212 protein-coding genes, 3 tRNA genes, 1 other RNA gene and 1 pseudogene (2 of these 217 cut by a window edge) are annotated in these 223507 nt (G+C 67.6%); 146 read left to right on the plus strand and 71 right to left on the minus strand.

The genetic code is table 11. The features are described from left to right. The 5 genes from MRBLWO12_RS04220 to MRBLWO12_RS04240 form a co-directional block, all read left to right on the plus strand. Nucleotides 1–55, plus strand: partial view of a YaaA family protein gene (locus tag MRBLWO12_RS04220; RefSeq protein WP_363553007.1) — the final stretch only. 701 nt of this gene lie to the left of the window's left edge; only the last 55 of its 756 coding nucleotides appear in the window; its start codon lies off the left edge, out of view; it ends in the stop codon at nucleotides 53–55. 113 nt (nucleotides 56–168) lie between these two features. After that, nucleotides 169–930 carry a large exoprotein gene (locus MRBLWO12_RS04225; RefSeq protein WP_363553009.1) on the plus strand — a complete coding sequence of 254 codons (762 nt, stop codon included), beginning with the start codon at nucleotides 169–171 and terminating at the stop codon, nucleotides 928–930. Between the two features lie 92 nt (nucleotides 931–1022). Beyond that, a complete protein-coding gene (locus MRBLWO12_RS04230; protein ID WP_363553011.1) occupies nucleotides 1023–2006 on the plus strand; it encodes an aldo/keto reductase in 984 nt (327 codons plus the stop codon). Nucleotides 2007–2085: 79 nt separating this feature from the next. After that, nucleotides 2086–2889: a PP2C family protein-serine/threonine phosphatase gene (locus MRBLWO12_RS04235; protein WP_363553013.1), complete on the plus strand. Its 804-nt coding sequence runs from the start codon at nucleotides 2086–2088 to the stop codon at nucleotides 2887–2889. Between the two features lie 58 nt (nucleotides 2890–2947). Next, nucleotides 2948–5779, plus strand: coding sequence for an FtsK/SpoIIIE domain-containing protein (locus tag MRBLWO12_RS04240; protein WP_363553015.1), 2832 nt, complete (start codon nucleotides 2948–2950; stop codon nucleotides 5777–5779). 30 nt (nucleotides 5780–5809) lie between these two features. Here MRBLWO12_RS04240 and MRBLWO12_RS04245 read toward each other — a convergent pair whose 3' ends face one another. After that, nucleotides 5810–6805, minus strand: coding sequence for an asparaginase (locus MRBLWO12_RS04245; protein WP_363553017.1), 996 nt, complete (start codon nucleotides 6803–6805; stop codon nucleotides 5810–5812). Between the two features lie 85 nt (nucleotides 6806–6890). Between MRBLWO12_RS04245 and MRBLWO12_RS04250 the strand changes: the two genes are divergently transcribed. Beyond that, the gene (locus MRBLWO12_RS04250; RefSeq protein WP_363553019.1) at nucleotides 6891–7388 is read left to right on the plus strand and encodes an OsmC family protein; all 498 of its coding nucleotides are present in this window, start codon (nucleotides 6891–6893) and stop codon (nucleotides 7386–7388) included. A 29-nt stretch (nucleotides 7389–7417) separates the two neighbouring features. On the opposite strand, the gene MRBLWO12_RS04255 is transcribed toward MRBLWO12_RS04250, so the two are convergent. After that, the gene (locus MRBLWO12_RS04255; protein WP_363553021.1) at nucleotides 7418–8197 is read right to left on the minus strand and encodes a lysophospholipid acyltransferase family protein; all 780 of its coding nucleotides are present in this window, start codon (nucleotides 8195–8197) and stop codon (nucleotides 7418–7420) included. 123 nt (nucleotides 8198–8320) lie between these two features. On the opposite strand from MRBLWO12_RS04255, the gene MRBLWO12_RS04260 reads away from it, so the two are divergent. Both MRBLWO12_RS04260 and dxr read left to right on the plus strand, forming a co-directional pair. Then, complete coding sequence (locus MRBLWO12_RS04260; protein ID WP_363553023.1) at nucleotides 8321–9277, plus strand: FKBP-type peptidyl-prolyl cis-trans isomerase; 957 nt, start codon at nucleotides 8321–8323, stop codon at nucleotides 9275–9277. Between the two features lie 43 nt (nucleotides 9278–9320). Then, nucleotides 9321–10406, plus strand: coding sequence for a 1-deoxy-D-xylulose-5-phosphate reductoisomerase (gene dxr, locus MRBLWO12_RS04265; RefSeq protein ID WP_363553025.1), 1086 nt, complete (start codon nucleotides 9321–9323; stop codon nucleotides 10404–10406). A gap of 7 nt (nucleotides 10407–10413) precedes the next feature. Here the strand turns inward: dxr and MRBLWO12_RS04270 are convergent, their stop codons facing one another. The 3 genes from MRBLWO12_RS04270 to MRBLWO12_RS04280 all read right to left on the minus strand — a co-directional run bounded on the left by MRBLWO12_RS04270 (nucleotide 10414) and on the right by MRBLWO12_RS04280 (nucleotide 13510). Further along, the gene (locus tag MRBLWO12_RS04270) at nucleotides 10414–12036 is read right to left on the minus strand and encodes a Mur ligase family protein (protein WP_363553027.1); all 1623 of its coding nucleotides are present in this window, start codon (nucleotides 12034–12036) and stop codon (nucleotides 10414–10416) included. Nucleotides 12037–12125: 89 nt separating this feature from the next. After that, nucleotides 12126–12830: a YcnI family protein gene (locus MRBLWO12_RS04275; protein ID WP_363553029.1), complete on the minus strand. Its 705-nt coding sequence runs from the start codon at nucleotides 12828–12830 to the stop codon at nucleotides 12126–12128. Between the two features lie 95 nt (nucleotides 12831–12925). Next, complete coding sequence (locus MRBLWO12_RS04280) at nucleotides 12926–13510, minus strand: hypothetical protein (RefSeq protein WP_363553031.1); 585 nt, start codon at nucleotides 13508–13510, stop codon at nucleotides 12926–12928. 57 nt (nucleotides 13511–13567) lie between these two features. On the opposite strand from MRBLWO12_RS04280, the gene MRBLWO12_RS04285 reads away from it, so the two are divergent. From MRBLWO12_RS04285 to MRBLWO12_RS04295, 3 genes are all read left to right on the plus strand, one after another. Beyond that, entirely contained in the window at nucleotides 13568–14881 is a 1314-nt protein-coding gene (locus MRBLWO12_RS04285) for a M50 family metallopeptidase (RefSeq protein ID WP_363553033.1), read from the plus strand. Nucleotides 14882–14950: 69 nt separating this feature from the next. Further along, entirely contained in the window at nucleotides 14951–15319 is a 369-nt protein-coding gene (locus MRBLWO12_RS04290) for a YciI family protein (protein ID WP_363553035.1), read from the plus strand. Then, entirely contained in the window at nucleotides 15316–16554 is a 1239-nt protein-coding gene (locus tag MRBLWO12_RS04295; RefSeq protein WP_363553037.1) for an RNA polymerase sigma factor, read from the plus strand. Before MRBLWO12_RS04290 ends, MRBLWO12_RS04295 begins: the two co-directional genes overlap by 4 nt. A 26-nt stretch (nucleotides 16555–16580) precedes the next feature. On the opposite strand, the gene MRBLWO12_RS04300 is transcribed toward MRBLWO12_RS04295, so the two are convergent. Further along, complete coding sequence (locus tag MRBLWO12_RS04300; RefSeq protein ID WP_363553039.1) at nucleotides 16581–18464, minus strand: chorismate-binding protein; 1884 nt, start codon at nucleotides 18462–18464, stop codon at nucleotides 16581–16583. Nucleotides 18465–18692: 228 nt separating this feature from the next. Between MRBLWO12_RS04300 and ispG the strand changes: the two genes are divergently transcribed. The 3 genes from ispG (at nucleotide 18693) to MRBLWO12_RS04315 (ending at nucleotide 21132) form a co-directional block, all read left to right on the plus strand. Continuing rightward, nucleotides 18693–19844, plus strand: coding sequence for a flavodoxin-dependent (E)-4-hydroxy-3-methylbut-2-enyl-diphosphate synthase (ispG, locus tag MRBLWO12_RS04305; RefSeq protein ID WP_363553041.1), 1152 nt, complete (start codon nucleotides 18693–18695; stop codon nucleotides 19842–19844). 17 nt (nucleotides 19845–19861) lie between these two features. Beyond that, nucleotides 19862–20194, plus strand: a complete 333-nt coding sequence (locus tag MRBLWO12_RS04310) for a nuclear transport factor 2 family protein (RefSeq protein WP_363553043.1) — start codon at nucleotides 19862–19864, stop codon at nucleotides 20192–20194. 71 nt (nucleotides 20195–20265) lie between these two features. Continuing rightward, nucleotides 20266–21132, plus strand: a complete 867-nt coding sequence (locus MRBLWO12_RS04315) for a hypothetical protein (protein WP_363553045.1) — start codon at nucleotides 20266–20268, stop codon at nucleotides 21130–21132. A gap of 11 nt (nucleotides 21133–21143) precedes the next feature. Here MRBLWO12_RS04315 and MRBLWO12_RS04320 read toward each other — a convergent pair whose 3' ends face one another. The 3 genes from MRBLWO12_RS04320 to MRBLWO12_RS04330 form a co-directional block, all read right to left on the minus strand. Continuing rightward, nucleotides 21144–21491, minus strand: coding sequence for a GntR family transcriptional regulator (locus tag MRBLWO12_RS04320; protein ID WP_363553047.1), 348 nt, complete (start codon nucleotides 21489–21491; stop codon nucleotides 21144–21146). Continuing rightward, on the minus strand, nucleotides 21488–22396 hold the full coding sequence (locus MRBLWO12_RS04325) for a hypothetical protein (protein WP_363553049.1): 909 nt from the start codon (nucleotides 22394–22396) through the stop codon (nucleotides 21488–21490). The genes MRBLWO12_RS04320 and MRBLWO12_RS04325 overlap by 4 nt, the downstream gene beginning before the upstream one ends. A gap of 92 nt (nucleotides 22397–22488) precedes the next feature. Then, nucleotides 22489–23904, minus strand: coding sequence for an RNB domain-containing ribonuclease (locus MRBLWO12_RS04330; RefSeq protein ID WP_363553051.1), 1416 nt, complete (start codon nucleotides 23902–23904; stop codon nucleotides 22489–22491). Between the two features lie 61 nt (nucleotides 23905–23965). Here MRBLWO12_RS04330 and MRBLWO12_RS04335 point away from each other — a divergent pair, with 61 nt between their 5' ends. The 3 genes from MRBLWO12_RS04335 to MRBLWO12_RS04345 all read left to right on the plus strand — a co-directional run bounded on the left by MRBLWO12_RS04335 (nucleotide 23966) and on the right by MRBLWO12_RS04345 (nucleotide 27724). Next, a complete protein-coding gene (locus MRBLWO12_RS04335) occupies nucleotides 23966–24739 on the plus strand; it encodes an isocitrate lyase/PEP mutase family protein (RefSeq protein WP_363553053.1) in 774 nt (257 codons plus the stop codon). A 46-nt stretch (nucleotides 24740–24785) separates the two neighbouring features. Then, complete coding sequence (locus tag MRBLWO12_RS04340; RefSeq protein ID WP_363553055.1) at nucleotides 24786–26543, plus strand: proline--tRNA ligase; 1758 nt, start codon at nucleotides 24786–24788, stop codon at nucleotides 26541–26543. 137 nt (nucleotides 26544–26680) lie between these two features. Further along, nucleotides 26681–27724 carry a TIGR00730 family Rossman fold protein gene (locus MRBLWO12_RS04345; protein WP_363553057.1) on the plus strand — a complete coding sequence of 348 codons (1044 nt, stop codon included), beginning with the start codon at nucleotides 26681–26683 and terminating at the stop codon, nucleotides 27722–27724. On the opposite strand, the gene MRBLWO12_RS04350 is transcribed toward MRBLWO12_RS04345, so the two are convergent. Then, nucleotides 27690–29048 (minus strand): flavin monoamine oxidase family protein, encoded by a 1359-nt coding sequence (locus tag MRBLWO12_RS04350; protein WP_363553059.1) that lies wholly within the window; start codon nucleotides 29046–29048, stop codon nucleotides 27690–27692. The two genes, MRBLWO12_RS04345 and MRBLWO12_RS04350, sit on opposite strands and share 35 nt — an antisense overlap. A gap of 130 nt (nucleotides 29049–29178) precedes the next feature. Between MRBLWO12_RS04350 and nusA the strand changes: the two genes are divergently transcribed. The 5 genes from nusA (at nucleotide 29179) to MRBLWO12_RS04375 (ending at nucleotide 36183) form a co-directional block, all read left to right on the plus strand. After that, nucleotides 29179–30162: a transcription termination factor NusA gene (nusA, locus tag MRBLWO12_RS04355; protein WP_363553060.1), complete on the plus strand. Its 984-nt coding sequence runs from the start codon at nucleotides 29179–29181 to the stop codon at nucleotides 30160–30162. 63 nt (nucleotides 30163–30225) lie between these two features. Next, nucleotides 30226–30480 carry a YlxR family protein gene (locus MRBLWO12_RS04360; protein WP_363553062.1) on the plus strand — a complete coding sequence of 85 codons (255 nt, stop codon included), beginning with the start codon at nucleotides 30226–30228 and terminating at the stop codon, nucleotides 30478–30480. 94 nt (nucleotides 30481–30574) lie between these two features. Then, nucleotides 30575–33340: a translation initiation factor IF-2 gene (gene infB, locus MRBLWO12_RS04365; protein ID WP_363553064.1), complete on the plus strand. Its 2766-nt coding sequence runs from the start codon at nucleotides 30575–30577 to the stop codon at nucleotides 33338–33340. A gap of 95 nt (nucleotides 33341–33435) precedes the next feature. Further along, on the plus strand, nucleotides 33436–33867 hold the full coding sequence (gene rbfA / locus MRBLWO12_RS04370) for a 30S ribosome-binding factor RbfA (protein ID WP_363553066.1): 432 nt from the start codon (nucleotides 33436–33438) through the stop codon (nucleotides 33865–33867). Nucleotides 33868–34038: 171 nt separating this feature from the next. Next, the gene (locus MRBLWO12_RS04375; protein WP_363553068.1) at nucleotides 34039–36183 is read left to right on the plus strand and encodes a helix-turn-helix transcriptional regulator; all 2145 of its coding nucleotides are present in this window, start codon (nucleotides 34039–34041) and stop codon (nucleotides 36181–36183) included. A gap of 6 nt (nucleotides 36184–36189) precedes the next feature. On the opposite strand, the gene MRBLWO12_RS04380 is transcribed toward MRBLWO12_RS04375, so the two are convergent. Then, on the minus strand, nucleotides 36190–37092 hold the full coding sequence (locus tag MRBLWO12_RS04380) for an A/G-specific adenine glycosylase (RefSeq protein WP_363553070.1): 903 nt from the start codon (nucleotides 37090–37092) through the stop codon (nucleotides 36190–36192). 55 nt (nucleotides 37093–37147) lie between these two features. Here MRBLWO12_RS04380 and truB point away from each other — a divergent pair, with 55 nt between their 5' ends. From truB to MRBLWO12_RS04410, 6 genes are all read left to right on the plus strand, one after another. Next, nucleotides 37148–38041 (plus strand): tRNA pseudouridine(55) synthase TruB, encoded by an 894-nt coding sequence (truB, locus tag MRBLWO12_RS04385; protein WP_363553072.1) that lies wholly within the window; start codon nucleotides 37148–37150, stop codon nucleotides 38039–38041. Beyond that, complete coding sequence (locus MRBLWO12_RS04390) at nucleotides 38038–38406, plus strand: hypothetical protein (RefSeq protein WP_363553074.1); 369 nt, start codon at nucleotides 38038–38040, stop codon at nucleotides 38404–38406. The genes truB and MRBLWO12_RS04390 overlap by 4 nt, the downstream gene beginning before the upstream one ends. A gap of 82 nt (nucleotides 38407–38488) precedes the next feature. Then, nucleotides 38489–38902 carry a hypothetical protein gene (locus MRBLWO12_RS04395; RefSeq protein ID WP_363558520.1) on the plus strand — a complete coding sequence of 138 codons (414 nt, stop codon included), beginning with the start codon at nucleotides 38489–38491 and terminating at the stop codon, nucleotides 38900–38902. Beyond that, the gene (locus MRBLWO12_RS04400) at nucleotides 38899–39849 is read left to right on the plus strand and encodes a bifunctional riboflavin kinase/FAD synthetase (protein WP_363553076.1); all 951 of its coding nucleotides are present in this window, start codon (nucleotides 38899–38901) and stop codon (nucleotides 39847–39849) included. The genes MRBLWO12_RS04395 and MRBLWO12_RS04400 overlap by 4 nt, the downstream gene beginning before the upstream one ends. Before the next feature lie 211 nt (nucleotides 39850–40060). Beyond that, complete coding sequence (locus MRBLWO12_RS04405; RefSeq protein ID WP_363553078.1) at nucleotides 40061–42205, plus strand: DEAD/DEAH box helicase; 2145 nt, start codon at nucleotides 40061–40063, stop codon at nucleotides 42203–42205. Between the two features lie 207 nt (nucleotides 42206–42412). Further along, a complete protein-coding gene (locus MRBLWO12_RS04410; protein WP_363553080.1) occupies nucleotides 42413–43441 on the plus strand; it encodes a 6-phosphofructokinase in 1029 nt (342 codons plus the stop codon). Between the two features lie 78 nt (nucleotides 43442–43519). Here the strand turns inward: MRBLWO12_RS04410 and MRBLWO12_RS04415 are convergent, their stop codons facing one another. Both MRBLWO12_RS04415 and MRBLWO12_RS04420 read right to left on the minus strand, forming a co-directional pair. Beyond that, complete coding sequence (locus MRBLWO12_RS04415) at nucleotides 43520–44377, minus strand: endonuclease domain-containing protein (protein ID WP_363553082.1); 858 nt, start codon at nucleotides 44375–44377, stop codon at nucleotides 43520–43522. 189 nt (nucleotides 44378–44566) lie between these two features. Further along, nucleotides 44567–46663 carry a S9 family peptidase gene (locus MRBLWO12_RS04420; RefSeq protein ID WP_363553084.1) on the minus strand — a complete coding sequence of 699 codons (2097 nt, stop codon included), beginning with the start codon at nucleotides 46661–46663 and terminating at the stop codon, nucleotides 44567–44569. 156 nt (nucleotides 46664–46819) lie between these two features. Between MRBLWO12_RS04420 and MRBLWO12_RS04425 the strand changes: the two genes are divergently transcribed. Further along, entirely contained in the window at nucleotides 46820–48184 is a 1365-nt protein-coding gene (locus tag MRBLWO12_RS04425; protein ID WP_363553086.1) for an inorganic phosphate transporter, read from the plus strand. Then, complete coding sequence (locus MRBLWO12_RS04430; protein ID WP_363553088.1) at nucleotides 48181–48516, plus strand: peptidase; 336 nt, start codon at nucleotides 48181–48183, stop codon at nucleotides 48514–48516. Before MRBLWO12_RS04425 ends, MRBLWO12_RS04430 begins: the two co-directional genes overlap by 4 nt. Before the next feature lie 21 nt (nucleotides 48517–48537). On the opposite strand, the gene MRBLWO12_RS04435 is transcribed toward MRBLWO12_RS04430, so the two are convergent. Continuing rightward, nucleotides 48538–49104 carry a TetR/AcrR family transcriptional regulator gene (locus MRBLWO12_RS04435; RefSeq protein ID WP_363553090.1) on the minus strand — a complete coding sequence of 189 codons (567 nt, stop codon included), beginning with the start codon at nucleotides 49102–49104 and terminating at the stop codon, nucleotides 48538–48540. A 108-nt stretch (nucleotides 49105–49212) separates the two neighbouring features. Here MRBLWO12_RS04435 and MRBLWO12_RS04440 point away from each other — a divergent pair, with 108 nt between their 5' ends. Further along, nucleotides 49213–50133 carry a metallophosphoesterase gene (locus tag MRBLWO12_RS04440; RefSeq protein ID WP_363553092.1) on the plus strand — a complete coding sequence of 307 codons (921 nt, stop codon included), beginning with the start codon at nucleotides 49213–49215 and terminating at the stop codon, nucleotides 50131–50133. 88 nt (nucleotides 50134–50221) lie between these two features. Beyond that, the gene (locus MRBLWO12_RS04445) at nucleotides 50222–51682 is read left to right on the plus strand and encodes an aspartate ammonia-lyase (RefSeq protein WP_363553094.1); all 1461 of its coding nucleotides are present in this window, start codon (nucleotides 50222–50224) and stop codon (nucleotides 51680–51682) included. A gap of 62 nt (nucleotides 51683–51744) precedes the next feature. Here the strand turns inward: MRBLWO12_RS04445 and MRBLWO12_RS04450 are convergent, their stop codons facing one another. Continuing rightward, nucleotides 51745–52614 carry a fumarylacetoacetate hydrolase family protein gene (locus tag MRBLWO12_RS04450; RefSeq protein ID WP_363553096.1) on the minus strand — a complete coding sequence of 290 codons (870 nt, stop codon included), beginning with the start codon at nucleotides 52612–52614 and terminating at the stop codon, nucleotides 51745–51747. Between the two features lie 89 nt (nucleotides 52615–52703). Between MRBLWO12_RS04450 and MRBLWO12_RS04455 the strand changes: the two genes are divergently transcribed. The 3 genes from MRBLWO12_RS04455 (at nucleotide 52704) to MRBLWO12_RS04465 (ending at nucleotide 55342) form a co-directional block, all read left to right on the plus strand. Continuing rightward, nucleotides 52704–53996: a PrsW family glutamic-type intramembrane protease gene (locus MRBLWO12_RS04455; protein ID WP_363553098.1), complete on the plus strand. Its 1293-nt coding sequence runs from the start codon at nucleotides 52704–52706 to the stop codon at nucleotides 53994–53996. Between the two features lie 261 nt (nucleotides 53997–54257). Continuing rightward, nucleotides 54258–54626 carry an FKBP-type peptidyl-prolyl cis-trans isomerase gene (locus tag MRBLWO12_RS04460; RefSeq protein WP_141872315.1) on the plus strand — a complete coding sequence of 123 codons (369 nt, stop codon included), beginning with the start codon at nucleotides 54258–54260 and terminating at the stop codon, nucleotides 54624–54626. A 161-nt stretch (nucleotides 54627–54787) separates the two neighbouring features. Beyond that, nucleotides 54788–55342, plus strand: coding sequence for a YceI family protein (locus MRBLWO12_RS04465; RefSeq protein ID WP_363553100.1), 555 nt, complete (start codon nucleotides 54788–54790; stop codon nucleotides 55340–55342). A gap of 28 nt (nucleotides 55343–55370) precedes the next feature. On the opposite strand, the gene MRBLWO12_RS04470 is transcribed toward MRBLWO12_RS04465, so the two are convergent. Then, nucleotides 55371–56663 carry an MFS transporter gene (locus MRBLWO12_RS04470; RefSeq protein ID WP_363553102.1) on the minus strand — a complete coding sequence of 431 codons (1293 nt, stop codon included), beginning with the start codon at nucleotides 56661–56663 and terminating at the stop codon, nucleotides 55371–55373. Nucleotides 56664–56855: 192 nt separating this feature from the next. Here MRBLWO12_RS04470 and rpsO point away from each other — a divergent pair, with 192 nt between their 5' ends. From rpsO to MRBLWO12_RS04485, 3 genes are all read left to right on the plus strand, one after another. Then, nucleotides 56856–57125, plus strand: coding sequence for a 30S ribosomal protein S15 (rpsO, locus tag MRBLWO12_RS04475; protein ID WP_045280509.1), 270 nt, complete (start codon nucleotides 56856–56858; stop codon nucleotides 57123–57125). Nucleotides 57126–57274: 149 nt separating this feature from the next. Next, a complete protein-coding gene (locus tag MRBLWO12_RS04480; protein WP_363553104.1) occupies nucleotides 57275–58156 on the plus strand; it encodes a hypothetical protein in 882 nt (293 codons plus the stop codon). Continuing rightward, complete coding sequence (locus MRBLWO12_RS04485; RefSeq protein WP_363553106.1) at nucleotides 58149–58508, plus strand: transcriptional regulator; 360 nt, start codon at nucleotides 58149–58151, stop codon at nucleotides 58506–58508. The genes MRBLWO12_RS04480 and MRBLWO12_RS04485 overlap by 8 nt, the downstream gene beginning before the upstream one ends. Nucleotides 58509–58578: 70 nt before the next feature. Here MRBLWO12_RS04485 and MRBLWO12_RS04490 read toward each other — a convergent pair whose 3' ends face one another. Further along, a complete protein-coding gene (locus MRBLWO12_RS04490) occupies nucleotides 58579–59583 on the minus strand; it encodes an isopenicillin N synthase family dioxygenase (RefSeq protein ID WP_363553108.1) in 1005 nt (334 codons plus the stop codon). A 172-nt stretch (nucleotides 59584–59755) separates the two neighbouring features. Between MRBLWO12_RS04490 and efeU the strand changes: the two genes are divergently transcribed. Genes efeU through efeB form a run of 3 tightly spaced genes read left to right on the plus strand, consistent with a single transcriptional unit; the run spans nucleotide 59756 to nucleotide 63272 of the window. Then, nucleotides 59756–60703, plus strand: coding sequence for an iron uptake transporter permease EfeU (gene efeU / locus MRBLWO12_RS04495; RefSeq protein ID WP_363553110.1), 948 nt, complete (start codon nucleotides 59756–59758; stop codon nucleotides 60701–60703). Next, nucleotides 60700–61932, plus strand: coding sequence for an iron uptake system protein EfeO (gene efeO, locus MRBLWO12_RS04500; RefSeq protein WP_363553112.1), 1233 nt, complete (start codon nucleotides 60700–60702; stop codon nucleotides 61930–61932). Before efeU ends, efeO begins: the two co-directional genes overlap by 4 nt. 26 nt (nucleotides 61933–61958) lie before the next feature. Then, complete coding sequence (gene efeB, locus MRBLWO12_RS04505) at nucleotides 61959–63272, plus strand: iron uptake transporter deferrochelatase/peroxidase subunit (RefSeq protein ID WP_363553114.1); 1314 nt, start codon at nucleotides 61959–61961, stop codon at nucleotides 63270–63272. Nucleotides 63273–63286: 14 nt separating this feature from the next. Here efeB and MRBLWO12_RS04510 read toward each other — a convergent pair whose 3' ends face one another. Together MRBLWO12_RS04510 and MRBLWO12_RS04515 are read right to left on the minus strand one after the other, a co-directional pair. Further along, a complete protein-coding gene (locus tag MRBLWO12_RS04510) occupies nucleotides 63287–64150 on the minus strand; it encodes a serine hydrolase domain-containing protein (RefSeq protein WP_363553116.1) in 864 nt (287 codons plus the stop codon). A gap of 39 nt (nucleotides 64151–64189) precedes the next feature. Beyond that, nucleotides 64190–65323 (minus strand): acyltransferase family protein, encoded by a 1134-nt coding sequence (locus MRBLWO12_RS04515; protein ID WP_363553118.1) that lies wholly within the window; start codon nucleotides 65321–65323, stop codon nucleotides 64190–64192. 110 nt (nucleotides 65324–65433) lie between these two features. Here MRBLWO12_RS04515 and MRBLWO12_RS04520 point away from each other — a divergent pair, with 110 nt between their 5' ends. From MRBLWO12_RS04520 to MRBLWO12_RS04530, 3 genes are read left to right on the plus strand one after another with little or no spacing between them, the layout of a single operon-like run. Then, the gene (locus MRBLWO12_RS04520) at nucleotides 65434–66666 is read left to right on the plus strand and encodes an LLM class flavin-dependent oxidoreductase (protein ID WP_363553120.1); all 1233 of its coding nucleotides are present in this window, start codon (nucleotides 65434–65436) and stop codon (nucleotides 66664–66666) included. Between the two features lies 1 nt (nucleotide 66667). Beyond that, nucleotides 66668–67312 carry an FMN reductase gene (locus MRBLWO12_RS04525; RefSeq protein WP_363553122.1) on the plus strand — a complete coding sequence of 215 codons (645 nt, stop codon included), beginning with the start codon at nucleotides 66668–66670 and terminating at the stop codon, nucleotides 67310–67312. 55 nt (nucleotides 67313–67367) lie between these two features. Further along, on the plus strand, nucleotides 67368–68720 hold the full coding sequence (locus MRBLWO12_RS04530) for an FAD-binding oxidoreductase (protein ID WP_363553124.1): 1353 nt from the start codon (nucleotides 67368–67370) through the stop codon (nucleotides 68718–68720). 30 nt (nucleotides 68721–68750) lie between these two features. On the opposite strand, the gene MRBLWO12_RS04535 is transcribed toward MRBLWO12_RS04530, so the two are convergent. After that, the gene (locus MRBLWO12_RS04535) at nucleotides 68751–69425 is read right to left on the minus strand and encodes a response regulator (protein ID WP_363553126.1); all 675 of its coding nucleotides are present in this window, start codon (nucleotides 69423–69425) and stop codon (nucleotides 68751–68753) included. Then, on the minus strand, nucleotides 69422–70699 hold the full coding sequence (locus MRBLWO12_RS04540) for a sensor histidine kinase (RefSeq protein ID WP_363553128.1): 1278 nt from the start codon (nucleotides 70697–70699) through the stop codon (nucleotides 69422–69424). Before MRBLWO12_RS04540 ends, MRBLWO12_RS04535 begins: the two co-directional genes overlap by 4 nt. Nucleotides 70700–70843: 144 nt before the next feature. Between MRBLWO12_RS04540 and MRBLWO12_RS04545 the strand changes: the two genes are divergently transcribed. Continuing rightward, nucleotides 70844–72283 (plus strand): cation:dicarboxylate symporter family transporter, encoded by a 1440-nt coding sequence (locus MRBLWO12_RS04545; RefSeq protein WP_363553130.1) that lies wholly within the window; start codon nucleotides 70844–70846, stop codon nucleotides 72281–72283. Between the two features lie 63 nt (nucleotides 72284–72346). On the opposite strand, the gene MRBLWO12_RS04550 is transcribed toward MRBLWO12_RS04545, so the two are convergent. Beyond that, a complete protein-coding gene (locus MRBLWO12_RS04550; protein ID WP_170198104.1) occupies nucleotides 72347–72523 on the minus strand; it encodes a DUF5302 domain-containing protein in 177 nt (58 codons plus the stop codon). Between the two features lie 38 nt (nucleotides 72524–72561). After that, nucleotides 72562–73146, minus strand: coding sequence for a DedA family protein (locus MRBLWO12_RS04555; protein WP_363553132.1), 585 nt, complete (start codon nucleotides 73144–73146; stop codon nucleotides 72562–72564). Nucleotides 73147–73300: 154 nt separating this feature from the next. Between MRBLWO12_RS04555 and MRBLWO12_RS04560 the strand changes: the two genes are divergently transcribed. Beyond that, nucleotides 73301–75232 carry a GDSL-type esterase/lipase family protein gene (locus MRBLWO12_RS04560; protein WP_363553134.1) on the plus strand — a complete coding sequence of 644 codons (1932 nt, stop codon included), beginning with the start codon at nucleotides 73301–73303 and terminating at the stop codon, nucleotides 75230–75232. A gap of 60 nt (nucleotides 75233–75292) precedes the next feature. Next, nucleotides 75293–75982 (plus strand): nucleotidyltransferase domain-containing protein, encoded by a 690-nt coding sequence (locus MRBLWO12_RS04565; RefSeq protein WP_363553136.1) that lies wholly within the window; start codon nucleotides 75293–75295, stop codon nucleotides 75980–75982. A 189-nt stretch (nucleotides 75983–76171) separates the two neighbouring features. Here the strand turns inward: MRBLWO12_RS04565 and MRBLWO12_RS04570 are convergent, their stop codons facing one another. Both MRBLWO12_RS04570 and MRBLWO12_RS04575 read right to left on the minus strand, forming a co-directional pair. Continuing rightward, nucleotides 76172–77737, minus strand: a complete 1566-nt coding sequence (locus tag MRBLWO12_RS04570) for an HNH endonuclease signature motif containing protein (protein ID WP_363553138.1) — start codon at nucleotides 77735–77737, stop codon at nucleotides 76172–76174. A 165-nt stretch (nucleotides 77738–77902) separates the two neighbouring features. Next, nucleotides 77903–79213, minus strand: coding sequence for a UDP-glucose dehydrogenase family protein (locus tag MRBLWO12_RS04575; protein ID WP_363553140.1), 1311 nt, complete (start codon nucleotides 79211–79213; stop codon nucleotides 77903–77905). A 367-nt stretch (nucleotides 79214–79580) separates the two neighbouring features. Here MRBLWO12_RS04575 and MRBLWO12_RS04580 point away from each other — a divergent pair, with 367 nt between their 5' ends. From MRBLWO12_RS04580 to MRBLWO12_RS04600, 5 genes are all read left to right on the plus strand, one after another. After that, nucleotides 79581–81857, plus strand: coding sequence for a polyribonucleotide nucleotidyltransferase (locus MRBLWO12_RS04580; protein WP_363553142.1), 2277 nt, complete (start codon nucleotides 79581–79583; stop codon nucleotides 81855–81857). A 218-nt stretch (nucleotides 81858–82075) separates the two neighbouring features. Beyond that, on the plus strand, nucleotides 82076–83104 hold the full coding sequence (locus tag MRBLWO12_RS04585) for an aldo/keto reductase (protein WP_363553144.1): 1029 nt from the start codon (nucleotides 82076–82078) through the stop codon (nucleotides 83102–83104). A 69-nt stretch (nucleotides 83105–83173) separates the two neighbouring features. After that, nucleotides 83174–83776 carry a histidine phosphatase family protein gene (locus MRBLWO12_RS04590; protein ID WP_247629879.1) on the plus strand — a complete coding sequence of 201 codons (603 nt, stop codon included), beginning with the start codon at nucleotides 83174–83176 and terminating at the stop codon, nucleotides 83774–83776. Between the two features lie 80 nt (nucleotides 83777–83856). Then, nucleotides 83857–84597: a 4-hydroxy-tetrahydrodipicolinate reductase gene (gene dapB, locus MRBLWO12_RS04595; RefSeq protein ID WP_363553146.1), complete on the plus strand. Its 741-nt coding sequence runs from the start codon at nucleotides 83857–83859 to the stop codon at nucleotides 84595–84597. Further along, the gene (locus MRBLWO12_RS04600) at nucleotides 84594–85031 is read left to right on the plus strand and encodes a hypothetical protein (RefSeq protein ID WP_363553148.1); all 438 of its coding nucleotides are present in this window, start codon (nucleotides 84594–84596) and stop codon (nucleotides 85029–85031) included. Before dapB ends, MRBLWO12_RS04600 begins: the two co-directional genes overlap by 4 nt. Before the next feature lie 8 nt (nucleotides 85032–85039). On the opposite strand, the gene MRBLWO12_RS04605 is transcribed toward MRBLWO12_RS04600, so the two are convergent. From MRBLWO12_RS04605 to MRBLWO12_RS04615, 3 genes are all read right to left on the minus strand, one after another. After that, nucleotides 85040–85465 (minus strand): OsmC family peroxiredoxin, encoded by a 426-nt coding sequence (locus tag MRBLWO12_RS04605; protein WP_363553150.1) that lies wholly within the window; start codon nucleotides 85463–85465, stop codon nucleotides 85040–85042. 87 nt (nucleotides 85466–85552) lie between these two features. Continuing rightward, nucleotides 85553–86125 (minus strand): DUF4395 domain-containing protein, encoded by a 573-nt coding sequence (locus MRBLWO12_RS04610; RefSeq protein WP_363553152.1) that lies wholly within the window; start codon nucleotides 86123–86125, stop codon nucleotides 85553–85555. Between the two features lie 21 nt (nucleotides 86126–86146). Continuing rightward, nucleotides 86147–86560, minus strand: a complete 414-nt coding sequence (locus MRBLWO12_RS04615) for a thioredoxin family protein (protein ID WP_363553154.1) — start codon at nucleotides 86558–86560, stop codon at nucleotides 86147–86149. A gap of 118 nt (nucleotides 86561–86678) precedes the next feature. Between MRBLWO12_RS04615 and MRBLWO12_RS04620 the strand changes: the two genes are divergently transcribed. From MRBLWO12_RS04620 to dapF, 19 genes and pseudogenes are all read left to right on the plus strand, one after another. Further along, entirely contained in the window at nucleotides 86679–87488 is an 810-nt protein-coding gene (locus tag MRBLWO12_RS04620; RefSeq protein WP_363553156.1) for a thymidylate synthase, read from the plus strand. Beyond that, nucleotides 87485–87961 (plus strand): dihydrofolate reductase, encoded by a 477-nt coding sequence (locus MRBLWO12_RS04625; protein WP_363553158.1) that lies wholly within the window; start codon nucleotides 87485–87487, stop codon nucleotides 87959–87961. The genes MRBLWO12_RS04620 and MRBLWO12_RS04625 overlap by 4 nt, the downstream gene beginning before the upstream one ends. Beyond that, a complete protein-coding gene (locus MRBLWO12_RS04630; RefSeq protein ID WP_363553160.1) occupies nucleotides 87961–88722 on the plus strand; it encodes an SDR family NAD(P)-dependent oxidoreductase in 762 nt (253 codons plus the stop codon). Before MRBLWO12_RS04625 ends, MRBLWO12_RS04630 begins: the two co-directional genes overlap by 1 nt. Nucleotides 88723–88840: 118 nt before the next feature. Further along, on the plus strand, nucleotides 88841–89818 hold the full coding sequence (gene dapA / locus MRBLWO12_RS04635; RefSeq protein WP_247629887.1) for a 4-hydroxy-tetrahydrodipicolinate synthase: 978 nt from the start codon (nucleotides 88841–88843) through the stop codon (nucleotides 89816–89818). A 52-nt stretch (nucleotides 89819–89870) separates the two neighbouring features. Further along, nucleotides 89871–91547 (plus strand): ribonuclease J, encoded by a 1677-nt coding sequence (locus MRBLWO12_RS04640; protein ID WP_363553162.1) that lies wholly within the window; start codon nucleotides 89871–89873, stop codon nucleotides 91545–91547. A gap of 76 nt (nucleotides 91548–91623) precedes the next feature. Continuing rightward, nucleotides 91624–92118: a GNAT family N-acetyltransferase gene (locus MRBLWO12_RS04645; protein WP_363553164.1), complete on the plus strand. Its 495-nt coding sequence runs from the start codon at nucleotides 91624–91626 to the stop codon at nucleotides 92116–92118. A gap of 73 nt (nucleotides 92119–92191) precedes the next feature. Next, entirely contained in the window at nucleotides 92192–94927 is a 2736-nt protein-coding gene (locus MRBLWO12_RS04650; RefSeq protein ID WP_363553166.1) for an FtsK/SpoIIIE family DNA translocase, read from the plus strand. After that, a complete protein-coding gene (pgsA, locus tag MRBLWO12_RS04655; RefSeq protein WP_363553168.1) occupies nucleotides 94927–95502 on the plus strand; it encodes a CDP-diacylglycerol--glycerol-3-phosphate 3-phosphatidyltransferase in 576 nt (191 codons plus the stop codon). The genes MRBLWO12_RS04650 and pgsA overlap by 1 nt, the downstream gene beginning before the upstream one ends. Beyond that, a complete protein-coding gene (locus tag MRBLWO12_RS04660) occupies nucleotides 95499–95984 on the plus strand; it encodes a CinA family protein (protein ID WP_363553170.1) in 486 nt (161 codons plus the stop codon). Before pgsA ends, MRBLWO12_RS04660 begins: the two co-directional genes overlap by 4 nt. Nucleotides 95985–96125: 141 nt before the next feature. Then, nucleotides 96126–96434, plus strand: a complete 309-nt coding sequence (locus MRBLWO12_RS04665) for a helix-turn-helix domain-containing protein (RefSeq protein WP_046014377.1) — start codon at nucleotides 96126–96128, stop codon at nucleotides 96432–96434. Between the two features lie 23 nt (nucleotides 96435–96457). After that, nucleotides 96458–96682: a DUF3046 domain-containing protein gene (locus MRBLWO12_RS04670; RefSeq protein ID WP_363553172.1), complete on the plus strand. Its 225-nt coding sequence runs from the start codon at nucleotides 96458–96460 to the stop codon at nucleotides 96680–96682. A 265-nt stretch (nucleotides 96683–96947) separates the two neighbouring features. Next, on the plus strand, nucleotides 96948–97997 hold the full coding sequence (gene recA / locus MRBLWO12_RS04675; protein ID WP_363553174.1) for a recombinase RecA: 1050 nt from the start codon (nucleotides 96948–96950) through the stop codon (nucleotides 97995–97997). Nucleotides 97998–98452: 455 nt separating this feature from the next. Next, nucleotides 98453–98926: a regulatory protein RecX gene (locus MRBLWO12_RS04680; RefSeq protein WP_363553176.1), complete on the plus strand. Its 474-nt coding sequence runs from the start codon at nucleotides 98453–98455 to the stop codon at nucleotides 98924–98926. 50 nt (nucleotides 98927–98976) lie between these two features. After that, a complete protein-coding gene (gene miaB / locus MRBLWO12_RS04685) occupies nucleotides 98977–100524 on the plus strand; it encodes a tRNA (N6-isopentenyl adenosine(37)-C2)-methylthiotransferase MiaB (protein ID WP_363553178.1) in 1548 nt (515 codons plus the stop codon). Nucleotides 100525–100550: 26 nt separating this feature from the next. Then, nucleotides 100551–101465 (plus strand): tRNA (adenosine(37)-N6)-dimethylallyltransferase MiaA, encoded by a 915-nt coding sequence (miaA, locus tag MRBLWO12_RS04690; protein WP_363558522.1) that lies wholly within the window; start codon nucleotides 100551–100553, stop codon nucleotides 101463–101465. 38 nt (nucleotides 101466–101503) lie between these two features. Then, a complete protein-coding gene (locus MRBLWO12_RS04695; RefSeq protein ID WP_363553180.1) occupies nucleotides 101504–102034 on the plus strand; it encodes a dihydrofolate reductase family protein in 531 nt (176 codons plus the stop codon). A gap of 32 nt (nucleotides 102035–102066) precedes the next feature. Then, nucleotides 102067–102330: pseudogene (locus MRBLWO12_RS04700) on the plus strand (acetyltransferase GCN5); the annotation flags it as partial. A gap of 22 nt (nucleotides 102331–102352) precedes the next feature. Beyond that, nucleotides 102353–102532 (plus strand): hypothetical protein, encoded by a 180-nt coding sequence (locus MRBLWO12_RS04705; protein WP_363558668.1) that lies wholly within the window; start codon nucleotides 102353–102355, stop codon nucleotides 102530–102532. 22 nt (nucleotides 102533–102554) lie between these two features. After that, complete coding sequence (gene dapF, locus MRBLWO12_RS04710; RefSeq protein ID WP_363553182.1) at nucleotides 102555–103427, plus strand: diaminopimelate epimerase; 873 nt, start codon at nucleotides 102555–102557, stop codon at nucleotides 103425–103427. A gap of 40 nt (nucleotides 103428–103467) precedes the next feature. Here dapF and MRBLWO12_RS04715 read toward each other — a convergent pair whose 3' ends face one another. Continuing rightward, on the minus strand, nucleotides 103468–104109 hold the full coding sequence (locus MRBLWO12_RS04715) for a class I SAM-dependent methyltransferase (RefSeq protein WP_363553184.1): 642 nt from the start codon (nucleotides 104107–104109) through the stop codon (nucleotides 103468–103470). Nucleotides 104110–104177: 68 nt separating this feature from the next. On the opposite strand from MRBLWO12_RS04715, the gene hflX reads away from it, so the two are divergent. After that, on the plus strand, nucleotides 104178–105683 hold the full coding sequence (hflX, locus tag MRBLWO12_RS04720) for a GTPase HflX (RefSeq protein WP_363553186.1): 1506 nt from the start codon (nucleotides 104178–104180) through the stop codon (nucleotides 105681–105683). Between the two features lie 44 nt (nucleotides 105684–105727). On the opposite strand, the gene MRBLWO12_RS04725 is transcribed toward hflX, so the two are convergent. Then, nucleotides 105728–106390, minus strand: a complete 663-nt coding sequence (locus MRBLWO12_RS04725; RefSeq protein ID WP_363553188.1) for an SIMPL domain-containing protein — start codon at nucleotides 106388–106390, stop codon at nucleotides 105728–105730. 137 nt (nucleotides 106391–106527) lie between these two features. On the opposite strand from MRBLWO12_RS04725, the gene ssrA reads away from it, so the two are divergent. From ssrA to MRBLWO12_RS04750, 5 genes are all read left to right on the plus strand, one after another. Continuing rightward, nucleotides 106528–106897, plus strand: a transfer-messenger RNA (tmRNA) gene (ssrA, locus tag MRBLWO12_RS04730). A 309-nt stretch (nucleotides 106898–107206) separates the two neighbouring features. Continuing rightward, nucleotides 107207–107959, plus strand: coding sequence for an IclR family transcriptional regulator (locus MRBLWO12_RS04735; RefSeq protein WP_363553190.1), 753 nt, complete (start codon nucleotides 107207–107209; stop codon nucleotides 107957–107959). Nucleotides 107960–108073: 114 nt separating this feature from the next. Further along, nucleotides 108074–109561, plus strand: coding sequence for a purine-cytosine permease family protein (locus tag MRBLWO12_RS04740; protein ID WP_363553192.1), 1488 nt, complete (start codon nucleotides 108074–108076; stop codon nucleotides 109559–109561). Between the two features lie 37 nt (nucleotides 109562–109598). After that, the gene (locus MRBLWO12_RS04745) at nucleotides 109599–110720 is read left to right on the plus strand and encodes a histidinol-phosphate transaminase (protein WP_363553194.1); all 1122 of its coding nucleotides are present in this window, start codon (nucleotides 109599–109601) and stop codon (nucleotides 110718–110720) included. A 5-nt stretch (nucleotides 110721–110725) separates the two neighbouring features. Beyond that, a complete protein-coding gene (locus tag MRBLWO12_RS04750; protein ID WP_363553196.1) occupies nucleotides 110726–112177 on the plus strand; it encodes an FAD-binding oxidoreductase in 1452 nt (483 codons plus the stop codon). A 3-nt stretch (nucleotides 112178–112180) separates the two neighbouring features. On the opposite strand, the gene MRBLWO12_RS04755 is transcribed toward MRBLWO12_RS04750, so the two are convergent. From MRBLWO12_RS04755 to MRBLWO12_RS04775, 5 genes are all read right to left on the minus strand, one after another. Next, the gene (locus tag MRBLWO12_RS04755; protein WP_363553198.1) at nucleotides 112181–113083 is read right to left on the minus strand and encodes a dihydrodipicolinate synthase family protein; all 903 of its coding nucleotides are present in this window, start codon (nucleotides 113081–113083) and stop codon (nucleotides 112181–112183) included. A gap of 9 nt (nucleotides 113084–113092) precedes the next feature. After that, nucleotides 113093–113602 carry a GNAT family N-acetyltransferase gene (locus MRBLWO12_RS04760; RefSeq protein WP_363553200.1) on the minus strand — a complete coding sequence of 170 codons (510 nt, stop codon included), beginning with the start codon at nucleotides 113600–113602 and terminating at the stop codon, nucleotides 113093–113095. A 77-nt stretch (nucleotides 113603–113679) separates the two neighbouring features. Beyond that, on the minus strand, nucleotides 113680–114249 hold the full coding sequence (locus MRBLWO12_RS04765; protein WP_363553202.1) for a hypothetical protein: 570 nt from the start codon (nucleotides 114247–114249) through the stop codon (nucleotides 113680–113682). A 20-nt stretch (nucleotides 114250–114269) separates the two neighbouring features. After that, nucleotides 114270–115067 (minus strand): inositol monophosphatase family protein, encoded by a 798-nt coding sequence (locus MRBLWO12_RS04770; protein WP_363553204.1) that lies wholly within the window; start codon nucleotides 115065–115067, stop codon nucleotides 114270–114272. 136 nt (nucleotides 115068–115203) lie between these two features. After that, a tRNA-Lys gene (locus tag MRBLWO12_RS04775) sits at nucleotides 115204–115276 on the minus strand. Between the two features lie 288 nt (nucleotides 115277–115564). Here MRBLWO12_RS04775 and MRBLWO12_RS04780 point away from each other — a divergent pair. Continuing rightward, on the plus strand, nucleotides 115565–117094 hold the full coding sequence (locus MRBLWO12_RS04780; RefSeq protein WP_363553206.1) for a DUF5979 domain-containing protein: 1530 nt from the start codon (nucleotides 115565–115567) through the stop codon (nucleotides 117092–117094). Nucleotides 117095–117172: 78 nt separating this feature from the next. Here MRBLWO12_RS04780 and MRBLWO12_RS04785 read toward each other — a convergent pair whose 3' ends face one another. From MRBLWO12_RS04785 to MRBLWO12_RS04800, 4 genes are read right to left on the minus strand one after another with little or no spacing between them, the layout of a single operon-like run. Beyond that, on the minus strand, nucleotides 117173–117652 hold the full coding sequence (locus tag MRBLWO12_RS04785) for a YbaK/EbsC family protein (protein WP_363558524.1): 480 nt from the start codon (nucleotides 117650–117652) through the stop codon (nucleotides 117173–117175). A gap of 36 nt (nucleotides 117653–117688) precedes the next feature. Beyond that, on the minus strand, nucleotides 117689–118918 hold the full coding sequence (locus MRBLWO12_RS04790) for an MFS transporter (RefSeq protein WP_363553208.1): 1230 nt from the start codon (nucleotides 118916–118918) through the stop codon (nucleotides 117689–117691). Beyond that, a complete protein-coding gene (locus MRBLWO12_RS04795; protein ID WP_363553210.1) occupies nucleotides 118915–119355 on the minus strand; it encodes a MarR family winged helix-turn-helix transcriptional regulator in 441 nt (146 codons plus the stop codon). Before MRBLWO12_RS04795 ends, MRBLWO12_RS04790 begins: the two co-directional genes overlap by 4 nt. A 54-nt stretch (nucleotides 119356–119409) precedes the next feature. Beyond that, nucleotides 119410–120198 carry an IclR family transcriptional regulator gene (locus tag MRBLWO12_RS04800; protein ID WP_363553212.1) on the minus strand — a complete coding sequence of 263 codons (789 nt, stop codon included), beginning with the start codon at nucleotides 120196–120198 and terminating at the stop codon, nucleotides 119410–119412. A 104-nt stretch (nucleotides 120199–120302) separates the two neighbouring features. Between MRBLWO12_RS04800 and MRBLWO12_RS04805 the strand changes: the two genes are divergently transcribed. Genes MRBLWO12_RS04805 through MRBLWO12_RS04815 form a run of 3 tightly spaced genes read left to right on the plus strand, consistent with a single transcriptional unit; the run spans nucleotide 120303 to nucleotide 122939 of the window. Then, nucleotides 120303–121076, plus strand: a complete 774-nt coding sequence (locus tag MRBLWO12_RS04805; RefSeq protein ID WP_363553214.1) for a CoA transferase subunit A — start codon at nucleotides 120303–120305, stop codon at nucleotides 121074–121076. A 1-nt stretch (nucleotide 121077) separates the two neighbouring features. Continuing rightward, entirely contained in the window at nucleotides 121078–121746 is a 669-nt protein-coding gene (locus tag MRBLWO12_RS04810; protein ID WP_363553216.1) for a 3-oxoacid CoA-transferase subunit B, read from the plus strand. A gap of 8 nt (nucleotides 121747–121754) precedes the next feature. Then, nucleotides 121755–122939, plus strand: a complete 1185-nt coding sequence (locus tag MRBLWO12_RS04815; protein WP_363558526.1) for an acetyl-CoA C-acetyltransferase — start codon at nucleotides 121755–121757, stop codon at nucleotides 122937–122939. Nucleotides 122940–122978: 39 nt separating this feature from the next. Here MRBLWO12_RS04815 and MRBLWO12_RS04820 read toward each other — a convergent pair whose 3' ends face one another. Beyond that, nucleotides 122979–123278: a hypothetical protein gene (locus tag MRBLWO12_RS04820; protein ID WP_363553218.1), complete on the minus strand. Its 300-nt coding sequence runs from the start codon at nucleotides 123276–123278 to the stop codon at nucleotides 122979–122981. A 216-nt stretch (nucleotides 123279–123494) separates the two neighbouring features. Between MRBLWO12_RS04820 and MRBLWO12_RS04825 the strand changes: the two genes are divergently transcribed. The 7 genes from MRBLWO12_RS04825 (at nucleotide 123495) to ilvC (ending at nucleotide 132311) form a co-directional block, all read left to right on the plus strand. After that, nucleotides 123495–124742 (plus strand): MFS transporter, encoded by a 1248-nt coding sequence (locus tag MRBLWO12_RS04825; RefSeq protein WP_363553220.1) that lies wholly within the window; start codon nucleotides 123495–123497, stop codon nucleotides 124740–124742. Nucleotides 124743–124808: 66 nt separating this feature from the next. After that, on the plus strand, nucleotides 124809–126218 hold the full coding sequence (locus MRBLWO12_RS04830) for an alpha,alpha-trehalose-phosphate synthase (UDP-forming) (protein ID WP_363553222.1): 1410 nt from the start codon (nucleotides 124809–124811) through the stop codon (nucleotides 126216–126218). A 96-nt stretch (nucleotides 126219–126314) separates the two neighbouring features. Beyond that, nucleotides 126315–127109: a trehalose-phosphatase gene (otsB, locus tag MRBLWO12_RS04835; RefSeq protein ID WP_363553224.1), complete on the plus strand. Its 795-nt coding sequence runs from the start codon at nucleotides 126315–126317 to the stop codon at nucleotides 127107–127109. Nucleotides 127110–127118: 9 nt separating this feature from the next. Further along, complete coding sequence (ilvD, locus tag MRBLWO12_RS04840) at nucleotides 127119–128837, plus strand: dihydroxy-acid dehydratase (RefSeq protein ID WP_363553226.1); 1719 nt, start codon at nucleotides 127119–127121, stop codon at nucleotides 128835–128837. A gap of 68 nt (nucleotides 128838–128905) precedes the next feature. Next, complete coding sequence (locus MRBLWO12_RS04845) at nucleotides 128906–130708, plus strand: acetolactate synthase large subunit (protein WP_363553228.1); 1803 nt, start codon at nucleotides 128906–128908, stop codon at nucleotides 130706–130708. Between the two features lie 3 nt (nucleotides 130709–130711). Continuing rightward, nucleotides 130712–131221 (plus strand): acetolactate synthase small subunit, encoded by a 510-nt coding sequence (ilvN, locus tag MRBLWO12_RS04850; protein ID WP_141872233.1) that lies wholly within the window; start codon nucleotides 130712–130714, stop codon nucleotides 131219–131221. A 61-nt stretch (nucleotides 131222–131282) separates the two neighbouring features. Beyond that, nucleotides 131283–132311, plus strand: a complete 1029-nt coding sequence (gene ilvC, locus MRBLWO12_RS04855) for a ketol-acid reductoisomerase (RefSeq protein WP_141872232.1) — start codon at nucleotides 131283–131285, stop codon at nucleotides 132309–132311. Between the two features lie 71 nt (nucleotides 132312–132382). Here the strand turns inward: ilvC and MRBLWO12_RS04860 are convergent, their stop codons facing one another. Continuing rightward, nucleotides 132383–135217, minus strand: coding sequence for an FAD-binding and (Fe-S)-binding domain-containing protein (locus MRBLWO12_RS04860; RefSeq protein ID WP_363553230.1), 2835 nt, complete (start codon nucleotides 135215–135217; stop codon nucleotides 132383–132385). Nucleotides 135218–135290: 73 nt separating this feature from the next. Between MRBLWO12_RS04860 and MRBLWO12_RS04865 the strand changes: the two genes are divergently transcribed. Next, nucleotides 135291–135950 (plus strand): GntR family transcriptional regulator, encoded by a 660-nt coding sequence (locus tag MRBLWO12_RS04865; RefSeq protein WP_363553232.1) that lies wholly within the window; start codon nucleotides 135291–135293, stop codon nucleotides 135948–135950. A gap of 22 nt (nucleotides 135951–135972) precedes the next feature. Here MRBLWO12_RS04865 and MRBLWO12_RS04870 read toward each other — a convergent pair whose 3' ends face one another. Further along, nucleotides 135973–136905, minus strand: a complete 933-nt coding sequence (locus MRBLWO12_RS04870) for a hypothetical protein (protein WP_363553234.1) — start codon at nucleotides 136903–136905, stop codon at nucleotides 135973–135975. 79 nt (nucleotides 136906–136984) lie between these two features. On the opposite strand from MRBLWO12_RS04870, the gene MRBLWO12_RS04875 reads away from it, so the two are divergent. The 3 genes from MRBLWO12_RS04875 (at nucleotide 136985) to serA (ending at nucleotide 139508) form a co-directional block, all read left to right on the plus strand. After that, nucleotides 136985–137458: a hypothetical protein gene (locus MRBLWO12_RS04875; RefSeq protein WP_363553236.1), complete on the plus strand. Its 474-nt coding sequence runs from the start codon at nucleotides 136985–136987 to the stop codon at nucleotides 137456–137458. Continuing rightward, entirely contained in the window at nucleotides 137455–137784 is a 330-nt protein-coding gene (locus MRBLWO12_RS04880) for a hypothetical protein (RefSeq protein ID WP_363553238.1), read from the plus strand. The genes MRBLWO12_RS04875 and MRBLWO12_RS04880 overlap by 4 nt, the downstream gene beginning before the upstream one ends. Before the next feature lie 119 nt (nucleotides 137785–137903). Beyond that, nucleotides 137904–139508 (plus strand): phosphoglycerate dehydrogenase, encoded by a 1605-nt coding sequence (serA, locus tag MRBLWO12_RS04885; RefSeq protein WP_363553240.1) that lies wholly within the window; start codon nucleotides 137904–137906, stop codon nucleotides 139506–139508. Nucleotides 139509–139571: 63 nt separating this feature from the next. Here serA and MRBLWO12_RS04890 read toward each other — a convergent pair whose 3' ends face one another. Continuing rightward, nucleotides 139572–140114, minus strand: coding sequence for a TetR/AcrR family transcriptional regulator (locus MRBLWO12_RS04890; RefSeq protein WP_363553242.1), 543 nt, complete (start codon nucleotides 140112–140114; stop codon nucleotides 139572–139574). A gap of 97 nt (nucleotides 140115–140211) precedes the next feature. On the opposite strand from MRBLWO12_RS04890, the gene MRBLWO12_RS04895 reads away from it, so the two are divergent. The 11 genes from MRBLWO12_RS04895 to MRBLWO12_RS04945 all read left to right on the plus strand — a co-directional run bounded on the left by MRBLWO12_RS04895 (nucleotide 140212) and on the right by MRBLWO12_RS04945 (nucleotide 151250). Then, nucleotides 140212–141747, plus strand: coding sequence for an MFS transporter (locus tag MRBLWO12_RS04895; protein ID WP_363553244.1), 1536 nt, complete (start codon nucleotides 140212–140214; stop codon nucleotides 141745–141747). A 74-nt stretch (nucleotides 141748–141821) separates the two neighbouring features. Further along, nucleotides 141822–142865 carry a 3-isopropylmalate dehydrogenase gene (locus MRBLWO12_RS04900; RefSeq protein ID WP_363553246.1) on the plus strand — a complete coding sequence of 348 codons (1044 nt, stop codon included), beginning with the start codon at nucleotides 141822–141824 and terminating at the stop codon, nucleotides 142863–142865. 62 nt (nucleotides 142866–142927) lie between these two features. After that, a complete protein-coding gene (locus MRBLWO12_RS04905) occupies nucleotides 142928–144028 on the plus strand; it encodes a branched-chain amino acid aminotransferase (RefSeq protein WP_363553248.1) in 1101 nt (366 codons plus the stop codon). A gap of 124 nt (nucleotides 144029–144152) precedes the next feature. Further along, on the plus strand, nucleotides 144153–144926 hold the full coding sequence (locus tag MRBLWO12_RS04910) for a fumarylacetoacetate hydrolase family protein (RefSeq protein ID WP_363553250.1): 774 nt from the start codon (nucleotides 144153–144155) through the stop codon (nucleotides 144924–144926). Continuing rightward, nucleotides 144926–146185, plus strand: a complete 1260-nt coding sequence (locus tag MRBLWO12_RS04915) for an MFS transporter (RefSeq protein WP_363553252.1) — start codon at nucleotides 144926–144928, stop codon at nucleotides 146183–146185. Before MRBLWO12_RS04910 ends, MRBLWO12_RS04915 begins: the two co-directional genes overlap by 1 nt. Beyond that, nucleotides 146182–146952 (plus strand): class I SAM-dependent methyltransferase, encoded by a 771-nt coding sequence (locus MRBLWO12_RS04920; RefSeq protein ID WP_363553254.1) that lies wholly within the window; start codon nucleotides 146182–146184, stop codon nucleotides 146950–146952. The genes MRBLWO12_RS04915 and MRBLWO12_RS04920 overlap by 4 nt, the downstream gene beginning before the upstream one ends. A gap of 12 nt (nucleotides 146953–146964) precedes the next feature. Further along, nucleotides 146965–148470, plus strand: coding sequence for a glutamate--tRNA ligase (gltX, locus tag MRBLWO12_RS04925; RefSeq protein ID WP_363553256.1), 1506 nt, complete (start codon nucleotides 146965–146967; stop codon nucleotides 148468–148470). Nucleotides 148471–148640: 170 nt separating this feature from the next. Continuing rightward, nucleotides 148641–148715, plus strand: a tRNA-Gln gene (locus MRBLWO12_RS04930). Between the two features lie 345 nt (nucleotides 148716–149060). Beyond that, entirely contained in the window at nucleotides 149061–149438 is a 378-nt protein-coding gene (locus tag MRBLWO12_RS04935; protein WP_363553258.1) for a DUF2752 domain-containing protein, read from the plus strand. A gap of 564 nt (nucleotides 149439–150002) precedes the next feature. Further along, nucleotides 150003–150209: a hypothetical protein gene (locus tag MRBLWO12_RS04940; protein ID WP_363553260.1), complete on the plus strand. Its 207-nt coding sequence runs from the start codon at nucleotides 150003–150005 to the stop codon at nucleotides 150207–150209. A gap of 6 nt (nucleotides 150210–150215) precedes the next feature. After that, complete coding sequence (locus MRBLWO12_RS04945) at nucleotides 150216–151250, plus strand: J domain-containing protein (protein ID WP_363553262.1); 1035 nt, start codon at nucleotides 150216–150218, stop codon at nucleotides 151248–151250. A 94-nt stretch (nucleotides 151251–151344) separates the two neighbouring features. Here MRBLWO12_RS04945 and MRBLWO12_RS04950 read toward each other — a convergent pair whose 3' ends face one another. Beyond that, nucleotides 151345–155301, minus strand: a complete 3957-nt coding sequence (locus tag MRBLWO12_RS04950) for a hypothetical protein (RefSeq protein ID WP_363553264.1) — start codon at nucleotides 155299–155301, stop codon at nucleotides 151345–151347. Nucleotides 155302–155506: 205 nt separating this feature from the next. On the opposite strand from MRBLWO12_RS04950, the gene MRBLWO12_RS04955 reads away from it, so the two are divergent. Both MRBLWO12_RS04955 and MRBLWO12_RS04960 read left to right on the plus strand, forming a co-directional pair. After that, nucleotides 155507–156229 (plus strand): hypothetical protein, encoded by a 723-nt coding sequence (locus tag MRBLWO12_RS04955; protein WP_363553266.1) that lies wholly within the window; start codon nucleotides 155507–155509, stop codon nucleotides 156227–156229. Next, a complete protein-coding gene (locus MRBLWO12_RS04960; RefSeq protein WP_363553268.1) occupies nucleotides 156226–157167 on the plus strand; it encodes a ThiF family adenylyltransferase in 942 nt (313 codons plus the stop codon). Before MRBLWO12_RS04955 ends, MRBLWO12_RS04960 begins: the two co-directional genes overlap by 4 nt. Before the next feature lie 56 nt (nucleotides 157168–157223). On the opposite strand, the gene MRBLWO12_RS04965 is transcribed toward MRBLWO12_RS04960, so the two are convergent. Continuing rightward, on the minus strand, nucleotides 157224–158006 hold the full coding sequence (locus MRBLWO12_RS04965; protein WP_363553270.1) for a TetR/AcrR family transcriptional regulator: 783 nt from the start codon (nucleotides 158004–158006) through the stop codon (nucleotides 157224–157226). 218 nt (nucleotides 158007–158224) lie between these two features. Between MRBLWO12_RS04965 and MRBLWO12_RS04970 the strand changes: the two genes are divergently transcribed. The 12 genes from MRBLWO12_RS04970 (at nucleotide 158225) to MRBLWO12_RS05025 (ending at nucleotide 170758) form a co-directional block, all read left to right on the plus strand. Further along, nucleotides 158225–159223: a site-specific integrase gene (locus MRBLWO12_RS04970; RefSeq protein WP_363553272.1), complete on the plus strand. Its 999-nt coding sequence runs from the start codon at nucleotides 158225–158227 to the stop codon at nucleotides 159221–159223. Nucleotides 159224–159674: 451 nt separating this feature from the next. After that, nucleotides 159675–160055, plus strand: coding sequence for a hypothetical protein (locus tag MRBLWO12_RS04975; RefSeq protein WP_363553274.1), 381 nt, complete (start codon nucleotides 159675–159677; stop codon nucleotides 160053–160055). A 3-nt stretch (nucleotides 160056–160058) separates the two neighbouring features. Then, nucleotides 160059–161591, plus strand: coding sequence for an Hsp70 family protein (locus MRBLWO12_RS04980; protein WP_363553276.1), 1533 nt, complete (start codon nucleotides 160059–160061; stop codon nucleotides 161589–161591). 30 nt (nucleotides 161592–161621) lie between these two features. After that, nucleotides 161622–162749 carry a J domain-containing protein gene (locus MRBLWO12_RS04985; protein ID WP_363553278.1) on the plus strand — a complete coding sequence of 376 codons (1128 nt, stop codon included), beginning with the start codon at nucleotides 161622–161624 and terminating at the stop codon, nucleotides 162747–162749. Nucleotides 162750–162762: 13 nt separating this feature from the next. Further along, nucleotides 162763–163248 carry a nucleotide exchange factor GrpE gene (locus tag MRBLWO12_RS04990; RefSeq protein ID WP_363553280.1) on the plus strand — a complete coding sequence of 162 codons (486 nt, stop codon included), beginning with the start codon at nucleotides 162763–162765 and terminating at the stop codon, nucleotides 163246–163248. Next, on the plus strand, nucleotides 163241–165994 hold the full coding sequence (locus MRBLWO12_RS04995) for an FtsK/SpoIIIE domain-containing protein (protein ID WP_363553282.1): 2754 nt from the start codon (nucleotides 163241–163243) through the stop codon (nucleotides 165992–165994). The genes MRBLWO12_RS04990 and MRBLWO12_RS04995 overlap by 8 nt, the downstream gene beginning before the upstream one ends. A 2-nt stretch (nucleotides 165995–165996) precedes the next feature. Continuing rightward, a complete protein-coding gene (locus tag MRBLWO12_RS05000; RefSeq protein WP_363553284.1) occupies nucleotides 165997–166593 on the plus strand; it encodes a hypothetical protein in 597 nt (198 codons plus the stop codon). 15 nt (nucleotides 166594–166608) lie between these two features. After that, nucleotides 166609–166869 (plus strand): hypothetical protein, encoded by a 261-nt coding sequence (locus MRBLWO12_RS05005; RefSeq protein WP_363553286.1) that lies wholly within the window; start codon nucleotides 166609–166611, stop codon nucleotides 166867–166869. 35 nt (nucleotides 166870–166904) lie between these two features. After that, nucleotides 166905–167666 carry an ADP-ribosyltransferase gene (locus MRBLWO12_RS05010; RefSeq protein WP_363553288.1) on the plus strand — a complete coding sequence of 254 codons (762 nt, stop codon included), beginning with the start codon at nucleotides 166905–166907 and terminating at the stop codon, nucleotides 167664–167666. A 27-nt stretch (nucleotides 167667–167693) separates the two neighbouring features. Beyond that, nucleotides 167694–167858 carry a hypothetical protein gene (locus tag MRBLWO12_RS05015; protein WP_363553290.1) on the plus strand — a complete coding sequence of 55 codons (165 nt, stop codon included), beginning with the start codon at nucleotides 167694–167696 and terminating at the stop codon, nucleotides 167856–167858. 213 nt (nucleotides 167859–168071) lie between these two features. Beyond that, nucleotides 168072–169088 carry a glutaminase A gene (gene glsA, locus MRBLWO12_RS05020; RefSeq protein WP_363553292.1) on the plus strand — a complete coding sequence of 339 codons (1017 nt, stop codon included), beginning with the start codon at nucleotides 168072–168074 and terminating at the stop codon, nucleotides 169086–169088. Continuing rightward, entirely contained in the window at nucleotides 169085–170758 is a 1674-nt protein-coding gene (locus MRBLWO12_RS05025) for an MFS transporter (protein ID WP_363553294.1), read from the plus strand. Before glsA ends, MRBLWO12_RS05025 begins: the two co-directional genes overlap by 4 nt. A gap of 18 nt (nucleotides 170759–170776) precedes the next feature. On the opposite strand, the gene MRBLWO12_RS05030 is transcribed toward MRBLWO12_RS05025, so the two are convergent. Further along, nucleotides 170777–171589: a hypothetical protein gene (locus tag MRBLWO12_RS05030; RefSeq protein ID WP_363553296.1), complete on the minus strand. Its 813-nt coding sequence runs from the start codon at nucleotides 171587–171589 to the stop codon at nucleotides 170777–170779. Between the two features lie 162 nt (nucleotides 171590–171751). Between MRBLWO12_RS05030 and MRBLWO12_RS05035 the strand changes: the two genes are divergently transcribed. The 3 genes from MRBLWO12_RS05035 (at nucleotide 171752) to MRBLWO12_RS05045 (ending at nucleotide 174068) form a co-directional block, all read left to right on the plus strand. Beyond that, complete coding sequence (locus MRBLWO12_RS05035; RefSeq protein ID WP_363553298.1) at nucleotides 171752–172327, plus strand: VanZ family protein; 576 nt, start codon at nucleotides 171752–171754, stop codon at nucleotides 172325–172327. 146 nt (nucleotides 172328–172473) lie between these two features. Continuing rightward, on the plus strand, nucleotides 172474–172971 hold the full coding sequence (locus tag MRBLWO12_RS05040) for a hypothetical protein (protein ID WP_363553300.1): 498 nt from the start codon (nucleotides 172474–172476) through the stop codon (nucleotides 172969–172971). Between the two features lie 116 nt (nucleotides 172972–173087). Further along, nucleotides 173088–174068 carry a DNA topoisomerase IB gene (locus MRBLWO12_RS05045; protein ID WP_363553302.1) on the plus strand — a complete coding sequence of 327 codons (981 nt, stop codon included), beginning with the start codon at nucleotides 173088–173090 and terminating at the stop codon, nucleotides 174066–174068. 58 nt (nucleotides 174069–174126) lie between these two features. Here MRBLWO12_RS05045 and MRBLWO12_RS05050 read toward each other — a convergent pair whose 3' ends face one another. Together MRBLWO12_RS05050 and MRBLWO12_RS05055 are read right to left on the minus strand one after the other, a co-directional pair. Beyond that, nucleotides 174127–174984, minus strand: coding sequence for a 3-hydroxyacyl-CoA dehydrogenase (locus MRBLWO12_RS05050; RefSeq protein ID WP_363553304.1), 858 nt, complete (start codon nucleotides 174982–174984; stop codon nucleotides 174127–174129). 60 nt (nucleotides 174985–175044) lie between these two features. Continuing rightward, a complete protein-coding gene (locus MRBLWO12_RS05055; protein WP_363553306.1) occupies nucleotides 175045–175476 on the minus strand; it encodes a MarR family winged helix-turn-helix transcriptional regulator in 432 nt (143 codons plus the stop codon). Between the two features lie 114 nt (nucleotides 175477–175590). Here MRBLWO12_RS05055 and pepN point away from each other — a divergent pair, with 114 nt between their 5' ends. Then, nucleotides 175591–178119: an aminopeptidase N gene (gene pepN, locus MRBLWO12_RS05060; RefSeq protein ID WP_363553308.1), complete on the plus strand. Its 2529-nt coding sequence runs from the start codon at nucleotides 175591–175593 to the stop codon at nucleotides 178117–178119. Here the strand turns inward: pepN and MRBLWO12_RS05065 are convergent. Both MRBLWO12_RS05065 and MRBLWO12_RS05070 read right to left on the minus strand, forming a co-directional pair. Next, nucleotides 178068–178949: an aminoglycoside phosphotransferase family protein gene (locus tag MRBLWO12_RS05065; RefSeq protein WP_363553310.1), complete on the minus strand. Its 882-nt coding sequence runs from the start codon at nucleotides 178947–178949 to the stop codon at nucleotides 178068–178070. The two genes, pepN and MRBLWO12_RS05065, sit on opposite strands and share 52 nt — an antisense overlap. Nucleotides 178950–178951: 2 nt before the next feature. Continuing rightward, nucleotides 178952–179590: an MBL fold metallo-hydrolase gene (locus tag MRBLWO12_RS05070; RefSeq protein ID WP_363553312.1), complete on the minus strand. Its 639-nt coding sequence runs from the start codon at nucleotides 179588–179590 to the stop codon at nucleotides 178952–178954. 151 nt (nucleotides 179591–179741) lie between these two features. Here MRBLWO12_RS05070 and MRBLWO12_RS05075 point away from each other — a divergent pair. Beyond that, nucleotides 179742–179814 (plus strand) — tRNA-Glu (locus MRBLWO12_RS05075). Nucleotides 179815–179864: 50 nt separating this feature from the next. Here MRBLWO12_RS05075 and MRBLWO12_RS05080 read toward each other — a convergent pair. The 4 genes from MRBLWO12_RS05080 to MRBLWO12_RS05095 form a co-directional block, all read right to left on the minus strand. After that, nucleotides 179865–181103: an MFS transporter gene (locus tag MRBLWO12_RS05080; protein WP_363553314.1), complete on the minus strand. Its 1239-nt coding sequence runs from the start codon at nucleotides 181101–181103 to the stop codon at nucleotides 179865–179867. Beyond that, nucleotides 181103–181651, minus strand: coding sequence for an ArsR/SmtB family transcription factor (locus MRBLWO12_RS05085; RefSeq protein ID WP_363553316.1), 549 nt, complete (start codon nucleotides 181649–181651; stop codon nucleotides 181103–181105). Before MRBLWO12_RS05085 ends, MRBLWO12_RS05080 begins: the two co-directional genes overlap by 1 nt. A gap of 134 nt (nucleotides 181652–181785) precedes the next feature. Next, complete coding sequence (locus MRBLWO12_RS05090; RefSeq protein WP_363553318.1) at nucleotides 181786–182892, minus strand: DUF4349 domain-containing protein; 1107 nt, start codon at nucleotides 182890–182892, stop codon at nucleotides 181786–181788. Continuing rightward, nucleotides 182889–183446: an RNA polymerase sigma factor gene (locus MRBLWO12_RS05095; protein WP_363553320.1), complete on the minus strand. Its 558-nt coding sequence runs from the start codon at nucleotides 183444–183446 to the stop codon at nucleotides 182889–182891. The genes MRBLWO12_RS05090 and MRBLWO12_RS05095 overlap by 4 nt, the downstream gene beginning before the upstream one ends. A 264-nt stretch (nucleotides 183447–183710) precedes the next feature. Here MRBLWO12_RS05095 and MRBLWO12_RS05100 point away from each other — a divergent pair, with 264 nt between their 5' ends. Next, nucleotides 183711–184718 (plus strand): TerC family protein, encoded by a 1008-nt coding sequence (locus MRBLWO12_RS05100; protein ID WP_363553322.1) that lies wholly within the window; start codon nucleotides 183711–183713, stop codon nucleotides 184716–184718. 12 nt (nucleotides 184719–184730) lie between these two features. Beyond that, the gene (locus tag MRBLWO12_RS05105) at nucleotides 184731–185081 is read left to right on the plus strand and encodes a DUF2834 domain-containing protein (RefSeq protein WP_363553324.1); all 351 of its coding nucleotides are present in this window, start codon (nucleotides 184731–184733) and stop codon (nucleotides 185079–185081) included. On the opposite strand, the gene MRBLWO12_RS05110 is transcribed toward MRBLWO12_RS05105, so the two are convergent. Continuing rightward, complete coding sequence (locus tag MRBLWO12_RS05110; RefSeq protein ID WP_363553326.1) at nucleotides 185044–185640, minus strand: LON peptidase substrate-binding domain-containing protein; 597 nt, start codon at nucleotides 185638–185640, stop codon at nucleotides 185044–185046. The genes MRBLWO12_RS05105 and MRBLWO12_RS05110 overlap by 38 nt on opposite strands. 36 nt (nucleotides 185641–185676) lie before the next feature. On the opposite strand from MRBLWO12_RS05110, the gene MRBLWO12_RS05115 reads away from it, so the two are divergent. Beyond that, on the plus strand, nucleotides 185677–186174 hold the full coding sequence (locus MRBLWO12_RS05115) for a DUF427 domain-containing protein (RefSeq protein WP_363553328.1): 498 nt from the start codon (nucleotides 185677–185679) through the stop codon (nucleotides 186172–186174). A 21-nt stretch (nucleotides 186175–186195) separates the two neighbouring features. Here the strand turns inward: MRBLWO12_RS05115 and MRBLWO12_RS05120 are convergent, their stop codons facing one another. Beyond that, nucleotides 186196–187509, minus strand: coding sequence for an LLM class flavin-dependent oxidoreductase (locus MRBLWO12_RS05120; protein ID WP_363553330.1), 1314 nt, complete (start codon nucleotides 187507–187509; stop codon nucleotides 186196–186198). Further along, nucleotides 187506–188801 carry an O-acetylhomoserine aminocarboxypropyltransferase/cysteine synthase family protein gene (locus MRBLWO12_RS05125; protein ID WP_363553332.1) on the minus strand — a complete coding sequence of 432 codons (1296 nt, stop codon included), beginning with the start codon at nucleotides 188799–188801 and terminating at the stop codon, nucleotides 187506–187508. The genes MRBLWO12_RS05120 and MRBLWO12_RS05125 overlap by 4 nt, the downstream gene beginning before the upstream one ends. A 188-nt stretch (nucleotides 188802–188989) precedes the next feature. Here MRBLWO12_RS05125 and leuC point away from each other — a divergent pair, with 188 nt between their 5' ends. The 6 genes from leuC (at nucleotide 188990) to MRBLWO12_RS05155 (ending at nucleotide 195353) form a co-directional block, all read left to right on the plus strand. After that, on the plus strand, nucleotides 188990–190447 hold the full coding sequence (gene leuC / locus MRBLWO12_RS05130) for a 3-isopropylmalate dehydratase large subunit (protein WP_363553334.1): 1458 nt from the start codon (nucleotides 188990–188992) through the stop codon (nucleotides 190445–190447). Between the two features lie 2 nt (nucleotides 190448–190449). Continuing rightward, entirely contained in the window at nucleotides 190450–191046 is a 597-nt protein-coding gene (gene leuD / locus MRBLWO12_RS05135) for a 3-isopropylmalate dehydratase small subunit (RefSeq protein ID WP_363553336.1), read from the plus strand. A gap of 67 nt (nucleotides 191047–191113) precedes the next feature. Continuing rightward, nucleotides 191114–192481, plus strand: a complete 1368-nt coding sequence (gene murA, locus MRBLWO12_RS05140) for a UDP-N-acetylglucosamine 1-carboxyvinyltransferase (protein ID WP_363553338.1) — start codon at nucleotides 191114–191116, stop codon at nucleotides 192479–192481. After that, nucleotides 192478–193242, plus strand: coding sequence for a lysophospholipid acyltransferase family protein (locus tag MRBLWO12_RS05145; protein WP_363553340.1), 765 nt, complete (start codon nucleotides 192478–192480; stop codon nucleotides 193240–193242). The genes murA and MRBLWO12_RS05145 overlap by 4 nt, the downstream gene beginning before the upstream one ends. Then, entirely contained in the window at nucleotides 193232–194365 is a 1134-nt protein-coding gene (locus MRBLWO12_RS05150) for an NAD(P)H-dependent glycerol-3-phosphate dehydrogenase (protein ID WP_363553342.1), read from the plus strand. The genes MRBLWO12_RS05145 and MRBLWO12_RS05150 overlap by 11 nt, the downstream gene beginning before the upstream one ends. Further along, the gene (locus MRBLWO12_RS05155; RefSeq protein ID WP_363553344.1) at nucleotides 194271–195353 is read left to right on the plus strand and encodes a D-alanine--D-alanine ligase family protein; all 1083 of its coding nucleotides are present in this window, start codon (nucleotides 194271–194273) and stop codon (nucleotides 195351–195353) included. Before MRBLWO12_RS05150 ends, MRBLWO12_RS05155 begins: the two co-directional genes overlap by 95 nt. 46 nt (nucleotides 195354–195399) lie before the next feature. On the opposite strand, the gene MRBLWO12_RS05160 is transcribed toward MRBLWO12_RS05155, so the two are convergent. Continuing rightward, a complete protein-coding gene (locus MRBLWO12_RS05160; protein ID WP_363553346.1) occupies nucleotides 195400–195882 on the minus strand; it encodes a DUF3515 family protein in 483 nt (160 codons plus the stop codon). Nucleotides 195883–195905: 23 nt separating this feature from the next. On the opposite strand from MRBLWO12_RS05160, the gene thiL reads away from it, so the two are divergent. After that, a complete protein-coding gene (gene thiL, locus MRBLWO12_RS05165) occupies nucleotides 195906–196901 on the plus strand; it encodes a thiamine-phosphate kinase (RefSeq protein ID WP_363553348.1) in 996 nt (331 codons plus the stop codon). Here the strand turns inward: thiL and rsmD are convergent. Further along, nucleotides 196871–197509 carry a 16S rRNA (guanine(966)-N(2))-methyltransferase RsmD gene (gene rsmD, locus MRBLWO12_RS05170; RefSeq protein ID WP_363553350.1) on the minus strand — a complete coding sequence of 213 codons (639 nt, stop codon included), beginning with the start codon at nucleotides 197507–197509 and terminating at the stop codon, nucleotides 196871–196873. The genes thiL and rsmD overlap by 31 nt on opposite strands. Before the next feature lie 61 nt (nucleotides 197510–197570). Between rsmD and MRBLWO12_RS05175 the strand changes: the two genes are divergently transcribed. From MRBLWO12_RS05175 to mutM, 6 genes are all read left to right on the plus strand, one after another. Beyond that, nucleotides 197571–199751, plus strand: a complete 2181-nt coding sequence (locus tag MRBLWO12_RS05175) for an ATP-dependent DNA helicase RecG (protein WP_363553351.1) — start codon at nucleotides 197571–197573, stop codon at nucleotides 199749–199751. Between the two features lie 54 nt (nucleotides 199752–199805). Next, a complete protein-coding gene (gene coaD / locus MRBLWO12_RS05180; protein WP_363553353.1) occupies nucleotides 199806–200303 on the plus strand; it encodes a pantetheine-phosphate adenylyltransferase in 498 nt (165 codons plus the stop codon). 135 nt (nucleotides 200304–200438) lie between these two features. Next, complete coding sequence (locus MRBLWO12_RS05185) at nucleotides 200439–200933, plus strand: YceD family protein (RefSeq protein ID WP_363553355.1); 495 nt, start codon at nucleotides 200439–200441, stop codon at nucleotides 200931–200933. Between the two features lie 2 nt (nucleotides 200934–200935). Next, on the plus strand, nucleotides 200936–201145 hold the full coding sequence (gene rpmF, locus MRBLWO12_RS05190) for a 50S ribosomal protein L32 (RefSeq protein WP_017830754.1): 210 nt from the start codon (nucleotides 200936–200938) through the stop codon (nucleotides 201143–201145). 17 nt (nucleotides 201146–201162) lie between these two features. Beyond that, nucleotides 201163–201855 (plus strand): ribonuclease III, encoded by a 693-nt coding sequence (rnc, locus tag MRBLWO12_RS05195; protein WP_363553357.1) that lies wholly within the window; start codon nucleotides 201163–201165, stop codon nucleotides 201853–201855. Further along, on the plus strand, nucleotides 201848–202711 hold the full coding sequence (mutM, locus tag MRBLWO12_RS05200; protein ID WP_363553359.1) for a bifunctional DNA-formamidopyrimidine glycosylase/DNA-(apurinic or apyrimidinic site) lyase: 864 nt from the start codon (nucleotides 201848–201850) through the stop codon (nucleotides 202709–202711). Before rnc ends, mutM begins: the two co-directional genes overlap by 8 nt. A gap of 32 nt (nucleotides 202712–202743) precedes the next feature. On the opposite strand, the gene MRBLWO12_RS05205 is transcribed toward mutM, so the two are convergent. The 6 genes from MRBLWO12_RS05205 to MRBLWO12_RS05230 all read right to left on the minus strand — a co-directional run bounded on the left by MRBLWO12_RS05205 (nucleotide 202744) and on the right by MRBLWO12_RS05230 (nucleotide 207680). After that, the gene (locus MRBLWO12_RS05205; RefSeq protein ID WP_363553361.1) at nucleotides 202744–203061 is read right to left on the minus strand and encodes a hypothetical protein; all 318 of its coding nucleotides are present in this window, start codon (nucleotides 203059–203061) and stop codon (nucleotides 202744–202746) included. 52 nt (nucleotides 203062–203113) lie between these two features. Further along, the gene (locus MRBLWO12_RS05210) at nucleotides 203114–204433 is read right to left on the minus strand and encodes a permease (protein WP_363553363.1); all 1320 of its coding nucleotides are present in this window, start codon (nucleotides 204431–204433) and stop codon (nucleotides 203114–203116) included. After that, a complete protein-coding gene (locus tag MRBLWO12_RS05215; protein ID WP_363553365.1) occupies nucleotides 204430–205125 on the minus strand; it encodes an ABC transporter ATP-binding protein in 696 nt (231 codons plus the stop codon). Before MRBLWO12_RS05215 ends, MRBLWO12_RS05210 begins: the two co-directional genes overlap by 4 nt. A 100-nt stretch (nucleotides 205126–205225) precedes the next feature. After that, nucleotides 205226–206305 (minus strand): GNAT family N-acetyltransferase, encoded by a 1080-nt coding sequence (locus MRBLWO12_RS05220; RefSeq protein WP_363553367.1) that lies wholly within the window; start codon nucleotides 206303–206305, stop codon nucleotides 205226–205228. After that, a complete protein-coding gene (locus MRBLWO12_RS05225; protein ID WP_363553369.1) occupies nucleotides 206302–207393 on the minus strand; it encodes a GNAT family N-acetyltransferase in 1092 nt (363 codons plus the stop codon). The genes MRBLWO12_RS05220 and MRBLWO12_RS05225 overlap by 4 nt, the downstream gene beginning before the upstream one ends. 14 nt (nucleotides 207394–207407) lie before the next feature. Beyond that, complete coding sequence (locus tag MRBLWO12_RS05230; RefSeq protein ID WP_363553371.1) at nucleotides 207408–207680, minus strand: hypothetical protein; 273 nt, start codon at nucleotides 207678–207680, stop codon at nucleotides 207408–207410. A 519-nt stretch (nucleotides 207681–208199) separates the two neighbouring features. On the opposite strand from MRBLWO12_RS05230, the gene smc reads away from it, so the two are divergent. From smc to MRBLWO12_RS05245, 3 genes are all read left to right on the plus strand, one after another. Continuing rightward, nucleotides 208200–211745, plus strand: coding sequence for a chromosome segregation protein SMC (smc, locus tag MRBLWO12_RS05235; protein ID WP_363553373.1), 3546 nt, complete (start codon nucleotides 208200–208202; stop codon nucleotides 211743–211745). A gap of 66 nt (nucleotides 211746–211811) precedes the next feature. Beyond that, on the plus strand, nucleotides 211812–212684 hold the full coding sequence (gene ftsY / locus MRBLWO12_RS05240; protein WP_141872180.1) for a signal recognition particle-docking protein FtsY: 873 nt from the start codon (nucleotides 211812–211814) through the stop codon (nucleotides 212682–212684). A gap of 43 nt (nucleotides 212685–212727) precedes the next feature. Then, on the plus strand, nucleotides 212728–213228 hold the full coding sequence (locus tag MRBLWO12_RS05245) for a DUF2004 domain-containing protein (protein ID WP_363553375.1): 501 nt from the start codon (nucleotides 212728–212730) through the stop codon (nucleotides 213226–213228). A gap of 9 nt (nucleotides 213229–213237) precedes the next feature. On the opposite strand, the gene lipA is transcribed toward MRBLWO12_RS05245, so the two are convergent. Both lipA and lipB read right to left on the minus strand, forming a co-directional pair. Further along, entirely contained in the window at nucleotides 213238–214227 is a 990-nt protein-coding gene (gene lipA, locus MRBLWO12_RS05250; RefSeq protein WP_363553377.1) for a lipoyl synthase, read from the minus strand. Continuing rightward, a complete protein-coding gene (gene lipB / locus MRBLWO12_RS05255; RefSeq protein WP_414685442.1) occupies nucleotides 214224–214862 on the minus strand; it encodes a lipoyl(octanoyl) transferase LipB in 639 nt (212 codons plus the stop codon). Before lipB ends, lipA begins: the two co-directional genes overlap by 4 nt. A gap of 98 nt (nucleotides 214863–214960) precedes the next feature. Between lipB and MRBLWO12_RS05260 the strand changes: the two genes are divergently transcribed. From MRBLWO12_RS05260 to ffh, 4 genes are all read left to right on the plus strand, one after another. After that, nucleotides 214961–215548 (plus strand): TetR/AcrR family transcriptional regulator, encoded by a 588-nt coding sequence (locus MRBLWO12_RS05260; RefSeq protein ID WP_363553381.1) that lies wholly within the window; start codon nucleotides 214961–214963, stop codon nucleotides 215546–215548. Nucleotides 215549–215632: 84 nt separating this feature from the next. Continuing rightward, the gene (locus MRBLWO12_RS05265) at nucleotides 215633–216247 is read left to right on the plus strand and encodes a hypothetical protein (RefSeq protein WP_363553383.1); all 615 of its coding nucleotides are present in this window, start codon (nucleotides 215633–215635) and stop codon (nucleotides 216245–216247) included. After that, entirely contained in the window at nucleotides 216244–216744 is a 501-nt protein-coding gene (locus MRBLWO12_RS05270) for an RNA polymerase sigma factor (protein ID WP_363553385.1), read from the plus strand. The genes MRBLWO12_RS05265 and MRBLWO12_RS05270 overlap by 4 nt, the downstream gene beginning before the upstream one ends. A 13-nt stretch (nucleotides 216745–216757) precedes the next feature. Next, nucleotides 216758–218314, plus strand: a complete 1557-nt coding sequence (gene ffh / locus MRBLWO12_RS05275; protein ID WP_363553387.1) for a signal recognition particle protein — start codon at nucleotides 216758–216760, stop codon at nucleotides 218312–218314. Nucleotides 218315–218322: 8 nt separating this feature from the next. On the opposite strand, the gene MRBLWO12_RS05280 is transcribed toward ffh, so the two are convergent. Then, nucleotides 218323–219240 (minus strand): EamA family transporter, encoded by a 918-nt coding sequence (locus MRBLWO12_RS05280; RefSeq protein ID WP_363553389.1) that lies wholly within the window; start codon nucleotides 219238–219240, stop codon nucleotides 218323–218325. 78 nt (nucleotides 219241–219318) lie between these two features. On the opposite strand from MRBLWO12_RS05280, the gene MRBLWO12_RS05285 reads away from it, so the two are divergent. After that, the gene (locus tag MRBLWO12_RS05285; RefSeq protein ID WP_363553391.1) at nucleotides 219319–220200 is read left to right on the plus strand and encodes a LysR family transcriptional regulator; all 882 of its coding nucleotides are present in this window, start codon (nucleotides 219319–219321) and stop codon (nucleotides 220198–220200) included. Between the two features lie 49 nt (nucleotides 220201–220249). Here MRBLWO12_RS05285 and glpK read toward each other — a convergent pair whose 3' ends face one another. The 3 genes from glpK to MRBLWO12_RS05300 all read right to left on the minus strand — a co-directional run. Further along, complete coding sequence (gene glpK, locus MRBLWO12_RS05290; RefSeq protein WP_363553393.1) at nucleotides 220250–221764, minus strand: glycerol kinase GlpK; 1515 nt, start codon at nucleotides 221762–221764, stop codon at nucleotides 220250–220252. 28 nt (nucleotides 221765–221792) lie between these two features. Continuing rightward, nucleotides 221793–222545 carry an MIP/aquaporin family protein gene (locus MRBLWO12_RS05295; protein ID WP_363553395.1) on the minus strand — a complete coding sequence of 251 codons (753 nt, stop codon included), beginning with the start codon at nucleotides 222543–222545 and terminating at the stop codon, nucleotides 221793–221795. A 92-nt stretch (nucleotides 222546–222637) separates the two neighbouring features. After that, nucleotides 222638–223507: the 3' portion of a glycerol-3-phosphate dehydrogenase/oxidase gene (locus tag MRBLWO12_RS05300; RefSeq protein WP_363553397.1), read on the minus strand. 840 nt of this gene lie beyond the right edge of the window; the window shows 870 of its 1710 coding nt (coding positions 841–1710); the start codon falls outside the window, past its right edge; the stop codon is at nucleotides 222638–222640.

Below are 223507 nucleotides of genomic sequence, written 5' to 3' on the forward strand. Positions count from 1 at the left end.
CGTCCTCCGTGATTCTGAGTCGCCCGGCGTCTGGGAGCTCGTCGTCGCCGAGTGACGTGGATTCCGTGCGGTCTTCTGCCCGCGTGGGCCGTTGCCCGTCAGGTGTCTCGCCGCTAGTGTTGTGTCGCGGCGCGCATCGCGCCGGCTCGTTCAGATCCGGAGGGGATCATGGATTCTTACTACTACGACACAGGTGCCGCAGCGGTTCTCGGCATCCTGCTCGTGATCGGTTTCATCTTCGCGATCGCCGGATACGTACTCGTGTCGCTCTTCCTGATGAAGATCTTCGACAAAGCAGGCGTGCAGGGCAAGTGGCGCGCGTGGGTGCCGGTGTACAACTACCTGATCTTCGCGAAGCTCGGCGACGTCTCACCGTGGGTCGTGCTGATCGCCATGGCGCTGTCGCTCATCCCGTACCTCAACTTCCTCACCGGTGTCGCCCTCGCGGTCGTGATGGCCCTCGCCGCGTGGCGTATCGGCCTGAAGCTGCAGAAGGACGCCGTCTGGGTCATCCTCTGGGTGCTCCTGGGTATCGTGTGGCTCGGTATCAACGCCTTTGACAAGTCGCGCTGGAACCCGAACATCGTCCCCGCTCCCTGGGCCGGCAACAGCCTCTTCACCGACACGACCGTGTGGCAGGGAATCCCCGTGCAGCCGTCCGCGTCCGCGGCGCCGCAGGCGTACGGTGCAGCTCCCCAGGGTTACGCACCTCCGGCTCCGCAGGGCTACACGCCTCCGGCTCCGCAGGGCTACGCGCCTCCGGCTCAGCCCGGATACGCGGCTCCCGCGGCCCCGGCCACCGGAGCACCCGTGCCCCCGGTCCCGCCCGCCACGCCGCCGGCTCCGCCCGCAGCACCCCCCGCCGCTCCGTCGGCTCCGCCCGCAGCACCGCCCGTGCCGCCGACAGACCCGACTCAGCCCCCGGCCTGAGACATGTGACGCAGAGAGCCCCCGACTTCGGCCGGGGGCTCTCTGCGTTGCGTGAGAGGTGACGGCGGTTCGCCTCGGCTAACGTGGAAGCCATGGTCATGTCGCAGCGCCGTGTCGGCGCGTCCGGTCTCGTCGTGTCACCCACAGGCCTCGGCTGCAACAACTTCGGCCGCGCCGGCACCGCCACCGAGACTCTCTCCGGCACCCGGGAGGTGATCGACGCGGCGATCGCGAACGGCATAACCCTGTTCGACACCGCCGACATGTACGGTGCCGAGCCAGGTATGAGCGAGACGCTCATGGGGGAGGCCCTCGAAGGACGTCGTGACCGCATCGTGCTCGCCACCAAGTTCGGTCACGAACGGGACATGGGGTATGACTTCCCGGCCGGCCGCGGCTCTCGGCGTTACGTGCGTCGCGCGGTCGAGGAGTCCCTGCGCCGGCTGCGTACGGACTGGATCGACCTCTACCAGTTGCATCTCCCCGACCCTGAGACACCGATCGCAGAGACGACCGATGCGCTGGACGAGCTGGTCGGGGAGGGGAAGATCCGCTACTACGGTCATTCCAACTTCGCCGGCTGGCAGATCGCGGAAGCCGAGTTCACATCGCGTCAACGGTCGACCGGGCGATTCATCTCCGCGCAGAACCACTACTCGTTGCTCGCCCGCGCCGCCGAGCGCGAGGTGCTCCCCGCCGTGGCGCGCTATGGTCTCGGCTTCTTCCCCTTCTTCCCTCTTCACAACGGTCTCCTCACGGGCAAGTTCACCCGCGAGGGCGGTCCCGCCGACAGCCGCATCATGTCCAGCCGCCGCCATGTCTGGGAGAACGCGCCCTGGGACGCCATCGACGAGTTCCGCACGTTCTGCGCAGACCGCGACATCACCATGTTGCAGGCGTCCTTCGGGTGGCTGCTCGCGAATCCGCTGGTGTCGAGCGTGATCGCCGGAGCCACATCCGCCGCGCAGATCGAGGCCAACGCGCAGGCCGGTGACGAGTGGCGTCCCGACGCCGACGAGCTCGCGATGATCGATCGACTGTTCCCCCTCCCTGAGGACCCGGGGGCCCGAGTATGAGTGCGATGGGTGAGTTCCACTACGATGTGTGAGTACGCTGTGGCCGCCCGACTGGTCGCAGATCCATCGGAGGCAGCACGTGGCTGAGACGACGACGACGACGCGCAGCGTCACGGTTGCGCAGCGCCGCCTGCTGCTTTCCTGGGCGGGAGTCACCGATCAGGGGCGCCGCCGAGACAACAATCAGGATGCGTTCCTCGCGGATTTCCCCCTCTTCATCGTCGCGGACGGCATGGGCGGGCACGCGGGTGGCGAGATCGCCAGCCAGAGCACCGTCTCGCGTCTGCAGGCTGTGGTGTCAGGGGGGCCCGTGACGCGTCCGGCCATCGAGACGGCGCTCGAGCAGGCCGTGGGCGATATCGCCGATCACCCCGAGACGACGGATGAGGGCACGGGGACGACCCTCACCGGAGTGTTCCTCGACCTCGCCGAGGATGAGCCGCAATGGGTCGCGCTCAACATCGGCGACTCCCGCGTGTATCTGCTGCGCGACGACCGGCTGATTCAGGTCACGACCGACCACTCGGTGGTGCAGGAACTGATCGCGGCGGGCAAGCTGAGCCCCGAAGAGGCCGAAGGTCATCCGTACAGCAACGTGATCACCCGTGCCGTGGGCGCGAGCGAGCTGACTGCTCCGGACTACATCACGATCGATGTCCGTGCGGGCGACCGGTTCGTGATCTGCTCGGACGGGCTCACCAAGGAGCTCACCGACTACGGCATCCAGCACTTCCTTCGCGAGCACGCCGAGCCGGGGCCGGCTGTCGACGCGATGCTCGCCGCGGCGCTCGAGAACGGTGGTCGCGACAACGTGACGCTGATCATCGTCCAGGTAGGCGACCCCGAGCAGTCTTCCTCCACACTCACAGACACGGTCGAATAGCCCTCCTGGGCTGTGGAAGAGCGGGATCCGAGGCGATCTCCGGGGTCGAATGTAGGACATGGATCCTGCACCGATCGTTCTTCCCTCCGCGCCGCCTCCCACCCGGCGGGCACCCCTGCCGTTCGTCGCCGCGGTAGTGCCGGTTGCGGCAGGCGTCGTGCTGTGGCTGGTCTCCGGGTCGCTGTATGCGCTGTGTTTCGCCGCACTCGGTCCGCTGATGATCGCGGCTTCAGTGCTGGACGGGGCGCGCACCCGACGGCGTGATCGCCGCAGAGGCGCCGCAGAGGCGGCCACCGCATGGGAATCGGCCGAGGAGGAGCTCAGGGCGCGGCAGCAGGAAGAACGCGGGGCCCTGTGGGATCGCCATCCGGACGTCGCCAGGTGCCTTGCACACCCACCTCTTCGAGGGGCGGACGGACCGGACGGTACGACGCCACTGGTGGTCGGGAGCGGCTCGATCCCGACCGGGATCCGAACCACTGGCGGTGAGGGCGAACGGGCGCGTGTGTTCCAAAGGCGCTGCGGGATCCTCGACGAGGCACCGGTCCGTGTGCCGTTGGGCCGGGGCGTCTGCATACGCGGTCCTGCGCCGCAGAGCGCCGCGGTCGCACGGGCGCTCGTGGCGCAGCTCTGCCTTCGATTCAGCGCGGCGCAGCTCGTGCTCGTCGGCGACCGCCTCGATGAACATGGCCTGGCCGCATTGCCCCACGCTCGCTCCGCGCGTCGCGGAGGGTTCCGGGTCGGAATCTCCGCACAGGGGGACGCCCGCGTCGCCCTTGACGCCGCAGTCTGGGTGGTGCCGTCCGGAGCTGAGGTTCCGGAGGGGATCACCACCGTCATCGACGTCGATGAGATCCGTCGCGCGACCATTCGCACGCCGGCGGGTTCGCACGCGATCGCGCTGGAGGCCCTCTCGGTCGAACAGATCATGCAGATCGGACGCGACGGCCGAGACGACACCGAAGACCTCGACGACGTCCCCGCCTTCGTTGCCCTGCACGAGCTCTCGCAGCGGAGGGGGGATCCGGGGCTGCCCGCCGCGATCGGTCGCTCCGTCCAGGACGAGGTCGTGCTCGACATCGTCGCGGACGGGCCACATGCGATCGTCACGGGGACCACAGGCACGGGCAAGAGCGAGTTCCTGGTCACCTGGGTGACGGCGATGGCGACGGCGAACGGCCCGGATCGCGTGTCGTTCGTCCTCGCGGACTTCAAGGGCGGCACGGCGTTCGAGCCGTTGCGCGCGCTCCGCCAGGTCGCGGCGGTGATCACCGACCTCGACCAGGAGGGTGCGCGGCGGGGCGTGTCCAGCCTGACGGCGGAGATCCGTCGACGAGAGTCGTTGCTGGCCGCCGTGGGCGCACGCGACATCAGCGAGATCACGATCCCGAGACTCGTGATCGTGATCGATGAGTTCGCTGCTCTGCTGCAGGAGCATCCGGATCTCGGGCAGGTCTTCACCGACGTCGCGGCACGAGGCCGCGCGCTCGGTATGCATCTGATCCTCGGCACTCAGCGGGCATCGGGCGTCGTGCGAGACGCTCTCGCCGCGAACTGTCCATTGCGATTCAGCCTGCGCGTCGCCGAGCCCGCTGACAGTCGGCTCGTGATCGGCACGGCGCAGGCGTCAGAACTCACCGGGGGAGCGGAATCGCGAGGGCTGGGTTTCGTGAGGCGGCCGCAGGACCCCGAACCACAGATCCTCCGGGTGGCACTCACGGCGGCAGCAGATGTGAGCCGCGTCGCCGGCGAGTGGCGGTCTGCGCGACAGCCGCCCAGTCCCTGGCAGCCGGCGCTTCCCGCGTTGCTTCCGCTCGACCGCGTGCGATCGGGGGCGGCGCCGTCGCCCGACGCCCTCCTCCTCGGCCTGGCCGATACTCCCGAGAGGCAGTCGCAGCCGGCGGAACTGCTGCGACCGGGGGCGGACCGCGGACTGGCGATCCTCGGTGCACCAGCGTCCGGTCGGACATCGGCACTGCGGGTGCTGGCCGCCCAACATCCTCAGGCGGTGTGGATGCCCGAGGACCTGGAGGCCGCGTGGGATGCCGTCTCGTCCTGGTCGACCGGCGCCGCGCGGCTACCGAGCCTGGTTCTGTGCGATGACCTCGACCGGACCGTGGCCGAACTGCCGCCGGAGTACGCCCAGGAGTGGTTGCGCAGGGTGGAGCAGCTCCTGCGCGGCAGTCGCGAGACGACGTTCGTGATCACGGCAGCACGGGCCGCCGGTGGCGTCGGACGCCTCCTGGAGGCCGTGCCTCGACGCGCCCTCCTGCGGATGCCGAGTCGCGTGGAGCACCTGGCTGCCGGGGGAGAGAGCTCAGGATTCCGCCCGGACCGTCCGCCGGGCCGGGCACGCATCGGCGAACGGGAGGTGCAGTTCGCCTGGGTCGAGGGCACCGGCGCCGTGCGACCGACGCCGCTCGAGCCGCGGTGGAGTCCTGGACGCGCCGACTGCGGCATCGTGAGCCCCGGTGCGCCGCGCGTTGTCGCGCGTCTGCGAGCGGAGTATCCCGAACGCGAGGTGCTCTTGCTCGAACCAGGGGAGCGTGCGGAGAGAGGCGGAGCCATCCTGGTCGCCGACGCCGAGACCTGGCAGCGCAGTCCCTCGGTGTGGAGACGAGTGCGCGCGGAGGGCGAGGTGCTGTTCCGCGCCGAGAATCCTGTGGACCTGCGCCAGCTGGCCGGGGTCAGGGACCTGCCCCCGTATGCGCGGACGCACGCGGGAAGGGCGTGGGCGGTGCGTGGTGAGGAAGCCGTCAGCCGGGTGGTCGTCCCCGCCTTCGCGCCGACGACGGGGAACACGAGCGAACCGACGACAGGGCAGGTATCCGAGCGCCTCACCCGCAGGCAGAGGCGTGCGGACCGGACGGATGACGCATCCCGTTCGTGACAGACCTGCGGCGGGCGGGAGGTCAGCGGATCAGATCCCGGCACCGGGGCGGATGACGCCCACATCGACGCCACCGCCGAGTACCGAGAGCGGAAGAGCAGCAGCGAGCCCGGCGACATCCGCCTCGCCGAGGGCGCCGGCGCGAGCGAGGAGCGTCGCGGCGACGATCGTGGAGGCGCGCGGTGCGCCGTCGAGCATCTTGAGGCCGACCGTCGTGCCGTTCGGTGCGACCATCACCATGACACCTTCTGCTCCGCCCTTGGTGAACACGCCGAGCTTCTCGGTGGCGATGGTGTCGGGGCGACCGGGGCCCTCGATCGTCCACGGGCTCTCGCGCACCGCGCGCACCAGGGAGCCGGCCACACGGTGCAGGGCGAATGGCGAGCGGTCGGAGGCGGTGCCGATGCGGTGGATGGAGCGGGTGAGCCCGGTGAGGGTCAAGGCGTACACGGGGGCGCCGCAGCCGTCGATGGCAGTGTGGGCGACCTTCTCCCCGGTCAGACGCTCGATCACGTCACGAATGTGCGCCTGCAACGGGTGCGCCACATCCAGGTAGCCGTCGGTCGCCCAGCCGGTCGCGACGCAGGCGCGCAGCATCGCCGCGTGCTTGCCCGAGCAGTTCATCCGCACGCGTGCGGGTTCGCCGTGCTCGCGGACCATCTCGTCGCGGGTGGCGGTGTCGCTCGGCCACGCGGGCGGGCAGCCGAGGTGATCCTCGGTGAGACCGCCTTCGGTCAGCATGTCGCGCACCGTGTTCGCGTGACGATCGGTTCCGGTGTGGCTCGCCGTCGACAGGGCCAGCTGCTCGCCTTCCAGCACCGCGCCGGCGGTGATGCATGCCACGGCCTGCAGAGGCTTGAGGCTGGAGCGCGGAAGGATCAACGCGTCGGCATTGCCGTGCCGAGCGATCACCTCGCCGTCTGCGGACAGCACGACTGCCGCGCCCGCATGACGGGACTCGATGAAGCCGCTGCGTTCGACGACGGCGAGTTCGACGGATTCCTGAACGGTGAGAGTCTCCAGCACCGGACCAGCCTACCGTCGGCTCCTGTCTTCACAGTCCCCGCGCCCGTGTGTGCCGGTTGTCGCACGCCGGTGGCAGACTGGGCTGATGGCGGCACAGCACACCCCTCATGTTCTCGGCGAGCACCACTACGCACTCACGTCCACATGGACGGGGAACAGCGGGTCAGGGACCAGTGGTTATCGTGACTATCGACGCGACGTGACGATCGAGGTGCAGGGCAAGCCCGACCTGCTCGCCTCGGCGGACAGGCCTTTCCGCGGCGATGCCACGCGGTGGAACCCGGAAGACATGCTGCTCGCGTCGCTGTCGGAATGTCATCTGCTCTCGTATCTGCATGCCTGCGTCACTGCGGGCGTCGTCGTGGTGTCGTACCGCGATCAGGCGACAGGGCTCATGCGCGAGGACGGAGCGGGCGGTGGCGCATTCGTCGAGGTGATGCTGCGCCCCGAAGTCGTGGTTGCCGATGCGTCGATGATCGAGGCGGCAGAGCACGCCCACGCGCAGGCCAACGAGTGGTGCTTCATCGCCAACTCGATGAACTTCCCCGTGCGTCACGAAGCGACGGTGACAGCTCAGGTCTGAGCGGGTCGAGGGTCAGAGCGGGCTGCTGTTCAGCGGCGCTCGTGGGGGAGCGCCTGGATGATCTTCTCGATCGTTCCCTGCGCCGGCGCCTCGTTGTAGGCCCCGGCGAGCTCCTGGCCGGAGAGGGCGTGGATCGCCGCCATGATCTCGTCGGTCGCGAGGCGGCGAGCCCGTCCGCTGGTGGCCGGACCGTGCGGCGAGAGATCGAGGGGTTCACCGAACCGCACGGTGATGCGTTCCTTCAGTGTCGGCATCTTCGCGCCGACCGGCATGACCTTGTCGGTACCGACCAGGCCGACCGGGACAACGGGTGCCCCTGTCTGCAGTGCGAGGAAGGCGACGCCGGTACGCCCCTTGTAGAGGCGTCCGTCCGTGGAGCGGGTGCCCTCGGGATACAGCGCCACCGTCAGACCTTCGTCGAGGAGCTGGCGTTGCAGATCGAGCGCGTCGAGCGCGGCCTGGCCGGCGCCCCGCCGCACGGGGATCGCACCGATCGACTCGAAGAAGGTCTTGCTCATCCATCCGCGAAAGCCGGTGCCCTCGAAGTAGCTCGACTTCGCGAGGAAGTGGACGGGCCGCGGAGCAGCCACGGGGATCGCGATCGAATCGATGAACGACAGATGGTTGCTCGCGAAGATCACCGGGCCGGAGGGGGGCACATTCTCGCGACCTTCGATCCGAGGCCGGTAGACGAGCCGGGCGAGTGGAGTGATCAGGCCGCGTCCGAGCGTGTACGTGAATCCGGCGTGACGAGGCTTCGCAGTCTCCTCTGATGAGGATTCGGGCTCGACGGACTGCTCAGAGGTCATCAGAGCAGGTTACTCCGGGATTCATGCCTTCGCTGGAATGAAGAATCGCGCCGCGTCTCCCAGCGCGAGCAAAGGGGAATAGGGGAGGATGGGGTGTCCCGATCGCGATCCAAAGGTCTCACTGTGCGCAAGCGTCCGCTCATCGTCCTGTCCACCGTCGCTGCGGCGACCCTTCTGCTGGCAGGATGCTCCGGCACCGCCTCGCCCGAGAGCTCGAGCACGCCCACGCCAACGGCATCGAGCAGCTGCGCCCTCGACGCTCAGCCCGGTGCGACCTCCGACGCCGTCGTCGTCGACGGTGAGGGTGCCGATGCCAAGGTGACCGTCCCCGCCGATGCACCGTTCGCGGGTGTCGAGCGCACGATCGTCGCGGCCGGTGACGGCGAGGACATCGGTGTCGGCGACCTGGTCTCCGTGCAGTACCAGATCGTGGATGCGACCTCTGGAGAGGTGCTGGATTCCTCTGCCCGCGGGGAAGGCGGGCTTCTCCCCGTCCTGCTCGACACGAACCAGTCGTCCCTGTTCGTCGCAGCACTCGAGTGCGAGCCGGTCGGCTCCCAGGTCGTGCTGACTCTGCCCGGCAGCGTTCTCGGCGAGGGCGCCAGCAACGTCGTCGTCTACGCCGAAGCGGTCGAGCACCTTCCCGAGGTCGCCACCGGCACGCCGGTCGACCCGACCCCCGGGTTCCCCACCGTCGAGCTCGACGATGACGGCGCCCCGACCATCACCATCCCGGACGGGGACGCGCCCACCAAGACCGAGGTCGCCGTCCTCAAGCAGGGCGACGGCGCGACCGTCGGTGCCGGTGACCTCGTCGTCGTCCAGTACCGCGGCGTCAAGTGGTCCGACGGCGAGGAGTTCGACTCCAGCTGGAGCCGGGACGCTGCTCCCACGCAGTTCCAGACCAGCGGCGTCGTGACCGGATTCCGCCTCGCACTCGAAGGCCAGAAGGTCGGCTCACAGGTGATCGTCGTGATGCCTCCGGCTGACGGCTACGGCGCGACCGAGGGCCACGAGCTCCAGAAGGAGAGCCTCGTGTTCGTCGTCGACATCCTCGCCACGACTCCCGTCCAGCAGTAGTAGACGCAGGAGCGGAACCGAGGGCGTGCCATAGGCTGGCGGCATGCGTCGCATCATTGTCCTCGGTTCCACCGGCTCCATCGGCACACAGGCGCTCGACGTCATCCGCGCGAATCCCCGCCGGTTCGAACTCGTGGGGCTCGCTGCGGGGAGCAACCGCCAGTTGCTCGACGAGCAGGCGGCCCAGTTCGGCGTCGAGAACACGGCGCTCGGTGCTGATGAGGCCGAACAGCTGGTCCGTGACGTCGATGCCGATGTCGTGCTCAACGCGATCACCGGGTCGATCGGGCTCGGCTCCACACTGGCGGCGCTGAAGGCCGGTCGCACGCTGGCGCTCGCCAACAAGGAATCACTGATCGTCGGCGGGCAGCTGGTGCTCGCAGCGGCCGCCCCGGGTCAGATCGTGCCGGTCGACTCCGAGCACTCTGCGCTGGCTCAGGCCCTGCGCAGCGGCACCCACGCAGAAGTGCGCCGTCTGGTCGTCACCGCGTCGGGCGGGCCGTTCCGCGGGCGTTCCAGGGCCGAGATGGAATCGGTGACCCCGGCAGAGGCGCTGGCGCACCCGACGTGGGATATGGGCCGCATGGTCACCACGAACTCCTCGACTCTCGTCAACAAGGGCCTCGAGGTCATCGAGGCGCATCTGCTCTTCGACATCCCCTACGAGGACATCGACGTCGTGGTGCACCCGCAGTCCGTGGTGCACTCCATGGTCGAGTTCATCGACGGATCGACCATCGCGCAGGCCTCGCCACCCGACATGCGCCTGCCGATCTCGCTCGGCCTCGACTGGCCCCATCGCGTCGGCGGCGTCGGTCGGCCCCTGGACTGGACCGCCGCGACGTCCTGGACCTTCGAACCCCTCGACAACGAGGCGTTCCCGTCGGTCGCGCTCGCGAAGGCGGTCGGACGTGCCGGTGGGACATTCCCCGCGGTGTACAACGCCGCGAACGAGCAGGCCGTCGATGCGTTCCATGAGGGGCGGCTCACGTTCCTCGGTATCGTCGACACGATCGCCCGCGTGGTGGATGCCCACGAGCCTCCCGATTCGCTCACTGTCGAATCGCTGGCCGCAGTCGAGATGTGGGCGCGCCAGAAGGCGGACCGCCTGATCGCCGCAGGAGACTGAGCGCGGCTCAGTCCTCGTCGGGATACGGGACGGGCCAGTGCGAGTCCGGCACGGGCCATCCTGCCGCGCGCAGCGCTCGACGGGCGAGCTCGCGGGCGGAGTACGGCGTGCGCACCCCGCGGATGTCGCGGTAGTCCTGGTGCCCTGGCCCTGCCCACAGGATCGCGTCGCCGTCGCCGACGAGTCCGACCGCGGCCACGATCGCGCGCTCTGGCGGCGAGTATTCGTGGATCTCTGCGTCAGGGCGTGCTGCGCGGGCACCGGCGATGAGCGTCGCTCTGATCGACTCCGGGTCTTCGAAGCGGGGGTGGTGGTCGGTGACGACGAGGATGTCGCTGCCCTCCACGGCGGTGCGCGCCATGTCGAAGCGCTTGCTCGCGTCGCGGTCGCCATCGGCTCCGAACAGCATCAGCACCCGGCCGGGTGTCACGCGGCGCACGGCAGCGAGAGTCTTCTCGAAAGCGTCGGGGGAGTGTCCGAAGTCCACGAAGACCGCGGGGCCGGTGTCGCCCGAGACGAGCTGCGTACGTCCAGGTAGATAGGCGCGGATGCCTCCGTCGCGCTCGAGGGCCTCGGCGATACGTTCCCAGGCATATCCGCCCTCGAGCAGCATCACGATCGCGAGTGCCGCGTTCGCCGCCATGTGCGGTCCGATGACCGGGACCGTGGTGGTGAGCGAGCCGAGTGGGCCGGTCATCGTGAAGGTGGTTCCGGCGGCGCGTTCGTCGTCGATCACGACGACCCAGTCGGCCTTCTCCGCGGTGGTGGGGTCGGCGGCGATCGACGGGGTGCCGACGGTCACCACGGGGATCTCGGCGCGTTCCACGACGATCGCGCCGGACGGCGAGTCCAGGCAGATGACGCCACGCGTGGAACGATCCGGGCGGAACAGGGGGAGCTTCGCCTCGAAGTACTCCTCCATGTCGGCGTAGTCGTCGAGGTGGTCGTGGCTGAGGTTCGTGAATCCGGCGACATCGAAGTGCATGCCGTCTACGCGATGACGAGACAGGGCCTGGGCGCTCACCTCGACGGCCACGGCCTCGACATCGCGCTCGCGCATCAACGCGAGGAGCGCGTGGAACTCGGATGCCTCTGGCGTGGTGAGCCGCGAGACGATCACCTCGCCCGCGATGTGACGCTCGGCCGTCGAAGAGAGCCCGGTGACCACTCCGATCTGGTCGAGGATGCCTTCGAGCAGGTGCGAGACGCTCGTCTTGCCGTTCGTGCCGGTGGTCGCGAACAGCAACGGCAGCGGATCGTCGGCACCGGTGCCGTACACCCAGGCGCTGAGATCTCCGAGCACTCCGCGCGGGTCGTCCACGACGAGGATCGGAAGTCCGGCGTCCTGCGCGATTGTGGCGCCGGCGTCATCCGTGATGATCGCGACGGCGCCCTTCTCCGCTGCGGCGATGGCGAAATCGGCTCCGTGGCGGTTGACGCCTTGGATCGCGACGAACGCCTCACCGGCGCGGAGATCTGCCGTGGCGAGAGTGATGCCGGTGACGGTGATCCCCGTCGTTTCGCCGCGCACTTCTCGGGCGAATCGGGAAACGAGTTCGGACAGCTCACGCCGGGGCGGGTTCGCGGGGCGGAGCACGGGAGGCAGGCTCGGTTGTTGTTCAATCGACATGTCGCATCCATGATCTCATGTCGCCGCCGCGATCCCGGTGCGGCACGTCCCCTCATCCGACGGAACCGGAGAGGAGACGTGCCGGATGGTCAGGACTTGCGTCGGTAGGCGAGGACGGACACGACCAGAGCCGCGAGGCCGGCAACGAGGCCACCGGCACCCAGGATCGTGCCCCACAGGCTCTCCACCGCGGGAGCGGCGGGCGACTGGCCGTCAGAGGCGGCGTTCGCGTCGGCGTCCTCGTGATCGCCGTGGCCGCTTCCGGTCGCCGCGTCGACCGTCACCACCGGAGCGGGCGCGTCCAGACTGTGCGGGTCTTCGCCGTTCTCGGCGATCTGGGTCCACTCGGTCGTGCCGTCGACGCACTTCTGTTCGACGGGGAACGCCAGCGAGGCCGGGGTGTCCTCGTCGAGGCCGACACCCATGCTGACCGCACCCCGGAGATCGCTCGGAACCGGCGAGAGCGCCGTGTAGGTGACCGCGGAGACCAGGCCGTCGTCGCCGCGCTCGACGTCGATCGTCCAGTCTCCGTCCAGCGTCGGCGACACGGAGGCGAGGCCCTCAGGCATCGTGATGCGCAGGGCGGTCGTGGGTGAGTTCTCGCATCCGTGCGAGAACGAGAACGTCAGTACACCGTGGTCTCCCGCGACGAGTTCGTCCGGGCTGACGGTGACGTGCGCGCTGGCCAGGGAAGGTACGGCGACGGCGAGCAGCGCTCCTCCGACGACAGCGGCCGCGAGGCGGGCTGTCCGGTGCGGGCGTGCGGGGGTGGGGGACATGGTGGAACGGAACATCTGTTTTCTCCTGCATTAGGGGTGACGGGCGCGCCGATGGCGCGCTTCCGCGGGGATGGCGTCCTCGGAAGGGAGGGCGCGGCTCGTGCGGCGGATCAGCCGCGCAGGAGAGCCGGGGGGCCGCGTCGCGAGACGGCGCCGGTGAGAGCAGCGTCCGTCAAGGGGACGAGTGTCGAGACGAGGCGAGACGGGCGGCGATGATCGGGCGGGGTGAGGATCGCGATCGAGCGCAGGAATGCCAGCACCCAATCGCTCACCGCTCGGAGCAGCGATTCCCCGTGCCAGAGCAGGAACATCGTGAGCACGGCGGCGACGATGTGGGCGCCCAGCATCGCCGCACTCGGAGTCGGCGCTGCGGGTGCCGTGGCGAGCTGCGTGAGGTCCAGATGATGCGCGTGTGTTCCCGCGGCGGGCGCCCCATCGGCGGTCGGTGCGCCGAGCACCTGGAAGACGACATGGAATGCCGCCTGCGCGAACAGGACGGTCACCGCCGTCCGGACCCGAGACGGGCGCACCCCGATCAGCAGGGCCGACAGCGGCGTGATCAGTGCGGAGACGGCGAGGATGAGCAGCGGATGCGGAGCCGCCCCGCCACCGATCGTGTGCGACACGGCGGCGATCAGCGTGGCTGCGGCGGAGACGGCGACGGCACGTATCAGTCGCAGCTGCCGAGAGGTCACGGAACAAGCCTACGGCTGCCGGGCGGATTCCTAGACGCGGCGCTGTAGCGTGAGCAGGTGGAAATCCTGCTCTATGTGGGTGGCATCCTGTTCATGCTGATCGGCCTCGGCCTTTCGATCGGTCTGCACGAGGTCGGCCATCTCGTCCCCGCCAAGCTCTTCGGCGTGCGCGTCGGCCAGTACATGATCGGCTTCGGGCCGCGTCTGTGGTCGAAACGCATCGGCGAGACCGAGTACGGCTTCAAGCTGCTCCCGGTGGGCGGCTTCATCTCGATGTCCGGCATGTATCCGGCGTCCAGCGGGACCGGTCCGGCCAAGGGTGTGTTCCGCGCCCTGATCCAGGACGCCCGTTCCGCGAATGACGAGACGATCGCGGACGGCGCGGAGGACCGCGTCTTCTACCGGCTGCCCGTCTGGAAGCGCGTCGTCGTGATGCTCGGCGGACCGCTGATGAACCTGATCCTCGCGGTGGTGATCTTCACGGTGATGCTCTCCGGCATCGGACTGCAGCAGGGCACGACCACGATCGCATCTGTCAGCGAATGCGTCGTGCCGTCCGGATCAACGCAGACCGAATGCGGAGCGGAAGATCCCGCCACCCCCGCTGCCGAGGCAGGCATCATGCCGGGCGACGTCCTGGTGTCGATCGACGGCACTCCGGTGTCGACCTTCGCCGAGGCGACCGCGATCGTGCAGGCCGCGCCGGGGAAGACGCTCGACCTGGTCGTCGAGCGCGATGGCGCGCCGCAGACCCTGAGCATCACCCCCGTCGCCGCGGAGCGCACCCTCACCGACGCGAGCGGTCAGCCTCTGCTGGACGACCGGGGCGACCCTGTCGTGAAGGAGGTCGGCTACGTCGGTATGGCGGCTCAGATGGGCTTCGTGCCGCAGCCGTTGAACGCCGGCGTGGAGATGACCGGTGACACTGTCGCCCGTGTCGGCTCGCTGATCGTCACGTTGCCCGTCCGCCTCTGGGACGTCGGAGTGGCGCTCGTCACCGGAGGGGAGCGTGACCCGAACGGACCGCTGAGCGTCGTCGGCGTCGGCCGGCTCGCCGGCGAGGTCGCCGCCACCGAGGCCCCGGTGCTGAACCGCATGTTCGGGTTGCTGGGACTGCTCGGATCCCTGAACATCGCACTGTTCGTGTTCAACCTGATCCCGCTGCTGCCTCTCGACGGCGGTCACATCGTCGTCGCTCTGTGGGAGGGGATCAAGCGGGGCTGGGCGAAACTCTTCCGTCGGCCTCCGCCCGCGCCTGTCGATGCCACCCGGCTGGTGCCGCTGACGGTGGTCGTCGCCACGTTGCTCATCGCGATGGGCGCGCTGCTGATCGTCGCCGACCTGTTCCGGCCGATAGACATCCTCGGCTGACGTGTCGAAATCGTCCTTGCCCGTTCGCTGTGACGGTGTAACGGTTCTCTTGAAGAAAGGACGATTCGCATGAAATACGTCATCATGTTCACTTCCACTCCGGCACTCGACGCCCAGGTCGCACCGGAAGTAGCCCAGGACGTCTACGGGCGGGTGTATCAGTGGTTCCAGGACAACGACGCGGTCATCGACGAGAGTGGGGCGGAGCTGCAGCCCGTCGAGACCGCGACGACCGTCCGCTCCGGGGCTCAGGGTGTCGTCGTCGTCGACGGTCCGTTCACCGAGGCGAGGGAGGCGGTCGGAGGATTCAGCATCATCGATGTGCCCGACCTGGACGCAGCCATCGCCCTCGCGAGAAGCTGGCCGATGCTGGAGCTGGAGGGTACCTCCGTCGAGATCCGACCCCTCGTGACCGACTACAGCCAGTTCGAGCAGTGAACGCATCGGATGCCGCGTCGGCGCCCGGCGCGGCATCCGACCGCGCGCTCGCCCACGTGATCCGTGCCGAGTCCGCGCGGATCGTCGCGACACTCACCGCATCGCTCGGCAACCTCGACCTCGCTGAGGAGTCCGTTGCAGACGCCGTGGTGGAGGCGTTGCAGAGCTGGCGCACGGCGGGTGTGCCTCCGAATCCCGGAGCGTGGCTCACCGCCGCCGCCCGGCACAGCGCTCTCGACCGGCTGCGCCGCGACGCGCGCTATCGACAGAAGCTCGAGTTGCTCACCGCAGTGCCGCGCGCGGCGCCCCTCGATACCGAGATCGATGAGCGGCTACCGCTGCTCTTCGGATGCTGCCACCCCGCGCTGACGGCTCCGGCGCAACTGGCTTTGACGCTGCGCGCCGTCTGCGGGCTCACGACCGAACAGATCGCCAGAGCGACGCTGAGCACGCCGACGACGGTCGGGCAGCGGATCGTCCGAGCGAAACGGAAGATCGGCGCGGCGGGGATACCGTTGCGGGTTCCGGTGGGCGCAGAGCGCGCGTCGCATCTCGACATCGTGCTGACCGTGATCTCGGTGATGTACAACGAGGCGCACCTCGTCGATGGTGGCGATGCCGTGGCTGATCGCGATCTCGCAGACGACGCCCTGTGGCTCGCCGAGGTCGTGGCGAACGCCTTGCCCCGCGAGGCGGAGTCGTTCGGCCTGCTGTCGTTGCTGAGGTTTCATCGAAGTCGGGAGCAGGCGAGGTCTCAAGACGGTGACATCGTGATCCTCGCGGATCAGGACCGCACGCGGTGGGATTCGGCGCTGATGGATCAGGCGCGCGCAGCGCTTTCTCAGGCCGCGCATCTCCGCAGCCCTGGCCGGTGGCAGCTGCAGGCGGCGATCGCGGCGTGCCATGCCGATGCATCGACTTTCGCTGATACGGACTGGCCCCAGATTCTGGTGCTGTACGACATGCTGCTGGCGTACGACGACTCTCCCGTCGTCCGGCTCAATCGTGCGGTCGCGACGGGCGAAGTCGGCGGACTCCGTCAGGCGCTTTCCGATGTGGACGCACTGCAGAGCGCGCTCGAGCGGTTCCATCTGTGGCACGCCGTTCGCGCGGACCTGCTCCTTCGCCTCGGCCGCGACGAGGAAGCACATGACGAGTGGGAACGAGCCCGAGGGCTGACCGCGAACGACGCGGAGCGGCGTCTGCTCGGTGTGCGTGGCGCATCCGCGAGCTGAGAGCGGATGCCTGGTCTCGCCTGCGCTCAGGAGAGCGCGTGCGAGACCAGGCGCTCCAGGGTGCGGATGCCGTCGCGCGACAGGATCGACTCCAGATGCCCCTGCACGGACGCGAAGCGTTCGCCGCGGAGGGCGTAGACGTCTCCGGACGCGGCGTCGGCGGAGACTTCAGCGCCCTCCACCGCGGTCGTGCCGGGGTCGACGCGCGCGGTGAACGTGTTGTAGAAGCCGATCGAGGCGTCTTCGCCGAACACCGGAACGGACTTCTGGAGTCCCTGGTGGGGGGCGTCCAGCGGCATCAGCGCGATGCCGAACCGATCGCTGAGGATCTGGTGGCTCAGGCACACCGCGAGCAGCGGCCGTCTCGCATCGACTCGGCGTGCCACGACGGCGCGCATCCGAGCGATGCGGGGGTTCTCCGTGTCGCGCGGATCGCCGGGGCCAGGTCCCGCGACGACGAGGTCGGCCGTATCCAGCTCCGCATCCGTCACTTCGCTCCACGGGGCGATCGTGACGTCGAGACCGAGATGGCGCAGCTGGTGCGCGAGCATGGTGGTGAAGCGGTCCTCGGCGTCGACGACGACGGCCGTCCGCCCCTGGAACGGACCGGTCGCGTCGTCACCCTGCGGATTCAGCCAGAAGTCCGCGAGGCGCGAGTTGCGCGACGACAGCAGCGCGGCGATCGTCGGGTCATCGGCCAGGGCGACCTCTGCGGCGGGAGCGTCCGCATCGCTGCGTGCCTCGGCGGCACGGTCGCGGTCGATCGCGCCGATGGCGCCGAGCACGCCGGCGGCCTTCCCGTGCGTCTCGCTGACCTCGCCCTGCGGATCGGAATGGCGCACCAGCGTCGCACCGACGGGCACGCGCAACGCGCCGTCCTGCACGTAGACGGTACGGATGAGGATCGGCGCATCGAGATCGTGCCCGCCGTCCGCGTTCGGGGTGAAGAGCGCGGCCACGCCGGAGTAGTAGCCGCGCGGCTGGCGCTCATGCCGACGGATGACGGCGCAGGCGTTCTGCATCGGCGACCCGGTGACGGTGGGGGCGAACATCGTCTCGCGCAGGATGTCGCGCGGATCGAGCTTGCTGCGGCCGCGCAGCATGTACTCGGTGTGGGTGAGCCGCGACATCTCCTTGAGGTGCGGGCCCGTGATCCGACCGCCGTCGGAGCAGACGGCGCTCATCATCTTGAGCTCCTCGTCGACCACCATGAACAGTTCCTCGGTCTCCTTGGTCGAGGAGAGGAAGTCGACGAGCGTCTCACGGGTCGAACCGCCGGCAGGATGGCGGAAGGTGCCGGAGATCGGGTTCATCGTGACGACACCGCCGCGCGCGACGACGTGCGCCTCGGGGCTCGCTCCGACGGCGATGTGGCCGGGGGTGAAGACCGCGAACGTCCAATACGCGCCGCGTTCGTGAGTGAGCAGGGCGCGGAACCAGGTCAACGCCGCCGTGCGATCGTCGACGTCGATCTGGGCGGTGAAGTCGCGTCGGATCACGAAGTTGGCGCCTTCGCCCCGGCCGATCTCATCGGCGATGACCCGCTCGACGATCTCGGCGTACTCCTCGTCTGCGATGTCGAAGCCGGCGTCCTGCAGCGGCACTGGCGCGGACGGGAGCGCATCGATCAGCGCGGGGGTGGGAAGCGGGAGGTGCTCGTCGACGACGATGCAGCGCAGGGGAGCACCGTCATCCTGCGCCACGAAGCCGCGCTCGCGCACCTGGCGGTACGGGACGAGAGCGAAGACCTCGCGGGGCGAGCCGTCGATCGTCAGCGGGATGTCAGCGAGGAGATCGACATCGACGACCTCTCCCGTGAGCAGCTCGACGGAGTCGGCGCCGTCGCGTGCGATCAGCACGAAGGAAGCGCTCGGGTCGGCGCTGAGCTCGGCGAGTCGTGAGAGGGTCATCGATGTCTCCTGTGCAGGGCTCCGGCTCGGCTCAACGAAAAGACCGCCCCGGAGGCGGTCTGGATTCGTGGGAACGCGAACACACCGCCTAGGAGGCGGGCCACCAGGTCTGGTTCGCGAGCATGGGGCGAAACTACCACATGGTGCAGGGTCCGCCCTGGCGCGTGACGCCGCACGACTGTGCCCGACATCCAGCCTGTGTGCATCCGGGCGGCGTAGTCTGGAGGGGTGCCAGCAGTGAATCTTGGGATGCCGAAGATCCCCGAAGTCCTCGCCCCTCGCCGCAAGTCTCGCCAGATCAAGGTCGGCAAGGTGCTCGTGGGCGGCAACGCTCCCGTCAGCGTGCAGTCCATGACGACCACGAAGACGACCGACATCAACGGCACTCTGCAGCAGATCGCCGAGCTCACGGCATCAGGCTGCGAGATCGTCCGCGTCGCCGTGCCGCACCAGGACGACGCCGACGCGCTCAAGATCATCGCGATGAAGAGCCAGATCCCCGTGATCGCCGACATCCACTTCCAGCCGCGGTACATCTACACCGCGATCGATGCCGGCTGCGGTGCGGTTCGTGTGAACCCGGGCAACATCCGTGAGTTCGACGGCAACGTCGGCAAGATCGCCGCCGCAGCCAAAGCGGCGGGCGTCTCGCTGCGGATCGGCGTGAACGCCGGCTCGCTCGACCGGCGCATCCTCGAGAAGCACGGCAAGGCCACCGCCGAGGCGCTCGTGGAGAGCGCGGTCTGGGAGGCCTCGCTGTTCGAGGAGCACGACTTCCATGACTTCAAGATCTCGGTCAAGCACAACGACCCGATCGTGATGGTCAAGGCCTACCGTCAGCTCGCCGAGCGCGGCGACTGGCCGCTGCACCTCGGCGTCACGGAGGCCGGGCCCGCGTTCCAGGGCACGATCAAGAGCGCCACGGCGTTCGGCATCCTGCTCGGTGAAGGTATCGGCGACACGATCCGCGTCTCCCTCTCCGCTCCTCCCGCGGAAGAGGTGAAGGTCGGTCACCAGATCCTGCAGTCGCTCAACCTGCGCGAACGCAAGCTCGAGATCGTGTCGTGCCCCTCCTGCGGTCGTGCCCAGGTCGACGTCTACACGCTGGCCGAAGACGTCACCGAGGGGCTCAAGGACATGACCGTCCCGTTGCGTGTCGCCGTGATGGGATGCGTCGTGAACGGCCCGGGCGAGGCTCGCGAGGCCGACCTCGGTGTCGCCTCCGGCAACGGCAAGGGGCAGATCTTCGTCAAGGGCGAGGTCATCAAGACCGTCCCAGAAGCCGAGATCGTCGCCACGCTGATCGAAGAGGCGAACCGCATCGCCGCCGAGATGGGCCCCGACGCATCTGTCGGTACCGCCCAGGTCATCACGGTCTGACGGCGGCGGAGACGCGCATGTCAGAGATCTCTGTGCCGGAACCCGCACAGGCCATGATCGATGCGATCAACGCCGCGGACACCGACGCCTTCGTCGCGTCCTTCACCGCGGACGGCTTCGTCAGCGACTGGGGAACCGTGAAGTCCGGCCGTGACGGAGTACGCAGCTGGGCCGACACCGACGCGATCGGCGCCGGTGCGCAGATGACGGTACTGACGGCCACGACCGACGGGGATGTCACCCGCATCCGCTTCTCCTGGTCGAGCCGCGTCTTCAACGGCGAGTCCGACGGCGTCTTCGTCATCGACGGCGACAAGATCGCCAGCTTCACCATCCCGCCCTCGCACTGACCAGCCCACGGCGCCCTGCTGTGTCCGTCGTGGACCTCGGGCCGCCGTCGAGGCGCCATCCAAGGAGTTCCATGCCTGCCACTGTCGTGACCTTCGCCGACGGATCCGTCACAGGGGAGGGCATCGTCACCCGTGTCGAGACCTCAACCGAGGGAGCGATCGTCGTCGTCGTCGACGAGACGCCCTTCCACCCGGTCGACCACACCTGGCCGGACCAGCCGGGGGACACCGGTGCGCTTGTGATCGGTGACGCACAGGTGGCCGTCGTCGAGGCGCTCATGGCCGCGGTCAGCGACGAGGGCGACTTCGCCGTCGGCGCCGACATCCCGGTCAAGCGGGGAGCCGAGGGGTGGACCTGGCTCGTCGGGCACCGTGTCGAGGGCGACATCCCGTCGGTGCTGGTCGAGGGCGCTGCCGTGCGTCTCGAGGTCGATGACGTCCATCGCGCCGGCCTGAGCCGGGGTCACACCGCGTGCCACCTCGCCTCGCTCGCGCTCGATCTCGCCGTCGCCGACCTGTGGCGTAAGGACCCAGGCGCCGATGCGCTCGGCACCCCCGACTTCGAGGGGCGAGCCAACCAGTCCAGCCGTATCCACGAGGACGGCAGCGTCGATGAGTACCGTCTGGGCAAGAGCCTGCGACGCGCCGGGTTCGACACCGAGACATTCGCCGCGACGGTGTCGGAGCGTGAGGCCGCCATCAACGCGCGGCTCTCGGAGTGGGTGGCTTCGGCCGCGACCAGTCGGATCGTGACCGAGGGTCCCACCATCGTGGACCGCCGTCGCTGGCACTGCGCGTTGCCCGAGGGGGAGGCCGTCATCCTGTGCGGCGGGACGCATGTCGACTCACTCGCCGTGTTCGACTCGATCTCGGTCGCTCTCGATCTCAGCGACCCGCAGCTCCTCGTGATGACGACCACGGTCGTACCGGCGGCCTGAGCCCCGGAGGGTCACCACATCGCGCGCAGCACCTGCTCGGTATCTGACACGGTCAGACCGCTGCGTCGGGCGGCGTCGGCCAGCGCGCGGGCAGCGTCGGCGACCTCCTGAGAGACCGCCGTGGCCGCGCGGCTCACGCGCGTGCCGGCTCCTGTGCGCGAGACGACGAGTCCGTCCTCCTCGAGCTGGCGATAGGCCTTCGCGACCGTTCCCGGGGCGATCCCGAGATCGGAGGCGAGCTGGCGCACGGAGGGCAGGCGTTCATCCGCCGCGAGTCGGCCTGTCGTGATGAGGCCTCGGAGCTGGCTGTGCACCTGCTCCGCCGGCGTACCGCCCGTCGAGGTGAGCGCGATGATCATGACGCGGAGGCGACGACGGAAGTCGGCTGTCGCACGGTGCTCGGGATCGCGGTGAGCGCGATGACGATCCACATGGTCAGTCCGGCGACCAGCGCGAGCGTGCCCGACCAGTACAGCGTGGGCCCGAGAGCAGCGAACGGTGGCGTGACCGACACGGCGCCGAGTTCCGTCGTCGTCGTGCTGCCGAGCAGCGAGGCGGTGCTCGCCAACGACTGCAGCACGACCGAGAGGTGGATGAGCAGGGCGCCGCAGGCGGCGCGACCGATGTTCGCTGCACGGAGCCGACGTACGGTGGCGTCATGAGCGATGTCCGTGCTCCAGGCGGGGCGCGGGAGGAGCGCCCAGGCGGTGGCGGTCACGAGCAGGAGGGCGACGAGGCCTGCGAGCGCCGGCAGCGAGTAGTGCCAGCCGTAGATTCCTGTTCCCATCTCGGTGCCGGTGGTTCCGATCGAGATGGTGTACGTCGTATAGCGCCCTTGGTCGTCGAGCTCGGAGGCGGTGCCGGCGGCGACCGTCAGGATCGCGACGATCGCCGCGACCGCGAGCGTCATGATGATCCAGCGCGCGGACACGAAGGACATGATCGTGCGTCGGGAGATCTGCGCGACCGCCCCGCGACGTGGCGACATCGGGGGGATGGCGAGGAGGATGACGGCCCCGATGCCGAACAGCAGGGGCGCCAGCGCGCGGACGTCGAGGTCGAAGAACCCGATCGGCGGGAGAACGAACGGGAACCACACCATGGCGGCCAGCGCGAGAGCGGGGAGGCCGCCTGCCGCGGCCGTGAGCCACGAGGTGGGCGCGCCCAGGCGGGGAAGGGGAGGCAGATTGATCAGGCGGATACCGATGGCCACGATCGCGGCGACCGCGATCGGAGCGGAGGCGAGCAGCAGGATGGTGAGCATCGCTCCTCCAAAGTGTGTTGATTCGTTGACACAAAATGTAGCAATGAATCAATACATATGGCTAGTGCGTGCCCGCTCGGCCCCGAGCGGGGTCAGACCGCGAACTCGATCTCGCCGCGGCCGATGTCGGCGCGGATGACGCGGAGGTGGACGACGTCTCCCGGTTTCGCGCCATCGGGGACCGGAGCGGAGGCCGTCACGGCGGGCTCCGAGATCTGGATCGTCGCCCGTTCGCCGCGAAGCTCGATCACCGTCGCCGCGATCGTGGCGCCGACGAGAGGGGTGAGCAGTGCGGCTTCTACCGCGTTGACGGTCGCCGAGTTCAGGCGGGAGGCGCGTTGCCCGGACTCGAGCATGAGGGCCGGCAGCTGGGCGAGCGAGTCGCGCGCCCAGGCAGGCGCCTCCTCGCCGCGGGACACCGCAAGGCAGATGGCGAGCGACCAGCGGTCGACCAGGCGCCGCAGGGGCGCCGTCGCATGCGCATACGGCGCGCCGATCGCGGCCTGCACCGTGGCCGATGGCGCCTCGCCGTCGAAGGCGACGTACCCCGCGCCGCGGAACAGCATCGACGCCGCCTCGAGCACGGGGAGCGTCAGTGGATCCGCCCGGTCCAGGCTGCGCAGATACTCGCCGTACTCTCCCGAGGTCCACGGGCGCCCGAGGGCCTCCGTCTGATGGCGGAAGGCATCGAACGACTTCTCATCAGGTTCCGGCATCGTACGGAGGATGCCCACGCCGGCGTCCAGCATCAGCGATGCCGCGGCCATACCGGTCATCAACGACAGCTGCGCGTTCCACTCCTCGACGGGCAGAGGCCGACGCCGTTCGATCGCGTACGTGCCGTCTTCCGTGCGCACGACCTCTTCGTCCGGGAGGTTCAGGCTCGCCCCACCGCGGAGCCGTTCCTGCTCGATGCGCAGCGCTCCCACCTCGGGCAGCAGCGCCCAGGGGCCGTCCTCGCCGCGATCCAGCGCGGCCTGGGTCGTGACGTAGTCGAGCTGCGCGCGGGAGCGGATCAGTGCCCGTTCGACGCGAGAGTCCGACACCACGCCGGCGTCGTCCAGCGCGAACGTCCACACCAAAGCGGGACGATCCACATCCGCCAGCAGGGAGGCGCGATCCTCGCTCAGCACCCGGGGATGCAAGGGGATCGATCCGTCGGCGGCATACAGGGTCTGACCGCGGCGCCGTGCCTCGGCATCCACCGCGCCACCGGGCTCGATGGATCCAGGGACATCGGCGATCGCGTAGCGCGCCGTGTACCCGCCTGTCCGTCGCTCCAACCGGAACGCCTGGTCGAGATCTCGCGATCCCTTCGGGTCGAGCGTGACGAATGGAACGTCACGGAGGTCGAGTTCGGGGGGCACGGAGCGAGAGGCCTCCGCCTCTGCGCGCACCTCCGCGGGGAACTCGACAGGGACATCGAGCGACTCGCGCAGAGCGGCCAGGGCGGTGGCGAGTTCGGTCTGCGCGGCTGAGGGCGCGACATGCGAGCGGCGCTGGGGCATGTTCCCCAGACTAGGTGCGCGAGACGGCCCGTTCGCGGACGTGGCGCGTTAGCGTGGAGTCATGACCACTGCAGCTGCCAAGGCCCAGACCCTCGTCGGACTCTATGACGCTCCGGAGATCCTCCGTGTCGTGAACGTGTGGGATGTCGTATCCGCCCGCGCCGTCGCGGCACTCCCCGAAACCCACGCGATCGCCACCGCGGGGCACGGCATCGCCGCCTCGTTCGGCTACGAGGACGGCGCCACGCCCCGCGACCTCATGATCGACATGGTCGGCCGCATCGCGGCGTCGGTGCGCGTTCCCGTCAGCGCCGATCTCGATGATGGCTACGGAGATGCGGGGGAGACCACGCGCCTCGCGATCGGCGTCGGCGTCGTCGGCGCGAACATCGAAGATCGGCTCAAGCCGTTCGACGAGTCGGTCGCCGCGGTCGAGGCGATCGTGAAGGCCGCAGAGGCGGAGGGAGTGCCCTTCGCGCTCAACGCCCGCACCGACGCCTTCGTGCGCGCCGGCGGTCGTCCTGTGCAGGAGAGCATCGCCGACGCGATCCAGCGGGGACGTGCCTACATCGACGCCGGAGCGACCGCGGTGTTCGTGCCCGGTCTTCTGGACGCCCACGTGACCCGTCAGCTCGTCGAGGGGATCGGCGAGCGCAAGGTCAGCGTGATCGGTGTTCCCGGTGCACTCGCGGCATCCGAGTACGAGAAGATCGGCGTCGCGCGCATCTCCTACGGCCCGCTCCCGCAGCGCGTTGCACTGACGGCTCTGCAGGAGCTCGCCGCGAGCCTCTACAAGGGCGGCGTCGTCCCCTCAGGACTCCCCGCGCTCAACTGATCGCGACCGACGAAGACGAGTGACCACGGATCAGTAGACTTGCTCCGTGGTCACTCGTCTATCGAACTTCTTCCTCCGTACGCTCCGTGAGGACCCCGCCGAAGCGGAGGTCATCGGACACAAGCTCCTGATCCGCGCCGGATACATCCGCCGTCAGGCCGCCGGTATCTTCGCCTGGCTGCCACTGGGTCTTCGCGTCAAGTCCAAGATCGAGACCGTCGTGCGCGAGGAGATGGCTGCCGCGGGCGCCCAGGAGGTCCACTTCCCGGCGCTGATGCCGCGCGAGGCCTATGAGGCCACCGGCCGCTGGGAAGAATACGGCGATCTGCTGTTCCGTCTGCAGGACCGCAAGGGCGGCGATTACCTGCTGGCCCCCACGCACGAGGAGGCCTTCACGCTGCTCGTGAAGGACCTGTACTCCTCGTACAAGGATCTTCCCCTGACGATCTACCAGATCCAGGACAAGTATCGCGACGAGGCGCGTCCGCGTGCCGGCCTGCTCCGCGGACGCGAGTTCACGATGAAGGACGCCTACTCGTTCGACTCCTCCGATGAGGGTCTCGAAGCCAGTTACCAGGCGCAGCGCGATGCCTACGAGCGCATCTTCCAGCGTCTCGGCCTCGAGTACGTGATCGTGCAGGCGGATGCCGGCGCCATGGGCGGCTCGCGCAGCGAGGAGTTCCTGCACCCGACCCCGGTCGGCGAGGACACCTTCGTGCGCAGCGCCGGCGGCTATGCCGCGAACGTCGAGGCGTTCACGACCGCTGTACCGGAGGCGATCGCCTTCGACGCCGATGCGGCGCCCGTGATCTTCGACTCTCCGAACACCCCGACGATCGAGACGCTCGTCGCGCACGCCAATGCGCATCTCGACGGGGAGTACACGGCGGCAGACACGCTGAAGAACGTCGTGCTCGCGCTCACGCATCTCGACGGCTCGCGGGAATTGGTCATCGTCGGCATCCCCGGCGATCGTGAGGTCGACGAGAAGCGCGCAGAGGTCGCGTTCGCGCCCGCCGAGGTTGAGACGGCCACGGCGGACGACTTCGAGAACAACCCTCTGCTCGTGAAGGGCTACATCGGCCCCTGGTCGCCCACCGGCGCCGTGCTGGGCGAGGAGTCGGCGACCGGCATCCGGTACCTGGTCGACCCCCGCATCAGCGAGGGGTCGAGCTGGATCACCGGCGCGAACATGGATGAGAAGCACGCGCACTCCGTGGTCGCAGGTCGAGACTTCTTCGCCGACGGCATCGTCGAGATCGCGAACGTCCGTGCCGGCGATCCTGCCCCCGACGGCTCCGGCCCGGTCGAACTCGCCCGCGGTATGGAGATCGGACACGTCTTCCAGCTCGGTCGGAAGTACGCCGAGGCCCTGGGCCTCAAGGTGCTGAACGAGAACGGCAAGCTGGTCACGGTCACGATGGGGTCGTACGGCATCGGTGTGACGCGCATCCTGGCGATCATCGCCGAGCTGAACAACGACGACAAGGGCCTGATCTGGCCGGCATCCGTGGCACCCTTCGACGTGCAGGTCGTGGCCGCCGGCCGTGACCAGGTGGCGTTCGATGTGGCCCAGGACCTGGCGGCACAGCTCGAGAGCTCGGGCCTCGACGTGCTCTACGACGACCGCCCCAAGGTCTCGCCCGGCGTGAAGTTCGGCGACGCGGAGCTGGTCGGCGTGCCGAAGATCGTGATCGTGGGCCGCAGCGCCGCCGATGGTCAGGTCGAGCTGTGGGATCGCGCATCCGGCGACCGCGAGACGGTGTCCGTCACCGAGGCGATCGAACGGCTCTCGCGCCGCTGAACGATGACGTCGTGAATGCCTCACCCTTCTTCGGTGAAGGGTGCGGCATTCTTCGTCTTCTCGACGTTCCGATGAACGGTAGCTGACCTCGGCGTTGCGTCGACCACCGTCTGCGCGGGGCGTGCCACGCTGGAGGCATGACTGACCAACCGCTTCCCGAAGCTCTCAGCGCCGAGATCAACGCCGCCCTCGATGAGGCGGGAGTCGACTCCGACCGCAGACTCGTGATGCGGATGCTGCGCACGGCGATCCTGCTGGGGGAGGACGGGGCGGATCGCCTCGACCTGAAGATCGCCTCGGCAGCTCTCGCCGAGATGCGGGACGCGTTCCGCCTGTTCGCACCGTTCCGGGGCGTGCCCAAGGTGACCGTCTTCGGATCGGCGCGCACGCGCCAGGACGATCCGCTGTACCTGCAGGCGCGCGACGTCGCCGAGGTCCTGGCCGAAGACGGTTGGATGGTGGTCACGGGCGCAGGCCCTGGAATCATGCAGGCCGCGGCGGAGGGCGCCGGGCCTGAGCGCTCGCTCGGCGTCTCGATCCGACTCCCGTTCGAGGAGAAGGCGAACGGTCTGGTCGCCGGCCAGGACCACGTCGTGGCGATGAAGTACTTCTTCACCCGCAAGCTGATGCTCATCAAGGAGTCGCGCGGCTTCATCTGCCTGCCCGGCGGGTTCGGCACGCTCGACGAGATGTTCGAGCTGCTGACTCTGCAACAGACCGGGAAGGCCGAACCGATGCCCATCGTGCTGCTCGATGAGCCCGGTGGCACCTTCTGGCACGGGCTGCGTCGTTTCATCGACCAGGAGCTCGCCCCGGCGGGCGTCATCTCCGACGGCGACTTCGATCGCGTCGTGATCACCGATTCCGTCGAGGCCGCGCGCGACGAGATCACCGGCTTCTGGTGGAACTACGACTCCCTGCGGTGGATCGGCGACGAGCTGGTCCTGCGGCTGCGCGTCGCGCCGACCGATGCCGAGATCGACGACCTCAACGAACGGTTCGCGTCGATGGTCGCATCCGGGCGGATTCAGCGGGCCGAGCCTCGACAGCCCGAGATCGCGGATGCCGACGTGATCGAGCTTCCGCGTCTGGCTCTCAATCTCGAGCAGCGCCAGGTAGGGAACCTGTTCCGGCTGATCGGAGCGATCAACCAGCTGCCGTCTGCTGCTCCTGCGCGGTGATGCCGGCGGCGAACGCCGCGAGGTCGACGGGACGTCCGAGGATGCGCTCCGCCGCACGGTGCCCGGAGTAGTACGCGGCGCCGACTGTGGCCGGCTCATCGCCCCAGGTCGCTTCCCCGGCGAAATGCAACACCCCGTCGACCGGACCGGCGAGGGCGTCGTGGTCGTGATGCGACGACCCCGTGGCGAGATGCGAGTAGGAGCCGACCGAGAACGCGTCGTCACCCCAGTGCGTGATCCAGTGCGCGACCGGGGTGCCCACCGCCTCTCCATAGAGCCGGCGCAGCGCGGCGACGACGTCGGCGACGACCTCCTCGTCCGGCAGTGCCTGCATACGGCGACCGAACGGGCCGGCTGCGAAGGTTAGAAGGGTCGGGATACCGCTGACCGCGGAGACGTCGTACCAGGAGTGCCAATGCTCTCCCGCCTCGCCCAGCGCACGCAGCACGTAGCTCTCCTCGTTCCAGAAGCGCTCGGGGAACTGGAGGAAGATCTTGTTGAACACGCCCATGCCCAGGCGCTCGATCGGACCGGTCACCTCGTCGGGCAGGGCGGGCTCGAAGGTGATGTGGCCGGCTTTGAGCACGCCCAGCGGAACGGTGACGATGACGCGCTCGGCCGTGAAGGCGCCGTGAGCGGTGGCGACGGTGACCCCATCTGCTGAGCGGACGACCTCCGTGACGGTGTGACCGAGGCGGATGTCGAGCCCCGCACCGATGCGGCGGGGGAGTTCGTCGTATCCGCGGGGGAAGATGACCTCGTCTCCGTCGATCGCGTCCTCGTCGAGTCCGTGGGCGTCGAGGTCGCCGATCCACGCACCGCACTGCTCTTCGACCCGGTGGCGGAAGAACTCTCGGATCTCGTCGATGCGCTCTGGCGCGAATCCGCTGCGATCCAGAGCGCGCTCGGTGACATCGAGGTAGGTGTCGCCGGGGGAGGAAGCCGCGATCTCCACCGCGAGTGCGGCGTCGGCGGCAGCGACGTCGGCGACCCACTGCGCTGTCGCGGCGGCATCCATGCGCCGCCCGTCGCCGTCGAAGTTCTCGATCGGCCGGCCGCCCGCTTGGAAGCTTCCGACGGTGTACTCCAGTGTCGGGATGCCGAGCGCCTGCACGAGCTGCCACAGGGGGGAACCGTCGATGCCATGGATCCAGGACGCTCCGCGATCGACCGAGAAACCGCTGGAGCGATCCGAGTGCATACGACCGCCGACCCGATCCCGGCCCTCGAGCACGACGACCCGCTGGCCGGCATCCGCCAGCATGCGTGCACTCGTGGTTCCGGACATGCCGGCCCCGATCACAATCGTGTCGAACTCGGTCACTGGGTCCTCCTGCGGCGTCGCTGCTCGTCTTCGGGCGCCCGCCGTGACATGCGGCGGTGGGCACAGGGTATCGTGGTACGGATGTCGCGCGTGCACACAGGCGCGACGAGAGCTGAATAGGGAGGCCGTCATGGACATCGAACTGAGTCTGCTGCGAGGGATCGAGAAGGAGAAGGCGATTCCCTTCGATGAGCTCGTCTCGATCATCGAACAGGCGATCATGACGGCGTACTCGAAGCACGTCGCTCCGGAGGGGCCGACGCCCGAGGGCGTACGCGTGGAGCTGGACCGCAAGACCGGACATGTCGCCGTTCTGCAGGTCGTCCGCGACGAAGAGGGCGCCATCATCGGCGAAGAGGACGCGACACCGGACGACTTCGGCCGCATCGCCGCCTTCGCCGCCAAGCAGGTCATCAGCCAGCGTCTGCGCGACATCGCGGATGACGTCGTGCTGGGCGATTTCAAGGACAAGGAAGGCGACATCGTCGCCGGCGTGATCCAGCAGGGTCCGAACCCGCGCATGATCCACGTCGACCTCGGCTCCGTCGAAGCGATCCTCCCTCCCGAGGAGCAGGTCCCCGGTGAGGTCTATGCGCACGGCTCGCGTCTGCGCGTCTACGTCACCAGCGTCGCCAAGGGGCTCAAAGGCCCGCAGATCACCGTGTCGCGCACCCACCCGGGTCTCGTGCGCAAACTCTTCGCGCTCGAGGTACCCGAGATCGCCGCCGGTCTGGTGGAGATCGTCGCCCTCGCTCGCGAGGCAGGCCACCGCACCAAGATCGCCGTCGTCGCGAACGACCCCTCGATCAATGCCAAGGGCGCGTGCATCGGCGAGCTCGGACGACGCGTGCGCGCCGTCACCGAGGAGCTCGCGGGGGAGAAGATCGACATCGTCGACTACAACCCGGAACTCGCCGCATTCGTCGCGAACGCGCTCTCGCCGGCCAAGGTCACCAGCGCGTTCATCCTGGACGCGAACACCAAGGCGGTCCGTGCGCTCGTCCCCGACTATCAGCTGTCGCTCGCGATCGGCAAGGAGGGGCAGAACGCCCGTCTCGCCGCCAAGCTGACGGGTGCGAAGATCGACATCCAGCCGGACAGCGTGCTCGACTAATCGGATCGCATCAGGTCGACTCGGTCGCCGTGCGCGCGAAGCGAGACGGAACGCAGGTGTAAGATGGAACCCGTACGAACGTGCGTCGGCTGTCGCACGCGTGCTCCCCGCTCCGCCCTTCTCAGGGTGGTGTCCCAGAACGACATCCTCGTCTCAGATGAGCGTGCGGTTCTGCCGGGGCGCGGCGCGTGGGTGCATCCGACACCCGAATGCATGGAAGCCGCTCTGCGGCGACGCGCCTTCGGACGAGCACTGCGTGTGACCACTCAGCTGGACACACGGACCTTCGAACAGAACCCACCAAGAAACAAAGGCTGAACAGCTATGGAAACAAAGTGAACGGCTCGAAATGAGACCCGTCCGCGACTAGTGGTCTGCCCTGTCTGGGTGGACCAACTCAGACAGGAGAATTGTGGCTGGTAAACCACGCGTACATGAGATCGCCGCCGAACTCGGCGTCGACAGCAAGATCGCACTTGCAAAGCTCAAGGAACTCGGCGAGTTCGTGAAGAGCCCGTCATCGACCATCGAACCGCCGGTTGCGCGCAAGCTGCGCGCGGCGATCGAGGCCGATGCATCCCTCAAGCCTGCCGCTGATGCGGCACCGGCAGCGGCCAAACCTGCGGCGAAGCCCGCCGGTAAGGCGGCACCGACTCCCGGTGCGCCGACCCCCGGTCCCAAGCCGGGTCCCAAGCCTGCCCCGGAGGCTCCGGCCCCCGTCGAGGCTGCTCCGGTTGCCGAGGCGCCCGCGGCCCCTGCCGCACCTGCTGCGCCCGAGGCCGCCAAGCCGGCCGGCGATGCCGAGGCGAAGCCCGCTGACAGCGGTGCTCCGAAGCCTGGCGCTCCGCGTCCGGGGAACAACCCGTTCTCCTCCGCGCAGGGCATGGGCCAGCGTCCCGCAGGACCGCGCCCGGGCAACAACCCCTTCGCTTCGGCGCAGGGCATGGGTCAGCGCCCGAGTCCGACCCCCGGCAACATCCCCCGCCCGCAGGCACCGCGTCCCGGTGCTCCGCGGCCGGGTGCTCCCCGTCCCGGTTCCCCCCGTCCCGGCGCTCCGCGCGGCGGACAGGGCGGTCGTCCCGGTGGCGCTCCGTTCCAGCAGCGCCCTGGCGGCCCCGGTCGTCCCGGCGGTGCCGGTGGACCCGGCGCCGGTCCCGGCGCACGTCCGGGCGGCGGCTTCGCCGGTCGTCCCGGTGGTGGCGGCGGTCGTGGCCGTGGCCCCGGTGGAGGTACCGCAGGTGCCTTCGGTAAGGGTGGCGGCAAGAGCAAGCAGCGCAAGTCGCGGCGGGCGAAGCGGCAAGAGTTCGAGATGCGGAGCGCCCCGGTCGTCGGTGGTGTCAACGTCACCCGTGGTAACGGGGAGATCATCCGCATGCGTCGCGGCGCATCCATCGCGGACTTCGCCGACAAGATCGAGACGCTGACCGGCTACACGGTTCAGCCCGGAACCCTCGTCACGATCCTCTTCAACCTCGGCGAGATGGCCACGGCCACCGAGTCGCTGGATGAGGCGACGTTCGAGGTCCTCGGCGCCGAACTCGGCTACAAGATCCAGATGGTCTCGCCGGAAGACGAGGACAAGGAGCTCCTGGAGGGCTTCGGTCTCAACCTCGAGCAGGAGCTCGAGGAGGAGAGCGAGGACGACCTCGAGATCCGTCCGCCGGTCGTCACCGTCATGGGTCACGTCGACCACGGTAAGACCCGTCTTCTCGACGCGATCCGTCAGACCAACGTCATCGAGGGTGAAGCCGGTGGCATCACCCAGCACATCGGTGCCTACCAGGTCTGGACCGAGCACGAGGGCATCGAGCGTGCCATCACGTTCATCGACACCCCGGGTCACGAGGCGTTCACCGCCATGCGTGCTCGTGGTGCCCAGGTCACCGACCTCGCGATCCTCGTGGTCGCAGCCGACGACGGCATCATGCCGCAGACGGTCGAGGCGCTGAACCACGCCCAGGCGGCGAACGTGCCGATCGTGGTCGCGGTGAACAAGGTCGACAAGCCCGACGCCAACCCCTCGAAGGTTCGTCAGCAGCTGACCGAGTACGGTCTGGTCGCTGAGGAGTTCGGTGGCGACGTCATGTTCGTCGACGTGTCTGCTCGTGCCGGCACCGGTATCCAGGAGCTCCTGGACGCCGTGCTGCTCACCGCCGACGCCGGTCTCGACCTCACCGCCAACCCGAACAAGGGTGCGCGCGGTGTCGCCATCGAGGCGAAGCTCGACAAGGGTCGCGGTTCGGTCGCCACGGTGCTGATCCAGTCCGGAACGCTCCGGATCGGTGACGCGATCGTCGCCGGCACCGCCTATGGCCGCGTGCGTGCCATGGCGGACGAGAACGGCGAGCAGGTCCTCGAGGCCTACCCGTCGCGTCCGGTGCAGGTGCAGGGTCTGAACTCGGTGCCTCGCGCCGGTGACGTCTTCATCGTCACCGAAGAGGACCGCATGGCCCGCCAGATCGCTGAGAAGCGTGAAGCAGTCGAGCGCAACGCCCAGCTGGCCAAGGCCCGCAAGCGCATCTCGCTCGAGGACTTCACCCGTGCTCTCGAAGACGGCAAGGTCGAGTCGCTCAACCTCATCATCAAGGGTGACGTCTCCGGTGCCGTCGAGGCTCTGGAGGAATCGCTCCTCAAGATCGAGGTCGACGATTCGGTGCAGCTGCGCATCATCCACCGCGGTGTGGGTGCGATCACCGAGTCCGACGTGAACCTCGCGACGATCGACAACGCGATCATCGTGGGCTTCAACGTCCGCCCCGACACGAAGGCGCGCGAGCGCGCCTCCCGTGAAGGTGTCGACATCCGGTTCTACTCGGTCATCTACAACGCGATCGACGAGATCGAGAACTCCCTCAAGGGAATGCTCAAGCCGGAGTACGAAGAGATCCAGTCGGGTGTCGCCGAGATCCGCGAGGTGTTCCGCTCCTCCAAGTTCGGCAACATCGCCGGTGTCATCGTGCGGTCGGGAACGATCACGCGAAACGCCAAGGCCCGTGTCATCCGCGACGGTGTCGTGCTCGCCGATGGCCTTGCCATCGAGTCGCTGCGCCGCTTCAAGGACGACGTCACCGAAGTCCGTACGGACTACGAGGCGGGTATCGGTCTGGGTAAGTACAACGACATCCAGATCGGCGACGAGATCGAGACCACCGAGCTCATCGAGAAGCCGCGAGGCTAGTAGTCACATCGAGATCTTCGGGCGCCCTTCGCGCTGGCTCCTCTGGAGCACAGCGAGGAAGGGCGCCCGAAGGCGTCGTAGAGAAGGAGAGAACAATGGCTGGTGAACGACAGGCCCGTCTCGCGGACCGCATCCGCGTGATCCTCGCTGAACGCCTCGAGAAGGGGCTGCGCGACCCGCGGCTCGGGTTCGTGACGCTGACCGACTGCCGTGTGAGCGGCGACCTCCAGCACGCCTCGGTGTTCTACACCGTCCTCGGGACCGAGGAAGAGCGCATCGCCAGCGGTGCGGCCCTCGCCTCGGCGACCGGGATGCTGCGCAGCGAGGTGGGACGTCAGCTCAGCACGCGTCTCGTGCCGACCCTCGAGTTCATCCCCGACGCGCTCCCGGAGAACGCAGACCACATCTCCGCGCTTCTTCGCGAGGCGCAGCAGCGGGATGCAGAAGTCGCGAAGCTCGCGTCGTCCGCGTCGCACGCGGGCGATGCTGACCCGTACGTGCGCAACGAGGACGAGGACGACCAGTAACAGGTCGTTCGCCCGTTCGTCCCTTCGTGTCGAATCTGGGCCACCAGTCCTAGGGGTTGTTCTCCTGTGGCGCCGCTGTCGTTGCTAGCCTCTGCAAGGCGAGTCGGATGACTCGCGACGCTGAGGGGGATCGGCATCGACGTTTCGGGTGCGCATGCAGGGGCTCGAGTCGTGCCCGCGGTGCTGGAGTCGCTGCTCGACATGCTGCTCGAGCACCGTGTGAGCTGCGCTCCGCACGTTCTGACGCGTCTCGTCGGGGAGCTCGGTGAGCACTCCACCACGATCCGCGAGGTCGCCGAACGCCTGACGCCCGCACAGCGATACGGCGCGGCTTCGCTCCCGACTCCGCTTCCGCTCGTGCCGACGATCGTCGAGCTCTTCGGCGGCAGGGTGCTGGCTGACGCGGATCGAGATCTGCTCCTTGCGCTGTCGCTCTGCCTGGACGACCGTCTGGATCCGTTGCTCGAGCTCGACGGGCGCGCACCCGATGTGATCGCCGGGGGAGCGGTCGGCGAAGACCTTCGCCTCCGCGCGGGGCGCATCACTCTGGTGGATCCTCGTCTCGCGATCTGGGTTCGACAGACCAGTGGCGCCGGTGTCGTCGCTGCGATGCACGAGCGACTCGGCGTCGTGTTCGGCCGCCGGGCCGATCCGTTGAACGCGGCCTGGCATCGGGCGAGATCGTCTCTGCGCGCCCGACCATCGGAAGTGCGGGAGCTCATCAGGATCGCTCGCGATCTGTCGGAGGAAGGGCAATCGACGCGGGGACTGCTGCTCGCGAGCGAGGCGGAGAAGCATGCCACCGGATCCGATCGGGACGAGGCGCGTCTGGTCGCCGGCGCGTCGGCGATCGGAGCCGGTTTGCTGTGGGACGCAGTGAATCAGTTGAGCGCGTTGTTCCCCGATGGCGCCGAGACGCACCGGCTGCAGGCTCTCGCGGCGCTCCTCATCGCACAGTCCACGCTGCAGGGCTCCGTGCCGGACGTGGCGCCGGGCGACTTCCGTCCGCAGTCCGACGACGCGGCTGATTGGCACGCGTGGACCAGGGCATCGGCGCTGACCGCGGGACTGTGCGCGGAGCGTGGCGATCGTCGAGGCATGCGCGTGTGGCTCGATGCGGTGCGGGAAGGGAGCGCTCGTGTCGGTGCCGAGCGGGTTCTGCGTGATCCCGCCGTCGCTCTGAGCTGGTTGATCGCGGGCGAAGCCGACAGGGACGACGTCGCCGGTGCCGGACCGTTGAGCGGTGGGATGCTGCGCGCATTGCGGACGGCTGTCGAGGGCGATATCGACCTCGGGCTCCGCATTCTCGCTGCGGGCGACTCATCGATGGGGGCGGAGGCTGATCCCTTCATCGCCGGGTTCGAGAACAGTGCGCTCGTGCGGGCGTATCGGGCCCTCGTGGAAGTGCTGCTGCTGAGCTGGCGCGGAGACATCGGCATGGCACGCGCTCATCTGGTGGCTGCGGCACGAGAGCTTCCCATCGCGCTCCCGTTCGCGGGGCTGGGCGTGGTCCTGGCTCGTCGTCTCGACCTCGCGGTCCTGGGCGAGCTCAGCCCGTACGCGCGAGCGCTCACGGAGGCGCTGCCGCCCGGTGTCAAGATCGATCTGCTGGTGGATCGCAGCATCCGCTCGTATCTCGACGGCGATTTCGAGGACGCCGCCGCGGCGGCACGCCTCTGGCTCGACATGGGGGCGCCGCAGACCACATTCGCGGTGCCGGGGCTCGACGAGGTCTTCGGGGCGACAGAACCGGTGCATCGCTCTCCTCAGCTGGTGCGCCCGCCTGATCTCGACCTCGCTGCCGCGCTCCGGCTGCGCCTGCAGGGAGTGTCCGAGGGGCGATGGCGCGCAGAGCACGAGGAGGTGCACCGGATCGCGCGCACGCTCCGCTCGCCGTTCGAACGCGCGCGCGTGGAGGCGATGATCGGGGTACAGGCGGCGATCAGGGACGATCGGATCGCTGCGAAGTCCCACCTGCGGGCCGCGGCGAGCCTGTTCGAGGTGGCGGGGGCGACCGCCTGGAGCCGCGCCGTGCAGCAGCGGATCGCCCGGGTGGATGAACCGGACGGCGACGGAGCTCAGGCGCTCGATCCGCTGGGGGTGTGCCGGCGAGCGTGGATGCCGCTCCTCACCGCCCGCGAGCTCGGCGTGGCCATGCGCGTCGTCAGCGGCGCAGCGAATCGGGAGATCGCGGATGCGCTGATGATCTCGGTCCGAACGGTCGAGGTGCATCTGGGCAGGGTGTTCGCCAAACTCGACGTGCGCACCCGCGTCGAGCTCACGGTGCTCGCGCACCGCACCAATCAGCACCTCTGAACGCGGTCAGCCGGGGAGGGAGAGCAATCCGTCCCTCGCTTCCGCGAGTCCGTCGGCGATCAGGGAGTCGATCGCTCGATCGCGTTGTATCGAGTCGGGCCAGTCCGGGAGAAGCATCTCCATAGGAACGGCGGCGTCGGCCGCACCGCGCAGCGCGCGCAACACCGCGCCGCGTGCCTGCCGGTCCGAGCCTTCATAGGTGGCCTGTCGGCGGCGCGTATCGCCGGTGTCCGGTCGACCGGCGGCGAGCCAGGCGCAGTCGACCGCGATCGGGCAGTCCTCGCAGCGGGGCGCGCGCGCCGTGCAGATCGTGGCGCCCAGTTCCATCGCCGCCGCATTGATCACGGTAGCCTCTTCCTCCGACGGCGGCAGCAGTGACTCCATCAGGGACAGGTCCCGGCGAGAGGGGGGAGCCGGCTGCGAGCGCCCCTCGAGCGCACGCGCCAGGACCCGGCGCGTGTTCGTGTCGACGACGGGATGGCGGTCGCCGTAGGAGAACACCGCGACCGCGCGAGCCGTGTAGTCGCCGATGCCCGACAACGCGAGCAACGCATCTACGTTGCGCGGGACGATGCCTCCGTGCCGCGCGACGACTTCGACAGCCGCTCGATGCAGCCAGAGCGCGCGCCGTGGATAGCCGAGGTTCGCCCACTGCTGCACGACCTCGGCGGGAGTGGCGCCGGACATCGCGGCGGGGGTGGGCCAGCGGGCCAGCCACGCCTCCAGGTGCGGGATGACGCGTGTGACGGGCGTCTGCTGCAGCATGAACTCGCTGACGAGCACGCCCCACGCTCCGAACTCCTCATGAAACGCCGGTCGCCGCCAGGGCAGATCGCGCGCGCTGGCCCGGTACCAGTCCGACAGGCGTGGGGAGAGTCCCGGGGGAGGGGCGGGGGTGGTCGGTTGCACTCCGACAGCCTACGAGGTGCGCGTTCCGAGGCGGTGCGCCGCGTAGGCTGGATGCATGGTTTCGCCCGGCATCCTTCTCGTCGACAAGCCCGCTGGGCTCACCAGTCATGACGTCGTCGCCCGCACACGTCGGGCCTTCGGGACGCGCAAGGTCGGGCATGCCGGAACCCTCGATCCGATGGCGACCGGACTGCTCGTCATCGGTATCGAGGGAGCGACGCGCCTGCTCACCTACATCGTCGGCGCAGACAAGACCTATCACGCCACGATCCGGCTCGGACAGACGACGGGAACGGACGATGCGGACGGCGAGATCACCGCGCAGGCCGCGCCGGACGCCTGGGCCGCCGTCACGCCGGAGGCGGTGACCGCGGGAATCGCCGCGCTCACCGGAGAGATCTCCCAGGTCCCGAGCGCCGTCTCGGCGATCAAGGTCGACGGCCAGCGCGCTTACGACCGTGTGCGTGCCGGCGAAGAAGTCGTTCTCGCCGCGCGCGACGTCGTGGTCTCGCGCTTCGACGTCGTCGCCGAGCGGGTGGGCGAGGGCATCCACGACCTCGACGTGATCGTGGACTGCTCGTCAGGGACCTACATCCGTGCGCTCGCGCGGGACCTCGGTGCGGCTCTGGGCGTCGGGGGACACCTCACCGCATTGCGTCGCACCAGGGTCGGGCCCTTCGACGTGTCGGACTCCGTGGCGATCGACGCGCTCGACGGAGCGCCGACCCTGACCCCGGCCGACGCGGCAGGGCGCATCCTGCAACCCCTCCCGGTGTCGTCCGACGAGGCGCGGGATCTCCGCCACGGCAAGCGTCTGGGTGGCCAGGCCGCGCGGCTCGCCGGCTCCCACGCCGCAGCGATCGACACGGACGGCGTGCTGGTGGGCATCGTGGAGAAGCGCGGAGCCGACCTGAAGAGTGCCATGAACATGCCGCAGGTCGCTTCATGATCCTCTGGCTGACCATCGTCCAGATCGTCGTGGCGATCGCGGCAGGGGCGTTCTGTCTGATCGCTGGTCTCGCGGGTCGCCGACCGAGTGACTTCAGCGTGGGCGCCCTCGCCCTGGTGGAGGTCCTGCTCATCGTGCAGGTGGTCGTGGCGATCGTCGCTCCTCTGACAGGGAACCCGCCGACCGGCGACCTGCTGGAGTTCTGGGTCTATCTGGTGTCGGCGGTGCTGCTGCCCATCGGCGCCGTGCTGTGGGCTCTGATGGAGCGCAGCCGTTGGAGCACGGTGATCCTCGGAGTCGCTGCGCTCGCGATCGGTGTCATGCTGTGGCGCATGCAGGTCATCTGGACCATCCAGGTCGCGTGACGCTGCCTCGCCGCGGAATCCGCTCGCCCCTGGCGGCTCTAGGATGGAATGCGCTATGAGCCCCACCGCCCCCTCCTCCCGGATGACCGGAATCGGTCGCGTCCTCGTGATCGTCTACGCCGTCATGGCTCTCGCCGCGACCGGGCGCAGCTTCGTGCAGATCGTCCGCCGGTTCGACGAGGCACCTCTCGCGTACTCGCTGTCCGCTCTCGCCGCCGTGGTCTACATCCTCGCGACGCTCGCTCTGGTCCTCGCACGACGTCGCGGGTGGTACACGGTCGCCTGGGTGGCGATCGTGTTCGAGCTGACCGGCGTGCTGGTTGTCGGCCTGCTCAGCATCCTGCTGCCTGCGCTGTTCCAGCATGAGACCGTGTGGTCGCTCTTCGGCCGTGGATACCTCTTCATCCCGCTCGTCCTCCCGATCTTCGGCATCTGGTGGTTGCGGACGCATCGACCCGCGGCAGTCGAGCAGCCGCGCGTCGAGGTCTCCGCGTGATCGTCTTCCGGGACCCCGAGAAGATCCCGGCCGACTTCGGGCCGAGCGCGGTGGCGATCGGCAAGTTCGACGGTGTGCACGCGGGACATCGCGCCGTGATCGCCCGTCTGAACGAGAGGGCGGCCGCCACCGGCACCCGCGCGGTCGCCGTCACCTTCGACCGGAACCCGCTCGCGATCCTGCGACCGGACCGGTGCCCCGAGAACGTCGTCACGGTCGAACGCAAGCTCGAGCTCCTCGGCGAGCTCGGACTCGACGCCACCCTCGTACTGACCTTCGACGAAGAGCTCGCCGCGCGCAGCGCCGAGGACTTCGTCGTCGACATCCTCGTGGGTGCTCTGCGGGTCTCGACCGTGCTGGTGGGCGAGGACTTCCGGTTCGGGCGGGGCGGGGCGGGAACTCCCGAGCTGCTGCGTGCGCTCGGACCGCGGTTCGGCTTCGAGGTGGAGGTCGTCGACGACGTCTACCTTCCGGGCTCCCCGCGCCGTGTCTCTTCGACGTGGATCCGTGAGCTGCTGATCGAGGGCGACGTCTCGGGTGCATCGCGTGTGCTCGGACGCAACCCGGATGTGCGCGGCGTGGTGGTCCACGGACTCAAACGGGGTCGCGAGCTCGGGTTCCCGACCGCGAACCTCTCGCCGATCGTGGATGCCTTCGTGCCGGCCGACGGCGTGTACGCGGGCTGGCTCGTGGATCATGACACGGGCATCCGGCATCCGTCCGCGATCTCGGTCGGGACGAATCCGACCTTCGACGACGTGCTCGTGCGTCAGGTCGAGGCGCACGTTCTGGGGGAGACCGGGCTGGACCTGTACGGGCACGACGTGACGGTGGAGTTCGTCGAGCGACTGCGCGGCATGGTCGCGTTCGAGGGCATGGAGAAGCTGTCAGAGCAGATGGCGGACGATGTGCAGGTCGCCGCACGCGTGCTCGCCGACGAGGCTTGACCGACCTCCCACGCCGTTACGGACCGATATCATCGCAGGCGGATCGTGATGGCGTAGACTGGGTGGCAGTTCTCACCGATCCTCACGTGTCATACGTGCATCGGAGAGAACGAGATCTACTGTTCGTACGGTCCTGGCTCACGCCACACGCGGACATCGAGAACGGCTGCGGCATCCGGACGATGCTGAGGCCTTCACGCTCAGGAGGAGCATGCCGACTACGGCAACCGCCGCCACGCGGCGAAAGAAGACGTCTCGTCGTGACGATGAGGCACCGCTGATCCCGATCCTCGCCCGCAAGGTGCGCGAGATCGAGGCGAAGTCCCAACGGGGCAAGCTGGGACCGACCAACAGGGTCAAGTTCCAGGTGATCGCCTTCCTGGTGCGTGAAGAACGTGCGCGGGTGAAGTCGGATGCCGAGATCGGCGACCCGGCGCGCGCCGAGCTGCTCAAGCGCCTCGACGGCGTGGCGACGATCCTGGCCAAGACGGCCGCGCGGGACACCTCGCTCATCCAGCTGCTCGAGGCCGACCAGGCCACATCGCCGGTCGCCAAGCGCATGCGTCGGGACTGGCTGCTCGAATCCGGTGCGGAACTCGCGCCGGAAGAGCTCATCATCGCGGACGTCGCGCCGGTCCAGGCGCCCGTGGTCCCGGCCGCCATCGCCGAGCGCCAGGTGACTCCCGCCTCCGTCGAGGCCCGCCAGCTGTCGAACCCCTTCCTCGCCCCCGACCTCACGCCACGCGCGACCACCACCCCGCGTCGTCGACTCGACGGCTGGGAACTGATGGGACCGCTCTACAAGGCGTTCGAGACCGGTGCCGGCGGTTCTGCGGCCAGTATGGAGCTGCCGCCCGCACCCGAGTACGACCACCTGTCGCCCAAGGGCCTCGAGGTGATGGTGCACCAGTCGCGCTTCCTCGAGTCCGTGCGTGCGGGCCACCGCAGCTTCCTGCTCGCCGACGAGCCGGGACTCGGCAAGACCGCGCAGTCGCTGCTGGCGGCATCCGTCGCCGGTGCCTACCCGCTCCTGGTCGTCGTCCCCAACGTCGTGAAGATGAACTGGGCGCGTGAGGTCGAGCGGTGGACTCCCCAGCGGCGGGCGACCGTCATCCAGGGTGACGGTGACGACATCGATGCCTTCGCCGACATCTTCATCGTGAACTACGAGATCCTCGACCGTCACCTCTCCTGGCTGTCGTCGATCGGTCTGCGCGGCATGGTCGTCGACGAGGCGCACTTCATCAAGAACCTCTCCTCGCAGCGTTCGCAGAACGTGCTCTCTCTCGCGTCCCGCGTGCGCGAGCGCACTCCCGGCGGCAACCCGCTCATGCTCGCCCTCACGGGCACCCCGTTGATCAACGACGTCGAGGACTTCGACGCGATCTGGCGATTCCTCGGCTGGACGACCGGCGAGAAGCCGGGCCCCGAACTCATGGAGAAGCTCGACGCCACCGGCTACACGCCGGCGGACAAGGCCTTCTACCCCGAGGCGCGCGATGCCGTGATCTCGATGGGCATCGTTCGTCGCAAGAAGAAGGACGTCGCGGCCGATCTGCCCGACAAGCTGGTCGCCGACCTGCCCGTGCAGCTGGACGACGAGTTCGGCCGCAGCATCCGCCAGGCCGAGCGCGAGCTGGGGGAGCGGCTGGCCGCCAAGTACCGCCGCATCATCGAAGCTCGCGGGGACCGCGGTCTCGCCCCCGGCGAGATCGACGAGGACATCGTCCGAATGGTCGCGCACAACGAACTCGAGGAGTCGAAGGCGTCGGGCACCGGCGGTGACAACGTCTTCACGATGGTCCGTCGCATCGGACAGGCCAAGGCGCAGCTCGCAGCCGACTACGCCGCGCAGTTGCAGCGCTCCGTGGGCAAGGTCGTGTTCTTCGCGAAACACATCGACGTCATGGATCGCGCGGAGGCGCACTTCGCCTCGGTGGGCATCCGTTCGGTGTCGATCCGCGGGGACCAGACCACCACGGCGCGCCAGCAGGCGATCGACGACTTCAACGGCGACCCCGAGGTGGGTATCGCGGTGTGCTCGCTGACCGCGGCCGGTGTCGGACTCAACCTGCAGGCGGCATCCAACGTCGTGCTCGCGGAGCTCTCCTGGACCGCTGCCGAGCAGACGCAGGCGATCGATCGCGTGCACCGCATCGGTCAGGACGAGCCCGTGACCGCGTGGCGCATCATCGCCGCGCACACGATCGACACCAAGATCGCCGAGCTCATCGACCAGAAGCAGGGTCTCGCGGCCCGTGCGCTCGACGGTGAGGCCATCGACGACGCCGCTGCCGAGCCCGTGCAGCTCGCCGCGCTCATGCACCTGCTCCGACAGGCGCTCGGGTCCGCCTGAGAGACGCGTAAGAATCGACCTTCTTGTCGCCGGTTTCGGTACCGGAAGGTCGATTCTCGCGAAGATCGGCGATTCGGCGAAAGCGTCGTGTCAAGATCGGGGATTTTCGGGCGTCTCGAATGGCGCCCGGCTGCGCGCTGGCACTAGTGTCGATCGAAGGCAGCGTCGCCTCTTCCCCCTTTCTCCCGAACGTCTGAAGGCAACAGCATGAAGATCGGCATCCTGACGAGCGGCGGCGACTGCCCCGGTCTCAACGCGGTGATCCGCGGCATCGTCCTGAAGGGCACCACGACCTACGACATCGAGTTCGTCGGCATCCGCGACGGATGGCGCGGCGTCGTCGACGGGGACTTCTTCCCCCTGACCCGTCACGAGGTGAAGGGCCTGTCGAAGGTCGGCGGCACGATCCTCGGCACCAGCCGCACGAACCCCTACGAGGGGCCGCGTGGCGGCGCGGAGAACATCGCGAAGACGCTGTACGGGCACCACATCGACGGTATTGTCGCGATCGGCGGTGAGGGTACGCTCGCCGCAGCGGATCGTCTCGCGAAGGACGGCATCAACGTGATCGGCGTCCCCAAGACGATCGACAACGACCTGCACGCCACCGACTACTCCTTCGGCTTCGATACCGCGGTCAACATCGCCACCGACGCGATGGACCGCCTGCGCACCACGGGCGACTCGCACCAGCGCTGCATGGTCGCCGAGGTCATGGGCCGCCACGTCGGATGGATCGCTCTGCATGCCGGCATGGCGGCCGGTGCACACGTGATCTGCATCCCCGAGGTGCCGATGTCGATCGACGAGATCACCGCGCTCGTCAGCAGCGCCCACGACCGAGGTCGTGCCCCGCTCGTCGTCGTCTCCGAAGGCTTCACGCTCACGGGGATGGACGAGGCGTTCAGTGACAAGGGCCTCGACGCGTTCAACCGCCCCCGCCTCGGCGGCATCAGCGAGGTGCTCGCCCCGGAGATCGAGCGGATCACCGGCATCGAGACGCGGTCGACCGTGCTCGGACACATCCAGCGTGGGGGATCGCCGTCCGGCTTCGACCGCGTCCTCGCGACCCGCCTCGGACTTCACGCGGCCGATGCGCTCGTCGAAGAGGCCTGGGGCAAGATGGTCGCGCTCCGCGGCACCGAGATCGTGCGCGTCCCGTTCGCCGAGGCGCTCGGCGAGCTGAACACCGTGCCGCGCAGCCGCTACGACGAGGCCGCGGCTCTCTTCGGCTGAGCCTCAGCGTCACGGAGGTAGGCGATTCCACGATCGCAGGCGGATTCCGCGCGAACTCTCCTACGCCCGTGGAATCGCCTACCTCCGGTTTGGTTTCCGTGCCTCTTGGAGGTGCAGCCCCTGTGCCATCGCCATGCGGATAGTGGATTGCACTCCGACAGGGTCGAAGAGCAGCTGGTGGTAGTCGAACCGCAGCACCGTGTATCCGAGCAGTGTGAGGCGCGCGTCTGCGCTGAGGTCTCGGCGACGGTCCTTCGCGGTAGAATGGTGAGCGAAACCATCGCTCTGGATGACAAGGCGTTCACCGATCAAGGCGTCGACGGGATGGCCGTCGATCCAGATCTGCTGCTGCACGACCACGCCGATCTCGCGCATGATCCACAGGAACCGCGTCTCCAAACCGGAGTCGGAGAGTGACGAAGCCACCTCCGCGATCCGGGTGGCACGCCCCGAATGCCACGCGACGCGCTGGAGCTGCCCCGCCGACACCAGCCCCCCATGCAGCGCCGACTCCCAGATGAGCACCGCCCTCTCGGGTTCCAGGCAACGTGCCGCGTGGAACAGCACGTTGAGCAATGGTTCCTCGGCGCTGCGGGACGGGACGGCGATCGGCCCGCGCGCCCAATGCACGATCAGCCCGGAGTTCCGGATGCGGGATGCTGTCCCTGGCACCGCGATGTGGGTGTGCGTCGCGTCGGGAGTCCATAGACCGAGTTCACGCGCCGCAGTGATGCAGCTGACGCGTCCGCCGGCCTGCGCCGCCTGACGCCGTTCGCCCGAACACTCACGTCCGACCAACCATGATCGCCGCACGCGCGTGACGGCACCCGAGGCGATCGCCGTCCTGACCGCGTGCACGTCGTAGCCGGCGAGGCGCACGGTGCTGCTGTGAGCGACGCCGTGGTGCTGTCGCATCCATTCGCTGAGGGGGATCATCCGACGAGTGTGCACGGGGCGCTGGCTCCATGACGGACGGGATGTATGGAGTCTGTGGATGACAGGCGATCCTCACCTGCTGTGCAGAAGGAGTGATGGTGCACCGGCGTAGGAGAATGCTCGGGGGGAGGCGCATTCGCTGAGGAGTCTCCTACCCCCGGGAGATCGCCTACCCCGGTGCGGTGCGACTCAGTCGGCGAGGCCGAGCGTGTCGAGGAGCCACGCGAGCTCGAACGCCCGTTCGCGCCAGGAGTTGTAGCGACCGCTGACGCCGCCGTGACCGGCCACCATCTCGCACTTCAGCAGGACATCGGATGCTCCGGCCTCGCGCAGCCGGGCAACCCACTTCGCCGGCTCGACATAGAGGACCCGGGTGTCGTTCAACGAGGTCACCGCGAGGATGCGCGGGTAGTCCACACCGTCGCGCACGTTCTCGTACGGGGTGTACGACTTCATGTAGGCGTATACGTCGGCGTCGTGCAGGGGGTCGCCCCACTCGTCCCATTCGACGACCGTCAGAGGGAGCGAGGGATCGAGGATGCTGGTGAGCGCGTCCACGAACGGCACGCCCGCCAGGATGCCGGCGAACAGCTCGGGGGCGAGGTTCGCCACGGCCCCCATCAGCAGTCCTCCGGCGCTTCCACCTTCGGCGACCAGGCGATCGGGCGAGGTGACGCCGTCGTCGATCAGCTGCTGCGCACACGCGACGAAGTCGCTGAAGGTGTTCTTCTTGTGGAGGAGCTTGCCCTCCTCGTACCACTGGCGTCCCATCTCGCCGCCGCCGCGCACGTGCGCCACGGCGAAGATGACGCCCCGGTCGAGGGCGGAGAGTCGCGCGACGGAGAAGCCGGGATCGATCGAGTGCTCGTACGAGCCGTACCCGTAGAGGTGCACCGGGCGCACCGCGTCACCCGGAGTGCCGAACGAGCGCTTCCAGACCACGGAGATCGGCACCTTCGTGCCGTCGGGTGCGGTGGCCCACGCGCGCTGCTGCCCGTAGTCTGACGGCTCGTATCCACCGAGCACCGTGGCGCGCTTGCGCAGCAGCAGCTCGCGGGTGGCGAGGTCGAGGTCGTAGACCGTTCCCGGCGTCACGAACGAGGTGTAGCCGATGCGGAGATAGGGGGAGTGCCACTCCGGGTTCCCGCTGACGCCGGCCGAGTAGAGGGGTTCGTCGAATGCGAGCTCGTCGACCGCATCCGAGGCGTAGTCGAGCAGGCCGATGCGCTCGAGGCCCTCGCTGCGGTACTCGAGGGTCGCGAAGTCACGGAACGCGTCCATGCCGAGCAGCCGCCGCCCCGCGACGTGCGGAACGACCACGTGGGCATCGCCCGTCGGCGCCGCGGCCGCGACCGACACGAGCTCGAAGTCCAGGGCATCCCTGTTGTGCAGGATGAAGAGCCGGTCCTCCCCGGCGACGACGGCGTGATCCACCGAGTACTCGACGCCCTCTTCCCGCGCCCAGACAAGCTGGGGCGCCGCCGTGAGGTCGCCGGTCAGGTCGACCAGGTACTCCTCGCTCGTGATGCTGGATCCGACGCCGATCACCAGGTAGCGGCGGCTGCGGGTGATCCCGGCGCCGAGCCAGAACTTCTCGTCGGCTTCGTGGAAGAGTACGACGTCTTCGCTGACGGGGGTGCCGAGGCGGTGCAACCAGAGCGTGTCAGGACGCCAGGCGTCGTCGCGCGTCGTGTACAGGATCGAGGTGCCGTCGGGCGTGAAGAAGGCGCTCGCGGTGCCGGGGATCTCGTCGTCGAGGGTTGCGCCGGTGGCAAGGTCGCGCACATGGACGGTGTAGACCTCATCGCCCTCGAAGTCGGTCGACCACAGGAGCAGGGAGGAGTCGTCGGTCGTGTCGAACGCGCCGAGCGAGAAGAACTCGTGTCCCTCCGCCTCGGCATTCCCGTCGAGCAGGACGACCTCGCCGGGAACCGCGACGCCGGGTTCGAGCACCGGGGGAGTCCAGTCGTCGGGCGAGGCCGCGGCCCGGCAGTGGATGCCGTACTGCGCTCCCTCCTCGGTGCGGCTGTAATACCACCAGTCGCCGCGTCGCGTGGGCACGGAGAGGTCGGTCTCCTGCACGCGCCCCTTGATCTCCTGGAACAAGCGCTCGCGCAGGCCCTCGAGATGAGCCGTCGCGGCGTCCGTGTGGGCGTTCTCCGCCTCCAGGTGTGCGATGACCTCGGGGGAGTCCTTCTCCCGCAACCACTCGTACGGGTCGTCCACGGTGTCCCCGTGGTGGGTGCGCGAGGTCGGACGGCGGGGGGCGATCGGGGCATCAGTCACCGCTCCACGCTATCCCAGGTGAAGTTGACCGGCGCGGGGGAGGGTGGGAGGATTCATCGGGGCCGGTTAACGGAAGTCAAACCCACGGTGAACTCTTCGTTCGTCACGTCGATCCCGTCGACATCTCCCTCTTCCTCAAACGACCGAAAGCGAACGGTGGAAACCGCAGCCCTCATCGTCGTGCTGGTTATCCTGCTGGCACTCTTCTTCGACTTCACCAACGGCTTTCACGACACCGCGAACGCGATGGCCACGCCGATCGCGACGGGAGCGCTGAAGCCCAAGACAGCCGTTCTCCTCGCGGCGGTCCTCAATCTCGTCGGCGCGTTCCTGTCGACCGAGGTCTCCAAGACCGTGTCCCACGGGATCATCCATGAAGACGGGATCAAGGCGGACATCTTCCTGCCGATGATCTTCGCCGGCCTGATCGGGGCGATCACCTGGAACATGCTCACCTGGCTCCTGGGCCTGCCCTCGAGCTCTTCGCACGCCCTGTTCGGCGGACTCATCGGCGCCACACTCGTGGGCGTCGGCGCGAGCGGCATCGACTTCGGGATGGTGCTCTCGAAGATCATCCTTCCTGCCCTGATCGCTCCGGTCACGGCGGGGATCATCGCCTTCGCCGCGACGAAGATCGCGTATTCGATCACCCGGCGGTACGACAACAAGCCCGACGGACGTGACGGCTTCCGCTGGGGGCAGATCTTCACTTCCTCGCTCGTGGCACTCGCTCATGGCACCAACGACGCGCAGAAGACGATGGGCGTCATCACCCTGGCCCTGATCACGGTCGGGTGGCAGAGCTCTTCGCAGGCCGACCCGTACCTGTGGGTCATCGTCGCGTGCGCCGTGACGATCGCCCTCGGCACCTACCTGGGCGGCTGGCGCATCATCCGCACGCTCGGCAAGGGACTCACCGATGTGAAGCCCGCGCAGGGTTTCTCGGCGGAGAGCTCGACGGCTGCGACGATCCTCGCCTCCAGCGCCTTCGGTTTCGCCCTGTCCACGACCCAGGTGGCCTCCGGTTCCGTCATCGGATCCGGGCTCGGACGTCGCGGATCCAGCGTGCGATGGAGCACGGCGGGCCGGATCGCCATCGGCTGGCTCCTCACTCTTCCCGCCGCGGGTGCGGTGGGTGCGCTGGCCGCGCTGCTCATCAACTGGCTGGGCAACTGGGGCATCTTCATCGACGCGGTACTCGCTCTCGCCGTGATCATCGGCCTGTTCCTGCGCTCGCGTCGTGACGCCGTGACCTCCGCCAACGCGATGAGCGATGTCGCCGAGTCGGGGCTGGCGATCGAGCTCCCTGACACACCGCCGCCGACGCGTCGGCAGCAGCGCATCGAGAGGGCGAAGGCCGAAGCCAAGGCCCGTGCGCTGGCGCGGGAGAAGGCGAAGGCCGAGGCCAAGCAGAAAGCCGAGGCCAAGCAGAAGGCCGCGAAGAAGGCGCGCACGAAGGGCGCCTCCTCGGCCGTGAAGGTCGAAGAACCCGAGGCGACGCGCAGCGAGGAGTCGAAATGAACGTCGAGATCGACTGGTCGGCCTTCCTCCTGGTGTTCGTCGCGGCGCTTGTCGGAGCGGCATCCATCGTCACTTTCTACGCCGTCGGCCTGCGTCTGCTGGTCCGCAGCGGCCGGTCGCCGGTCGTCAGTCCCGCGGAGTTCACGGATGCGATCACGGTGATCACCGACAAGGATCTGCGGCGCGCCGCGAAGCAGGCGGCGAAGGCGGCGAAGAAGAGCCCCCTCAGCGAAGGCGAGAAGACGCTGTCGCTGGTCGGCGCCTACGCGTGCTTCGGGCTCTGCGCGGTCGCGGTCGTGGCCGGCATCCTGATCATCGTCGTCGGGCACTGAGGCGAGCGTCGGGCCCGCTCGTCAGCGCAGCAGGCCCGACACCAGAGCGTCGATGATCTCGTCCGTCGACGTCTCGGGGTCGAGCGGCGTCGTGAGGCGGTCGAGCAGCATGCCGTCGATCGCGTAGTGGAAGAGCGCGAGCTCCTGGCGTCCGCCGGGAAGGCCTGCATCGGCGTTGAAAGCGATGTCGCCTTCGAAGCCGGCCCGCTGCCACGCCCCGAGGACAGCGGCGACCTCGGGGCGACGGCTGCTCTCCAGCCGCAACTCGAACAGTGCCAGCGTCACGTCGCGCTCCTCGCTGAGACGACGGACGATGTCGCGCAGGTAGTCGGCGAACAGGGCGACTCCTGGTTCCGCAGAACCACGTCGCGCAAGGTCCTCGTCGGAGGGGGCCAGGCGCTCTCCGATGCGGTCGACAAGACCCGTGACCAGGGCTTCACGACTGCGGAAGTAGTTCGACGTGGTGCCGGTGGGGACACCGGCCACCTCGTCCACGGCGCGGTGCGTGAGCCCCCGGGAGCCTTCGCGGGCGAGCACCGTGAGCCCGGCATCCGCGATGAGCCGTCGTCGCGATTCGTTCTTGGCCATGCTCCTCATGCTAGCGGGAGCACGACAGCCGTCGTGGTCCGGAGCCTCTCGCGCGATACTCTGCGCTCCGGCAGGACGCGGCGGGGTACCCCCGCCTAGGCTGGTGCCATGTCAGCGCCCCTCGACGAGGAGTACGTGTTCGGCCGGCACCAGCCCGCATCGCACGTGCTCATCCATGTCAGCGATCCGCACTTCCTCGCCGGGGGAGCGCGTCTCGGCGGCCGGTATGACGTGGAGGAGAACTTCGCGCGCACGCTCGACGCGATCCGACGAGTGCATCCCCACCCTGCGGCGATCGTGATCACGGGAGACCTCGCCGACCTGGGGGAGCCCGATGCCTATCGCCGTCTCCGCGCGGCCGTCGAGCCGGTGGCGGCCGAGCTCGACACCGTCGTGGTGTGGGTCGCCGGCAATCACGACGAGCGCCCCGCCCTGCGCGAAGGGCTCCTCGATCTCGCACCCACCGAGGAACCTGTGACCGGTGTCTGGGATCTCGGTGGTCTGCGCCTTATCGCTCTCGATACGAGCGTTCCCGGCTGGCATCACGGCGATCTCGATCGGGGCCAGCTCGATTGGCTCGCACGAATCCTCGAGGAGCCGGCTCCGCACGGCACGCTGCTGGCGATGCATCATCCGCCGCTGCCGAGCCACCTCGCGCTGTTCGACATCCTCGAGCTGCAGCATCAGGACGAGCTGGCCGAGGTCATCCGGGGTACCGACGTGCGCGGCATCCTGGCCGGACACCTCCACTATTCCGCGCATGGCATGTTCGCGGATGTTCCCGTGAGTGTCTCGTCCGCGACGTGCTACACGATGAACGTGGCTCTTCCCGCCCCCGACGTGAACGGCATGGACGCGGCCCAGGCGTTCCAGCTGGTCCATGTGCACCCGGACACCATCACCCATACCGTGGTGCCCGTCACCGATGCGCCGACAGGCGCCTATTTCTCCGCCGAATGGCTGGAGCGGATGGCGCGGCTCACGCCGCAGGAACGCCTCGAGGCGTTCTCCCGCAAACCGGCACGCTGATACCGCTCCGAGGGGGGACGCGGCGAGCGGGCGTAGACTGGAGACATCCCCCACCTCTCTCACCCGCCACGACCCACAAGGATGTGACATGGCTTCTGCCGCGCCTCCCCTTACCCGTACCGAGTCCGATTCGCTCGGAAGCATGGAGATCCCCGCCGACGCGTACTGGGGCATCCACACTGCTCGAGCCGATGCGAACTTCCCGATCACGAAGCGCCCGATCTCGGTGTATCCGGATCTCGTCAGGGCACTCGCGATGGTCAAGCAGGCGAGCGCGCGGGCGAACCGCGCGATCGGTGTGCTCGACCCGGAGCGCGCTGACCTGATCGATCGGGCAGCGCAGCGTGTCATCGATGGTGAGTTCCACGACCAGTTCACCGTGGGTGTCATCCAGGGCGGCGCCGGCACCTCGACCAACATGAACGCGAACGAGGTCATCACCAACATCGCGCTCGAGATGGCGGGGCGGGCGAAGGGCGACTACGCCTTCCTGTCGCCGATCGATCACACCAACCGCAGCCAGTCCACGAACGACGTCTACCCGACAGCCGTGAAGATCGGCCTCTCGCTGACGCTGCGTTCTCTCCTCGACGAGCTCGACCTGCTGCGTCGGTCGTTCCTCGGCAAGGCAGGCGAGTTCCACGACATCCTCAAGGTCGGACGCACGCAGCTCCAGGACGCGGTGCCGATGACGCTCGGTCAGGAGTTCCACGGATTCGCGACCACTCTCGGCGAGGACCACAGTCGTCTGACCGAGAACGCGTCGCTGATGTTCGAGATCAACATGGGTGCGACCGCGATCGGCACAGGAATCACGACGCACGCCGACTACGCGCCGGCGGTGCTGCACCACCTGCGCGAGATCACCGGTCTGGATCTGTCCACCGCCACGGACCTCGTCGAGTCGACGAGCGACACGGGGTCCTTCATGTCGTTCTCCTCGACACTCAAGCGCAACGCGATCAAGCTCTCCAAGATCTGCAACGACCTGCGCCTGCTCGCGTCCGGACCGCAGGCCGGGCTCGGTGAGATCAACCTTCCCGCCATGCAGGCCGGGTCCAGCATCATGCCGGGCAAGGTCAACCCGGTGATCCCCGAGGTCGTCAACCAGGTCGCGTTCGCCGTGGTCGGTGCCGACATGACCGTCACGATGGCGGTGGAGGGCGGCCAGCTGCAGCTCAACGCCTTCGAGCCCGTGATCGCCCACTCGATCTTCCAGTCGATCACCTGGATGCGTCAGGCGATGTGGACGCTGCGTGTCAACTGCATCGACGGCATCACCGCGAACCGCGACCGCCTCGGGGCGATGGTCGGTGCCTCGGTCGGTGTCATCACCGCTCTGACTCCGTTCATCGGTTACGCAGCCGCTGCGGCGCTGGCCAAGACGGCCCTGCTCACGAACCGCAATGTGGCCGACCTCGTGGTCGAGGCCGGTCTGATGTCCCGCGACGAGGTCATGAAGCAGCTCTCGCCGGCACGACTCTCCGGGCTCGAGGCCGTCACCGCGGCGATCCCGATCATCGCGCCGGAGGATCTCATCGAGATCTGACGCACTCATGACGAAGGCCCCGGCGAGAGATCGCCGGGGCCTTCGTCATGTCAGGGAGTCGATCAGTCCAGGATGCGGCAGTGCGTGGTGAGCGCGCCGATGCCGTCGATGCCGACGGTGACCGTGGAGCGGTCGCGGAGGAAGATCTGCGGATCGCGCGAGTATCCGGCTCCGCCCGGGCTGCCGGTGGAGATGAGCGTGCCGGGCAGCAACGTCAACGACTGCGACAGATGCGTGATGAGCGTGGCGACCGAGCGGACCATCTGGTCGGTCGAGGCATCCTGCACGGTGTGGCCGTCCACGACGGTCCAGATGTGCAGGTCCTGAGGGTCGGGGATCTCGTCGGCGGTGACGACGAACGGACCGGTGGGGGTGAAGCCGTCGAACGACTTGCACCGCGACCACTGGGCTTCGGAGAACTGGACGTTGCGCGCAGTGATGTCGTTGACCACCGTGTAGCCCCAGACATGGGACAGAGCCTCGTCGTGGGTGACGTCCTTGGCGGGGGTGCCGATGAGCACTCCGAGCTCCGCTTCGTAGTCCACTGCCTCGCTGAGGGTGCGCGGCCACGAGGTGGTGTGCTCGTGGCCGGTCAGGGAGTTTGGCCACAGCGTGAACACGGTAGGAGCGGTGTCGGTCTTCAAGCCGAGTTCGCTCGAGTGCGCGGCGTAGTTGAGGCCGACGGCGAGCACGGCAGGCGGAGCGATGACGGCGGAGTCGAAGGTCCACCCATCCAACGGGTGCCGCGGTGCGGACCCGTCCGCGAGTGCCGCGCGGAGGGCGACGAGCATCTCGTCTCCTCCTTCGATGAGCTGCTGCAGGGTTGCAGGAGCGTCGGCCAGGAGATCAGAGACGAGGATGGCGTCGGCGTCTTCCACCACGGCGAGAATCGCACGAGGGGAATCGGCACGGCGCAGATGAGCGAACCGCATGCCTCTACGCTACCGGGTGGGCGCCGCGATCAGCCTGGAGGTGTCCGCCATATCGCGGCACGATCGCTTGTGGCCCATATGCTTTGGCTATGACTTTCGGAGGACCGTCTCAGCCTCAGCAGCCGTCGCCGTACACGCCGCCGCCCGCGCAACCGGCGCCGTACACGCCGCAGCAGTACTCCCAGTCGCCGTACACCCCGCCGCAGTTCGCTCAACAGCCTACGTACGCGTCCGCTCTCGCGCAGCCGACGAACTACTCGCCACCTGCACCGGTGGCGCCCTCGCCCGCCGAGTCGCTCCCCGCGCTGCCGGTGCCGACGAAGAAGGGCCGCACCGTCTCGATCTGGCTCTTCGGCCTGCTCGGCTTCCTGCTGATCGCCCTGATCGGCTACTTCGTATGGGCACTCGGCCCTGCGGCCTCGGTGATCGGGCTGGTGCTCGCGCTCATCCCGCTCACGATCGTGTTCCTGGGCGTGCGGATGATCGACCGCTGGGATCCTGAGCCGAAGCGGCTGGTGTTCTTCGCGATCGCGTGGGGAGCGATCGCCGCCGTCGGGCTCACCCTGCTGGTGGACGTCGGTCTCACTCTGCTGGTCGGTCCGCGCGACGACGCGTTCACCGCCGTGTTCCAGGCGCCGATCGTGGAGGAGTTCTGGAAAGGCCTCGGCGTCTTCCTCATCTTCCTGGTCGCACGTCGGGCTTTCGACGGGCCGGTGGACGGCGTCGTCTATGGCGCGCTCGTCGGAGCAGGTTTCGCGTTCACCGAGAACATCCAGTACTTCGCCATCAGCCTGATCGAAGGGGGAGGGGAGCAGTTGACCGTCACCTTCGTCGTGCGCGCCCTGCTCTCGCCGTTCGCCCATGCGATGTTCACGGCACTCACCGGTTTCGCCATCGGTCTCGCGGCTCGCCGTCACGCTCCCGCGGGGGCGGCGCTGGCTGCTGGTCTGCTGGGGCTGCTGGGAGCGATTCTGCTGCACGGGCTGTGGAACGGATCCGCGACCTTCGCCGACTTCTTCGCGCTCTACTTCACCCTGCAGGTGCCGCTCTTCGTCGGGTTCATCCTGGGTATCGTCGCACTGCGACGTGAGGAGGCACGCCTGACGCGGGCCCGACTCAGCGAGTACGCCGCCGCCGGCTGGTTCACGCCGGAGGAGGTCACGATGCTCGCGACTCCGGCCGGGCGAAAGGTCGGTCTGTCCTGGGCCGCGCAGCTGCGCGGAGATCGTCGTCCGCTCATGCGCGAGTTCATCAAGGATGCGACGGCTCTGGCATCGGTGCGTCAGCGTGCGATCACGGGCCGCGATCCGCTGGCCGCCGAGGATGAGAGGGCGTTGCTGATCCGCACCCGCGCGACCAGGGCGGCGCTGCTCGCGTACTGACTGCTCATCAGGCCGAGAAGAGCCGGCCCGGACAAGACTCAGCGCCCGATGCTGCGGCGATGCCTGCATGTCTACCGGGCGCTGAGTTGATCTGTAAACAGGGTGCACCCGGTCCTCGCGAGTGTCAAGAGTCACTTGGCGACGCCTCCGGCGAGACGCACCTCCGTCGATCCCGATCGAGGCGCGCGGGGGTGCGGGCTGTTCGCTGTGAGCAGGTGCGCACGCGTTGACCGGTCGGCGGGGCTCGGGTTGGATGGAGTCATGACTGATCGCACAAAGCCTGAGTTCGACGCCCCCACCGGTCCCGCTCCCTCGGAGCTCGTGGTCCGCGACCTCATCGAAGGTGATGGCACCGAGGCCAAGCCCGGCGACACCGTCACCGTGCACTACGCCGGTGTCGAGTTCGATTCCGGTGAGGAGTTCGACTCGTCCTGGGGTCGCGGTGAGACCATCCAGTTCCCGCTGCGCGGCCTGATCCAGGGCTGGCAGGACGGTATCCCCGGCATGAAGGTCGGCGGTCGCCGTGAGCTCGTGATCCCGCCGCACCTGGCATACGGCCCTGCGGGAGGCGGGCACTTCCTCTCCGGTAAGTCGCTGATCTTCATCATCGACCTGGTCGCCGTCGGCTGACCGATCCTTCTCGGAACGCGCTCTTCCCTTCGGGGGAGGGCGCGTTCTTCGTCTTCCGAAGACTTTCTCCAGGAGTTTCCTATTCGAGGGAATGTATTCTCCTGAATGCGAGTTGACACTCGTATGCCGCAGCTGCGGCCCTTGTCCCGTAAGGAGATCCCATGACCACGATCGACGTTCCCGGCTACCGCCCCGGCACCTGGGTGCTCGACCCCTCGCACAGCGAGGTCACGTTCAGCGTCCGCCACATGATGATCTCGAAGGTGCGCGGCACCTTCGGCGTCAAGAGCGCGACCCTGATCGCCCCCGAGAACCCGCTCGAGGCCAAGGTCGAGGCGAGCGTCGATGTGACCTCGATCGACACCAAGGACGAGGGACGCGACACGCACCTGCGCTCCGGCGACTTCTTCGACACCGAGAACTTCCCGACCATGGAGTTCGTCTCGACCGGCGCGCGCGTCGAAGATGGCGACCTGTTCGTCGACGGCGACCTCACGATCCGCGGCATCACCAAGCCCGTGAGCTTCGAGCTCGACTTCGGTGGCTTCGGCAGCGACCCGTGGGGCAACTACAAGGCCGGCGCCTCGGCGAAGACCGTCATCAATCGCGAGGACTTCGGTCTGACCTGGAACGCCGCGCTCGAGACCGGCGGCGTGCTCGTCGGCAAGGACGTCACGATCAGCCTCGACCTGCAGGGCGCTCTGCAGCAGGACTGACCACTGCGCTTCGAGAACCCCGGGCCTCTCAGGGCTCGGGGTTCTCTGCGTCGTAGCCCCGGAATCGAGGGCTGCGTCGAACGAGGATCGCAACGAGGGCGATCACGAGGAAGCCGCCCAGCAGGGGAGGGAACCAGAGCGCGGTGAACGTCGCGAGCGTGCCGGCGTACAGCGCGCCGATGCGGGGGCCGCCGGCGACCACGACGATGAACACGCCCTGCAGTCGTCCGCGCATGGCGTCCGGGACGGCGGCCTGCATCATCGTGTTCCGGTAGATCGAGCTGACGTTGTCCGCGGCGCCGGAGAACGCGAGCGCGATACAGGCGAGGATGATCAGGGCGATGTGCGGAGCTGTCTCGGTCGCGGGAGTCGCTCCAGCGCTGACCAGCAGCACGAGCCCGAAGAGCAGGATGGCCGCGCCGTAGGCCTCGACGGCGCGCTCGATGCCGCGTCCGTGCCAGCGGTACTGCACCACGCGCCCCGAGAAGAGGCTCGAGGCGAAGGTGCCGACGGCGACCGCGGCCGTCAGGAGCCCCGTCGTCAGGGCTCCGCCGCCGAGCAGCACCGTACCGAGCGCGGGGAAGAGCACCAGCGGCTGCCCGAATGTCATCGCGATGATGTCGAGGATGTACTGCATCCGGATGTTGCCAGCGCGGCGCAGGAAGCGCCAGCCGTCGACCAGCGATGCGAGTCCGGGGCGCACCACGTCTCCCTCCGGGCGCAGCGACGGCAGCGTCCACAGCCCGAGGAACATCGACAGCATGAGCACGACGTCGATCGTGTAGGTCCAGCCGTAGCCGGTCAGGGCCACCAGCAGGCCTGCCAGAGCGGGGCCGGCCATCACGGTGAGCCCGAAAGCGACACCGTTGAGTGCGGATGCCGCAGCGAGTTTGTCGCGAGGGATCAGGCGAGGGACGATAGCGGTGCGCGTGGCCATGCCGACCGAGTTGGCTGCCGAATTGATCATGCTGAGGATGTAGAGCCACCAGATCGTCTCGCCGCCCGACCAGGTGAGGGCGGCCAGCAGTGCGGTCGACACGAAGGTCACGGTGGCGGCGATGAGCGCCACCAGGCGACGGTCGAATGCGTCGGCGAGCATTCCCCCGTAGAGTCCGGCGAGGATCATCGGGACGAGCCCGGCGACCGCGATCATCGAGACGGCGAAGGTGCTGCCGGTGAGAGCGAACACGTGCAGCATGACCGTGACGAGTGTGAGCTGTCCGCCGATGCCGGAGAGCGTCGACCCGATCCACATGCGCGCGAACGCCGGATTCTCGGTCAGGGGGCTCAGATCGATGAGGACTCCGCGCCGGGCACTCATCCTGTGATCTCGCCGTGTCGCACCTCTCGAGCGTATCGGAGGAGGGTGCTCTCGGTGCCGCCGGGACGCGGTCGTCGGGTGGTGCCTTCGGCTGGTAGACTCTTCAGGTTGCCGTTTGATCGGCCGCGGATAAAGAGAGCCCACGTATCAGGCGTCGGGCGCCGCGCAACGAACTGAAAGGGGATCCCATCTATGCCACTCGAGTCTGACGCCAAGAAGGCGATCATGGAAGAGTACGCGACGCACCCCGGTGACACCGGATCCCCCGAGGTGCAGGTCGCAATGCTGACGCAGCGCATCAAGGACCTCACCGAACACCTCAAGGAGCACAAGCACGACCACCACTCGCGTCGTGGCCTGTTCCTCATGGTGGGTCAGCGCCGTCGTCTGCTCGGCTACCTCCAGGACATCGACATCGCGCGCTACCGCTCGCTGATCGAACGTCTCGGGCTTCGCCGATAAAGCGACCCTGCGTACAATCGCGCAGAACATTCTTGAGAAGGCCGTCCCAGGTGTGGGGCGGCCTTCGTCGTTGCCGGGGTTGATTCCTGCGTGAGTTTCCATTAGGAAAGTAGTGAGCTTTCCACTCGGAAACAGAATGCGGAGTCATCATGGAGCAGAAGCCGATGCGCGGCGCGGCGCCGCTGGACCCGCCATCGCCGGAGGTCGCACGGCTCTACCTCGACGAGGTCGATCGCGTTCTCGAACGACGCGCGGATCGGGTGAACCTTCGTGCGCAGGGCTGGGTCACGATCGTTCAGGGCCTGCTGATGGCGGGATTCGTCGGGTGCACGATCGTCACCTCCCGCGCCGGCGAGACGACAGCCACGATCTTGCTCCTGCTCGGCTTCGCGATGTCGACCCAGGTGCTGTCAGGACTGACCGAGCGCTTCGGCGGCCAGCGCAGATTCACACGGTGGCGCGGGCTGTACTACGCAGCGGTTGTGCTCGCCTGTGTGGGGATCGTCGGCACGTTCGGAATGAGCCTGTTGTCCGAGGGCACGTTCCCGCTCGGTGTGATCCTCGCTCCCGCAGCGTTCGGAGTTCTCGTGCTCATCGGCATCGGCGCCTGTCAGCTGTGGCAGTCACGAGGGGCTCCGAGAGGATCCCGTCGCGAGCTCCGGCCCTTCGTCTGGCCGGCTCGGGGAACGACCCTGGCGTTGGGCGTCCTGTTGAGCATCATGATCGTCACCGCGGCATACCGAGATGTCCTGGCCATATCGTTGGTCACCGTGCTGGCCGGCATCGCCCTCGTGGTGGCCAGCGTCGGCAGTGGAACGGACTGGGGACTGGCCTACCTGGGCGAGGTCTGGCGGTGGCCGCAGTTCCTGATGCTCGCGGCGGGGCTGGTGGCCCTGGCTGCCAGCGTCGTGGCGTCAGTGACCACGAGCGCGGACCCTCTCCTGTTCGTGCTCGTCGGAGCTCTCATCGTCATCCTCGCGCTGTGCGTCTCGCTCGTGCACCCGTCCGCGAAGGGTGACGCCCGTGTCTGACATCGGCGGGGCGGCAGCAGGCAGCCACCCGCGCACGCGCCTCGACGACAACTTCTCCACGCCGATCCGATTCTCGATCCTCGCGTCGCTGGGCGACGGTGTCGAACTCGACTTCGCGACCCTCGCCGGGGTTCTGCAGGCGAACGATTCGGTGCTCAGCAAAGCGATCGCGCACCTGCAGGACGCCGGCTACGTGTCGACCCGGAAGGGGTACGTCGGCAGCAGACCGCGCACCTGGATCCGATCCACGGATGCCGGCCAGCGGGCGTTCACCGGCCACCTCGGAGCGCTGCGGGAGATCGTCGAACTCGGTGGAGGGCAGCTGAACTGGGCACCAGGCGCCCACACCTGAGCCCGTGCGCAGGTCGATCTCGATGCGCAGGGAGGCGCTCGACCGGTAGCCGAGCGCCTCCCTGCGCGCGTCAGGCGGAAGCGCTGACGAGGTCTGCGTGGTGGATCGCCGCGACGTCAGGGTGCGCACGCAGACGCGACTTCAAAGCGTTCTCGCCGTACAGTGCGTGGATCGGGTTGCTCGGATCCTCGGTCACGCCGTTCGCCTCGGCGGCCAGCTCTGCCGGAAGTTCGATCAGCGGCAGCCGCTTGTCGAGCGCCGGGTTGAAGAAGAACGGGATGGAGATGCGCTCGTTCGGCGCCTTCGGCGACACGACGCGGTGGTTCGTCGCCTTGAGGTAGCCGCCGGTGGCGTACTCGAGGAGCTCGCCGATGTTGACGACGAAGGCACCGGGCACCGGGGGTGCATCCACCCACGCACCGTCGCGCTCGACCTGGAGTCCGCCCTTGCCCGGCTCCACCCAGAGCAGGGTGAGGACACCGGAGTCCTTGTGCGCGCCTACGCCCTGCTGCGGCTCGGGGGCATCCGTTCCGGGATAGCGGACGATCTTGATCAGGGTGGAGGGCTCGCCGAAGTGCTCGTCGAAGTACGTCTCGTCGGCGCCGAGCGTCTGCGCCCAGGCGCGCAGGAGCTTGCGGGCGACGTCGGACAGGGTGGCGTGCCACTCGGCGACCACGTCCTGCAGCTCGGGCTGTGCGGCCGGCCAGAGGTTCGGGCCCACCAGGCGGTTGAACGCGGGGCCGCCGTCGATCGGCTGGCGCTCGGGTCCGATGTCGATCTGCTCGCGCCAGTCGACCTTGCCCTGCGTGCGCTCACCGCCGACGCGGGTGTAGCCGCGGAAGTGCGGGCTGTTGATGTTCTCGATCGCGAGCTTTTCCGCCTCCGGCAGCGCGAAGAAGTCGAGGGCGGCCTGGTGCAGGCGCGCTTCGAGCTCGGGGGAGATGCCGGTTCCGGTCAGATAGAAGAACCCGACGTCGTGCGTTGCGGCGCGCAGGTCGTCGCGGAATCGCGCGGCCGCCTCCGGGCCGTTGTCGAGCTGGGAGAGGTCGAGGATGGGGAGCGAGAGTTCAGCCATGACCCGAGGGTAGATCCGCGTGCTCGGAGCGTGGCCGAGTGTTGCGTCGCATTACTTCTGGTGCGGGCGTCCCCGATCCGGCGGCCGGGTGTACCGGAGCGCTGAGCCGCGGTGCTAAAGTCTCGTTGGTAAGGGATGCCTTACCTCATCGTTCTGCAGAGAGTTTCATTCCGTGCTCGCCACTTTCCTGATCGGCCTCCGCGAGGGCCTCGAAGCCGCGCTCGTCGTCGGCATCCTCGTCGCCTACCTCCGACGGCTCGGCCGCCAGGATGCGCTTCCGAAGCTGTGGGCAGGTGTGGGGCTCGCAATCGTCCTCGCCCTCGGCATCGGTGCGGTGCTCACCTTCGGCGCGTACGAGCTGACGTTCACGGCCCAGGAACTGATCGGCGGTCTGCTGTCCCTACTCGCAGTCGGCATGGTCACCTGGATGATCTTCTGGATGCAGCGCGCCGGCCGCACCATGAAGGCCACGCTCGAAGGCGGCGTGGACAAGGCCCTCACCACCGGAGGCCTCTGGGCGCTCGTCGCGATCGGCTTCGTGTCCGTCGCGCGCGAGGGCATCGAGACCACCCTGTTGCTGTGGTCGATGGTGCAGTCGTTCGGCGACGCGCCGACTGCGATCCTCGGAGCCCTTCTCGGCCTCGCTGCCGCCGTCGTGATCGGCTGGCTGATCTCACGGGGCGCTGTCACTCTGGACCTCCGGCGCTTCTTCGCCTGGACCGGCGGCTTCCTGGTGATCGTCGCCGCCGGTGTGCTCGCCTATGCGTTCATGGACCTGCAGGAGGCCGGTGTGCTGCCCGGGCCGTTCACGGCCGCCGCTCCGATCGATCCCGTCACCGGCGGTGTCGCGATCGGGTGGGGCGCCTTCCCGTTCGGATGGGCTTTCAACGTGTCGGCCGCCATCGCCCCGGGGGGACCGCTCGCGGCGATCCTGCAGGCGACGGTCGGCTTCATGCCCGCCATGACCTGGCTGCAGGTTGTCGGCTGGGCCCTGTACGTCACCATCGTCGGATCGTTCTACATCCGCGGTCTCCGTTCTCGTCGTCCCTCGAAGCCGCAGCCCGCTGCGGACCCGAACGCCGGCGCGGCGACCTCTCTCGCACAACAAGGAGCAGCATGACCACCTCCCATCGGATCCTCGGCGCACTTGCCGCGACCGGAGCCGCGGCGCTCGTCCTGAGCGGTTGCGTCGCCAAGAGCGACGTCGACGCCTCCGCGGCGTTCGATGTCTCCTCCACGGACGGCGACTGCGTCGTCTCGGACTCGACGGCCACCAGTGGCACCCTGACGTTCGCGGTCACCAACGACACCGACCAGATCTCGGAGTTCTACCTGCTGGCCGAGGACGGACTGCGCATCGTCGGTGAGGTCGAGAACATCGCGCCGTCGGCATCGCGCACCCTCACGGTCGTCGCGCAGCCGGGTGAGTACTTCACGCTGTGCAAGCCGGGAATGATCGGCGATGGTGTCGGCAAGGCGTCGTTCACGGTCACCGGAGATCGGGTGAGCGTCGACGGACCGGATGCCGAGCAGAAGCAGCAGGCCGTCGATCTGTACGCCGCGTTCGTCAAGGACCAGGTCGGCCAGCTCGTCCCCGCCGTCGAAGACTTCGTCGCCGCGTACGAGGCGGGCGACGACGAGACCGCCCGGGAACTCTTCCCGCTGACCCGTGCCTACTACGAGCGCATCGAGCCGGTCGCCGAGGCGCTCGGTGACCTCGATCCGCGCATCGACTACCGCGAGGTCGACGCCGTCGCCGAGGGACTCGACTGGACCGGCTTCCACCGCATCGAGAAGGACCTGTGGGTACCGGCGGAAGACGCACTGAACGCCGACGGCGAGACGCCGGCCTGGCAGGACTGGGCTCCGTCGACGCCGCAGGAGCGCGCCGACTTCGGCGACCTGCTCCTCGCCGATGTGCAGGAGCTCTACGACTACGTGCACTCCGATGACTTCACCACCGCGCTCGACGACCAGGGCATCGGCGGCATTTCGAACGGCGCGATCGCGCTCCTCGACGAGGTCGCGACCGGAAAGATCTCCGGTGAGGAGGACTGGTGGTCCGGAACCGACCTCTACGACTTCGCGGCGAACGTCGAAGGATCGAAGATGGCCTTCTCGCTCGTGCAGGACTTCGCGGCGGCCCAGGGCGACGACGGTGAGGCGCTCGTCGCCGAGATCGAGGACGGTTACGCCGCGCTCGAGACATCGCTCGCCGCGCACGGATCGCTGGCCGACGGCTTCGTCGGCTACACCGAGCTCACCGACGAGAACAAGCGCGAGTTCACCGATCTGATCAACGCCCTGGCCGAGCCGCTGTCGCAGCTCACCGGCACGGTGCTCGACTGATCCGCTGACGGGATACGATCACGCTCGTGAATGAACCAGAAGCGGATGCCGCAGCCGAACACGCGTCGAACGCGGAGCAGGCTGCGGCGTCCGCTCCGGCCGGTCTGAGCAGGCGAGGTCTCCTCGGGCTGGCGATCGGCGGAGGAGTCGCCGGCCTCGCCGTCGGAGCGGGTGCCGGGCTCGCCGGTGGGGTGGCGCTCGGGAGGGCGCGTGCGGGAGCGGACGCGCAGAACCCGTACGCCTTCTTCGGCGACCACCAGGCCGGAATCACGACCGCGGTGCAGGATCACCTGCATTTCGCGTCGTTCGACATGATGCCGCGCACCGACCGCGACGACCTGATCTCCCTCCTGCAGGACTGGTCGTACGCGGCATCCCGCATGACGCAGGGACTCGAGGTCAGCGCGACGGGTGCTGTCGGAGGTCCCGCGGAGCAGCCGCCGGAGGACACCGGCGAGGCACTCGGTCTGCCCGCAGCGGGCCTCACCATCACCTTCGGTTTCGGCCCCGGATTGTTCGAGAACGAAGACGGCGACCGGTATGGGATCGCGGCGCTGCGCCCGAAGGGGCTCGAGCGCCTTCCCGCTTTCCTCGGTGACGACCTCGATCCGCAGGGCTCGCACGGCGACCTGTGCATCCAAGCCTGCGCTGACGACCCGCAGGTCGCGGTGCACGCGATCCGCAACCTCAGCCGGATCGCTTTCGGGCGTGCGCGACTGCGCTGGTCGCAGCTCGGCTTCGGCAAGACCTCGCGCACCACGGCATCCGCGGCCACCCCTCGCAATCTCTTCGGATTCAAGGACGGCACTGCGAACATCCTCGCCGACGACCAGAAGGCGCTGGACGCGCACGTGTGGGTCGCGGACGACGATGAGCCGACCTGGCTCGCCGGCGGCTCGTATCTCGTCGCGCGCAAGATCGCGATGCTGATAGAGACGTGGGACCGGGTACGTCTCTCCGAACAAGACACCATCATCGGCCGCGACAAGGGTGAGGGCGCTCCGCTCTCCGGCGGCGACGAGTTCACGGCTCCGAACTTCAGCGGGAAGTCCATCGATGCGAACAGCCACGTGCGGCTCGCGCATCCGGAGCAGAACGACGGCATCCGGATCCTGCGCCGCGGCTACAACTACGTCGACGGCAACAACGACCTCGGTCGCCTGGACGCCGGACTGTTCTTCCTGTCCTACCAGCGGGACCCCGCGCACTTCATCACACTGCAGCGGCGGCTGTCGACGGACCTGCTGAACGAGTACATCCGCCACGTCGGGTCCGGGATCTGGGCGGTTCCTCGGGGGCCGCAGCCGGGTTCGTACGTCGGCGCCGAGCTGTTCGTGTAACCGGCGCGACGGGTTCAGGACTCCAGCGTCTCCACGACGAAGGCCGCCATCGCGTCGGCGCCGAGGTGGTCTCCCGCCGTGATGGTCACGACGGCGTCTGCCGCGAAGATGAGCAGCTGCCCATACGCGCCGTGGAGCCGCCAGGCGTCGCCGGGCCCACCCCATCCGGCAAGCGCGTAGCGGTCGTAGCCAGGGCTCTCACCGGCGATCACCCACTCGGAGTGCATCGCGTCGATCCACTCCGGGGCCACCAGCTGACGCCCCTGCCAGAGGCCGCGATCGCGGATCAGTCGCCCGAGCCGGGCCATCTCCTCGGTCCGCAGTGCCACGCCGCCGCCGGCCACGATCCGGCCGTTCGGGCACCGCTCCCACTCGACCTGGTTCAGTCCGAGCGGGGCGAAAAGTCGAGGTTCCAGGTAAGCGGCGACATCGCCGACCTGCGTCTCTAGCACGCGCATGGCGGTGTAGGTGCTGGCGTTCGAGTACTGGAAGCGTCGCCCGGGCGTCGGTCGCCCGAGGAACTCCGTCGCGAGGTCCGGCCAGTCGGTCATCATCGTCTCCGACCAGGGAAGGTCGATGCCGCTCGTCATCGTCAGCAGGTGGCGGAGCGTGACCTGTTCGACTCCCGCGCCGAGGCTGAGCCCGTCCAGATACGACGCGACCGGCGCATCGAACGAGATGAGTCCGTCGTCCGCGGCGATCGCGGCGGCCATCACGCAGATGCCCTTCGCGACCGACTGGATGTCTTCGCGGACATCCGGTGTCCACCGGTGCATTGCGATGTCCGCGCCGATCAGCACGTGGAGTCCGTGCGCACCGAAGCCGGAGGACTCCGCCTCTCGCACGATGCGGTTACGGATCGTCTCAGCGCGGGTCACCCTCTCACGCTACCCGGAGGCGCTGGTCCCGCGGCGCCGTCACGACCGCGGTCGGCGTGCTCCGGTGGGGTCGTTGCGGCTGCCCTCCCGCGAGGCGAGGGCAGGGTCGGCGAACAGCCACTTCGGACGCGGTTCGACGAGCGGCCGGAACACGCGTCGGACCGGTTTCGTCGCCAGGGCCAGCGCGACGAGCACCGACAGGACGGTGACGAGGGGGAGCCAGAGCCAGGTCGGCTCCAGGTCGCGCAGGACCCCGGTCTCGCGGAAGGGGTAGAGCACGAAGGAGTGCAGCAGGAACACGTACATCGTGTACTGGCCGAACTTCGTCCACCAGTGCGTCCCGCGCGGGATCAGCGCGAAGAAGGCCGCGCTGAGCACGACCGCCAGCACCATCAGCGCGAGTCGGACACCACCGGCCCACCACTGCTCACCGCCCAGATCGGCGTAGGAGTCCTCGTAGAAGAGCCAGTGCCGCAGATCGGCGGCCTGCCAGACGGGCAGCCAGTTCCACGCGGCCCAGCCGGTGGCCGCAAGCACCAGGACGGCGATCGCGCGCACCCACCACGGACGGAAGTCGAGAAGTCGGAAGCGGCTGACGATGTCGTGCTCGCGCAGCCACCACCCGAGAGCGAAGAAGGGCAGGAGTCCGAGCGTGCGCGACAACGAGAACGTGCTGTCGACGTTGGGCAGATAGCCGACACCCAGAGAGATCAGCACGGTCCAGGCCAGTGGCCAGCGCAGCAGCGCCAGGTACGGGAGCACCAGGCGGAAGATCCCGAGCGCGAGCAGGAACCACAGCGTCCACGATGGCTGGGTGATGTTCGGGTTCGCCTGGCCCTCGACCAGCCATTTCGTCAGGGTCCAGAGCAGTTCGAAGATCACGTAGGGGACGAGGATGTCGGTGATCACCCTGGCCATCTGCGTCTTGGTGGGGGAGCCGGACTTGGAGAAGTAGCCGGAGATGATCGCGAACGCCGGCATGTGGAAGGCGTACAGCGTGAGGTAGAACGCGAATGCGATGTCGGAGTCGTAGATGAGGCGCTGGATCGCGTGGCCGAGCACCACGAGCACGATGCACATGTAGCGCGCGTTGTCCCAGAAGGGCACGCGGCGCCGAGGCTTGGCGACCGCGCCCGTCGGGGGTCCTGCGATGTCCGCACCGGCGCTGTTCATCCTCCGAGGCTACTCGGGGAATAAAGTTGCTCGTGTCACGTTGACTCAGATACATTCAAATGAATAGAAGCGGATGCGGAGTCATCCGATTCGGAGAAGACGGAGCAATCATGAGCGAGCAGTCAGGCGCGCAGGCGATGCAGTTCGGCATCATGTCGGTCAGCGACATCACCCGCGATCCCACCACGGGAGTCACGCCCAGCGAGCAGGAGCGGATCAAGGCCACCCTGGCCATCGCGAAGCACAGCGAAGAGGTGGGCCTCGACGTGTTCGCGATCGGCGAGCACCACAACCCGCCGTTCTGGTCGTCCAGCCCCACGACGTTCCTCGCCGCCCTCGCCGCGCAGACCGAGCGTCTCATCGTCTCGACGTCAACGACGCTGATCACGACGAACGACCCGGTGCGCATCGCCGAGGAGTACGCGATGCTCCAGCACGTGTCCGACGGCCGCATGGACCTCATGCTCGGTCGCGGCAACACCGGGCCGGTGTACCCCTGGTTCGGCCAGGACATCCGCCAGGGGCTCCCGCTCGCGATCGAGAACTACGCGCTGCTGCACAAGCTGTGGCGGGAGGACGTGGTCGACTGGGACGGCAAGTTCCGCACCCCGCTGCAGGGCTTCACCTCGACGCCCCGCCCCCTCGACGGCATCGCGCCGTTCGTGTGGCACGGATCGATCCGCACCCCGGAGATCGCCGAGCAGGCCGCGTACTACGGAGACGGCTTCTTCGCGAACAACATCTTCTGGCCCAAGGAGCACTACCAGCGTCTGATCGAGCTGTACCGTCAGCGTTACGCGCACTACGGGCACGGCACGCCGGAGCAGGCGATCGTCGGACTCGGCGGTCAGGTGTTCATGGCAGCGAAGTCGCAGGACGCCGTGAACCGGTTCCGGCCGTACTTCGACAACGCGCCCGTCTACGGTCACGGTCCGAGCATGGAGGACTTCACGGAGATGACCCCGCTCACCGTGGGGTCGCCGCAGCAGGTCATCGATCGCTACGCCGCGATGCGCGAGCACTACGGCGACTATCAGCGTCAGCTCTTCCTGATCGATCACGCCGGCCTTCCCCTGAAGACGGTGCTCGAGCAGCTCGACATCCTGGGGTCCGAGGTCGTGCCGGTGCTGCGCAAGGAGCTGGCGAAGGACCGTCCGGCCGCCGTGCCCGACGCTCCGACGCACGCCGCGCGCGTGAAGGCCGAGTTCGGCGACGGGCCCACCCGTCAGGCGCGTCCCGGTGCCAACCGCGGGGACAACCTGACCGGCGACTCCCCGTACCAGGATTCGCCCGCACCCGCACCCGCAGGCGCCGCGTTCGGTCTCAGCCGGAAGGAGGCCTGAGATGGCCACCCGCCGCATCGCGGTCATCTCCGCTGGGCTCTCCAACCCTTCATCGACGCGGATGCTCGCCGACCGCCTCGCGGCCGAGACCGTGAAGGCGCTCGCCGGGCACGACATCGAGGCCAGCGTCGACGTGATCGAGCTGCGCGACTACGCGCACGACATCACGAACAACCTGCTCACCGGCTTCGCGCCGCCCGCTCTGGAGACCGCGATCAACACCGTGGTCTCCGCGGACGCGCTGATCGCCGTCACGCCGATCTTCTCCACGAGCTACAACGGATTGTTCAAGTCGTTCATCGACGTGCTCGACCCCGACGCGCTCACCGGCAAGCCCGTGCTCATCGGCGCCAATGCGGGCACGGCGCGGCACTCGCTCGCGATCGACTACGCCATCCGTCCGCTGTTCGCGTACCTGCACGCCGAGGCCGTGTCGACGGGTGTCTTCGCCGCATCGAGCGACTGGGGTGGATCGGGAGACGATGTGGCTCCGCTGGCGAAGCGCGTCGAGAAGGGTGCGCGCGAGCTCGCCGAGGCGATCGCCCGTCGCGAGACCACCGCGGTGGTCGACCCGTACGACCCCGCGACCTATCTCGGCGAAGGACGCTCGTTCGGACACATGCTCGGCGGTCTCGCCGGCGAGTGATCGTGCGGGGCATGACGCCGTCGACAATGTCCGAGGGGCATCGTACGGTGGCGTCATGTCCCGTTTCACTGCACTTGACGACGTCCGTGGCGCGCTGACCGGAGGTCTCGTCCTCCCGCACGATGCGGCTTTCGACGAGGCGCGCCGTCCGTGGAATCTCGCCATCACGCAGAGCCCCGCGGCCGTGGCCACGCCCGTCGATATCGCAGATCTGAGAACACTCCTGCGGGCCGCGGCCGATCTCGGCGCGCAGGTCGCTGTCCAGCCCGGCGGTCACGGGGCCTCGGGCGACCTGGTCGATGCGCTGCTGGTGCGCATGTCGGGCTTCGATGAGCTCGACATCGACCTCGAACGCGGAACGGCCCGCATCGGCGCCGGTGTGCGCTGGGGTCGCGTGGTCGACGCTCTCGAAGGCACGCGGTGGGTGGCGCCCGCTGGTACGAGTCCCGTGGTCACCGCGACGGGCTACACGCTCGGCGGTGGGCACTCCTGGTTCAGCCGCACCGCGGGCCTCGGGTCCGACAATCTCCGCGCGGCGTGGGTGATGCGCACGGACGGCACGCACGAGCGCGTCGACGACGAGACCGATCCCGACCTGATGTGGGCGCTGCGCGGTGCCGGTGGCATCGTCGGCGTGGTCACCGCCCTCGAGATCGATCTCGTTCCCGCTCCGTCGCTGTGGGGTGCGTCGCTCGTGTTCGACGCGTCGGACGCGACAGCCGTGCTCCGTGCGGTGCGCGACCTCTCCGCCGACGCACCAGCGACGTTGAACGTCTTCACGAACTCGATGCGGATGCCCGACGTGCCCCTGTTGCCGCCTGAGATCCGTGGGCAGAGCTTCGTGACGGTGCAGGCTGTGTCGACGCAGGGGAGCGCTGACACGCTGCTCGGCGCGATACGATCCGCCGGCGCCGTGCGTCGTGAGCAGTCAGGGCCGACCTCACCGGCCGTCCTGAGCGCGCAGTCGAACGAGCCGACCGAACCGACGGCCAGCCGAGGAGCTTCCGTCGCTCTGCGCACGCTCGACGATGCCGTGATCGACGACCTGATCGCCTATCGGGATCGACCTGAGCAGGCATCGATCATCGGCATCGACATCCGCATGCTCGGTGGAGCACTCGATGCCCCGCGGAGGGCCGGCTTCGCCTCTCTGCAGGGCGTGGGGTGGATCGTGTATGCGCTCGCCCCGCTGTTCCCCGGTGCTCCGAGTGGGCCGGGAGACGCCAGCTTGTCGGGTTTCCGTGAGCTCCTCGCTCACGGAAAGGCGGAGCGTACGGTGCCGACGTTCCTCAGCCCGGGGCAGTCCCTGGATCACGCCGCCCCTGCCCTCGAGGTCGCGCGGCTGCGCGAGCTGCGGATGAGGGTCGATCCGTCAGCCCTGCTTCACGAGGGACGGCTCCCGCGCTGATCTCGGTCGGTCCGGGCGGGCTCTTCGGCGCTACTTCCAGCGGTACTCGGTCTCTGGACGACCACGCGCGCCGTAGCGCGCGTCACGCAGCACCAGGCCTTCAGACGCGAGGTGCTCCAGGTAGCGGCGCACCGCGACACGTGACATGCCGAGGTGTTCGGCGGCCTCCGCGGCTGAGACCGGTCCCGCGGAGCGAACCTCCGCGGTGACGCGCTCCAGCGACGTCGAGGAGAGTCCTTTCGGCAGCGTGATCGCGCCGGTCGCGCGTCCGAGCAGCGCATCGATCTCGGCCTGCGTCGCCTGCCCTGCGGTCGCGGTCGCCTGGTCTCTGTGCTCCCGGTACTGGGCCATCCGTTCCGCGAACACCGCGAACGGGAACGGCTTGACCAGGTACTGGAAGACCCCGAGCGCCGCCATCTGACGCACCGTCTCCGCGTCGCGCACCCCTGTGATGGCGATCACGTCGACCGCGGCCGCTCGTGCCCTGAGGGTGCGCAGCACGTCGAGGCCGGAACCGTCGGGCATCGTGACGTCGAGTAGCACCAGGTCGAATGCGTCGGGGCCGGGTCTGTCGAGCACGGCGGTCACGGCGGCGCGCGCTCCTGCGCACTCTCCGGCGACCACGAAACCGTCGAGCCGCGCCACGTAGTTCCGGTGCAGTTCGAGCGTGAGGGCATCGTCATCGACGAGAAGCGTGCGGATCATCGTCGCCCTCGTGGCCTGTCGGCGCGGGGGAGCACCACGCGGAACGTCGTCGGGTGCGTGGAGAGGGTGACAGTACCGCCCGCATCGTCGACCACGGCCCGCACGAGGGCGAGGCCGACGCCTCGTCCATCGGCACCAGCAGGTTTCGTGGAGAACCCTGAAGCGAAGATCCGTTCCGCGAGCTCCGACGGCACTCCGGGTCCGCTGTCGGACACTTCGACGATGATCCCGCCGTCAGTGGAGGGGCTCAATGTCACGCTGACCCAGCGGTCCTCGGCTTCGGCGGCGGCATCCAGCGCATTGTCGACCAGGTTGCCGAGCACGGACACGCTGTCCACGGCGGAGAGCGGGGACCGGGGCGTGTCGGGTTCTATCCGCACACGCCAGTCGATCCCGCGCTCCTTCGCCTGCGACGCCTTGCCGAGCAGGAGCGCGCCGACCGCCGGGTCGCCGTGCCGTCGGGCGGTCACCTGATCCACGAGCGACTGGCTCTGACGCGACGTCTCGGTCAGGATCTCGATCGCCTCCGCGCTGCGACCGAGTTCGAGCAGGGCGACGGCCGTGTGCATCCGGTTTCCGTGCTCGTGCGTCTGCGCGCGCAGCGCATCGCCGAGGGTGCGGATCGATTCGTAGGACGAGACCGCGTCACGCACCTGCCCAGGAGGGAGGTCTCCGGCGATGCGTCGGGTGATCCGGCGGGCGATCCATGCGCCCAGTGCGCCGAAGACGACCAAGCCGGCGGTGATCGCGAGCGAGAGCGGGATGCGACGGATCACCGTCTCGGAGATCGACTCGATCGTGACGCCGGCCGCGACCCACCCGAGCAGTTCGCCGTCGTCTCCGATCACGGGTTCGATCGTGCGGACCGAGGGTCCCAGCGTCCCGGTGAAGACCTCGGTGAGCGGTTCCGCGGCTGCGGGGATGGTGCCCAGGTAGCGCCGGCCGATCTGCTCGACGTCGGGGTGGGTGATGCGCACTCCCTCGGTCGTCATCACGGTGATGAAGTCGAGGCCGGCGTCCTCCACGATCGACATGGCGTACGGCTCCAAGACACGGGTTGCGCTCGCCTGGTCGCCCGCAGCGAGCGCGGAGGTGACGACGGGGGAGTTCGCCAGGGAGATGGCCGTCGCGGATGTCACCCGTTCGGCCTCGGCGCGGATGGCACGTTGCGCGTCGATGACCAGGAACACGGCGACGAGCACGCCGAGGACGAGGGCTGCCGCCAGCAGGACGAGGAACACCCGGGAAGCAGCGCTGCGCGCGGTGTGTGCCAACCCGTCCTCCGCTCCTCGTCGATCTCGGTCGTGACCAATACGACCACAAATGGTGCCGGACGGGGAAGTCCGCGACCGTGGGTGCACCGGAGGCGACGTGGCAACCGGGCATGAGACGAAGACGTTCATGATCAAGGAGGAAACATGGCCATCACGACAGGGTTCTCACTTCCCGGATTCCACTGGCGGCGTGGAAAGCAGGCCTGGGACCGGCACACCTGGCTGTATGTGTCGGTCATCATCGCCGTCGTGCTCGGGGCAGCTGTCGGTCTGATCTGGCCGGAGGTCGGCCAGAGTCTCGAGCCGATCGGCAAGGGCTTCGTATCGCTCATCAAGATGATGATCGCTCCGATCATCTTCTGCACGATCGTCGTCGGTGTCGGGTCGATCGCGAAGGCGGCCACGGTCGGGAAGATCGGCGGCCTGGCGCTGCTGTACTTCATGGTGATGTCGACCTTCGCGCTCGCGATCGGTCTGGTGGTCGGCAACATCATCCACCCGGGTGCAGGCCTCGACATGGCGAACTCGAGCTACGACGCGACCGAGACCGAGGCGAAGACCACGACCGAGTTCATCCTCGGGATCATCCCGACGACGTTCTTCTCGGCGTTCACGGGCGAGAGCGTGTTGCAGGTGCTGTTCATCGCGCTGCTCGTGGGCTTCGCACTGCAGGGGCTCGGCGAGAAGGGCGCCCCCATCATGGATGCGGTCAAGAACCTCCAGAAGCTGGTGTTCCGCATCCTCGGCATGATCCTGTGGCTCGCTCCTCTCGGCGCATTCGGAGCGATCGCGGCGGTGGTGGGCAAGACGGGCATCGCCGCGATCTGGAGTCTCGGTGTGCTCATGATCGCGTTTTACATCACCTGCTTCCTGTTCATCGTCGTGGTGCTCGGAACGCTGCTCTTCGCCGTCACCAGGGTCAACATCTTCAGCCTCGTGAAGTACCTGGCACGGGAGTACCTGCTCATCGTGGGCACCTCGTCGTCGGAGTCCGCGCTGCCGCGGCTGATCGCGAAGATGGAGCACATCGGCGTCTCGAAGCCGGTCGTCGGCATCACCGTGCCGACGGGGTACTCGTTCAACCTCGATGGCACCGCGATCTACCTGACCATGGCGTCCCTCTTCATCGCCACGGGGATGGGGCAGCCGATGTCGATCGGCGAGCAGATCGGGCTGCTGGTGTTCATGATCATCGCGAGCAAGGGTGCCGCCGGTGTCACAGGTGCGGGACTCGCGACGCTCGCCGGGGGTCTGCAGGCGTACCGTCCTGACCTCGTGGACGGTGTCGGAGTGATCGTGGGCATCGACCGCTTCATGTCGGAGGGACGCGCCCTCACGAACTTCACCGGCAATGCCGTCGCCACGCTTCTGATCGGCACGTGGACCCGTCAGATCGACCGCGACCGGGTACAGCGGGTGCTGAGCGGCGCGCTTTCCTTCGAGGAGTCGCAGCTCGACGGGGTCGACGAGCACGGGATGGCCGAGGAACGCGACGCCGTCGATGTCCAGGGCCTCAAGGAGTCCGCTCTCGACGAGATGGCGGCGAAGGAGGAACGTGCCCGGGTCCGAGCTTCCGTGAAATGACCCCTCCCGGAAGGGAGTGAGGGATGCGGGAGTCGACGATGGTCGGCTCCCGCATCCGTGTGGTCAACCGCTCTTGCGTCGGAACTCGCGCCGCGTCTGCGGGGCAGGCGCGCCGTGCACGGCGGAATCGCCGTCGAGGTGTGCCTCGCCCTGCCGGTGGTGCGCGTTCTTCTTCTCGAGCGCTTCCTTGAACTTGCGCTTCATCTCCTCAGAGGAGGTGGCGCCTTCTTCGGTGCTCATGTTCGCCAGCCTAAGGCACGGGCGTCGGGACGGGGCATTCAGTTGCGGACTCGGCGGGTGATGACGTCGATCAGCAGGCCGATCCCGACAGCCACAGCGATCGATACGGGCACTGCGACGAGAGGCCCACCAGGGAGGATCGCTGCGACCGCTGCGCCCACTGCCGCCTGGTAGGCCGCCCACCCTGTCGCCGCCAGCGTGACCAACATCAGGTAGCGCGGAGGGTGGATGCGCGATGCGCCGGCCACGAGATTGATCGCGAGTCGCGCGAAGGGGACGAACCGTGCCGTGAACAGCACTGTCGCCGTTCCGGAATCCAGACGGCGCCGCGCCCACCCGAGGGTCTGCTGGATGCGCGCGGCACGCATCCAGCGCCAACGCTCCAACCCGACCTGTCGACCGATCAGGTAGCAGCACACATCGCCCAGGGTCGCGGCCACCGCGGCGCAGGTGATGACGGCCCAGAGAGGCGGGGTACCCGTGGACACGGCGAGAGCGCCGAGCGCGGTGACCGCGATCTCACCAGGTACGACCACGAAGAAGGCGTCGCCGAGCACGAGGACGCTCATGAGTGCGAGGCTCCAGGGGCCGGTCAGCGAAGCGGTGAGCAGGTCGGCAGGCACACCCACACGGTGCCTTCCGCGGGTGAACAGGAACCAACGAGCGCATAGCCGGTGACCGGCGCTCCAGCATCCGGTGAACATCTGATGTTGGGGGAGGAATCCGCGCCCAGGACGCGGGTGGGAACGTCATCCTGGGGATGTGAGAGTCGCGATCGTGACAGAGTCCTTCCTTCCCCACATGAACGGGGTCACCGGGTCTGTGCTGCAGATCCTCCGGCACCTCGAGCGGTCCGGGCATGAAGCGCATGTGATCGCCCCGGCTGCGGCGGGGATCCCCTCGTCCGTGAGCGGAGCGGCGATCGAGCCCATCCCGAGCCTCGCGCTCCCCGGGTACCGCAACGTCAGGGTCGGCACGTCGCCCGCCCATCGAGTGGCGGCGTCGTTACGGCGCTTCCAGCCCGATGTGGTGCACCTGGCTTCGCCCTTCGCACTCGGCTGGCGAGGAGTACTCGCTGCGGAACGCCTCGACGTCGCCGCAGTCGCGGCTTACCAGACGGATGTCGCGGCATACACGGAGCGCTACGGCATCGCGGCGACAACCGGGTTCGCACAGACGCACATCGCCCGGTTGCATCGCCGGGCCACGCTCACGCTGGCCCCATCGTCGGAAGCGCGGAGCCAGCTCGAACAGCTCGGTGTGGATCGCCTCCGCCGCTGGGGGCGAGGAGTGGACGCCGAGCGCTTCCATCCGTTGCGCCGTGATCTCGCACTGCGCGCTCGGTGGGGAGCGGAGGGTGACGCAGTGATCGGCTACGTCGGACGGCTGGCGCCCGAGAAACAGGTCGAGGATCTGGCGGTGTTGCAGTCCGTGCCCGGTACCCGGCTGGTCATCGTCGGGGATGGCCCCAGCCGGGCCCGTCTGGAGGCACTGATGCCGCACGCCCTCTTCCTGGGACACCTGGACGGCGAGGCGCTCGCCGCGGCGATGGCCTCGTTCGACGTCTTCGTGCACCCGGGGGAGAGCGAGACATTCGGACAGACCCTGCAGGAGGCGCACGCGAGCGGGGTGCCCGTGGTGGCGACCGGGCGGGGAGGGCCCCTGGATCTCGTGCGCATGGGGATGGACGGCTGGCTGTACCGTCCGGGAGACCTGGATGATCTGCGGATGCGGGTGGCTGACCTCACGGGCGATGCGCGCAAACGTCGCGCGTTCGGGGAGGCAGGCTTCGAGGCGGTGCAGGGGAGGTCCTGGGCCAGCGTCTGCGATCAGCTGCTCGGCCACTATGAGGAGGCCCAGGCGCTGAAGCGTGTGGACACGACACTGCGCGCCCGCAGGGTGGTGCGTCCTGAGCAGACGCCGCCGGTCGCGGCTATGCGGTGGCGGCGCTATGTGGCGCTCGGAGATTCGCTGACCGAGGGGCTGTGCGATCCTGCCCCCGATGGAGCTCTGCGCGGATGGGCCGATCGGCTCGCCCTGCTCCTCGCCTCGCGGGGTGGCCTGCACTACGCCAACCTCGCGATCCGTTCCAAAAGGGTCAGCGATGTCTGCGGGCAGCAGCTGACGCGCGCGCTCGAGCTGCGGCCGGATCTGGTGTCGATCCTGATCGGCGCGAACGATCTCGTGAAGCGCCGCGTCGACATCCCTGCGCTCGCCGCATCGCTGGAGCACGCCGTTGAACAGCTGCGCGCGATCGGCGCGGATGTGGTGCTCGTGACGCCGTTCCTTCCTGGTCGTCGCGCGGCAGGGATCTACACCGCGCGCTTCGCCGCCTTCGCGACTGCGCTCGCGGGGATCGCCGCACGCACAGGGGCGATCTTGATCGACACGGATCTGCACCCCACTCTGGGTGACCGCCCGCACTGGGGAGAGGACCTGGTCCACCTCAGCAGCCGCGGGCATCGTTTTCTGGCCTATCGGGTCGGTGAGGTGCTCGCTGTTCCGCACGCCGACGCGCTGGGGCTGCTCGACGCCGCATTGCATGAGCATGAACCGATCGGAACCGGACTCTGGTGGCGACGCCATGCGCTGCCCTGGGTGTGGCGACGGATGCACGGGCGGGCTGCGGGCGATGGCCGCAGGGCGAAACACGACGACTACGTGTATCTCGGAAGATCGTCGGCGGCGCGGGACGTGTCGGTGCACTGAGCGGGTCTGTCGCAGCCGACCGTTCGTCGGCGCGGGGGAGTCGTTCCTAAGCTGTGAGCCATGGATCAGCTTCCGATCGTCGAACGTTTCATCGCGGCGCACTTCCCGCTCGCCACGGTCGCCGTGGTGGCCGGGAGCACCGCGCGAGGAACCCGCACGCGCACCAGCGACATCGATCTGCTCCTGATCGGTGACGCTCTCTTCGACGATGAAAGCTCCAGTTTCGCCGGCGGCTTCGACTTCGATGGCGAGTTCTTCGAGGTGTTCGCCTACACATTCGACGGGTATGCGGAGTGGGCGCGGCGCGGGGTCACCCAGTTCCGCCCGGTGATCGTGCACATGCTCACGGAGGGAGTCGGAGTGCGTGGCGGTGCCGCCCTGGAGGAACTCCGCCAACACTGGAATCGCGTGCTGGTCGACGGTCCTCGCCCCGATGTCCATGAGCTCGAGTTCCGCCGCTACATGATCACGGACCAACTCGATGATCTGCGCGATGCGCAGGATCTGTTGGAGCGCCGCGTGATCGCGGGCCTGCTGTTCGAGCGCACCGCCGAGCTGATGCTTCTCACTTCGGGCCGATGGATCGGGGCAGGCAAGTACCTACCGCGACGGCTGCGCGAGTGGAATGTGGACAGGACCGAGGCCCTGGCGGCGCCGTTGCTCCAGGGAGACTTCGACGCCTTTGCCGGTCAGGTCGCACACGAGCTCGACGCCGCGGGCGGACGCGTGCAGGCCGGCTTCGTGCGCTGACAGGACGGGTGCCGGACCGGGTGCGCTGACCACGACGCGTGTCAGCTGGCTTGGCGTGTTGAACTGGTATGCGCGCCAAGCTGGCTACGTGCGCCGAATGGGATGCGCGCGACCGCCGAAGTGCGTGCCGCGCCCGAGTGAGCGGACTGAGCCCGCTCTCTTGCGGCCGAGCCGATCGCCAGGCCGGGATCATCGCATCGCCGTTCTGCTGCGTTCGGCGCCGGATCGACGATGCGTGGTGGTGGGTCGTGGTGTGCGCCATCGTCGGTGTGGGTCCCACCAGGCGGGTCCGCGGACGGTGGGGAGACCGTTGTCCATGCGGATCTCCCACCCGGAAGTGTCCAGAGTGCGGTGGTGGTGCCAGCACAGTGCGACACCGTTGTCGGTATGGGTCGGCCCGCCGCGGGCATGTTCCTGGACGTGGTGGATCTCGCACCAGGACGCGGGGACGTGACATCCGGGGATCAGGCACTCGGTGTCGCGGAGGGTGATCGCGCGGCGTTGGTGGGTGGTGAAGATGCGGTCCGTGCTCCCGATGCCGACGATGCGGCCTTCGGGGTCGAACAGCACCCGTTGGATGGTGCCGCCGCAGGCGGTGTGGCGGGCTGCGGCGATCGTGGTCGGGGTGTCGATCCCGTCGATGTGCGCCCACCCGTGGCCGGTCGCATACTCTTCCGCGGTCACGGACACGATCAGCGTCGCCGCCGCCCCACCCAGCTTCGGCATCTCGTCATGCCGGGCAGCGATCCCCAGCATCGCCGTGAACGCGTCGTGCTGCTTCTGCGCCCGCGAGCGGGTGTCGACCTGCCCGCCCGGATCCCCGGATGGCAACACGTCACCATCCCGATCCGCACGATCCCGCGCATCCCGCGCATCCCGCCCGTCCCGCGCATCCTGCCCGTCCCGCGCATCACCGTCGTCAGAGGGTACGAACTGCACACCCGGCAGGGGTGGCCCGTCGACTTTGGGGTTCAGGTACGCGTCCCAGATCCGTTGCAACTGTCCCGCGGTCTCCGGCAGCAGGTCGCCGTGGATGGGAATGAGTCCGTTCTTGACCCGGCCAAGGATCATGCCGCGGCCCCGCATCGTCGCTTCTTCGGCGGGTTCGGCGCCGTCGGGGTCGAGGAACATCACGATGCGTTGCGCGAGGATCCGCAGGTCCTCCGGTGTCGCCGCAGGGCCGGGTTCCGGTTCATCCACATCAATACCGGGATCGGCATCCGCATCCGCATCCATCTCGATGACGACGGTCCCGCGCGCCCACGCCGCGAGCTCCGCGTCCGCCTGCAGCCGGTCCACCGCACCGACGCGCCCGCGCGCCTGTTCGATCGGCCCGGTCGCCGCCAACAACCCGGTGATCCCGACCGCCCCGTCCACCAACGCCGCCCGCAACTGCGGCCACAACGCCGGCAGCCAGCCTCCGGAACTGATGTCCACGTCCCGCCGCACCAGCCGTGCGGCCTTGATCACCCGTCCTGCCCCCGCCGCGTCCGTGCGCAGCACCCGTTGCAGCAGCTCGCTCATGCTGCGGCACCCGAACTGTCCGCAGAACGCCGGATCCCCCGACCCCGCCGGTCGTGCCGGCACCGAGGCCACCGTCTCCACGATCAACGCTTCCGCCCGCCGCACCACCTCACCCGCCGCGCGCAGCACGTCGAGCTTCTCGGCATCCGACAACCCCGCCACCGTCTCCGCGCACAGCACCCCGTCGAGGTCTCTCACGACCTGATCGAGCACATCCACGGGGTGGTTCATACCCCCAAGTCAACCCGAGACCACCGACATTCCCACCCCAGATTCACCCGAAAACAGCCCAGGTCAGGCTAGTATTCCGGAACACGATCCGCACCCGCTCGTCCTCCACAGACGAACCCGTGAAGCGACCTCTCCACAGACCCAGAAGACGCGACGAGGACCGACTCAGCGGCGCCCCATGCCGTGGTAGTCCCATCCGGCCGCGCGCCACGCCTCCGCATCCAGACAGTTGCGCCCGTCGATGATGATTCGTCTGCGCACGAGGCCGGCTGCGCGGAGCGGCGAGAGATCCCGGCGGTATTCATCCCACTCGGTGACGACGACCACTGCATCCGCATCTCGGAGCGCGTCGTCGCGCTCACGCGCGTAGCCGAGCTGGGGGTGGAGGGCCGCGGCATTGTCGAGTGCCGCCGGATCCGTCACGATCACATCCGCGCCGAGCCCCCGCAACCGCACGGCGACGTCGAGGGCGGGGGAATCGCGAATGTCATCGCTGAAAGGTTTGAACGCTGCGCCGAGCACAGCGATCCGTCGACCGAAGACGAGACCGCCGAGGGCGTCGACGACGATCTGCACGGCACGATCACGACGTCGAAGATTGATCGTGTCGACTTCACGGAGGAAGCCGACCGCCTCACCGCGCCCGAGCTCTTCCGCCCTCGCGGCGAAGGCGCGGATGTCCTTGGGTAGGCAGCCACCCCCGAAACCGATACCGGAGCCGAGGTAGCGTCGACCGATGCGCGTGTCGTATCCGAGGGCATCGGCGAGCAGCGTCACGTCGGCTCCCGAGGCCTCGGCGATCTCGGCCATGGCGTTGATGAACGAGATCTTCGTGGCGAGGAATGCGTTTGCGGCTCCCTTGACCAACTCGGCGGTCGCGAGATCCGTGACGAGGAAAGGCGTTCCGGAATCGATTGTGGGGGAGTAGACCTGTCGAAGCATGTCGACCGCGCGTGCGCCCGCGGGTCCCGATGACACTCCCACCACTAGCCGATCCGGTGTCAGGGTGTCGTGAACGGCCCATCCCTCGCGCAGGAACTCCGGGTTCCATGCGAGCGTCGCCCCGGTCGCAGCGAGACGCCCGGCGAGGCGCTCGGCCGTTCCGACCGGGACCGTGGACTTGCCTGCCACCACATCGCCGGCACGCAGATGGGGGATCAGCCCGTCGACTGCGCCATCGACGAATCGGAGATCTGCCGCATGCCCACCGGGAAGCTGAGGTGTGCCGACCGCGATGAAGTGCACCGCGGACCCGGCGGCGTCCTCCATCCGAGCACTGAAGCGCAACCGGCCGGACGCGAGGCCGGCCTGCAGCAACTCGGAGAGCCGCGGTTCGAAGAAAGGGGCCGCTCCGGAGGACAGCGTTGCGATCTTGTCGTGATCGATGTCGATCCCGACGACGTCGTGTCCGATCGAGGCCATCGCTGCGGCGTGAACGGCACCGAGGTACCCACAGCCGATCACTGACATGCGCATCCCGTCAGCACAATCGATCTCGGCCACGGATGATCAACGCGCGGATGAACGGTGCATGTCGGCGCCATGACAGAACCGCCCTCGCGGGTCAGACCAGCGGATTCGAGGGACGCGCTGATAGGGTTGATGCGGTTGCAATCTGTCAACCGCTCCAATTTCATATCGACTCATGGAGCGATCGGCGGAGAAGCTGGTCCCCTGTGGTGGGTTCCTCGGCGCACGATGTCGGGTGGCTTTCTACTGGTGGCCAGCGCAGGCGAGATTCGCGGGAATGCCCGCGCGCCCATATCCGGCCGTATCCGCTCCTTATGGAACACGCTCGCGCGTCATACGGATTCGCGAGTCTAAACAAAGAAGGAGAGACCTCTTGGAAGGTCCTGAAATCACTGCCACCGAGGCCGTTCTCGACAACGGCCGCTTCGGCACCCGCACCATCCGCTTCGAGACCGGCCGCCTCGCGCAGCAGGCTCAGGGCGCAGTCGCCGCGTACCTCGACGGCGAGACCATGCTCCTCTCGGCCACCAGCGCAGGAAAGCACCCGCGCGAAGGCTTCGACTTCTTCCCGCTGACGGTCGACGTCGAGGAGCGTTCCTACGCTGCTGGCAAGATCCCCGGTTCGTTCTTCCGTCGCGAGGGTCGTCCCTCCACCGAAGCGATCCTGGTCTGCCGTCTGATCGACCGCCCGCTGCGCCCGTCGTTCGTCGACGGACTCCGTAACGAGGTCCAGGTCGTCATCACCGTCATGTCGATCGCGCCGGGCGAGTTCTACGACGCACTCGCGATCAACGCGGCTTCCGCGTCGACCCAGATCTCGGGTCTGCCGTTCTCCGGTCCCGTCGCCGGTGTGCGCCTCGCGTTCATCCCCGGCCAGGGCGAGCACGCCGACCAGTGGGTCGCGTTCCCGAACGCCGAGCAGGTCAGCGAGGCCGTGTTCGACCTGATCGTCGCCGGTCGTGTCGTCACCAAGTCCGATGGCTCGGAAGACGTCGCGATCATGATGGTCGAGGCTGAGGCCACCGAGGGCAGCTGGAACCTGATCAAGGCCGGTGCCACCAAGCCCGATGAGGCCGTCGTGGCCCAGGGGCTCGAGGCATCCAAGCCGTTCATCGCCCAGCTGGTCAAGGCGCAGGCCGAGCTTGCAGCGACCTCGTCGAAGGAGCCGGGCGTCTACCCGGTCTTCCCGGCATACAGCCAGGAGGTCTACGACTTCGTCGCCGGGCGTTCCTACGACCAGCTCGTCGGGGTCTACCAGATCGCCGACAAGGTCGAGCGTCAGACCGCCGACGACGCGATCAAGGACCGCGTCAAGGCCGAGCTCATCGAGGCCACCGAGGCGGGCTCGCTCCCGGCTGCGGCTCCGATCGAGTTCTCCGCGGCGTACAAGTCGGTCACGAAGAAGATCGTCCGCGGACGCATCCTCACCGAGGGCGCTCGCATCGACGGCCGTGGACTGGCGGACATCCGTCCGCTCGACGCCGAGGTGCAGGTCATCCCGCGCGTGCACGGTTCTGCGATCTTCCAGCGCGGTGAGACCCAGATCCTGGGCATCACCACGCTGAACATGCTCAAGATGGAGCAGCAGATCGACTCGCTGTCGCCCACGACGAGCAAGCGCTACATGCACCACTACAACTTCCCGCCCTACTCGACCGGCGAGACCGGCCGCGTGGGTTCGCCGAAGCGTCGCGAGATCGGGCACGGCTTCCTCGCCGAGCGCGCACTCGTGCCGGTTCTGCCGAGCCGCGAGGAGTTCCCGTACGCGATCCGTCAGGTGTCCGAGGCGCTGAGCTCCAACGGCTCGACCTCGATGGGCTCCGTCTGCGCATCGACGCTGTCGCTGCTCAACGCGGGTGTGCCGCTGCGCGCGGCCGTCGCGGGTATCGCCATGGGTCTCGTCTCCGACGAGGTCAACGGTGAGACCCGTTACGCCGCGCTGACCGACATCCTGGGTGCGGAGGATGCTCTCGGCGACATGGACTTCAAGGTCGCGGGTACCAGCGAGTTCGTCACGGCCATTCAGCTCGACACGAAGCTCGACGGCATTCCGACGTCCGTGCTCACCGGTGCGCTGACCCAGGCCCGCGACGCTCGACTGACGATCCTCAACGTCCTGAACTCCGCGATCGACGCGCCTGACGAGATGGCGCCGACCGCGCCCCGCGTCATCAGCGTTCAGATCCCGGTCGACAAGATCGGTGAGCTGATCGGCCCGAAGGGCAAGACGATCAACGCGATCCAGGACGAGACCGGCGCGCAGATCTCCATCGAGGAGGACGGCACCGTCTACATCGGCGCGACCGATGGTCCGTCGGCCGAGGCCGCCCGTGCCCAGGTCAACGCGATCGCGAACCCGACCAACCCCGAGGTCGGCGAGCAGTTCCTCGGAACCGTCGTGAAGATCGCCACCTTCGGTGCGTTCGTCTCGCTGCTCCCGGGCAAGGACGGCCTGCTGCACGTCACCGAGGTGCGCAAGCTCGCCGGTGGCAAGCGCGTAGAGAACGTCGACGACGTCCTCTCTGTCGGCCAGAAGATCCTCGTGAAGATCACGAAGATCGATGACCGTGGAAAGCTGTCGCTCGAGCCCGTGCTCGACGACGCCCCCGCGGCCGAGGCTGCTCCCGCCGAGGAGTCCGCCGCCGAGTAAGCGGAATCGTACGCTCAGAACCCGGGTGTCTCCGTTGCGGAGGCGCCCGGGTTCTGTCGTGTTCGGTGTGACCAAACCGTTATCGGAAGTTTTCGCGCCGTTCCCTGGATTGGTCGGAGTGTTCGCCGAAGTCGCTTACCCTCGAAGTACGCACCGGGGGGTGCAGATCATGGCAGGTACGCAGGTCGGAACGCACTGACCGATGCGGGGGTGAGAGTATGCGGTTGTTCAGCGTAGGCGCAGGAGCGTCCGCAGAGCGTGCCCCGCAGGCGGCTGCGGAGCATCCATCCGCTCCCATTCCGATCGTCGGGCCCGGAATAGGGGAATCCATCCGTGTGCCTCTCGGCGAGACCGGCCTGGAGACGTTCCCCCTCATGCTGGGCGCTGCGGAGTTCGGCTGGAACGTCGATCTCGAGACGAGCCACGGGATCCTGGATCGCTACGTCGAGTTCGGCGGCAACGCGGTGCACACCGCCGATGGATTCTCCGGCGGACGCAGCGAGCACATCATCGGACAGTGGCTGCGGTCCCGAGGTCTGCGCGACCACGCACTGCTCAGCGTCCGGATCGGCGCCCATGCCGACAACCCCGGTCTGGGTTCGGTGAACCTGGTCCGTGCGGTCGAAGGGTCGCTCACACGACTCGGAGTCGATCGCATCGACGTGTTGCATCTCGACGCGACGCTCGACTCCACCACCAATCTGGAAGACACCCTCGCCACGGTGGAATGGCTGTCGGATGCCGGCAAGGTCGGAGCGATCGGAGCCTTCGGTTTCGCGCCGGAACGGCTCGTTGAGGCGCGCATCCTGGCCTCGGCGGGCTATCCGCGTATCGAGGTGATCGACGCACCGTACAATCTCATCCGTCGTCAGCCGTTCGAGGGGGATCTCCGTCTCGTCGCCGGCGCGCAGAGCCTCGCCGTCACTCCTTCGCACGCACTCGAGCACGGATTCCTCTCCGGGCGTCATCGTCGGAAGGCACTGACATCCCAGGGCGTGCGTGGTGAGCAGCTGCGTGGGCACCTCAACCGTCGGGGGATCAAGATCCTGCGTGCGCTCGACCAGGTCGCCGAGGAACTGTCCGTGCCTGTGGCGGCGGTGTCGATCGCCTGGCTGCTGGCGCAGCGGACCATCGCCGCCCCGATCGTCAACACGTTCGCGACCGAGCACGTGGACGAGCTGATGCAGGGAGCCGGCGTCACGCTGTCTCGTGCGCAGCTCGCGGAGCTCACGCGGGCAGGCAACTGAGCACTGTCGCACCCGTGACATAGGGTGGAAGAGAAGCCCGGCAGATGCTGGCAATGAAGCGAGCGGGTTGTGACGCACTACATATATCTGGTCAGACACGGTGAACATCAGGATGCCGAGCACGGCCTCGCCGACGGACCCCTGTCGCCGCGTGGGCAGCGCCAAGCAGAGTTGATCGCCGACCGGCTCTCCGGTCTTCCGCTCGATGCCGTCTGGCATTCACCGCTCCTCCGTGCCAACGAGACCGCGCGCGCGATCGCCGGCCGTCTGCCGTCTGTCGACCCCGAGCCGACGGCGCTGCTGTTCGACTGCGTCCCCACGGGGATGACCGAAGAGACTCCTGCCGTGTTCGAGCCGTTCTTCGGCTCGGTGACCGAGGCGGAGATCGAGGCCGGTGGGGCGCAGATGTTCGACGCGGTCAACGAGTTCCTGGTGCGCAAGCCGGGCGACGTGCATGAGGTGCTGATCACTCACAACTTCGTCATCTCATGGTTCGTCCGTGAAGTCCTCGGCGCGCCCGAATGGCGGTGGATGACTCTGAACCAGGCGCATTGCGGTCTGACGATCATCGCGCAGAAGCAGGGACGCCCCTGGACGTTGCTGACGCACAACGACACCGGTCACCTCCCGGTGGAGTTGCGCACGGGCATCCCGGATGCGCTTCCCGTCTGAGCCGCCGCGTCGGTCGTTCTCACCGTCCGCGCCCCGCGCGCCCCGGCAGTCGGGGCTGCCGCGCTCAATAGACTGGATGCATGACCACGCAGGTAGCACTCGTCGGCGGAACCGGGAAGCTCGGCACGATCATCCACGCGGTGATCGAAGAGCTCGAGGGCTTCGAGGTGAGCCGGGTGCTGACCTCGAGCAGCGATCTGTCGGAGCTCGCCGGCGCTGACCTCGTGGTCGACGCGTCGACGCCTCAGGTGAGCATCGATGTGGTGCGTTCCGCGATCGAACACGGCCTGAACGTTCTCGTGGCGACGTCCGGCTGGTCGGCCGAGCGCATCGCTCTCGTGCGCCCACTCGCCGAGGCGGCGGGCACCGGCGTCGTCTTCATCCCCAACTTCTCGCTGGGCTCGGTTCTGGGCTCAGCTCTGGCCGCGGCCGCCGCGCCGTTCTTCGGCTCGGCCGAGATCATCGAGGCGCACCGCGAGACCAAGATCGACTCGCCCAGCGGTACGGCGGTGCGCACCGCCGAGTTGATCGCTGCCGCTCGCGTCGAGCAGGGACCCGTGAGTGCTCCGCATGCCGATCAGCGTGCGCGCGGCCAGCAGGTGGGAAGTGTGCCCATCCACTCGCTGCGACGCCCTGGCGTCGTCGCGAAGCAGGAGGTCATCCTGTCCGGCCCGGGTGAATCGCTCACCTTCACGCATGACACGATCGAGCCCGCGCTGGCATATGCGCCTGGCATCCGCCTTGCCGTACCGTTCGCGGTCCAGGCCACCGGCGTCGTGGTCGGTCTGGAGAACATGATCGATATCGGCATCCGCTCATGATGTCGCGCATCGGTGTGGGAGTCATGGCCCTGTGCCTGGCCCTGTACATCGTCGTGGTGGGGCAGCGGGCCGTGCTCATGCTCACGACGGGGGAGCCGATCGCGATAGCCATCGGCGTCGCCCTGATCGTGATGCCGTTGATCGGCGCCTGGGCGCTCGTGCGCGAGATGCAGTTCGGCTTCGCGGCGGACAAGCTCGGGCGCACTCTGGATGCCGAGGGCGGGATGCCGCAGGCCGAGACCGAGCTCACGCCGAGCGGTCGCATCGCGAAGGGCGACGCCGATCCGATGATCGCGCGCTACACCGCCGAAGCCGACGCAGCGCCGACCGAGTGGCGCGCCCGCTTCCGATTGGGCGTGGTGCAGGACGCGGCCGGGCGCCGTAAAGACGCCCGAGCCAGCATCCGTGAGGCGATCCGCCTCTCGCGCTCCTGAGAGCGGACTCAGGCGAGCGTCGCCTCCAAGGTGATCTCGATCCCGGCGAGGGCCTGGGACACGGGGCAGCCGGTCTTGGCTTCGTTCGCGATGTCCTGGAACGCCTCCGGGCTGAGCCCTGGCACGACCGCGTTGACGTTGAGGTGGCTGCCCGTGATGCCGACACCGGGCTTGAAGGTGACTGAAGCGCTGGTGTTCACACGCTCCGGCGGGGTGCCGTTCTCGCTCAGCGCATGTGACAGGGCCATGCTGAAGCACGAGGCGTGAGCGGCTGCGATGAGCTCTTCGGGAGTCGTGGTGGTGTCGCTGCCCTCACTGCGTGCCTTCCAGTTGATCGGAAAGGTGCCGAGGTTCGACGTCGAGAACGCGACGGTGCCGGAACCCTCTGCGAGTGATCCGGTCCAGGTCGTGGTCGCTTCGCTGGTGACGGGCATGATTCCTCCGGTTCTCGCGCTCTGCTCGGTGTGCACGGCGCGCGTTCCGGCCAGCCTATCCATCGCGTACCGGCGACGGAACAGTGCTCAGGCAGTCGAGGCGGCTCGTCCGAGGATCCCGGCGCGCTGCAGCACCAGGTAGAGCTGGCAGCCGAGGCAGAGCCCGAACGCGGCGTTGAGGAATGCGGCGACGAAGGCCGCTCCCGTGGCGATCGGCAACGCCCACGGCACACCGGCCAGGTGCAGGATCAGGCCGATCGTGACGACGAAGAGGCCCACGCCCTGGGCGAAGCGCGGCGGGCGCGGATCTTCCAGCTCGGAGGGTGCCGAGAGCCGTGGGCGGACGACCCGACGGAAGAGCACTCCCCACGGTGCGGTCTGCGGCGATGCCACACCCCAGACGAACAGGAGCGCGATCACGACGGCGAGGAGGAAGCCGGGGTCGAGCGCCCGCTGCAGCAGAGGTGCGGCGCTGACCGCCCACGAATTCGGGGCAACGAACGCAAAGTCGAAGCCGGGGGAGATCGCGAACCAGCTCCCGGGGAGTTTCGCCGTGGAGATGCCGACCAGTCCCAGGAATGTCGCGACGATCAGCAGCAGCGTCGTGATCGTCGCGGCGAAACGAGGACCACGCGGATCAATGCCGGCGGGAGTGGTCATCTCTGCTCCAGTCTTCGCGCCTCAGACGGCGGCGAGGGCCTCGGTGAGGGCGTGCCGGTGGGGCACACCGTGGAACCGTGCGCGGACCGCGCCGGTGTTGTCGATGAGGAAGGTCGTCGGCGTCTGCAGAACCCTGTACCGTGCCGAGAGGTCGGGACGATGGGTGAGGTCGACCTCGACGTGCGTCAGACCGTCGTGGTCCTCCGTGTAGCTGTGCAGCATTCGCCGCACCTGCGGACACCGGGTGCACATCTCGGTGCTGAACTGCACGAGCGTCGCACGGGAGCCGAGTGGGCCCGATGCCGCATCGCGCGCGTCGAACCGCAGTGCGCCCCCGCCACGTCGGCGACCGTCGAGGCGACGCTGAACCACGCCGATCACCACGGCCAGCACGATGAGTGCTGCCGCGATTCCCAGGGCGAGCGCAGGCGACATGGGATGAGATTACGCCGTGGCAAGGGGTGCGAGGGTCGATGTGTCACACGATGACATCACGGTCCGGCGCGCGCCGGCATCCGCCCGCTCCGGGGAGTGGCCGGGTATCGTTGCTGTCATGAGCGCAGCCGTCCCGACGCCGTATGAAGACCTGCTCCGTGACGTCCTCGAGAGCGGTACGCACAAGTCCGATCGGACGGGCACGGGCACGACCAGCGTGTTCGGTCGCCAGATCCGGTTCGACCTCTCGCAGGGCTTCCCCCTGATCACGACCAAGCGCGTGCACTTCAAGTCGATCGCGTACGAGTTGCTGTGGTTCCTCCGCGGTGATTCCAACGTCCGGTGGCTGCAGGACAACGGCGTCACGATCTGGGACGAATGGGCCGACGAATCCGGCGATCTCGGCCCGGTCTACGGTGTGCAGTGGCGCTCCTGGCCGAAGCCGGGCGGTGAGAGCATCGATCAGCTCTCCGAGGTCATCGAGCAGATCCGCCGCTCTCCCGATTCCCGCCGGCTCATCGTGTCGGCCTGGAATCCGGCCGACATCCCGGACATGGCGCTCGCGCCGTGCCATGCGCTGTTCCAGTTCTATGTGGCCGACGGCAAGCTCTCCTGCCAGCTCTACCAGCGCAGCGCAGACCTGTTCCTCGGTGTGCCGTTCAACATCGCCTCCTATGCGCTGCTCACGCTGATGGTCGCTCAGCAGGTCGGCCTCGAGCCCGGCGACTTCGTCTGGACCGGCGGCGACTGCCACATCTACGACAACCACGTCGATCAGGTGCGCGAGCAGTTGTCGCGTGACCCGTACGCCTACCCGACGCTCCGGTTCGCGCGCACGCCGGAGTCGATCTTCGACTACGCGTTCGACGACTTCGTGGTGGAGGACTACCAGCACCACCCGGCGATCCGTGCGGCGGTGGCGGTATGACCTGGGTCGGACTGATCTGGGCCGAGGCCGACGGAGGCGTCATCGGTGCCGAGGGCGGCATGCCATGGCATGTGCCGGAGGACCTCGCGCACTTCAAGGAAGTCACCCTGGGAGCCCCTGTCGTGATGGGGCGCAAGACCTGGGACTCTCTCCCTGAGCGCTTCCGCCCCCTCCCGGGGCGTCAGAACATCGTCATCACCCGCCAGCTGCACTGGAGCGCGGAAGGGGCGCACCGCGCCGCGACCGTCGCGGAGGCCGTGCGGGGGCTGGACAAGGTCTGGATCATCGGAGGAGCGGAGATCTTCCGTCAGGTGATCGGTGACGCCGACCGGCTCGAGATCACCGAGCTCGATCTGGAGGTCGCCGGTGACGCCTTCGCGCCGTCGAAGGCAGGATGGCGGCTCGTCGACGAGGGGGAGTGGCAGACGTCACGCACCGGTATCCGCTACCGCTTCCTGGGATACGAACGCTGATGCCGACCGCACTGATCACGGGGGCGAGCGCCGGGCTCGGCGCGGAGTTCGCGCGTCAACTCGCGCGTCGGAGGGCCGACCTCATCCTGGTCGCACGCTCCGCCGATGCGCTGGAGGAGCTGGCGGCGGAACTGCGCAGCGCTCACGGTGTCGCGGTCGAAGTACTCACGGCCGATCTCGCGGTCGAAGCCGATGTCGCGCGCATCGCAGACCGTCTGCGCGATGTGAGCGACCCCGTCGATCTGCTCGTCAACAACGCCGGCTTCGGCCTGCCTCTGCAGTTCGCCGACAACGACATCGACGACGAGGTGCGTCATCTGCGTGTGCACGTCGAGGCCTCGATGCGACTGACGCATGCCGCGCTGCAGACGATGCGTGGTCGCGGTGGTCGGATCATCAACGTGGCATCCGTCGCGGGATTCATCTCCCGGTCCACCTACTCTGCCTGCAAGGCCTGGTTGATCGGGTTCAGCCGCTGGGCCAATGCGGAATATGCGCGCGACCATGTGAGCGTCACCGCGCTGTGCCCGGGGTTCACCCACACGTCATTCCACGAGCGCATGGGTCTCGCCGTCGGCGAAGAGGGAGTCCCCGGGGTGATGTGGCTGAACGCCACCGACGTCGTACGGGAAGGTCTTCGTGACGCCGCTCGGGGCAAGGCTGTCTCGATCCCGTCCTGGCGGTACAAGGCGATCGTGGTGCTGACGCGTGTTCTGCCGAGTTCTCTCACCTCCGGCGTCGCACGCCGCGGACGCGTCTGAGTGGCGATGAATCGATCCGCAGGCCCGCTGCGGCGGGATGAGGTCGACGGTGCACCGGACGACGTCATCGGAGTCATCACGTCCGCGTGAGCATCATCCGAGACGATACGCTGGGAGCATGACGCACTCGGGCAACCCTTTCGGACAGGTTCTCGTCGCGCTCGTCACTCCGATGACGGCCGACGGTGAAGTCGATTGGCCCGCCGTCGAGAAGCACATCGATGACGTCATCACCGCGGGTGCGGACGGCATCGTCGTGACGGGAACGACCGGCGAGACCTCCACGCTGACCGACCCGGAGAAGCTCAAGCTCGTCGAGGTCGGCAAGTCGGTCTCGGCGGGAAGGGCGAAGATCATCACGGGCGGCGGATCGAACGAGACCGCGCACGCGATCGAGCTCTACAAGGCCAGCGAGAAGGCCGGCGCCGACGGCATCATGATCGTCACTCCCTACTACAACAAGCCCACGCAGGCGGGCATCCTCACGCACTTCCGGCTCGTCGCCGACGCCACCGACCTTCCGGTCATCCTTTATGACATCCCCGGCCGTACGGGCGTGCCCATCAAGTACGAGACGATCCTGCGCCTGGCCAAGCACCCGAACATCCTCGCCGTGAAGGACGCCAAGGGCGACTTCTCCGAGGTGAGTCGCGTGCTCAACCAGACGGATCTGATGTACTTCTCGGGCGACGACGCGAACGTGCTGCCGCACCTGGCGATCGGAGCGACTGGTCTCATCGGTGTCACCGCGAACATCACAGCCACGCCCTACCGCACGATCATCGATGCGGTGAATCGGGGCGATCTCGCGACGGCGACCGCCGAGCACAAGCGGCTCGAGCCCCTGGTCCGCGCCGTGATGACGCACGTGCCCGGAACCGTCGCGGCCAAGTACATCCTGCACGGGCTGGGGCGCATCTCGAGCCCGCGAGTCCGGCTGCCCCTCGTCGGCCCCGAAGAGTGGGAAGCGGCGCTCATCGAGGACGAACTCGACCTCGTGAACAGCGTCGCCGGCGCCGACTTCTCCAACTTCCGCCCCGACCGCAATGCGGCTGCGGGCGGCGCCCTGCCGAAGGTGCACGGCACGACGCGCTGAGCGCGTCCCCATGAACGAACGGACGCGCTCAGCGTCCGACTGAGGAGACAGCATGTCCATCCCCATCGCAGAACCTGCCCCTCTCGAAGAGGGAACGCTCCGCGTCACACCGCTCGGTGGCCTCGCCGAGATCGGTCGCAACATGACCATGTTCGAGTACGACGGCAAGATCCTGATCGTCGACTGCGGTGTGCTCTTCCCTGAGGAGCACCAGCCCGGTGTCGACCTGATCCTCCCGGACTTCGAGCCGCTCCGCGACCGCCTGGACGACATCGTCGGTGTCGTGCTCACGCATGGACACGAGGACCACATCGGAGCGGTGCCCTACCTGCTCCGACTGAAGAGCGACATCCCGCTGATCGGCTCCACGCTCACGCTCGCGCTGGTCGAGGCCAAGCTCAAGGAGCACCGCATCAAGGCTTTCACCCTCACGGTGAAAGAAGGCCAGGAGGAGCGGGTCGGCCCGTTCGACCTCGAGTTCGTGGCTGTCAACCACTCGATCCCCGATGCCCTCGCCGTCGCGATCCGCACGCCCGCCGGACTGGTGCTGGCCACCGGCGACTTCAAGATGGATCAGCTGCCCCTCGATGGCCGTATCACGGACCTGCGCGCATTCTCGCGCCTCGGTGAGGAAGGTGTCGACCTGTTCCTGGTCGACTCGACCAACGCCGACGTCCCCGGCTTCACGCCGACCGAACGCTCGATCGGTCCCGTGCTCGACCAGGTCATCGGCAAAGCCCCTCGGCGCGTGATCGTCGCGAGCTTCTCCAGCCACGTCCATCGTGTGCAGCAGGTCCTCGACGCCGCTCACGCGCATGGCCGCCGAGTCGCGTTCCTCGGACGCAGCATGGTGCGCAACATGACCATCGCCGAGCAGCTGGGCTACCTCAAGGTGCCAGACGGGCTCCTGATCGACTTCAAGAAGGCGCGCGACCTGCCCGATGAGCAGATCGTCTACATGTCCACCGGTTCGCAGGGCGAGCCGATGGCGGTGCTGAGCCGCATGGCGAACATGGATCACGCGATCGAGGTCAGCGAGGGCGACACGGTCATCCTCGCGTCCAGCCTCATTCCGGGCAATGAGAACGCGGTCTACCGCGTGATCGACGGGCTGACCAAGCTCGGCGCCAACGTCGTGCACAAGGCGAACGCGAAGGTGCATGTGTCCGGGCACGCCGCGGCCGGCGAGCTGATCTACTGCTACAACATCTTGAAGCCGAAGAACGTCCTTCCGGTGCACGGGGAGTACCGCCACCTGATCGCCAACGCGAAGCTGGCGCAGGACACCGGGATTCCCGCCGAGCGCACGATCATCGCCTCGAACGGCACCGTGATCGACCTCAAGGACGGCGACGTGCGCGTCGTCGGACAGCTCGACCTCGGCTTCGTCTACGTCGACGGCTCCACGGTCGGCGAGATCACCGACGCCGACCTCAAGGATCGTCGCATCCTCGCGGAGGAGGGCTTCATCTCCGTGATCGTCGTGGTGGATGCCGCGACGGGACGCATCATCTCCGGGCCGGAGATCCACGCACGCGGAGTCGCAGAGGACGACTCGGTCTTCGACGACGTCACCCCGAAGATCGTGGCTGCTCTCAAGGAGGCCGCCGGCAACGGTGTCAGGGACACGCACTCGCTCTCGCAGGTCGTCCGTCGCACGATCGGTCGCTGGGTCAACCAGCGACTGCGTCGTCGTCCGATGATCGTGCCGCTCGTCATCGAGGCCTGATCGGTCCACGCGGGACGGTCGAGCTTTCACGGCTGACCGACATCGGGGTGTAACACCGTGGGCCTAGGCTCGCGTCATGTTGACGGGATTCTCGATACGGCAGGCGGAGCAGGCCGACGCCGTCTTCCTCGGCGACATGCTCGTGGAGGCCGCGAACTGGCGAGCCGGGGGAGTGCGGCCCCGTCATGAGGTGCTGACCTCCGACGACCACCGTCGGTACATCGCGGGCTGGAAGCGCTCGGCCGACGACGGGCTGGTGGCGATCGACTCCGACGGCATCCCGATCGGTGCCTCCTGGTTCCGGATGCTTCCGCAGAACGAACCGGGATTCGGTTTCGTCGCGGTGTCCGTGCCGGAGCTGATCGTCGGTGTCCATCCGCTGTGGCGGGCGCGAGGCGTCGGGCGGATGCTGCTGCGCGGGGTCGTCCAGCTGGCGGGCGCTCACGGCCATGCCCGTATCTCGCTGAGCGTCGAGCGCGACAACTTCGCGCGCAGTCTGTACCGATCCGAAGGCTTCACGGTCTCGGCGCAGGGTCTGCTGCGTGACACGATGGTTCGCCGTACCGGGTGACCTCGAGGTTCCGGATCGCCGGAAAGCCGCGTCATTGCGGGGAAATGTCGGCGCCTGAGCGTAACGTGAGAGCATGGCCAGGAGCACCACGAAATCCGCGCGCGCGTCCGAGAGCGCACCGGCTCGCCCCAAGCGGCAGGCCGCTCCGAAGGCTCAGCCCGCGCCCAAGAAGTACATCGACGAAGCCGATAAGCCGCCCGTCGTCGTGCGCGCGTGGGGCGGACTGGCGCACGGTGTCGGCGGCCTGTTCCGGGCGTTCGGCCCTGAGACCCTCGAGAAGGACGACCGCCGTGACGGTTTCCCTTTCCTGCTCGTCCTCGTGGCGATCCTCGGAGCCGTCAACGAGTGGTTCTTCATCGGCAACGAGGTCGCCGCGAACATCAGCGCGTACTCGGTCGGCGGATTGATCGGCCGCGTCGCTTTCGTGATGCCCGTCCTTCTCCTGTTCCTGGCCGGATGGCTGTTCAGGCACCCGTCCTCGGTGCATGACAACGGTCGCATCGGTATCGGGTTCGGCCTCTTCATCCTGGCGCTGGCAGGCTTCTGTCACGTGGCTGCGGGCACCACCGACAAGTTGGGCGCCGTCGTGCGCGCGCAGCCCAAGGAGGGGATGCTCGCCCTCAGCGAGGCCGGCGGTCTGTTCGGCTGGATGGTGGGCGAGCCGCTCGCATTCCTGACCCCTGTCGTCGCCTACATCGTTTTGAGCCTGCTCGCCGTGCTCGCGGTGCTCATCCTCACCAAGACTCCGCCCAACCGGATCGGAGCCCGACTCGGCGACCTCTATGCGTGGATGTTCGATGCCGAGCGCACCGAGAAGCCGGTGAAGGAGAGTCCGCCGGTCGACGAGGCCGACAAGGTGGACGACCCGGACGTGCTGCCCTGGTGGCGGCGCAACAAGACGGGTCGCGAAGAGGACCCGGACGAGGGCACGCTCGGCTCGGACGACATCACCGCGCTGTTGTCGACTCCGGATGCGACGCCCGCCTACGATCAGGCGGTGATCGTCGCGAACGCTCAGGATGCGGCGACCGAGATCCTGTCGGAGGTGCGCTCCGTGACAGAATCGCTGGCCGGCCAGCAGACGACTGCCTTGCTCGACGACGAGTCGGACACCGGTGAGATGCCCGAGCTTCCCGGTCTCGACGGGTTCGGTACCGATGGCCCGGGCGATCGCGGTCCGCAGGCTCCGGTCGCGCCCTACATCCTTCCTTCCCCCGGACTGCTCGTCGAAGGTCCCGCGCCGGTCGAACGCTCCGAGGCGACGGACAAGGTGATCGAGCAGATCACGAGCGTGTTGTCGCAGTTCAAGGTCGATGCCAAGGTCACCGGCTTCTCGCGCGGGCCGACGGTGACGCAGTACGAGGTTGAGGTCGGCCACGGCGTCAAGGTCGAGAAGATCCTGCAGCTGAGCAACAACTTCGCGTACGCGGTGGCGTCGAACGATGTCCGCATCCTCTCGCCCATCCCCGGCAAGAGCGCGATCGGCATCGAGATCCCCAACGCCGACAAGGAGATGGTCGCGCTCGGTGATGTGCTGCGGTCCCAGGCTGCCCAGAAGAGCACACATCCGATGACCATCGGCGTCGGCAAGGACGTCGGCGGCAACATCGTGATCGCGAACCTCGCCAAGATGCCTCACCTGCTGGTCGCCGGTTCGACCGGCTCGGGTAAGTCCAGCTTCGTGAACTCGATGATCACGAGCCTGCTGATGCGCGCTCGGCCCTCTGACGTGCGTATGGTCCTCATCGACCCGAAGCGCGTCGAACTCACGAGCTACGCCGGTGTGCCGCACCTGATCACGCCCATCATCACGAACCCGAAGAAGGCCGCAGAGGCGCTCCAGTGGGTCGTGAAGGAGATGGACATGCGGTACGACGACCTCGCGTCGTTCGGCTTCCGTCACATCGACGACTTCAACCGGGCGGTGCGTGCCGGCGAGGTGGAGCTCCCCGTGGGCAGTGAACGTGTGCTCAAGCCGTACCCGTATCTCCTGGTCGTGGTCGATGAGCTCGCCGACCTGATGATGGTCGCCCCGCGTGACGTGGAAGATTCGATCGTCCGCATCACACAGCTTGCGCGTGCCTCCGGTATCCATCTGGTGCTCGCGACCCAACGACCCAGCGTCGACGTGGTCACCGGTCTGATCAAGGCCAACGTCCCGTCCCGACTGGCATTCGCCGTGACCAGCGTCACAGACAGCCGCGTGATCCTCGACAGTCCCGGTGCTGACAAGCTGATCGGTCAGGGTGACGCTCTGTTCTCGCCCATGGGATCGTCGAAGCCGTTCCGTCTCCAGGGCGCGTGGGTCGACGAGAAGGAGATCGACGCGGTCGTCAAGCACGTGACCCGCCAGGCTCGTCCCGAGTACCGCTCCGATGTCCAGGAGGCCATGGAGCCGGCCAAGAAGAAGGAAGTCGACGAGGATATCGGGGATGACCTCGAACTTCTGCTTGCTGCCGCAGAGCTCATCGTCTCCTCCCAGTTCGGGTCCACGTCTATGCTCCAGCGCAAACTGCGAGTCGGGTTCGCGAAGGCGGGACGCCTCATGGACCTGTTGGAGTCGCGCGAGATCGTCGGACCCTCCGAGGGGTCGAAGGCGCGAGATGTGCTGGCAACCGCCGAACAGCTGCCGCAGGTGATGGCGAAGCTGCGCGGAGAGGATTCCCCCGCGCCGGCCCCCACCCCGACGGTGCCTCCGGTGCCGCCGCTTCCGGCCACGGTTGATCCGATCGAGGCGCAATACGACGGGCTCCCCGTCGTCGAATCCGAAGGCGACGAAGACGCCTGGGGCCTGACAGGACGCGACTGATGACCATTCCGAGGCAGCTCCCCAACGCGATCACGATCGCACGTATCCCGCTGGCGGTCATCTTCTTCGTCGTGCTTCTGCTCGGCGGGACATACGGAGTCCCGAGTCCGGGACTCCGGTGGACGGCCGCGATTCTGTTCATCGTCGCGATCTCGACGGACTGGGTCGACGGGTACCTCGCACGTAAGTACGACATCGTCAGCGACTTCGGGAAGCTCTGGGACCCGATCGCCGACAAGCTTCTCACCGGGGCAGGCTTCATCGGTCTCGCGATCCTGGGGGAGCTCCAATGGTGGATCGTGCTGATCATCCTCGTTAGAGAGTGGGGAATCACCGTCCATCGGCTCGTCGTCGCCAAGGAGCATGTTGTGGCGGCTGCGTGGATGGGCAAGATCAAGACGGCGTTCCAGGGTGTGGCTCTGGGCTGGGCGCTGTTGCCGCTGCATGAGCTCATCGGTCTCGGACCATGGACCCTGGTCACCGGTGTGCTGATGATCATCGTGCTCATCCTCACCGTGGTGAGTGGGATCGATTACATCGTCGCGCAGGTCCGGGGCTCACGGCAGAAGGCATGACATCTTCGGCTGCCGCTGTTCTGACCGCTCTCGGGCGACGGGGGTGGACTCTCGGAGTCGCCGAGTCGCTGACCGGTGGGTCTGTCAGCGCAGCGCTGGTCGCGGTGCCCGGTGCGTCTTCCGTGCTGTGGGGTGGCGTCGTTGCATACGCGACGCCGGTGAAGCACTCTTTGCTCGGAGTCGACGAGAGTCTTCTCGAACGGCACGGGCCGGTGCATCCGACCGTCGCGTGGCAGATGGCGGATGGGGTGCGCCGCGCGGTGAGCGTCGGCGGCATCGCGGCTGATGTCGGAATCTCGACGACCGGGATCGCCGGCCCCGACTCGCCAGATGGCCAGCCCGTGGGAACAGTGCACGTGGGCGTGGTCACGCCCGAGACGTCGCGCACGGTGGAGTTCCGGTTCGACGGCGACCGTGCGCAGATCCGCTCCGCGGCGGTCGACGCCGTGCTGCGAACGCTGTGTGATGTGCTCGGGGAATAGCTGGCGTGTTCTCGCCGTTACGAATGATGTGCTCACATTCAAACCACAGAGTGCAGGGGTAGATTTTGTGAAAGCCGGTAGGACTAGACTGGCGATCTCGTCGGAGGAGACTCTGACTACACGATCCGGGAGGAGGTTCCGATGATTCTTGTACGACAGGAAATCGGCGATGTGCTGAGGGACTTCCGCCTGCAGAAGGGCCGCACCCTCCGGCAGGTCGCGAGCAAGGCATCGGTTGCGCTGGGCTACCTCAGCGAGGTCGAGCGTGGTCAGAAGGAAGCGTCGAGCGAGATTCTGGCTTCGGTCGCGGATGCGCTCGATGTGCCCATCTCGACCATCATGCGTGAGGTCGGCGATCGCATCTCCGTGCTCGAGGGCATCCAGGTCTTCCCGGACGTCGTTCCGGACGACCTCGTGGCATCGATCGAGCCCGAGCTCTCGCTGCGCTGAGTCGCAGGTTCTCACTTTCCTCAATGCGTCGTAGCGAGTTCCTCCGCGCTGTGGATTCCGAGTTCCGCACGCGTGCGTCTTCTCTCCTTCAAGATCTGGTTCTGACTCCGCTAGGTGATCGTACGGCTTCTGAGGCTCTCGAGGCCGGGGTTCCTCCTCGCGAGATCTGGTACGCGCTCTGCGATGAGATGGACGTCCCCGAGGGCCGACGCCACGGTGTCGGCCGTATCGAACCACGCAAGCGTTGACCGAACTACTGTTCGATAGCTCCGTTTTCCGGTGCGCCGTGAGCGGCGTGTCGTCGAAGATGCGTTCGAATCGGGCGTAGTCTTCTGCACAAGTGGTTCAGAGCTGGTGCTCTCCACTGTTCGCAGGTTCCTCGACCGAATGTCTGAGGCCCCTCGTACGGTGAAGACATGGCCGATGAGCCATACGCCTTGTCGGAGAGTTGCTCCCAACCGGGAGCGCCGCGACAGCCTACAGGCGGCACCACGCGAGCAGAAGGAACACATCATGCCATCACCCGCAGACCGCGAGAAGTCCCTGGAAACAGCTCTCGCACAGATCGATCGCCAGTTCGGAAAGGGCTCGGTCATGCGGCTGGGCAGCGACGAGCGTGCTCCTGTCGCCGTGATCCCCACCGGATCCATCGCCCTCGACGTCGCTCTCGGCGTGGGAGGCCTGCCGCGAGGTCGTATCGTCGAGATCTACGGCCCGGAGTCCTCGGGTAAGACCACGTTGACCCTGCACGCGATCGCCAACGCACAGCGCGCCGGCGGCATCGCCGCATTCATCGATGCCGAGCACGCGCTCGACCCCGACTACGCGGCGAAGCTCGGAGTCGACATCGACGCCCTGCTCGTCTCGCAGCCCGATACCGGAGAGCAGGCGCTCGAGATCGCCGACATGCTCGTGCGTTCCGGCGCGATCGACCTGATCGTCATCGACTCGGTGGCCGCCCTGGTGCCGCGCGCTGAGATCGAGGGAGAGATGGGCGACTCGCACGTCGGTCTCCAGGCTCGCCTCATGTCGCAGGCGCTTCGTAAGCTCACCGGTGGTCTCAACCAGACCAACACCACAATGATCTTCATCAACCAGCTGCGTGAGAAAATCGGTGTCTTCTTCGGTTCCCCCGAGACGACCGCCGGTGGAAAGGCGCTGAAGTTCTACGCCTCGGTGCGACTCGACATCCGTCGAATCGAGACGCTGAAGGATGGCACGGAGGCCGTCGGAAACCGCACCCGCGTCAAGGTCGTGAAGAACAAGATGGCGCCGCCGTTCAAGCAGGCGGAGTTCGACATCCTCTACGGCATCGGTATCTCGCGAGAGGGCAGTCTCATCGACTTCGGCGTCGAGCACGCCATCGTCAAGAAGTCCGGTTCCTGGTACACCTATGACGGAGACCAGCTGGGACAGGGCAAGGAGAACGCCCGTACGTTCCTGCTGAACAACCCCGACATCGCGTTGGCGATCGAGACGCAGATCAAGCAGAAGCTCGGCATCGGCCCGCAGGTGGCGGCTGTCGCCTCTGCTGACGAGCTCGCCGAGCGTCGTCCGGCCTGATCATGACTGGTGAGAGCGGGGGCGGACCGCGAGACTCTGATACGCGGCTCGCCCCCGTTATCCCGTTGTTCGGTGGACGGGAAGCTCGAACCGCCGATGCGTCGACGGATGCCTCGGTCGGGAGCGCCGCGAAGCGTTTCCCGGCGGGCCAGCATCTCGGGCAGTCAGAAACGAGGTCCTCTCCGGGCTCAGAGGAGGCGACGAACGCCGCACCGCAGAGGAGCGGTGACGCCGGTCTCTGGCGATCGACGTGGGATGCGTCACTGCCGAGCGGTCGGTCGACAGAGTCCACGTCTGACGGCACGCCGAGTGATCGGCATCCCGCCAACGGGGGAGGATCGCCCAAGAATGCCCCACGGTTGCGGGCCTTGGATGGACATGGCGCGCGGGACGATGCCGAGTCCGTGGATGGCCCGGACCCGGAGGAGAGCCGGAGGATCGCGGCCGAGAGTCTCGTGAGGAAGCTCAGAGCGCGCTCGTTGTCGATCTCGGAAGCGCGCACGGTACTGAAGACCCACGGGCTTGATGGTGCCCAGATCGATGACGTGCTCGATGAGTTCACTCGACGCGGATATCTCGATGACGCTGCCCTCGCCAGCCAACTCGTGGAGTCGGGAACCCAGCGCAAGGGGCAGGGACGCGTTGCGCTGTCCCGTGCACTCGCGCAGCGCGGGATCCCCCGTGACGTGGTCAACGCGGCGCTCGATGAGTTGCCCGATGACGATGCGGAGCGTGCGCTCGACTTCGCCCGGACCAAAGCACGATCCCTCAGCAGGCTGGAGCCGGAGACTGCTCTCCGACGATTGGTAGGGCAGCTGTCGCGCCGCGGGTACAACGGATCCGTGGCGATGACCGCGGCGAAGTCGGCATTGGCTGAGGCGACGTTCGGTGGACGCCCGACCGGCGTGCGGTTCGTGGATTCCGACTGACGCCTCCGCCGCGCTGATCCAGGCGATCACGCTCGTACAATGGGATGATCATGACTATCCCGCGCAGCGAACCGACGATCATCACCGCCTCGTCGGCAGCCGTCGACGTCGACGGCCGACAGCGATCCTACGAAGTGCGAACCTTCGGGTGCCAGATGAACGTGCACGACTCTGAGCGATTGTCCGGTTCGCTCGAGAGCGCAGGCTATACGCGTGCAGAGCCCGGGACCGAGGCGGACGTCGTCATCATCAACACGTGCGCTGTGCGTGACAACGCCGCGGGCAAGCTCTACGGGACGCTCGGTCAACTCGCTGGGGTCAAGCGGCGCAAGGACGGCATGCAGATCGCCGTGGGCGGTTGTCTCGCTCAGATGGACAAGCAGGCCGTGCTCGACAAGGCGCCATGGGTGGACGTCGTCTTCGGGACGCACAACATGGGCTCGCTGCCGGGTCTTCTCGAGCGCGCGCGCCACAACGGCGAGGCTGAGCTCGAGATCCTCGAGGCGCTGGAGGTGTTCCCGTCGACGCTTCCCACGAAGCGGGACGCCGCCCACAGTGGATGGGTATCGATCTCGGTGGGCTGCAACAACACCTGTACGTTCTGCATCGTGCCGAGCCTGCGCGGTAAGGAGAAGGACCGTCGCCCCGGTGACATCCTGAACGAGATCCGATTGTTGGTCGAAGACGGCGCCCTCGAAGTCACCCTTCTGGGCCAGAACGTCAACTCCTACGGCGTCGAATTCGGTGATCGCCAGGCATTCGGCAAGCTCCTGCGCGCCGCAGGGGAGATCGACGGGCTCGAGCGCATCCGCTTCACCAGCCCGCATCCGGCAGCCTTCACGGACGACGTCATCGATGCGATGGCTGAGACGCCCAACGTCATGCCGCAGCTGCACATGCCGCTGCAGTCCGGAAGCGACCGCATCCTCAAGGCGATGCGGCGCTCTTACCGGAGCGACCGCTTCCTCGGGATTCTCGACCGTGTGCGTGAGCGCATTCCGCACGCGTCGATCACGACCGACATCATCGTGGGCTTCCCCGGCGAGACCGAAGAAGACTTCCAGGACACCATGCGTGTCGTCGAACAGGCACGATTCTCCGGCGCCTTCACGTTCCAGTACTCCATCCGTGAGGGCACCCCCGCCGCCACCATGGAAGACCAGGTGCCGAAGGAGATCGTCCAGGAACGCTACAACCGGCTGATCGCGCTGCAGGAGCGCATCTCGCTCGAGGAGAGCCAGAAGCAGATCGGTCGCGAGGTCGAGGTGCTGGTCTCGACCGGCGAGGGCAAGAAGGATGCCGCGACGAATCGTCTGACCGGTCGCGCTCAGGACAACCGTCTTGTGCACTTCCAGGTCCCCGAGGGATCGGATCTTCCCCGTCCTGGCGACGTGGTCACCGTGACGATCACGCATGCGGCTCCGTTCCACCTGCTCGCCGATGATCCGACCGGCCGTCCGCTGCAGATCCGTCGCACCCGCGGCGGAGACGCCTGGGATCGTGCTCAGGCGGAGTCCTGCGCGGTGCCGGCACCGGCAAGCGACGGCGGACCGCGCGCTGTATCACTCGGGCTCCCGACGCTGCGCGTCGGAGTGTGAACGCGATCCCTGAGCGCGAACCGCTGATGGTGTCGGCGCCTCGTCTCTGGGCGGTCGTCGGTGCGACAGGTACCGGAAAGAGCGACCTCGCGCTCGACCTCGCAGAAGCTCTGCGCGAGCGCGGAAACCACGCCGAGATCGTGAACGCCGACGCGATGCAGCTGTATCGAGGGATGGACATCGGCACGGCGAAGCTGAACCTTGAAGAGCGTCGGGGCATCCCGCACCACCTCTTCGACGTGAGAGAGGTCGAGCAGGAGGCCGCAGTGGCCTGGTATCAGCCGCTCGCTCGTGAAGCGGTCTCCGGGATCCATGAGCGCGGCGGCGATGCGATCCTCGTCGGCGGGTCCGGTCTGTACGTCTCGAGCGTCATCTACGACTTCCAGTTCCCTCCGCGTGATCCGGAGGTGCGCGTGCGACTGGAGCGCGAACTGGAAGAGCAAGGTGTCGCTGCGCTGCTCGACCGTATCCGTGCTCTTGATCCAGAAACCGCGGCGCGCATCGATCCGCGTAACGACCGCCGCGTGGTCCGCGCGCTGGAAGTACTCGAACAGGGCGGCGAGAACCACGGCGCAGCATTGCCCGCGCAACCGGTGTTGTGGCGCCCACACACGCGGCTGATCGGCATGCACGTCGACAGGCCGGAACTGGTCGAGCGGCTCGACGCACGAGTCGAACGGATGTGGGAGTCCGGCCTTCTCGACGAGGTAGCGGGGCTGCGAGAGCAGGGCCTTGAGCGCGGAGTCACGGCGCGGCGTGCGATCGGTTACGCGCAAGCCCTGGGCCAACTCGAGGGTCGACTCACGCGCGCGGAGGCAATCGCCGAGACACAGGCGCTCACCCGCCGCTATGCCCGTCGCCAGGTGTCGTGGTTCAAACGGTACGGCGGGCTCGAATGGCAGCGGCCGCCGGTTGACGTGCGCTCGCTTCTCGAAGGCTGAGGCCTGCCGATGTCGGTGGCCCCTGCGACGCTGGGACCATGACCACGTACTACTACACGGCGTCCAGCCTGGACGGTTTCATCGCGACCCCTGAGCACTCGCTGGAGTGGCTGCTGAAGCAGGACATCGATCACGAGGGCCCGATGGCATATGCGGCGTTCGAGAAGGGCGTCGGTGCGCTCGCGATGGGCGCCTCGACGTACGAGTGGCTGCTCCGCAACCAAGGCGACGAACCGTGGCCGTACGTGCAGCCGACCTGGGTCTTCACGCACCGGGAACTCCCCGCCCCGGAGGGAGCGGATGTCCGATTCGTCCAGGACGATGTGCGCAGGGTGCACAGCGAGATGGTCGCCGCGGCGGGGGAGCAGGGCGTCTGGATCGTCGGCGGGGGAGACCTCGCCGGACAGTTCGCCGACGCCGACCTCGTCGACGAGGTCTGGGTGCAGTTCGCACCTGTCACGCTGGGCGCTGGCTCTCCGCTGCTGCCACGTGCTCTCGAGCTCGAGCTGATCGAGGTGGCAAGGAACCGCAGCTTCCTCTGTGGCCGCTACCGCGTGACGCGGGTATGACCGTGCTCTCTTAGACTCGTGAGTCGGTGCCGATGGTTACGCGAGGAGGGAGAGGCGTGGAGTGGACCATTCGTGCGTTCCAAGATGGTGACACAGAACCCGTGGTGGCTCTGTGGCATGAGGCTGGTCTGACCAGGCCCTGGAACGACCCTCACCTCGACATCGCGCGCAAGCGCTCCGTGCAACCGGAGCTGTTCCTGGTCGCCGCGCTCCCTACGCAGGGGAGCCCTGAGGGAGCGACTGTGATCGGGAGTGTGATGGCAGGGTACGACGGTCATCGGGGCTGGCTGTACTACCTCGCGACGGCAGAGTCCGTGCGTGGACGCGGAGTTGCTCGCGCGCTCGTGCACGAAGCGGCTCCTGGAGGAGATGGGATGCCCGAAGGTGCAACTCATGGTGCGGGAAGGGAATGAGGCGGTCCTCGGGTTCTATGACGCGCTCGGCTATGAGCGCTTCACGGTTGCGAACACGGGGAAGCGCCTCGTCGCCGACGCCTAGCCGAGATCCCTAGACTGGGCTGATGGTCGCATTCACCAAGGGACATGGCACCGGCAACGACTTCATCATCATCGCGGACGCGGATGGGGAACTCGATCTGAGCCCGGAGCAGGTCGCCGTTCTGTGCGACCGTCACTTCGGGATCGGTGCGGACGGTGTGCTCCGGGTCGTGCGATCATCGGCCATCCCGGAGGGCGCAGCCATACTGGCCGAGGAGCCCGACGCCGAATGGTTCATGGACTACCGCAATGCGGACGGTTCGATCGCGGAGATGTGTGGCAACGGCATCCGTGTCTTCGTGCATTTCCTGCTTCGCTCAGGTCTCGCAGAGATCGAACCGGGATCGACGTTGCCGATCGGGACCAGGGCTGGAGTGCGCGACGTGACCAAGAGCGAGTCCGGCTACCAGGTGGACCTCGGGCGCTGGCGACTGTCGGGCGGCGAACCGTTGGTGAAGGCGGACGGACTCACGATCACGCGTCCTGGCATCGGTATCGATGTCGGCAACCCGCACGTCGTGGTGGCTCTCGCATCGGAGGTCGAGCTCGCCTCGCTCGAACTGCACCGCGCCCCTGAGCTGGATCCGGCGCCGCCCGCCGGCGCCAACGTGGAGTTCGTGGTTCCCGGCGACCCGCTGGTGCGCGACGGCATCGGCCATGTGCGTATGCGGGTCAGCGAGCGCGGTGTCGGCGAGACCCTCAGTTGCGGCACGGGCGTGGCCGCGACCGCGCTGGCCGTTCGCTACTGGGCGGGCGAGGCTGCGCCGGACAATTGGCGCGTGGAGGTTCCCGGTGGCACCCTCGGCGTCCGGATGTTCCCCGCGGAGGACGGCGAACACGTTGCGCTCTCCGGCCCGGCCCAGCTCGTCTTCCACGGCGAGGTCGAGCTGATCTGATGTCGACGCCGCGGTGCTTTTTGCCGCCGCCGCGCGAGGCTCAGCTGAGGGTGATCGGCTCTGTCGGCGGGCTGCCGTGCTTGCGCACCTTCAGCACGCGGTAGCCTTTGGCCGTCGTGGTGCGGAAGACGCTGTACCCGGGATGGAACGTCGCCCCGATCCACCGCTGCAGCGAATCGGCGCCGAGGTTGCGCTGGACGACGAGCCAGGCGTCGCTGCGTTCGTCGAGTCGGGGGATCCACCGTTCGAGCAGACCGTGCAGCTCGTTCTTGCCGACCCGGATGGGCGGGTTGGAGCGAATGGTGCGGAAAGTCACCTCGGCGGGAACATCATCGGGCAGCGATGCGTTGACATTGGTGAGTCCGAGCGCTGCCGCATTGCGCCGAACCAGATCGAGCGCACGCTCGTTCACGTCGATGGCCCATACCGTCGCGTGCGGTGCGGCTATGGCCATCGACAGCGTGATGGGACCCCATCCGCTGCCGAGGTCGAGAAGATGGCCTCCCGGTGGCACCGGAGGCATGTTGGCGAGAAGCACTGCGGTGCCGGCATCCAGACGATCCGGGCTGAAGACGCCTCCCGCAGTGGTGACGTCCAGCTCTCGGCCCGCGAGCGTCACATGGATCGCACGCAGGTTCTCAGGACTTGCCGGGGCCGCAGTGAAGTAGTGGTCGGACCCCATACGGTGAGCGTACCGGAGAGCGGGGGCTAAGGTTAAGGCTCGCAACAAAAGCCAGAGATAAGGAACGGATGACGGATACCACGACACCCTCCACGGGCGACGACGCGATGGATCGTGTGCTCGCCCACGCGGAGCCGCGCACAGAGGTACGCACGTTCGGCGCCGCACAGGCGTTGCAGGACGAATCGACCGCTGCGCACTCCACGACTGACGGCAACCAGTGGGATCTCGAAGATCGGCACGCTCTTCGCCGTGTCGGCGGGCTGTCCACGGAGCTGGAAGACGTCACCGAGGTCGAGTACCGTCAGCTGCGCCTGGAGAACGTCGTCCTGGTCGGGGTGTACCCGCAGGGCGCCCAGGAGGATGCGGAGAACTCGCTGCGCGAACTCGCCGCGTTGGCCGAGACCGCTGGCGCCGTCGTACTCGATGGGGTGCTGCAGCGCCGCCCGCACCCGGACGCCGCGACCTATCTCGGTCGGGGCAAGGCCCAAGAACTCAAGGACATCGTCGCCGCAGTCGGTGCCGACACGGTGATCGCCGACACGGAGCTGGCCCCGAGCCAGCGTCGTGCGCTGGAGGATGTGGTGAAGGTCAAGGTCATCGACCGCACCACCGTGATCCTCGACATCTTCAGCCAGCACGCGAAGAGCCGCGAGGGCAAGGCCCAGGTCGAGCTCGCGCAGCTCGAGTACCTGCTCCCGCGTCTGCGCGGCTGGGGTGACTCCATGAGCCGCCAGGCCGGTGGCCAGGTCGGCGCCGGTGGTGCCGGTATGGGTTCCCGCGGTCCTGGTGAGACGAAGATCGAACTCGATCGTCGACGCATCCGCACGAAGATGGCGCTGCTGCGCCGGCAGATCCGTGACTATGCGCCGGCACGAGAGGCCAAGCGCGCCGAGCGCAAGCGCAACACGATCCCCTCCGTGGCGATCGCCGGCTACACGAACGCGGGCAAGTCCAGTCTGCTGAACGCGCTCACGAGCGCCGGCGTGCTCGTCGAGAACGCACTGTTCGCGACGCTCGACGCCACGGTGCGGCGGTCAGAGACTGCCGACGGCCGCGTCTACACGATCACCGACACCGTCGGGTTCGTGCGGAACCTGCCTCACCAGCTCGTCGAGGCATTCCGCTCGACTCTGGAAGAGGTCGGAGATGCCGACGTCGTGCTCCACGTCGTCGACGGCTCGCACCCTGACCCGGCGGGTCAGCTGCAGACTGTCCGCGATGTGATGGGTGATGTCGGCGTGCGTGACATGCCGGAGATCGTGGTCTTCAACAAGGCTGACCTGATTCCCGACGATGAGCGTCTCGTGCTGCGGGGCCTCGAGCCGCGTGCGCACTTCGTCTCCTCGCGTTCCGGCGAGGGCATCGCTGAGCTGCGCTCAGCGATCGAAGAGGCGCTGCCGAAGCCTGCCGTCGAGGTGCACGCGGTCGTTCCGTACGATCGGGGTGACCTGGTCGCGGCGATCCACGAGACCGGGATGCTGCTCTCCGTGCAGCATCAAGAGGACGGCACCGCCGTGCACGCCCGAGTGTCCGAGCGTCTGGCCGCAGAACTGGCTCCGTTCGCTCGTTGACGGTCGTCGTTCACCGTGCCCGACGGGCGAACTGGTCCGGCGCGTCACCGCGCGACGAAACGGGCCTCCACCGTCGCGGCGACCGTGAGTTCTTCCGGCTCGTACTCCATCGCCGGCGCTGAGTCGGCGGCGAATGCGCCTGCGCGTGCCTTCATCAGGGGAACACCGGGGGACGGCTGCCCGCTCGAGATGAGTCCGACATCCGCGATCTCCAACGGAGTGACCGTCGAAAGCCCGAGGGCACCGGCGTAGGCCTCGGCGCGAGTGACGGCGACGCCGACGGCGGTTGCAGCGACCTCGCGCTCGACGCGATCCCGCGTGGTCGGCGTCAGGTGCCAGTCCACCCATCCGACCTCGACGCCGTCCCACGCGGAGATGTCGGAGACCCAGATGGAGAGCTCGGATGCTTCGGTGAACGTCGCCGTGAAGTCGATGCTCGCGTAGTAGACGGGCACGAGCCGCTTGCCCTCGTTGTTCCAGGGGCGCTCGGCGCGCACGGAGAGCCTCTTGCTCGACCAGTCCACCACGACAGCCGTCTCGGCGCGCTCCGTGATGCTCTCGCGCACCGGTTCGCTGAGCCGCATCACATCATCGACGACAGAACCTCGCTCCGGACCTTCGGAGCGGACGGTGACGCGGATGGTGGCACGTTCCGGGGCGATGCGGGCCTCATGCTCCCCGCGGACGGTGATGGTGACTTCGCTCATGCGCCGACTCTACGCCAGCGGGGCGCGGGAATGGCGGGCGGCCGGAATCCGTTGTATTCTGTAATGCTTGGGTCGTTCAACGATTCAAGAGACACAACTCCACAGTGCGACAGCGGCTCCTTCGAGAGAAGGACCACGGGGCTGATCGGTTTCGACAGCGCCTGTGAATCCACGAGAAGCGGGCCGAGGATGCAGAGTTATCTCGTAAACGCTCTCTGCAAAAAAATAGTTGCCGAAACCAAGCGCAACGACTTCGCCCTCGCTGCATAAGCGAGCCCGATAGTCCGTCAGGCCGTATGTGATTCCGATACGGATCCTGGCGTCATTTAGGAATCTTGCTGCGTGATGGCGTCTGGACGTCACGTGGGACTCTTCCCAGGCTGGGCTCGTCGACTTAGGTGTCTGTGACAAAGGTCGGAGCCGAGCAGAACGTCTTCACAGACTGCGCCCGGAGAAGGCGTGGAGACTCAGCGTTGGACGGGGGTTCGATTCCCCCCAGCTCCACCAGGTCGCTGTCGCGAGAGAACCCCGCACCCCCTTGCTTTTGCAGGGAGGTGCGGGGTTCTCTGCGTGTGGGCCTCGGGATCCAGGCACTGGCGGATCCGGTGTGCAGGCGGGGCGGGTTTCGACGGGCGCATTCCTACCTTGTTCGTCGGTATCAACCCGCGATTCCGGTGAATTGGTCTCAATATTCAGTCACATGTAGGGGCTGAATCACTGTGCGCGGAAATGCTGCAATATTCGCGTTCCGAGTATTTGCCGCTCAGCGCAAATTCGCCATTTCTGGGGCTCTGAAGTCCTTGTAGCATCCGACGTATGTCTGAGGTCATATCGGCGGCCAAACCGCCGGTGGGGAGTTTCGACAGGGTTGCAAAGGTCCTGGTCGCCGTGTCGCGCATGGATGCCCCACGCGTCGCTCAGATCGGCGCGCACACCGGCCTTCCCTCGAGTGCCGTCTATCGCTGTCTCACATCGCTGGTGGAGGCGGGGCTCGTCGAGGAGGGGCCGACACGAGGGCGCTACCACGCCGGTGTCGTGACGGTCGCATTGGCCGAGCGGTATCGGCGCAGCGTCCTCAACGGCGACGTCACATCTCGCACACTTCATGCGCTGGCGGCGCACACGCTGGAGTTCGCGGCGTTGCTGGTGCGTCGCGGCGATGACATCGTCTGCATCGACGCCGCGGACGGGTCCCGAGTGCTGCGCTGCACCTTCGTCGTGGGCGAGGTGGTGCCCATGGTCGCGGGAGCAAGCGCGAGCGCGATACTCGCCTTTCTTCCTGACGATGAGGCGGAGGGGGTTCTGGCGCGTCACGGCGTCGTCGGTTCGGACGCCTCTCGTGTGCTGATGTCGCGCGCCGATGTGCGCGAGCGGGGCTTCGCGACGAGTTCAGGCGAGGTGGACGAGGGGGTATGGGGCGTGGCCGCACCGGTGTTCAGAGAAGGCCTCGTGATCGGCGCTGTCGCCACAATGGCACCGGTGTTCCGAGCAGCCCGACTTGCTCGTGCCGCCGCTGCAGCGACGGTGATGGCGGCGAAGGCCCTCTCCGAGCAGGGGCTCCGCCTCTGACCCCCACCTTCTGCACGATCTCAGACCATCCGATGGCTCGGTGTCCCGCTGCTCGTCGCGCACTGCGACGATGCACGCCGCCGTCCTCGGACAACCGAAAGGAGAGTTGACACGATGATGAGTCAACAGACGACGACGACCGGGACCCTGGTCATCGAGCGGAGAACCATCGATATGGTGCCGACGAATGAGCGGCACGGCACTCCGTGGAGCCAGTTCACGCTCTGGTTCGGCGGGAACATGCAGATCACGGCGATCGTGACGGGGCTGATCGCGGTCGCGATCTTCCACGCAGAGCCGCTCACAGCCATCATCGCCGTACTCCTGGGCAACGTCATCGGCGGGGTCACCATGGCGTTGCACTCGGGACAGGGCCCACGCATGGGTCTGCCGCAGATGATCTCGAGTCGCGCGCAGTTCGGCGTGATAGGCGCGACGCTCCCACTCGTCCTCGTCATCTGCATGTACCTGGGATTCGCGTCGACCGGTGCCGCCTTGGCCGGGGATGCCATCAGTCACCTCCTCGGGTTGCCTTCCACCGCCGGCTCCGCTCCCGTCGTCGGGATTCTCATCTTCGGTGCGCTGACGGTGATCGTCTCCGTCTTCGGCTACCAGCTCATTCACGTGATGGGACGGATCGCAACCGTCGCGGGGATCCTCGGATTCGCGTACCTATTCTTCCAGCTCTTCGCGAACTACGACGTCGGTGCGAGCTTCGGAGAAGGCGCGACGGATGCCGCGACGTTCATGGTGTGTCTGACGCTCGGAGCGAGCTGGCAGATGACGTACGCACCGTACGTCGCCGACTACTCGCGATACCTGCCCGCGGACACCCCGGTGTCGACGACCTTCTGGTCGACGTTCCTCGGCAGCGTCACCGGAACGCAGATCTCGATGACACTGGGCATCCTGATCGGCGCGGTCTCGGGGGAGGCCCTCCTCGGAGGACCTGTGGGCTTCGTCGGCCACCTGGCAGGGCCGGCCGCTGCGGCGTTCGTGATCTACCTCGTGATCATCGTCGGCAAGCTCACGGCCAACACTCTCAACGCCTACGGCGGCATCATGAGCACAGTGACGGTGATCACGAGCTTCAACGCGGAGACCCGGATCTCCTCTCGAGCGCGCTCGATCTACATCGTCGTGTTCGTCGCCTTGACAATGGTCATCGCGATCGCCGCGAGCGCGGACTTCCTGAACAACTTCAAGAACTTCGTGCTTCTGCTTCTCGCGGTATTCATCCCGTGGAGCATCATCAATCTGGTCGACTACTACCTGGTCTCCAAGGAGCGCATCGACATTCCCGCACTCTATGACCGGCGGGGGCGCTATGGAGCGGTCAACTGGACGGCACTGGTCTCGTACGCGATCGGCATCGTCGTGCAGATCCCCTTCCTGACGAGCGACACCTACAGCGTGCTGGGCACGTTCAACGGGCCGTTGGCCGATGTGATGGGCGGTATCGACGTCTCGTGGGCTGTGTCGATGATCGTCACCTTCGCGGTCTACTACCCGTGGGCGAAGCGCACGATGAGACCGCCGTCGAGCATGATCTACCCGCGCAACTACTCGCCCGAGCAGACCGGGCAGATCCCGGTGGTCTGACGTGTCATCACATGACACTGCGACCAGAGGAGCCCTCATGACGACAACACGAGACGAGCACGCCGACAGCGTGCAGCCTCTCCCGGAGATCAGCCGTCTGCCCCGCTATCGTCCCGGCAAGCCGGTGATCGAGCGCCCAGGGCTGGTGGGGTTCAAGCTCTCCTCGAATGAGAGCCCCTTCGCACCGCTCCCTGGCGTGATCGCGGCGATGCGGCAGGCTGATCGCCTGAACATCTACCCGGATCCGACCGCGTCGCCCCTGCGGGAGAAGCTCGCCGATCTCCTGGGAGTCCGTGCGTCCAACATCGTGGCCGGGACGGGAAGTCTGGCGGTGCTGAACGACGTTCTGCAGGCGTTCGCGGGACGTCGCACCGACGGCACGGTGGACGAGGTCGTGTACGCCTGGCGGTCGTTCGAGTCCTACCCGATCTCGGTCGGTCAGACCGGAGCGCGAGGCGTTCCGGTGGCGCTTCGTCCCGACATGACGCACGACCTCGAGGGCATGCTCGCGGCGGTGACCGAGCGAACGAGAGTGCTGATCCTGTGCACCCCCAACAATCCGACAGGCCCCGCGCTCCGCCACACCGAGGTCAGGCACTTCCTCGCCCGGCTGCCGTCGCACGTGCTCGTCGTGATCGACGAGGCGTACGTCGAGTACGTGCGTGGCGGCGATCGGCTGGACGCGATGGCGCTGCATCACGAGTTCGCCAACGTGCTCGTGCTGCGCACCTTCTCCAAAGCTCACGGGCTTGCAAGCCTGCGTGTGGGGTACTGCATCGCGCGAGAGCACGTCATCCAGTATCTGGAGGCCGTCGCAGTGCCGTTCTCAGTTCCGCATGCGGCACAGATGGCGGCGATCGCCTCATTGGAGGCTCTGCCGGAGGTGCTCGAACGGGTCGAGCAGACCGTGCAGGAGCGAGAGTGGTTTCGCCAGGAGCTTTCGAGCCTGGGGCTACGTGTCCCGGATGCGCAGGGGAACTTCGTCTGGTTGCCGCTGGGCGGGCGTTCAGCCGAGTTCACCGCGATCTGCAATGCGCAGGCGGTCGCGGTGCGTCAGTTCGGTGCAGAGGGGGTCCGGGTGTCCGTCGGCGTGCGTGCGGCACATGAACGGGTGCTCGATGTCGCCCGCGATCTCGCGTTGTCGAGCGTGAAGGAGTAGGACCGATGGAGGATGTGCAGAAGCCTGCGGACGGGGAAGACGATCTGCGGGGGCTCATCGACGTGCTGGAGCGCGCCTTGCCGGGCCGGGTGCTGTGGAGCGCTGCCGACACGAGCGACTACTCGCACGACCGCTCCCATCACGCGTGGGCTCCCGCGGCCGCCGTGGTGCGGGCGACGACGACGGATGACGTTGCGACGACGGTGCGGGCATGCCATGCCGCGGGAGTGCCCGTGATCGCACGGGGCACGGGCACAGGTCTGGAGGGCGGAGCCAACGCGCTCCCGGGTGATGCGGATCCGGTCACTGGAGTCGTCCCACCCCGGTCGAGAGTCGTGATCATCGAGCTGCGGGGGATGAATCGCATCCTGCGGGTCGACCCGGACTCCGCAGATGCGACGGTCGAAGCGGGTGTACGTCGGAGCGAGCTCAACCCGGTGCTGGCCGCTCATGGTCTGCAGTTCGTGGCGGGCCCTGGCGTGGACGCGTCGATCGGAGGGATGGCCGCGACGCGGGCCAGCGGGACGAACGCCGTCAAGTACGGCACCATGGCCGAGAACGTCCGCGGACTCACGGTGGTCATGGCGGATGGCTCGGTCGTGAGGACTGGCGGTCGCGCGCGCAAGTCATCGGCCGGGTACGACCTCACCCACTTGTTCGTCGGTTCGGAGGGCACCCTCGGGATCATCACCGAGCTCACGCTACGGCTGACACCGATACCCGAGGCTCGTACGCTCACGGTGCTGTCCTTCCCCTCTGTCGAGGCGGCGGCGCGTGTGGTGCAGCGCTGCCTGCAGGTGGGCGTCGACCTGGCCCGCGCTGAACTGCTCGACGCCGTGCAGATCGCGGCGATCAACGCGTACTCGCACACCGGCTTCCGAGAGACATCGACCTTGTTCGTGGAGCTGAGCGGTGAGGCGAGGACTCTCGAGGGGCAAGCGCTACGACTCGATGTCATCGCGGACGCCGCGGGGGTGCTCGAGCGTCGGAAGATCGATCCTGCGGACCAGGAGAGGGTGTGGCAGGTACGTCATGATGCCCTCCCTGCCGCTCAGGCGCTCCGCCCCGATTCGTACACCTGGTCGACCGATGTCTGCGTGCCGATCGCTCATCTCGCTCAGTGCATCACTGAGACGCAGGCTGACATCGAATCCAGCGGGCTCCTCGCCCCGATCGCCGGGCATGTGGGGGATGGCAACTTCCACCTCGCGTTCGTCCTTGCGAACGGGGATGACGTGGAGCGGCAACGCGCGGCCGGACTGTACCGACGGATGATCCGCCGGGCGCTCTCCTTCGGAGGAACGTGCTCGGGTGAGCACGGTATCGGCGAGGGCAAGATGTCGGATCTGATCGATGAGCATCCGACCGGGGTCCCGGTGATGCGTGCCATCAAGCGAGCTCTCGATCCGGAGGGGATCCTCAACCCCGGAAAGATGGTCGACAGCGCCGGGGAGTGAGCGTCATCCCGTGAGCCCGAGCTCTTCGACGACGGCAATGACGCGGTGACGCTGTTCGTCGTCGAGCCCGCGAATCGGCAGCGGAAGGCAGCGCGACGGGGCGAGGCCGAGGTGCTCGGCGACAGCGGCGATCACCCGCAGGCTGCCTCCGAACTCCGCGAAGAGACTCCACAGGGGTGCGAGGCGTGTGGACTCGGCTGCGGCTGCTTCGAAGGCGCCAACCTGACTGTTCCGGGTGATCTGCACGGCGGGAGAAGGCAGAGCGCCGGCCACGACCGAGTACCAGGCAGCGCAGCCTGCCGCGAGGCCCGCAGCGCCGAAGGCGTCGCCCGACACTCCCACCGTCACCTCCGGCGGGATCGCCGCGCGGATCTCGGCAATGTGCGCGCGGGCAGCTTCCGCATCACGGGGAACACCGGGGATCTTGATCGACGCGATGCCGGTAAGTTCCGCGATGCGCCCATAGAGCTCCGTCGAGAAGGCGAAGTGCGTGGTGCCGGGATTGTCGTAGACGATCACCGGCAGCCCGGTGTGTGCGGTGACGGTTTCATACAGGCCGAACACGTCGTCCTGGGTCAGCGGCTGATACGTCATGGGTGCCAGGAGGAGGCCGGCTGCTCCCGCTCTCTCCGCGCTTTCGGCGTGGGCGAGCACCTCCGAGGTGCGGAGGGCGCTGATGCCGACGAAGACGGGTGTGCGAGCGGCGTGCTCTACGGCGAGGCGGGCGACGCGAGCGCGCTCGATCGGGCTGAGGTAGGCCGCGCATCCGGTGGAACCCAGCGCGGTGATCGAGTCGACATCGCTCGCTGCGAGTCGCTCCACCAGGCCGGCGAAGGCGCGTTCGTCGACGGTGTCGCCCTGCAACGGGGTGAGAGGGAAGGCGCTGAGACCCGTGAAGAGCGACATGATCTCAGCCTACGAGGCTCCGGGCGCTTCCAGCTCGAGCACCCACTCGTTCATCACGAGCTCGGCGCCCCGGAATGTCGCGGTGGTGGTGCCGAGCAGCTGGAATCCGGCGCTGCGGCAGATGGCGTTCGACGCAGGGTTGTCGGTCTCGGGGCATGCGAGGAGCAGGTGTCTGTCCCCCCGGTGGCGGCGCACATCGTCGAGCAGCAGGACGATCGCGCGGCTCGCGATACCTTGCCCTTGGGCTTCCGGGAGGACGAACCACCCGGTCTCGAGGGCTTCCTGCTCCCGCCAGCTCACGTTCCAGTAGCCGATGGACCCGACTGCCCGCGTGCCCTGCAGGATCACGAACATCCGGGCTTCACCGTTATCGGCGTAGCGGAGATATCGAGCGTGGCGATCGGCGACATCCGCGTCGGACTCCGGACCGTTCAGATGGGCGGTCATCGCCGCAGTGTTCGCGCGGTGCAGCAGCCAGAGGTCGTCGTCTCTCCAGAGGCGGAGCGCGATGTCTGTCATGTCTCGAGGCTCGCACGAGGCGCCGACATCGCAGGAGCTTACGCCAGTGCGGAGGTGTCCGTGATCGGTCGGGGAGCTCAGCCGGCCCACTCGATCAGGACCAGACCCTGGCGGGTGTCGGCGAGCTTCACCCACCCGTCGTGGAACAGATACGTCATGCCGTAGCCGTCGTCGTCGGTGCCCATCGAGTACTGCGGATCTTCGGTGATGTAGGTGCCTTCGGAGCCGTCTTCGCGCGTCCACCCCGAGGCGAGCAGCGCGGCTTGGGCGGCGGTCGCGTCCTCGGGGCTGATCTCGGACCATCCGTACAGCTGACCGTGGTCCGAACCGACCTCGTAGTCCGCCCAGAAGCACAGCAGCCCCTCGGTGAGTTCGACGTCGCCGATCACGAAGTCCTTGGGCTTCGCGGTCCAGCCGGCGATCGTGAGCGCCTCGACCGTCCCTGCGGAGATCATCGACTCGCAGGTGAGCTCCGCATCCGGCTCCTCGGGGGCGGGAGTATCGATCGGCGCGGCGGTTGCCCGGGGCGTCGGAGTCGAGGCGTCAGCGGTCGGAGACGGCGCGGGTTCGGCGGGACCGGCGCACGCGGTGAGGGCGGCGAGAAGAAGGAGGGCTCCCGCTGTCGCGGAGGTGATGCGGGGGATCATCGCGGGCCTCATGGTTCGGATCAGTCGTGCAACAGGGAGAGGAACGCCTCGTGGAGGACGCCGTTGGTTGCGAGCGTCGATCGAGCCGAGATCGTCTCAGAACCGTCGTAGGCGGTCATCCGTCCGCCGGCCTCGCGAACGATCGGGACCGCGGCGGCGATGTCGTACTCCTTGACGTCGAACTCGGCGACCATCTCGAGGCGCCCCTCGGCGAGCAGCATGTACGAGTAGACATCGCCGTACGCTCGGTCCCTCCAAACTCGGGAGGAGAGGCGGACCAGATCGTCGAGATGTCCGGCATCAGCCCACTGCGCGATGCTCTGGAAGCTCACGCTCGCGTCGTCGAGCACCGCTACGGCCGAGACGCCGAGCCGCCGCGGCTCCGCGTCCGTGGCCGTCCACGCTCCTGCGCCCGTGGAAGCCCACCAGCGACGCCCGAGGGCGGGCATGCTGACGACGCCAACCTGCGGGACGCCGTCGATCGCAAGGGCGATCATGGTGCCCCACAGCGGTACGCCGCGGAGGAAGTTCGCCGTGCCGTCGATCGGATCGATGATCCATTGCCGATGCGTATCGCCCTCTGCCCCGAACTCCTCTCCGAAGATGCCATCGTCCGGTCGTTCGGTGGCCAGGAGCGCGCGGATCGCTCGTTCCGTCGCGAGGTCCGCGTCGGTGACATGCGAGTTGTCGGCTTTGGTCGAGATCACCAGATCGGCGGCATCGAACTTCGGCAGGGACTGCTGATCGGCCGCGTCGGCGAGCCGGAGGGCGAGTTCGAGGTCGGCGCGGAGGGCGTCAGCGGGGGAGGAGACGGTCACGGTCCCAGGATAGTCGTCCACCCGAATCGGCGCGTCGTGCGGCGTCATGAAGCCGGCGATGACGACGAGCCCCTGAGAGGACCTCGAAAGCAGAAAAGCCTCACGAATCTGGCGAGAGATTCATGAGGCTGATCCGTGCACCCCCTCGGACTTGAACCGAGAACCCACTGATTAAGAGTCAGTTGCTCTGCCGATTGAGCTAGAGGTGCGTTTTCCGGGATGACCCCGGCCGAGGAATTACATTACCAGTCGCCGGGCGGCATGTGAAATCGAGGGCGGAAAGGCGAGGTCGCCCCCGCGATTCTCGCCCCAAGGAAGCCGTTCGGAAACAGTGGCCGCGGCGTCTCACCCACGACCAATCCGAGGTCGATCTGTGCACGATTTCGACCTCGCCGCGAAGTGTTCTGGTATATCGCGTAACACCCGTGCCTCTCTGTGGTCTCATAACCGGGGTCTCTGCGCAGGCAGAGTCGAGAGGTGACTGGAGGACAACACCTATGGGAAAGCACAACCGACGCGCATCGCGCGTCCGATCGATCGGGGCGGTCGTCGCCACGACGATCGTGGCCGTGATCACGATGGCGGGCTGGGGAGCCTCTGCAGCGGTGGCCGCGGACTACGACTACCCCGCGGCCATCGATCCGGCGTCGATCGTCGTGACGACCGCGGACGGAAGCAGCGGCACCACCGTCAATGAGCATCTTCGGGTGGATGCGTCCTGGGCGGTACCGGACGGCGCCGTCTCCGGGCAGACCTTCGGATTCACATTGCCCGCTCAGTTCGCGGGATACACGGGGACGTTCTCGGTCCCTGCCGATGATGATCCCTCCGCGACGGTGGCGACCTGTACGGTCTCGTCCGACAGCCCACCTGTGGTCACCTGCACGCTCACGGACTATGTCGATGGACGATCGGATATCTCCGGATCGCTCTGGTTCATCGTCTCGGCCATCGAGGAGACCACGGACACGACCGTCGAGTTCGAAGTCGACGGCACGATCGTGCCGGTGCCGATTCCCGGTGGAGGCATCGTCGGCGAGCCTGTACCGACGGAGCCGGAGAAGTGGTCGTGGCAGACAGCGGATGGCCGGCTCGCTTGGCAGCTCATGATTCCCGGGGCACAGTTCGCCGGGGCGGGCTCGCTCACGATCGATGACGCCCTGACAGCGCCGGGGGCAGGAGTCGGCGAACACCGCAACCTCGACGATGCGCTGAGCGTGTGGAGTACCGACGCGGCAGGTCAGGACCGTCGATCGGTCACGGATTGGTCGGGCGGGTGGGACGCGACGGGCAGCTCGTTCCACCTCGAGATCGCGGGCCCGATCGATCCGGAGCGAAACTACGTGGTGAAGTACTACACCGTGCCGGTCGACGGTGCCACCGGAGATTCGTTCGCGAACGTCGCCGACATCGGTGGCGTCGTCGTTCGCGCCACCCAGGTCTGGACTGCGACGGGGGGTGGATCGGGAACAGGAGGCACGACGGGAAGCTTCTCGATCCAGAAGCTGATCGACGGCGAGGGATCAGCGAGTGTGCCCGCCGGCACCACATTCGACGTGGCCTACTCCTACGGCGATCCCGCCGTGCGCAAGGTGATCGAGGTGACGGTGGGCGCTTCAGCGACGAGCATCGCGCTGCCGCGCGGCACGATCGTCACTCTGGAGGAGATCGACCTGCCCGCGATCAAGGGCGTGACCTGGGGGACGCCGAGTTTCGCGGGGAACGGCGTTCGCGCTCTCACCGACGGCACAGCGGAGATGACAGTCGCTGCGGGGTCGGCGGTGGTCATCACTCTGACCAACACGGCGACTCCGGTCGTGCCGCCGACGACCCCGCCGACGCCTTCGACGCCGCTGACGCCGGTTGTTCCGACTCCGCCGACCGAGCTTCCGCTCACAGACGGGCTCGCCTCGACCGGAACCGACGTGCCCACCGGGCTCCTCTGGGCCGGTGGACTGGTGATCCTGCTCGGCCTCGCGTTGACCGGAGGTGCAGCGGTGAAGAGGCGCGTGCGCGCCGAGGATTGACCCGCTACTGATTCGTCTCCGCGCCCGGCCGCTTGAGCCGGGCGCGGAGACGCGCAGGAGATGGGTGACTCGCGCGGGTCAGACGACGGAGATCACGGTTCCCGACGTCAGCGTCACGAGCTGCGCGAACGTCAGCGGCATCACGGTGTGGGGGTGACCTGCGGCAGCCCAGACGGTGCTGTGCACGCGGAGGGCGTCGTCGATGTAGGTGCGGATCGGCGACGGGTGCCCGACGGGCGCGACGCCCCCGATGGCCTGGCCCGTGACGGCGCGGACGGTCGCAGCCGGCGCCATCGCGACCGTTCCGACGCCGAGCTCGGTGGCGAGCGTCGCGAGGTCGGCCCGGTGCCCTCCGCTGGTCATCACGAGTACCGGTTCGTCATCGGCGAGGAACACCAGACTGTTCGCGATCGCGGAGACCGGGCAGCCGATAGCCGCGGCGGCTTCAGGGGCGGTTCTCGCGGAGTCCGGAAGGACGCGGATCTCGGCGGCGACTCCGGCCTCAGCCAGGTGCTGGTGCACCAGTATGCTGCGCTCGGGAAGCGAGGACATATCCATCATCGCCCCACCGTATCCAATCCGCCCTGCGTCTGATCAGGTGGCGTCGCCGACCAGGATCGCCGCAGCATCCGCGGCTGGAGCGTCCGCGGGTTCGTCATCGATGTGGGCGAGCACGCGTCGACCCACGAACACCGTCAGTGCGGCGATCAGCACGGCTGCGGCCGCGAACAGGTACGGAACCGTCGCGTTGAACGCGTGCCACAGCAGCGCGGCGATGGGCGGGGCCATGGCCCCACCCAGGAAGCGGACGGCGGAGTACGACGACGACGCGACGGAGCGCGGTAGATCGGTCGCCTCCATCACGGCCTCGGTCAGCACCGTGTTCATGACGCCGAGCAGGAGGCCGCCGATCACGATGCAGACGACCAGCGCCGCCGCGTCCTCGACCAGCAGCCCTGCCGCGACGAGATCGAGTGCCAGGAGGGGCAGCACGAGCAGGATGATGCGGGTACGCGGCATCCTGCGCATCAGCGCCGGCGCCACCCACACGCTCGTGACCGCCAGCGCCACGCCCCATCCGAAGAACGTGAGACCTATCCCCATCGCACCGAACCCGAGCGGGAAGGGGGAGAAGGCGAGGAGCACGAAGAAGCCGATGTTGTAGAACAGCGCGGCGATGGCCAGTACCGCCAGGGCGGGACGGCGCAGCGCCGTGAAAGGTGCCGAGAAGGCGACGGGCACGCGCTTCTCCGACGACCCGCGCACGAGCACGAGCACCGCGACGAACGCGATGGCCATCAGCACGACGACGCCGAAGAACGGGCCACGCCAGCTCTGCTCGCCGAGGAGCCCGCCCAGGAGCGGTCCGATCGCGATTCCGAGGCCGAGTGCTGCCTCGTACAGGACGATTGCGGCGCTGCTGCCTCCTGACGCGGCACCGACGATCGTCGCCAGTGCCGTGGAGATGAACAGAGCATTGCCCAGTCCCCAGCCGGCACGGAAGCCGATGACGGCGTCGACACTCCCGCTCAGGGCGCACAGCAGGGCGAAGACCACGATCAGCGCGAGGCCGATCAGCAGCGTGGCCTTGGCGCCGATACGACTCGAGATCCAGCTCGTCACGAGCATCGCGAGGCCCGTCACCAGCAGGTAGCTGGTGAACAGCAGCTCGGTCTCCACCGGCGACGCCTGCAGGGATTCGGCGATGGCCGGGAGGATCGGATCGACCAGCCCGATGCCCATGAACGCGACGACGCAGGCGAAGGCCACTGCCCAGACCTGGGCCGGCTGCTTCCATGGGGAAGCGGTGGCGGCGGTGTTCACCGTGCTGCTCCTTTCTTGTCTGCGCTGTCGGTGTGCGTGGCGAGGATCTCAGCCGCCCGCGTCAGGACGCGCCACTCTTCGTCTGTCACTCCGGCGAAACGGGGAGCGAGCGTGTCGCGGAACTCGGCTCGCCATGCCCGCAGTGCGGCAGAGCCGCCGACCGTGATCGCGACGACGATCGCTCGTGAATCGGCGCGATCGGGGGAGCGGAGCACGAGCGATTCACGCTCCAGCACGCCGATGAGACGCGTCATGCCCGGCTGTGTGGTGCGCGCCGCGCTCGCGAGCGCACCCACACGCTGGGGTCCCTGCTGGTCGAGCAGGCTCAGCACTCGCCACTGAGCGGCGGGCGCTTCATTGCCGGCATCCTGTGCGGCGATGCGGGCGAGCGCGTAGGCCGACAGCACGATCGACGGGATCACATCCAAACGATTCATACCAACAAGTATATACCTGCTGGTATGAAAAAGATCGCGGGATCCGGATCGAGCTCAGCGCCGCGCGTTGGCGATCCGTGCGGAGAGCTCGTGAGCATGCGCCAGGAGCGTTCGCCCGAGCTGCGCCATGCGATCGGGGCCGAAGCGGAACTCGACGCCCGTGAGACTCAGCGCCCACTCCGGTCTCCCCGCTCGGTCGAAGACGGCGGCGCCGATGCCCCAGCTCCCTTCGACGATGAGTCCGGGGTTGATCGCGTACCCGCGTTCCTTCGTCTCGGCCAGGCGGGTGCGGAGCGGGCGTTCGCCATGAGATCCGCCCCAGGCGCTGCCGAGATCGGGGTGACGCTCCAGATAGGCATCCACATCGTGGTCAGGGAGGAACGCCAGGATGGCCAGACCGGCGCTTGCGACGCCGAGGGGGAAGCGTACGCCCTCGCTGAGCACGAAGGAGCGGATCGGGAATGCTCCCTCCTCGCGGAGCAGGCACACGGTCTCATCCGCGCGACGAACGGAGAAGAAGGCGCTCTCCTCGGTCTTGACGGCGAGCGAGCGGACGATGTCCCGCGCGAGCCCTGTGACGTCATAACGCGCGGCGGCGACGGAGCCCATCAGGAACAGTTCGGGGCCGGGCATCCACCGTGTGCTGTCGGCGTCGCGATCGACCAGGCCCTCTGCTCTGAGCGCGGTCAACAGGCGATGCGCTGTCGACCGGGAGAGGCCCGCATCCCGCGCCAGATCGTGGAGCGCCGCGCCGTCGGCGCCTCCCGCAGTGACGAGGCGGAGCAGATGCGCCGCACGCGCGATCGACTGTGCGCCGGGGATGCCGCCGGAGACCGATTCCATAATGTGGACGCTACTGCGCGAACCGACCACATCGCAAGAACCGGCTTCCGCTGGGGGCTGTCTCGCGTCAGGCTGGGCGCAGGACGCGTTTCGAAGGAGTGCACGTGATCGACAAGCAATGGTCCACAGCCGCCGAGGCGGTCGCCGACATTCCGGACGGGGCGTCGCTCGCGGTCGGCGGTTTCGGACTGTCCGGCAACCCGATCGCACTCATCGAGGCACTGCTGGCGCAGGGCACTTCGGGACTCAGCGTCGTCAGCAACAACTGCGGCGTCGACGACTGGGGTCTGGGAGTGCTGCTCGGAGCGCACCGCATCCGCAAGATGACCTCCTCCTACGTCGGCGAGAACAAGGAGTTCGAGCGTCAGTTCCTCACGGGTGAGCTCGAGCTCGAGCTGACGCCCCAGGGGACGCTGGCCGAGAAGCTCCGGGCCGGCGGGTCGGGCATCGCGGCGTTCTACACGCAGACCGGCGTCGGAACGCAGGTCGCGGAGGGCGGGCTGCCGCGGCGATACAACGCGGATGGCACGATCGCACTCGCATCCCCGAAGAAGGACGTGCGCCGCTTCGACGTCGACGGCACCCCGCGCGACTTCGTGCTGGAGGAGGCCATCACCACCGATTTCTCGCTCGTGCACGCCCTGGCCGGTGACCGACACGGCAACCTGATCTTCAACAAGGCCGCGCGCAACTTCAACCCCCTGGCGGCGATGGCCGGACGCATCTGCATCGCGCAGGTCGAGCGACTGGTGGAACCTGGCGAGCTCGACCCCGATCGCGTGCATCTTCCGGGCGTGTACGTGCACCGCATCGTCGAGGTCGGCGAAGACATCCCCAAGCGCATCGAACGGCGCACCGTCGCCGCGGAAGGAGCCTGACATGGCACTCACACGCGATGAGATGGCGGCGCGCGCCGCGGCAGAACTCCGAGACGGCTCCTACGTGAACCTCGGGATCGGGCTCCCCACACTCGTTCCCAACCATGTGCCCGCCGATGTGACGGTGGTGCTGCAGTCGGAGAACGGCATCCTCGGCGTCGGTCCCTACCCCCACGAGGATGCCGTAGACCCCGACCTCATCAACGCCGGCAAGGAGACCGTCACGGTGCTCCCCGGGGCGGCGTACTTCGACTCTGCAGCCAGCTTCGGGATGATCCGCGGAGGCAAGATCGACGCGGCGATCCTCGGCGCGATGCAGGTCTCGGCGGCCGGGGATCTCGCGAACTGGATGATCCCCGGGAAGATGGTCAAGGGGCCCGGTGGCGCCATGGACCTCGTGCACGGGGCCGGCACCGTGATCGTGCTGATGGAGCACCTGGCGAGAGACGGCTCGGCGAAGATCGTCGACGAGTGCTCGCTGCCGCTCACCGGTCGCGCGGTCGTGGATCGGATCATCACGGATCTGGCCGTGATCGACGTGACCGCGGAAGGACTCGTCCTGGTCGAGACCGCGCCAGGGGTGAGCATCGACGAGGTCATCGCGGCCACTCAACCGCCGCTGGTCATTCCGGACGCACTCCGGAACGCAACGACAGGAACAGCATCATGACGAAGAACATCACTCCCGACGACATCGTGATCGTCGCCGCCGCCCGCACCCCTCAGGGTCGCCTCAAAGGCCAGCTGGCGGCGTTCACTGCACCCCAACTCGGATCCTTCGCGATCCGGGGCGCTCTCGCACAGGGCTCGGTGGACCCCGCAGCCGTCGATGCCGTGATCGTCGGCCAGGTGCTCGCCGCCGGTTCAGGGCAGAACGCCGCACGCCAGGCGGCCATCGGCGCGGGAATCGGGTGGGATGTACCGGCGCACTCCGTCAACAAGGTCTGCCTCTCCGGGCTCACCGCGATCATCGACGCCGCGCGCATGATCCGCACCGGCGACGCACAGGTCGTGGTCGCCGCGGGTATGGAATCGATGACGCGTGCCCCGCACCTGCTCATGGGCTCTCGCGACGGGTGGGCCTACGGCAGCGTCGAGGTGCTGGACCATATGGCGTTCGACGGACTCACCGACGCCTACGACAAGGAGAGCATGGGGGCGTCGACCGAACGCCACAACGCCCGGTACGAGCTCACCCGCACGGCGCAGGACACCGTGGCCGCCCTTTCGCACCAGCGTGCAGCGGCCGCGCGGGAGGCGGGCGTGTTCGACGCCGAGATCGTCCCTGTCGATGTCCCCCAGCGCCGTGGCGAGCCGATCACGGTGACCGCGGATGAGGGGGTGCGGCCTGAGACGACGCTCGAAACACTCGCCGGTCTCCGCGCCGCGTTCGCCGAAGGGGGCTCGATCACTGCGGGGAACTCTTCGCCGATCTCCGACGGGGCCTCAGCAGTCATCGTGACGTCGCGTGGCCGCGCGGATGCCGAAGGGTGGACGGTCCTGGTCACCGTCGGCGCGAGCGGACAGACCGCTGGGCCGGATAACTCCTTGCAGGCTCAGCCGGCCAGAGCGATCGAACGCGCGTGCGAGAAGCAGGGGATCAGCCCCTCGGACCTCGACTTGGTCGAGATCAACGAGGCCTTCGGTGCGGTGGTCGCACGTTCTCAGGATGAACTCGGACTGGATTCGGACGTCGTGAACATCCATGGAGGGGGCATCGCGATCGGTCATCCCATCGGCGCCTCAGGGAACCGGCTCGTCGTGCACCTGGCTCACGAACTCGCGCGACGGGGGAGCGGAACCGCCGCCGTCGGTCTGTGCGGCGGGGGCGGTCAAGGCGAGGCGCTGATCCTGACACGGTGAGTGGTGCTCACCGCATCCGAGTGAGGGGAGCGGCTCGTGTCAGGAGCGCTTGTCCTTCGCATGCCCCTGCGCGTCGGCGAGCGCCTTCTGAGACCTGAACTGCAGGCGCTGCGCCTTCTTCGACTTCTTGACCGATTGCGGCGAGTCCGCGTCGACGACGATGCCGCGTCGCTCGCGTCTCATGTCGACGACGGCACCGACCGCCAGCGCCATCGTGATCCCCCAACTCAGCCAGGACAGGGCCGCGCGCCAGGTGATCGGCTCGCTCCGCGTGCCACGCAGGAGCGATACACCGGCAGAGATCGCTGCGATGAGTCCAGTGCTGAAGAGGTAGCGCATGTCCCTACGCTACCCGGCATCTGCGGCTTCCGTCCCGAGCCTTGACAAGCGTCGCCCGGACCTCGAACGGATCTGTCACGAGCGCTCCTGGCGGGGAGCCGCTACCATGGAGGGGTCGCGGCAGGTCCGCGGCCGCACACCGTGTATCTACCGGCCGTCGACTTCTCGGCGGACAGCGGCGGCACCCGACTTCGCGTCTTCGGGCGCGCGAGAGCCATGACCCAGACGCACACCTCCGCCGAGCCGACCCTCTTCCGGATCGCAGGCTTCCCCTATTTCCTGATCGCCTTCATCGCGCGATTGCCGTTCGCCATGATGGTCGTCGGTGTCCTCACCGTCGTCGTATCCGCGCGCGGCTCGTTGTCGCTCGGCGGGTTGACCTCGGCCGCGGTGGGGCTCGGCACGGCCTGCTTCGGGCCGCTTCTCGGTGCGGCGGCCGATCGTTTCGGCCAGCGCGTGGTGCTGCTCATCGTCGCCCTGGCCAACGGCACGATGCTGCTGCTGTTCACCGCGGTCGTCTACGGCGAGTCCCCGGATGCGCTCGTGCTGATCGCGGCGATCGGCATCGGGGCGACCGCTCCGCAGGTGTCGCCCTTGTCACGATCGCGCCTGGTGACGCTCATCCGCGAGCGGGTCGAGGACAGCCGCCAGCCTCGCACGGTCTCGGGCACCATGGCTTACGAGTCGGCTGCGGACGAGACCGTGTTCGTGTTCGGACCCTTCATCGTCGGCATCCTGGCATCGGCGATCGCGCCATGGGCCCCGCTGGTCGGTGCCGCGATCCTGACAGTGGTGTTCGTGGGGGCATTCGCCTTGCACCCCAGCGCCCGCCACGTCTCCCGCGAGCGCGGCGAGGACGGCAAGGCGCTCTCGGCGGTGTCGGAGCTGTTCCGACCCCAGCTGCTGGTCGTGATCCTCGGCATCCTCGGGGTCGGCATCTTCTTCGGCACCATGCTCACGTCGCTGACCTCCTTCATGGCCGACCGTGACGCGGCAGAGCAGGCGGGTCTGCTCTACGGCGTCATGGGTGTCGGGTCGGCGGTTCTCGCGCTCGGCGTCGCCTGGCTGCCCCCGGCATTCTCGCTGCGGGCACGCTGGCTGGTGTTCTCCGGCATTCTGCTTGCTGGCTCGCTCCTGCTCGGTCTCGTCGACTCGCCGGAGATGATGATGCTCGCGCTGGCGATCATGGGAATCGGCATCGGCCCCACTCTCGTGACCCAGTACAGCTTCGGTGCGGCGCTCAGCCCGCGGGGCCGCTCTGCCACGGTGATGACGATGCTGGGATCCGGGATCGTCGTCGGACAGTCGATCGGTGCCGCCGTCGCGGGGGAGATCGCCGAGAACGTCGGTACCTCCGCCGCTCTCGTGCTGCCGATGTTCGCCGCGGCCGTGGCCTTCGGCGCCGGACTGTTGAACTGGGTGCTCAGCAGCACCCGCCGGCGTCGGCGCACTGCCGCGGCCTGAGCGTCGGGCGCCAGGCGCCCGGCATCCTCGATAGCCTGGGAGCTACCGCTGGCGTGAGGAGTCATCTTGGTCGCTGCAGATTTCGTGGTCGTAGCCAACCGGCTGCCCGTCGACAGAGTCGAAGGCCCCGACGGCGAGGTCGGATGGCGGACCTCGCCCGGCGGCCTGGTCGCGGCGCTCGAGCCGATGATGCGGAACGTGAACGGCGCCTGGGTCGGATGGGCCGGGCAGGCCGACACCGAGATGGAGCCCTTCGAGAACGGCGGGATCAATCTCATCCCGGTGCCGCTCAGCGCCTCGGAGGTCGCCGAGTACTACGAGGGCTTCGCGAACGACACCATCTGGCCTCTGTACCACGACGTCATCGCGCCGCCGCAGTACCACCGGGAATGGTGGGATGCCTACGAGACCGTGAACCGGCGATTCGCGGAGGCCGCTGTGGCTGCCGTGGCGCAGGACGGCACGGTCTGGGTGCACGACTACCAGCTGCAGCTGGTGCCGCAGATGGTGCGGGAGCTGCGCCCGGACGTGACGATCGGGTACTTCCACCACATCCCGTTCCCCGCGCACGGCCTCTACGCGCAGCTGCCCTGGCGCGACCAGGTGCTGCGGGGCCTGCTCGGCGCCGATGTGATCGGGTTCCAGCGCGCGCAGGACGCGACCTATTTCCTCACCGCGGTGCGGCGCCGGCTGCGTTACGAGGTGAGAGGCGCACACGTCACGGTCGTCGAGGCAGACGGGCGCACCCGCACGGCCGTCGCCCGTGCGTTCCCTATCTCGATCGACACCGCCCCGTACATCGAGCTCGCCCAGCGTGAGGACGTCAAGGCCCGTGCGGCCGAGATCCGCGCGAGCCTGGGCAACCCGGCTCGCATCCTGCTCGGTGTGGACCGCCTGGACTACACAAAGGGCATCCGTCACCGCATCAAGGCATACGGAGAGCTCCTCGCCGAGGGGCGGCTCAAGGTCGAGGACGTCACACTCGTGCAGGTGGCCAGCCCGAGCCGGGAGCGGGTCGACGCCTACGTGCATCTGCGCGACGAGATCGAGCTCGCAGTGAGCCGCATCAACGGCGACACCGACACGATGGGCCACACCGCCATCCGCTACCTGCACCAGGGGTATCCGCGCGAGGAGATGGTGGCGCTCTATCTCGCCGCTGACGTGATGCTCGTCACGGCGCTGCGCGACGGCATGAATCTGGTCGCGAAGGAGTACGTCGCCACACGGGCCGACAACCGCGGTGTCCTGGTGCTGAGCGAGTTCACGGGGGCTGCGGATGAGCTGCGCCAGGCGGTACGCGTGAACCCCCACGACATCGAGGGTGTGAAAGACGCGATCATGACCGCGGTCGAGATGTCTCCCTCCGAGCAGTCCCGTCGGATGCGTTCGCTGCGCCGCCGGGTGCTCGACAACGACGTGGACGCCTGGTCGTCGTCGTTCCTGAAGGCGCTGGCGGAGGTCCACCCGCGCTGAGCACGCGGCCATGCCGTGCGCGGCCATACTTGAACTGACCCCCGCAGCTTGCGCGAACCCTGCTGCGTGATGAACCCCGCTGAGAATGGAGATCCTGTGACGCGCGTGTGGACGCCCGGAGTGCCCGATGCCGATGTGAGCGCGGTGGCTGCCACCGAGCGGCTGGTCGTCGCCCTCGACTTCGACGGGACGGCATCTCCGCTGGTCCCGGACCCGATGGCCGCACGCGCGCTTCCCGAGGTCGCCGCGCAGGTCGCGCGACTCGCAGCGCTCCCGAACACGGTCGTGGCCTATGTGTCGGGTCGCAGCCTGCACGACCTCCGTGAGATCACCGAGCACGACGACGATTCCGTGATCGTGCTCGCCGGCTCTCATGGCGCGCAGTACTGGTTCCCCGGCGAGGCCGACGCCGGCGGCGACTCGTCGGACGACGACGGCGCGCGCGAGGAGCTGTGGGCCGCAGCACGCCCGATCATCGAGCGGCACGAGGGTGCCGAGTTCGAACCGAAGACCTTCGGCATGGGTGTGCACACGCGTCGCGCGGACCGAGAGGTCGAGAAGCAGGTGTTCGCGGAGATCGACGAGCTCGTCGCCGAACGGTTCCCGCACTGGCGCCGTCGCGCGGGCCACCGGGTACTGGAGTTCTCCTCACGCACCGAGGGGAAGGATGCCGCGATGGCCACCCTGCGCGAGCGCCTCGGAGCCACCGGCATCGTGTTCGCGGGCGATGACGTGACCGATGAGGACGCGATGCGCGTGCTCGGCGATGGTGACCTCGGGGTGCGTGTCGGCCCGGGGGAGAGCGCCGCAGCGATCCGTGTGGAGAACCCACAACAGATCGCCCTCCTTCTGGAAGCCCTGGCGGACGAGCGAGCCGCCCTGCAGGAATAGACTTCCTGCATGTCCTCGAACGAGTCGGCCCCCCGCGCGCCCATCGACATCAAGCCCCGTAGCCGCGTCGTCACGGACGGCATCGAGGCGACGACCTCGCGCGGCATGCTCCGTGCCGTCGGCATGGGAGATGCGGACTGGGAGAAGCCCCAGATCGGCATCGCCTCGAGCTGGAACGAGATCACGCCCTGCAACCTGAGCCTGGACCGCCTCGCTCAGGGCGCGAAGGAGGGAGTGCACTCCGGTGGGGGATACCCGCTGCAGTTCGGCACCATCTCCGTGTCTGATGGCATCTCCATGGGGCACGAAGGCATGCATTTCTCACTCGTCTCCCGTGAGGTGATCGCGGACTCCGTCGAGACCGTGATCATGGCGGAGCGACTGGACGGCTCCGTGTTGCTCGCCGGCTGCGACAAGTCGATCCCCGGCATGCTCATGGCCAGCGCGCGGCTCGGTCTCTCCAGCGTGTTCCTGTATGCGGGATCCATCGCCCCCGGGTGGGTGAAGCTCTCGGACGGCACCGAGAAGGACATCACGATCATCGACTCGTTCGAGGGCGTCGGCGCCTGCCGGGCCGGTCGGATGACGGAAGAGGACCTCAAGCGCATCGAATGCGCCTTCGCTCCCGGCGAGGGAGCGTGCGGCGGCATGTACACCGCGAACACGATGGCGTCTGTGGCCGAGGCGCTGGGTCTGAGTCTCCCCGGTTCCGCCGCGCCGCCCTCCGCCGACCGCCGCCGCGACTACTTCGCGCACCGCTCCGGCGAGGCCGTGGTGAACCTGCTCCGCCAGGGCATCACCACCAAGGACATCCTGACGAAGGAGTCCTTCGAGAACGCGATCGCCCTGGCAATGGCTCTCGGTGGCTCGACCAACGTCGTGCTGCACCTCCTCGCGATCGCCCGTGAGGCCGAGATCGAGCTCAGCCTGCACGACTTCAACCGGATCGGCAGCAAGACGCCACACGTGGCCGACATGAAGCCGTTCGGCAAGTACGTCATGAACGACGTCGACCGGCACGGCGGCATCCCGGTGATCATGAAGGCGATGCTCGACGAAGGGCTCCTGCACGGGGACGCGCTCACCGTGACGGGCAAGACGGTCGCCGAGAACCTCCGCGATCTCAACCCGGACCCCGTCGATGGCGATGTGATCCACACGTTCGACAACCCGATCCACGCCTCTGGAGGCATCACGATCCTGCACGGCTCGTTCGCCCCCGAAGGTGCCGTCGTGAAGTCCGCCGGCTTCGACGCCGACGTCTTCGAAGGCCCCGCGCGCGTGTTCGAGCGCGAGCGTGGTGCGATGGACGCTCTCGCCGCCGGTGAGGTCAAGGCCGGCGATGTCGTCGTGATCCGCTATGAGGGGCCCAAGGGTGGACCCGGCATGCGTGAGATGCTCGCCATCACGGCGGCCATCAAGGGCGCGGGACTCGGAAAAGATGTACTACTCTTGACGGACGGACGATTCTCAGGCGGCACAACCGGCCTGTGCATCGGCCACATAGCACCCGAAGCGGTGGACGCAGGTCCTATCGCCTTCGTGCGCGATGGTGATCTGATACGGGTCGATATCGCAGCTCGCTCTCTCGACCTACTCGTCGACGAGGCGGAGCTCGCCTCCCGCCGCTCTGGCTGGGAGCCGCTTCCCCCGCGCTATACCCGTGGCGTCCTTGCCAAGTATTCGCGTCTCGTGCGGTCCGCCGCAGAGGGCGCGACCACCGGCTGATCCTTCGACATCGTTCAGGATCCTCAGCCGGATGACTACGGCTCCACAGACCACCATGAAGGAACACCATGACTGCTGATTCCGTCTCGGCCGTGCCGAGACCACCCGCCCGCCAGGCCGCTGCGCCGGAGATCACCGGTGCAGAGGCCGTCGTCCGCTCGCTGGAGCTGCTCGGCGTGACCGATGTGTTCGGTCTGCCCGGCGGTGCGATCCTTCCCGTCTACGACCCGCTGATGGATGCAGAGGACCTGCGTCACATCCTCGTGCGCCACGAGCAGGGCGCCGGCCACGCGGCTGAGGGCTATGCCTCCGCCTCCGGCAAGGTCGGCGTCTGCATCGCGACCTCCGGTCCCGGTGCGACCAACCTCGTCACGGCGATCGCCGACGCCTACATGGACTCGGTGCCGCTTCTCGCGATCACCGGCCAGGTGTTCTCGACCCTGATGGGGACGGACGCCTTCCAGGAGGCCGACATCGTGGGTATCACGATGCCGGTCACCAAGCACTCCTTCCTCGTGAAGGACGCCGCCGAGATCCCCGGCGCGATCGCCGCAGCCTACGAGATCGCCTCGACCGGGCGCCCCGGGCCCGTGCTCGTGGACATCACGAAGGACGCACAGCAGGCCACCGCGCCGTTCGTATGGCCCCCCAAGATCGACCTGCCCGGCTACCGCCCGGTGACCAAGGCGCACGGCAAGCAGATCCAGGCCGCGGCCGCCCTGCTCGCCTCCGCCAAGAAGCCGGTGCTCTACGTCGGCGGTGGTGTGATCCGCGGTCGTGCCGCTGCCGAGCTGCTCGAGCTCGCCGAGTCGACCGGTGCGCCGGTCGTGACGACGCTCATGGCCCGTGGCGCCTTCCCGGACTCACACCCGCAACACCTGGGTATGCCTGGCATGCACGGCACGGTGCCCGCGGTCCTGGCGCTGCAGGAGGCCGACCTCCTCGTGTCTCTCGGCGCACGCTTCGACGACCGCGTGACCGGAAAGGCTGCGCTCTTCGCGCCCAACGCCAAGGTCGTGCACGTCGATATCGACCCGGCAGAGATCTCCAAGATCCGCACGGCCGATGTGCCGATCGTCGGCGACGTGCGCGATGTCCTGATCGATCTCGATGCCGCGTTCCGGGGAGCCACCGAGGGTGCCAAGCCCGACATCGAGGAGTGGTGGTCGTACCTCGACGGGCTGCGCACCGAGTTCCCGCTCGGTTACGCCCCGACGACCGACGGCCTGCTGGCGCCCCAGTACGTGATCCAGCGGATCGGTGAACTCACCGGCCCGGAGGGCATCTACGCGGCCGGCGTGGGTCAGCACCAGATGTGGGCTGCGCAGTTCATCAAGTACGAGCGCCCGAACGCCTGGCTGAACTCCGGGGGAGCAGGCACGATGGGCTACTCGGTGCCGGCGGCGATGGGTGCCAAGGTCGCAGAGCCCGACCGCGTCGTGTGGTCGATCGACGGCGACGGCTGCTTCCAGATGACCAACCAGGAGCTGGCCACCTGCGCGATCAACAACATCCCGATCAAGGTGGCGATCATCAACAACTCGTCGCTGGGGATGGTGCGCCAGTGGCAGACGCTGTTCTACGACGGACGCCACTCCAACACCGACCTGAACACCGGTCACGGCACCATCCGCATCCCCGACTTCGTGAAGCTCGCCGAGGCGTACGGCTGCCTCGCGATCCGCGTGGAGAAGGAGGATGAGGTCGACGCCGCGATCCAGCTGGCACTCGAGACCAACGATCGCCCCGTCGTGATCGACTTCGTCGTCAGTGCGGACTCGATGGTGTGGCCGATGGTTCCCCAGGGCGTGAGCAATAGCTACGTCCAGTACGCGCGTGAGCACGCGCCTTCGTTCGATGAGGAGGTCTGAGACATGTCGACCCACGTGCTGAGTCTGCTGGTGGAGGACCGTCCCGGTCTTCTGACCCGTGTCGCGGGGCTGTTCGCCCGCCGCGGCTTCAACATCGAATCCCTCGCCGTCGGTGTCACCGAGGTTCCGGGCATCTCTCGGATCACGGTGGTCGTCGACGTCGACGAGCTCCCGCTGGAGCAGGTGACCAAGCAGCTGAACAAGCTGATCAACGTCATCAAGATCGTCGAGCTGGATTTCTCGACGTCGGTGCAGCGCGAGCACATGATGGTCAAGGTGCGCACCGACAATGCCACCCGTTCCAACGTCATCGAGGTCGTGAACCTGTTCCGTGCCTCCGTCGTCGACTACGCACCGGATGCGCTCGTCGTCGAGGTGACCGGTGACAAGGGCAAGGTCGAGGCGCTGCTGAAGGCGCTCGAGCCCTTCGGCATCAAGGAGATCGCCCAGTCCGGTCTCCTCGCCATCGGTCGCGGCGGCAAGAGCATCAGCGAGCGCGTCCTGCGCGGCTGAACCACCCCAGAACTCAGGGACCGATCAGTCCCGTATCAACCACGAACAAGGAGAAACACACGTGAGCACCGAGATCTTCTACGACGCCGACGCAGACCTGTCCCTGATCCAGGGCAAGAAGGTCGCGATCGTCGGTTACGGCTCGCAGGGTCACGCCCACGCGCAGAACCTGCGCGACTCGGGCGTCGAGGTCGCCATCGCGCTGAAGGAGGGCTCCAAGTCCGCCGCGAAGGCCGAAGAGGCCGGCTTCCCGGTCAAGACCGTCGCTGAGGCCACCGAGTGGGCCGACGTGATCATGATCCTCGCGCCGGACCAGCACCAGCGCACGATCTACAGCGAGTCCATCGCCCCGAACCTGACCGCCGGCAAGACGCTGGCGTTCGCGCACGGGTTCAACATCCGCTTCGGCTACATCGACGCTCCTGAGGGTGTCGACGTGATCCTCGTCGCTCCGAAGGCTCCGGGTCACACCGTCCGTCGCGAGTTCGTCGCCGGTCGCGGTATCCCGGACATCATCGCCGTCGAGCGGGACGCATCGGGCAAGGCCTGGGACCTCGCGCTCTCCTACGCGAAGGCGATCGGTGGCACCCGCGCCGGTGTCATCAAGACCACCTTCACGGAAGAGACCGAGACCGACCTGTTCGGCGAGCAGGCAGTGCTCTGCGGTGGCGTGAGCCACCTGGTGCAGGCCGGCTTCGAGACGCTGACCGAGGCGGGATACCAGCCGCAGATCGCGTACTTCGAGGTGCTGCACGAGCTCAAGCTCATCGTCGACCTGATGTGGGAGGGCGGCATCGCCAAGCAGCGCTGGTCGATCTCCGACACGGCCGAGTTCGGCGACTACGTCTCGGGTCCGCGCGTCATCGACGCTCGCGTCAAGGAGAGCATGCAGGGCGTGCTCGCCGACATCCAGTCTGGCGCGTTTGCGAAGCGCTTCATCGACGACCAGGACAACGGTGCTGAGGAGTTCCTGGCGCTGCGCGCCAAGGAGGAGCAGCACCCGATCGAGGTCACCGGCAAGGAGCTGCGCTCGCTCTTCGCGTGGAAGCAGCAGGACGAGGACTACATCGACGGCAGCGCTGCACGCTGATCTGCTGATCTGATTCACGAAGAACGGGCGTCCCGAGAGGGGCGCCCGTTCTTTCGTCATTCGGCCTCGTGTCAGCCGCGCGTGAGCTCCTCGAGCACCTCGACCACGTGACGATAGGGGTGGCCGGTCGCGCGGGTCATACCGATCTCACAGGTGCGGTTCGCCGAGACGAACGCGTCGAAGCCGCCTCGGTCGGCATCCGCGGCGTGGACTTCGGCCGATTCGACCTCGGTCGCGCTGGCGGTGAGCTCAGGGTGCAGCATGCCGCGGTCGCCGGCGAAGGCGCAGCATCCCCAGCCGTCCGGCACGAACACATCGGATGCCACGGCCGCGGCGATCTCGGTGAGCGCGCCGGTCGCTCCCAGTGCGGTCGTCGAGCAGGTCGGATGGACCGCGACGCTGTCGAGCTTGGCCGACACGGTCACGCGGGGGAGCACCTCCCTGGCGATGTAGGTCGTCGCGTCCTCGATCACGAGCGCGGCGTACTCGGGGTACTCGGCGACGGACTTCGCGAGCATGGTGTGCAGGCCTTCGGTGCAGGATGCCGCGTCGCACACGACCGGGAGTTCGCCGTGCCGGCTGGCCGCCCACAGGGAAGAGAGCACGCGCTCCGTCATCCGGTCGTAGCCGGCGAGGTGGCCCTTCGACTTCCATGGTGTGCCGCAGCACATCCCGCCGGCGTCCTCGGGGATCACGACGGCGATCCCGGCGCGGTCGAGCAGTGCGCGCACCGCGTCGCGCGAGCCTTCACCATGGCCCTCAGCCCCGAACATTGTGCCGATGCAGGCGCCGAAGAACACCGCTCTCGCATCGGCGGGGTTCTGCGCCGCCGGTGCTCTGGTGCCGCCGCGGGGGAGTCCGCCGTCGTAGAGCGGCACGGTATCTGCGCCGAGGACGGCGCGGCCGGCCTGTGTGATGCCCTTCACGAGGGGGGCGGGCATCGTTGCGGCGAAAGTCAGCGCAGTGCCGCCGACGCGCGTCACGGCCGCCCACCCCTTCGCCGCGGCATCCCACACCGTGTCCTCGAGCTTCGACGACTGTTCTGCGCGCAGGCGCCGCACCAGGTCGCCCGTGTTGATGTCGACAGGACAGGCGACGCCGCACATGCCGTCGACGGCGCAGGTCTGAACGCCTTCGTAGTCGTAGTCGGCCTTCAATTCCTGGAGCAGGGTCGTGTCGCCCTGCTCCTCGGCCCAGGCCATGTCACGCCTGATCACGATGCGCTGGCGAGGCGTGAGGGTGATGCTCTTGCTCGGACACGTGGGCTCGCAGTAGCCGCACTCGACGCAGCGGTCCACCTCGCTCTCGACCGTGGGCACTCGCTTCAGATCGTGCAGGTACGAGTCAGGGTCATCGGAGAGCACCACACCCGGGTTGAGGATGAGATCGGGATCGAAGAGGCGCTTGATCTCCCACATCATGTCGGTCAGCTCATCGCCGTACTGCCGGCGGACGAAGGGGGCCATGATCCGACCGGTGCCGTGCTCGGCCTTCAACGAGCCCTGCTGGCCGAGCACCAACTCGACGAGGTCATCCGTGAAGCGCCGGTAGCGAGCGACGCTGTCCGCGTCGTCGAAGCGCTCGTTGAGCAGGAAGTGCACGTTGCCGTCCTTGGCATGGCCGAAGATGACGGAGCCCTCGTACCCGTGCGCCGCGAACAGGTCGATCAGCCGCTCGCACGTGACGAGCAGCCGATCGACCGGAACCACGATGTCTTCGAGGAGCGCGGTCGTGCCGGAGGGACGTGCCCCGGCCACGGCCGTGTAGAGCCCCTTGCGCACGTGCCAGAGTGCGGCACGTTCGGCGGCATCGGTGGTGAGCCTCGGTGCGACGGTGAGCGGCAGCGTATCGAAGTGGGCTTGAGCCACTGCGCGGGATGCGATCAGCGCCTCGGCATCCGCCGCGTGCACCTCGACGAGGAGCGCGGCGTGACCCTGGACGTCGATCTCGGCGATGGCTGCCGGAACGTCGCTCAGTCCCTGGGCGACGCGGAGCGAGGCGGCGTCGAGCAGCTCGATCGTCGCGAGTCCGAGGTCGGTGAGCGCGGGCAGCGCGGCCATGGCGGCGGACAGCGTCTCGAACACGAGCAGCCCTGTCGCGATGGCGGAGCGCACCTGGATCGTGCGGAAGGTCGCCTCGGCCACGAACGCGAGCGTTCCCTCCGAGCCGATGATCAGGTGTTCGAGGATGCGCACCGGATCCTCGAAGTCGAGCAGTGCGTTGAGCCCGTAACCCATCGTGTTCTTCATGGAGAACTGCTGGCGGAGGAACGCGACGCGGTCGGGCGATGCCAGCAGTCGCGCGCGCAGCGCGAGCAGGCCCTCGGCGAGGGCGGGTTCCGCCGCGCGCAGCTGGGCTTCGGCGTCGGCAGCGCCGGTGTCGAGGATCGTCCCGCTGGGGAGCACGACACGCATCGAGCGAATGGTCTGGTACGAGTTCTCGGTGATGCCGCACGCCATCCCGCTGGAGTTGTTCGCCACGACACCGCCGATCGTGCAGGCGATCTCGCTGGCCGGGTCGGGGCCGAGCTTGCGACGGTAGCGAGTGAGACGGGTATTGACCTGGCGCACGGTCGCGCCGGGGCCGACGCGCACCGTGTCGCCGTCGTCCTCGACGCGGATGTCCCGAAAGTGGCTGCGGGTGTCGACGAGGATATCGCCGCTGACGCCCTGACCGGAGAGACTCGTTCCTCCGGAGCGGAAGGTGAGCGTGCGCCCGGCCGCGCGCACGGCTCCGAAGGCGCGTGCCACCCCGTCGGCATCTGTGGGGGAGAGCACCGCGTCGGGGATCAGCAGGTAGTGGGAGGCATCGTGCGCGCGTGCGAAGCGGTCGATCGAGCGCGAGTGCACCTGCGTCGATGCCCCGAGAAGGGCGGGGTCCAGGGGTTCGGCGAGGGTGGTCGACACGGTGCTCCTCTGCTCCGTCGAAAGATTGTCAGACAAGTGTACCGAGTTGTGGACACTTCGATAGGCTGATCGCATGACGATCACAGAAGCCGCCCTCGGCGTCGTCGGCGTGGTGGACGCAGTGACGGCGCAGCTGCGCGGACGGATCCTCAGCGGCGACATCCGCTCCGGCGCTCCACTGACTGAGGCAGCGGTCTCCCAGGCGTTCGGGGTGGCCAGGCCCAGTGCGAAGGCCGCGATCGAGCAGCTGGTCGCGTCAGGGCTCCTGGAGCGCACGGCGCATCGGAGCGCCCGAGTGGTGGGCATCGACCCCGACACGGTTCGCGATGTCTATCGGACGCGGACGCGCCTGGAGAGCGCGGCACTGCGCGAGCTCGCCACGCGACGTGCGGTCCCTCCGGCGGCGATGGCGGCGAATGCCGAGATCCTGGCCATGAAGCCGGGCCCGGACCCGGCGACGGTCGACCCCGACCTGCGGTTCCACACCGCACTCATCGATGCCCTGGACAGCGAGCGTACGGGGCGCATGTACCGCAGCGTCCTCGACGAAGTGCGGCTCTGCATGGCCCAGGTCCAGGGGCGAAGGCTCCTGGACGCCTCGGCGATCGCCACCCAGCACGCCGAGATCCTCGACGCGGTGGCAGCGGGGGACGGTCAGCGTGCCGCCGAGCTTCTGGACGCGCATCTCTCCTCCGCGGAGGAGAGACTGGTCGAGGCGCTCACCGCCGAATAGCGACGACCGCGGCCCCGGATGATCACTCGGCCGGAGCCTCTTCCACGGTGATCGGAGCGTCAGCCGGGTCTGCCCAGATCGGCGCGGGAAGCACGGTGTCGGTCTGCCCCGCCTGGATCGCGCGGAGGGCATCGGCGATCTCATCGTCGTTCTCGGGAACCGTGAGATCGCAGGCGCGCAGCTCCGAGGCGAACTGCAGTGTGAGGCGGCTCTTGCCCGCTTCGACGGCCTCAGCCGTGCTGCCGGTGCGGATCTCGCTGCCCGTCTGGATCGCGGGGACCTCGTCGCAGACGTGGTAGACCGCGCCGCCGTCGACCCACACGACCTCGTCCTGCCCGAGCAGCTGGATGACGGCCGACTGGTCGGCCGTGTACTGCTCCACGGACGGCGGATTGAAACTGGTGCCCAGGATGGCGGCGAGCACGGCCAGCGCGATGCCGACGATGCCGGCCGTCGTCTTCTGCCCCTTCGACATGTCCTTGTTCAGGAAGATCAGGATGATGAGGGGCAGGAACGCGACGATCGCGATGATGGCCCCGAGCTGGTTCTGGACGAAGAACCGCACGGTGTCGGACTTGCGGGCCGGGTCGAGCCGGTTCGCCTTCTTCCACAGCACGGAACCGGTGATCGACAGGGCGGCGATGACCACGAGCAGCACCAGCAGAGCGACGAACGCCCACTGGGGGAACTCCGCACTGACGCCCTGCTCCCGGAGGAGGCCGGTGTCGGCGTCTCGAACGAGTGTTCCGTCCTCGCCGACGAACACGCGCTGACGCAACAGCCAGAAGATCCCGACCGCCTCGCTCGCGATCGCCACGGCCCAGAGGATGGCAGCGATCCAGCGGAAGCGCGTGGCCGTGGCCTTCGCCTCCGGTGTCGGGGTCCAGCCGGCTGACGGCTCGTCGGCTTCTGCCTTCGACGCGCTCTGCTCGACCTTCTTGTTCTGCTCAGCCACGGTGGTCCTTCCCCCGACATGGACCTCGTCGGCCCGGATGCCCCCGAGCCTAGTGGAACGCGTGTCCTACGCTGGGGGAATGACATCCGATTCCGATGACGCCCTGAGCTGGGACGGTGACGAGCAGACGCCGCCCGCCGCTTCTGCGCTTCCTGCCGGGTGGAACGCCGTGGGCAAGGGCAGCGGCGAGGTGGGCCACGTCGGTGACGACGGCACCGCCGGGCAGGACGGCGCGACGGATCCCGAGGAGTCAGAACCGCTCAGCACCACGATGCTCCTCGTGCTCGGAGTGGTGGGCGGTGTCTATCTGCTGTACTCGATCGGCTGGGTGGTGGGCGGACTTCGGCTCAAGCCCCTCGCGAACTTCTTCGTCGCCGATGTGATGTTCCTGCCGTGGTTCGTTCTCGCGATCGCCGCTCCCGCACTCTGGTTCCTTGCGACCTGGGTGCTCACTCGCGGCCGCGCGGCCTGGATCAGGATCTGCCTGCTTCTCCTCGGGGTCGTCCTCCTCGTGCCCTGGCCTTTCGTGACGGTGGGGGTGATCGGCTCATGAGCGCGACGCAGAGCGAACGTTCGAAGGCTTCTCCTGGATGGGTGGTCGGCCTGGTCCTCGGCCTGGCCGGGCTGTTCTACGCCTACGCGGTGTGGAATGCGGTCGCACATCTGATCGCGATGGCGCAGGGCGGACTGAGCGGTGGAGGCTGGGCGGTGCTCTCGTTCGGCGTCGCCTTCCCCGCGATCGTGTTCGCCTTCGCCTACGTGATCGGCCGTCGACGCAGGGCAGGCGAACTCGCCCTGGCCCTGCTGGCCGGTCTCGGCATCGTCGCGGTGTTCTGGATGAGTCTGATCGCGTACAGCCTCACGCTCGCGACCTCCTAGCGACGGAGGGGCCGTCACACGGCGCGGAGCGACGAGGCGGCTCCGGTACAGTGGAGGTGATCGCGCCCCCATGGTGTGCGGCGCATCGGCCCCTACTGCGCTGCCCCAAAGGATCCTCTGTGCCGAAGCCCGTCGTCCTCATCGCCGAAGTTCTCTCTCCCGCCACGATCGAGGCTCTGGGCCCCGACTTCGACGTCCGTGACGTCGACGGCACCGACCGCGAGGCGCTCTTCGCCGCGCTGTCCGATGCGGATGCGGTGCTGGTCCGATCCGCCACGCGCATCGATGAGGAGGCACTGGCGCACGCTCCGAAGCTCAAGGTGGTCGCTCGGGCCGGCGTCGGCCTCGACAACGTCGACATCAAGGCCGCGACCGCGGCGGGTGTCATGGTCGTCAACGCGCCGACCTCCAACATCGTCTCGGCAGCCGAGCTCACGGTCGGACACATCCTGAGCCTCGCGCGCCGCATCCCCGCCGCGCACGCCTCGCTGTCGGCCGGGCAGTGGAAGCGCAGCTCCTTCACGGGTGCTGAGCTCTTCGAGAAGACCGTCGGAATCGTGGGTCTCGGTCGTATCGGCGCGCTGGTCGCCGCGCGTCTCTCCGCGTTCGACATGCGCGTGGTCGCCTACGACCCCTACGTCACCTCGGCTCGCGCACAGCAGCTCGGAGTGCAGCTCCTCTCGCTCGACGAACTCGTCGCCGAGTCGGACTTCCTCACCATCCACATGCCGAAGACGCCCGAGACCACCGGGATGATCGGCGCCGAGCAGTTCAAGGCCATGAAGCCGACCGCCTTCGTGGTGAACGTCGCGCGCGGCGGACTGATCGACGAGGTCGCCCTGCACGAGGCGCTGGTCGCCGGCGAGATCGCCGGTGCCGGTCTCGACGTGTTCACCTCCGAGCCTCCTGCGGAGGGCGGCACGGCTCGTCCGCTGCTCGACCTGCCCAATGTCGTCGTCACCCCGCACCTCGGGGCGAGCACGGAAGAGGCGCAGGAGAAGGCCGGCGTCTCGGTCGCGCGTTCCGTGCGCCTGGCGCTCGGCGGAGACCTCGTGCCGGATGCCGTCAACGTGGCCGGCGGCGTCATCGACCCGTACGTGCGTCCCGGTATCTCGTTGGTCGAGAAGCTCGGTCAGATCTTCGCCGCGCTGGCGACCTCGCCGCTCACGAGCCTCGACGTCGAGGTGCACGGCGAGCTGAACGACTACGACGTCAGCGTGCTCAAGCTGGCGGCGCTCAAGGGCGTGTTCACGAACATCGTGAGCGAGACCGTGTCGTACGTGAACGCTCCGCTGCTCGCCGAGCAGCGCGGCATCGCCGTGCGTCTGCTCAAGGATGACGTGAGTGACGAGTACCGCAACATCATCACGCTCAGCGGTGCGCTCTCCGACGGCTCGCAGCTCTCGGTCTCCGGCACGCTGACCGGACCGAAGCAGGCGGAGAAGCTGGTCGGGATCAACGACCACACGCTCGAGTTGCCGATCGAGAAGCACCATGTCGTGATGCTCTACACCGACCGTCCCGGAATCGTGGCCGTGTACGGCCAGAAGTTCGGTGAGGCCGGGATCAACATCGCCGGCATGCAGATCGCGCGTCAGGCTGCAGGCGCTCAGGCGCTGAGCGTTCTCACGCTCGACTCACCGGTGTCGGAGGAACTGCTCGAAGACGTCAGTGCTGCGATCGATGCCGATCTGTTCCGCCAGATCGAGCTCACCGAAGTCTGATCCACCGAGCTGAACGAAGAGGCGGGGGCGTGATGCTCCCGCCTCTCGTCTGCGCCGGGGGAGTCAGGACGTGGCGCGGAGCACCAGCTCGATGAGCGCGGCGAGTTCTTCGCGATGCGGGACCAACCGCTCGGGGCCGTGCACGTCGAGCGAGTTGTTGAAATAGAGGCCGTCGCTGAGCAGCATCACCAGATCGAGGCTCGTAGCATCGCGGACGTGCGGACGGATCTCGTCGGCCCACCGTCCCCGCGTGTGCCGCAGCATGTCGGCGGCGGGAATGGAGCCGCCCTGCGCGAGGCGCGTGGTCGCGATGAGTGCTCGGTCCAGGGCGTCGTCCTCCATGACGGAGGTGCGCACGTAGTACGCCACCGGTCCTTCTTCCGCTGCGGCCATGCGTGCCAGGTCGGCGGTCGTGAGGGCGTCCAGACGTTCCAGCATGCCGGCCTCGAGCTCGTCCTTGGAGCCGAAGTGGTAGAGGAGGCCGCCCTTGGAGACACCTGCCGCCTTCGCCGTGGCTTCGAGGGTTGCCGCCCGTTCTCCGTCGGCGATGACGATGGCTTCGAAGGCATCGAGGACGCGTTCACGGGCCAGGGGTGGTCGGGGCATTCGGGATCCTCTGCGCGGGGGAGACGACGGGATTCTGTTACTATACCATCCGGACGGTTTAGTAAGAGGTCGTCCCTGTGATTCTGAGAGGTGTTCCATGACCCGTACTGCGTCGATCCCGACGACAGAGACGGATGCTCCCCGCGTCGGAGCCCGTGGCTGGGCGGCGCTCGTCGTCCTCATGCTGCCGGTGCTGCTGGTGTCGGTGGACAACACGGTGCTGAGCTTCGCGCTTCCCGAGATCTCCATCGCGCTCGCGCCTTCGGGCGCCGAGCAGCTGTGGATCATCGACGTCTATCCCCTCGTGCTCGCCGGACTCCTGGTGACCATGGGGACGCTCGGCGACCGCTTCGGCCGCAGGAAGATGCTCCTGATCGGAGCGACCGGGTTCGCAGCGGTCTCCGCTCTCGCTGCCTTCGCACCGACGGCCGGCCTGCTGATCGCCGCCCGCGCGCTCCTCGGCTTCTTCGGGGCGATGCTCATGCCCTCGACCCTCTCGCTCCTGCGCTCGATCTTCCAGAACCGCGATCAGCGCCGCATGGCGATCGCGGTGTGGGCATCCGCGTTCTCGGCGGGCTCCGCACTCGGTCCGATCGTGGGCGGCTTCCTCCTCGAGCACTTCGCCTGGGGATCGGTGTTCCTCATCGCTGTCCCGGTGCTCATTCCGCTTCTCATCGCCGCACCCTTGCTCGTGCCGGAGAGCCGTGACCCGAACCCGGGCCGCATCGACCCGATCAGCATCGCACTGTCGATGGCGGCGATGATCCCCGTGGTCTACGCGATCAAGTCCCTCGCGGTCGACGGCCCCAGCCTCACGGCGGGCGGGTGGGCGCTCCTGGGCATCGTGATGGGCTACCTGTTCGTGCGGCGTCAGCTGCGCGCCGACATCCCGATGCTCGACATGGCGCTGTTCCGCCGAGGATCGTTCTCCGGCGCAATCCTGGTGAACCTGCTCAGCGTCGTCGCGCTGGTCGGCTTCCTCTACTTCGTGTCGCAGCACCTGCAGCTCGTCCTCGGCCTCTCGCCGATGACGGCGGGTCTGGCGCTCGTGCCGGGAATGCTCGCGATGATCGTCGCAGGTCTCACGGTGGTGCCGATCTCACGTCGGGTACCGCCGCACGTGGTGGTCCCCGCCGGACTCGCGTTCTCGGTGGCGGGATACCTGATCGTGGCGTTCACGACGCACGAGCACGGAGTCGCACCGCTGGTGATCGCCTTCGTGGTGCTCGGCATCGGCATCGGTGCCGCCGAGACGATCTCGAACGAGCTCATCCTCTCGAGTGCGCCGGCGGAGAAGGCGGGCGCGGCCAGCGCGGTCTCCGAGACCGCCTACGAGCTCGGCGCCGTTCTCGGTACCGCGATCCTGGGTGGCCTCATCACCGCGTTCTACCGGGGAGCGCTCGTGCTGCCGGAGGGGCTGCCGGCCGAGGTGATGCACGCGGCCAAGGAGACTCTGGCCGGCGCGTACACCGCGGCCCACGAGTTGCCTGCCGCTCTCGGCGACGCTCTCTGGGAAGCAGCATCCGCGGCATTCGGCTCCGGTGTCATGGTGACGTCGTTGATCGGCGCGGCATTGGTCGTGGTGGCCGGTGTGATCGCGGCCGTCACACTGCGCACGCGCACCTCGCACTGACCAGTACGCTGGATGAACCGGCCCTGACGACCTCTCATGGACGCGGGTCGGTTCATCCCGGTGCAAGGAGAGTCATGTCGCGTGTCGTGAAGCTGGCCGTCATCCCCGGAGACGGGATCGGCCCTGAGGTCATCGCCGAAGCGGAGAAGGTGCTCGACGCGGTCACCGCCGACAGCGACGTCCGCTTCGAGAAGACGCGCTTCTCGCTCGGCGCCGGACGCTTCCTCGAGACCGGCGACACGCTGACCGACGACGACCTCGCCGCGATCACGGCGCAGGACGCGATCCTTCTCGGAGCCGTCGGCGGAACGCCGGGCGACCCCCGTTTGAAGGACGCGAACATCGAGCGCGGTCTGCTGCTGAAGCTGCGCTTCACGCTCGACCACTACGTGAACCTGCGACCCTCGAAGTTGTTCGTCGGCGCACCGGGCCCGCTGGCGAACCCCGGTGACATCGACTTCGTCGTGGTGCGTGAAGGCACGGAAGGACCGTACGTGGGCAACGGCGGCGCGATCCGCGTGGGAACCCCGCATGAGATCGCGAACGAGACCTCGGTCAACACGGCCTTCGGTGTCGAGCGCGTCGTGAGCCACGCCTTCCAGCTGGCCGCGCGCCGGCGTCAGAAACTGACGCTCGTGCACAAGACCAACGTGCTCGTGCACGCCGGCGCGATCTGGAAGCGCATCGTCGACGAGGTCGCCACGGAGCACCCTGACGTCACGGTCGACTACCTGCACGTGGACGCGGCGACGATCTTCCTCGTCACCGACCCTGCGCGCTTCGACGTGATCGTCACCGACAACCTCTTCGGTGACATCCTCACCGACCTCGCCGGTGCCGTCACGGGCGGTATCGGCTTGGCGGCGTCCGGGAACATCAACCCGGACGGCACCTTCCCCTCGATGTTCGAGCCGGTGCACGGATCGGCTCCCGACATCGCAGGGCAGCAGAAGGCGGACCCGACGGCGGCGATCCTCTCGATCGCGCTGCTGCTGGACCACCTCGGATTCTCGGCCGAGGCTGCGCGCGTCAGCGCCGCCGTCGAGGCCGATATCGCGGGTCGCAGCGGCGCCCGCTCCACCGCGGAGATCGGCTCCGCGATCACCGCCCGCCTCTGACCGGCAGGCGTAGGCTGAGACGGCGCAACGATGCGCCCACCCACGAGGAATGGATGACGACTATGACGACCATCGATGCTGAGACGGCCGTGGCGCCGCTCGATTTCGCCGTGACCAAGAACCTTGCTGCGGCGACGCCCGCACGAGTCGCCGAAGTGCTCGAGAACCCGGGCTTCGGCGTCGTGTTCACCGATCACATGGTCGACATCTGCTGGTCGGCCAAGGGGGGATGGCACCGTCCGCGGGTGCAGCCGTATGGCCCGATCCCGCTCGACCCCGCCGCGTCCGTGCTGCACTACGCCCAGGAGATCTTCGAGGGCATCAAGGCGTACCGCCACGAGGACGGCTCGATCCACACGTTCCGCCCCGACCGCAACGCCGCGCGACTGCAGGCGAGCGCCCGGCGCCTGGCACTGCCGGAGCTGCCGACGGAGTACTTCATCCAGTCGCTGCGTGAGCTCGTGGCCGTCGACGGCCGGTGGGTGCCGTCCGGGGCTGACCAGAGCCTGTACCTGCGGCCGTTCATGTTCGCCAAGGAGGCGTTCCTCGGCGTCCGCGCGGCACAGAAGGTCGCCTACTACGTGATCGCGAGCCCCGCCGGCGCCTACTTCTCCGGTGGCGTGAAGCCGGTGCGCATCTGGCTGTCCGAGGACTACGCGCGTGCGGGCAAGGGCGGCACGGGCAAGGCGAAGACCGGCGGCAACTACGCGTCGAGCCTGCTCGCGCAGAGCGAGGCGAGCGCGAAGGGCTGCGACCAGGTCGTGTTCCTGAACGAGAACCGCTTCGTCGAGGAGCTCGGCGGCATGAACGTCGTGTTCGTCTTCAAGGACGGCCGCGTCGTGACGCCCGAGTCGGACAGCATCCTGGAGGGCATCACGCGCGACTCGCTGCTGCAGCTCGCCGAGGATCGCGGCTACACCGTGGAGAAGCGACCGATCTCGATCGACGAGTGGCGTTCCGGCGTGGCTTCCGGCGAGATCGTCGAGGTCTTCGCCTGCGGTACCGCCGCGGTCGTGACTCCGATCGGCGCCCTGGTGGGCGACGGCTTCGACGAGCCGCAGCCGCTGGGTGAGCTCGCCCTCTCGCTGCGCGAGGAGCTGACCGACATCCAGTACGGCCGCCGCGAGGACAAGCACGGCTGGCTGCTGCGTCTCGACGCCTGATCTTCTCGGCGCGATGCCGAGACACCGCTTCACCGACGAGACCCCGTCCTGCTGACGTCCGCAGGGCGGGGTCTCGACGCGACAGCGGGGCCTCGATGGTCCGCCGTCTGGCTAGGCTGGATGGATGAAGATCGCCCGGTTCAGTCACGACGACGCCATCATGTACGGAATCATCGACGGGAGCGACCTCGTCGTTCTCGCCGGGGACCCCCTGTTCGTAGGGTACGAGACGACGGGTGACCGTGTGCCGCTCGCCGACGCGGTGCTGCTCGCTCCGGTGATCCCGCGCTCCAAGGTCGTCTGCGTCGGCAAGAACTATCACGATCACGCCGCCGAGATGGGGGGAGTGGCGCCTGAGGAACCGCTGTTGTTCCTGAAGCCGAACACGTCTGTGATCGGCCCCGGTGACGTGATCGTGCGCCCCGCACTCTCCGAGCGCACCGAGTACGAGGGCGAGCTGGCGGTCGTGATCGGCAAGATCGCGAAGAACGTGAAGGCCGCCGACGCCCTCGACCACGTGCTCGGATACACGATCGGCAATGACGTCACGGCCCGTGATCTGCAGCGCAAAGACGGCCAGTGGTCGCGCGCGAAGGGCTTCGACACGTTCTGCCCGCTCGGACCCGTGATCGAGACGGACTTCGACCTCGCGACGGCGAGCGTCGAGACCCGCGTGAACGGCGAGGTCCGACAGCACGCGCCACTCACCGACATGATCCACTCCGTGCCGGCGATCATCGAGTACGCCTCAGCCGTGTTCACGCTGCTCCCCGGTGACGTGATCCTCACCGGTACTCCCGCGGGTGTGGGCACCTTCGAAGCCGGCGACACCGTCGAGGTGGAGATCACCGGGCTCGGCATCCTGCGCAACGCCGTGCGCGACGCACCGCGTTCGTGATGAGCACTGCGGCGCTGACGGCCACCGAGCAGGCGGTCGTTCAGCGACGCACCGTCCTGATCCTCTCGCTCGGTCAGGTGCTCGGCGGTATCGCGTTCGGGGCCACGGTATCGCTGGGAGCGTTGCTGGCGGCAGACCTCTCCGGAAGCGATGCGCTGTCCGGCCTCGCCACGGCATCCGTGACGCTCGGCGCGGCGCTGTGCGCGATCCCGCTCGCCCGGCTGGCGGCGAAAGTCGGACGCCGTCGCGCCCTGACACTCGGCAACCTCTTCGCCCTGGTCGGGATCGTGGTGGTGATCCTCGCCGCAGCGCTGCGGATCTTCCCGCTCCTGCTTGCCGGCATCCTCATGATCGGGGCGGGCAACGCGGGCAACCTGCAGTCACGCTTCGCCGCGACGGACCTGGCCGCTCCGGTGCATCGGGGACGTGACCTCTCGATCGTGGTCTGGGCCACGACGATCGGCGGAGTCGCGGGACCACTGCTGCTGGCCCCCGGTGAGGTGGTCGGCCAGGCGCTGGGCATGCCCCCGCAGACCGGCTCCTATGTGTTCTCCTTCGTGGCCCAGTGCGCCGCACTCCTGCTCTACCTGGTCGCGCTGCGTCCGGATCCGCTCCTTGCCGCACAGCGGCTCGCCCGCAGCACGGCAGCGACGGTGGGGGCGACCGTTGCCGATCGCCCCGTCGTGGCGCGGTATGCGATCTTCGCTGTGGCGGCATCCCACGTCGTGATGGCATCGGTGATGGCGATGACGCCCGTGCATCTCTCGCACATGGCGCACGGCGCGCATGGGATGGAGGCCACGCCTGCCGATGTCTCGCAGCTCGTCGGCGTGACGATCGCGCTCCACGTGGCGGGCATGTACGCGCTGTCGCCGGTGTTCGGCATCCTCGCCGACCGCTGGGGCAAGCTGCGAGTGGTGCTGCTCGGGCAGGGTCTCTCTGCGGCATCGCTTCTCTTCGCGATCTTCGCGAACGACCAGCCGTGGGGTGTGATGACGGCCCTCATCCTGCTCGGTCTCGGCTGGAGTGCGGCGACGGTCGCCGGCGCCGCGCTGCTGACCGAGGCCTCTGCGCCGGAGCTACGGACCCGACGCCAGGGGCGCAGCGACTCGCTGATGAGTCTGTGCGCGGCCGCGGGTGCCGTGCTCGCCGGGGTCGTGCTGTCGAACTTCCAGTACGCCGGACTGGGCGTCGCCGCGTCCGTGCTCGTCGTCGCGATCGTCGCACTCTCACCGCTCGCCCGGTCGACGCGCTCGTGAAGCCCTGGGCTGGCGTGGGGGAGGCATACGCGTCGTCCTACGCCTCGCTCTGCGCCGGCACGGTCGACGCGCTCCTGAGCGCTCTCGGCCCTCCGAGCGGGCGCCGATTGCTCGACGTCGGTTCAGGCACGGGGGAGCTCGCCGACCGATTCCGCCGTGCCGGGTGGGACGTGACGGCGTGCGAACCGGAGCCGACGATGCGCGCGGTGTCACAACGGCAGTATCCCGAGGTGCCCGTCGTCGCCGGTGGCCTCCCGAAGCTGCCGTTCGCCCCGGCGATCTTCGATGCGGTGACGGCTAACTTCGTGCTCAACCATGTGCCGGATCCGCGAGCATCCGCGCGTGAGATGGCGCGCGTGGCCGCCGCGAAGGCGCCGCTCGGCGCCAGTATCTGGCTGCGGTCGCCGAGCTGGTTCTGGGCGGAGATCGTCGCGCGGGCCGGCATCGTCGCGCCGCCCGGAGAGCGACTGTCGCCGGACAAGGACTTCGCGCGCACGGCTGCGGGGTTCGAGGCGATGCTGGTCGACGGCGGCTGGCAGGGCGTGCGCGTCGAGGAGCTGTCGTGGATCTGGCGCGCCTCGCCGGCCACTCTCTGGACCTCGGCGGAGGGGGGAGTCGCGTCGGCGGGAATGCTCTACCTCGCACTCGACGACGACGACCGGGCACTGTTCCGGCGCACGTTCGAAGCAGTGTGCGCCGAGTACGCCGTGGACGGGATGGTTCCGCTGGAGCACACCGCAGCGGTGGCGGTGGGTCGCGCGCTCTAGAATCGAAGGGATATGGCTACTCCTCACCCCCTCACCACGACCGCCAGCGGTGCCGACGTCCGCGTCCGCTTCTGCCCCTCGCCGACAGGCCTGCCGCACGTCGGCATGGTGCGCACGGCCCTCTACAACTGGGCCTACGCCCGCCACAACGGCGGCAAGCTCATCTTCCGCATCGAAGACACCGACGCCGCGCGAGACAGCGAGGAGAGCTTCCGCCAGCTCGTCGACGCGCTGACCTGGTTGAAGATCGACTGGGACGAAGGGGTCGAGGTCGGTGGCCCGCACGCCCCGTACCGGCAGTCGGAGCGCCACGACATCTACCGCGGTGTGATCGACAAACTGGTCGCCTCCGGCGCCCTGTACGAGAGCTACTCCAACGCGGAGGAGATCGACGCACGCAACGAGGCGAACGGCCGTGCCAAGCAGCTCGGCTACGACAACTTCGATCGCGACCTGACGGACGAGCAGAAGGCGGCGTTCCGCGCCGAGGGGCGTCAGCCTGCGCTGCGGCTGCGCGTGCCGGACGAGGACCTGACGTACGAAGACCTCATCCGCGGCGAGGTGACGTTCCCCGCAGGCTCGTTCCCCGACTTCGTGGTCGTGCGCCCGAACGGCGTACCGCTGTACACGTTCGTGAACCCCGTCGACGATGCGCTCATGGGCATCACCCACGTACTCCGGGGCGAGGACCTGATGCCCTCGACCGCGCGCCAGCTCGCGCTGTACGCCGCACTGATCGAGGCGGAGGTCACGACCTTCGTGCCGCGGTTCGCGCACATGCCGCTGGTACTCGGCGAGACAGGTAACAAGAAGCTCTCCAAGCGCGACCCGCAGGCCGACCTGTTCCTGCACCGCGACCGCGGTTTCATCCCCGAGGGGCTCCTGAACTACCTGGCGCTGCTCGGCTGGTCCATCGGACCCGACCGCGACGTGTTCACGCTCGACGAGTTCACCGCGGCGTTCGACATCGTGAACGTCAACCCGAACCCGGCCCGCTTCGACCAGAAGAAGGCCGAGTCGATCAACGGTGACCACATCCGGATGCTCGACGGCAAGGACTTCGCAGAGCGCACGATCCCGTATCTCGCCGCTGCCGGCCTCTTCGACGAGCCGACGCACGAGCAGCTGGTACAGGCATTCCGCGTCGCACCTCTCGTGCAGGAGCGCGTGCAGCTGCTGGGTGAGGTTCCCGGCATGGTCGGATTCCTGTTCACGGATGACATGTCGTACGACGCCGATGCGCTGAAGGGTCTGCCGGCGAACGCCGCCGAGGTGCTCGACGCCTGCGTCGCCGCTCTGGAGCCGGTGATCGAGTTCACGCCGGAGAAGATCCAGGAGGCTCTCGCCGAGGCACTGGTCGAGAGGCTCGAGCTCAAGCCACGTGTCGCGTATGGCCCCCCGCGCGTCGCCATCACGGGACGGCGGATCTCGCCGCCGCTCTTCGAGTCGATGGAACTGCTCGGCAAGGACGAATCACTGCGTCGCCTGCGGGCGCTGTCGGCGATGCTCGCCGGCTGACACACGACGCGGAGTCGTCTCAGAGGAGGGGGATCGCCTGGCGGTCCTCCTCCTCTTGCTTCTCGCGATTTGGATCCGCCACGCCCGGGGTGCGGAAGACGCGCTCCATTTGGCGGGCGGCGATCGGTCGGGTAAGCTTGACTCTCGGTGCGAGGCTCCGGTTTCGCCCTTGGGGTATGGTGTAATTGGCAACACGACGGTTTCTGGTTCCGTTATTCTTGGTTCGAGTCCAGGTACCCCAGCCATAGTGCTCGCGTTCACATCACGCGCCGAGCGAACCGGTCTCGGTTGAAGATCTGAAGAACTCCCCACGGAATCGCGGGGAGTTCTTTTGTCTGCGCGGTGCGCCTTACACGGCCGTCCTTACGACCTCGTGCTCCCTTGCCATTGCCGTCGCCGTGTCTTCGCTCACCTGTGGACAGAGTTCGAGAGCCACTCGTCGGTCGAACCGCTTCGGGCCGACGCACCACCGCCAGAAACCAGCGGGGCGTGGGGTGCTCGGCGCTGACCCAGTACAGTCGTAGTGCGCTGACGAGGGCCGTGGATGGAATGGATCAGGGGTGAGCAGCGGGGCAAGGAGATTGCGTAGCTTGCGACCAGGTACGCGCTGGGCACTCGGCGGGGTCATCGTCGTGAGCGTGCACGCCGCAGCGGCGGTGTACTTCCATTTCGTCAACCCGTACGAGTCCCAGATCTTCCCGCCGTGCCTGTGGCACCGGATAACAGGTCTGCAGTGCCCCACCTGCGGGGGTACGCGGGCTCTGTACTCGCTTCTTGCGGGTGACTTCCTGCGCTCGTTCGCTATGAATCCTCTGCTCCTCGCGTCATACGTCTCCGGAGGGCTGGTTGTGGGGCAGGCGGCGTTCGAATCGGCGACCGGAAGGCAGGGCCGCTGGCCCATTCGCCTCGCACTCGGACTTGTGTTCGCGGCCTGGGTCTACACCGGAATACTGCGTAACCTGCTGTAGGCGTCGAGGCTGATAGCAGGCTCAGCTATCGCTGCCCGTCCGAGCCACCGCGCCAAGCCGTCTCGTCGCCCCTCTGGCCGAGATCGGGCGCGTCCACGAGACGCGGGACTTCACCCGGGCGCGGTTCGCGACTCTCGATTAGCACGCGCGGTGCCGCCAGCACAAGAGACACATACTGACGGGCGGTACCTCATAAAGTGATCGCCCTGGGGGTAATTTCTCGGCTCTGTGGGCCTCAGCGACCCTTGCCACGCTCGTGGGCAGCATCGCGACTGCCGCGCGCTCCCTCATGCTTCGCAGTCGAGCAGGACCTCTCCCGCATCCCACCGATCGTACTTCCGCAGCCACCTGAAACATGAAAGAGATCAGCCGATGACGCTTCCTCCTCCTCCTGGCCAACCGTCTGATTCCTCTGGATCGCAGCCCTCACGGCCACCCCGGCCTCCGGGGGCGTCGATGCAGCCGCAAGGGTCGAGTGCGGGCACCGGTCGGATGCCCCCGCCCCCGGCAGCGGGATCTCCCCCTGGTGGCCCGCCACCGGGGAAGAAGCGCGCCACGAATGCGGTGGTTGCCGGTGTCGTCGGCGTGATTCCGGGATGCGGCTGGCTCGCGGCGATTCTCGCGATCGCCTTCGGGCTGAGCTCACAGGGAGTCACACGGAGATCAGGACTCGCACCGTACGGGTCCGCCAAGGCGGGCGTCGTGCTCGGCGTGATCGGGCTCGTCATCAACATCATCTTCGTGATCTTGGTGTTCGGGACCGGGAGGTAGTGGGAGATGAGCAACTCGGAAATCTCGCTCTACGAAGTCCTCGAGGTCTCGCCCACTGCCGGTGACGACGCTGTTCGCGAAGCCATCCACGCCGCTCGCCGGAAATGGCAGAGCCGCTCGAACCACCCGAATCTCGCCCAGCGGCAAGTCGCCGAGCAGCGTGTCGCAGCGATCGCGGAAGCCGAGCGCGTCTTGCTCGACCCCGCGTCTCGCGCTCAGTACGATCACTCGCGGTCAGTGCCGCAGCAGAGCTCCAACGGTGGGGCTCCGCGACTGGTGATCCCAGCGACCGGGGCGACCACCTCAGCGAAGATCGACCTGCTCCGGGTGGTGAACGTGTCTCAGCCGTCGCCGGGGCCCTTCGTGCCGGTACTCAACGCCGACAAGAGCCCGGTGATGGCGGAGGGGGAGAACTACCTTCAGCACCTCACTGGGGAAGGTGGATGCTTCTACCAGCCGTGGCCGTCAGCGCCCGTCCAAGACGCCAGCCCGGGATGGGGGAACACGACGCTCTACTTCACTGACCAGCGGTTGATCTTCATCTGCCCGAACTTCGTTCGGCCGAAAGACTCGAGTGTCGAGGTCGATACCGATCTCGGGCTGGGGGTCGCGATCATGGCCGCCGGAGTCCGAGGTCTGTCCCAGGCGGGAAAGAACGCGGCTGCCGCGCGGGCAGTGGCAGGCAAGGCGATGGCTGCCAGCATCCCGTGGGAGTACATCGTCGAGGTCGAAGTGTGGCCGGATGTCGAGTACGGGGGTGCCGCGCTCATCTTCACGATGGTCGGTGGCGACGCGACGTACTCTGTCGGCCTCGGCATCGAGGTGCAGGATCTGAGCTGGTTCCGGCAGCAGGCTGAGTGGGCGATCCAGGTGGCCCTTCATCGGCGTCTCGAATTGCTCGGCGACGGAGTGCTCCCGTCGGAGCGCGCCGCAGTGCAGGCCATCCAGGCGAATCCCAGACCCGACTACGGTCAAGACGGATCCCTGTCCTACATCGCACCCGTCGCGCTCGACGCGGGGAACGCGCTCACCCGGCTGTAGTGCCACGGCATGCATTGCCAGCGGTTACTGGAGCAGGCATGAGAGCGTTCCCGGAGCCTCTCCTGCACGCGGCGGCAGCGGTCTGATCCATCTCTCAGCGGCGCCCGGGAATCAGCCAGGGCATGGGCTGGAACCCGGCCTCGCGATGGCCTTTCAACCGGTCGAGGGCGGCGTTGGCCAGGTGGCCGGTGAGGGTGCCGCTGTCGAGGAGCTGCTGGACGAAGGCATGATCGCCGGCGGCGATGGTGGAGACGATCACGGCATGCCCCAGATGCTCTGGCATCTGTTGAACAGCTCGGGCGAGCGCACGACGCGGCGTCGGCTCCGACGCATGGACGAGTTGCCGCGCTATCGGGGCGAGCTTCTCGGAGATACGGCGCCTCTGCTTCGTGGACTGCGTGGCAGCAGTCCAGATAGCGACCTCCAGAAGTCGCTCCGCTGTTCCGATGGCGTCGCCGCTCGAATCTCGGTACGTGCGAAGGTAGGTCGCGATGTGATCGAAGCGGTCGGTCGCGATGATCTGGCGGCCTTTGAGGGGATACTCGCAAGTGAGCTCCCACAGCGGCTCCCACGCGCTGCGTGCACCGGAGATGGCAAGGATGGTCCGGTAGGCGGTGAACCCCGCGTCCACCAGGCGTTGCTTCGCCTTGGTGAGTTCCGCTGGTCGGGCGGGGGAGCGCAGCGGCTCGATCACCTCCGCATGGACGATGCCGAGGGCACCCATTGCTTCGTGCGGTCGGTGTCCCACGCTCGTCGGGAGCATTTCCGTCACCACCGCCTTGGCGAGCGGGTCTCGCACCGCGGCGAGGTGTTCGGCGATGGCCGCGGCAGTCGGATCGATGAGCTCGACCTCCTGCAGGCGTCGGAGCAGAGACGCTGCCGGAAGTTGGGACGTCTCCTTCGCATCGAGTCCGTCTTCGGTCACACGGACGAGGTCATCCAGCCGCGTGCTGGCCGCTGCCCTGCCATGCGCATGCGAGAGGAGCATGGTCAAGATGCCGTAGCGGCGTGTGGCGAGTGCCACGCTGAGGATCGCCTGGCCCACGCGTTCATCGCGATCGAGGTATGCGGGTGCCTGTTGCAGGAAGTCCAACAATGCGCTCGGGCTTCCGTCTTCGGGTACGAGCGTGCGGGGGTCTCGCTCGACATCATGAAGCACCGCCGCGGCACGTTCGTCCTTCGCAAGGGCTGCGGGTACCAGGGCGCCCAGGAGGTAGCCGGGTGTCCGCCAAAGTCTCGGCTCCTCCGGAAGGAGACCGTCGACGACGGTCGCGATGACCTCCGGAGGCGTCGCGACGTCCGCCAGTGCGGCGCGAACGGCGATCGCCCATCGCTGGGCGCTAATCGATTGCGTCTTCGAGTGCGCGGGGAGACCGTCGATGAGCGCGACGTGCATCAGGTCGGCCGCTATCTCTCTGGCCAGCGAGTCCCTGCTCAGGATCTGAACGAGGAAGGGCCCGACGATGTGTGGCGGTCCGTCTGCCGCCTCGCGGCCGAACAGGTCGCGCAGGATGCGTCGCGCATGATCATTCCGTGTGGGGCTCAGACCGCTGAGGTGCAGCGCGATCGCGTGCAGCTCGGCCGATTCGCGCACGGTCGGCGGTGTGCTGGTGATCCGATCGAACGCTCGGCTGGCGAACGTCTCCCATTCTCCGTCGGTGACGACCGGTGGGAGACTGCGTCGGCGACCGATCTGCAGGAAGACGATCTCACCCGCGGCGACGCCGATGTCACGCCGTAGGGAGGGGAAGGTGCGAGCGGTCGCCGTCGCTGCGGTGACCACTTCATCGGCGAAGTCATCGTCTGCGTCGAGCGCGGTCCAGATCTCCGCCACGCGCCGCAGGAGCTGGACCCGGCCGGTGGCGTCGGGGAGCGACCTGAGCAGGGCGAGTATGCACGCGCGCGCATACTCCGGCCGCGCGGATGCGATCAGAGCCAGGAGCTCGAACGCCGGTGCGGGCCTCCCGAGCGACGCGACCTGATGGGAGACCAGGTAGCCGATGATGTCGAGCTCCTCGACGAGGGCGCTGAGCTGCTCCGGCCAGCGTCGAGCGAGTCGTACGCAGCAGTCGACGAACGCCCGGTGCGCGTGAGCGCGATGAGTAGGCCACAATCGACGCAGCAGGACGAGCAGATCGCCGGGCTCGTCCCGCGCTGCCTGGGGCAGATGGCCCAGCAGACGAGCGATCGTATCGTCGTCGAACGTCTCGGCGATCTCGCGGCTGATCGGTGTACCGGGCACATGGCACCAGCCGAGCATGCCGATGGAGCGCAGAGATGCCGTCGGGCTCCGGAGGAGATCGCTCACCACCTCCGAAGCACCACGCCGGGTGTGCACGTCTCGCGCGAGCAGTATCAGCAGCTGCTCGACGACCGCGCCGGTGAAGAGATCGTGTGGGTGATCCTCGATGTGGGCGATGAGCTGTGCCAGTGCGGATGCGCCGTCGCGGATGAGGAGCGCCTTCGCCGCGATGAACTCGAAGAGCACTTGATGCGCGAAGCGAAACTCCGTCAGGTTCCCGACGAGGACGCCGCGATGCTTCAGGCTGTCGAGGGCGGGTGAGAGTCCGGACGGGAGTGGGAGAGGCATCTCGACGCGTGGGAGTGCACTCTCAGCTCGCTGCCACGTGACGGCGGGGCTGGCGTCGGCGAGCATGAGGATGCCGAGCCGGGCGGCGACCGCGGTGAGATCGACGTTCTCGGCATAGCGCTCACTGCGCTGATCGCTGACGATTCGAAGCTGCCAGTACCGTTCGTACAGGGCGGACACGTCGAGGTCCGTGCTGGGGAGCACCCCCGCGCTCAGTTCGAAGAGCAGACGAAGCAGGAAGGGGGAGCGCAACACCTCCAACAGCGGGAGGCCGCGGGTTCGCGCCGCCTCCAGAAGATCTATGCCGCCTTCGTGGTCGTGTGCGGGCAGGTACCTCCGCATCAGGCTGCCGAGCGCCCGAGGCAGCTCCGTGGTGTCAGAGTATCCGCCGAGGTCGATGCGCATCGTCGCCCATGCCGCCGGCAGCTGGCGCTCCTCGACAGGCCGCACCGTGATGAGCAACGGTATTCCTGCGCTCTCCAGCTGGGTGACGAGGTCGAGCGTCTCGAGGATCAGGCTCTCGCTGTGCAGGAGCAGGTCTGCAGTGTCGAGCAGCAGGACCGGTCGGAACGATCGGTCGCGCATTCCCACGAGGTGACCGAGGAGAGCCTGTGCATCGAGCAGCCGGTGCCCGTTCGCCCCGTGGATGAGCCACGTCGCGGAGATGAGGACCGGGGTGTGCCGCCGGGAGCGGATCTGGCCCGCCAGACTCCACAGCACACTCGACTTCCCGCTTCCTGCCTCGCCTCGGACGATCACGGTTCTCGGCGCACCCGAGATCATCTCGAGCATGCGGTCCTCGACATCGCGCCGGATATGCAGCTCAGGCGTGGGCGGAGTGCCGAGGATCCGCTCGCCGAGCTCGCGCTCGTACTCTCCGGCGAGCCGCAGGATCCGACGTGCGTCGTCGGGCAGCTCGTCGAGCGACGGCATCCTGCGCGACGATTGCTCGTCGGTGAGGAATTCGAGAAGGACTGACAGGAACTGGCGCCAATAGTGACCGGAGGCGGCAAGAGCCCTGTCGGCGTCGAATCGGCGATACGCGATCGCGGCCCGGCCTTCGATGGTGCAGATCTCCGTCTGACGCGCCTGGACCCGCGCGGGTCGCGAGACGTCATCGGCGATGAACACGTCGGCGTCGGGGAGGGTCAACGCGCGGAGTACGGCGATCGCGGTCTCGCGGTCGCTGAGGGTGCGCCTGCTGTCTCGCCGGTCCGTGCTGGGGGTGATGCTCTCCCGCTCGACCAGCTCATCGTGGAGACGCCCCAGAACACCTGCGGGATCCGACTGGAGAGGCGCGAGCAGATGCGGTCCGAATCCGGCCTGCTGAGCGATCTCGTCGGAAGCGAGCACCGCGTGCACACAGTCGAGGGGATGGGGTCCGCTCTCGTGCTCGTTCACGAAGTGCATCGCGTAGTGGATCAGGGCGATTCCGCTCGCCGGCGCAGGTGCGCGTGTCATCGGGTGCTCCTCATGCCCCCATCATCCCGGCTGCGCGGCGGGTCCGCACGAACGGTTACGGCGGAACGCTGACGACGCTCGCGGGGCGCTGACAACCGGTCTGACAACCCGAGTCTCGAGGGGCTCTGACGATGGTCCCACTGAACCCACGAATCGCTACGCCGACGCAGAAGGTGCGGGGTGCGTAGCCGGAAAGGAAGAGACCATGGCCACATCTGAGACGAAGGTACGCAATGCCGACGTCACCCCTGAAGTCCGCACCGATGTCTTCGAAACGAGCCCTGAGAGCCGTTTCGCCGTCATCTCCCTCGGATACGGGCTGCGCGCCAACGTGCACTACACGGCGTACCTGGAGCTCCGCACTCGGGTCTACACCGCGCAGACCGGGATGCTCGGGGCGGATGCTCTCGTCGGAGGGCTCGACATCGACGACGACGATGACCGCTCGACGGCGTTCCTCGTCATCGAGAATCGCATGCCGCACCCGGTGGCGGTCGCATGCGTCCGGGTGATCGAGCGCAGCGGCAGCGATCACCGACCGATTCCCGCTGACGCGCTGTTCGATCTGGATCTGCCGGCCGGATGCGTGGAGGTCTCGCGCTACATCGCCCGGCTCGACGACCGTCCGGCTCAGGCCGGTGCCCTGGCCGAGCTGCTGCGGTCCACCATCGCTCACATCCGCCGGCGCGGTGCGGAGGAGCACATCTACGCGATCGTCGAGCGACCGCTGGAGCGTGTGCTCCGTGTCATGGGCGTGGGCGTCGAGCGGATCGCCGAGCCGATGTGGTTGGACGAGTACCAGGGCGTGAACCTCGCGATCCGACTCGACGCCGGCGCCTCGGCGGTGAATCTCGGAGGACTGCACGAGATCGATCAGCTCGATGTCGCGGTCGGATCTGTGCGGTTCTGGGGCGTGATCGAGGGATGATCACGCGACACGATGCCCACCAGGAACCGGTGCCGGCGGAGTACCGGCGGAATCTCGGGTTCTGGAGGCGCAGCGAGCAGGAGCTCATGCGCGGATCGACCATCGCGATCGCCGGCGCGGGAGGAGACGGGTTCGACCTCGCGATGGCGATCGCGATGATGGCAGGACCGAAGGAGATCCGGATCGCGGATCCGGAGACCTTCGAGCCGGAGAACTCCAACCGTGTCGCGTGGGCCGACGCCTCGACATACGGGCGGCGCAAGGTCGAGGCGCTGGAGGAGAGCATCGCGAGGATCCGCCCCGGTACGCGGGTGACGGCCTTCCCGGAGGGGATCACCGCCGACAACGCCGACGCCTTCGTCCGCGGTGCCGACCTCGTTCTCGACGAGTCGGAGTTGCGGTATCTCCATGTGGGTACGGCGCTGGCGCGCGCCGCACGTCGTCACGGGGTCCCGAATCTCCTCGTGATGAACATCGGCTTCGGGGCGATCGCGACCTCGTTCGCGCCTCGCAGCCGGCACACGTTCGAGCGGATGATGGGACTGCCGTCCGACATCTCGCTCGAAGATGCCGCGCAGCGCAGTCCGGATCTGGACCGTTGCGTTCCGTACGTCCCGTCTTACGGCGACCTTGACACCTTCGTCGCCACGGTGCGCGGCGCCCCTCTTCCGTCCGTCGTGCACGGAGTGAAGGCGGCCGTCAGCCTCGGGGCGACCGAAGCGCTCCTGCACCTCACACGGCGTGACGGGAATCGTCGTCGCTCGCCCGTGTACGCGCCGCACTGGGCGTACACCGATGCCATGACGCTCAGGTCCGGTCGGATCCGCTTCGCCCGAACGCGCCATTGGGCCGGTAGTGCTGTCCTCGCCGGTCGGTCCCTCCTCGGGATGAATCCGAGGGCGTCCTACGGCGCGGAAGGCGGGTCGCGTCAGGCGTGATGACGACCCGCGACGCGGCATGCGTGCGATCGAGACGCCTCAGGGGCCCGGATAGCTCAGCCCTGGGGCGTCTCGAGGTCGACCAGCGCTTCGAGGATCCCCCAGAATCCGAGCGCGGCCGGGTGCCATTCCACCGGAGTACCGTCGATGCCCGGCTTCAGGATGATCGTGTCCGCGAGATCAGGGTTGACCAGCCTGCGCTGGGCGAGTCCTTCGACGACGGCGGCACCCAGGCCGGCAAGCAGCTCGGACGACGCTCCCGGAAGGAACGAGAACCCGAGCCCGGCGAGGGCCTCGCCGTAGAACGTCGATGTTCGTTCGATGAACTGTCGTTCGGTATCGCGCAGCGCGGCGACGAGACGATCCCGGTTCGCGTCATCGGCGAGGCTGCTCGCCGTCGTGATCAGGGTGACGTGCGTTCGCCATGCCGTGGAATCGCTGAAGTGATCGAAGTTCCGGCGCGTCGCGACTCGCACGACTTCTCGCAGCACGGCGACCCGACCCTCGTGGGTGACGAGCAGGTGCTGGTTGCCTTCGATCACCCCGTAGGCCGCGTCCTGAGTACCAGGGTAGAACATGGCGTCGTGCGATTCCGATGAGGTGGCGAGCTCGATCAGCAGATCGGCGAAGAAGTTCTCCTTGGCGGGCCAGAGACGGTAGAAGGTGCTGCGGGGGAGTCCGGCCGTACGGATGAGATCTTCGATGCTGAGGTGCTCCAGGCTCACGGTGAGCCCCGTCTGGGCGAGCATCGACAGTGCCGTCGACAAGGCAAGCTCGCGTGTCTCATCAGCCGACTGCCTGTTGCTGCGCCCCGGAGCGCCCCATCCTTGCGAACTCATAGGTCCATTCAACATCACACTGGCATTTGGGACTGCAAGTTTCAATGTCACAGCGTGGAGGTTGGATGACGAACTGCTATGCTCGGCACAGGTCGTGCAAGGGAGATGATCCGCGCGACGGACTCGTACCGCGAGGGGAGCGTGTGGGTGCGCGAGACCGATCCACTGAGACATGGCGACGTGCGGGACGACTTCCGCGCTGATTCGCCCTCTGTCTGGTGGACACCGTGACTCTCGCTGTCGAGCTCGACACGGACAGCCTGTCGACTTCGTCGAAGCGTGCCTACCTCGCCGATCTCGCAGATATCCGCTCCTGGTGCGCGTCACGCCAGATTCCGGGGATACCGGCGCTCACAGCGCTCGACGCCTTCGTGTATCTGGTCGAGCAGCGAAGACTGGGGCGTGCTCACGCCACGCTGCGCCGTCGTCGAACCCTGTTGCGCAAACTCATCGCGCACGGTTCCGTCGCGATCTCCGCCGGTGAGTTGGGAATGGTCGAGGACCGGTTCCAGAAGATGGGGGACGACGCGACGACCGTGCTGGTCGTGTCGGATGACGCGATCATCCGGGCGGGGTTGCGGGCGGTGCTCACCGATTCGCGGGCAGGGTGCTGGACGGAGGAGAGCGAGAGGCTCTCCCGACCGACCGCCGACTTCTGGGACTACGTCCTCATCTGGATCAACTATCGACACGGCCTGGACCCCTATGGACCGCTGCGCCACATCAACAGCATGGGATCGACTTTCACCGCGCAGACCCCCATCGTGGCCGTCTACACCGGTCGGCTCACACCGATGCTGCAGCTGCGCCTCGCCGAGGCGGGCGTGAGGTACGCAGTGCCGCATGCGTGGCTGTCGGATCACCTGCATCTCCTCGCCGAGATGCTGGACACCGCATCCGTGCCCATCCAGTTCCATCTCGACACGGCGCTCGCGATGCGCCAGAGATTGGGGCTGTCCCTCAGCGGCACCATCGACGCATTGCTGAGTGCCGCAGCCGAAGTGCCTGCGGTGGTGTGGACCGGACATCTCCCGCAGACGCACCTGCCGATCAGTCGGACCGAGGTGACCCGGCTGCGCAGGATCGCCGGTGAGCTCGCCGGGGTTCCTGGGCCGGACTTCAGCAAGTACGCCACCTCGGCCAAGCGCGCACCGGAGACCCCGGAATGGCCCCGAGTCCGCGAGGTCGTGCGTCAAGCCCTCAATCTGACTGACTAGCGATCGGCCACGAACCCCGGCACGCGCTCGCACCTCAGCGCCTGTCACCGGCGCTTCTCCACGTCTTCGGGATCAACCTCGACGGCGACCGCCGTATCGCCGAGGAGGCGGGTGAGAGTATGCGCCTCGCCGCTCGGCGGCGGGAGGCTCTGCCCAGTGATAGCAGTCGTCGCTATCGAAGAGGAGTACGCGGGCAGCTACGGGATCCTGCGCGCCCGGGGCGTGCGGTTCGGCGCGCGCCAGGGCAGCGGCGGAGACACCACTGATGCCGTGGATCTCGACGCCGGGAGCCCACGGCCGGCAATCCCCCCGACGGGCGTCCCGCGGTCCTCATAGCACATCGATGCGCGCGGACCGAGCGTGAACGCTGCATCCGCCGCTTCCCTAGCGTGACCCTCACGGGCGCATTTCCTGGAGCGCTCGCACACGATTCTCTGTGAAAGGACTTGCTGTGGACGCCGGAAGCGCCTTCATCCTCATCCTCCTCCTTCTGCTCGTCGGACTCTTCGCGCTCGGTTTCTGGCAGTCCTCCGTCGCCAAGCGCCAGCACGAGACGGTGGTGACCCTGAGCCCTGCTCGAACACGTCAGGTCATCGAATCCACCTTCAGCAAGATCTTCTGGGCCGATGTGCAGGGTCCCGGTGACATCAACAAGAGACGCCGCACGCCCAACGACTCCGGGGCCACGATCTCGATCGACATCGGTGAGACCGCCGACGGAAAGACGCACGTCCAGGCATGGATGTCGGCGTGGAAGACGCGCTATGGCCTGGTCGCCAGCGGAGGCTCGGGCCTGGCCAAGAAGGTCATCAAGAAGCTCGAGCAGGCCTGAGCCATGTCTCGCGCGATAGGGATCGACCTGGGGACGACCTACTCGGCTGTCGCCATCCTCCGGGACACGGGGGAGCCGGAGGTTCTCGCGAACCGCGACGGCGAGAACATCACGCCGTCGGTCGTCCTGTTCCAGAGCTTCGAAGGGAGCGACGAGCCCCTCGTCGGCACCATGGCGAAGCACTCCGCCGCCAGCGCCCCTGAAGACGTGGTGCAGTTCGTCAAGCGCAATCTGGGCGACGCCGCGTGGCGCTTCACCTCCACCACCGGCGCCAGCTACGGAGCCGAGGAGATCTCCGCGGTCATCCTGCGTCGACTCAAGGAGGATGCCGAGCTGGCGCTGGGGACAGCAGTGACCGATGCCGTCATCACGGTTCCGGCCTACTTCGACGATGCGCGCCGCACCGCGACGAGGCATGCCGGGAAGATCGCGGGGTTGAACGTGCTGCGGGTGCTCAACGAACCCACTGCGGCCGCGCTGTCCTTCGGGCTGGACACCTCGGCGGAGGGCGTCGTGCTCGTCTTCGATCTCGGCGGGGGCACGTTCGATGTGACGGTCATGCGCATCGCCGCAGGGGAGTTCGACGTGCTCGCCACTGATGGCGACCGCAACCTCGGCGGCTTCGATTTCGACAACAGACTGATCGAGTACATCGCGGGACAGGTCGAAGAGCAGGGCGGCCCCGATCTCCTGGACGACAACGCTCACGTCGTGGCGCTGCGCGAGAAGGCCGAGATGGCCAAGCGCAGTCTCACCACAGTCACGACGACGACCGTGCATGTCTCAGCGGACGGACGACCGTATCGCATCGTGATCGAACGGGGCGAGTTCGAGCGGATCACGGCAGACCTCCTCAGCCGCACGCGGGATCTCACGGAGCAGGTCCTCGCGGAAGCCGGCGTCTCCTGGCATCAGGTCGATCACGTGCTGCTCGTCGGCGGATCGACACGTATGCCCATGGTCCGGGCGCTCGTCGAGCGTCTGGCAGGGCGGCCGGCTGACCGTTCCGTGCACCCGGATGAGGCCGTCGCGCTCGGCGCAGCCATTCAGGCCGCCATGGAGGACTCCGCCACCATGGGGGCGGACATCGACCTGTTCGACGGCAGCGCACCTTCGATCGCCGATGTGACATCGCAGTCGCTCGGCGTGCTCCAGGTCGACTCCGATACCGGTCGAGACGTCAACACCATTGTGATTCCGAGGAACAGCAAGATCCCCGCCAAGCTCAGCGCCGACGGCTACACGGTGGTCGACAACCAGACAGCGATCCACGTGCAGGTCACCGAAGGTGACGACACGAATCCCGAGTACGTGGTCGAGATCGGCTCGAAGGACATCCCGATTCCCCCGTATCCGAAGGGAGCCGCCGTCCGTGTCACGTACGCGTACGACATCGATCAGACGGTGTTCGTCGAGATCACCGATCTGACAGCGAACCGCTCGCTGGGCACGTTCACTCTCGATCGTCTCGCCAACCTGACAGACGACGAAGTGCAGACGGCTGCGCGCAAAGTGCGATCGCTCTCTGTCCAATAACCACGTCCTCCCAGATCCGGAGTGCAGGAAATGACTTTCACGAATTACTACAACATTCTCGAGATCGAGCCACGCGCGACCTCGGACGAGATCAACAGTGCGATCAGTGAGAAGCGCCGCTTCTGGCAGCCCAAGACGAGCAATCCGAAACTGGAGACACGTCAGCTCGCCGAGAAGATGATGAAGGACATCTCGGATTCCGAGGCGATCCTGAACAACCCAGCGCGACGGGCCGATTACGACAGGCAGCTCGCCGCGCAGGTCGACGTTCCTGTTCAGGTGCCGGTCGCGGGGGCGGCACAAGGGCGCGACTGGATGAAGATCACGATGGAGTACCTCGCACAGGGGAACGCTGCGCAGGCGAACTATGCCGCGCGCGAGGCGACGGCGCAACAGTCCGAGAACGCCGAGGCTTGGTACTTCCGCGGAGTGTCATCGGCCCTGCTCGACCAGGCGCAGGACGCCGCGTTCGAGTTGCACGAGGCGATCAGGCTGAACCCGAACGAAGCGACGTACCACGCGGAGCTCGGCGACCTGCTCCTCAAAAGCGAAGCATGGAATGACGCCCTCGGCGAGTATCAGCGGGCCAGCAGCCTCGCGCCCGACAACCCCTACTACAAGGCCGGTGCCGGACTGTCCTACCTCGCACTCGAGCAGCTCGACAGCGGTGCCGCGCTTCTCAAGGCGGCCCACGAACAGGTCCCGGACGACCAGCTCGTGCGCTACTACCACGGGATCGCGCTGTTGGAGCTTGCGACGGACGGGTGGTCGACATTCCCCGATGCCTCGCAGAACATCCTGTCTGAGGCGCAGCTGCGCATGTCGAGAGAGAAGCTCGCAGAGATCGATCGCCTCGGGGTCGACGATCGGAGCTTCCACAACGACGTCGACGAGGTGCGGGTGCTGGTCGAGCAGGCCGAGACCGTGAAGTTCCAGTCGTTCGGCGGTTTCCCCGGTCTCGTAGCCGGGGAGGTCGTCACGTTCATCGCCATGATCATCGCCTTCGCCTCGGGCGGAGCAGGCGCTCTTCTGGGCGTCATCTTCCTCGGCCTCATGGTGCTGTGGGTGGTCCTGTTCGTCCGTATGCACCGGATGACCGGCTGGCAGTGGAATCGCAAGCAGGCGCCTGCCTTCGTCCGTACGACCGGCCTTCAGTAGAGAGGTCTCAGCAATGACCACCGAGGATCCCATTGTCGCCGTGAACAGCGATGCTCTCTCCGCGCTCCAGGCGGAGGTCTCTCAGTTGGCCGACCTCTTCAAGCGGCGGCTGCTCGATGATCGCAGCAAGAACGCGCTGATCGAGACCGTGCAGGAGCAGGTGCGCGTGTCCAACGATCTGCTCAGGCATCGCGACCTCGAGAGTCTTCTCAGCGAATCCCTGCTCGCGATCGATCGGTTGCAGGGCGAACCCTCGACTCCTGAACTCGTCGCGTCGGTGGTCGACGAGCTCTTGGAGGTCTTCCGGCGTCGCCGTCTCGTCGAAATCGATGACGAGGGATTCTTCGACCCCCGGCTCCACGAGGTCGTCGACACGGTGACGGCCGCAGGCGACCTGGAGCCGCACGCGATCGCCGCCGTGCGGCGGAAGGGCTACCTGCTCGGCGATCGTCTTCTCCGCCCCTCCCGGGTGGTCATCGCCGTGAGCCGTGATGAGTGACCCTCTGAAGGCTGCGGCGGAGCGGCTGCGCCGCGCCCACGGTCGTGTGCTGGGCGCATTGGAGGCGGCGAAGACGGATGCCACTTCCAGGAGGGACAGCGGCCGCCTGGCCGCGCAGGCCGCTCTGGACCGGCAACGCGCGATCGTACGGAACCAGGCAGCACAGGCTGTGACAGAGCACAGCCTGCGGGCCAGGGATGCCGCCGCGATGCTGACTGCAGGAGCCTCCGGGCCGCTGGCCGTGGCCGAGAATGTGATGCTCGGTCGGCTGTCCACGCCGGGGCGTCCGCTGGGGGTGAACGAGGACGTCGAAGCGCCGTTCGTCGTGCCCCTCCTCGGGCACGGGAACATCGTGATCGAGGCGGACACGATGCTGGCGAAACCGCTGGTGGAGCGGATCGTGTGGCAGGCGCTCAGCGGCACGGCCCCTGGTCAGCTCGACGTGATCGGGTACGACCCGAAGCTGACCTCCGCGCTATCGCCCTTCAGCAGGCTTCGCTCGGCATCGGATGACGCCCTCCAGGTACTGAACCGCGCGGCGGAGCTCGACCGGGTCGTACAGCGGCTCGTGTCTGACGTCCAGCGCGTCAACGACACGCTGCGTGGTTCCGGCCAGACGCTCATCGACTTCCGACGTGCGGCCGGGCATCCGGTCGAGCGGTTCCGGCTCGTCGTGCTGCTCGATTACCCCGCCGAGATCGATGAGCCTCTGCACCGCCAGGTGCTCTCTCTTGCGAAGGCGGGTCCGGATGTCGGGCTGGCATTCGTCTTCGTGGTGCCGCCGGGCGGGGCGGGGGCACCTTCCTGGTGGAAGTCGGAGGACGTGCGCAGCCTCGGGGCGGTCATCCGAGCGGAGCAGGAGACACTGTGCTGGGCCGCGCATCCGACGTTCGAGATCACACTCGGCGGGCACGACGCCGCGAGCGTCGCCCGAGCGGTCGACGAGCTCGCGGAGCGGGCCAGCGCTGCCTCGGCTCCCCGGATCCCGTTCGAGCGGGTGCAGCCCCTCTCGACCGGGTGGGAGGCCTCCAGCGCCGACCGCCTGCAGTTCGCCGTCGGCCTGTCGGGGTCTGCTGTCGCCGAGGTCACCCTCGGCGACGAACGCGATCAGCGCCACAACATTCTCATCACGGGGGCGATCGGCCAGGGCAAGTCGAACCTGCTCAAGGTCATCGTGCACAGTCTGGCGCAGCGATATCCGCCGGAGGAGCTGGAGCTTCATCTGCTCGATTTCAAAGAGGGGGTCACGCTCTACCCGCTGGCGCCGCGGCCGGAGTCCCCGGACTTCCTGCCGCACGCGCGAGTTCTCGGTCTGGAGAGCGATCGCGACTTCGGCCTCGCGGTACTTCGGCACATCGAGGCCGAATTCTCCCGCCGCGCGCAACTCTTCCGACCGCACGGTGACAGCATCAGCCGCTACCGCAGCGCCGTCCCCGCTGCGATCATGCCGCGCATCGTCGTCGTGATCGACGAGTTCCACATGTTGTTCGATCCCAACGACCAGCTCGCAGAGGCCGCCGCGCAGCTTCTCGAGGCGATCGCGCGACGAGGCCGCTCTTATGGCGTGCACCTGATTCTCGCTTCCCAGACGATCTCAGGAATCTCTGCACTCCTCAGCCGTGAGGGCGGCATCTTTGCGCAATTCCCCATTCGCCTCGCTCTGAAGAATGCGGCGCAGGAATCCTTCGCGACCCTCGGCCCCGGCAATGATGCGGCCGCGCGGCTGCGGGTGCGGGGGGAAGCCGTGCTGAATCTCGACTACGGACACATCGACTCCAACCGTCAGGTACTCATCGCCGCCGTCGATGACGACGAACTGGCACGACTTCGCCGTCGATGGTGGGAGTCGGCGCGGTCGCGCGTGGACGCGCCGCTCGTTTTCGACGGAAACCGGCGCATCAGAGGTCAGGAGTCCATCGAGTGGCTTCGAAACATCCGCGCGTCTGCCGCGTCCGAGTCATCGACCCCCGTCGCGCTGCTCGGCTATCCCATCGACGTGTCGGGTCGGCCGCTGGCGATCCCGCTCGCGGCTGAGCCTGGCAGGAACCTCGCCATCGTCGGCGCGGGGGAGAACCCGCAGTCGTCGGCTGCTGCGGACCCGGAGAACAATGCGATCGGCGTGCTCCAGCTGGCCGCGGTCTCACTCGCCCTGCAACATCCCGCCGGAGACGCCGAGTTCGTGAGTTTCGAGATGATCGATGAAACGGCATTGCAACGGAACAACCACCAGAACTGGCTCGACCTCATGGCGGCCCTCGGCTACACGGTCGAACGCGTAGGTCGCGACGTGATCGCCGACTACCTGCAGGAGAGCGCATCAGACCTCGAAGGTCGCGATCCAGACGCACCCCCGAGGTACCTGCTGGGCTTCGGCCTCGATCGGGCCACGATGCTCGATGCTCCGGACGTCTTCGCCCACCGTCCCGCAGAGGACCTCCAGCAGGTGCTTCGCGCGGGGCCGGTGAAGCACGTGCATCTGCTCGGATGGTGGGCCAATGCGGCGACGTTCCGTTCGCACATCGGATTCGGCGGCGAAGGATTCATCGACGCGATGCTCGTGCTCAGGCTCGACCAGAGCAGTACTCAGGATCTGCTGTCGTCTCCCTTCGTCTCCTGGTCGGTACGGAACAACCGCGGTCTGCTGTCCGATCGCACGCAACTTGCGGAACCCACGACGATCATCCCCTTCTCGCCGCTGACCGCCCGCGTCGCGTCGGTGCTGTCGCAGACCGATTGGGAGGTCTGAGAGTGCTCAGCCCCGCCGAGTCTTATGCGCAGTACGAGGATTCCTTGGCAGCGCTGCTGGCGGTGCCCACCAGGGTTGCTCACGGACTCTCATCCGCCCAGCACCAGCACGAAGCCCAGCGCGCGGCCGCAGACGACGCGTTCCAACGGCAACTGACGCGTCTCGCGAACCTCCGCAACAGCGTGCAGGGGCGCTACGAGGCGGTCGTCGCGACGCTCACAGCGCACGAGGTCCTTCTCCCTCCCCACGTCCGCCCGGATGCGCGTGTCCCTGGTGATGAGGATGCTCTGAAACAGGCGATGGAGGCACACGCGGAAGCGGTATCGGCCGTCGATGTTCAGATTCGCGTCGCCCTGGCCGCGTCCCAGCGCGAGAGCGAGGACGCTGTCCGCCGTGCCGCGGACGCGCGAAAGACCGCGGACGCACTCCGCGTCCGACAGGACAGGATCCGCGCCGAGCGGGAGAGGGCTGTGGAAGAAGCGCGGCTCGCTGGCCGTGCCGGAGTACGCCGTCGACGCCTCTGGAGCGTGGGGGTCACCACGGCCGCCGTCGCACTCATCATCATCGTGGTCATCGTCGTCATCACCCTCAACGAATAACCAAGGGAGAACCCCATGTCTCAACTCAGCTCCGTCAAGCAGCAGCTCACCAGCATCTCATCGGACGCCAAATCCACGGCGGCAGGGCTCGCCGGGTTCAAGTCGAAGTTCTCGCAGGCGATCAACCAGGTGCAGGCCACGATCGGCGGGACGGCCTCAGGCACTGACAAGGAGATGATCCAGACGTTGCAGGCAGCGGAGAAGCAACTCGATGCCGCCATCACGGCGTTGCAGCAGGCCTCGCAGTCGGCAAGCAAGTTCGCAGCGTCGCTCTGAGCGCGCACGTCACGCACTGAATCCGTCGTGGTTCGATGAGCGATCTCCAAGACCTTCTGCGCACGCTCGAGAAGATCGACACAGATGCGGAGCGCCACTCGTCCGAGCTCGTCGCCCACGCGCGGCGTCTGGGGATGGCCGCGGCGAGCGCAGCCGCGGCCGCACGACAGTCCGCACGGGCCGACGGAGTCGGCGCCGCCGTCGCGCTGCAGGCTGCCCAGCACGCAGTGGTGCAGGCCGCGCAACTGCTCCAACAGGTGGCGAGCGCTGGTCGCCGGTTTCAGGCGCGCCACGCACCGGGCGGCGGTGCCGCAACGCCGCCAGGGCAGCCCGAGACCGCAGCCGATGTCGTTCTCACAGCCGCAGACGCCGCCGCACTCGGCGACTACACCGGTCAGGGGTATCGTGCTATGAACGACGCTCTCCGAGGGAAGACGGCTATGACAAGCGATGCCGACACGCGCGCGGCGGCGGTCTCGGCGGCCTTGGCGAAGCTTCCGGATCGCCCGGGACCCGCGTTTCGTGGAACGCAGCTCACGCCGGAGCAGATCGCCGGCTATGCACCAGGGCAGCTCCACCACGAGGACGGGTTCACGAGCACGACATCTGATCCGGCATCGGCGTTCCCGGGCAACGCGCTGTTCCTGGTGTTCTCCAAGCATGGCAAAGACGTCGCGGCGTTCTCGCCGCACCCGGAGTCTGAAGTGCTGTTCGACAAGGGCACCGACTTCTACGTCACGAGCAATTTCTACGATCCACACGTCGGGAAACAAGTGATCATCATGATGGAGGTGTGAAGGATGTCAGACGCTTCCTCACGAGCCATGCCCTCACCTGAGGCTATCGCTGCTGCTGAAGCTGCGGCGCGCGCGTTCCTCCAGGCGGTCGCGGACGTCCCTCCGGGCGAGCGCATCCTGCTCGACAGCGAGAAGTTCTCCGGCGCGATCGCCGAGGTCGTGATCGACGACGGCTCCGCAGGCGCACCGTAGGCAGGCTCCCGGACTGCTCGGACCGAGCGGATTCGCGGACGGGCAACGTGCTCCGTCAGAGCGTCGGTGTCGGCAGCCACATGCAGATCGAGTGTCTCGATCCGGGTGCACGAGAGCACGCCCGCCCTATCGCCGAAGTGATCGCAGACGCGAGGCTTCGTCACGTGGGCGTGCTCGACGATACCCCGGCCTCCAGGCTCTACGCTGAGCATCATGCGGGCGAACGAATTGGATGTCGCGGATATCGGCCAAGCGGTGGCGACCGGAGCCGTGCCGCCGGATGCCCGGCTCGATGAGGTGCTCGCCGCCGCCTACGCGCGCGCACATCGTCATGAGGAAGGCGCGGTCGCGGACTACATCCCGCTGCTGGCCGACGCTGATCCCGCCGCGTTCGGCGTGTGCGTCACGGATGTGCGCGGGGGACTGCACGAGATCGGCGACACCCGCATCCCCTTCTCGATCCAGTCGATCTCCAAGGCGTTCGTATATGCGCTGCTGAGTGAGCAGGTGGGCCACGAGAAGGCGTTCGACATCGTGGGGGTCAACAACACGGGTCTCGCGTTCAACTCGGTCGTCGCGATCGAGCTCAACGACGGACACCCGATGAACCCGATGGTCAACGCAGGCGCGATCGCCACCACGGCGCTCCTCCCGGGCGACGCGGATGACAAATGGGATGCGATCCGCGCGGGCCTCTCGCGCTTCGCTGGCCGCGAGTTGCAGATCGATGAAGAGGTGTATCGATCCGAATCCGCGACCAACCATCGCAACCGCGCGATCGCCACCCTGCTGCAGAGCTACGGGCGCATCACCACCGACCCCGACGCTGTCGTCGACGTCTATACCCGCCAGTGCTCGCTGCTCGTCGATGCCAGAGACCTGGCAGTGATGGGGGCCACTCTCGCGGACGGCGGAGTGAACCCGGTGACGGGAGAGCGGGTCGTCTCGGCCGACGTCTGCCGCGACACACTCGCGGTGCTGTCGGCCAGCGGACTGTACGAGCGCTCGGGGGAGTGGCTGTTCGAGATCGGCCTCCCTGGGAAGTCCGGCGTCGCCGGCGGCCTGGTCACCGTCGCTCCCGGCAAGGTCGGCATCGGTGCCTACGCGCCTCCGCTCGACAGTGCCGGCAACAGCGTGCGCGGGCAGATCGCCACGGCCTTCCTCGCGCGCTCCCTCGGGCTGAACATCTTCGCCTCCGATTCGCACTTCACGAGAGGAGCAGACGCATGAGCGCTGCATCGTCCGCCGTCCCCGAGTCCACTCCGCTCGCGGAGGAGGCCCGCGCATCCTGGGTGCCGATGATCGGGCTCTTCCTCGCGCAGATCCTGATGTCGTACAACGTCTCAGCACTGCCGGTCTCGCTGGGCGGCATGGTCGAGACGTTCGGTGTGCCCCCGACCGACATCAGCACGGCGATCGTCACCTACGGTCTCGTCGTCGCGGCGCTGGTGATGGTCGGTGCGAAGATCGGCCAGCGCGTCGGATGGGTGATCGTGTTCCGGGTCGTCGTGGCCGTCTTCGCGGTGTCAGCGGTCCTGATGATCGCGGCGCCGTCGGTCGAGTTCGTGATCCTCGCGCAGGCCCTCGCCGGTGCATCCGCGGCGATCATCGTCCCCTCGCTCGTCGCCCTGATCGCCGAGAACTATCGCGGGGCCCAGCAGGCGACGGCGATCGGCTCGCTCGGCTCGGCTCGCGCCCTCGCCGGGGTCAGCGCCTTCCTCATCGGCGGCACCCTCGCGACCCTGGTCGGGTGGCGGCAGGTGTTCATCGTGGTGCTGGTGCTCGCGGTCGCGGTGTTCATCCTCAGCTTCCGGCTGCGGGGTGAGCCCGGGAACCCGGAGATCAAGATCGACGTCGTCGCGGCGCTCCTGATCGGCGCCGGAATCGTATCCCTCACGTTGGGCGTCAACAACCTGAACCGGTGGGGCCTGCTGACGGCAGGTGCGGACGCCCCGTTCGACCTCCTCGGGCTGTCACCGGCGCCGGTGCTCGTGGTGATCGGCCTGGTGCTGGTTCAGCTCTTCTTCCTCTGGACACGCCGGCGCACGAAGGCCGGCAAGGTCCCGCTCGTGAGCCTGTCGGTGTTCGGCTCGTCCCGCGAGCGTGCCGCCGTCTACGCGATGTTCATCGTGGTCGGGCTGGAGGCGGCGCTGAACTTCAGCATCCCGCTCTACATCCAGATCGTCCAGGGTCGCACGCCCTTCGACACCTCGCTGGCGATGCTGCCGTTCAACCTGACCGTGTTCTTCACCGCGATGCTGGTCGTGCGGTTCTATCGGCGCTTCTCTCCCCGCACTATCGGCGTGTTCTCGTTCAGCCTGACCACGGTGGCCCTGGTGTGGCTCGCCGTCGTCGTGAACAACAACTGGGAGACCTTCCCGACCATCCTGGGACTGTTCGTGTTCGGTGTGGGGCAGGGCGCTCTCGTCACCCTGGTCTTCAACGTGCTCGTGACGGCGTCCCCCAAGACGCTCGCGGGAGATGTCGGCTCGGTCCGCGGCACCACGCAGAACCTCGCCTCCGCGGTGGGCACTGCGGTCGCCGGGGCGCTGCTGGTCGGCATCCTCAGCGTCAATGTGGCGGGCTCTCTCGTCGAGCACCCCGAGCTTCCGCCGCAACTGGTGGCCCAGGTCGACCTCGACCGGACGAACTTCGTCAGCAACGACCGCCTGAAAGAGGTGCTCGAGCAGACCGATGCCACTCCCGCTCAGGTCGAGGCCGCGGTGGCCGTCAACGAGGAGGCACGGTTGAGTGCTCTCAAGATCGGCCTGTTGATCCTCGCCGGCGTGAGCGCACTGGCGATCGTTCCGGCGAGCCGCCTGCCGCGCTACCGACCCGGCGAGGTGCCGACATCGGTCGCGACGGGTCGCACGCCGGCGCCCGAGGGCGCAGAGGCCTGATGCTCGAGTGAATGGGCGCTACCGGCACTCTCCGAGGAAACCGAGGTAGCAGACCGCCTCATGCGTCTCGGCGGGTCGGTAGTCCTCGTTCGAGACCTCCCTGGTGGCGGTCTCGGGGGTGCGTTCCAGGTTCCCGAAGCTGCCCAGACTCGCGACCACGCCGTCGGTGCCCTGAGATCGCATGTCCTCGATGGCGCTGGTGAACTCGGCGCAGATGGCCGTCGCCGACTCCGTCAGCTCGACACCGGCGCACACCGCGTCGTACTCGGCGGCCATGGCGTTGATGCAGTCCGACCACGCCTGGTCGACGAAGCAGGGGTTGACGTCATCCATGGCGACGTCGAATCGTCCGGTCTCGTACTCTTCGCTGTGGAACGTCTCGGGCTGTTCCGGCACGTCCACCTTCGTCCAGTGACGGGCGGTGGTGAGGGCGACGACGAGAACGATCACGGCGATGAGCACGAGAGCACCGAGGACCGACAGCAGCACCCACAGCCCGGTCCTGCTCGTGCGAGCAGAGGCGTCCGTGACGAGTGCCGCCGCGGGGGAGCCGACGGAGTGGGCTCCGGGGGCTGCTCGCAGCGCGGTGAGATCGTGGCCGCCGGCGCCCGCGGGGAGAGCTTCGGACACTGCGGGAGTGGTCGCTCCCTGAGTCGCCGCGCCCGGTGCGGCCGGAACGACGAGGGCAACCCAGTAGTCGTACCAGCTGCGGGATGCCGACTCGTCGGCATGCACCTGCACTCCTTCAGCATCGGTCAACGTGAGACCGAGCGATGCCGCGCCGCCCGGTGTCGACAGGCGCTCGCGGAACTCTTCGAAAGACAGGCTCATGCTCGTGATCCTTTCAGAACCGCAGGGGTCCCCTCAATCCGGATGCGCGCGCCGGTGCGGTTTCACGTCGGACCGCCGGGCGAACAGAACCGGCGGTTCGCGATCCCGGTACGATCGGTGCGGTGCTGCTGCACCGCACCGTGCAGTCTCCGGAAGTAGTGAATGAAGTTCGTCGAAGTCCCCATGCTCCCGATCGTGATCCCCTTCGGAGTCGTGATCTTCCTCGTGCTCCTCTGGGTTCTCCGCTCCCGCGGGCGCGTCACGCTTGCCCGGACGAGCGTCGCCGCGGTGCTCGCGGTCTATGCGGGTGGGGTGCTCGCCAACACGGTCTTCCCGATCTTCCTCCGCGTCGGGACAGGGTTCTACGACGGGCCGCGCCCGTTCCCGCTCTACCTCGTGCCGTTCGCCGACTACGGCCTCGAGGACGCTCTCATCAACATCGCGGTGTTCATCCCGCTCGGGATGCTCGTCCCGCTGCTCATCGCGCGGCCGCGCTGGTGGAAGGTTCTGGTGATCGTCGCCAGCGCCAGCCTCGCCATCGAGCTGACGCAGATGGCCACCTCGCGGCTCGCCCTCAGCGGACACCTCGCGGACATCAACGACTGGCTGACGAACATCCTCGGCGGGCTCATCGGCTACGGCCTGTTCCTCCTCATGACGCGCTCGAAAAAGTTCGCCGGATTCGTCCAACAGTTCCGGTGGCCAGCGCGCGAGCGCGCGATCAGTCAGCCAGCCTGATCTCCGCTGACGTGCGGGGAGATCCCGGCAATCGCGACCGCCCTCCCGAGGCACTCGTCGCTGAACTTCGCCCTCGTCCACCTGCGGGTCGGCATCTCCATCGAATGGGTGAGGATCCACAGCCGCACCAGGAATAGGCTCCGTACATGTCCCTCGAACCACTTCTGCTCCGTCTCGACCGCATCGCCGGAGGGAGGCAGGCCGGCGTCGAGATCAGCGATGCCAATCGCACCCACCCGCGCACCCGCCGGGCGTTCACGTGGATCATCTGGCTGCTCGTCGTCGAACTGCTGATCGGCGTCGGCGCCGTCGTCGTCGCACTCGTGCTGGCCGCGGAGGGCGAGCCGGTTCCCCTCGCGGTGTGGATGCGCACGATCGTGGTGCTGGGGATGACGGCGACCCTGTTCTACTTCGCCTGGCGTGCCGCTCGTGGATGGCGGTGGGCCTACCTGCGCCTCCGTCTGTTCGCACAGATCTTCCCCGTGATCACGCTCGTCATGGCGGCCATCCCCGGGCTGTATCCGCTATGGATGGTCACCGAGCAGATCGTGTTCAGCCTCATCATGATCGGTATCGCGGACTTCCTCACCAGCGACCACATGCGCGCGATGTTCCGCGATCCGGCGATCGACGCACACGCCTAGCACCATCCTCCTGCCTGGAGCCAGCCCCTTTTCGGCCGGACCATGGCGTCGCATCCTGGGGTGATGATCGTCGCTCCGCCCTCTTCCTCGTTACCACAGACCGTCGGGACGAGAACATGACCTCGCTCGTGCGGGTCGTGCCGGGCGAAGACCTCGGATACCGTCGTCGTCGCTCCGGTTCGGGCTTCCGCTACGTCGACCAGGACGGTAACCCCGCACCGGAACCGGACCGGGAACGCATCCACGACCTCGTCATCCCGCCCGCCTGGGAAGGCGTCTGGATCGCCGCTGATCCGCTCGCCCACATCCAGGTCGTCGGCACTGACGAGGCGGGGCGCCGACAGTACCTCTACCACCCGCTCTGGCGCGTGCGTCGTGATCGGAGCAAGTTCCGCCGTGCACTCGATCTGGCGGAGCGGCTGCCGCGAGCGCGGGCGCGCGTCACCCGGGCTCTCGCCGACGAGAGTTTGTCCCGCGAGCGCGTGCTCGCTACCGCGTTCCGTCTGCTGGATGACGCTGCCTTGCGGGTCGGGTCGGACCGCTATCTCGTGAAGCACGGGAGCCGCGGATTGACCACGCTCCGTCGACGCGACGTGAAGATCACCGCGTCGACCGTCGCCCTGTCGTTCCCGGCGAAGAGCGGGCAGACGGCGTCGATCGAGATCTCCGATGCGCCGCTCGCCGAGGTGCTCACCGAGCTCTCCGCCGGGCCCGATCGTGCCTTCCTTCTCGCCTACCGCAAAGGGCGGCGAAGAGTGCGCATCACGCCCGCTGAGGTGAACGACTACCTGCGTCGTGTGACCGGCGGGGTCTTCTCGGCGAAGGACTTCCGCACCTTGCACGGCACGATTCTCGCGGCCGACGCGCTCGCACGGATCGGGGTGCTCGATACGACGGCTGAGCGCAAGAAGGCTGAGCGACTCGCGGTGCAGGCCACGGCCACCGCACTGGGCAACACGACGGCTGTCGCGCGCGGCAGCTACATCGATCCGCGGGTCTTCCGTCTCTACACTCGCGGAACGACGCTCGATCTGTCTGTCGCGCCCGAGACCGCGATCCGCCGGCTGCTCGCCGAGAAGCCCCGTCGGCGTCGCTGAGACGGGAGACGACGAAGCGGCCGCCACCGTCCGGTGAGCGACCGCTTCGACGCGTCGCTCAGTTGCTGCGCGGGTACGTGTAGAAGCCCTCGCCGGTCGCGACGCCGAGCTTGCCCTGGTCGATGTAGCGCTCCTTGATGAGATCGGCGAAGGCCTGCTGCTTCGCGTCGCCCATCCGGGAGATGTTGTAGGCGGTCGTGAGCCCGACGATGTCGTAGATCTCGAACGGGCCGGCCGGCGCCCCGGTGCCGATGCGCCACGTGGCGTCGATGGCCTCGGGTTCGGCGATGCCGTCGACCAGGAGCTCGCCGGCTGCTTGCAGGAACGGGACCAGCAGCGAGTTGAGCAGGTATCCCGCCTTCTCCTTCTTGATCTCGATCGGGACCATTCCGATCTGGCGCGCGAACTCGACGACCTGCTCGTAGACGGCGGGGTCGGTCGCGGGCGTGCCCATGACCTCGGCGGTGTTGTGCGACCAGATCTCGTTCGCGAAGTGCAGTGCGAGGAATCGGTCGGGCCGTCCGGTCGATTCGGCCAGAGCGCTCGGGAGCAGTGTGGAGGAGTTCGTTGCGAACACGGTCGCTGCGGGGGCTGCGTCTGCGATCGTGCGGTAGATGCTCTGCTTCAGTTCGAGGTTCTCCGGGACGGCTTCGATCACGAGGTCTGCGGAGGAGACGGCGTCGGCGAGGTCGGCGCTCAGACGGATGCGCTGGATCGCGGCCGCGGCGCCTCCGTCTGCGGCGCCGTCGACGTCATCGGCCTCGTAGCGGGCGGCGAGGCCCTGGAAGCGCTCGGATGCGCGATCGAGTGCGGGCTGGTCGATGTCGTATGCGACGACGTCGAAGCCGTGGAACGCGGTCTGGAACGCGATCTGCGATCCGAGGACGCCGGTACCGAGGACGGTGATGTTCTTCATTTCTCTTCCTTCTGTGGTGACCTTGTGGGTCGGTTTCCGCGAGTGTGCCGAGGCGCCCGGTCAGGGCAGGTCGGCGCTGTGGTCGAAGCGCTCGAGGTCGTGGGCGAACCGGGCGACCTCGTCGTCGGTCCACGGGGCGAGGTGCGCGTCGATGATCTTCTGCAGGGTGTCGAGGGTGCCGCGATAGGCCGCTGTGCCTGCGGGTGTGAGCTCGAGCGGGCGTCCGCGTCCTGAGTCACTGGGTGCTTCGCGGACGATCCCGAGCGAGGTCAGTGCGGCGAGTTGGCGCGACACGGTTGAGCGGTTCAGTCGGAACATGCGCGCGATGTCGATGGAGCGGATGCCGGGCTGTTCGGCGATGGCCATCACGATGGACTGGTCGGTGACCGAGAGGGGGGTCTCATCGAACCGGGCGTCTGCCAGGCCGCGGCGCGAGATCGCGACGAGCGAGCGGAGCACCGTCGCGCTGTGCCGGTCTCGTTGATCTGCCATATCCATCGCGCCTCCTGTTGTCTTATGCAACGTTACGCTTCTATGTTGCATTCCACAACAGAAGAGGGATCCGGGTCAGGATGAGTCGGATGAGTCGGATGACAGGATGGATGCATGGACACCGCCAATCTCACCCGCGAGGAGACGGCGGCGCGATCCGCTGCCGTCGCCGTGCACAGCATCCGCGTCGAACTCGATCTGACGAATGCCCCAGATCCGGGCACCACCGGTTTTCCGACGGTGACGACGATCGACTTCGATGCGACGGTGGCGGAGACCTGGCTCGATTTCATCGGGGAGTCCGTGGGTCGCGTGACGCTCAACGGTGTGGTCCAGGAGCCGCGTCACGACGGCGCGCGGATCGCCCTCGCAGGTCTTGGCGCGCGCAACGTCGTCGTGGTGGAGGCCGTCGGCGCGTACAGCAGATCCGGCGAAGGCCTCCACCGCTTCGTCGATCCGGCAGACGGGGAGACCTACCTCTACACCCAGTACGAGCCCGCGGATTCGCGCCGCGTGATGGCGTGCTTCGAGCAGCCCGACATCAAGGCGCCGTACACGTTCGTGGTGCACGCGCCGTCCGGCTGGGAGGTGCTGTCGAATCAGGTCGTCACCGGCGCACACGTGGATGGTGCGCGACAGCGTGTCGAGTTCGCCCCCACGCTGCCGATCTCGAGCTACATCACCGCGGTGGCTGCCGGACCCTACGTGCGCGTCGAGGGCGAATGGTCGCGCGACGATCAGCGGATCGCTCTCGGTGTGTTCGCGCGCCGCTCGCTCGCGCCGCACATGGAATCCGAGGAGATACTCGAGGTCACCCGTCAGGGTCTCGACTTCTTCACCGACGCGTTCGCCTATCCGTACCCCTGGGGCAAGTACGACCAGATCTTCGTGCCTGAGTACAATCTCGGCGCGATGGAGAATCCGGGCCTGGTGACCTTCACGGAGGCGTATCTGTCGCGAGGGGCGGCGACCGATGCCCAGCGTGCCGCGCGCGCGAACACGATCCTCCACGAGATGGCGCACATGTGGTTCGGCGACCTCGTCACCATGCGGTGGTGGGACGATCTCTGGCTCAAGGAGTCGTTCGCCGACTACATGGGCGCCCACGCATCGGCAGCTGCGACCCGCTTCACCGACGCGTGGGTGAAGTTCGCCGCCAGCCGCAAGGCGTGGGCGTACCAGCAGGACCAGCTGCCCACGACTCACCCGATCGTCGCCGACATCCCCGACCTCGAGGCGGCGAAGCTCAACTTCGACGGGATCACGTATGCCAAGGGTGCGGCGGTGCTCAAGCAGTTGGTCGCCTTCGTCGGTGAAGAGGCGTTCTTCGAAGGTGCGCGTCGATACTTCGCCGCCCACGCGTTCGGCAACACCACACTCGACGACCTGCTGGAACAGCTGAGCGCGGTATCGGGTCGGGACATGAGCGACTGGTCGCGGGCATGGCTCGAGACCTCCGGCATGTCCACGCTCGCGCTGGAGGAGGGAACCGATGGGGTCGAGCTGGTGCAGACGGATCCCCGTCCGCATCGACTGCGCATCGGGCTCTACGGGCACGAGGGAGACCGGATCGTTCGTCAGGAGCAGATGTCGCTCGACATCACCGCGCCTCGCACCGCCATCGACCTGCCGTTCGCCGAGCTCGTGATCCTGAACGACGACGATCTGACGTACGCGAAGGCACGTCTTGATGAGCGGTCTCTGCAGACCGTCGAGGAATCGCTGTCTGCTGTCGAGGATCCGCTGGCGCGGGCGTTGCTCTGGTCGTCGCTGTGGAACGCGACGCGCGACGGCGAACTCGATGCATCCCGCTATCTCGCCATCGCGCGCGCACACGCACCTGCCGAGGCGAACATCGGGTTGCTCTCCGGAGTCATCGCCAATGCGGCCTACGCAGTGCGCCACTTCGTCGTCGACGAGCGACGCGGGCAGGAACAGCGTGCATGGACCGAGACGACATGGGCGGCGCTGCAGAGGGCTGATGCCGGCAGCGACGCCCAGCTGAGCTGGGCGCGCGCCGTCGCCGGCGCGTCGGCCTATGACGACCTGCACAGTGCAGACCTCCGCGGCATGCTCGACGGTGCGGCACCTGAGGGGCTCACGGTCGATCCTGACCTGCGGTGGCAGATACTGACCGCACTCGTCACGACCGGGCATGCGACGGGCGACGACATCGAGGCGGAAGCCGCGGGTGACGATACCGGGAGCGGGCGCACGGCGGCCCGTCGGGCGCGTGCGTCACGACCGGATCCGGACGTGCGACGTGCGGCCTGGGACGCCGCCTGGGATGACCTGATGCTCAGCAACGACCATCTGGATGCGGAGATCGCGGGGTTCCGCGCCGGTGGCCGGCGCGATCTGATCGAGGGGTTCGACACGACGTACTTCGAGCGCATCGGCGCGGCGTGGAGCTCGCGCAGCATCGAACTCGCGCGTCGCCTGGTGATCGGGCTGTTCCCCGCGACGGACTCGCTGACCCTCGTCGACACCTGGCTCGCCGCGAATACGGCGGCGCCGGCAGCGCTCCGGCGCATCGTGATCGAGCAGCGGGATCATCTCGCACGGGAGCTGCGGGTGCGGGCTGCTCAGCGTCAGTCCGCGGCGCGCAGTTCCTCGGCCGTGCGGAGCCCCACCGCGCGATAGTCGGCGCGGTCATCGCTCTGCGTGAGCAGCATGAGCGAGATGTAGGCCGCCCAGGCGCGCGCACGAGTCCAGGTCAGCTCGTCGTAGCGATCCGCCGTCGCGGCCCGGAATGCGGATCGCCCTGGTGCGTCGAACAGCAACCAACTGGCGGCCAGGTCGTATGCAGGATCTCCGGCGGTGACATCGCCGAAGTCGATAAGCGCCACCAGCCGCGTGCCTTCGATGAGGATGTTCCCTGGGTGCAGGTCGCCGTGGACCCATACCCGCTCCGTGCTCGGCGGGGCGAGCAAACCGAGTTCCCATGCGTCTCGAAGCGGAGCCGCCTCGGCCGAGGCGGACAGGCGCGAACGCATCGCCGCGTCCCTGTGCTGCAACGGCACGCCGCGGACCGGGTTGTGCGGCGCATAGGCGGGAGCAGGGGAGTGCAGTGCCGACAGGGCTGCTGCGAGAACGGGCGCCCACGACGCGTTCTGCCGCCGCGGCGTGGTGAGCGCGCTTCCGCCCTCGATCCAGGGGATCACAGACCAGGCCCAGGGGAAGCGAGCTGTCGGCACTCCGCAGACGATAGGCACGGGGACACGGATACCGACAGACGCGAGCCGAGGCGCGATCTCGGGAAGCGCACGCTGCTCGTTCACGATCAGCGGTGCGGCTACTGCGCGTCGCGGCACCCTCACGGCGAACTCCTCGCCGAGGCGCCAGATCGTGTTGTCCCAGCCGTCGGCCAGACGTGTCAGGGGCAGCGCGGCGATGCGCGGCGCCGCATCACGGAGCAGATCGCGCAATCCCCGGTCATCGAGTGCGTGTTCGGCGGCGGGGGAGTCGGCCATGCTCAGAGATCGAGCGACTCGCCGGGCTCGAGGACGAAGAACTCGCCGCCGCCCTGCTCCGTCGCCCACTGCAGCCGCGCCCGGTGCATCGTCTTGCCCGCGACCGAGAGCGTCATGTCGTGGGTGCCGAAAGCGCGCCGTGGCTTCACGGCCAGCACGTAGTCCATCGCCTCGCCGATCTTCAGCCAGGGGGCGCCGAGCGGGGCCGCCAGAGTGTCGACCTCGATGCCCTCTGGAACCGCGTAGGAGTCGCCCGGGTAGTAGAGCTCCTCGTTCACCAGCACTCCGACGTTGTCGATCGTGGGGATCGAGGAGTGGATGACCGCGTGCGTGCCGCCGAAGAAGCGCAGCGCGAAGTCGCCCACAGCGACGGTGTCGCCGGGGGACACGACCGTGATGTCGTATCCGTCTGCGGCTGCTGCCACACCGGCAGGCGCGAAGATCGGAGTGCCGGGTGCGGCGCGCAGGAGACGATCGAGGTGCTCCGGCGTCCAGTGGTCGGGGTGCTCGTGCGTGAGCACGATGCCGACCAGGCCGTTGAGGTCGTCGAGCGGTGTGGTGAAGGAACCGGGATCGATCACCAGAGTCTGATCGCTCTGATCGATGCGGAGGGTGGCATGTTCGTACTTGGTCACGCGCATGGGACGAGTCAACTCCTTCTGAGGTCTGCGGGCAAACCGAATCAGGGTTCGCCACGCCCGGGGGTGCGGCACCCCCGGCTCGATTTGGCGCAGCAAGAATCGTCGTGGCATACTTGAACGGTTGTCGCGGGACGGAAACGTTCCGCCAGACGGCCCCATCGTATAGCGGCCTAGTACGCTGCCCTCTCACGGCGGTAACGCGGGTTCGAATCCCGCTGGGGTCACACAACAGGCGAAAGCCCTCGGTTCTCCGGGGGCTTTCGTCGTATCCGGCTCAGTTCACGGGGCGGAGCGAGAGTTCGCGGAACGTCCTGTTCTGCAGCGGAACGATCATCAGCGCGGCCATGGCTGCCCCGAACACCGTGAACGGCACCCACAGCGCCGTCGCCGAGGCGAGTGCACCGAACGCGACCATAGCGAGAGGCATCAGACAGTCATCACCCAGGCGTGTGATCGCCCCCATGCGGCCGAGGTAGGCGGTGTCGATCGTCGCGGCGAACGTCGAGCTCAGCAGCACGGACGCATATCCCGCGGTTGCTCCGATCACGAACGATGCCGTCGCCACCGTCCAGGAAGGTCCGACGCCGAGCGCGGCGATGCCGCATCCCTGCACCACGAGCGCCCAGAATCCGGCATAGGCTTCCCGTCGCGGACGCCATCGTGCGACAGAGGCGGCTCCGAGCGCCGCGCCGACTCCGAGGAGCGCCTCGAACAGGCCGACCGCCTGGGCGCCCCACCCCTGGTCGTGCGCCCGCAGCGCCAGCCCTATGCCAACCGCAGGTCCGACCGCGAGATTCAGGCCGGACAGGGCGATCACGAGCGTGCGTGTCGTCGGAGCCGCTCTCAGATGCGCGAATCCTCGGGCGATCCCGCGCAACGGCGACTCCTTCTCGGCGCGGGGCAGTGCGAAGCGCGGCCGCAGACCGATCGCGATGAACGCGACGACCGCGACGAAGGTGAGCGCATTGGCCGACGCGCTGCCGGCGAGTCCGGCATGCGCGACCACCACGCCGCCGATGGCAGCACCGCCCATCGTCCCCAGTCGGGAGGCTGTCTGCGCGATAGCGGCATAGGCGGGCAGATCCGACGCGCGGATGAGCTGTCTCGCGATGGTGCCGGCGGAGGGCTCGTAGAAGGCATCGCAGATCCCGAAGGCGATCGCGGCGAACAACAGCACGGGGAGGGTGGGCGACGCCCCGACCACCCAGACGGCCACGGCGATCAGCACCCCCACCCGCAGTGCGTTGAACAGCAGCATGACGCGGCGAGCATCCGCTCTGTCCGCGAGGATGCCGCCGAACAGCAGCACCGCGGCGCGGGGAACAGTGCCGGCTGCGACGACGAGCCCGGCCAGGGCGGGCGAGGCGATCTGCACGGCGGTCCAGGCCAGCGCGATCATCCACAGCGCGTCCCCGGCATCGGACAGCGCCTTGATCCCGATCCAGACCTGCACACGCCGATCGCGCGGGAAAGGCGGCGGCTCCCGCAGCAGGACGGGCTCCGCGACACTCATCACGGTTCCGTCGGGAACGCGTGTGAGAAGAAGAACACCGGCACCCGTTGCTGCCCGTCCGCTGTGTCGATCGACTCCTGCCATTCGCTCAGCGTCCGACGCAGACGCTCTGACAGGTCTCTGATCTCATCCGCCGACGCCCAGGCCGTCGTCTCGGTGTTGAAGGCGTCGTACTCGGCGTAGTTCGGATCGCCGCGACGACGTCGCCAGCGTTGCAGCCGCTCGATCTGCATCCGGATGCCCTGCCGCTCGGCCTCGCGGGCGAGAAGAGCTTCCGCGGGGGAGTCGGCGAAGTCCTCGGCCGACCAGGTCATGCCGCGACGCGCGAGGCGCCACCAGCTGGTGCGGCGATCTCCGCGGGGGTCTTCGGCGCGTTCGACGACACCGGCGCGTTCGAGCATCCGCAGGTGGTGGCTGATGCTGCCCACCTGAGCGTCGAGGGAGCGCGCGATCGTCGTGACCTGCGACGTCCCGTAGAGGAGCAGAAAGTCGAAGATGCGGCGGCGCAGCGGGTGGTGCACGGCGGTGATCACGGAGATGTCTTCCACGGGACGCCACGCTATGCCCGCTTCGGCGGACCCACAAGATTTCTTGTATACCCCGGAAAGACGGGATATGCGTGATCGTGGACAGAGCGAAAGCCGCCCCGGACGCATGTTCCGGGGCGGCTTTCGAGACGTCGTCAGTCCGCAGTGTTCTCGGCGCTGACCGCCTCGTCGCGTCGTGCCCGACGTGCGCGACGGATGAGCCAGACGATGAGCACGACGACGGCCGCGATGCCGAGCCAGGGGAGGATGAACCCGACCGCGATCACGAGGGCATTCAACGAGACGACCAGTCCGTTCCATCCGGCCAGCAGGCCGTCGGCGAAGCCGGCGGGGTCGGCGCTCGTCGGTGCCGCGGCACGCGTCAGCTCGACCTGCACGGTCGACATCGCGACCTGGTCCTCGACCGCGGCGAGCTGCTGCTCCCACGATTCGAGCTGAGCCTGACGATCGGTCAGGGCGACCTCGGCCTCGATGAGCTCGGAGACGCTCCCGGACTGCGCCATCAGTTCGCTCAACCGCGCGACGGATGCCTTGGTCGCTTCCACACGGGCCCGCAGATCGATCGCTGTCGCGGTCACATCCTGCTTCGAGATGGACGACGCGATCACCTCGCCGGAATCGCCGAGTTCGCCGATCACGTCGGTGAGGTCGGCAGAAGGCACGCGCACGCTGATCCAGCCGTACCCCTGATCGGGGGGAGCAGGCGCGGAGGTGTCGTCGGTCGCGAGCGCCTTACCGACCTGTGTGCTCTCCACATAGCCGCCGTGCTCCTCCGCGAGTGCGGTCACGGCCGCAGCGGCTGCCGGGATGTCCTTCACCTGAAGTGTGACGTTCGCCGTGGTGACGATGTCCCTGTCCGCATCCCCGGTGTCAGTGCCCATCAGCGTCGACGGCGCGTCACTCGACACATCTCCCGGTGCCATCTCTGCGCTGCGCTCGGGGGAGCCCGCAATCGAATCCGCGACGGATCCGCCCGACATGTCGGTGCCGTCGGCCGTGCTCATCACGGTTCCTGAGCCGACGGCACCCAGGATGGGCGGAGTCACGAGTACTCCGAGGGCGAATGCGGCAGCGATGCCGGCACCGGTCAACCACCGGCGCCGGCGAACCCGGGATCGCACGGCTGTCGGGGTGGAGGGCGACCTCTCCTCGGCGATCTGCGCGAACACGGAGTTCTCCATGCGGGCGATCGCGTCGTCCGAAAGTTCCGGCAGGTCGTCGATCGAAGTCTGGTCGTTCATGCGTCTCTCACTTCCTTGACGGCGCCACGCAATTGGGTGCGCACTCGGGAGAGACGGTTCCGGACCACGGCGTGGCTCACTCCCAGCTCATCGGCGGCAGCCTGATAGGCGTAGCCCTCCGATGCGCACAGACGGAAGATCTCGCGGTCGAGATCGTTCAGGGTTCCGACCTCCGCAGCGATCCGTGCAGCGAGCGCGGCCGTGATGACCTGCTCCTCCACGCTGACAGTGTCCGGGACGTTCTCGTCCAGAACCTCAGCGGTATGGGCCTGATCGCGTCGCCGTTGCCGCAGCCGATTCGCCGCTTGGAAGCGGCAGATCGTCGCCAGCCACGGCAGGATCGACTCCCCGTGCAGCTCCAGGGTCGGCAGTTTCCTCCAGGCGACCACGAATGTCTCCTGGGTGATGTCCTCGGCATCGGCGGACGATGCGAGGATGCCGTTGGCGATCCAGTAGACCGGCCGGACATGGGCCCGATACAGCTCGCGGAAGGCGCTCTCGTCGCCTGCCGCGGCCTGCGCCGCCCACTTCTGATCACTCGTCTGCACGGGCATCCTGATTCCGTTCGGTGTCTCTCACCAGAGAAGTGTCGACAGAATCGCCATCGTCTCAGAATCGACCGGCGAAGTCACGTGAGTGCGAACGGTCCTGCACCCCGCTCCGCTCCGCTAGCATGGGCTTCGCGAGGGGGAGTATCCCGTATCCGCGCGTAACGTCATCACGAGCACCAGATCCGCTGCTCCGGGCGCGCGACGCACTCTGTGCGGGGGAGAGACTCTCGGTGATCATCGACCCTTCTCGAAAGGCGCAGTGCGCGCGTGAACATTCCTGTCTGGTTCGAAGTCGGCTCGCTCGTCGTCCTCGTGCTCATCCTCATCGGCGACCTGATGCTCGTGCGCCTTCGGCCGCACATCCCGTCGACCAAGGAGTCCACACTGTGGGTCGCGTTCTACGTCGGCCTCGCGCTGGTTTTCGCCGGCTTGCTGTACCTGTTCGCGGGCGGCCAGTACGCCGGGGAGTTCCTCACCGGATGGGCGCTGGAGTACAGCCTCTCGATCGACAACCTCTTCGTCTTCGTGTTGATCATGGCTCAGTTCGCCGTGCCGCGGCGACTGCAGCAGATGGTGCTCATGGTCGGCATCATCATCGCCCTGGTACTGCGCGGGCTGTTCATCCTGCTCGGCGTCGCGATCATCGAGAACTTCTCACCGATCTTCTACATCTTCGGTGCCTTCCTGATCTACACCGCGATCCGCCAGGCGATGCCGGACGGCGACCACGACGGCGAGGTGCAGCGCGAGAACTTCATCGTCCGCCTGCTGCGCCGACGCATCGACATCAGCGAGGAGTACGACGGCAACAAGCTGCGCACGGTCGTCGACGGCAAGCGCATGTGGACGCCGATGATCATCGTCTTCGTCGCGATCGGTGTGACAGATCTGATGTTCGCGATCGACTCGATCCCCGCGATCTTCAGCATCACGCACAACAGCTTCCTGGTCTTCACGGCGAACATCTTCGCGCTGATGGGGCTGCGCCAGCTGTACTTCCTGCTGGGCGATCTGCTCGATCGGCTCCGCTACCTGCACTACGGCATCGCGATCATCCTCGGCTTCATCGGTGTCAAGCTCATCCTGCACGCCATGCACGAGAACGAACTGCCGTTCATCAACGGAGGCGAGCACATCGAGTGGGCTCCCGACATCCCCATCTGGATGTCGTTGACGGTCATCCTCGTGGCGATGGTCGGCGCGACCGTCGCCAGCCTGATCGCTTCCTCTCGTGAGAAGCGCGCGGAGAGGAACACCGCAGCCATCGTCGAGTGAGATCATGGCGCCATGACCCGTCACTGGACGCCCCTGGCCCTCGTCTATCTCGTGCTGGCGGTAGCCGGGCTCATCGGGACATGGGCGTTCAACCTTCTGGCGATCACGCAGATGACGGACTTCCTCGGCGATCTGGTCACCAGCGGCCCGGCGGTGTCGTCGATCACGGTCGATCTGCTCGTCGTGGCGATCGCGGGCAGCGTGTTCGTCATCGTCGAGGCGCGACGCCTCGGGATGAGACACGGCTGGCTCTACGTGGTCCTGTCGGGTCTGACGGCGTTCGCCTTCACCTTTCCGCTGTTCTTGGCGATGCGCCAGCGGCACGTCACTCGGCTGACCACAGCAGCTCCGCCTCGAGCGTGAGATCGATGACCTGACGCAGCAGCGACCCTGCTGTGGTCGACCGGAGCAGGGTGTATCGGTCGTATTCACCGAGCGGAGCGATCGCAGCGAGCTGCCACGCCGCGGCGAGCGGGTCATCGGACAGCTCGGTGCCGGCATCCCATCGCGCCTCGGGTGCGCGGGCGAGGGTGCGCCGCACGATCGCCTCGGCTTCGGTACGCAGAGGGGCGAGTGCGTCAGTCCACGCGAGCTCAGGGAGTGGCGTGACCTCGGCCCGGGGATAGGGATCGTCGTCCAACCACTCCTCCACGGTGAAGCGTTCGGTGCCGACTGCGACGGTGTGCAGCACCTCCGCGCCTGCGGCCACGCTGACGAGACGCGCCATCGTGCCGATGCTGGTGCGCCGGTCCCCGCCGCCGACCTCGTGGCCGCGCTCGATGAGCACGACACCGAACTTCGCTTCGTCCTCGTCGAGAAGCCGGCCGATCATGGTGAGGTATCGCGGCTCGAACACGCGCAGCGGGAGCGGGGTGTGCGGAAAGAGCACCGACCCGAGCGGGAACATCGGTATCGCGATCATGACATCAGTCAACACGGTGCGACGTACAGTGAACAGATGCGCAGGCCTACTCCCATCACCCCCGCTCCCGGTCAGGAATCCGTGTGGGACTACCCGAGGCCACCGCGGGTCGAACAGGTACCGGAGCGCGTCACCATCCGCCTCGGCGGCGAGGTGATCGTCGACACGGGTGGCGCGGTGCGCGTGCTCGAGACGAGCCATCCTCCCGTGTACTACCTTCCGATCGCCGACTTCGTTCCCGGTGCGCTCGCGGATTCGCCCGGCAGCTCTTTCTGCGAGTTCAAAGGCGCAGCGCGGTACTTCGATGTGCGCGGCGGCGTCGCCGTGCGCGAGGGCGCGGCGTGGAACTACCCGCACCCGTCGCCGGGGTTCGAGACGCTGGCCGACATGGTCGCCGTCTACGCCGGCCCCATGGACGAGTGCACCGTCGGCGGTGAAGTCGTCGTCCCGCAACCGGGCGGGTTCTACGGCGGGTGGGTCACGTCCTCCGTCGTCGGACCGTTCAAAGGTGTGCCCGGCTCGCAGGGCTGGTAGTCCTCCGGTCTGTACGCAGGCTCAGAATGCGCGCAGGTTGGCCTGCAGGCCGCCCTCGACGTAGTCGCGGCGCAGGATGCCGCGACGGCGCAGGATCGGCACGAGCTCGTCGAGCGTGCGGTGCAGTGTCACGGGATGGAAGTCGCCCCAGAGCAGTACTCCGTCGTTCCCCCACTCGCCCAGTTCCTCGACGAGATCGGCGAACTCTTCCGCAGTACCGACGAACCCGCTGCGGTCGCTGATGCGGCCGGCGCGAACGAGCGCGGTGAGGTGGGCGCGCAGTGGGGCATCCTCGCCACGATCGCCGATGAGGCGCTGGATGCTGCCGCGAGAGACGTGCGCGCCGAAGATCGACAGATCGAGAGGCTTGTCGAGATCGAGCGACGTCAGATCCGTCTCCAGGTCACTCGACTGCTTCCGGGCGATCTGGACGAGTGCCTCGTCATCGGGCTGCGCGGATGCGGCGACGATCCGATCCGCCTCCTCGACCGACGAGGTGATGACGGGTTGGATCGCGAACAGGACCTTGATGTCTTCCGGTCGCCGCCCCTTCGCGATCGCGGCGTCATGGATCTTCGCGCGGTAGGCGCGCACGGAGGCTTCATGCAGGGGCGCCAGGGCGAGCTGCACGTCGGAGTTCGCCCCTGCGAACCCCAGCCCACGTCCGGAGCCGCCGGGGGAGACGATGGCGGGCTCGCCGTCGGTGAACGGGAGCGCGTTGAGGGGACCGTCGAACGCGAAGTGCGCGCCGCGGTGCCGGATGGGTCGGAGCCTCGCGCCGTCCGCGTAGGTGTCTGTGTCACGGTCGGCGAGCAGGGCACCGTCGTCCCAGCTGTGCCAGAGCGCCCTGATGCCGTCGAGCCATTCCTCGGCACGGTCGTAGGCGGCGTCGTGATCGAGCTGCGGCGCATCCGAGAAGTGCCGCGCACTGCCGGTGTCGGTCACGACATTGAGTCCGAGGCGATGTCCGCTCAGATGCTGCAGCGTGGCGAACTGGCGTGCGGAGGTGAACGGCAGCGAGGCCGCAGGGTTCACGGTCGGGACGACCCCGAGGTGCTTCGTCGCCTGGAACAGGTACGGAGCGAGCAGGAGAGGATCGTGCTTCGGTCCTCCGAACGCGTGGCGGATACGGATGTCGATCGTCTCGGGCGACCCGAGCGAGGGACTGTCCTCGATGATGACGAGGTCGAAGCCGGCTTGTTCGAGCGTGCGTGCCGCTTCCTGATAGATCTCGGGACGTGTCCAGTCGTAGTCCCAGTCGAGCGAGGGGTAGCCCCAGCCCTGCGGGCCGAAGCCGCGGGCGAGGAACCAGCCGAAGTGCTGCGGACGGCTCATGCGATTGCGGCCTCGGTCAGGGCGAGCACGTGCGCGAGGTCGCCGATCAGATCGCTCACGTCCTCGATCCCGATCGAGAGGCGCAGCGTGCCGGGGCGCACGCCGAGGACTTCGCGTTCCTCCGCGCTGCGCTGGGCGTGGCTGGTCGTGCCGGGATGCAGCACCAGGGAGCGCACGTCGCCGATGTGGGTCATGTGGACGAACACCTCGACGCTCTCGACGAAACGACGCGCTGCCGGCAGCCCTCCGCGCAGCGTGAAGGTGAATATCGACCCGTATCCGCCCTGGAGGTAGTGTTCGGCCTTGGCGTGGTCGGGGTGGGACGGCAGGCCGGCGTAGTCGACGCTCTCGACCTCGTCCTGCGCCTCCAGCCAGCGGGCGACCTCGAGGGCATTGCGCGACTGTCGCTCGACGCGGAGACCCAGGGTCTCGACGCCCTGGCCGATCAGGAAGGCGTTCAGAGGTGAGGGGGATGCGCCGAAACGGGGCGCGACGGACTCCCGCGCGTAGGCGATCCGTGCGTTGCCACCGTGGCGCGCCGCGACGCTGGGCAGATCACCGCGACCGGGAAGGACGAGGTGCGGCGCATTGTGCCCGTGCCGCGCGGCATCGAAACGACCATCGTCGATGATCACGCCGCCCAGCACGGAACCGTGCCCGGCGAGGAACTTCGAGGCGGAGTGCACGACGATCGCGGCTCCGTGCTCCAGCGGACGCACCAGATAGGGAGTGGCCAGGGTGTTGTCGACGATCAGTGGGATCGCGGCCTGGTCGGCCACCGCGCTGATCGCCTTGATGTCGAGGATGTCGTTCCTGGCGTTCGCGATGGACTCCGCGAACAGCGCGCGCGTGTTCGGACGGATCTCCGCGCGCCAGGCCTCCGGATCGTCGATGTCGTCGATGAACGTGGTCTCGATGCCCAGCCGCGCGAGGTTGTCGAGCAGCAGACCACGCGTCCCCTCATAGATGTGGGTCGAGCTCACGATGTGGTCGCCCGCACCGGCGACGGTCAGGAGAGCCGTGACGACGGCCGCCTGGCCGCTGGCGACGAGCACGGCATCCGCGCCGGACTCGAGGGCCGCGAGCTGGCGCTCGACGGTGCGCACCGTCGGGTTGCCCGTGCGGGTGTAGCCGAAGCCTGTGCCGGTGCCGAAATGGTCCGCCGCATGGTCGAAGTCGTCGAACTCGAAGCCCGCCGTCAGAAAGATCGGAGTGGCCCGCGACGTGGCCGTCTCCCGGATGCGCCCGGCATGGACCGCACGGGTGACGAAGTGGGTGGAGTCGGCGGTCATACGGATACCTCTCGGATCGGGCAGGTCTCAGTAGAGTGTCACGGCGGATCACACCGCGCTGAAGCGGTGGTAATCTGACGTCATGCGGATCGTGCTCCTTCTTAGCGGCCGCGACGAGACCTCGTTCTGAGCCCCTCCTCGTCGCGGAGTCCATCGTGGGCCGAACCGCCAGCTTCAGGAGACACGCAATGAACACCCCCGCATCAGGTGCCGATCACGTACGCCCCCGCACGCTCGCCGAGAAGGTCTGGGATGACCACCTCGTCGTGAAGGGCGAGAACGGCGAGCCGGACCTCATCTACATCGACCTCCACCTGGTCCACGAGGTCACCAGCCCCCAGGCATTCGACGGCCTGCGCAGCGAAGGGCGTCCGCTGCGTCGCGTGGATCTGACCATCGCGACCGAGGACCACAACACTCCGACGTGGGAGATCGACAAGCCGATCGCCGATCTGACCAGCCGCACGCAGATCGAGACGCTGCGCCGCAACGCGGCGGAGTTCGGCGTCCGGCTCCACTCGCTGGGCGATGCCGAGCAGGGCATCGTGCACGTCGTCGGTCCGCAGCTCGGGCTCACCATGCCGGGAATCACGGTCGTGTGCGGCGACTCGCACACCTCCACGCACGGCGCGTTCGGCGCGATGGCGTTCGGTATCGGCACGAGCGAGGTCGAGCATGTGATGGCCACGCAGACGCTCCCGCTGAAGCCGTTCAAGACCATGGCGATCACGGTCGACGGCACGCTGCGTCCCGGCGTCACGGCGAAGGACATCATCCTCGCGGTGATCGCGAAGATCGGTACCGGCGGGGGACAGGGCTACGTGCTCGAGTTCCGCGGCAGTGCGATCCGTGCGCTCTCCATGGAGGGCCGGATGACGATCTGCAACATGTCGATCGAAGCAGGCGCCCGCGCCGGCATGGTCGCCCCCGACGAGACGACGTTCGCGTACCTCGAAGGCCGCCAGCACGCGCCCAAGGGGCAGGACTGGGATGACGCCGTCGCCTACTGGCGCACGTTGCCGACCGACGAGGGCGCGACTTTCGACGCGGAGGTCTTCATCGATGCCGACCAGCTCGAGCCGTTCGTGACTTGGGGCACCAACCCCGGTCAGGGAAGCTCGCTGTCGGCGTCCGTCCCGAACCCTGCCGACATCAGCGACCCCAACGAACGTGCAGCGGCCGAGCGGGCACTGGAGTACATGGACCTCACCCCTGGCACCCCTCTCAAAGAGGTTCCCGTCGATGCCGTGTTCATGGGCTCGTGCACGAACAGCCGCATCGAGGACCTGCGGGCGTTCGCCTCGATCATCGAAGGCAAGAAGAAGGCGGACGGCGTCCGTGTCATGGTCGTCCCCGGATCCGCCCGCGTACGCCTGGAGGCAGAAGCGGAGGGCCTCGACAAGATCATCAAGGACTTCGGAGCGGAGTGGCGGTTCGCCGGCTGCTCGATGTGCCTGGGGATGAACCCCGACCAGCTCGCACCGGGGGAGCGCTGCGCTTCCACCTCCAACCGCAACTTCGAGGGGCGCCAAGGCAAGGGCGGGCGCACGCACCTGGTCTCCCCGCTGGTCGCCGCAGCGACCGCCATCCGCGGCACGCTGTCCAGCCCCGGCGATCTGCTCGTCACCATCGGAGAAGAGGCCTGATCATGGAGAAGTTCACGACCCACACGGGTATCGCAGCGCCGCTGAAGCGCTCCAACGTCGACACGGATCAGATCATCCCCGCGGTCTTCCTCAAGCGTGTGACCAAGACCGGGTTCGAGGATGCGCTGTTCTACGCCTGGCGCCAGGATGACGAGTTCGTGCTGAACCAGCCCGTCTTCCAGGGAGCGTCCGTGCTCGTCGCCGGACCCGACTTCGGCACCGGATCGAGCCGTGAGCACGCTGTCTGGGCGCTGCGCGACTTCGGCTTCAAGGTGGTGCTCAGCCCGCGTTTCGCTGACATCTTCCGCGGCAACTCCGGCAAGCAGGGTCTGCTCGCCGCGACCATCTCGGAAGAGGATCTGGAACGGATCTGGGCCGAGATCGACCGCGTCCCCGGGGCGAGCATCACGGTCGACCTCGAGGCGCGCACCGCTTCGATCGGCGACATCCAGGCTGAGATCGGGATCGACGATTACACTAGATGGCGGCTCCTCGAAGGGCTCGATGACATCGGGCTCACACTGCGCAACGAAGACAAGATCGCGCAGTTCGAGGCCCGTCGCGAGTCGTGGCGGCCCCGGACCCTCCCCGTGCAGTGATACGGAAGGGGCGGGTGGCCTCGGGGCGACCCGCCCCTGATTTTCCGTGAATGAAGTGAGGCTCCGAATGACGACACCCGTGCGCGATGCTCTTCCGGACGGAGTCCCCGCTCTCACCGGAGACGTCCTTGCGATTCGAGGAGGACGCCCGCTGCGTGGCCGCGTCGACGTCAAGGGGGCGAAGAACCTCGCCACCAAGGCGATGGTCGCCTCGCTCCTGGGCGACTCGGTCAGCGTGCTGCGCGATGTCCCCGCGATCAGTGATGTCGCCGTGGTGCGGTCTCTGCTCGAGGTGCATGGCGTCCGCGTCTCCGACGGAGACGAGCCCGGCGCCCTGGTGTTCGACCCCAGCGATGTCGAATCCGCGCACTTCGAGGAGATCGACGCGCACGCGGGAGCCTCCCGTATCCCGATCCTCTTCTGCGGTCCGCTTCTGCACCGCCTGGGTCAGGCCTTCATCCCCGACCTCGGCGGATGCCGTATCGGCGACCGTCCGATCGACTTCCACCTGGACGCGCTGCGCAAGTTCGGTGCGGTCGTCGAGAAGCTTCCGAGCGGCATCCGTCTCTCTCGTCCTGGTGCGCGTCTGCACGGCGCGAACATCCACCTGCCCTACCCGAGTGTCGGCGCGACCGAGCAGGTGCTGCTGACCGCGGTCCGTGCCGAGGGCGTCACCGAACTGCGCAACGCGGCGATCGAGCCCGAGATCATGGATCTCATCGCGGTGCTGCAGAAGATGGGCGCCATCATCTCGTACGAGCCCAACCGGGTCATCGTCATCGAGGGCGTCGAGAAGCTCCGCGGCTACGACCACCGCTCGATCTTCGACCGCAACGAAGCTGCGTCGTGGGCCTCCGCCGCGCTGGCCACTGACGGCGAGATCTTCGTCGGCGGTGCCAAGCAGCAGGAGATGCTCACGTTCCTCAACGTCTTCCGCAAGGCGGGCGGTTGGTTCGACATCAAGGAGGACGGAATCCTCTTCCGTCGTGACGGCGAGCTGAAGCCCGTGGTCATCGAGACCGACGTGCACCCCGGGTTCATGACCGACTGGCAGCAGCCCCTCGTCGTCGCGCTCACCCAGGCGAACGGACGCTCCGTGGTGCACGAGACCGTGTACGAGAACCGGCTCGGTTTCACCGATGCCCTGGTCAAGATGGGCGCAGACATCGTCGTGCACCCGCGTGGCCTGCAGGCAGGTCCCCGTCGCGTTCCGCGTCGTGACCTGGAGCAGGCGGCGGTCATCACCGGCCCGACGCCGCTGCACGGCGCCGACATCGTCGTTCCCGATCTGCGCGGCGGATACAGCCACGTGATCGCCGCTCTCACTGCCTCCGGTGAGTCGCAGGTCTCGGGCGTCGACATCCTCAGCCGCGGCTACGAGAAGTTCCTCGCCAAGCTCGACGCCGTCGGCGCTGACTTCGACGTCATCCGGTGACGCCGGTGTCTTCCGGTTCGGGGGAGAAGTCGCGGCCGAGCCTGTTCTGGCCGGTCGCGGCGATCGTCGTCCCGTTGGTCTCGCTGATCGCGAAGGTCAGGGTCACCGGCGCGGAGAAGCTTCCGCGTACCGGCGCGTTCGTGCTGGCACCGAATCACTACTCGGAGTTCGACCCGCTGATCGTCGCCCTTGCGGTGTGGCGGATCGGGCGCGCTCCACGGTTCATGGCCAAGGAGAGCCTGTTCAAGGTTCCCGTCCTGGGCTGGGTGCTGCGGCGCACGGGCATGATCCCGGTCGCACGCACCTCATCGGCCTCATCCGCGAAGCTGACCATGAAGCAGTCCGCTGAACTCGTGGAGCATGGCCGCGGCGTGATCGTGTACCCCGAGGGAACCCTCACCCGCGACCCCGAGCTGTGGCCCATGCGCGGCAAGTCCGGCGCGGTCCGTCTGGCGCTCGCGGACGGCATCCCGCTCATCCCGATGGCCCAGTGGGGTACCCAGGAGATCATGGGTCGCTACCAGAAGGGCCTCAGCCTCTGGCCGCTGCGCAAACCCGTGCAGGTCATCATCGGGGATCCTGTCGACGTGTCCGATCTCCGCGGGCGTGCCGGCGAGCAGTCCGCTCTCAACGAGGCCACGAACCGGCTCATGAACGCGATCACCGCGCTGCTCGAAGAGCTGCGCGACGAGAAGGCGCCGGCTGAACGCTGGAACCCCACGAGCCATGGTCAGAAGGAGACGGGTCGTCTTGACTCCTAAGAGAAACGCGCCCGTCGGTCCCCGGGCGACCGTGATCGGCGCGGGCAGCTGGGGAACCACGTTCGGCAAGATCCTCGCCGATGGTGGCGCTCAGGTGACCATGTGGGCCCGCCGCGCCGAGCTGGCGCAGGAGATCAACGAAGCCAAGCGCAACTCCCGCTACCTCCCGGGCATCAACCTGCCCCGCACGATGGCGGCGACTCACGAGTTGGCGACCGCGATGCAGGGCGCCGAGCAGATCTACCTGTCGGTGCCGAGCCAGTCGCTGCGCGAGAACCTCAAGGCGCTGCGGCCGCTGCTCTCCGAGAGCGACGCGAAGATCGTGAGCCTGATGAAGGGCGTCGAGCGTGGCACGGGGCTGCGCATGAGCCAGGTCATCCAGCAGGAGCTGCGCTGCGATCCCGACCGGATCGCGGTGGCCTCAGGACCGAACCTCGCGCTGGAGATCGCCCGCGAGCAGCCGACGGCCGCCGTCATCTCCTCACGGAGCCAGGAGACGGCGGAGATCGTCGCGCGAGCGGCGCGGAACAACTACTTCCGCACGTTCGTGAACACCGACGTGATCGGCACCGAGTTCGGCGGCGTACTCAAGAACCTGATCGCGGTGGCGATCGGCATCGTCGACGGTGTCGGCTACGGCGAGAACACCAAGGCATCGATCATCACCCGCGGACTCGTGGAGATGACCGACTTCGCGGTGGCGAACGGAGCTCACCCCGAGACGCTCCAGGGGCTGGCGGGACTGGGTGATCTGATCGCCACCTGCCAGTCGCCGCTCAGCCGCAACAACACGGCTGGGCGCCTGCTCGGCCAGGGATACAGCTTCCAGGACGTCGTGAAGCAGATGCAGCAGACAGCCGAGGGCCTCGCGTCCGTGGCGCCGATCCTGCAGCTCGCGCGCGAGTCCGAAGTGGACATGCCCATCGTCGAGCAGGTGAAGATGGTGCTGGACGGGAAGATGGATCCCCGTGACATCGCACCCCACCTGACGACGGACGACGACACCCCCCAGGGTGAGAGGACCAACCATGGACAAGCAGACGGTGGTGGTGCTCTTCGGAGGACGCTCCAGCGAGCATTCGATCAGTTCCGCCACGGCGGGGGGCGTGCTGGGCGCGATTGATCGCGACCGCTACGACGTGATCCCCATCGGGATCACCCGGGAAGGGGCCTTCGTCCTCGAGGATGATGACCCCGCGAAGTTCCCCCTCGACGCCGAGCATCTTCCGGAGGTCGTCGACAACGGCAGCCGCGTGCGCTGGCCCGAGCCCGGCGGCGACCGCACGCTGCGCGTCGTGCACACCGACGGTACCGTCGAGGGACTCGGCGAGATCGACATCGTGCTGCCGATCCTGCATGGCACTCACGGCGAAGACGGCACGATCCAGGGGTACTTCGACACTCTCGAGGTTCCCTACGCCGGCGGCGGTGTGCTCGATTCCGCGCTGTGCATGGACAAGCACTTCATGAAGATCGCGCTCCAGGCGGCAGGAATCGCCGTCGCACCGTGGGTGACCGTGCGTCGGCGGGACTGGGCCGAGAACGCTGAGACGATCCGCGAGGATGCCGCGGCGCTGGGCCTTCCGCTCTTCGTCAAGCCCGCGCGTGCGGGCTCCAGCGTCGGAGTGTCGAAGGTCGCCGTGCCCGAAGAGCTCGATGCCGCACTCGCACTGGCCTTCGCCGAGGACGACAAGGTGCTCATCGAGACCGGCGTCGTCGGCCGCGAGATCGAGGTCGCCGTTCTGGAGACTGCAGAGGGCGTACGCGCCTCCCTTCCGGGCGAGATCGTGCTGACCTCGCGCGGTTTCTACGACTTCGAGGGCAAGTACCTTGGGGGAGATGGCGTCGATGTGGTCTGCCCGGCTGAGCTTACCGAGGCCGAGGTGTCGGCGATCCAGGAGGCCGGCATCCGCGCCTTCGAGGCTGTCGACGGGCGAGGACTCGCTCGTGTCGACATGTTCCTCACCGCCGCCGGCGAGCTGGTCGTCAACGAACTCAACACGATGCCGGGCTTCACGCCGATCTCGATGTTCCCCAAGTGCTGGGTCGCGTCGGGGCTGAGCTACGGCGATCTGATCTCGGAACTGATCGAGGCGGGTCTGCGCCGCTGACGGTGCGCCCGGGCGAGAACGCGGTTCGCGCCCGGGCGGGTCTACGTCAGCTGGCGGGTGTCTCGACGCGGTCGGTGCAGTGCGCCGTGGCAGGCGCGAGTCCCGACTGGATGTTGGACGAGAGCTTGTCGACCACGGTGGCGAAGTCGATCTCCTCGCCGCGGCGGATGTTGACCTCGATCGCGGGGTCGCGTCCGTAGGTGATGAGACGCTGGCGGTTCTCCTCCTGGTCGAGGACCAGCCAATCGACGCCGCCGAGCGTCGTGCAGTTGAGCGTCGAGGGCGCGGGCGGTTCGACGCCGCAACGCAGCACGATCGTGGGGTCCCCCCAGGCTCCTGTCGCCTGGGCGTCCGTCCAGACCCGGTCGAAACCGGCGAGGTTGTCCGGAAGCAGCACGGAGACCGCAGCACATGCCGGGTTGTTCGCATCGTCGGCGGGTTCGATGTGCACCGTGGTCGAGCATCCGGCGAGGAAGGCGGCCACGATCACCGCACTCCCTGCGGCAGCGAGACGTCGGATACGGGGCATGCTTCCAGGCTACCTTTGACAGCATGCCCTCCCGACCCGAAGCCGATGATCCACGCCTGGGCGACCTCTCCGAAGGACGCATCCTGCACGCGATCCTCTCGCGCACCGCACCTGCGACGCACACGATCCTCGGACCGGGTGATGACGCCGCCGTGATCGCCGCGCCTTCGGGCAGTGTGGTGGCGACGACCGACACGCTCGTCCACGGCCCCGACTTCCGCCTCGCCTGGACCAGCGGCTACGACCTGGGGTGGAAGGCCGCGGCGGTCAACCTCGCCGACATCGCCGCGATGGGCGCACAGCCGACTGCGCTCCTCGTCGCGCTGGCGATTCCACGGGATCTTCGGCTGTCGTTCGTCGAGCGTCTCGCCGACGGCTTCCGCGACGCCTGTGCGGCGCTCGCTCCCGGCTGCGCCGTCGTCGGCGGCGACCTGACGACGTCTGACGTGCTCACGGTCGCGGTCACCGCACTGGGCGATCTGGAAGGACGGGAGGCTGTGACCCGCTCCGGCGCGCGACCCGGCGACGCGGTCGCGGTGGCGGGCGAGCTCGGACATGCCGCGCACGGGTTGTCGATCCTGTTCGACAAGTTCCGCGAAGACGGCTCGCCGGTGCCGGTCGACCCGGCACGCCTTGCGTCGGGGGAGAGCGCCGCGCTCAGCGCACAGCTGCGTCCTGCCCCTCCCATCGGTCTGGGGCGCATCGCCGCGATCTCCGGAGCGACGTCGATGATGGACGTCTCCGACGGTCTGGCGCTGGACGCAGGGCGCTTGGCCACCGCTTCGGGCGTGACGCTCGCTCTGCGTCGTGCAACGCTCGGCGACGATCCTCACCGCGCTCTCATGGGTGGCGAGGATCACGCGTTGCTCGCGACCTTCCCGGACGGCGTGCTACCCCCAGGGTTCCGGATCATCGGTGAAGTGCGCCCGCGAGGAGCGGACAGTGTCTTGTGCGATGAGGCGCCGGTCGAGGTCGTCGGATGGGACCCCTATCGAGACTGGGACTCGGTCTCCGGCTGATCCGCCGCGTCAGAGTCGTCATCCTGCGCCGTTGTCGCATCAGTTGACGGGAGCGGTTTCGCCCACCAGAGGGTCGTGTCGCCGTAGTTCTTCTCGCGGAGGAGCTCGAGTCCCGCAGCGGCGAGGTCCGGCACTGCGGATCGCTTGGCGCGCTCGATGACGACCACGGCATGTGCTGACAGCAGGGGAGCGAGGGCCTTCAGGTCCTCATTCATCGCCTCGTCGCCGAGGTCATAGGGCGGGTCGGTGAAGACGAGGTCGAAGGTCCCCGTGGCGCGCAGCAGGTACGCCCGCACCGCGCTCTCGTGCACGCGGGCAACAGGGAAGCCGCCGGCCCGCGCCACAGCGGCGGCATTGCGACGGATGACGGCAGCAGCGGCACGATTCTGCTCCACCAGCTCGACGCTCTCTGCTCCGCGGCTGAGGGACTCCAAGCCCAGCGCGCCCGAACCCGCGTAGAGGTCGAGGACGCGGGCGCCGTCGATCGCATCCGCCGAGTCCAGCGAACCGAACAGAGACTCCCGCACACGGTCACTGGTCGGACGCGTACCGGCGCTGGGTACGTCGAGCCTGGCGCCGCCCGCGCGGCCTGCGATGATCCTCGTCACCTGATCACGATACGACAGCCCCGGTACTCGGGGTGTCGGTGAGGTTCTCTAGACTCGGAGCATGTCGCTCACGCTCGATTCGTCGCTGGATGACGCGCTCGGCGCGGCCCCGGCGAAGACTCTGGATCGGGCGTTCGGCATGAAGACCGTCGGAGATCTGCTCTCGCACTACCCGCGACGCTACGCCGATCCGGGAGAGCTCACGCCGATTCGCGATCTACCGATCGGCGAGACCGTCACGATCGTCGCCGAGGTGCTCTCCTCGAGCTTCCGACGCATGCGCAATCGCCCTGGCGCGATGGTCGACGTCGTGATCGGCGACGGGATCGGTCGCATGTCTCTCATGTTCTTCGCGAAGAACATCGGCGCGGCCGAGTGGCGGTCGAAGGACCTCGCGGTCGGGCGTCGAGGGGTGTTCTCCGGCAAGGTCGGGATGTTCAACAACGTCACCCAGTTCGCGCATCCGGAGTACGAGCTCTTCGATGACGAAGACACCGCCCGACGCACGGCGGATGCACGAGCGGCCGTCCCCATCCCGATCTATCCGGCGACGTCGACCCTCCAGACGTGGCAGATCGCCCGTCTGATCGGCCGGGTGCTCGATGATCTCGACACGGTTCCCGATCCGCTGTCCGATGGCGTGCGCGTGCAGGAGGAGCTGTTGACCGCGCCGGAGGCCCTGGAACGGATCCACCGGCCGCGCACGCGCAACGACATCGATCCGGCCGTGCGCACGCTGCGTATGCACGAGGCGCTCACGCTGCAGACCGCTCTCCTGCAGCAGCGCGATGCCGTGCGTGCGCTGTCAGCGACGCCGCGCACCGCGACACCGGGCGGTCTCCTCGAACGCTTCGATGCTGCTCTGCCCTACACGCTCACACCCGACCAGGAGACCGTCGGCGCGCAGATCGCCGACGACCTGGTCGGCGCGTGGCCGATGAATCGGCTGGTGCAGGGTGAGGTGGGCTCCGGCAAGACGCTCGTGGCGCTGCGGGCGATGCTCCAGGTGGCCGAGAGTGGGGGACAGGCAGCTCTGATCGCCCCCACTGAGGTGCTGGCCGGACAACATCTCCGGTCGATCGCGAAGATGCTCGGGCCGCAGCTCGCGCCGCTCGTGATGCCGACACTTCTGACGGGTCAGATGCCGGCGGCCGAACGGCGCAAAGCCGCGCTGCGTGTGGCGTCAGGTCAGGCGCTCATCGTCGTGGGAACCCACGCGCTGCTGGGGGAGAAGACCACCTTCGCCGATCTGGGCCTCGTCGTCGTCGACGAGCAGCACCGCTTCGGCGTCGAGCAACGCGAAGCGCTCAGGGCGAAGGGCTCGAGTCCGCACGCCCTCGTGCTCACCGCCACGCCGATCCCGCGCACCGTGGCGATGACCGTCTTCGGTGACCTCGACACCTCGGTCATCCGCACGATGCCCGCGGGTCGCGCAGGCATCCAGTCGTTCGTCGCGCCGCTCGCCGAGCACCCGGGGTGGTTCAACCGGGTCTGGGAACGTGCGGCAGAGGAGATCGCACAAGGCCGTCAGGTCTTCGCGGTGTGCGCCGCGATCGACACCGCGAAGAAGACCGCAGAAGCGGCGGAACCCGCAGCCCCTGCTCTCGCTCCGGAAGGCGGGAACGGTCCGCGGTGGGGCGTCGTGCAGCTCGATGAGGTCCTCGCCACGCATCCGACTCTCGGCGGGCTTCGGCGCGCCGTGCTCCACGGTCGGATGCCGTCCGACGAGAAGGACGCCGTGATGCAGGCGTTCGCGCGGGGAGAGATCGACCTTCTGCTCGCCACGACGGTGATCGAGGTGGGAGTCGATGTGCCGAACGCGTCGACGATGATCGTGCTCGATGCCGACCGTTTCGGTGTGTCGCAGTTGCACCAGCTCCGTGGTCGCGTCGGTCGTGGCGGTGTACCGGGGCTGTGCCTGCTTGTGACGGAAGCGGAGTCCGACACGCTCGCTCGCGACCGCGTCGAGGCGGTCGCGGCGACTCTCGACGGTTTCGCGCTGGCCGAGGTAGATCTCGAACTGCGTGGCGAGGGCGATGTGCTGGGCGCCGCTCAGGCGGGTGTGCGCTCTTCGCTCAAGCTGCTGCGTGTCGTGAAGGACGCCGCGCTCATCACGCGGGCTCGGGAGATCGGCGAGGAGATCCTCGCGCATGATCCCTCGCTCGAGGGACACCCCGGCCTGCGCGATGCGATCGCACGCAGAGTCACCGACGCCGACCGCGCCGCCCTCGCGAAGAACTGACGCTGCGTTACCGCGTCGACTCGTCGTGATCGGACGTGCCCTAGGCTGGATCGCATGAGCAGCCGGATCGCCGTCGTCCCGGGTTCCTTCGATCCGCCGACCCTGGGTCACCTCGACGTGATCCGTCGGGCCGCGATCCTCTTCGATGAACTCCACGTGCTGGTGGTGCACAACCCCGGCAAGGAGGCCATGCTTCCGATCGCCCAGCGGCTGGCGCTGCTCGAGCAGTCGATCGCTGAGGACGGGATGCCCGGCAACATCGTGATCGGCTCCTGGAGCATGGGGCTTCTGGTCGACTACGCGCGTGATGTCAACGCCGGTGTCCTGGTCAAGGGCATCCGCTCGCAGATCGATGTGGCCTACGAATCGCCGATGGCGATCGTGAACCGCCACCTGGCCGATATCGAGACGGTGTTCCTGCTGCCGGATCCTGCGCACGCACTGGTGTCGAGCTCCCTCGTGCGACAGGTCGCATCCCTCGGCGGCGACGTCTCGCCGTTCGTGCCCCCCGCAGTGGCATCGTTCCTCGACACAGGCGCCCGCGGACTCTGATCCGGTGGGTCCGTCCCGCCGTCTCGCCGTCCCCGGCCCGTGTTCAGGGCGAGCCGGTAGCATGGTCGAGTGCGATCTCGACTGAACGGCCCCTTCGTCCTCCCCGCCCGAGACATCGTCCGACGTCCTGGTGAGATGCGTGAGCATGAGTTCACGATCACGCTCAAGGAACAGTGGGGTGAGGGCATCGTCTCCTTCGAAGCAGGTTCCGAGATCGACCTGGACGTGCGTCTGGAGTCGGTCCACGAGGGCATTCTCGTCACGGGCTCAGCGGAAGGCGAGTACGTCGGAGTGTGCGGAAGATGCCTGATTGACATCGTCCGGCCCGTCGAAGTCGAGTTCCAGGAGCTTTTCGCGTATCCTGGTGAGGAAGAAACTGACTTCGAGGTTCAAGACGACCACGTGGATCTTGAAACTCTCGTCAGGGAAGCGGCCGTATTGGCACTTCCTTTTCAGCCGGTGTGTCAGCCGGATTGCCCGGGTCTCGACCCGAAAACGGGCGAACGACTGGCCGTGAGCACCGGAACGGAGCAGGCAGCTCCCATCGATCCTCGATGGAGTGCGCTCCAGCAGATCACAGACCAAGACGGCAAGGCATCAAGCCGCGCCGCCGAGAAAGAAGAGAGCTAGTCATGGCTGGTAACCCCCCGAAGCGCAAGGTTTCCCGTTCGAACACCCGCTCGCGCCGCGCGCAGTGGAAGGCGGCCCCCGTCGCCCTCGTCAAGACCATCGAGAATGGCCAGGTCGTCTACAGCCGTCCTCACCAGGCCAAGGTCGTCACGGACTCGCAGGGCACTGAGCTCTTCCTCGAGTACAAGGGCCGCAAGGTCGCTGACGTCTGAGTCTCGAAACTCAGATCGTGACGGAGGTCCCCGGGGGGACAAGGCCTCTCCCGACTAAGCTCCGCGTCGACATCGACGCGGAGCTTCTGGGGTTGGCCCTCACTCACCGTTCCTACGCGTACGAGCACGGCGGTGTCCCGCACAACGAGCGTCTGGAGTTCCTGGGCGATTCGGTGCTCGGACAGGCCGTCACCGTGATGCTGTTCACCACGCATCCGGAACTCGACGAGGGTGAACTCGCCAAGCGGCGCGCCAGCGTCGTGTCGACGGTTGCCCTCGCTGAGGTCGCTCGTGGCATCGACCTGGGCAGCCACCTGCTGCTCGGTCGCGGCGAGGAACAGACCGGTGGACGCGACAAGGACTCGATCCTCGCCGACACGATGGAAGCGGTGATCGGAGCGACCTACCTGTCGGCCGGTCCCGAGGCCGCCACGGAACTGGTGCTGCGTCTGACCCAACCTCTGCTCGCGGATCCTGAGCGCTACGGCGCGGCGATGGACCCGAAGACCAGCCTGCAAGAGCTCGCGGCGCGCACCGGCGCCACCCCGCCGAAGTACTCCATCGAGGCGAGCGGGCCGGACCATGATCGCCGTTTCACTGCGACGGTCACCGTCGGCGACGTCAGCATGACCGGCAAGGGCAGCAGCAAGAAGACGGCGGAGATGGCTGCGGCTCTGAGCGCCTGGCGCCTGCTCAACGAGCGTGCCTGAACTCCCCGAAGTCGAAGTGGTCCGAGCGGGCCTGGCTCCCGCGGCGGTCGGTTCGGTGATCACGGCCGTGAGCGTCTTCGACGAGCGCGCTCTCACCCGGCACCCGGCCGGCGCCGTCGACTTCGTCGCGCGCCTCGAGGGCCGCACGTTCACGGATGCCGCACGACGAGGCAAGTTTCTCTGGCTGCCGCTGGACACGGCGGATACGGCGTTGATCGCCCACCTCGGCATGAGCGGGCAGATGCTCTTGCGCGCGCCCGACGCTGTCGCAGAGAGGCACGAGCGCGTCCGCATCCATCTCGAACATCCCGTGCATGGCGAGCTGGCCGTGGTGTTCTCGGATCAGCGCACGTTCGGCTCGCTCGCGGTGGACTCCCTCATCACGGACGGGCCATCGCAGATCCCCACTCAGGTCGGGCATATCGCCAGGGACCCGCTCGATGTCGCCTTCGACGACTCCGGATTCCGCGCAGCTCTCGCTCGCCGCGCCAGCGCGATCAAGCGGGTGCTGCTCGACCAGGCCGTCGTCAGCGGCATCGGCAACATCTATGCGGACGAGTCACTGTGGGCCGCGCGCATCCATCCGGAGACACCGGCGAACGCTCTGTCGACGCAGGCCGTGCGCCGCCTGCTCGCCGAAGTGCGGGCGGTGCTGCTGAAGGCTCTCGCCGAGGGCGGTACGAGCTTCGACGCCCAGTACGTCAACGTGAACGGTCAGGCCGGGTACTTCGCGCACTCGCTCAACGCGTACGGACAGCAGGGGAAGCCCTGCCCGCGTTGCGGAACGCCGATCGTGCGTGAGAGTTTCATGAACCGCGGCTCGCACTTCTGCCGCCGGTGTCAGCGGAAGCGCTGACGGCATCAGGACACCTGGCGGTTCGCGGGGGTTCAGCGGAGGGCGAGGTGATCGCCGTTGCGGATCCTGGCGATGAGCACCTCCACCCATTCATGATCGATATCGGCGAGCACGTCCCATAGCGGCCAGATGGGGGCTGCCTCGATAGTGTGGAGCACCGCCCAGCTCAGGCCATGGGCTGTGTCTCCTTCATAGGGCAGTAGCGACATGAGGGCTTCGATGTCGGCGCGGCTGAGCGGTTGTGTGATGAGCTCGATGAGATCCTGCACCGCCGCGAGCTGATCCTCATCGAGTGCATCGTCCAGGGTCGTGGTGACGCTGAGGATGCGCGATATCGCGTCTTGCCGCATAGAGAGATGATATGCATTGCGCCGGGCCTCGTGCCCGAAGACCCGGCGCTCGTCACACGGTGGCGAACGACCGGGCGAGAAGCGGGCGCGTCGCTCGTGTGGTGGCCCAGACCACACCGATCCCCGCGCCGAGCACGGCCGCGATGGTGAGGAGCGACTCCGGCGTGGTCATGAGAGCGATGCCCAGGAGCGGGAACACCAGGATGCCTGCGCACAGCGCTGACCCGATCGCGGTGATCAGCAACGGCGACATGATCGCGCGCCGACGGGCACGGTCGACCGTCCTCCAGGGCATCCCGAGACGATGCAGACTCTCATGCAGTTCCCGCTGATCGAGCACGTCGGACGCCTGGTTGACCCCGACAGAGGCGGCCACCATCAGGAACGATCCGATCAGGGTGATGATCAGCCCCGTACGCATGTCGACAGCGAGAGCGGCGTCCGCGGAAGAGCCTTCCGCGTTCATGAGTCCCATGAGCGAGACGCCGGTGCCGGCGAAGACGGCCATGAAGCTGGCCATCGCGATGCCGCCGATCTGGCGCCAGGCCGCCTGCGGGGAGTCGAGGACGATGCGTGCCGCAAGCAGCCGTTCGGGCGATTCGGCACGACGGAGCTGGCGCTGCGCGGCGACTTTGAGCACCCACGGTCCGACCAGGTTCAGCACGGCGAGAGCGCCGCCGAACAGCACGGACAGCACGACGATCGTCGTGACCAGGCCACCGACCGAGGGGAAGACCTTGATCAGCACGAAGGCGATCGCGAGGACGCAGGCCGCCACGACCGCACGGATCCAATGCGCACTCGTCGCCGCGGCTCGAGTGCGCACTCCCAGTGGCGAGATCACGACGCGTCGGAGTCCGATCACGGCGCTCGAGGCGGCGATCAGAAGCACCCCGCCGACGACAGCCAGGACCGGCAGGGGAGGAAGCAGCACTCCCGAGATCCCGAGCGCCTCACCGCGGAACGGGATGAGCGCGATCAACGGACTGACGGCGAGGTATCCGAGGACGCCGGCGAGCGCGCCCGCGCCAGCGAGGAGCATCGACTCCGTCACGGTCGCCACGGCCACACCACCCGGTGTGACGCCCAGCAGACGAAGTGTGGAGAGTCGTTCGTCGCGCCGCCGTGCGGAGAGACGGGCTGCGGCACCACCGAGCGACATCAGGGGGACGACGAGAAGGACGAGGGCGATCGCGGCGAGCGCCTGGTACAGCCCGGCGTACCCGTCCGTCCAGCTCCAGAAGGACTGTGCACCGCCGATGACGGTGAGCACCAGCGTGGTGACGACGCCGAAGGCGATGATGGGCAGCGCCACCAGGCTGCCCTGTCCCCGCGCAGGACGAAGGAGAAGCGCCAGCACGTGACGGTTCATGCGTTGACCGCCGCTGAGATGATGCGTCCGTCGCGGACCGCGATCGTGCGAGTGCAGCGCGCGGCGACGTCGGCGTCGTGCGTGACGACGACCAGCGTGCGTCCTTGACCGGTCGTCGACCAGAGCAGTGCGTCCATCACCTCGGAGGAGGTACGCGAATCCAGCGCCCCGGTAGGCTCGTCGGCGAACACGAGTTCCGCACCGGTCGCCTGTGCCCGGGCGATGGCGGTGCGCTGCGCCTGCCCGCCGGAGAGCTCACCGATGCGGCGGTCCTCCATTCCCGCGAGGCCGAGGGCGGCGAGCCACGCGGCAGCGTGGGGGACGGCATCCTTGCGGGATACGCCGTTGATCATCGATGCGAGAGCGACGTTCTCCACAGCGGTGAGCTCCGGGATCAGCAGTCCTTGTTGGAAGACGAAGCCGAAGCGCTCGCGCCGGAGACGTGAGCGGGCGGATTCGCTGAGCGCGGTGACCTCGATCGCGGCCCCTTCGGCCGGCCGGAACGTGACGGATCCGGAGTCCGGGGCGATGATCCCGGCGAGAACATGCAGGAGAGTCGTCTTGCCCGATCCTGATGCACCCATGATCGCGACGGACTCGCCGCGATGGATCGCGAGGTCGACACCCGCGAGAGCACGGGTGACGCCGAAGGTCTTCTGGAGAGCATGGGCTTCGATGACGGGAACGTTCATGCTTCCAGCCTCGCTGCGCGGCTCCGCTGAAGCGTCGGTCGGGCGGATGAAGGTGCGGTGCCGGCGTCATCCCGGAGGATGAGTTCGGCACCGCACGCCCTCAGATCTTCTTCTGCCAGGCGCCCGCATACGAGACGGGGACGAATCCGAGCGCCTCGTTGATGTCGAGCATCGGGCGGTTCTCCTCGGCGTTGAACGTCGAGACGCGTGGTGACTGGGGTGCGAGTTCTCGCCATCGCAGGAGGTTCGCGCATTTCACGATCGTGCCGAGACGGTGGCCGCGATGCTCCGTGGCCACCAGCGTGCCGAACTGGTGGGTCACTCCCGCGCGGTCCGGCCCGATCAGCAGTTCGTTGTACGCGACGATCTCACCGGTCGGCACGTACTCGACCGCCGAGACCGCGACCAGCTGGCCCGCGCTCGTCATGCGCACGTCGCGACGCGCGACCCGATCGGCGTCCCAGGTCTCCTCGTCGAACTCCATGTCCCCACTGGGCGCATCGGTGACGAGTCGGGCGAGCACCGCGGCGTACCCGTCGCGCAGCGCAGGCGGCGTGGGCAGTTCCCAGGCCAGGGCGCAGTAGTCGCGGCCCGCGAACGCGGTGGCCTCCGCGAGCGCGCGCTCGAGAATCCCCGGGTCCGCATGCAGATCCAGTTCGCTGTTGCGTTCGACCTGCTCCAAGCCGTACCCGTGCGCCTCGAGCAGCTGCGACAACGCGGTCGACGGGATCCGCCCCCAGCCGGTCTTCGGCACCAGAGCGTCCTCGGTGTGCGCGGGACGATGGAGTGTCCAGGTCTGCAGCACATCGCGTCCTCGGCGACGAGCGTCCTCCTCGGCGTAGAGCAGCAGCGATTCCGCGATGCACTCGTGCGCGTGTGCCGCCGGGACCAGGAGATCGAACTCTGCCGCCTTCGCGTGCTCCTCCTGCGCGTACGCGAGCGTCACCATGCCCACGATGTCTCCGCCGCGGCGGGCGATGTAGCCGACGTGGAGCGAGTCGGATTCGTCCTGCCAGGACGCCAGCATCTGCGAGGCCGTGGGGGAGAGGTCCGGAAGGCCGACCTCCTCGTCGCAGACGAGCCGGTTGAGCTCGCCGAAGGCGATGAAGTCGGCCGCGTCCGCGTCGTCCACGCTCTTCGGGACGGTGAGCGGGGTGATCGTCAAGTCTGCGGTGGTCATGTCAGTTCCTTCTTCCAGGCGCCTTCGTATGCGATGGGGGAGAAGCCGATGGCTTCGTTGATGGAGAGCATCGGCCGGTTCTCCTCGGCGTTGTAGGTGATGACGAGCGTCGATTCCGGCATCAGGTCGCGCCAGAGACGCAGAGCTTCGCATTTGAGGAGCATCCCGAGACGATGTCCGCGGTGTTCCTTCAACACGAGGGTGTCGTTCTGGTGCGTGGTCGCGCTGTGGTCGGAACCGATGCCGAGTTCGGTGAAGGCGCTGAGTCGTCCGGTCTGGATGTGCTCAGCAGCGACGACCAGGAGGGTCTTTCCCATCTGGTCGACCCGCTCCTCCATCTCGGTCACGCGCCGGGCATCCCACTTCTCCTCGTCGGTGTCGAGACCGGCCGACGGGGCGTCCGTCGACATACGCGACTTGAGCCATGCATAGTCATCGATGCGCTCAGCAGGAGTGGGTGATGTCCAGTGCACGACACGGTAGTCGGAGGCGGCGAGGCGAGCTTCGGTGAGAAGCGCGTCGACATGAGTGTCGACGCGCTCGGACAGGGCGAGATGGCTCACGCGGTACACCTGCTCGAGGCCGAATCCGTTGTTCTGCAGGAATCGGGCGACGTGATCCCGGGGCACGCTGCCGAAGCCGGTCGGCGCCTCGATCCGCGGACCGTCGCTCGCCTGCTGCTCCGTCCAGTTCTGGATCACCGACCGTCCGTGATCGCGCGCGATGGCCTCGACGTGGGGGAGCACGGCGGTACCGATGCCCTGCCCCCACACGCGCGGGAGCAGCTCTATCGTGGCGATGACGACCCGGGAACCCGGGTCGTGAGGGACATCGACGACGGTGCGACCGACGACTTCGCCCTCCTGTCGGATGGTCCAGACGTACGTCGTCCGCTCCGTGCGTGAACGCAGCAGGGGGAGCAGCTCGGCCGGCGACAGGTCCTGTTCGTCGCGTCCGGTGAGCTCGCGATACACGGCGTTGCGGACGCGGGCGAGCTCGTGGAACTCGCCCGCATCCGCTGCATCCGCTCGTACCGGAAGCACGAGCGGATGCAGGGTCGCCCTGGCCGTGAGAGTGGCGATCGCCATAGGGAGACTCCCGGTCATCGCAGCTGGCGCTGCAGGTCGTAGGTGAGCAGGGCGATCGACTCGCGGTGCGAGAGGTTCCTGTCACCGAGGAAGAGCGGTTCGGTGGTCGTCGTGGCGCGACGACGACGCGGACGCTGCGCCCGCTCGAACAGCCAGAGCCCGAAGCGGAGCGACAGACGATCTGCCAGTGCGAGCTGCCGCAGTTCTGCGGGTGCGGGGATATGCAGGACCTGTCGGTCCTCGGTATCGGGCGGGTGGGTGGTGCTGTGGGACAGCGTGGTGTTCACGATGATTCCTTCGAAGAAGAGGTGACGAGAAGCGCGTGCCCGGAGTCATGCCGGGTCGCGGACGGAGCTCGCGCAGAGTGACGAGGGTCCGGAGCCACACGGTCGGCGGATGCCGGGGTGGCGGAGGTCGCGTGATCCGGAGATCAGGCGAGCGGGCGCAGAAGAACAGTCGAGACCCGACACCTGAGGGGGTCGAGAGTCTCCGAGTGCGGTTCTAGGACATTGCGCAGAGACGGATGCCGGTGGCTACCGAGTGCGCATGGCGCGGCGCAGAGAATGCGTGCGCGGCGAGGCCTGTGGCCTGTGCGTTCATTGGAGTGATCATCGGTAACCTCCTTCGTGTGTGGCGATCCGGTGGCCTACCGTAGCGAACGGCGCGCGGACTCGTCAAGCATCGTGGTGTGATCGCGGCGTGTCGCGGCGCGCCCCGGTTCGCGCTCACACCGCGCGGGATGCGGGTGGATCGGCGGGATTCCGGTAGCGTGTGGGCGTGATTCTCCCCCGACGAGCGGTGCCCGCATGCATCTGAAAAGCCTGACGCTCAAAGGGTTCAAGTCGTTCGCGCAACCCACCAGTTTCGTCTTCGAACCAGGGGTCACCTGCATCGTCGGACCCAACGGCTCCGGCAAGTCGAACGTCGTCGACGCGCTGGCCTGGGTCATGGGCGAGCAGGGCGCGAAGACGCTCCGCGGCGGCAAGATGGAAGACGTCATCTTCGCCGGCACGTCGACGCGCGGTCCGCTCGGACGCGCCGAGGTGCAGCTGACGATCGACAACAGCGACGGCGCCCTACCGATCGAGTTCGCTGAGGTGACGATCAGCCGCACCCTGTTCCGGAACGGCTCCAGCGACTACGCCATCAACGGAGACAACTGCCGACTGCTCGATGTGCAGGAGCTGCTCAGCGACTCCGGGCTCGGGCGTGAGATGCACGTGATCGTCGGCCAGGGACGTCTCGACACGGTGTTGCAGGCTTCCCCGGAGGACCGTCGTGGGTTCATCGAGGAAGCGGCCGGGATCCTCAAGCATCGGCGTCGCAAGGAGAAGACCCTCCGCAAGCTCGACGCCATGGAGTCGAACCTCACGCGCCTCAGCGACCTGGCCGGCGAGATCCGGCGACAGCTCAAGCCGCTCGGACGACAGGCCGAGATCGCCCGTGAGGCGCAGACCATCGCGGCGGTCGTCCGCGATGCGAAGGCCCGCATCTTCGCGGATGACGTCGTCGCACTGCGTACGGCGCTCGCAGATCACACGCGCACGGAGCATGAGCGCCATACCGAACGCCTCGTGCTGACCGACCAGGCCGAGGGGGTACGTGCCGGGATCGCCCGCCTCGAGCAGGATCAGAACTCCGTGGCCGTCGATCAGGCGCGCAGTGTGGCGTTCGGACTCGAGCAGGTGCAGGAGCGCATGCGCGGTCTCTACACCCTCGCCAACCAGCGCCTCGCGCTGCTGGGGTCCGAGGAGGACGATGCGGCGGTGACCGCGATCACCGTCACCCAGAGCACGATCGATGAGGCGAAGGACGAGATCACCGAGATCTCCGCCGGCCTCGGTGATGCGCAGGACGCCGCTGTGACGGCGAGTCGCGAGGTCATGAACGCGCGGGCGGAGCTCGACACCCTCGATGTGGACATCGCCGAGCAGAGCGCGCTCGTCTCGGAGTACGACATGCGGCTGAACACGTTGCGGGGCACGGCCGACGCCGCGGCTTCCGCGCTGGCCGCCGTGCGCGGCGCGGTCCTCCGGCAGGAGAACGCCCTGGAAGCCGCGCATCAGCGACGCCGGGAGGCGGCCGACGCTCTCGAGGCGATCGACGACGCCGAGGCACCCGAGGGCACGGCAGCCGAGCATTCTGTGGCGTACGACAGCGCTCAGCGCGCGGCGACCACGGCGGAGGCCGAACGCGAAGCCTTGCGCGAACGTCTGCATGCGGCGGAGCGCGAGGTCGATGCGCTCACCGCGAAGGCCGCCGCGCTCAGCAGCGCGCTGGCGATCTCCGGGGGTGCGGCTGAGATCGTGAAGACGGGTGCGCGGGGCGTGCGGGGACTCGTCGGCGACGCGGTGCAGGTGCGCGCGGGCTTCGAGGCCGCCCTCGCTGCCGTGCTCGGCCCCCTCGCAGAAGGCGTACTCGTGGATTCCTCCGAAGACGCGTTCGCTCTCGCGGCGGAGGCCGCGGACGCGCGGCGGGGAGTGGTCGACTTCGTCGTCGCCGATGCGGCCGGCCCGACGCTGTCGTTGCCGGATCTCACGGGTGTGACACCGGCAGTGGACACCGTGACGGCCCCGGCCGGCGTGCTCGGCATCCTCGCGCACGTGCTGATCGCCGACGATTTCGGTGCGGCGCGTGCAGCGCGGGCGGCTCTCGACGTCGCCGGCGACACGACGACGACCATCGTGACAGTGGCGGGCGACGTGATCACCGCCCAGACCCTGCGCACCGGCTCCGGTGGAGAGCGGTCGCGACTGGAACTCGCTGCAGAGCGGGATGCCGCCAGTGAGCGGCTGGCTGAGATCCAGGTCGTGGTGGACTCGCTGCGCGAAGCGCGTGAGGATGCGAACGAGAGCGTCGAGACGACACGGCGCAACGCCAAAGAGGCGCTGCGCGCGCTCCGCGAGCACGATGCCGCGCTGGCCACCCACGCCGAGCAGGTGAACCGCATCACCGTGCAGCATGAGGCCGCCGTCGCCGAGTGCGAGCGGCTGGAGGCCGGACTCGCGCAGGCGCAGGCCGCTGTGTCCGACGCGGAGGCGAAGGCGCAGCAGACCAAGGACGCGCTGGAGGAGGCGATCGCAGCTCCGCGCCCGGTGCTCGACGCATCGGCGCGCGATGGGCTTCTGGAGTCACTGGAGTCCGCACGCGAGGGCGAGGTCAGGGCGAGACTGGAGATCGAGACGCTCCGCGAGCGCGTGCGTGCCGCGCAGGCGCGAGTGACCGCACTCGAGCGTCAGCGCGAGCAGGAGCGCGGAGCGGCGGCCGAAGCGGCGCGGCGTGCGGTGATCCGGCGCGCGCAGCGGGAGTCCGCGTCGGGTGTGGCTGAGGAACTGCCCCGAATCCTCGATTCCCTGGACCGTTCGGTCACGGAGGCACGTGTCGCCCTGGCCGAGGCGGAGTCCGCGCGGTCGGCTCAGAACCAGGAGCTGACGGTGCTGCGCGCACAGGAGACATCACTGCGCGAACGTCTCGCCGGACTCACCGAGAGCGTGCACGGTCTCGAGCTGCAGATCCACGAGAAGAAGCTCCACCTCAACAGCCTGCTCGAGAGGGTCGCTTCGGAGCTTGCTCTCGACGAAGATATTCTGATCGCGGAATATGGACCCGATCAGCCGGTTCCGCGCGATCCGCTCACCGTTGTCGAGGGCGACGAAGGCAAGGACGACACGGCGATCCCGTTCGATCGTCGCATCCAGCAACGGCGTCTGAACGAGGCCGAGCGAAAGCTGGCGCAGCTCGGACGAGTGAACCCGCTCGCGCTCGAGGAGTTCGCCGCGCTCGAGCAGCGGCATGCGTTCCTGACCGAGCAGCTCGCCGACCTCACTCAGACGCGACAGGATCTGCTGACGATCATCGCTGACCTGGACGAGCGGATGCAGACGATCTTCGCGAGCGCCTTCGAAGACACGAAGGAAGCGTTCGGCGAGGTTTTCCCGCTGCTGTTCCCCGGCGGAACGGGGAGCATCTCGCTCACGGATCCGGAGAACATGCTCACCACCGGCATCGAGGTGTCGGTGCGGCCTGTCGGCAAGAAGATCGAGCGTCTCTCGCTGCTGTCCGGTGGGGAGCGGTCGCTGGCGGCCGTCGCCCTCCTCGTGGCGATCTTCAAGGCCCGCCCGAGCCCCTTCTACATCCTCGACGAGGTGGAGGCGGCGCTCGACGACGCGAACCTCGGCCGCCTGCTGACCGTGTTCGAGCAGCTCCGCGAGAGCTCTCAGCTGCTGATCATCACGCACCAGAAGCGCACGATGGAGATCGCGGATGCGCTGTACGGCGTCTCGATGCGCCAGGACGGCGTCTCGGCGGTAGTGGGACAGCGCGTGGGCGATCGCGCGGCCGCTGCCAGCTGAGCGTCAGAGACTTCTGAGGGCGTCGCGCTGCATCTCCGGATGCCACCTGACACGTAGGCTGGAGTCATGGCGGAGAAGTCTTGGTCCCTCGGTCGCGCACTGCGCGGCATGTTCGTCAAGCCCACGATCGATGAGACGACCTGGGAGGACCTGGAGACAGCGCTCATCACGGCCGACTTCGGCCCTGACATCAGCGAGCGCGTGGTCGAGGAGTTGCGCGAGAAGGTCGAGCGCTTCCGCACGACGGATCCGCAGGATCTTCAGCGGATGCTGCGTGAGACGCTCGAGGAGCACTTCGCGAAGTTCGACACGACCTTGAAGCTCACTGAGCGCCCCGCAGTCGTGCTGGTCGTCGGCGTCAACGGCGTCGGCAAGACGACGACCATCGGCAAGTTCACCAAGTTCCTTCGCGGCTACCAGCGCAGCGTCGTCGTCGGCGCGGCCGACACGTTCCGCGCCGCTGCGGTCGACCAGCTCGCCACCTGGGCACAGCGCGGGGGAGCGGCGATCGTCCGCCCGCAGCAGCAGGGGCAGGATCCGGCCTCCGTCGCCTTCCAGACCGTGGAGTACGCGATGCGGGAGGGCATCGAGATCGCGATCATCGACACGGCCGGACGCCTGCACACCAAGGGCGGCCTGATGGATGAGCTCACGAAGATCCGCCGGGTGATCGAGAAGCAGGCGCCGATCAGCGAGGTTCTTCTCGTGCTGGATGCGACGACAGGTCAGAACGGTGTTCTCCAGGCGGAGGCATTCCTGGAGCACGCCGGGGTCACCGGGCTCGTGCTCACCAAGCTCGACGGCTCCGCCAAAGGCGGATTCGTCCTTGCCGTGCAGGAGCGGACGGGTATCCCCGTCAAGCTCCTCGGACAGGGCGAAGGCATCGATGATCTGACCGGTTTCACCCCGCACGTCTTCGTTCAATCTCTCGTCGGATGACGAGGGACTACCGCACCGAGCACGAGGCTGGTTTCATAGCGTTATGGCGATCGAACACGACTACTTCGGACTCCTGTCTTCGGGTCCCGACGGCTCGATCTTCTGGTCGGAGACGGTGGAGCTCGGCGACCAGAGCGTCACCGTCGATCTGACCGCGCCCGATCAGGACGACGTCTCCTCGGAGGCGCTCGACATCGCCGCGTCGCTGATCGCCGGACTGGAGAGCGTGGACGACACCGCACGCCGCGGAATGCTCGCCGAAGTGGATGACCGCACCAGCGAGGTGACCGAGTACATCCTTCAGCAGCAGGAGACCTACGGCGACGAGCTCGAGGAGGTCCTGGTGGACGTCTCGGGCGACCCTGCCGTCGACATCATCCGGTCGCTCCGGCTGATGAGCATGACGCTTCTCGCCGACGAACACGGCGGGTCGGAGCCGTTCGCGGTCCTCGAGTACGCGCTCGACCCCGACTCCACCGATGATGTCCTGCTGGTGAACCTGGGCTCCGACGGCAGCGTGCAGTCGGTGATGAGCGCCGACTGACGCTTCGCGTCACACCGCCTGGGCGAAGCCGAGATCGGCGCTCTCGGCGATGTGCGAGAGGTGCGGCGGGATGTCCCGTCCCTTCGAGATCATCGACTGCGCCCAGAGGCGTCCGGCCCGGTACGAGGAGCGCACCAGAGGGCCGGCGAGCACGCCGAGGAACCCGATCCGCTCCGCCTCCTCCTTGAACTCGACGAACTCGGCGGGTTTCACCCATCGGGACACCGGGAGATGGCGCGGCGACGGCCGCAGGTACTGCGTGATCGTGATGATGTCGCACCCGGCGTCGTGGAGGTCGTGAAGAGCCTGGACGACTTCTTCCGGCTCCTCGCCCATGCCGAGGATCAGGTTCGATTTCGTGATGAGTCCGGCGTTGCGACCCTGCGTGAGCACATCGAGAGAGCGCTCATACCGGAAGGCGGGCCTGATGCGCTTGAAGATCCGGGGAACCGTCTCGACGTTGTGCGCGAACACCTCGGGGCGGGCGTCGAAGATCTGGCCGAGGAAGGCGGGATCCGCGTTGTGCTCGTTCGCGAGCAGTTCGACGCCGGTGTTCGGGTTGAGCTCGTGGATCTTCCGAACGGTCTCGGCGTTGAGCCATGCCCCGGTATCGGGGAGGTCGTCGCGGGCCACACTCGTCACGGTGGCGTAGCGGAGGTTCATATTCGCGACGCTCTCGGCGACGCGGCGCGGCTCATCGGTGTCGTAGTCCGTAGGCTTGCCGGTGTCGATCTGGCAGAAATCGCAGCGACGCGTGCACTGCGAACCGCCGATGAGGAAGGTCGCCTCGCGGTCCTCCCAGCATTCGAAGATGTTCGGGCAGCCGGCCTCCTGGCACACGGTGTGCAGATCCTCGCTCTTCACGAGGGAGTGGAGCGCGGTGTACTCCGGGCCCATCTTCGCCTTGGTCCTGATCCACTCGGGCTTGCGCTCGATCGGCGTCTCGGCATTGCGGATCTCCAGGCGCAGCAGCTTGCGTCCTTCGGGGGCGGCGGTCATGCGGGAACTCCTGCGTACTCGGTGGTGAACGCGTCCGTGACGCGGTCGAGGATGTCGGCGGGGGAGACATCGGCACCGACGACCTCGCTCACGGTGGTGACGCCGGCGTCGGTGATGCCGCACGGGATGATCCCGCGGAACCCGGCGAGGCTGTTGTCGCAGTTGATGGCGAAGCCGTGCATCGTGACACCCTGCTGCACCCGTACGCCGATCGCCGCGACCTTGTCCTCCGAGAGAGGCCGACGCACCCAGACGCCGCTGCGGCCGTCGACCTGGTAGCCGTCCACTCCGAGCGGCCGCAGGACGTCGATCAGCACCCGCTCCAGGCGACGCACATGGGCGACCACATCCATGGGCTCGGGCAGTCGCACGATCGGGTATCCGACCAGCTGTCCTGGGCCATGCCAGGTGATCTTGCCGCCCCGGTCGACGTCGACGACCGGGGTGCCATCTGTCGGTCGTTCATGCGCCTCAGTGCGCTTTCCCGCGGTGTAGACGGCCTCATGCTCCAGCATGATCAGCGTGTCCTGTCGCGTTCCGTTGACGACGTCCGCGTGGATGCGTCTCTGCAGCTCCCACCCCTCCAGGTAGGGAACAAGGTGGGGAGCGAGTCCAGCCGTGACGATATCCAGCATGCGGGTCTCCTGTCGAAGGATTACTTGGATCGGGTCTAACAATACTCCCGTGGAGGCGCTCCGGATGCGCGCGGCGCACCTCGCGGTAGCGTGAAGACATGAGTTCGACTGCCCGCGCCGGACGCCCCAAGGCGTCATCTCGCGAGACCTTGGCGGAAGCGGCCTGCGAGCTGTTTCTGGAGCGCGGCTACGACGGGACATCCGTCGCCGACATCACGCAGCGCGCAGGTGTGAGCAGGTCGAGCTTCTTCAACTACTTCACCTCGAAGAGTGATGTGCTCTGGTCGGGGATCGACGAGCGCATCGAGCAGGCGCTCCAGTCGTTCCATCAGCTCGGCGCCAGCGCCGGAGGAGATGCGGCGCGCGATATCCTCATGCGGATCGTGCGGGGATTCGAGCCCGACCCGCTCGCCCTCGCCCTGCGCAACGCGGCAGCGATGGGTCTTCGTGAGGAACTGGTGCGCGATACCGGTCTCCGCCATGCGCGCCTGTCGTCGGGCATCGCAGACGCCGCCGTCGCCTCCGGTGTCGACGTCATCCGAGCGGACATCCTGGGCTCTGCTCACGCGACCGCCGTGCTGTCGTCTCTGCGGGTGTGGGCTGAGCAGGGGGCAGGACGGAGCACGCCCGAGACGGTGCTCCTCGACGCTCTCGGCACCATCCACGATCTCCCTTGGGGGATCTAGGAGGGAGAAAGAGGGTGCCGCGGACGATTCGTGGCGCAGCGGACAGGTCAGGAGTGAACTGCCACTCGAACGAGGAGGAATCTCATGACCATCGATCGCCTGGATGTCGTGCTGAACGCCGCGGCCCCTGCGCAGCGACGCGTCGAGCTGTCGGACACGCGCGCGATGATCGTCGCGGCGCGCGACGAAGCGCGCTCTCCGCGTCGAACCCGGCGCAATGCTCTGATCAGTGGGGCGCTGGCGCTGGTGCTCATCGGCGGAGCCGGCATCGCCACCGCATCGGGCGACTGGCTCTGGGGCCCGGGGCTGGACAATCCTGACCGCGTCTACACCTACACGTCGCCCACCTGGGGCGAGTGCGAACTGCGATTCAGTGCACTCGACACGCACGATCCGATCCTGAACGCCCAGGTCAATCGTGTCGTGGACGACTGGTTCGCGACCACGAACGTCGAAGCCGCGGCGGCGCCCCTCGTCCCGAAGTACCTCGCGACGATCGAGGCGTCCACTGCCGACGACCCTGCGGTGCAGCAGGATCCGCGCCGAGCGGACCTGGCCGCGTGGACCGCGCACGATCAGGCGGTGGGGCAGCTGCTCCACGAGGAGCTCGCTGCCCACGGATTCACGAGCGACGTGCTCGACGGCACGGATTCGCACGGTCAGGTCCACTGCGATGCCGAGGATTGGGGTGCGGAGTGAGCCGCGACGCCACGCGGTTGACGCGTGCACTCGAGCGCAGTGCCGGCGACCTGCTGGCCTACCTCGAGCGTCGGGTCGGTGTCGACGATGGCCCGGACCTGCTCGGAGAGACCATGGTCGTCGCGTGGCGGCGCGTGGGTGATCTCCCGGATGATTCGGAGCGGGCGCGCATGTGGTTGTTCGGCATCGCGCGGGGCACGCTGCTCAACCATGCGCGTGGCGCGCGGAGACGGTGGGCGCTGGCCGACCGCATCCGAGTGCATGTCACGGGCGACCTCTCCGCGCCGGCAGCGGACACAGGTGCGGAGGTGCGCGATGCGATCGCCCGGCTCGCACCGGATGAGGCCGAGATCGTGCGTCTCGTGCATTGGGACGGATTCTCGCTGACGGATGCCGCAGAGCTTCTCGGCATCCCGGCGTCCACCGCGCGGGGGCGCTACCAGCGGGCGAAGGCGCAGCTTCGAGTCGCGCTGAGCGTCGAGGCTCCGCTCGCGTAGAATCTAAAGCACCATGGCTACCTTTGGCACGCTCTCCGATCGGCTCACCGAGACTTTCCGCAACCTTCGCACGAAGGGAAAGCTCACCCCGGCCGACGTCGACGGCACCGTGCGCGAGATCCGACGCGCGTTGCTCGACGCCGACGTCGCGTTGTCCGTCGTCAAGGACTTCACCGCGAAGGTGCGCGAGCGTGCGCTGGGCGACGAGGTCAACAAGGCTCTGAACCCGGCACAGCAGGTCGTGCAGATCGTCAACGAGGAGCTCGTGCAGATCCTCGGCGGGGAGCAGCGCCGACTGCAGTTCGCGAAGACGGCCCCGACCGTCATCATGCTCGCGGGGCTCCAGGGGTCCGGTAAGACGACGTTCGCCGGAAAGCTGGCCAAGCAGCTCGAAGGGGAGGGGCACACGCCGCTCCTCGTCGCCGCAGACCTCCAGCGTCCCAATGCCGTCAATCAGCTTCAGGTCGTCGCAGAGCAGGCGGGCGCCACCGTCTACGCGCCCGAGCCCGGAAACGGCGTCGGCGACCCGGTCAAGGTCTCGCGTGACGGCGTCGACTACGCACGTCGGCAGCAGCATGACGTGGTCATCATCGACACCGCCGGTCGACTGGGTGTCGACGCCGAGCTCATGAAGCAGGCGTCCGACATCCGCAAGGCGGTCGACCCTGACGAGGTCCTCTTCGTCATCGACGCCACGATCGGTCAGGACGCCGTGAACGTCGCCAAGGCGTTCCAGGAAGGCGTCGACTTCACGGGTGTCGTGCTGTCCAAGCTCGACGGAGACGCGCGCGGCGGTGCGGCGCTCTCGGTCGCCTCGCTGACTGGACGTCCGATCATCTTCGCCTCCACGGGCGAGCGTCTCGAGGACCTCGAGCCGTTCCACCCCGATCGCATGGCCAGCCGCATCCTCGACCTCGGTGACATCCTCACCCTCATCGAGCAGGCTCAGCAGGCGTTCGATGAGGACGAGGCCATGAAGATGGCCGAGAAGCTCGCGACAGAGCAGTTCACCCTCGAAGACTTCCTCGACCAGCTTCAGCAGATGAAGAAGATGGGCTCGATGAAGAAGATGCTGGGGATGCTTCCCGGCATGGGGCAGATGAAGCAGCAGCTCGATGATTTCGACGAGCGCGAGATCGACCGCACCGAGGCGATCATCCGCTCGATGACACCGGGGGAGCGCCGCAACCCCAAGGTGCTCAACGGTTCGCGCCGCCTGCGCATCGCGCGTGGATCCGGCATGACCGTCACGGACGTGAACCAGCTGGTCGCGCGATTCGATCAGGCCGCGAAGATGATGAAGACCGTCGCACGCGGTGGCACGCCCAACATTCCGGGGATGGGCGCCGTGCCCGGAATGGGACGCCCCGGTGCGTCATCCAAGCGCGGCAAGAAGGGCAAGTCCTCGGCGGGCTCTCGCTCGGGGAACCCGGCCAAGCGCGCGGCCGAGAACGCAGGGGTGGCTCAGACGTCCACGCCTACGGGCTCCGGATTCGGTCTCGGTGGGGGTGCCAAGGCGCCGACCGAGGCGGACCTGGCCGAGATCCAGAAGCTCTTCGGCAAGAGCTGAGCGCTACGTCAGCGCCGTATCGGCTGAGGTGCGGACGCTGATCGGCGCGCGGGGGCTCCCGCGGGGAGCTGACGTGGCCGGGCGGCGAATTGTCCGCCGATGAGCGCGGCGATCGTGATGACGAATCCGGCGACCTGCACAGAGGTGAAGGATTCACCGGCCACGACGATACCCAGAAGGGTGGCGACGATCGGCGAAAGCAGCGCGAGCAGCCCGGGCGCGATGACCGGGAGCTTCTGGATGCCGCGGAACCACAGCGTGTAGGCGACGATTCCCCCGCCAGTCGCCAACCAGAGGTATCCCAGGAGGGCGGATCCGTCGATCTGCGAGGGAACGCCCTCGAGGAGAAGCGCGAGCGGCAGGATCACCAGCCCTCCTCCGGTCAGCTGCCAGCCTGCATAGGCGACGGGCCCTACTCCCTCCGGCCGGCCCCAGCGCTTCGTCAGGATCATGCCGAATGCCGTGGCGGTCACGCCGCCGATGGCGGCGACGATGCCCACGGTGTCCAGCTCCGCGGCCGGACCGAGCACGACCAGAGCGACCCCGCCGGCACCCGCGAGCGCTGCGGCCGCCGTGGTCGCTCGGATCCGTTCGTGCACCACCAGCGCGCCGAGGGCGAGTACCAGAAGAGGCTGCACGCCTGCGACTGCAGCCGCGACACCTCCGGGCAGCCGCTCCGCAGCGAGGAACAGCAGCGGGAAGAAGGCTCCGATGTTGAGGGCTCCGAGCGCGAGCGACTTGAGCCACCACGTCCCCTGAGGCAGTTTCCGACTGATCGCGACGGCAAGCAGACCGGCAGGCAGTGCACGCATGAGTCCGGCGAACAGCGGATGCCCCGGAGGCAGGAGGCTGGTGGTGACGAGGTAGGTCGTGCCCCAGGCGATGGGGGCGAGGGCGGTGAGCAGCACCGTGGTCGAACGATTCATGATTCCAGCCTGAGGACCGCGGACAAATGAGTCCAACGCATGTTTGTCATGTGATCAATGAGCAGTGATCATGGATGAATGGACCTCTCTCAGCTCCGCTACGTCGTCGCGGTCGCCGATGCGTCGAACTTCACGCGTGCGGCCGAACACTGCTTCGTCACGCAGTCCGCATTGAGCCACCAGATCGCCGCGTTGGAGCGCGAACTCGGTCAGCGGCTGTTCGTCCGATCGAGCCGAAGCGTACGCGTGACGGAGGCGGGTAGCGCCTTCGTCGCACGCGCGCGCGAAGCGTTGCGTGCGATCGAGAGTGCCAGGGAAGATGCAGCCGCTACGGCGGGGAACGTGGTCGGGACGCTGCGGCTTGGCGTCATCCCAACCGTCACCGCCATCGACGTCCCCGGAGCGCTGGTGAGGTTCCGCACGGAGCATCCGTCCGCACGCGTCGAACTCCGGGTAGGGAACAGCGACGCACTGGTCGCCGACGTCCGCTCCGGCGAGCTCGATGTCGCACTCCTCGGTCTTCGCGAAGAAGTTCTGCCACGAGGTGTCGCCGTTCGCGAGATCGGGCGCGAGCGGCTGGTCGTTGCTGTTCCACGCACGCATGCACTCGCACGCCGCGCCGATGTCGCTTTGTCGGACCTCGGTGGAATGACCTTCGCAGATTTCCCGGCGGGCACATCGGGGCGGGCCCAGAGCGACGTGGCGTTCGGCGAGGCGGGAGTCGAGCGAGACGTCGCCTTCGAGGCAGACTCGGCGGAACTCATCCTCGGCCTGGTGACGGCGGACCTCGCAGTGAGTCTCCTCGCCCCCGGCGTCGTGGCGGGAGGGGCTCGCGACGTGATCGCGGTTCCGGTTCGCCAGGGGCCGGTCCGCATCGAGTATGCGGCGTGGGACGCGGATGCTCCCCGCAGCGTCGCCCGGGCCTTCCTTCGCGTCGTCGATGCCGTCGTGCCCACGTGAAGAGGCGGGCCCGGGAAAGCTCCCGGACCCGCCTCTCAGTGATACGAGGTCACTTCACGTCGTCGTCGACCCAGTCCATCGACTTCGTGATGGCCTTGCGCCACAGGCGCAGCTGACGGTCGCGCTCGGCGTCTTCCATCGAGGGCTCCCAGCGCTCGTCCTCCTGCCAGTTGGCAGAGAGGTCGTCGAGACCGTTCCAGAACCCGACCGCGAGGCCGGCGGCGTACGCGGCGCCGAGCGCTGTGGTCTCCGCGACCACCGGACGCACGACCGGGACACCGAGGACATCCGCCTGGAACTGCATGAGCGCGTCGTTGGCGACCATGCCGCCGTCGACCTTGAGCTCGGTGAGATCCACGCCGGCGTCCGCGTTCACGGCATCCAGCACATCACGCGTCTGGAAGGCGACGGCCTCGAGCGCTGCGCGAGCGATGTGGTTCTTGTTCGCGTAGCGGGTGAGGCCGACGATGGCGCCGCGGGCGTCCGGACGCCAGTACGGGGCGAACAGACCGGAGAACGCGGGGACGATGTACACGCCGCCGTTGTCCTCGACCTGGTCGGCGAGCTCTTCGACCTCGGGAGCCGAGGAGATGATCCCGAGCTGGTCGCGCAGCCACTGGATCAGCGACCCGGTGACGGCGATGGAGCCCTCCAGCGCGTAGTGCGTGGGCTGGTCGCCGAGCTTGTAGCCGACGGTCGTGAGCAGCCCGTTCTTCGAGTGGACGATCTCTTCGCCCGTGTTGAAGATCAGGAAGCAGCCCGTGCCATACGTGTTCTTGCTCTCGCCCTGCTGGAACGCCGCCTGGCCGAACGTCGCAGCCTGCTGGTCACCCAGGATGCCGGCGATCGGGGTCTCGCGCAGCAGCGAGGAGTCCTCCGCGGCGCCGTACACCTCGGAGGAGGAGCGGATCTCCGGCATCATCGACCGCGGCACGCCGAAGGCGTCGAGGATGTCGTCACGCCATTCGAGCGTCTCGAGGTCCATGAACATCGTGCGCGATGCGTTGGTCACATCGGTCACGTGCACGCCGCCGTCGACACCGCCCGTCAGGTTCCACAGCACCCAGCTGTCGGTGGTGCCGAAGATCAGATCTCCGGCTTCGGCCTTTTCGCGTGCCCCATCGACGTTCTCCAGGATCCACGCGATCTTGGTGCCGGAGAAGTAGGTCGCCAGCGGAAGGCCGACGATCGGCTTGAAGCGCTCCACTCCGCCGTCCGCAGCCAGGCGGTCGACGATGTCCTGCGTCCGCGTGTCCTGCCAGACGATGGCGTTGTAGGCGGGCTTGCCGGTGGTCTTGTCCCAGACGACCGCGGTCTCGCGCTGGTTGGTGATGCCGACAGCGGCGATGTCGTGGCGTGTCAGGTCGGCACGGCTCAGAGCCAGACCGATGACCTCCTGCACGTTGCGCCAGATCTCGGACGCGTCGTGCTCGACCCAGCCGGCCTTCGGCAGGATCTGCTCGTGCTCCTTCTGGCCCGTCGCGATGATGCTCCCCTTCTTGTCGAAGATGATCGCGCGGCTCGAGGTCGTTCCCTGGTCGATGGCGAGGATGTAGTCAGCCATGTGTGTTCTCCTTTGAATTCAGGTGGGATCAGGCGAGGTGGAGCAGGACGGGTGCTGCGAGGGCAGCGATCGCGCCACCGATGAGCGGACCGACGACCGGGACCCACGAGTAGGACCAGTCGCTCGAGCCCTTGCCCTTGATGGGGAGGATCGCGTGAGCGATACGCGGGCCGAGGTCACGGGCGGGGTTGATCGCGTATCCGGTCGGTCCACCGAGCGAGGCGCCGATCGCGACGACGAGCAGGGCGACGGGCAGCGCGGTGAGCGGTCCGAGGCCTCCGGGCGTTCCGACCTCGATGTCGCCGTAGTCGGCGAACGCGAGGATCACGAACACCAGCACGAAGGTGCCGATGATCTCCGTGACGAGGTTCCAGCCGTAGGAGCGGATCGCCGGGCCGGTCGAGAAGACGCCGAGCTTGTTCGCCGCCTCAGGCTCCTCGTCGAAGTGCTGCTTGTACGCGAGCCACACCACGACGGCACCGATGATGGCGCCGAGCAACTCGGCGCCGGTGGCGACCAGGAACATCGTGAAAGTGATGGTGCCGGAGATCAGCAGACCCACGCCGACGGCGGGGTTCAGGATGGCGCCGGAGTAGGCGGACACCAGAACACCGGCGAAGACCGCGAGGCCCCATCCCCAGTTCACCATCAGGAAGCCGCCACCGAAGCCCTTGTTCTTCGCCAGGGCGACGTTGGCGACCACGCCACATCCGAGCAGGATGAGCATCGCTGTGCCCACCAACTCCGAGAGGAAGTAGAGACCGAGATTGACATCAGCCATGTCTTCATTGACCTTTCATGCGGGTCACGGCCCCTCTGCCGTGACACCTGGATGGGAGAGCGTCGCAAGGAGGGCGACGGTCGGAGATCTCGTCAGCCGCGGGTGCGCGACGAGATGTGGAGTCCATGCCTTTCGTTCAGCAGCTCACGCGTCTGCTCGAGTTCGGCGTCGTGCCGCGCACGATCCCAGCCCAGCAGCGGGGCGAGCGCGTCCGCGATCTCATCGATGACCTGTGCGTCGGCGTTTCCGGTGAAGGCGATGCTCGTTCGACGCAGGATGACGTCCTGCAGACGCGCGACCATCTCGTTGTGCACCATCCACTCGAGCTCGCGCGTCGAGAGGTCGCCGCCGGCGAGAGGGGCGTCCGTGCCCTGCTCGACGTATTCCCAGACCTGCGCGGCGCGGGTGCCATAGCGGGCGAGCAGCTTCTCGGCACGGTCTCCGGCGCCGGGGAGGTACTCCTGGATCCAGATGCGCTTCGCCTTCTCGGTTCGGGGGAAGTCCCGGCCGCCGCCGATGGCCCGCCCTGCCGTGGATACGGTGCGGGTGCGGTGGATGAGTCCGAGAACCACGTCCGAGAGGGACTCGCCCAGAGCCCGGAAGGTGGTCCACTTGCCACCGACGAGGCTGACCAGCGGCACGGAGCCCTTCTCGTCGACCTCGATGCGGTAGTCGCGCGACACGAAGCCGGGTGCCGTGTCTTCGTGGCGGGGGAGCGGGCGGATGCCGGAGAACCGGTACACGATCTGGTCGCGGTTCACGTCGATCTGCGGGAACACGTGGTGGATGAGGTCGAAGAAGTAGTCGACCTCCTCCTCGGTGCACACCGCGACCTCGCGCGGATCCGCGTCGATGTCGGTGGTGCCGACGAGCACGCGCCCCTTGAGCGGGTAGATGAGCACGATACGTCCGTCGGAGTGCTCGAAGAAGATCTCGCGGCCGCGGGTCGCCTCGAGCAGCTC

The sequence above is a fragment of the Microbacterium sp. LWO12-1.2 genome (assembly GCF_040675875.1).
In the GTDB taxonomy this organism is placed as follows: domain Bacteria; phylum Actinomycetota; class Actinomycetes; order Actinomycetales; family Microbacteriaceae; genus Microbacterium.

Excerpts from the sequence above, each read along its gene's own strand:
- MRBLWO12_RS04225 (WP_363553009.1), top strand. The coding sequence starts at position 169 with ATGGATTCTTACTACTACGACACAGGTGCCGCAGCGGTTCTCGGCATC.
- MRBLWO12_RS04230 (WP_363553011.1), top strand. The coding sequence starts at position 1,023 with ATGGTCATGTCGCAGCGCCGTGTCGGCGCGTCCGGTCTCGTCGTGTCA.
- MRBLWO12_RS04240 (WP_363553015.1), top strand. The coding sequence starts at position 2,948 with ATGGATCCTGCACCGATCGTTCTTCCCTCCGCGCCGCCTCCCACCCGG.
- MRBLWO12_RS04250 (WP_363553019.1), top strand. The coding sequence starts at position 6,891 with ATGGCGGCACAGCACACCCCTCATGTTCTCGGCGAGCACCACTACGCA.
- MRBLWO12_RS04255 (WP_363553021.1), bottom strand. The coding sequence starts at position 8,197 with ATGACCTCTGAGCAGTCCGTCGAGCCCGAATCCTCATCAGAGGAGACT.
- dxr (WP_363553025.1), top strand. The coding sequence starts at position 9,321 with ATGCGTCGCATCATTGTCCTCGGTTCCACCGGCTCCATCGGCACACAG.
- MRBLWO12_RS04270 (WP_363553027.1), bottom strand. The coding sequence starts at position 12,036 with ATGTCGATTGAACAACAACCGAGCCTGCCTCCCGTGCTCCGCCCCGCG.
- MRBLWO12_RS04275 (WP_363553029.1), bottom strand. The coding sequence starts at position 12,830 with ATGTTCCGTTCCACCATGTCCCCCACCCCCGCACGCCCGCACCGGACA.
- MRBLWO12_RS04290 (WP_363553035.1), top strand. The coding sequence starts at position 14,951 with ATGAAATACGTCATCATGTTCACTTCCACTCCGGCACTCGACGCCCAG.
- MRBLWO12_RS04300 (WP_363553039.1), bottom strand. The coding sequence starts at position 18,464 with ATGACCCTCTCACGACTCGCCGAGCTCAGCGCCGACCCGAGCGCTTCC.
- MRBLWO12_RS04310 (WP_363553043.1), top strand. The coding sequence starts at position 19,862 with ATGTCAGAGATCTCTGTGCCGGAACCCGCACAGGCCATGATCGATGCG.
- MRBLWO12_RS04315 (WP_363553045.1), top strand. The coding sequence starts at position 20,266 with ATGCCTGCCACTGTCGTGACCTTCGCCGACGGATCCGTCACAGGGGAG.
- MRBLWO12_RS04320 (WP_363553047.1), bottom strand. The coding sequence starts at position 21,491 with ATGATCATCGCGCTCACCTCGACGGGCGGTACGCCGGCGGAGCAGGTG.
- MRBLWO12_RS04325 (WP_363553049.1), bottom strand. The coding sequence starts at position 22,396 with ATGCTCACCATCCTGCTGCTCGCCTCCGCTCCGATCGCGGTCGCCGCG.
- MRBLWO12_RS04330 (WP_363553051.1), bottom strand. The coding sequence starts at position 23,904 with ATGCCCCAGCGCCGCTCGCATGTCGCGCCCTCAGCCGCGCAGACCGAA.
- MRBLWO12_RS04335 (WP_363553053.1), top strand. The coding sequence starts at position 23,966 with ATGACCACTGCAGCTGCCAAGGCCCAGACCCTCGTCGGACTCTATGAC.
- MRBLWO12_RS04345 (WP_363553057.1), top strand. The coding sequence starts at position 26,681 with ATGACTGACCAACCGCTTCCCGAAGCTCTCAGCGCCGAGATCAACGCC.
- nusA (WP_363553060.1), top strand. The coding sequence starts at position 29,179 with ATGGACATCGAACTGAGTCTGCTGCGAGGGATCGAGAAGGAGAAGGCG.
- MRBLWO12_RS04360 (WP_363553062.1), top strand. The coding sequence starts at position 30,226 with ATGGAACCCGTACGAACGTGCGTCGGCTGTCGCACGCGTGCTCCCCGC.
- rbfA (WP_363553066.1), top strand. The coding sequence starts at position 33,436 with ATGGCTGGTGAACGACAGGCCCGTCTCGCGGACCGCATCCGCGTGATC.
- truB (WP_363553072.1), top strand. The coding sequence starts at position 37,148 with ATGGTTTCGCCCGGCATCCTTCTCGTCGACAAGCCCGCTGGGCTCACC.
- MRBLWO12_RS04390 (WP_363553074.1), top strand. The coding sequence starts at position 38,038 with ATGATCCTCTGGCTGACCATCGTCCAGATCGTCGTGGCGATCGCGGCA.
- MRBLWO12_RS04395 (WP_363558520.1), top strand. The coding sequence starts at position 38,489 with ATGACCGGAATCGGTCGCGTCCTCGTGATCGTCTACGCCGTCATGGCT.
- MRBLWO12_RS04405 (WP_363553078.1), top strand. The coding sequence starts at position 40,061 with ATGCCGACTACGGCAACCGCCGCCACGCGGCGAAAGAAGACGTCTCGT.
- MRBLWO12_RS04410 (WP_363553080.1), top strand. The coding sequence starts at position 42,413 with ATGAAGATCGGCATCCTGACGAGCGGCGGCGACTGCCCCGGTCTCAAC.
- MRBLWO12_RS04415 (WP_363553082.1), bottom strand. The coding sequence starts at position 44,377 with ATGATCCCCCTCAGCGAATGGATGCGACAGCACCACGGCGTCGCTCAC.
- MRBLWO12_RS04430 (WP_363553088.1), top strand. The coding sequence starts at position 48,181 with ATGAACGTCGAGATCGACTGGTCGGCCTTCCTCCTGGTGTTCGTCGCG.
- MRBLWO12_RS04435 (WP_363553090.1), bottom strand. The coding sequence starts at position 49,104 with ATGGCCAAGAACGAATCGCGACGACGGCTCATCGCGGATGCCGGGCTC.
- MRBLWO12_RS04440 (WP_363553092.1), top strand. The coding sequence starts at position 49,213 with ATGTCAGCGCCCCTCGACGAGGAGTACGTGTTCGGCCGGCACCAGCCC.
- MRBLWO12_RS04445 (WP_363553094.1), top strand. The coding sequence starts at position 50,222 with ATGGCTTCTGCCGCGCCTCCCCTTACCCGTACCGAGTCCGATTCGCTC.
- MRBLWO12_RS04450 (WP_363553096.1), bottom strand. The coding sequence starts at position 52,614 with ATGCGGTTCGCTCATCTGCGCCGTGCCGATTCCCCTCGTGCGATTCTC.
- MRBLWO12_RS04455 (WP_363553098.1), top strand. The coding sequence starts at position 52,704 with ATGACTTTCGGAGGACCGTCTCAGCCTCAGCAGCCGTCGCCGTACACG.
- MRBLWO12_RS04460 (WP_141872315.1), top strand. The coding sequence starts at position 54,258 with ATGACTGATCGCACAAAGCCTGAGTTCGACGCCCCCACCGGTCCCGCT.
- MRBLWO12_RS04465 (WP_363553100.1), top strand. The coding sequence starts at position 54,788 with ATGACCACGATCGACGTTCCCGGCTACCGCCCCGGCACCTGGGTGCTC.
- MRBLWO12_RS04470 (WP_363553102.1), bottom strand. The coding sequence starts at position 56,663 with ATGAGTGCCCGGCGCGGAGTCCTCATCGATCTGAGCCCCCTGACCGAG.
- rpsO (WP_045280509.1), top strand. The coding sequence starts at position 56,856 with ATGCCACTCGAGTCTGACGCCAAGAAGGCGATCATGGAAGAGTACGCG.
- MRBLWO12_RS04480 (WP_363553104.1), top strand. The coding sequence starts at position 57,275 with ATGGAGCAGAAGCCGATGCGCGGCGCGGCGCCGCTGGACCCGCCATCG.
- MRBLWO12_RS04490 (WP_363553108.1), bottom strand. The coding sequence starts at position 59,583 with ATGGCTGAACTCTCGCTCCCCATCCTCGACCTCTCCCAGCTCGACAAC.
- efeO (WP_363553112.1), top strand. The coding sequence starts at position 60,700 with ATGACCACCTCCCATCGGATCCTCGGCGCACTTGCCGCGACCGGAGCC.
- MRBLWO12_RS04515 (WP_363553118.1), bottom strand. The coding sequence starts at position 65,323 with ATGAACAGCGCCGGTGCGGACATCGCAGGACCCCCGACGGGCGCGGTC.
- MRBLWO12_RS04520 (WP_363553120.1), top strand. The coding sequence starts at position 65,434 with ATGAGCGAGCAGTCAGGCGCGCAGGCGATGCAGTTCGGCATCATGTCG.
- MRBLWO12_RS04525 (WP_363553122.1), top strand. The coding sequence starts at position 66,668 with ATGGCCACCCGCCGCATCGCGGTCATCTCCGCTGGGCTCTCCAACCCT.
- MRBLWO12_RS04530 (WP_363553124.1), top strand. The coding sequence starts at position 67,368 with ATGTCCCGTTTCACTGCACTTGACGACGTCCGTGGCGCGCTGACCGGA.
- MRBLWO12_RS04535 (WP_363553126.1), bottom strand. The coding sequence starts at position 69,425 with ATGATCCGCACGCTTCTCGTCGATGACGATGCCCTCACGCTCGAACTG.
- MRBLWO12_RS04545 (WP_363553130.1), top strand. The coding sequence starts at position 70,844 with ATGGCCATCACGACAGGGTTCTCACTTCCCGGATTCCACTGGCGGCGT.
- MRBLWO12_RS04550 (WP_170198104.1), bottom strand. The coding sequence starts at position 72,523 with ATGAGCACCGAAGAAGGCGCCACCTCCTCTGAGGAGATGAAGCGCAAG.
- MRBLWO12_RS04565 (WP_363553136.1), top strand. The coding sequence starts at position 75,293 with ATGGATCAGCTTCCGATCGTCGAACGTTTCATCGCGGCGCACTTCCCG.
- MRBLWO12_RS04570 (WP_363553138.1), bottom strand. The coding sequence starts at position 77,737 with ATGAACCACCCCGTGGATGTGCTCGATCAGGTCGTGAGAGACCTCGAC.
- MRBLWO12_RS04575 (WP_363553140.1), bottom strand. The coding sequence starts at position 79,213 with ATGCGCATGTCAGTGATCGGCTGTGGGTACCTCGGTGCCGTTCACGCC.
- MRBLWO12_RS04585 (WP_363553144.1), top strand. The coding sequence starts at position 82,076 with ATGCGGTTGTTCAGCGTAGGCGCAGGAGCGTCCGCAGAGCGTGCCCCG.
- dapB (WP_363553146.1), top strand. The coding sequence starts at position 83,857 with ATGACCACGCAGGTAGCACTCGTCGGCGGAACCGGGAAGCTCGGCACG.
- MRBLWO12_RS04600 (WP_363553148.1), top strand. The coding sequence starts at position 84,594 with ATGATGTCGCGCATCGGTGTGGGAGTCATGGCCCTGTGCCTGGCCCTG.
- MRBLWO12_RS04605 (WP_363553150.1), bottom strand. The coding sequence starts at position 85,465 with ATGCCCGTCACCAGCGAAGCGACCACGACCTGGACCGGATCACTCGCA.
- MRBLWO12_RS04610 (WP_363553152.1), bottom strand. The coding sequence starts at position 86,125 with ATGACCACTCCCGCCGGCATTGATCCGCGTGGTCCTCGTTTCGCCGCG.
- MRBLWO12_RS04615 (WP_363553154.1), bottom strand. The coding sequence starts at position 86,560 with ATGTCGCCTGCGCTCGCCCTGGGAATCGCGGCAGCACTCATCGTGCTG.
- MRBLWO12_RS04620 (WP_363553156.1), top strand. The coding sequence starts at position 86,679 with ATGAGCGCAGCCGTCCCGACGCCGTATGAAGACCTGCTCCGTGACGTC.
- MRBLWO12_RS04625 (WP_363553158.1), top strand. The coding sequence starts at position 87,485 with ATGACCTGGGTCGGACTGATCTGGGCCGAGGCCGACGGAGGCGTCATC.
- MRBLWO12_RS04630 (WP_363553160.1), top strand. The coding sequence starts at position 87,961 with ATGCCGACCGCACTGATCACGGGGGCGAGCGCCGGGCTCGGCGCGGAG.
- dapA (WP_247629887.1), top strand. The coding sequence starts at position 88,841 with ATGACGCACTCGGGCAACCCTTTCGGACAGGTTCTCGTCGCGCTCGTC.
- MRBLWO12_RS04640 (WP_363553162.1), top strand. The coding sequence starts at position 89,871 with ATGTCCATCCCCATCGCAGAACCTGCCCCTCTCGAAGAGGGAACGCTC.
- MRBLWO12_RS04645 (WP_363553164.1), top strand. The coding sequence starts at position 91,624 with ATGTTGACGGGATTCTCGATACGGCAGGCGGAGCAGGCCGACGCCGTC.
- MRBLWO12_RS04650 (WP_363553166.1), top strand. The coding sequence starts at position 92,192 with ATGGCCAGGAGCACCACGAAATCCGCGCGCGCGTCCGAGAGCGCACCG.
- pgsA (WP_363553168.1), top strand. The coding sequence starts at position 94,927 with ATGACCATTCCGAGGCAGCTCCCCAACGCGATCACGATCGCACGTATC.
- MRBLWO12_RS04660 (WP_363553170.1), top strand. The coding sequence starts at position 95,499 with ATGACATCTTCGGCTGCCGCTGTTCTGACCGCTCTCGGGCGACGGGGG.
- MRBLWO12_RS04665 (WP_046014377.1), top strand. The coding sequence starts at position 96,126 with ATGATTCTTGTACGACAGGAAATCGGCGATGTGCTGAGGGACTTCCGC.
- MRBLWO12_RS04670 (WP_363553172.1), top strand. The coding sequence starts at position 96,458 with ATGCGTCGTAGCGAGTTCCTCCGCGCTGTGGATTCCGAGTTCCGCACG.
- recA (WP_363553174.1), top strand. The coding sequence starts at position 96,948 with ATGCCATCACCCGCAGACCGCGAGAAGTCCCTGGAAACAGCTCTCGCA.
- miaB (WP_363553178.1), top strand. The coding sequence starts at position 98,977 with ATGACTATCCCGCGCAGCGAACCGACGATCATCACCGCCTCGTCGGCA.
- miaA (WP_363558522.1), top strand. The coding sequence starts at position 100,551 with ATGGTGTCGGCGCCTCGTCTCTGGGCGGTCGTCGGTGCGACAGGTACC.
- MRBLWO12_RS04695 (WP_363553180.1), top strand. The coding sequence starts at position 101,504 with ATGACCACGTACTACTACACGGCGTCCAGCCTGGACGGTTTCATCGCG.
- dapF (WP_363553182.1), top strand. The coding sequence starts at position 102,555 with ATGGTCGCATTCACCAAGGGACATGGCACCGGCAACGACTTCATCATC.
- MRBLWO12_RS04715 (WP_363553184.1), bottom strand. The coding sequence starts at position 104,109 with ATGGGGTCCGACCACTACTTCACTGCGGCCCCGGCAAGTCCTGAGAAC.
- hflX (WP_363553186.1), top strand. The coding sequence starts at position 104,178 with ATGACGGATACCACGACACCCTCCACGGGCGACGACGCGATGGATCGT.
- MRBLWO12_RS04725 (WP_363553188.1), bottom strand. The coding sequence starts at position 106,390 with ATGAGCGAAGTCACCATCACCGTCCGCGGGGAGCATGAGGCCCGCATC.
- MRBLWO12_RS04735 (WP_363553190.1), top strand. The coding sequence starts at position 107,207 with ATGTCTGAGGTCATATCGGCGGCCAAACCGCCGGTGGGGAGTTTCGAC.
- MRBLWO12_RS04740 (WP_363553192.1), top strand. The coding sequence starts at position 108,074 with ATGATGAGTCAACAGACGACGACGACCGGGACCCTGGTCATCGAGCGG.
- MRBLWO12_RS04745 (WP_363553194.1), top strand. The coding sequence starts at position 109,599 with ATGACGACAACACGAGACGAGCACGCCGACAGCGTGCAGCCTCTCCCG.
- MRBLWO12_RS04750 (WP_363553196.1), top strand. The coding sequence starts at position 110,726 with ATGGAGGATGTGCAGAAGCCTGCGGACGGGGAAGACGATCTGCGGGGG.
- MRBLWO12_RS04755 (WP_363553198.1), bottom strand. The coding sequence starts at position 113,083 with ATGTCGCTCTTCACGGGTCTCAGCGCCTTCCCTCTCACCCCGTTGCAG.
- MRBLWO12_RS04760 (WP_363553200.1), bottom strand. The coding sequence starts at position 113,602 with ATGACAGACATCGCGCTCCGCCTCTGGAGAGACGACGACCTCTGGCTG.
- MRBLWO12_RS04765 (WP_363553202.1), bottom strand. The coding sequence starts at position 114,249 with ATGATCCCCCGCATCACCTCCGCGACAGCGGGAGCCCTCCTTCTTCTC.
- MRBLWO12_RS04780 (WP_363553206.1), top strand. The coding sequence starts at position 115,565 with ATGGGAAAGCACAACCGACGCGCATCGCGCGTCCGATCGATCGGGGCG.
- MRBLWO12_RS04785 (WP_363558524.1), bottom strand. The coding sequence starts at position 117,652 with ATGGATATGTCCTCGCTTCCCGAGCGCAGCATACTGGTGCACCAGCAC.
- MRBLWO12_RS04795 (WP_363553210.1), bottom strand. The coding sequence starts at position 119,355 with ATGAATCGTTTGGATGTGATCCCGTCGATCGTGCTGTCGGCCTACGCG.
- MRBLWO12_RS04800 (WP_363553212.1), bottom strand. The coding sequence starts at position 120,198 with ATGGAATCGGTCTCCGGCGGCATCCCCGGCGCACAGTCGATCGCGCGT.
- MRBLWO12_RS04810 (WP_363553216.1), top strand. The coding sequence starts at position 121,078 with ATGGCACTCACACGCGATGAGATGGCGGCGCGCGCCGCGGCAGAACTC.
- MRBLWO12_RS04820 (WP_363553218.1), bottom strand. The coding sequence starts at position 123,278 with ATGCGCTACCTCTTCAGCACTGGACTCATCGCAGCGATCTCTGCCGGT.
- MRBLWO12_RS04825 (WP_363553220.1), top strand. The coding sequence starts at position 123,495 with ATGACCCAGACGCACACCTCCGCCGAGCCGACCCTCTTCCGGATCGCA.
- ilvD (WP_363553226.1), top strand. The coding sequence starts at position 127,119 with ATGTCCTCGAACGAGTCGGCCCCCCGCGCGCCCATCGACATCAAGCCC.
- MRBLWO12_RS04845 (WP_363553228.1), top strand. The coding sequence starts at position 128,906 with ATGACTGCTGATTCCGTCTCGGCCGTGCCGAGACCACCCGCCCGCCAG.
- ilvN (WP_141872233.1), top strand. The coding sequence starts at position 130,712 with ATGTCGACCCACGTGCTGAGTCTGCTGGTGGAGGACCGTCCCGGTCTT.
- MRBLWO12_RS04865 (WP_363553232.1), top strand. The coding sequence starts at position 135,291 with ATGACGATCACAGAAGCCGCCCTCGGCGTCGTCGGCGTGGTGGACGCA.
- MRBLWO12_RS04875 (WP_363553236.1), top strand. The coding sequence starts at position 136,985 with ATGACATCCGATTCCGATGACGCCCTGAGCTGGGACGGTGACGAGCAG.
- MRBLWO12_RS04880 (WP_363553238.1), top strand. The coding sequence starts at position 137,455 with ATGAGCGCGACGCAGAGCGAACGTTCGAAGGCTTCTCCTGGATGGGTG.
- MRBLWO12_RS04890 (WP_363553242.1), bottom strand. The coding sequence starts at position 140,114 with ATGCCCCGACCACCCCTGGCCCGTGAACGCGTCCTCGATGCCTTCGAA.
- MRBLWO12_RS04895 (WP_363553244.1), top strand. The coding sequence starts at position 140,212 with ATGACCCGTACTGCGTCGATCCCGACGACAGAGACGGATGCTCCCCGC.
- MRBLWO12_RS04900 (WP_363553246.1), top strand. The coding sequence starts at position 141,822 with ATGTCGCGTGTCGTGAAGCTGGCCGTCATCCCCGGAGACGGGATCGGC.
- MRBLWO12_RS04905 (WP_363553248.1), top strand. The coding sequence starts at position 142,928 with ATGACGACCATCGATGCTGAGACGGCCGTGGCGCCGCTCGATTTCGCC.
- MRBLWO12_RS04910 (WP_363553250.1), top strand. The coding sequence starts at position 144,153 with ATGAAGATCGCCCGGTTCAGTCACGACGACGCCATCATGTACGGAATC.
- MRBLWO12_RS04915 (WP_363553252.1), top strand. The coding sequence starts at position 144,926 with ATGAGCACTGCGGCGCTGACGGCCACCGAGCAGGCGGTCGTTCAGCGA.
- gltX (WP_363553256.1), top strand. The coding sequence starts at position 146,965 with ATGGCTACTCCTCACCCCCTCACCACGACCGCCAGCGGTGCCGACGTC.
- MRBLWO12_RS04945 (WP_363553262.1), top strand. The coding sequence starts at position 150,216 with ATGAGCAACTCGGAAATCTCGCTCTACGAAGTCCTCGAGGTCTCGCCC.
- MRBLWO12_RS04950 (WP_363553264.1), bottom strand. The coding sequence starts at position 155,301 with ATGACACGCGCACCTGCGCCGGCGAGCGGAATCGCCCTGATCCACTAC.
- MRBLWO12_RS04955 (WP_363553266.1), top strand. The coding sequence starts at position 155,507 with ATGGCCACATCTGAGACGAAGGTACGCAATGCCGACGTCACCCCTGAA.
- MRBLWO12_RS04960 (WP_363553268.1), top strand. The coding sequence starts at position 156,226 with ATGATCACGCGACACGATGCCCACCAGGAACCGGTGCCGGCGGAGTAC.
- MRBLWO12_RS04965 (WP_363553270.1), bottom strand. The coding sequence starts at position 158,006 with ATGAGTTCGCAAGGATGGGGCGCTCCGGGGCGCAGCAACAGGCAGTCG.
- MRBLWO12_RS04980 (WP_363553276.1), top strand. The coding sequence starts at position 160,059 with ATGTCTCGCGCGATAGGGATCGACCTGGGGACGACCTACTCGGCTGTC.
- MRBLWO12_RS04985 (WP_363553278.1), top strand. The coding sequence starts at position 161,622 with ATGACTTTCACGAATTACTACAACATTCTCGAGATCGAGCCACGCGCG.
- MRBLWO12_RS04990 (WP_363553280.1), top strand. The coding sequence starts at position 162,763 with ATGACCACCGAGGATCCCATTGTCGCCGTGAACAGCGATGCTCTCTCC.
- MRBLWO12_RS04995 (WP_363553282.1), top strand. The coding sequence starts at position 163,241 with ATGAGTGACCCTCTGAAGGCTGCGGCGGAGCGGCTGCGCCGCGCCCAC.
- MRBLWO12_RS05005 (WP_363553286.1), top strand. The coding sequence starts at position 166,609 with ATGTCTCAACTCAGCTCCGTCAAGCAGCAGCTCACCAGCATCTCATCG.
- MRBLWO12_RS05010 (WP_363553288.1), top strand. The coding sequence starts at position 166,905 with ATGAGCGATCTCCAAGACCTTCTGCGCACGCTCGAGAAGATCGACACA.
- MRBLWO12_RS05015 (WP_363553290.1), top strand. The coding sequence starts at position 167,694 with ATGCCCTCACCTGAGGCTATCGCTGCTGCTGAAGCTGCGGCGCGCGCG.
- glsA (WP_363553292.1), top strand. The coding sequence starts at position 168,072 with ATGCGGGCGAACGAATTGGATGTCGCGGATATCGGCCAAGCGGTGGCG.
- MRBLWO12_RS05025 (WP_363553294.1), top strand. The coding sequence starts at position 169,085 with ATGAGCGCTGCATCGTCCGCCGTCCCCGAGTCCACTCCGCTCGCGGAG.
- MRBLWO12_RS05030 (WP_363553296.1), bottom strand. The coding sequence starts at position 171,589 with ATGAGCCTGTCTTTCGAAGAGTTCCGCGAGCGCCTGTCGACACCGGGC.
- MRBLWO12_RS05035 (WP_363553298.1), top strand. The coding sequence starts at position 171,752 with ATGAAGTTCGTCGAAGTCCCCATGCTCCCGATCGTGATCCCCTTCGGA.
- MRBLWO12_RS05040 (WP_363553300.1), top strand. The coding sequence starts at position 172,474 with ATGTCCCTCGAACCACTTCTGCTCCGTCTCGACCGCATCGCCGGAGGG.
- MRBLWO12_RS05045 (WP_363553302.1), top strand. The coding sequence starts at position 173,088 with ATGACCTCGCTCGTGCGGGTCGTGCCGGGCGAAGACCTCGGATACCGT.
- MRBLWO12_RS05050 (WP_363553304.1), bottom strand. The coding sequence starts at position 174,984 with ATGAAGAACATCACCGTCCTCGGTACCGGCGTCCTCGGATCGCAGATC.
- MRBLWO12_RS05055 (WP_363553306.1), bottom strand. The coding sequence starts at position 175,476 with ATGGCAGATCAACGAGACCGGCACAGCGCGACGGTGCTCCGCTCGCTC.
- pepN (WP_363553308.1), top strand. The coding sequence starts at position 175,591 with ATGGACACCGCCAATCTCACCCGCGAGGAGACGGCGGCGCGATCCGCT.
- MRBLWO12_RS05065 (WP_363553310.1), bottom strand. The coding sequence starts at position 178,949 with ATGGCCGACTCCCCCGCCGCCGAACACGCACTCGATGACCGGGGATTG.
- MRBLWO12_RS05070 (WP_363553312.1), bottom strand. The coding sequence starts at position 179,590 with ATGCGCGTGACCAAGTACGAACATGCCACCCTCCGCATCGATCAGAGC.
- MRBLWO12_RS05080 (WP_363553314.1), bottom strand. The coding sequence starts at position 181,103 with ATGAGTGTCGCGGAGCCCGTCCTGCTGCGGGAGCCGCCGCCTTTCCCG.
- MRBLWO12_RS05090 (WP_363553318.1), bottom strand. The coding sequence starts at position 182,892 with ATGAACGACCAGACTTCGATCGACGACCTGCCGGAACTTTCGGACGAC.
- MRBLWO12_RS05095 (WP_363553320.1), bottom strand. The coding sequence starts at position 183,446 with ATGCCCGTGCAGACGAGTGATCAGAAGTGGGCGGCGCAGGCCGCGGCA.
- MRBLWO12_RS05105 (WP_363553324.1), top strand. The coding sequence starts at position 184,731 with ATGACCCGTCACTGGACGCCCCTGGCCCTCGTCTATCTCGTGCTGGCG.
- MRBLWO12_RS05110 (WP_363553326.1), bottom strand. The coding sequence starts at position 185,640 with ATGATCGCGATACCGATGTTCCCGCTCGGGTCGGTGCTCTTTCCGCAC.
- MRBLWO12_RS05115 (WP_363553328.1), top strand. The coding sequence starts at position 185,677 with ATGCGCAGGCCTACTCCCATCACCCCCGCTCCCGGTCAGGAATCCGTG.
- MRBLWO12_RS05120 (WP_363553330.1), bottom strand. The coding sequence starts at position 187,509 with ATGAGCCGTCCGCAGCACTTCGGCTGGTTCCTCGCCCGCGGCTTCGGC.
- MRBLWO12_RS05125 (WP_363553332.1), bottom strand. The coding sequence starts at position 188,801 with ATGACCGCCGACTCCACCCACTTCGTCACCCGTGCGGTCCATGCCGGG.
- leuC (WP_363553334.1), top strand. The coding sequence starts at position 188,990 with ATGAACACCCCCGCATCAGGTGCCGATCACGTACGCCCCCGCACGCTC.
- leuD (WP_363553336.1), top strand. The coding sequence starts at position 190,450 with ATGGAGAAGTTCACGACCCACACGGGTATCGCAGCGCCGCTGAAGCGC.
- murA (WP_363553338.1), top strand. The coding sequence starts at position 191,114 with ATGACGACACCCGTGCGCGATGCTCTTCCGGACGGAGTCCCCGCTCTC.
- MRBLWO12_RS05155 (WP_363553344.1), top strand. The coding sequence starts at position 194,271 with ATGGACAAGCAGACGGTGGTGGTGCTCTTCGGAGGACGCTCCAGCGAG.
- MRBLWO12_RS05160 (WP_363553346.1), bottom strand. The coding sequence starts at position 195,882 with ATGCCCCGTATCCGACGTCTCGCTGCCGCAGGGAGTGCGGTGATCGTG.
- thiL (WP_363553348.1), top strand. The coding sequence starts at position 195,906 with ATGCCCTCCCGACCCGAAGCCGATGATCCACGCCTGGGCGACCTCTCC.
- MRBLWO12_RS05175 (WP_363553351.1), top strand. The coding sequence starts at position 197,571 with ATGTCGCTCACGCTCGATTCGTCGCTGGATGACGCGCTCGGCGCGGCC.
- coaD (WP_363553353.1), top strand. The coding sequence starts at position 199,806 with ATGAGCAGCCGGATCGCCGTCGTCCCGGGTTCCTTCGATCCGCCGACC.
- MRBLWO12_RS05185 (WP_363553355.1), top strand. The coding sequence starts at position 200,439 with ATGCGTGAGCATGAGTTCACGATCACGCTCAAGGAACAGTGGGGTGAG.
- rpmF (WP_017830754.1), top strand. The coding sequence starts at position 200,936 with ATGGCTGGTAACCCCCCGAAGCGCAAGGTTTCCCGTTCGAACACCCGC.
- MRBLWO12_RS05205 (WP_363553361.1), bottom strand. The coding sequence starts at position 203,061 with ATGCGGCAAGACGCGATATCGCGCATCCTCAGCGTCACCACGACCCTG.
- MRBLWO12_RS05210 (WP_363553363.1), bottom strand. The coding sequence starts at position 204,433 with ATGAACCGTCACGTGCTGGCGCTTCTCCTTCGTCCTGCGCGGGGACAG.
- MRBLWO12_RS05215 (WP_363553365.1), bottom strand. The coding sequence starts at position 205,125 with ATGAACGTTCCCGTCATCGAAGCCCATGCTCTCCAGAAGACCTTCGGC.
- MRBLWO12_RS05220 (WP_363553367.1), bottom strand. The coding sequence starts at position 206,305 with ATGACCACCGCAGACTTGACGATCACCCCGCTCACCGTCCCGAAGAGC.
- MRBLWO12_RS05225 (WP_363553369.1), bottom strand. The coding sequence starts at position 207,393 with ATGGCGATCGCCACTCTCACGGCCAGGGCGACCCTGCATCCGCTCGTG.
- smc (WP_363553373.1), top strand. The coding sequence starts at position 208,200 with ATGCATCTGAAAAGCCTGACGCTCAAAGGGTTCAAGTCGTTCGCGCAA.
- ftsY (WP_141872180.1), top strand. The coding sequence starts at position 211,812 with ATGGCGGAGAAGTCTTGGTCCCTCGGTCGCGCACTGCGCGGCATGTTC.
- MRBLWO12_RS05245 (WP_363553375.1), top strand. The coding sequence starts at position 212,728 with ATGGCGATCGAACACGACTACTTCGGACTCCTGTCTTCGGGTCCCGAC.
- lipA (WP_363553377.1), bottom strand. The coding sequence starts at position 214,227 with ATGACCGCCGCCCCCGAAGGACGCAAGCTGCTGCGCCTGGAGATCCGC.
- lipB (WP_414685442.1), bottom strand. The coding sequence starts at position 214,862 with ATGCTGGATATCGTCACGGCTGGACTCGCTCCCCACCTTGTTCCCTAC.
- MRBLWO12_RS05260 (WP_363553381.1), top strand. The coding sequence starts at position 214,961 with ATGAGTTCGACTGCCCGCGCCGGACGCCCCAAGGCGTCATCTCGCGAG.
- MRBLWO12_RS05265 (WP_363553383.1), top strand. The coding sequence starts at position 215,633 with ATGACCATCGATCGCCTGGATGTCGTGCTGAACGCCGCGGCCCCTGCG.
- ffh (WP_363553387.1), top strand. The coding sequence starts at position 216,758 with ATGGCTACCTTTGGCACGCTCTCCGATCGGCTCACCGAGACTTTCCGC.
- MRBLWO12_RS05280 (WP_363553389.1), bottom strand. The coding sequence starts at position 219,240 with ATGAATCGTTCGACCACGGTGCTGCTCACCGCCCTCGCCCCCATCGCC.
- MRBLWO12_RS05285 (WP_363553391.1), top strand. The coding sequence starts at position 219,319 with ATGGACCTCTCTCAGCTCCGCTACGTCGTCGCGGTCGCCGATGCGTCG.
- glpK (WP_363553393.1), bottom strand. The coding sequence starts at position 221,764 with ATGGCTGACTACATCCTCGCCATCGACCAGGGAACGACCTCGAGCCGC.
- MRBLWO12_RS05295 (WP_363553395.1), bottom strand. The coding sequence starts at position 222,545 with ATGGCTGATGTCAATCTCGGTCTCTACTTCCTCTCGGAGTTGGTGGGC.